Origin of the sequence: Thermoleptolyngbya sichuanensis A183 (assembly GCF_013177315.1) — a bacterium.
In the GTDB taxonomy this organism is placed as follows: Bacteria; Cyanobacteriota; Cyanobacteriia; order Elainellales; family Elainellaceae; genus Thermoleptolyngbya; species Thermoleptolyngbya sichuanensis.
In genome coordinates this window covers 343,289-573,974 of record NZ_CP053661.1, presented here as the reverse complement: position 1 = coordinate 573,974, position 230,686 = coordinate 343,289, and the positions used below count along the sequence as shown (strand labels likewise).

199 protein-coding genes, 1 tRNA gene and 2 pseudogenes (2 of these 202 cut by a window edge) are annotated in these 230,686 nt (G+C 56.4%); 92 read left to right on the top strand and 110 right to left on the bottom strand.

Annotated features, from left to right (window positions below):
• The 4 genes from cbiB to HPC62_RS02510 all read left to right on the top strand — a co-directional run.
• Window positions 1-131, top strand: partial view of an adenosylcobinamide-phosphate synthase CbiB gene (cbiB, locus tag HPC62_RS02525; protein WP_225906725.1) — the end only. It extends 889 nt beyond the left edge of the window; only the last 131 of its 1,020 coding nucleotides appear in the window; its start codon lies beyond the left edge, outside the window; the stop codon is at window positions 129-131.
• 49 nt (window positions 132-180) lie between these two features.
• On the top strand, window positions 181-1,653 hold the full coding sequence (locus tag HPC62_RS02520; protein ID WP_172353610.1) for a CoA-acylating methylmalonate-semialdehyde dehydrogenase: 1,473 nt from the start codon (window positions 181-183) through the stop codon (window positions 1,651-1,653).
• A gap of 359 nt (window positions 1,654-2,012) precedes the next feature.
• Window positions 2,013-2,672, top strand: a complete 660-nt coding sequence (locus HPC62_RS02515; protein ID WP_225910601.1) for an SH3 domain-containing protein — start codon at window positions 2,013-2,015, stop codon at window positions 2,670-2,672.
• Between the two features lie 591 nt (window positions 2,673-3,263).
• Window positions 3,264-3,416: a hypothetical protein gene (locus tag HPC62_RS02510; protein WP_172353609.1), complete on the top strand. Its 153-nt coding sequence runs from the start codon at window positions 3,264-3,266 to the stop codon at window positions 3,414-3,416.
• 499 nt (window positions 3,417-3,915) lie between these two features.
• On the opposite strand, the gene HPC62_RS02505 is transcribed toward HPC62_RS02510, so the two are convergent.
• From HPC62_RS02505 to HPC62_RS02495, 3 genes are read right to left on the bottom strand one after another with little or no spacing between them, the layout of a single operon-like run.
• Entirely contained in the window at window positions 3,916-7,524 is a 3,609-nt protein-coding gene (locus HPC62_RS02505; RefSeq protein WP_172358742.1) for an Eco57I restriction-modification methylase domain-containing protein, read from the bottom strand.
• Between the two features lie 11 nt (window positions 7,525-7,535).
• Window positions 7,536-7,982, bottom strand: a complete 447-nt coding sequence (locus tag HPC62_RS02500) for a DUF29 domain-containing protein (RefSeq protein ID WP_172353608.1) — start codon at window positions 7,980-7,982, stop codon at window positions 7,536-7,538.
• Between the two features lie 31 nt (window positions 7,983-8,013).
• Entirely contained in the window at window positions 8,014-11,418 is a 3,405-nt protein-coding gene (locus HPC62_RS02495; RefSeq protein ID WP_172353607.1) for a helicase-related protein, read from the bottom strand.
• Window positions 11,419-11,940: 522 nt separating this feature from the next.
• Between HPC62_RS02495 and HPC62_RS02490 the strand changes: the two genes are divergently transcribed.
• Entirely contained in the window at window positions 11,941-12,471 is a 531-nt protein-coding gene (locus HPC62_RS02490; RefSeq protein WP_172353606.1) for a hypothetical protein, read from the top strand.
• 426 nt (window positions 12,472-12,897) lie between these two features.
• Here HPC62_RS02490 and HPC62_RS02485 read toward each other — a convergent pair whose 3' ends face one another.
• The 4 genes from HPC62_RS02485 to HPC62_RS02470 form a co-directional block, all read right to left on the bottom strand.
• Window positions 12,898-13,194: a hypothetical protein gene (locus HPC62_RS02485; RefSeq protein ID WP_225906723.1), complete on the bottom strand. Its 297-nt coding sequence runs from the start codon at window positions 13,192-13,194 to the stop codon at window positions 12,898-12,900.
• Between the two features lie 281 nt (window positions 13,195-13,475).
• Complete coding sequence (pdeM, locus tag HPC62_RS02480) at window positions 13,476-14,159, bottom strand: ligase-associated DNA damage response endonuclease PdeM (RefSeq protein WP_172353605.1); 684 nt, start codon at window positions 14,157-14,159, stop codon at window positions 13,476-13,478.
• 22 nt (window positions 14,160-14,181) lie between these two features.
• Window positions 14,182-16,539, bottom strand: coding sequence for an ATP-dependent helicase (locus tag HPC62_RS02475; protein WP_172353604.1), 2,358 nt, complete (start codon window positions 16,537-16,539; stop codon window positions 14,182-14,184).
• 51 nt (window positions 16,540-16,590) lie between these two features.
• Window positions 16,591-16,959 (bottom strand): MerR family DNA-binding protein, encoded by a 369-nt coding sequence (locus HPC62_RS02470; RefSeq protein ID WP_172353603.1) that lies wholly within the window; start codon window positions 16,957-16,959, stop codon window positions 16,591-16,593.
• Between the two features lie 75 nt (window positions 16,960-17,034).
• On the opposite strand from HPC62_RS02470, the gene HPC62_RS02465 reads away from it, so the two are divergent.
• Complete coding sequence (locus HPC62_RS02465; protein ID WP_225906722.1) at window positions 17,035-17,862, top strand: SDR family oxidoreductase; 828 nt, start codon at window positions 17,035-17,037, stop codon at window positions 17,860-17,862.
• A gap of 85 nt (window positions 17,863-17,947) precedes the next feature.
• Window positions 17,948-18,532, top strand: coding sequence for a Uma2 family endonuclease (locus HPC62_RS02460; protein ID WP_172353602.1), 585 nt, complete (start codon window positions 17,948-17,950; stop codon window positions 18,530-18,532).
• A gap of 21 nt (window positions 18,533-18,553) precedes the next feature.
• Here HPC62_RS02460 and HPC62_RS02455 read toward each other — a convergent pair whose 3' ends face one another.
• On the bottom strand, window positions 18,554-19,003 hold the full coding sequence (locus HPC62_RS02455) for a DUF1810 domain-containing protein (protein ID WP_172353601.1): 450 nt from the start codon (window positions 19,001-19,003) through the stop codon (window positions 18,554-18,556).
• 30 nt (window positions 19,004-19,033) lie between these two features.
• On the opposite strand from HPC62_RS02455, the gene HPC62_RS02450 reads away from it, so the two are divergent.
• On the top strand, window positions 19,034-20,827 hold the full coding sequence (locus tag HPC62_RS02450) for a glycosyltransferase family 39 protein (protein WP_172353600.1): 1,794 nt from the start codon (window positions 19,034-19,036) through the stop codon (window positions 20,825-20,827).
• On the opposite strand, the gene HPC62_RS02445 is transcribed toward HPC62_RS02450, so the two are convergent.
• Both HPC62_RS02445 and HPC62_RS02440 read right to left on the bottom strand, forming a co-directional pair.
• Complete coding sequence (locus tag HPC62_RS02445) at window positions 20,772-24,038, bottom strand: PAS domain-containing protein (protein ID WP_172353599.1); 3,267 nt, start codon at window positions 24,036-24,038, stop codon at window positions 20,772-20,774. The two genes, HPC62_RS02450 and HPC62_RS02445, sit on opposite strands and share 56 nt — an antisense overlap.
• A gap of 308 nt (window positions 24,039-24,346) precedes the next feature.
• Complete coding sequence (locus tag HPC62_RS02440) at window positions 24,347-25,693, bottom strand: glutamine synthetase family protein (RefSeq protein ID WP_172353598.1); 1,347 nt, start codon at window positions 25,691-25,693, stop codon at window positions 24,347-24,349.
• A 598-nt stretch (window positions 25,694-26,291) separates the two neighbouring features.
• Between HPC62_RS02440 and HPC62_RS02435 the strand changes: the two genes are divergently transcribed.
• Complete coding sequence (locus tag HPC62_RS02435; protein ID WP_172353597.1) at window positions 26,292-27,983, top strand: calcium-binding protein; 1,692 nt, start codon at window positions 26,292-26,294, stop codon at window positions 27,981-27,983.
• Window positions 27,984-28,203: 220 nt separating this feature from the next.
• Here the strand turns inward: HPC62_RS02435 and HPC62_RS02430 are convergent, their stop codons facing one another.
• The 3 genes from HPC62_RS02430 to psaA all read right to left on the bottom strand — a co-directional run bounded on the left by HPC62_RS02430 (window position 28,204) and on the right by psaA (window position 34,511).
• On the bottom strand, window positions 28,204-29,478 hold the full coding sequence (locus tag HPC62_RS02430) for a PQQ-dependent sugar dehydrogenase (RefSeq protein WP_225910600.1): 1,275 nt from the start codon (window positions 29,476-29,478) through the stop codon (window positions 28,204-28,206).
• Window positions 29,479-29,820: 342 nt separating this feature from the next.
• A complete protein-coding gene (gene psaB, locus HPC62_RS02425; protein ID WP_172353596.1) occupies window positions 29,821-32,049 on the bottom strand; it encodes a photosystem I core protein PsaB in 2,229 nt (742 codons plus the stop codon).
• Window positions 32,050-32,255: 206 nt separating this feature from the next.
• Entirely contained in the window at window positions 32,256-34,511 is a 2,256-nt protein-coding gene (gene psaA, locus HPC62_RS02420; RefSeq protein WP_172353595.1) for a photosystem I core protein PsaA, read from the bottom strand.
• A gap of 151 nt (window positions 34,512-34,662) precedes the next feature.
• Here psaA and HPC62_RS02415 point away from each other — a divergent pair, with 151 nt between their 5' ends.
• The 7 genes from HPC62_RS02415 to rsmA all read left to right on the top strand — a co-directional run bounded on the left by HPC62_RS02415 (window position 34,663) and on the right by rsmA (window position 41,956).
• Complete coding sequence (locus HPC62_RS02415; protein WP_172353594.1) at window positions 34,663-34,956, top strand: hypothetical protein; 294 nt, start codon at window positions 34,663-34,665, stop codon at window positions 34,954-34,956.
• A gap of 538 nt (window positions 34,957-35,494) precedes the next feature.
• A complete protein-coding gene (locus tag HPC62_RS02410) occupies window positions 35,495-37,678 on the top strand; it encodes a DUF6130 family protein (RefSeq protein WP_172353593.1) in 2,184 nt (727 codons plus the stop codon).
• Between the two features lie 353 nt (window positions 37,679-38,031).
• Window positions 38,032-38,307, top strand: a complete 276-nt coding sequence (locus tag HPC62_RS02405; protein WP_225910599.1) for an Asr1405/Asl0597 family protein — start codon at window positions 38,032-38,034, stop codon at window positions 38,305-38,307.
• A 7-nt stretch (window positions 38,308-38,314) separates the two neighbouring features.
• On the top strand, window positions 38,315-38,962 hold the full coding sequence (locus tag HPC62_RS02400; protein WP_172353592.1) for a (2Fe-2S) ferredoxin domain-containing protein: 648 nt from the start codon (window positions 38,315-38,317) through the stop codon (window positions 38,960-38,962).
• A 550-nt stretch (window positions 38,963-39,512) separates the two neighbouring features.
• Window positions 39,513-40,307, top strand: coding sequence for a hypothetical protein (locus HPC62_RS02395; protein ID WP_172353591.1), 795 nt, complete (start codon window positions 39,513-39,515; stop codon window positions 40,305-40,307).
• A 414-nt stretch (window positions 40,308-40,721) separates the two neighbouring features.
• The gene (locus HPC62_RS02390) at window positions 40,722-41,057 is read left to right on the top strand and encodes a hypothetical protein (protein ID WP_172353590.1); all 336 of its coding nucleotides are present in this window, start codon (window positions 40,722-40,724) and stop codon (window positions 41,055-41,057) included.
• Between the two features lie 50 nt (window positions 41,058-41,107).
• The gene (gene rsmA, locus HPC62_RS02385) at window positions 41,108-41,956 is read left to right on the top strand and encodes a 16S rRNA (adenine(1518)-N(6)/adenine(1519)-N(6))-dimethyltransferase RsmA (RefSeq protein WP_172353589.1); all 849 of its coding nucleotides are present in this window, start codon (window positions 41,108-41,110) and stop codon (window positions 41,954-41,956) included.
• 98 nt (window positions 41,957-42,054) lie between these two features.
• On the opposite strand, the gene HPC62_RS02380 is transcribed toward rsmA, so the two are convergent.
• Window positions 42,055-42,498: a hypothetical protein gene (locus tag HPC62_RS02380; protein ID WP_172353588.1), complete on the bottom strand. Its 444-nt coding sequence runs from the start codon at window positions 42,496-42,498 to the stop codon at window positions 42,055-42,057.
• 279 nt (window positions 42,499-42,777) lie between these two features.
• On the opposite strand from HPC62_RS02380, the gene HPC62_RS02375 reads away from it, so the two are divergent.
• Together HPC62_RS02375 and HPC62_RS02370 are read left to right on the top strand one after the other, a co-directional pair.
• Window positions 42,778-43,311, top strand: a complete 534-nt coding sequence (locus tag HPC62_RS02375) for a C15 family peptidase (protein WP_172353587.1) — start codon at window positions 42,778-42,780, stop codon at window positions 43,309-43,311.
• Window positions 43,312-43,324: 13 nt separating this feature from the next.
• A complete protein-coding gene (locus HPC62_RS02370) occupies window positions 43,325-44,686 on the top strand; it encodes a DUF3370 domain-containing protein (RefSeq protein ID WP_172353586.1) in 1,362 nt (453 codons plus the stop codon).
• A gap of 768 nt (window positions 44,687-45,454) precedes the next feature.
• Here HPC62_RS02370 and HPC62_RS02365 read toward each other — a convergent pair.
• A complete protein-coding gene (locus HPC62_RS02365; RefSeq protein WP_172353585.1) occupies window positions 45,455-46,354 on the bottom strand; it encodes a c-type heme family protein in 900 nt (299 codons plus the stop codon).
• 87 nt (window positions 46,355-46,441) lie between these two features.
• On the opposite strand from HPC62_RS02365, the gene HPC62_RS02360 reads away from it, so the two are divergent.
• Window positions 46,442-47,329 (top strand): phosphate/phosphite/phosphonate ABC transporter substrate-binding protein, encoded by an 888-nt coding sequence (locus tag HPC62_RS02360; protein WP_172353584.1) that lies wholly within the window; start codon window positions 46,442-46,444, stop codon window positions 47,327-47,329.
• A 43-nt stretch (window positions 47,330-47,372) separates the two neighbouring features.
• On the opposite strand, the gene HPC62_RS02355 is transcribed toward HPC62_RS02360, so the two are convergent.
• The 4 genes from HPC62_RS02355 to HPC62_RS02340 form a co-directional block, all read right to left on the bottom strand.
• A complete protein-coding gene (locus tag HPC62_RS02355; protein ID WP_172353583.1) occupies window positions 47,373-48,254 on the bottom strand; it encodes an SMP-30/gluconolactonase/LRE family protein in 882 nt (293 codons plus the stop codon).
• Between the two features lie 154 nt (window positions 48,255-48,408).
• Window positions 48,409-49,218 carry a glucose 1-dehydrogenase gene (locus HPC62_RS02350; protein ID WP_172353582.1) on the bottom strand — a complete coding sequence of 270 codons (810 nt, stop codon included), beginning with the start codon at window positions 49,216-49,218 and terminating at the stop codon, window positions 48,409-48,411.
• Window positions 49,219-49,574: 356 nt separating this feature from the next.
• Window positions 49,575-50,813, bottom strand: coding sequence for an MFS transporter (locus HPC62_RS02345; protein WP_216655317.1), 1,239 nt, complete (start codon window positions 50,811-50,813; stop codon window positions 49,575-49,577).
• Between the two features lie 133 nt (window positions 50,814-50,946).
• Window positions 50,947-51,141 carry a hypothetical protein gene (locus HPC62_RS02340; RefSeq protein ID WP_172353581.1) on the bottom strand — a complete coding sequence of 65 codons (195 nt, stop codon included), beginning with the start codon at window positions 51,139-51,141 and terminating at the stop codon, window positions 50,947-50,949.
• Between the two features lie 716 nt (window positions 51,142-51,857).
• On the opposite strand from HPC62_RS02340, the gene HPC62_RS02335 reads away from it, so the two are divergent.
• Window positions 51,858-52,124: a hypothetical protein gene (locus tag HPC62_RS02335; protein ID WP_172353580.1), complete on the top strand. Its 267-nt coding sequence runs from the start codon at window positions 51,858-51,860 to the stop codon at window positions 52,122-52,124.
• An 88-nt stretch (window positions 52,125-52,212) separates the two neighbouring features.
• Here HPC62_RS02335 and HPC62_RS02330 read toward each other — a convergent pair whose 3' ends face one another.
• The 3 genes from HPC62_RS02330 to ftsE all read right to left on the bottom strand — a co-directional run bounded on the left by HPC62_RS02330 (window position 52,213) and on the right by ftsE (window position 54,535).
• Window positions 52,213-53,178, bottom strand: a complete 966-nt coding sequence (locus HPC62_RS02330; RefSeq protein ID WP_172353579.1) for an integron integrase — start codon at window positions 53,176-53,178, stop codon at window positions 52,213-52,215.
• 274 nt (window positions 53,179-53,452) lie between these two features.
• Window positions 53,453-53,680: a hypothetical protein gene (locus tag HPC62_RS02325; RefSeq protein ID WP_172353578.1), complete on the bottom strand. Its 228-nt coding sequence runs from the start codon at window positions 53,678-53,680 to the stop codon at window positions 53,453-53,455.
• 78 nt (window positions 53,681-53,758) lie between these two features.
• Entirely contained in the window at window positions 53,759-54,535 is a 777-nt protein-coding gene (gene ftsE, locus HPC62_RS02320; RefSeq protein ID WP_172353577.1) for a cell division ATP-binding protein FtsE, read from the bottom strand.
• A 262-nt stretch (window positions 54,536-54,797) separates the two neighbouring features.
• Between ftsE and HPC62_RS02315 the strand changes: the two genes are divergently transcribed.
• A complete protein-coding gene (locus HPC62_RS02315) occupies window positions 54,798-55,763 on the top strand; it encodes an aldo/keto reductase (RefSeq protein ID WP_172353576.1) in 966 nt (321 codons plus the stop codon).
• Between the two features lie 8 nt (window positions 55,764-55,771).
• On the opposite strand, the gene HPC62_RS02310 is transcribed toward HPC62_RS02315, so the two are convergent.
• Window positions 55,772-56,206 carry a PPC domain-containing DNA-binding protein gene (locus tag HPC62_RS02310; RefSeq protein ID WP_225906715.1) on the bottom strand — a complete coding sequence of 145 codons (435 nt, stop codon included), beginning with the start codon at window positions 56,204-56,206 and terminating at the stop codon, window positions 55,772-55,774.
• A 600-nt stretch (window positions 56,207-56,806) separates the two neighbouring features.
• On the opposite strand from HPC62_RS02310, the gene HPC62_RS02305 reads away from it, so the two are divergent.
• Entirely contained in the window at window positions 56,807-57,169 is a 363-nt protein-coding gene (locus HPC62_RS02305; RefSeq protein WP_205370330.1) for a hypothetical protein, read from the top strand.
• 80 nt (window positions 57,170-57,249) lie between these two features.
• Here HPC62_RS02305 and HPC62_RS02300 read toward each other — a convergent pair whose 3' ends face one another.
• Window positions 57,250-57,762, bottom strand: coding sequence for a hypothetical protein (locus HPC62_RS02300; RefSeq protein ID WP_172353574.1), 513 nt, complete (start codon window positions 57,760-57,762; stop codon window positions 57,250-57,252).
• A gap of 275 nt (window positions 57,763-58,037) precedes the next feature.
• On the opposite strand from HPC62_RS02300, the gene HPC62_RS02295 reads away from it, so the two are divergent.
• Together HPC62_RS02295 and HPC62_RS02290 are read left to right on the top strand one after the other, a co-directional pair.
• A complete protein-coding gene (locus HPC62_RS02295) occupies window positions 58,038-58,907 on the top strand; it encodes an alpha/beta hydrolase (protein WP_172353573.1) in 870 nt (289 codons plus the stop codon).
• A 69-nt stretch (window positions 58,908-58,976) separates the two neighbouring features.
• Window positions 58,977-59,570: a DedA family protein gene (locus tag HPC62_RS02290; protein WP_172353572.1), complete on the top strand. Its 594-nt coding sequence runs from the start codon at window positions 58,977-58,979 to the stop codon at window positions 59,568-59,570.
• A gap of 77 nt (window positions 59,571-59,647) precedes the next feature.
• On the opposite strand, the gene HPC62_RS02285 is transcribed toward HPC62_RS02290, so the two are convergent.
• On the bottom strand, window positions 59,648-60,451 hold the full coding sequence (locus tag HPC62_RS02285) for a PhzF family phenazine biosynthesis protein (protein WP_172353571.1): 804 nt from the start codon (window positions 60,449-60,451) through the stop codon (window positions 59,648-59,650).
• Window positions 60,452-60,741: 290 nt separating this feature from the next.
• Here HPC62_RS02285 and HPC62_RS02280 point away from each other — a divergent pair, with 290 nt between their 5' ends.
• Together HPC62_RS02280 and HPC62_RS02275 are read left to right on the top strand one after the other, a co-directional pair.
• Entirely contained in the window at window positions 60,742-61,422 is a 681-nt protein-coding gene (locus HPC62_RS02280) for an alpha/beta hydrolase (RefSeq protein WP_172353570.1), read from the top strand.
• Window positions 61,423-61,448: 26 nt separating this feature from the next.
• Window positions 61,449-62,150: an alpha/beta hydrolase gene (locus tag HPC62_RS02275; protein ID WP_172353569.1), complete on the top strand. Its 702-nt coding sequence runs from the start codon at window positions 61,449-61,451 to the stop codon at window positions 62,148-62,150.
• A gap of 16 nt (window positions 62,151-62,166) precedes the next feature.
• Here HPC62_RS02275 and HPC62_RS02270 read toward each other — a convergent pair whose 3' ends face one another.
• The 4 genes from HPC62_RS02270 to HPC62_RS02255 all read right to left on the bottom strand — a co-directional run bounded on the left by HPC62_RS02270 (window position 62,167) and on the right by HPC62_RS02255 (window position 65,986).
• On the bottom strand, window positions 62,167-62,589 hold the full coding sequence (locus HPC62_RS02270) for an ExbD/TolR family protein (protein ID WP_172353568.1): 423 nt from the start codon (window positions 62,587-62,589) through the stop codon (window positions 62,167-62,169).
• A gap of 282 nt (window positions 62,590-62,871) precedes the next feature.
• Window positions 62,872-63,297 carry an ExbD/TolR family protein gene (locus HPC62_RS02265; RefSeq protein WP_172353567.1) on the bottom strand — a complete coding sequence of 142 codons (426 nt, stop codon included), beginning with the start codon at window positions 63,295-63,297 and terminating at the stop codon, window positions 62,872-62,874.
• 21 nt (window positions 63,298-63,318) lie between these two features.
• Entirely contained in the window at window positions 63,319-64,032 is a 714-nt protein-coding gene (locus tag HPC62_RS02260) for a MotA/TolQ/ExbB proton channel family protein (RefSeq protein ID WP_172353566.1), read from the bottom strand.
• A 346-nt stretch (window positions 64,033-64,378) separates the two neighbouring features.
• Window positions 64,379-65,986, bottom strand: coding sequence for an NAD(P)H-quinone oxidoreductase subunit 4 (locus HPC62_RS02255; RefSeq protein WP_276568591.1), 1,608 nt, complete (start codon window positions 65,984-65,986; stop codon window positions 64,379-64,381).
• A gap of 672 nt (window positions 65,987-66,658) precedes the next feature.
• On the opposite strand from HPC62_RS02255, the gene HPC62_RS02250 reads away from it, so the two are divergent.
• Complete coding sequence (locus tag HPC62_RS02250) at window positions 66,659-67,144, top strand: phosphate-starvation-inducible PsiE family protein (RefSeq protein ID WP_172353565.1); 486 nt, start codon at window positions 66,659-66,661, stop codon at window positions 67,142-67,144.
• A gap of 105 nt (window positions 67,145-67,249) precedes the next feature.
• Here HPC62_RS02250 and HPC62_RS02245 read toward each other — a convergent pair whose 3' ends face one another.
• The 3 genes from HPC62_RS02245 to HPC62_RS02235 form a co-directional block, all read right to left on the bottom strand.
• Window positions 67,250-67,462 (bottom strand): glycogen debranching protein, encoded by a 213-nt coding sequence (locus tag HPC62_RS02245; RefSeq protein ID WP_172353564.1) that lies wholly within the window; start codon window positions 67,460-67,462, stop codon window positions 67,250-67,252.
• Between the two features lie 149 nt (window positions 67,463-67,611).
• Window positions 67,612-68,136 carry a GNAT family N-acetyltransferase gene (locus HPC62_RS02240; protein ID WP_172353563.1) on the bottom strand — a complete coding sequence of 175 codons (525 nt, stop codon included), beginning with the start codon at window positions 68,134-68,136 and terminating at the stop codon, window positions 67,612-67,614.
• Complete coding sequence (locus HPC62_RS02235) at window positions 68,136-69,569, bottom strand: RNA polymerase sigma factor, RpoD/SigA family (RefSeq protein ID WP_290427110.1); 1,434 nt, start codon at window positions 69,567-69,569, stop codon at window positions 68,136-68,138. The genes HPC62_RS02240 and HPC62_RS02235 overlap by 1 nt, the downstream gene beginning before the upstream one ends.
• Before the next feature lie 830 nt (window positions 69,570-70,399).
• Between HPC62_RS02235 and priA the strand changes: the two genes are divergently transcribed.
• Window positions 70,400-73,123, top strand: a complete 2,724-nt coding sequence (gene priA, locus HPC62_RS02230) for a primosomal protein N' (RefSeq protein WP_225910598.1) — start codon at window positions 70,400-70,402, stop codon at window positions 73,121-73,123.
• An 80-nt stretch (window positions 73,124-73,203) separates the two neighbouring features.
• Here the strand turns inward: priA and HPC62_RS02225 are convergent, their stop codons facing one another.
• The 4 genes from HPC62_RS02225 to HPC62_RS02210 all read right to left on the bottom strand — a co-directional run bounded on the left by HPC62_RS02225 (window position 73,204) and on the right by HPC62_RS02210 (window position 75,778).
• Entirely contained in the window at window positions 73,204-73,665 is a 462-nt protein-coding gene (locus tag HPC62_RS02225; RefSeq protein ID WP_172353562.1) for a ferredoxin, read from the bottom strand.
• Between the two features lie 167 nt (window positions 73,666-73,832).
• Complete coding sequence (locus tag HPC62_RS02220; protein WP_172353561.1) at window positions 73,833-74,219, bottom strand: DUF1257 domain-containing protein; 387 nt, start codon at window positions 74,217-74,219, stop codon at window positions 73,833-73,835.
• An 89-nt stretch (window positions 74,220-74,308) separates the two neighbouring features.
• Window positions 74,309-74,515 carry a DUF2997 domain-containing protein gene (locus HPC62_RS02215; protein WP_172353560.1) on the bottom strand — a complete coding sequence of 69 codons (207 nt, stop codon included), beginning with the start codon at window positions 74,513-74,515 and terminating at the stop codon, window positions 74,309-74,311.
• Window positions 74,516-74,953: 438 nt separating this feature from the next.
• A complete protein-coding gene (locus tag HPC62_RS02210) occupies window positions 74,954-75,778 on the bottom strand; it encodes an ABC transporter permease (RefSeq protein ID WP_172353559.1) in 825 nt (274 codons plus the stop codon).
• Window positions 75,779-75,961: 183 nt separating this feature from the next.
• Between HPC62_RS02210 and HPC62_RS02205 the strand changes: the two genes are divergently transcribed.
• Entirely contained in the window at window positions 75,962-76,744 is a 783-nt protein-coding gene (locus tag HPC62_RS02205; RefSeq protein WP_172358732.1) for an ABC transporter ATP-binding protein, read from the top strand.
• Between the two features lie 106 nt (window positions 76,745-76,850).
• Window positions 76,851-78,089: a M20 metallopeptidase family protein gene (locus HPC62_RS02200; RefSeq protein WP_172353558.1), complete on the top strand. Its 1,239-nt coding sequence runs from the start codon at window positions 76,851-76,853 to the stop codon at window positions 78,087-78,089.
• Between the two features lie 102 nt (window positions 78,090-78,191).
• On the opposite strand, the pseudogene HPC62_RS02195 reads toward HPC62_RS02200, so the two are convergent.
• The 3 genes and pseudogenes from HPC62_RS02195 to HPC62_RS02185 form a co-directional block, all read right to left on the bottom strand.
• Window positions 78,192-78,797: pseudogene (locus HPC62_RS02195) on the bottom strand (Uma2 family endonuclease).
• Between the two features lie 64 nt (window positions 78,798-78,861).
• Window positions 78,862-79,650 (bottom strand): DUF4230 domain-containing protein, encoded by a 789-nt coding sequence (locus HPC62_RS02190; RefSeq protein ID WP_172353557.1) that lies wholly within the window; start codon window positions 79,648-79,650, stop codon window positions 78,862-78,864.
• A gap of 56 nt (window positions 79,651-79,706) precedes the next feature.
• The gene (locus HPC62_RS02185; protein WP_172353556.1) at window positions 79,707-80,630 is read right to left on the bottom strand and encodes a CoB--CoM heterodisulfide reductase iron-sulfur subunit B family protein; all 924 of its coding nucleotides are present in this window, start codon (window positions 80,628-80,630) and stop codon (window positions 79,707-79,709) included.
• A 49-nt stretch (window positions 80,631-80,679) separates the two neighbouring features.
• Here HPC62_RS02185 and HPC62_RS02180 point away from each other — a divergent pair, with 49 nt between their 5' ends.
• Together HPC62_RS02180 and HPC62_RS02175 are read left to right on the top strand one after the other, a co-directional pair.
• Window positions 80,680-80,877 carry a hypothetical protein gene (locus tag HPC62_RS02180; protein ID WP_172353555.1) on the top strand — a complete coding sequence of 66 codons (198 nt, stop codon included), beginning with the start codon at window positions 80,680-80,682 and terminating at the stop codon, window positions 80,875-80,877.
• A 116-nt stretch (window positions 80,878-80,993) separates the two neighbouring features.
• Window positions 80,994-81,248 (top strand): hypothetical protein, encoded by a 255-nt coding sequence (locus tag HPC62_RS02175; protein WP_172353554.1) that lies wholly within the window; start codon window positions 80,994-80,996, stop codon window positions 81,246-81,248.
• Here the strand turns inward: HPC62_RS02175 and HPC62_RS02170 are convergent.
• The 5 genes from HPC62_RS02170 to HPC62_RS02150 all read right to left on the bottom strand — a co-directional run bounded on the left by HPC62_RS02170 (window position 81,240) and on the right by HPC62_RS02150 (window position 86,155).
• Entirely contained in the window at window positions 81,240-81,425 is a 186-nt protein-coding gene (locus HPC62_RS02170) for a hypothetical protein (protein ID WP_172353553.1), read from the bottom strand. The two genes, HPC62_RS02175 and HPC62_RS02170, sit on opposite strands and share 9 nt — an antisense overlap.
• 135 nt (window positions 81,426-81,560) lie before the next feature.
• The gene (locus HPC62_RS02165; protein ID WP_172353552.1) at window positions 81,561-82,583 is read right to left on the bottom strand and encodes an ABC transporter substrate-binding protein; all 1,023 of its coding nucleotides are present in this window, start codon (window positions 82,581-82,583) and stop codon (window positions 81,561-81,563) included.
• A 167-nt stretch (window positions 82,584-82,750) separates the two neighbouring features.
• On the bottom strand, window positions 82,751-84,532 hold the full coding sequence (locus HPC62_RS02160; protein ID WP_172353551.1) for a sodium:solute symporter family protein: 1,782 nt from the start codon (window positions 84,530-84,532) through the stop codon (window positions 82,751-82,753).
• Window positions 84,533-84,574: 42 nt separating this feature from the next.
• A complete protein-coding gene (locus tag HPC62_RS02155) occupies window positions 84,575-85,531 on the bottom strand; it encodes an NAD-dependent epimerase/dehydratase family protein (RefSeq protein ID WP_172353550.1) in 957 nt (318 codons plus the stop codon).
• A gap of 150 nt (window positions 85,532-85,681) precedes the next feature.
• Window positions 85,682-86,155, bottom strand: coding sequence for a hypothetical protein (locus HPC62_RS02150; RefSeq protein WP_172353549.1), 474 nt, complete (start codon window positions 86,153-86,155; stop codon window positions 85,682-85,684).
• 138 nt (window positions 86,156-86,293) lie between these two features.
• Between HPC62_RS02150 and argF the strand changes: the two genes are divergently transcribed.
• On the top strand, window positions 86,294-87,214 hold the full coding sequence (gene argF, locus HPC62_RS02145) for an ornithine carbamoyltransferase (RefSeq protein ID WP_172358731.1): 921 nt from the start codon (window positions 86,294-86,296) through the stop codon (window positions 87,212-87,214).
• A 173-nt stretch (window positions 87,215-87,387) separates the two neighbouring features.
• Here argF and HPC62_RS02140 read toward each other — a convergent pair whose 3' ends face one another.
• Window positions 87,388-88,185 carry an exosortase-dependent surface protein XDP2 gene (locus tag HPC62_RS02140; RefSeq protein WP_172358730.1) on the bottom strand — a complete coding sequence of 266 codons (798 nt, stop codon included), beginning with the start codon at window positions 88,183-88,185 and terminating at the stop codon, window positions 87,388-87,390.
• 540 nt (window positions 88,186-88,725) lie between these two features.
• Between HPC62_RS02140 and HPC62_RS02135 the strand changes: the two genes are divergently transcribed.
• Window positions 88,726-90,642: an ATP-binding protein gene (locus tag HPC62_RS02135; protein WP_390820412.1), complete on the top strand. Its 1,917-nt coding sequence runs from the start codon at window positions 88,726-88,728 to the stop codon at window positions 90,640-90,642.
• Window positions 90,643-90,718: 76 nt separating this feature from the next.
• On the opposite strand, the gene HPC62_RS02130 is transcribed toward HPC62_RS02135, so the two are convergent.
• The 3 genes from HPC62_RS02130 to HPC62_RS02120 all read right to left on the bottom strand — a co-directional run bounded on the left by HPC62_RS02130 (window position 90,719) and on the right by HPC62_RS02120 (window position 92,373).
• The gene (locus HPC62_RS02130) at window positions 90,719-91,189 is read right to left on the bottom strand and encodes a hypothetical protein (RefSeq protein ID WP_172353547.1); all 471 of its coding nucleotides are present in this window, start codon (window positions 91,187-91,189) and stop codon (window positions 90,719-90,721) included.
• A gap of 2 nt (window positions 91,190-91,191) precedes the next feature.
• Window positions 91,192-91,500 carry a protealysin inhibitor emfourin gene (locus HPC62_RS02125; protein ID WP_172353546.1) on the bottom strand — a complete coding sequence of 103 codons (309 nt, stop codon included), beginning with the start codon at window positions 91,498-91,500 and terminating at the stop codon, window positions 91,192-91,194.
• 141 nt (window positions 91,501-91,641) lie between these two features.
• Window positions 91,642-92,373, bottom strand: coding sequence for a C40 family peptidase (locus HPC62_RS02120; protein WP_172353545.1), 732 nt, complete (start codon window positions 92,371-92,373; stop codon window positions 91,642-91,644).
• A gap of 205 nt (window positions 92,374-92,578) precedes the next feature.
• Between HPC62_RS02120 and HPC62_RS02115 the strand changes: the two genes are divergently transcribed.
• Window positions 92,579-93,526 (top strand): serine hydrolase, encoded by a 948-nt coding sequence (locus HPC62_RS02115; RefSeq protein WP_172353544.1) that lies wholly within the window; start codon window positions 92,579-92,581, stop codon window positions 93,524-93,526.
• Here the strand turns inward: HPC62_RS02115 and HPC62_RS02110 are convergent.
• Window positions 93,523-94,173 carry a hypothetical protein gene (locus tag HPC62_RS02110; protein WP_172353543.1) on the bottom strand — a complete coding sequence of 217 codons (651 nt, stop codon included), beginning with the start codon at window positions 94,171-94,173 and terminating at the stop codon, window positions 93,523-93,525. The two genes, HPC62_RS02115 and HPC62_RS02110, sit on opposite strands and share 4 nt — an antisense overlap.
• A gap of 107 nt (window positions 94,174-94,280) precedes the next feature.
• Between HPC62_RS02110 and HPC62_RS02105 the strand changes: the two genes are divergently transcribed.
• The gene (locus HPC62_RS02105; RefSeq protein ID WP_172353542.1) at window positions 94,281-94,439 is read left to right on the top strand and encodes a hypothetical protein; all 159 of its coding nucleotides are present in this window, start codon (window positions 94,281-94,283) and stop codon (window positions 94,437-94,439) included.
• 254 nt (window positions 94,440-94,693) lie between these two features.
• Entirely contained in the window at window positions 94,694-97,582 is a 2,889-nt protein-coding gene (gene mutS, locus HPC62_RS02100; protein ID WP_172353541.1) for a DNA mismatch repair protein MutS, read from the top strand.
• A gap of 46 nt (window positions 97,583-97,628) precedes the next feature.
• Here the strand turns inward: mutS and HPC62_RS02095 are convergent, their stop codons facing one another.
• Window positions 97,629-97,787 carry a hypothetical protein gene (locus HPC62_RS02095; protein WP_172353540.1) on the bottom strand — a complete coding sequence of 53 codons (159 nt, stop codon included), beginning with the start codon at window positions 97,785-97,787 and terminating at the stop codon, window positions 97,629-97,631.
• A gap of 147 nt (window positions 97,788-97,934) precedes the next feature.
• On the opposite strand from HPC62_RS02095, the gene HPC62_RS02090 reads away from it, so the two are divergent.
• Window positions 97,935-98,261, top strand: a complete 327-nt coding sequence (locus HPC62_RS02090) for a histidine phosphatase family protein (RefSeq protein ID WP_172353539.1) — start codon at window positions 97,935-97,937, stop codon at window positions 98,259-98,261.
• A gap of 74 nt (window positions 98,262-98,335) precedes the next feature.
• On the top strand, window positions 98,336-99,649 hold the full coding sequence (locus HPC62_RS02085; RefSeq protein WP_172353244.1) for an NF041680 family putative transposase: 1,314 nt from the start codon (window positions 98,336-98,338) through the stop codon (window positions 99,647-99,649).
• 306 nt (window positions 99,650-99,955) lie between these two features.
• Here HPC62_RS02085 and HPC62_RS02080 read toward each other — a convergent pair whose 3' ends face one another.
• A complete protein-coding gene (locus tag HPC62_RS02080; RefSeq protein WP_172353538.1) occupies window positions 99,956-103,327 on the bottom strand; it encodes a DUF1574 domain-containing protein in 3,372 nt (1,123 codons plus the stop codon).
• Window positions 103,328-103,337: 10 nt separating this feature from the next.
• On the opposite strand from HPC62_RS02080, the gene HPC62_RS02075 reads away from it, so the two are divergent.
• A complete protein-coding gene (locus tag HPC62_RS02075) occupies window positions 103,338-103,517 on the top strand; it encodes a hypothetical protein (RefSeq protein WP_172353537.1) in 180 nt (59 codons plus the stop codon).
• Between the two features lie 29 nt (window positions 103,518-103,546).
• Here HPC62_RS02075 and HPC62_RS02070 read toward each other — a convergent pair whose 3' ends face one another.
• A complete protein-coding gene (locus HPC62_RS02070; RefSeq protein WP_172353536.1) occupies window positions 103,547-104,326 on the bottom strand; it encodes an MBL fold metallo-hydrolase in 780 nt (259 codons plus the stop codon).
• Window positions 104,327-104,568: 242 nt separating this feature from the next.
• Window positions 104,569-105,255 (bottom strand): SAM-dependent methyltransferase, encoded by a 687-nt coding sequence (locus HPC62_RS02065; protein ID WP_172353535.1) that lies wholly within the window; start codon window positions 105,253-105,255, stop codon window positions 104,569-104,571.
• 255 nt (window positions 105,256-105,510) lie between these two features.
• Between HPC62_RS02065 and HPC62_RS02060 the strand changes: the two genes are divergently transcribed.
• Window positions 105,511-107,916 (top strand): tetratricopeptide repeat protein, encoded by a 2,406-nt coding sequence (locus HPC62_RS02060; RefSeq protein ID WP_172353534.1) that lies wholly within the window; start codon window positions 105,511-105,513, stop codon window positions 107,914-107,916.
• On the opposite strand, the gene HPC62_RS02055 is transcribed toward HPC62_RS02060, so the two are convergent.
• Window positions 107,913-108,146, bottom strand: a complete 234-nt coding sequence (locus HPC62_RS02055; protein WP_068510836.1) for a hypothetical protein — start codon at window positions 108,144-108,146, stop codon at window positions 107,913-107,915. The two genes, HPC62_RS02060 and HPC62_RS02055, sit on opposite strands and share 4 nt — an antisense overlap.
• 226 nt (window positions 108,147-108,372) lie before the next feature.
• Here HPC62_RS02055 and HPC62_RS02050 point away from each other — a divergent pair, with 226 nt between their 5' ends.
• On the top strand, window positions 108,373-109,053 hold the full coding sequence (locus HPC62_RS02050; protein ID WP_172353533.1) for an AzlC family ABC transporter permease: 681 nt from the start codon (window positions 108,373-108,375) through the stop codon (window positions 109,051-109,053).
• A 103-nt stretch (window positions 109,054-109,156) separates the two neighbouring features.
• Here HPC62_RS02050 and HPC62_RS02045 read toward each other — a convergent pair whose 3' ends face one another.
• The 3 genes from HPC62_RS02045 to HPC62_RS02035 form a co-directional block, all read right to left on the bottom strand.
• A complete protein-coding gene (locus HPC62_RS02045; RefSeq protein WP_172353532.1) occupies window positions 109,157-109,930 on the bottom strand; it encodes a foldase protein PrsA in 774 nt (257 codons plus the stop codon).
• Entirely contained in the window at window positions 109,930-111,294 is a 1,365-nt protein-coding gene (locus HPC62_RS02040) for a cytochrome P450 (protein ID WP_172353531.1), read from the bottom strand. Before HPC62_RS02040 ends, HPC62_RS02045 begins: the two co-directional genes overlap by 1 nt.
• 123 nt (window positions 111,295-111,417) lie before the next feature.
• Window positions 111,418-112,497: a glycosyl transferase gene (locus HPC62_RS02035; protein WP_172353530.1), complete on the bottom strand. Its 1,080-nt coding sequence runs from the start codon at window positions 112,495-112,497 to the stop codon at window positions 111,418-111,420.
• A gap of 286 nt (window positions 112,498-112,783) precedes the next feature.
• Here HPC62_RS02035 and HPC62_RS02030 point away from each other — a divergent pair, with 286 nt between their 5' ends.
• From HPC62_RS02030 to HPC62_RS02020, 3 genes are all read left to right on the top strand, one after another.
• Window positions 112,784-113,791, top strand: coding sequence for an ABC transporter ATP-binding protein (locus tag HPC62_RS02030; RefSeq protein ID WP_172353529.1), 1,008 nt, complete (start codon window positions 112,784-112,786; stop codon window positions 113,789-113,791).
• Between the two features lie 114 nt (window positions 113,792-113,905).
• The gene (locus HPC62_RS02025) at window positions 113,906-115,879 is read left to right on the top strand and encodes a hypothetical protein (protein ID WP_172353528.1); all 1,974 of its coding nucleotides are present in this window, start codon (window positions 113,906-113,908) and stop codon (window positions 115,877-115,879) included.
• Between the two features lie 14 nt (window positions 115,880-115,893).
• Entirely contained in the window at window positions 115,894-116,673 is a 780-nt protein-coding gene (locus HPC62_RS02020) for an ABC transporter permease (RefSeq protein ID WP_172353527.1), read from the top strand.
• 17 nt (window positions 116,674-116,690) lie between these two features.
• On the opposite strand, the gene HPC62_RS02015 is transcribed toward HPC62_RS02020, so the two are convergent.
• A complete protein-coding gene (locus tag HPC62_RS02015; protein WP_172353526.1) occupies window positions 116,691-116,909 on the bottom strand; it encodes a hypothetical protein in 219 nt (72 codons plus the stop codon).
• Between the two features lie 356 nt (window positions 116,910-117,265).
• Between HPC62_RS02015 and HPC62_RS02010 the strand changes: the two genes are divergently transcribed.
• On the top strand, window positions 117,266-121,063 hold the full coding sequence (locus HPC62_RS02010; RefSeq protein WP_172353525.1) for a hydantoinase B/oxoprolinase family protein: 3,798 nt from the start codon (window positions 117,266-117,268) through the stop codon (window positions 121,061-121,063).
• A gap of 87 nt (window positions 121,064-121,150) precedes the next feature.
• Here the strand turns inward: HPC62_RS02010 and HPC62_RS02005 are convergent, their stop codons facing one another.
• The 3 genes from HPC62_RS02005 to acs form a co-directional block, all read right to left on the bottom strand.
• Complete coding sequence (locus tag HPC62_RS02005; protein ID WP_172353524.1) at window positions 121,151-122,023, bottom strand: cyanophycinase; 873 nt, start codon at window positions 122,021-122,023, stop codon at window positions 121,151-121,153.
• A gap of 289 nt (window positions 122,024-122,312) precedes the next feature.
• A complete protein-coding gene (locus HPC62_RS02000; RefSeq protein WP_172353422.1) occupies window positions 122,313-123,485 on the bottom strand; it encodes a transposase in 1,173 nt (390 codons plus the stop codon).
• A gap of 285 nt (window positions 123,486-123,770) precedes the next feature.
• Complete coding sequence (gene acs / locus HPC62_RS01995) at window positions 123,771-125,741, bottom strand: acetate--CoA ligase (protein WP_172353523.1); 1,971 nt, start codon at window positions 125,739-125,741, stop codon at window positions 123,771-123,773.
• 249 nt (window positions 125,742-125,990) lie between these two features.
• Here acs and HPC62_RS01990 point away from each other — a divergent pair, with 249 nt between their 5' ends.
• Complete coding sequence (locus HPC62_RS01990) at window positions 125,991-126,701, top strand: Uma2 family endonuclease (RefSeq protein WP_172353522.1); 711 nt, start codon at window positions 125,991-125,993, stop codon at window positions 126,699-126,701.
• Between the two features lie 80 nt (window positions 126,702-126,781).
• Here HPC62_RS01990 and HPC62_RS01985 read toward each other — a convergent pair whose 3' ends face one another.
• Window positions 126,782-127,711 (bottom strand): sterol desaturase family protein, encoded by a 930-nt coding sequence (locus tag HPC62_RS01985; protein ID WP_172353521.1) that lies wholly within the window; start codon window positions 127,709-127,711, stop codon window positions 126,782-126,784.
• Between the two features lie 157 nt (window positions 127,712-127,868).
• On the opposite strand from HPC62_RS01985, the gene HPC62_RS01980 reads away from it, so the two are divergent.
• The gene (locus HPC62_RS01980) at window positions 127,869-129,251 is read left to right on the top strand and encodes an 8-oxoguanine deaminase (RefSeq protein WP_172353520.1); all 1,383 of its coding nucleotides are present in this window, start codon (window positions 127,869-127,871) and stop codon (window positions 129,249-129,251) included.
• An 8-nt stretch (window positions 129,252-129,259) separates the two neighbouring features.
• Here the strand turns inward: HPC62_RS01980 and HPC62_RS01975 are convergent, their stop codons facing one another.
• The 10 genes from HPC62_RS01975 to pssD all read right to left on the bottom strand — a co-directional run bounded on the left by HPC62_RS01975 (window position 129,260) and on the right by pssD (window position 141,608).
• On the bottom strand, window positions 129,260-130,543 hold the full coding sequence (locus tag HPC62_RS01975; protein ID WP_172353519.1) for an oligosaccharide flippase family protein: 1,284 nt from the start codon (window positions 130,541-130,543) through the stop codon (window positions 129,260-129,262).
• A gap of 9 nt (window positions 130,544-130,552) precedes the next feature.
• Window positions 130,553-131,872 (bottom strand): O-antigen ligase family protein, encoded by a 1,320-nt coding sequence (locus HPC62_RS01970; protein ID WP_205370306.1) that lies wholly within the window; start codon window positions 131,870-131,872, stop codon window positions 130,553-130,555.
• A gap of 222 nt (window positions 131,873-132,094) precedes the next feature.
• Window positions 132,095-133,759: an alkaline phosphatase family protein gene (locus tag HPC62_RS01965; RefSeq protein ID WP_172353518.1), complete on the bottom strand. Its 1,665-nt coding sequence runs from the start codon at window positions 133,757-133,759 to the stop codon at window positions 132,095-132,097.
• Between the two features lie 116 nt (window positions 133,760-133,875).
• A complete protein-coding gene (locus HPC62_RS01960; RefSeq protein WP_225906712.1) occupies window positions 133,876-134,961 on the bottom strand; it encodes a polysaccharide biosynthesis/export family protein in 1,086 nt (361 codons plus the stop codon).
• Complete coding sequence (locus HPC62_RS01955; RefSeq protein ID WP_172353517.1) at window positions 134,958-137,216, bottom strand: GumC family protein; 2,259 nt, start codon at window positions 137,214-137,216, stop codon at window positions 134,958-134,960. Before HPC62_RS01955 ends, HPC62_RS01960 begins: the two co-directional genes overlap by 4 nt.
• Before the next feature lie 386 nt (window positions 137,217-137,602).
• Complete coding sequence (locus HPC62_RS01950) at window positions 137,603-138,481, bottom strand: glycosyltransferase family 2 protein (RefSeq protein ID WP_172353516.1); 879 nt, start codon at window positions 138,479-138,481, stop codon at window positions 137,603-137,605.
• Window positions 138,482-138,558: 77 nt separating this feature from the next.
• The gene (locus tag HPC62_RS01945; protein WP_172353515.1) at window positions 138,559-139,479 is read right to left on the bottom strand and encodes a glycosyltransferase family 2 protein; all 921 of its coding nucleotides are present in this window, start codon (window positions 139,477-139,479) and stop codon (window positions 138,559-138,561) included.
• Between the two features lie 18 nt (window positions 139,480-139,497).
• Window positions 139,498-140,562: a glycosyltransferase family 2 protein gene (locus HPC62_RS01940; protein WP_205370302.1), complete on the bottom strand. Its 1,065-nt coding sequence runs from the start codon at window positions 140,560-140,562 to the stop codon at window positions 139,498-139,500.
• Between the two features lie 47 nt (window positions 140,563-140,609).
• Window positions 140,610-141,137, bottom strand: coding sequence for a glycosyltransferase (locus tag HPC62_RS01935; RefSeq protein WP_172353514.1), 528 nt, complete (start codon window positions 141,135-141,137; stop codon window positions 140,610-140,612).
• 72 nt (window positions 141,138-141,209) lie between these two features.
• The gene (pssD, locus tag HPC62_RS24040; protein WP_304941129.1) at window positions 141,210-141,608 is read right to left on the bottom strand and encodes a PssD/Cps14F family polysaccharide biosynthesis glycosyltransferase; all 399 of its coding nucleotides are present in this window, start codon (window positions 141,606-141,608) and stop codon (window positions 141,210-141,212) included.
• Between the two features lie 990 nt (window positions 141,609-142,598).
• On the opposite strand from pssD, the gene HPC62_RS01925 reads away from it, so the two are divergent.
• Window positions 142,599-142,883 carry a hypothetical protein gene (locus tag HPC62_RS01925; RefSeq protein WP_172353513.1) on the top strand — a complete coding sequence of 95 codons (285 nt, stop codon included), beginning with the start codon at window positions 142,599-142,601 and terminating at the stop codon, window positions 142,881-142,883.
• Window positions 142,884-143,226: 343 nt separating this feature from the next.
• A complete protein-coding gene (locus HPC62_RS01920) occupies window positions 143,227-145,317 on the top strand; it encodes a M3 family metallopeptidase (RefSeq protein WP_172353512.1) in 2,091 nt (696 codons plus the stop codon).
• A 111-nt stretch (window positions 145,318-145,428) separates the two neighbouring features.
• On the opposite strand, the gene HPC62_RS01915 is transcribed toward HPC62_RS01920, so the two are convergent.
• Window positions 145,429-145,707 carry a hypothetical protein gene (locus tag HPC62_RS01915; protein WP_172353511.1) on the bottom strand — a complete coding sequence of 93 codons (279 nt, stop codon included), beginning with the start codon at window positions 145,705-145,707 and terminating at the stop codon, window positions 145,429-145,431.
• 216 nt (window positions 145,708-145,923) lie between these two features.
• Between HPC62_RS01915 and HPC62_RS01910 the strand changes: the two genes are divergently transcribed.
• The 3 genes from HPC62_RS01910 (at window position 145,924) to HPC62_RS01900 (ending at window position 147,727) form a co-directional block, all read left to right on the top strand.
• Entirely contained in the window at window positions 145,924-146,091 is a 168-nt protein-coding gene (locus HPC62_RS01910) for a hypothetical protein (RefSeq protein ID WP_172353510.1), read from the top strand.
• Window positions 146,092-146,134: 43 nt separating this feature from the next.
• Window positions 146,135-146,797, top strand: a complete 663-nt coding sequence (locus tag HPC62_RS01905) for an esterase/lipase family protein (protein ID WP_172353509.1) — start codon at window positions 146,135-146,137, stop codon at window positions 146,795-146,797.
• 150 nt (window positions 146,798-146,947) lie between these two features.
• Window positions 146,948-147,727, top strand: a complete 780-nt coding sequence (locus tag HPC62_RS01900) for a transposase (protein ID WP_172353508.1) — start codon at window positions 146,948-146,950, stop codon at window positions 147,725-147,727.
• A gap of 85 nt (window positions 147,728-147,812) precedes the next feature.
• On the opposite strand, the gene HPC62_RS01895 is transcribed toward HPC62_RS01900, so the two are convergent.
• On the bottom strand, window positions 147,813-150,131 hold the full coding sequence (locus HPC62_RS01895) for a GUN4 domain-containing protein (protein WP_172353507.1): 2,319 nt from the start codon (window positions 150,129-150,131) through the stop codon (window positions 147,813-147,815).
• A 631-nt stretch (window positions 150,132-150,762) separates the two neighbouring features.
• Between HPC62_RS01895 and HPC62_RS01890 the strand changes: the two genes are divergently transcribed.
• Together HPC62_RS01890 and HPC62_RS01885 are read left to right on the top strand one after the other, a co-directional pair.
• On the top strand, window positions 150,763-151,617 hold the full coding sequence (locus HPC62_RS01890) for a peptidoglycan recognition protein family protein (RefSeq protein WP_225910596.1): 855 nt from the start codon (window positions 150,763-150,765) through the stop codon (window positions 151,615-151,617).
• On the top strand, window positions 151,614-152,528 hold the full coding sequence (locus HPC62_RS01885) for a DMT family transporter (RefSeq protein WP_205370300.1): 915 nt from the start codon (window positions 151,614-151,616) through the stop codon (window positions 152,526-152,528). The genes HPC62_RS01890 and HPC62_RS01885 overlap by 4 nt, the downstream gene beginning before the upstream one ends.
• On the opposite strand, the gene HPC62_RS01880 is transcribed toward HPC62_RS01885, so the two are convergent.
• A complete protein-coding gene (locus tag HPC62_RS01880) occupies window positions 152,418-153,407 on the bottom strand; it encodes a LysR family transcriptional regulator (protein ID WP_172353506.1) in 990 nt (329 codons plus the stop codon). The genes HPC62_RS01885 and HPC62_RS01880 overlap by 111 nt on opposite strands.
• Window positions 153,408-153,670: 263 nt before the next feature.
• Between HPC62_RS01880 and HPC62_RS01875 the strand changes: the two genes are divergently transcribed.
• Window positions 153,671-153,979, top strand: coding sequence for a hypothetical protein (locus tag HPC62_RS01875; RefSeq protein WP_172353505.1), 309 nt, complete (start codon window positions 153,671-153,673; stop codon window positions 153,977-153,979).
• A 65-nt stretch (window positions 153,980-154,044) separates the two neighbouring features.
• Here the strand turns inward: HPC62_RS01875 and HPC62_RS01870 are convergent, their stop codons facing one another.
• From HPC62_RS01870 to HPC62_RS01855, 4 genes are all read right to left on the bottom strand, one after another.
• The gene (locus HPC62_RS01870; protein WP_172353504.1) at window positions 154,045-155,181 is read right to left on the bottom strand and encodes an ABC transporter substrate-binding protein; all 1,137 of its coding nucleotides are present in this window, start codon (window positions 155,179-155,181) and stop codon (window positions 154,045-154,047) included.
• 257 nt (window positions 155,182-155,438) lie between these two features.
• Window positions 155,439-155,948: an inorganic diphosphatase gene (locus HPC62_RS01865; RefSeq protein WP_172353503.1), complete on the bottom strand. Its 510-nt coding sequence runs from the start codon at window positions 155,946-155,948 to the stop codon at window positions 155,439-155,441.
• A 547-nt stretch (window positions 155,949-156,495) separates the two neighbouring features.
• Window positions 156,496-156,816, bottom strand: a complete 321-nt coding sequence (gene clpS, locus HPC62_RS01860) for an ATP-dependent Clp protease adapter ClpS (protein WP_172353502.1) — start codon at window positions 156,814-156,816, stop codon at window positions 156,496-156,498.
• 56 nt (window positions 156,817-156,872) lie between these two features.
• The gene (locus tag HPC62_RS01855) at window positions 156,873-158,699 is read right to left on the bottom strand and encodes a PAS domain-containing sensor histidine kinase (RefSeq protein WP_172353501.1); all 1,827 of its coding nucleotides are present in this window, start codon (window positions 158,697-158,699) and stop codon (window positions 156,873-156,875) included.
• Between the two features lie 707 nt (window positions 158,700-159,406).
• Here HPC62_RS01855 and dnaN point away from each other — a divergent pair.
• Window positions 159,407-160,558 carry a DNA polymerase III subunit beta gene (gene dnaN / locus HPC62_RS01850; RefSeq protein WP_172353500.1) on the top strand — a complete coding sequence of 384 codons (1,152 nt, stop codon included), beginning with the start codon at window positions 159,407-159,409 and terminating at the stop codon, window positions 160,556-160,558.
• Between the two features lie 95 nt (window positions 160,559-160,653).
• Here the strand turns inward: dnaN and HPC62_RS23815 are convergent, their stop codons facing one another.
• Window positions 160,654-160,782, bottom strand: coding sequence for a hypothetical protein (locus HPC62_RS23815; RefSeq protein WP_255548846.1), 129 nt, complete (start codon window positions 160,780-160,782; stop codon window positions 160,654-160,656).
• Window positions 160,783-160,883: 101 nt separating this feature from the next.
• On the opposite strand from HPC62_RS23815, the gene HPC62_RS01845 reads away from it, so the two are divergent.
• The 7 genes from HPC62_RS01845 to HPC62_RS01815 all read left to right on the top strand — a co-directional run bounded on the left by HPC62_RS01845 (window position 160,884) and on the right by HPC62_RS01815 (window position 169,981).
• Window positions 160,884-161,744, top strand: a complete 861-nt coding sequence (locus HPC62_RS01845) for a DUF72 domain-containing protein (protein WP_172353499.1) — start codon at window positions 160,884-160,886, stop codon at window positions 161,742-161,744.
• A gap of 15 nt (window positions 161,745-161,759) precedes the next feature.
• The gene (locus HPC62_RS01840) at window positions 161,760-162,656 is read left to right on the top strand and encodes a UbiA family prenyltransferase (RefSeq protein ID WP_172353498.1); all 897 of its coding nucleotides are present in this window, start codon (window positions 161,760-161,762) and stop codon (window positions 162,654-162,656) included.
• Window positions 162,657-162,829: 173 nt separating this feature from the next.
• The gene (locus tag HPC62_RS01835) at window positions 162,830-165,388 is read left to right on the top strand and encodes a PEP/pyruvate-binding domain-containing protein (protein ID WP_172353497.1); all 2,559 of its coding nucleotides are present in this window, start codon (window positions 162,830-162,832) and stop codon (window positions 165,386-165,388) included.
• On the top strand, window positions 165,382-166,575 hold the full coding sequence (locus HPC62_RS01830; protein WP_172353496.1) for a DUF3419 family protein: 1,194 nt from the start codon (window positions 165,382-165,384) through the stop codon (window positions 166,573-166,575). Before HPC62_RS01835 ends, HPC62_RS01830 begins: the two co-directional genes overlap by 7 nt.
• Window positions 166,576-166,717: 142 nt before the next feature.
• Complete coding sequence (locus HPC62_RS01825; RefSeq protein ID WP_172353495.1) at window positions 166,718-167,641, top strand: class I SAM-dependent methyltransferase; 924 nt, start codon at window positions 166,718-166,720, stop codon at window positions 167,639-167,641.
• A gap of 129 nt (window positions 167,642-167,770) precedes the next feature.
• A complete protein-coding gene (locus HPC62_RS01820; protein WP_172353494.1) occupies window positions 167,771-168,481 on the top strand; it encodes an HAD family hydrolase in 711 nt (236 codons plus the stop codon).
• A 129-nt stretch (window positions 168,482-168,610) separates the two neighbouring features.
• A complete protein-coding gene (locus HPC62_RS01815; RefSeq protein WP_172353493.1) occupies window positions 168,611-169,981 on the top strand; it encodes a Glu/Leu/Phe/Val family dehydrogenase in 1,371 nt (456 codons plus the stop codon).
• A gap of 281 nt (window positions 169,982-170,262) precedes the next feature.
• Here HPC62_RS01815 and HPC62_RS01810 read toward each other — a convergent pair whose 3' ends face one another.
• Together HPC62_RS01810 and HPC62_RS01805 are read right to left on the bottom strand one after the other, a co-directional pair.
• Window positions 170,263-171,438: a TRC40/GET3/ArsA family transport-energizing ATPase gene (locus HPC62_RS01810; protein ID WP_172353492.1), complete on the bottom strand. Its 1,176-nt coding sequence runs from the start codon at window positions 171,436-171,438 to the stop codon at window positions 170,263-170,265.
• A gap of 159 nt (window positions 171,439-171,597) precedes the next feature.
• The gene (locus HPC62_RS01805; protein WP_172353491.1) at window positions 171,598-171,990 is read right to left on the bottom strand and encodes a DUF2358 domain-containing protein; all 393 of its coding nucleotides are present in this window, start codon (window positions 171,988-171,990) and stop codon (window positions 171,598-171,600) included.
• Window positions 171,991-172,542: 552 nt separating this feature from the next.
• Here HPC62_RS01805 and HPC62_RS01800 point away from each other — a divergent pair.
• Window positions 172,543-174,843 carry a putative bifunctional diguanylate cyclase/phosphodiesterase gene (locus HPC62_RS01800; protein ID WP_172353490.1) on the top strand — a complete coding sequence of 767 codons (2,301 nt, stop codon included), beginning with the start codon at window positions 172,543-172,545 and terminating at the stop codon, window positions 174,841-174,843.
• 69 nt (window positions 174,844-174,912) lie between these two features.
• Here the strand turns inward: HPC62_RS01800 and HPC62_RS01795 are convergent, their stop codons facing one another.
• Window positions 174,913-176,262, bottom strand: a complete 1,350-nt coding sequence (locus HPC62_RS01795; RefSeq protein WP_172353489.1) for a UDP-N-acetylmuramoyl-tripeptide--D-alanyl-D-alanine ligase — start codon at window positions 176,260-176,262, stop codon at window positions 174,913-174,915.
• Between the two features lie 385 nt (window positions 176,263-176,647).
• Here HPC62_RS01795 and HPC62_RS01790 point away from each other — a divergent pair, with 385 nt between their 5' ends.
• On the top strand, window positions 176,648-179,473 hold the full coding sequence (locus HPC62_RS01790) for a response regulator (RefSeq protein WP_172353488.1): 2,826 nt from the start codon (window positions 176,648-176,650) through the stop codon (window positions 179,471-179,473).
• Entirely contained in the window at window positions 179,470-180,855 is a 1,386-nt protein-coding gene (locus tag HPC62_RS01785; RefSeq protein ID WP_172353487.1) for a diguanylate cyclase domain-containing protein, read from the top strand. Before HPC62_RS01790 ends, HPC62_RS01785 begins: the two co-directional genes overlap by 4 nt.
• A 112-nt stretch (window positions 180,856-180,967) precedes the next feature.
• Here the strand turns inward: HPC62_RS01785 and HPC62_RS01780 are convergent, their stop codons facing one another.
• Window positions 180,968-181,726 (bottom strand): lysophospholipid acyltransferase family protein, encoded by a 759-nt coding sequence (locus HPC62_RS01780; protein WP_172353486.1) that lies wholly within the window; start codon window positions 181,724-181,726, stop codon window positions 180,968-180,970.
• 267 nt (window positions 181,727-181,993) lie between these two features.
• A complete protein-coding gene (gene murG / locus HPC62_RS01775; protein ID WP_172353485.1) occupies window positions 181,994-183,064 on the bottom strand; it encodes an undecaprenyldiphospho-muramoylpentapeptide beta-N-acetylglucosaminyltransferase in 1,071 nt (356 codons plus the stop codon).
• Window positions 183,065-183,256: 192 nt separating this feature from the next.
• Between murG and HPC62_RS01770 the strand changes: the two genes are divergently transcribed.
• Window positions 183,257-184,234 (top strand): nuclear transport factor 2 family protein, encoded by a 978-nt coding sequence (locus tag HPC62_RS01770; RefSeq protein WP_172353484.1) that lies wholly within the window; start codon window positions 183,257-183,259, stop codon window positions 184,232-184,234.
• A 306-nt stretch (window positions 184,235-184,540) separates the two neighbouring features.
• Entirely contained in the window at window positions 184,541-184,777 is a 237-nt protein-coding gene (gene ndhL, locus HPC62_RS01765; RefSeq protein WP_172353483.1) for an NAD(P)H-quinone oxidoreductase subunit L, read from the top strand.
• 323 nt (window positions 184,778-185,100) lie between these two features.
• Here the strand turns inward: ndhL and HPC62_RS01760 are convergent, their stop codons facing one another.
• Window positions 185,101-185,316 (bottom strand): DUF4278 domain-containing protein, encoded by a 216-nt coding sequence (locus HPC62_RS01760; protein WP_172353482.1) that lies wholly within the window; start codon window positions 185,314-185,316, stop codon window positions 185,101-185,103.
• A gap of 248 nt (window positions 185,317-185,564) precedes the next feature.
• On the opposite strand from HPC62_RS01760, the gene HPC62_RS01755 reads away from it, so the two are divergent.
• Window positions 185,565-186,047 carry a GNAT family N-acetyltransferase gene (locus tag HPC62_RS01755; RefSeq protein ID WP_172353481.1) on the top strand — a complete coding sequence of 161 codons (483 nt, stop codon included), beginning with the start codon at window positions 185,565-185,567 and terminating at the stop codon, window positions 186,045-186,047.
• A gap of 62 nt (window positions 186,048-186,109) precedes the next feature.
• Here the strand turns inward: HPC62_RS01755 and HPC62_RS01750 are convergent, their stop codons facing one another.
• Entirely contained in the window at window positions 186,110-187,954 is a 1,845-nt protein-coding gene (locus tag HPC62_RS01750) for an ABC transporter ATP-binding protein (protein WP_172353480.1), read from the bottom strand.
• 289 nt (window positions 187,955-188,243) lie between these two features.
• Here HPC62_RS01750 and cax point away from each other — a divergent pair, with 289 nt between their 5' ends.
• Window positions 188,244-189,320 carry a calcium/proton exchanger gene (gene cax / locus HPC62_RS01745; RefSeq protein WP_172353479.1) on the top strand — a complete coding sequence of 359 codons (1,077 nt, stop codon included), beginning with the start codon at window positions 188,244-188,246 and terminating at the stop codon, window positions 189,318-189,320.
• Window positions 189,321-189,461: 141 nt separating this feature from the next.
• On the opposite strand, the gene HPC62_RS01740 is transcribed toward cax, so the two are convergent.
• The 3 genes from HPC62_RS01740 to HPC62_RS01730 form a co-directional block, all read right to left on the bottom strand.
• Window positions 189,462-190,187 carry a hypothetical protein gene (locus HPC62_RS01740; protein WP_172353478.1) on the bottom strand — a complete coding sequence of 242 codons (726 nt, stop codon included), beginning with the start codon at window positions 190,185-190,187 and terminating at the stop codon, window positions 189,462-189,464.
• 49 nt (window positions 190,188-190,236) lie between these two features.
• Window positions 190,237-191,109, bottom strand: coding sequence for an actin-binding WH2 domain-containing protein (locus tag HPC62_RS23290; protein WP_390820409.1), 873 nt, complete (start codon window positions 191,107-191,109; stop codon window positions 190,237-190,239).
• A 268-nt stretch (window positions 191,110-191,377) separates the two neighbouring features.
• Window positions 191,378-191,869, bottom strand: coding sequence for a tetratricopeptide repeat protein (locus tag HPC62_RS01730; RefSeq protein ID WP_225906708.1), 492 nt, complete (start codon window positions 191,867-191,869; stop codon window positions 191,378-191,380).
• A gap of 210 nt (window positions 191,870-192,079) precedes the next feature.
• On the opposite strand from HPC62_RS01730, the gene HPC62_RS01725 reads away from it, so the two are divergent.
• Entirely contained in the window at window positions 192,080-193,558 is a 1,479-nt protein-coding gene (locus HPC62_RS01725) for a CHASE2 domain-containing protein (protein ID WP_172353477.1), read from the top strand.
• Window positions 193,559-193,683: 125 nt separating this feature from the next.
• Window positions 193,684-194,958, top strand: a complete 1,275-nt coding sequence (locus HPC62_RS01720) for an MFS transporter (protein ID WP_228721688.1) — start codon at window positions 193,684-193,686, stop codon at window positions 194,956-194,958.
• Window positions 194,959-195,010: 52 nt separating this feature from the next.
• Here HPC62_RS01720 and hisIE read toward each other — a convergent pair whose 3' ends face one another.
• The 3 genes from hisIE to HPC62_RS01705 all read right to left on the bottom strand — a co-directional run bounded on the left by hisIE (window position 195,011) and on the right by HPC62_RS01705 (window position 196,378).
• Window positions 195,011-195,655, bottom strand: coding sequence for a bifunctional phosphoribosyl-AMP cyclohydrolase/phosphoribosyl-ATP diphosphatase HisIE (gene hisIE / locus HPC62_RS01715; protein WP_172358721.1), 645 nt, complete (start codon window positions 195,653-195,655; stop codon window positions 195,011-195,013).
• A gap of 141 nt (window positions 195,656-195,796) precedes the next feature.
• Window positions 195,797-195,997, bottom strand: coding sequence for a hypothetical protein (locus tag HPC62_RS01710; protein ID WP_172353476.1), 201 nt, complete (start codon window positions 195,995-195,997; stop codon window positions 195,797-195,799).
• A gap of 57 nt (window positions 195,998-196,054) precedes the next feature.
• A complete protein-coding gene (locus tag HPC62_RS01705) occupies window positions 196,055-196,378 on the bottom strand; it encodes a 2Fe-2S iron-sulfur cluster-binding protein (RefSeq protein ID WP_172353475.1) in 324 nt (107 codons plus the stop codon).
• A 338-nt stretch (window positions 196,379-196,716) separates the two neighbouring features.
• Here HPC62_RS01705 and HPC62_RS01700 point away from each other — a divergent pair, with 338 nt between their 5' ends.
• Window positions 196,717-197,889 (top strand): transposase, encoded by a 1,173-nt coding sequence (locus HPC62_RS01700; protein ID WP_172353422.1) that lies wholly within the window; start codon window positions 196,717-196,719, stop codon window positions 197,887-197,889.
• A 43-nt stretch (window positions 197,890-197,932) separates the two neighbouring features.
• On the opposite strand, the gene HPC62_RS01695 is transcribed toward HPC62_RS01700, so the two are convergent.
• Window positions 197,933-198,118 (bottom strand): hypothetical protein, encoded by a 186-nt coding sequence (locus tag HPC62_RS01695; protein WP_316791091.1) that lies wholly within the window; start codon window positions 198,116-198,118, stop codon window positions 197,933-197,935.
• A 131-nt stretch (window positions 198,119-198,249) separates the two neighbouring features.
• Between HPC62_RS01695 and HPC62_RS01690 the strand changes: the two genes are divergently transcribed.
• The 3 genes from HPC62_RS01690 to HPC62_RS01680 all read left to right on the top strand — a co-directional run bounded on the left by HPC62_RS01690 (window position 198,250) and on the right by HPC62_RS01680 (window position 199,862).
• Complete coding sequence (locus HPC62_RS01690) at window positions 198,250-198,807, top strand: DUF2854 domain-containing protein (protein ID WP_172353474.1); 558 nt, start codon at window positions 198,250-198,252, stop codon at window positions 198,805-198,807.
• A gap of 164 nt (window positions 198,808-198,971) precedes the next feature.
• Complete coding sequence (locus HPC62_RS01685) at window positions 198,972-199,307, top strand: DUF2605 domain-containing protein (RefSeq protein ID WP_172353473.1); 336 nt, start codon at window positions 198,972-198,974, stop codon at window positions 199,305-199,307.
• 249 nt (window positions 199,308-199,556) lie between these two features.
• Window positions 199,557-199,862, top strand: a complete 306-nt coding sequence (locus HPC62_RS01680; RefSeq protein ID WP_172353472.1) for a DUF2973 domain-containing protein — start codon at window positions 199,557-199,559, stop codon at window positions 199,860-199,862.
• A gap of 181 nt (window positions 199,863-200,043) precedes the next feature.
• Here HPC62_RS01680 and HPC62_RS01675 read toward each other — a convergent pair whose 3' ends face one another.
• From HPC62_RS01675 to HPC62_RS01660, 4 genes are all read right to left on the bottom strand, one after another.
• Entirely contained in the window at window positions 200,044-200,295 is a 252-nt protein-coding gene (locus HPC62_RS01675; RefSeq protein ID WP_172353471.1) for a hypothetical protein, read from the bottom strand.
• A gap of 299 nt (window positions 200,296-200,594) precedes the next feature.
• A complete protein-coding gene (locus tag HPC62_RS01670; RefSeq protein ID WP_390820407.1) occupies window positions 200,595-202,631 on the bottom strand; it encodes a peptidoglycan DD-metalloendopeptidase family protein in 2,037 nt (678 codons plus the stop codon).
• 1,598 nt (window positions 202,632-204,229) lie between these two features.
• Window positions 204,230-204,691, bottom strand: coding sequence for a tRNA (cytidine(34)-2'-O)-methyltransferase (locus HPC62_RS01665; protein ID WP_172353469.1), 462 nt, complete (start codon window positions 204,689-204,691; stop codon window positions 204,230-204,232).
• Between the two features lie 231 nt (window positions 204,692-204,922).
• Window positions 204,923-206,467 (bottom strand): serine hydrolase, encoded by a 1,545-nt coding sequence (locus HPC62_RS01660; RefSeq protein WP_172353468.1) that lies wholly within the window; start codon window positions 206,465-206,467, stop codon window positions 204,923-204,925.
• Window positions 206,468-206,920: 453 nt separating this feature from the next.
• On the opposite strand from HPC62_RS01660, the gene HPC62_RS01655 reads away from it, so the two are divergent.
• A complete protein-coding gene (locus tag HPC62_RS01655) occupies window positions 206,921-207,721 on the top strand; it encodes an RMD1 family protein (RefSeq protein WP_172353467.1) in 801 nt (266 codons plus the stop codon).
• A gap of 21 nt (window positions 207,722-207,742) precedes the next feature.
• Here the strand turns inward: HPC62_RS01655 and HPC62_RS01650 are convergent, their stop codons facing one another.
• Window positions 207,743-208,099: a DUF1815 family protein gene (locus HPC62_RS01650; protein WP_172353466.1), complete on the bottom strand. Its 357-nt coding sequence runs from the start codon at window positions 208,097-208,099 to the stop codon at window positions 207,743-207,745.
• 851 nt (window positions 208,100-208,950) lie between these two features.
• Window positions 208,951-209,784, bottom strand: a complete 834-nt coding sequence (gene menB, locus HPC62_RS01645; RefSeq protein ID WP_068510707.1) for a 1,4-dihydroxy-2-naphthoyl-CoA synthase — start codon at window positions 209,782-209,784, stop codon at window positions 208,951-208,953.
• 671 nt (window positions 209,785-210,455) lie between these two features.
• On the opposite strand from menB, the gene HPC62_RS01640 reads away from it, so the two are divergent.
• On the top strand, window positions 210,456-210,866 hold the full coding sequence (locus HPC62_RS01640) for a Mo-dependent nitrogenase C-terminal domain-containing protein (RefSeq protein WP_172353465.1): 411 nt from the start codon (window positions 210,456-210,458) through the stop codon (window positions 210,864-210,866).
• A gap of 278 nt (window positions 210,867-211,144) precedes the next feature.
• Here HPC62_RS01640 and HPC62_RS01635 read toward each other — a convergent pair whose 3' ends face one another.
• Window positions 211,145-211,876, bottom strand: coding sequence for a response regulator transcription factor (locus HPC62_RS01635; RefSeq protein WP_172358719.1), 732 nt, complete (start codon window positions 211,874-211,876; stop codon window positions 211,145-211,147).
• Window positions 211,877-212,235: 359 nt separating this feature from the next.
• Entirely contained in the window at window positions 212,236-212,682 is a 447-nt protein-coding gene (locus HPC62_RS01630) for an SRPBCC family protein (protein WP_172353464.1), read from the bottom strand.
• Between the two features lie 167 nt (window positions 212,683-212,849).
• Here HPC62_RS01630 and bioF point away from each other — a divergent pair, with 167 nt between their 5' ends.
• The 6 genes from bioF (at window position 212,850) to bioB (ending at window position 218,704) form a co-directional block, all read left to right on the top strand.
• The gene (bioF, locus tag HPC62_RS01625; protein ID WP_172353463.1) at window positions 212,850-214,025 is read left to right on the top strand and encodes an 8-amino-7-oxononanoate synthase; all 1,176 of its coding nucleotides are present in this window, start codon (window positions 212,850-212,852) and stop codon (window positions 214,023-214,025) included.
• Window positions 214,009-214,728 carry an alpha/beta fold hydrolase gene (locus HPC62_RS01620; protein WP_172353462.1) on the top strand — a complete coding sequence of 240 codons (720 nt, stop codon included), beginning with the start codon at window positions 214,009-214,011 and terminating at the stop codon, window positions 214,726-214,728. The genes bioF and HPC62_RS01620 overlap by 17 nt, the downstream gene beginning before the upstream one ends.
• Window positions 214,725-215,552, top strand: a complete 828-nt coding sequence (locus HPC62_RS01615) for a methyltransferase domain-containing protein (RefSeq protein WP_172353461.1) — start codon at window positions 214,725-214,727, stop codon at window positions 215,550-215,552. The genes HPC62_RS01620 and HPC62_RS01615 overlap by 4 nt, the downstream gene beginning before the upstream one ends.
• A gap of 14 nt (window positions 215,553-215,566) precedes the next feature.
• Window positions 215,567-216,190, top strand: coding sequence for a dethiobiotin synthase (gene bioD, locus HPC62_RS01610; RefSeq protein ID WP_172353460.1), 624 nt, complete (start codon window positions 215,567-215,569; stop codon window positions 216,188-216,190).
• A gap of 16 nt (window positions 216,191-216,206) precedes the next feature.
• Complete coding sequence (bioA, locus tag HPC62_RS01605; RefSeq protein ID WP_172353459.1) at window positions 216,207-217,502, top strand: adenosylmethionine--8-amino-7-oxononanoate transaminase; 1,296 nt, start codon at window positions 216,207-216,209, stop codon at window positions 217,500-217,502.
• Window positions 217,503-217,714: 212 nt separating this feature from the next.
• Window positions 217,715-218,704, top strand: a complete 990-nt coding sequence (gene bioB / locus HPC62_RS01600; protein WP_172358718.1) for a biotin synthase BioB — start codon at window positions 217,715-217,717, stop codon at window positions 218,702-218,704.
• A gap of 70 nt (window positions 218,705-218,774) precedes the next feature.
• Here the strand turns inward: bioB and HPC62_RS24345 are convergent, their stop codons facing one another.
• The 5 genes from HPC62_RS24345 to HPC62_RS01575 all read right to left on the bottom strand — a co-directional run bounded on the left by HPC62_RS24345 (window position 218,775) and on the right by HPC62_RS01575 (window position 224,182).
• Entirely contained in the window at window positions 218,775-219,341 is a 567-nt protein-coding gene (locus tag HPC62_RS24345; RefSeq protein WP_225906897.1) for a M23 family metallopeptidase, read from the bottom strand.
• 679 nt (window positions 219,342-220,020) lie between these two features.
• Complete coding sequence (locus tag HPC62_RS01590) at window positions 220,021-220,635, bottom strand: hypothetical protein (protein ID WP_172353458.1); 615 nt, start codon at window positions 220,633-220,635, stop codon at window positions 220,021-220,023.
• Window positions 220,636-220,706: 71 nt separating this feature from the next.
• Window positions 220,707-222,350, bottom strand: coding sequence for an ABC1 kinase family protein (locus HPC62_RS01585; protein WP_172353457.1), 1,644 nt, complete (start codon window positions 222,348-222,350; stop codon window positions 220,707-220,709).
• Window positions 222,351-222,526: 176 nt separating this feature from the next.
• Complete coding sequence (locus HPC62_RS01580; protein ID WP_172358716.1) at window positions 222,527-222,802, bottom strand: UBP-type zinc finger domain-containing protein; 276 nt, start codon at window positions 222,800-222,802, stop codon at window positions 222,527-222,529.
• Between the two features lie 165 nt (window positions 222,803-222,967).
• Window positions 222,968-224,182: an HhoA/HhoB/HtrA family serine endopeptidase gene (locus HPC62_RS01575; protein WP_172353456.1), complete on the bottom strand. Its 1,215-nt coding sequence runs from the start codon at window positions 224,180-224,182 to the stop codon at window positions 222,968-222,970.
• Between the two features lie 946 nt (window positions 224,183-225,128).
• On the opposite strand from HPC62_RS01575, the gene HPC62_RS01570 reads away from it, so the two are divergent.
• Window positions 225,129-225,476 (top strand): DUF3007 family protein, encoded by a 348-nt coding sequence (locus HPC62_RS01570; RefSeq protein WP_172353455.1) that lies wholly within the window; start codon window positions 225,129-225,131, stop codon window positions 225,474-225,476.
• Window positions 225,477-225,628: 152 nt separating this feature from the next.
• Entirely contained in the window at window positions 225,629-226,429 is an 801-nt protein-coding gene (gene trpA, locus HPC62_RS01565; protein WP_172353454.1) for a tryptophan synthase subunit alpha, read from the top strand.
• 229 nt (window positions 226,430-226,658) lie between these two features.
• Here the strand turns inward: trpA and HPC62_RS01560 are convergent.
• Window positions 226,659-226,729: transfer RNA gene (locus HPC62_RS01560), tRNA-Cys, on the bottom strand.
• A 170-nt stretch (window positions 226,730-226,899) separates the two neighbouring features.
• Between HPC62_RS01560 and cpdA the strand changes: the two genes are divergently transcribed.
• Window positions 226,900-227,700 carry a 3',5'-cyclic-AMP phosphodiesterase gene (cpdA, locus tag HPC62_RS01555; protein ID WP_172353453.1) on the top strand — a complete coding sequence of 267 codons (801 nt, stop codon included), beginning with the start codon at window positions 226,900-226,902 and terminating at the stop codon, window positions 227,698-227,700.
• A 7-nt stretch (window positions 227,701-227,707) separates the two neighbouring features.
• Here cpdA and HPC62_RS23810 read toward each other — a convergent pair whose 3' ends face one another.
• Complete coding sequence (locus HPC62_RS23810) at window positions 227,708-227,839, bottom strand: hypothetical protein (protein ID WP_255548842.1); 132 nt, start codon at window positions 227,837-227,839, stop codon at window positions 227,708-227,710.
• A gap of 60 nt (window positions 227,840-227,899) precedes the next feature.
• Between HPC62_RS23810 and efp the strand changes: the two genes are divergently transcribed.
• The 3 genes from efp to HPC62_RS01540 all read left to right on the top strand — a co-directional run bounded on the left by efp (window position 227,900) and on the right by HPC62_RS01540 (window position 230,065).
• A complete protein-coding gene (gene efp, locus HPC62_RS01550; protein ID WP_068510736.1) occupies window positions 227,900-228,463 on the top strand; it encodes an elongation factor P in 564 nt (187 codons plus the stop codon).
• 49 nt (window positions 228,464-228,512) lie between these two features.
• Window positions 228,513-229,013 (top strand): acetyl-CoA carboxylase biotin carboxyl carrier protein, encoded by a 501-nt coding sequence (gene accB / locus HPC62_RS01545; protein ID WP_172353452.1) that lies wholly within the window; start codon window positions 228,513-228,515, stop codon window positions 229,011-229,013.
• Window positions 229,014-229,270: 257 nt separating this feature from the next.
• Window positions 229,271-230,065 (top strand): DUF4079 domain-containing protein, encoded by a 795-nt coding sequence (locus HPC62_RS01540; RefSeq protein WP_172353451.1) that lies wholly within the window; start codon window positions 229,271-229,273, stop codon window positions 230,063-230,065.
• Window positions 230,066-230,155: 90 nt separating this feature from the next.
• On the opposite strand, the pseudogene HPC62_RS01535 reads toward HPC62_RS01540, so the two are convergent.
• Window positions 230,156-230,302, bottom strand: a pseudogene (locus HPC62_RS01535) (helix-turn-helix domain-containing protein); the annotation flags it as partial.
• Between the two features lie 328 nt (window positions 230,303-230,630).
• On the opposite strand from HPC62_RS01535, the gene tnpC reads away from it, so the two are divergent.
• Window positions 230,631-230,686: the start of an IS66 family transposase gene (gene tnpC / locus HPC62_RS01530; protein WP_315872759.1), read on the top strand. Its footprint extends 1,045 nt past the window's final position; the window shows 56 of its 1,101 coding nt (coding positions 1-56); it begins with the start codon at window positions 230,631-230,633; the stop codon falls past the right edge of the window.

Below are 230,686 nucleotides of genomic sequence, written 5' to 3'. Positions count from 1 at the left end.
ATCCCGTGCGTCCCATCACGCCTGAACGCATCCAGCAAGCCCTGAGCCTGACTCGCCGCATTTTCTTACTCTGGCTTGCCGGGGCGATCGCCCTCCACTCCCTATCCGGCTTGCGCCCGCTGCTATCCTGAAGAGCAGACCGCTAACAGAACGCAGGAATCAAACGCAGGACATTTCGGCATGGCAGAGCAATTGCAGAACTATATCAATGGACAGTGGTGCGCGTCGGCAGCGACCGACTATTTAGATGTGGTGAATCCTGCCACCTGTGAGGTGCTGGCGAAAGTGCCCCTGTCGCCCGCCCATGAGGTGGATGACGCGGCTCAGGCAGCAGCAGCGGCGTTTCAAACCTGGCGGCGCGTGCCAGCGGGCGATCGCATTCAGTATTTGTTCAAGCTCAAGAGCCTGCTCGAAGAGAACCTGGATGACCTGTCGCGGACGATTACGCTAGAGTGCGGCAAGATCTATGCCGAAGCCAGAGCCGAGATGCAGCGGGCGATTGAAAACGTCGAAGTGGCCTGCGGCATTCCCATGCTGATGCAGGGCGATGTGTCGGAAGACATTGCGCGAGGCATTGATGAATTCATGATTCGCCAGCCGCTGGGCGTTTGTGCGGCGATCGCCCCGTTTAACTTTCCTGGCATGATTCCCTTTTGGTTTCTGCCCTATGCGATCGCCTGCGGCAATACCTACATCCTGAAGCCGTCGGAAAAAGTGCCCCTGACGCTGCAAAAGGTGATGCGGCTGATCGAGCAAACGGGCTTACCGCCCGGTGTGGTGAATCTGGTCAATGGCGCAAAAGAAGCCGTCGATGCGATTTTGGACCATCCCGCGATTCGCGGCATTAGCTTCGTTGGCTCGTCGCCCGTGGCGAAATACGTCTACAGTCGGGCGGCGGCGAACGGCAAGCGGGTGCAGTGTCAGGGTGGCGCAAAGAACCCGATCATCGTGCTGCCGGATGCCGACCTAGATTCCACCATTCGGATCGCCGCAGACAGCGCCTTTGGCTGTGCCGGACAGCGCTGCCTAGCCGCGTCGCTGATGGTGACGGTGGGGCGGGCGCGGGAACCCTTCACCGAGGCAATGGCAGAAGCGGCCAAGTCTCGCGTGGTGGGCTTCGGGCTAGATCAGGGCGTGCAGATGGGCCCGGTGATTAATCTACAAAGCCGCGATCGCATTTCTGACCTGATCCAGCAGGGCATCGACGAAGGCGCAACGCCGCTGATCGACGGGCGCAATCCCAAAATTTCTGGCTACGAATCCGGCAGTTTCGTCCGCCCGACGCTGCTGCAAGACGTGCGCCCCGACAGCCGCATCGCCCAGACGGAGATTTTTGGCCCGGTGCTGGGGCTACTGCATGTAGACACGATCGAGGAGGCGATCGCCCTGGTTAACAGCGGCCACTGGGGCAACATGGCGTGCCTGTTCACCAGCAGCGGCGCGGCCGCCCGCAAGTTTCGCCATGAAGCCGAAGCGGGCAACATTGGCATCAATATCGGCGTGGCCGCACCGATGGCCTTTTTCCCCTTCAGCGGCTGGAAGGAGAGCTTCTTTGGCGATTTGCACGGCCAGGGCAAGCACGCGGTCGAGTTTTTCACCCAGACCAAGGTCGTCGTCGAGCGCTGGTTTCAGGACTGGACGCGCCAGTTCTAGCCATCCTGCAAAAGTCGTCGTTTTTTCTTAATCTTTGTCCTGAAGACTTTCTGCATATTCTGGAAATGCTTGCGGTCTGAACTTTACAAGGGGGCGATCGCCCTAGAAAATCGGTGAAAAGGGTCAGATTTTGTCGTGGATTTCGTGTAAAAACCTGAATACTTTGGGTATCTCTTTGATGTGCAGATCAACGTAAATCACCCAGATGTAGCTAAATCACTTGGATTTTTGGATTTAAAGATTTAACCGGGTTTCCTGAGCCAAAATTGCAGACTCCATGTTTGCAGGTTTGATCCGCATAAGTCCTGTCTTGGCTCCACCAATTTTGTTATTTCCACGCTTTTTTGAGGTTTGACTGAATGAAGCTTTCACTCACCCCCGGTATTGCGAACGGTATTGCGAAGTTTTTGACCTCGACTGCCCTGACGCTGGCATTCATAGCCCTCGCTCCGTTGGCGGCTCTGGCAGAAATGGCCACGCTGACCGCCAGCCCCGGCAGCCGCATCAACGTGCGCGATTTGCCCTCGACCACGGCCCCCATCCGGCATTACGGACTTCCGGGCGATCGCGTCGAAATCATCACCTCCGTCAACTCCAGTTCTGACGGCCGCCTCTGGTATCAGGTGCTATTCCCTCGAACCGGTGCGCGGGGCTGGGTGCGCGGTGATCTGGTTCGCCCCGATTCTTCCGCACCGCCGTCCTCCTTCGAGCCGCAGCGGGTTTCCTTCGCCCCCGGTTCATCGGCGGCCACCGTCGGCGGTCGCGTGCAGGGCAGCCAAGTGCGCGACTACATCCTCAACGCCCGCGCCGGACAAACCATGTCCACCAGCATCACAGGCACCTCGCCGTTTCTGCAAGTCATCGTGATGCAGCCCAATAGCCGCACGCTCTATACGGGCAGCGGCAACTGGTCGGGCGTGCTGCCTGCCAGCGGCGACTACTACGTGCGCGTGCGGATTGTGCCCGAAGAACAGGCCAATGCCTCCGGCGAATATAGCCTGACCATCAGCATTCGATAACGGGCTTTACCTGGATAAGAAAAGGGATAGGGGCGATCGCATTCTATTTCCCAAGAAGCATCGCCCTTCACACTCCGTAGCAAAATTTTGCTTGCGCTGAGCAATCCTCTCTACTACAGTCGTCCATCAAGCTGTGATTTTTCCCTATCGCAACTGGAGACGACGCTTTGGCTTGCGCTTGAACTTGATTGCAGGGTTGCTCAACTACGAACTGGCACACGCTTCCTGATTCATGCAGGAGGTCTAATGACCCAAGTCTGTCGCTACTCAACCTCTGCGGCTGACCCGAAAGCGGCTGAGAGTATGCGGCTTGACCCAGATCTCGAAGAACCGAGCCTCTGCAATTGGGGGGCGAATCGCCGACCCCACCGGAAGCTGACAGAACCAGGGCGCTGAGGGCTAACGGCAAAGTTGTGCGGCGGCAGACAAGCTTGAACTCTCACCGATAACCTCTGTTCCGTCCGCACCAACGCAGTTATAGGGAGACGGAACAGCAAAGGAGAGGAGACGACCATGCACTGAGCGATCGCCCTTCATTTCCCAGCACCGACACCTTTCGGCGATCGCCCTCATTTCACAGTACCGACATCTTTGGGCGATCGCCCTTCATTTCCCAGCACCGACACCTTTCGGCGATCGCCCTCATTTCACAGTACCGACATCTTTGGGCGATCGCCCCCCCGGCTACCGTTTGGGACGTTGCACACTGACCGAAGTCTGTCGCTACTCAGCCTCTGCGGCTGATCCGAAAGTTGCTGGGAGTATTCGGCTTGACCCAGATCTCGAAGAACCGAGCCTTCGCAATTGGGGGGCGTTGGCGCAAGCCCTGCAGAGCAGCCATCGTCTCCTCACCGATAAGCTGACAGAACCAGGGCGCTGAGGGCTAACGCGGGCGATCACCCAGTCGCCGCCAAAAAAACTTGATTAAAATTCGCGGACGACCGGAGACTTGGGTGAATCGCTTTGTTCGTCGCTTTGTGATTTGCCAACCCGCGAAATTATGCTCCAAGCCCCGCCGTCCTTTTGCTCAATTAGCATAACCTCGCGAAAAGTATATTGGAACGGCGCAGGTATCGTGGCCGAAATAGCAGCGAAGATTTGATCGGTGCAAGTACCGTTTCGCGGATGAATCAACGTTATATATGGTATACATCAGTCATCACCTCCGTTGTCTCTGCCCATGCGGTATTTGATGTTGTGGTTGATGAGGTCGTTGAGGTTTTCAGCGGTGTAGCAATAGTAGTCAAGAGATTAGCCCCCTTTCGACATCACGATAGGCCTTAAGAGCCGCTTGTTTGGTGGCATCGGGAACAAGGGGAAAGGTGCTGAGAATATGCTCAAATTCGGTTTCGGTTAAGCCATAGAGGTGGGCAATGATGCCATCCAGTTCGGCACGGAGTTTTGCCCGCTCGGTTTCATCGGTCACCCCCCTGCCGCCCTCACCCCCGGCCCCTCTCCCAGAACGGGAGAGGGGGGCAAAAGAGCTGTCCGGTTCCCCTTCTCCCCCCTTGGGAGAAGGGGTTAGGGGATGAGGGAAAACCTCTTGCCACAAGTCATCAAATTCTGGCGTGGTGCAGATGAGTTTGGCAGCGCGTTCCACAATGGCATCAAACCACCGATCGCCCTCCTGAAGTCGAGGGATATGCAGAGAATACATAAAATGCATATCACAGTGTGTTGTTACCTTTCTACGAATTTCCGAATCCAGCGCAAACGAATTTAGAATTGCTGTCAAATAAAGAGTGACATTATAAGGTAATAAATTTCTAACCGATTGTGCTGTGTCTGCACAAAAATGATTAGGAGGCAAAACGGTAGCGATTAAAGTCCGAGTATCAGTATTTCGGGCAATCCTTCGATGAACTACACGATAGTCTTTATAATCAAGCTTTTGCCCATTATCCACTCCATTCCTTCCTAACAGCGCCTTGCGCCCTTCTTTTTCATCGATCCAGTAGCGGGGTGGGGCAAACCGATGGGTAAACTGATGAATCATCTTGCCTTCGTAGAGCGGCAAGCGCCCCGGGGCAGGCTCCGTTTTGAATAGATAACTGTCACTTGTCATATTAAACTCTTGGCGTAGTTTTAGATTCCATGTTCCCTCAATTGCTTCACCCAACAAGGGAAATTGCAGCATCTTTTGGGCAATGGCAATATCAATGGATTCCTTAAACTCCATGATGGAGAGCGAGTCCGGCGAGAGCTTGCGGATGAAGGGTACATCTAAGTAAATATCGTCAGGTGCTGGAAACTCGCCAAGTTCTGCCACCTCATGACGCATAAAGCGCACCGGAAAAGCTTGGGTTTGCCCGCCTTTTGCAAAAGAAAGGATGACAAACTTAAAACTCCGATGGACTCCTTCAAAAATAGTCTTACGATTTTCAAAGCAGAATAAACCCGTGATTTGGGTCTGGGAAAAGAGCATTTCGCGCAGTTGTTTTGTACCTAAGTCTGTGTAAATTCCGCTGGGAATAACAATTCCACATTCTCCGCCTTCTCTCAGAAGGTTATAGCACTGTTCTACAAACAAGGAATATAAGTTTATTTTCCTGGCGACACTCCTACCATCTACTTCTGAACGCTGATTGGTATACTGGTCTGCTTTCTTGAAATACTGACTAACATGAGGAAACTGGCTACAGTAGCTCAACCACGCCTTAGCTATTTCTTCATCTTTTAAAAGTTGATCACGCTGTTTCTCCCAAGATTTGATATCAAGTTTTTTCTTGCGGATTAAACTGTTATATTTTTGGAAAAATTCTTTCTCATCGGTTTGGAAAACTTCCCACGGGGGATTGGTAATAATGGCATCAAAGCCACCCCGGGCAAACACAGTATCGAAGTGATAGCCCCAGTGAAAGGGTTCCAGAATATCAATATCGGCAAGGGTCAGCGGTCGTTTTTGGGGTTTTCCCGTTAGTTGAGCTTGCTCATACCTAATTCCCAACTTCGTGCTAAATTCATCCAACAGCAACTGATTTAACTTGCTTTGGGATTCCCGATTGAGTTTATCAATGTGGTCTCGCAGTTGCAATAACCGCGTTTCTTGAGGCAGTTCCTCATTGTTGTTCTGGAAGGCGTGTTTTTTGTAGAGGGCAATCGTTCGGTTTTTGTCTTGTAGGATTTGCTGATAAGCAGAAGCAGCGAGGGTTTGGAGCAAATTGCCCTGAAATATGACCTCACTCCCAGCCCCTCTCCCTTTTTGCGAGGGGGGGGTAGACAGGCGATCGAATCCTTCGGCATCGACTCGAATCAAGCCAATTAACGAATTGCCCGCCATGATATTAAAATCAATATTGGGCAGAGGTTCCAAATCTTCAACCCGCTTGGCGGAGGAGACCAATGCCAAAAATAGCCGCAATTTGGCAATTTCGGTGGCTTCTTCCATGATGTCTACGCCATACAGGTTGTCGGTGATGATGCGTTTTTTGATGTAGTACTCCGGAGAGGAATGTTTAGCGGCTTCTTTGAGCCATTTTTGGATGTTTTCTGACGCAGAGCTTTCTGGGAATGATTTGACCCGGTCAACAACCCTTTGATAAATTTGAATCAATGTTTTCATTGCCGCGATCAAGAATGCTCCCGAACCACAGGCGGGGTCGAGCAGGGTTAGGTTCGGTAAAATCTCGTTGAGTAGGCGATCGCACTGATTCATATCTAGGGTTGCGAGCAGGGGTAGCAGTCCCTCTCTGCCAGCCCCTTTCTCCGGGGGGGAGAGCACGGAGGAAACACCCTCACCCCCAGCCCCTCTCCCAAGGGGGGAGAGGGGAGTAAGGCGATCTAAAATCAGTTTGTTGATCGTGCGATCGCACAAGTATTCTGTAATTTCTGGGCGGGTGTAGTAGGCACCAAATTCTTTTTGGTTGATATACTTCTCGAAGATATAGCCCAACACATCGGGGTTGATTTCCAAGGGGTCTTTATCGGGGCGATCGTCTAAATGCCAGGAATAACGGGAAAATAGGTCGAATACTTGGGAAAAGGCGCGATCGCTAATCTGAATTTGCGGATACTTTTGCTCGATCGTGTGGCGGAGGAATAAGCCGCCATTGAGATAACAAATCTTGCCTATACGCTGCTGAATTACTGGATCACGCAGGTATTCCGGCTCAGCAAAACCAACAAAGAATAGATCCTGGAGAAACTGATAAAAGTTTCGACCTTCCTGTTGACAGGCTTTGAGTTTATTTTGTAAATACGAGGCATCCCCGTTATCCAGGAAATAGCGACGCTGTAGGAAATAGACAAACATTAACCGGTTGAGCAAAACCGAAGCATACCACCGGCGATCGCTCTCCGAATCAATCCCCTCAATTTCCAAACAAAACCGCTGATGTAACCCTTCAAAATCCTGGAAAAACTGCTTCGTAACCCGTTCAACATCAAACCCCTGCTTCACCTTCTGCGCCACATCCACATGGGTTAAACTCGCTTCTTCTTGGATATCAACAATCAACGCTTCCAGCTTTTGCAACAGCGGCTCTGAATTCTGACCCACCTTGTAAGAGTGCGATCGCACCTTGGGGCTTTTGCCAAGTTCTGGTTTGAGCCACAACCACTCCTGCTGTGTCTTCCCCTCATCGCCCAATACCAACAGGTGGGATTTGCTGTAGTCGGTCAGTTGGCAATCGAGCTTCATCCGAAGCGGACGAGCCGGAATCTCTGGGGTGAGGCACTGGTAGACAATGAAGCCACGCTTTTGGGCAATGGATACCACCTCGAAAAAGTGACCATCAATCTCGAAGGGCAACACGATGCGATCGACCGTATCCCAGCCCAATTCTTCAATAAACAGAGATGCCAAATCAAACTTCTGGAGATACTTTTGGGCACGTTGGCGATTCAGTTGCATTTTAGGTTGGCTCAAGCAGGGTTCAAATCCGTGGGAAAATTCGGGTCAAACAGTTGTTCAAATGTGTAGGGGCAACTCTCAGGCAAATTTCCATAATCCAAAGGAGTTTCCTTCACCACTAAATCCTTGCCAGCTTCATAGGCATCGGCGATCGCCTGTGATAGATAGGGCTTGAGGCTAGGGTTTTCCTTCAGGAGTTGCAAAATTTCTCGCCGCTGCTCACGAATGCTTACTCGCCAGCTTTTACTACGCTTTTCGGGTTGATAGTCCCACTTCAACAGGTGCCCAATCAAAACACCGAGTCGATTTCTAAGTTCCTGACGCTGTTGTTTTCCCAAAGACTCAATTTCCTCCACCAAATTGGTAATATCGAGATGCTTAAAATCCCCCTCCTTGAGCAGATTCGACTGTTCTAACGTCCAAGCGTAAAAATCGGTTTCATAGAGATTGGATGGCATCGTGTCCTCCTCTGTCCTACTTGCTCCTAATCTAGCCTCTAAATAACCCCATCGAACAGATAATCTGCATTCCGTCTCGCCGTTCCTCTGTGTTGATCACACACAGGGCATCATGCTCTCGCAGAAATGTAACCAGTTTTGCTAACTGCTCATCGCTAATGCCTGCTTTTAGTTCCCGATTTAGACGGGCGATCGCATTTTGCTTCATGGGATTTTGGTTTATCTCCTCAATTGCCTTTTCCAGATTTTCCCAATCTGTGCCTCTCGCTAACAGGGGGGCGGTTTCGCGGATGCGTTGCGTGTAGGCCATTAGGCGATCGTAGATCCGTGCCGCTGCGCTCCGCTTATGGCCCAAGGTTCCCGTCACCGTCTTGGTTTGCTCCGCGATCCGTTCTGCTCCGCGTGTCACCAACTTATGGTGCTGGGGATGCCGCGGCAAGGACGGGGTATCAATACTGCATCGTGCCATGCGTAAAATGCGCATTTGTGACTGCGTGACGCTGTTGCCATCTTTGTCTACCCATGCCAAAGCATCCGTGCCTCCATCCGTGCGGAGGTACAACAGCACGCCCTCTGGATCTGCTCCCGTTGGTTCATGCTCACGAGTGGAATAGACCACATCGGGTAGTTTTTCAATGATGCCTTTGAGCGCAGGGTTGGCATCGATCGCACTTTGCCAAATCTGCAACGCTTCCGAGGTTAAATCCACCTCGCCTTCATCGGCTTCGTCGAGCACCCCGGATCGCTCATTGTAAAGATTGAGCAGCATCTCCCGCGCTTGTTCGTCCTCAAAAAAGGCTTCATCGGTGCCCACGACCTCTTGATTTTGCTGGAGGCGATCGCGCAACCGTCCCCGCAGATTGATCAACCGCTCCACTCCCTCCGCTGGTAAGAATGAATAGCATAGAATCTCTTCTGCTTGCTGCCCAATTCGGTCTACCCGCCCCGCCCGCTGAATCAGGCGAATAATCGCCCAGGGCAAATCGTAATTGACAATAATGGCGCAATCTTGCAGGTTTTGTCCCTCACTCAACACATCCGTCGCCACCAACACCCGTAACTGTTCAGACTCTGGGATCGTTTTCTCATTACTGACCGGACTAAACCGCCAAGCCAGAGCCGTCGGGTCAGCCGATTGTCCCGTTGCCAAGCCCACCTGCTGAATGCCTTGGTCTTCGAGCGCTCTTGCCAGATACCGAGCCGTATCGGCAAACTGAGTGAAAATCAATACCTTATCCGTAGGATGTTGCTGTTGTAATAACGCCACCAGCGCTCCTAACTTGGCATCCAAAGCGGGGTTCCATTTCCCTGCTAGCTGCAAAATTCCAATCAAAGCGGTGGCATCTTGTTGAAGATGCTGCTGCAACTCTGGACGAAACAGATTGGCACGAATCCACTTAAATCGACGCGGGTATTGATCTCGGTATAAGCGATAAATCTCCGCTGCCCGTTGAGCCATTTGTTCATTGGTACGCCCTTCTGGCGTAGCATCCTGCTGCGGGTCAATGTCTTCTTCATCCACAGCCTCAGTTGCCTCTTCAGAACTTTCCCAATCCTGACTTAGGAGCGAATCTTCGTCTTCATCGTTTCCTACCTCGTCCAGCAATGCGGCGTCTTGGGTGCCAATCGGCAGAGGAAGATCGTGGGTGATCGCATGGAGATACACATAATTCCGCAGAATATGTCGTTCCAACGACTGAAGAAATGCGGCACCGCTACTCTCTAATCGCTTAAACAAATTGGTGCGGCAAAAGCCCATTAACCGCTGCCCCGCATGGGAAAGATTGGCTAACAATTGCTCTTCCTCAGCACTAGCAATCGGACTGGGTAGGGGCGCAATGTATAACCCCAACCCATAGCGGGGCAAATTTAGAGCGTTGATGATATCCACCACGCGATCAGCATATAACCGAGCATAGGGATCGCTCTGGGGTTCTCCAATGATGAATCGAACCGTCTGAGGACGACGGATCGGAAAATAGGATCGCCGTCCATCGGCAAATTCCAGATAGTATCGTTCCCCATCCTGTCTGGCATAGGTATTTTTGATAAAACTGCGGGTTCGCCGCACCATGTAGCGACTCATCAACTGCTGCCAGTCCTCCGGCTCTGGACTTTGCTCAAATGCCAAGAGCGATCGCACCGGGCTAGTGCTATGCCTGCGACGAAACTGCATCTCACCACCAATGCTGCGAATATAGGCTTCGGGTTTAATACCCAAATCGGCATCTGGACGCAAAAATAACTGCAACTGAGCCGACAAGTCCAAATAGGTTTTGTTGTAGGGCGTTGCCGTCAGCAAAATACACCGACTGCCGCTTTGCTCAATGTAGTCTTTAATAGCTTGATACCGCTTGCCCTCTTTGTTCCGCAGGTTGTGACTCTCATCGATCAGCACTAGCCGAAACCGGGCTGGCACATTGGGCAATTCCTGAATCGCTCGGCTAATCGGAACCACCTTGCCTCGCAAGCCATAGCGATCGATATAACCCTGCCACATTTTTTCCAGATTCTTGGGGCAGATAATCAGCGTGCTGGTGCCGTATTCTTCTTCGCAAAGATGGGCGATCGCTGTCCCCACCAAAGTTTTACCCAGCCCAACGACATCGCCAATAATCACCCCATTGCGTTTGTTGACATGGTGTGCGGCAATTTGCACCGCCGCTTCCTGAAACGGTAACAACCCAAAACTGGCCGGAGCACGATATTGGCTCAACCCATCCCGCGCTTCTTGGGATAAGTGATACGCCATTTTTAGATAGACAAAATAGGGCTTGAGCGATCGCCCCGCCCAACTTTCATCAATAATCTCTGCCAATTGTTCAGAAATATCTAGGCAAAAGCGATCGTCCCAACGATCTGCAAACCACTGCTCCAGCTTACTTGTATCGTCCCGATCCACCACTTCCACATTGAGTTCACCCTGGTATTTCAATCCGGAGAGGGTCAAGTTGCTGCTACCTACATAGCCAATAGTGGGTGTGGCTCGGTCTTTGCGGTAAATCAGATACAGTTTGGCATGAAGGGGATAACGTAAAAATAGCTTGACCTGAAGTTTGTGGGTCAGGAGTTGCGATCGCAACCGTTGCAACCCCTCTTCATCAGCGGCACTGGGCGCACCATAGGTCAACTGCTGCCGAAACTCCTGCGCCATCAGGGTGTGTAGTCGAATCGCCTGCCCCTGATCAATCCGCTCTGGCTCCACCCCAATCGCTAATGCTTGTCGTAGTTCCTCTTTTGGCAAACGGTACATCCCCACCAGCAATCGACAAGCCTGCCCCTCCCCCCCCTCAAATTGCTCAATATCGGCATCAATTTGTCGCCATCCCCGCAAGTTGAAATAGCCCACACAGAGATCAGCACGGTAGGCTTGCTTCAGGTAGTGCTGCAACTCAGGCAGGATGGGTTGCTCGATATTGTCGTAAATACTGGACATGGATTTTATACGGAGCAGGATTTTGGGCTGACATGATCGATCATATCCGGCGAATCTTCAATCGCCTGAATATGATCCTTTGCACTGCTGAGAGTCACAAAACGCCGCCCTATCAATACCCCATGCCCTGAATTTTCAACACTAACCCGAAGAACCTCAAGTACTGCCCAAACAGATGAGCTAAGCGGCACAACGACTAAGCCCACCGGATGCAGACTACCTTTGCTGCTCACCAACTAGCTTTCGGGAGCATCCCACTTTCGCGAAAACAGTGCGAAGGGTGACAATGGGAGGGTAGCCCCAGGGATGACTCACCATGACACCTGAAGACCAAAAGCGATTGGAAGCTTGTACAGCAGAGATCGCCGAGATTTTGTATCGCAATAGCAACCGAGAGGGGCTCGATAGTCTAGAAGGCATCGAGCAGACTGTACGACGGCAAATGCTAGAGGAGGTGAGCCCTCGAGTTGCCCTTTTTTTGTCAACCAGAAAGCCTACCCCGCCCGAGGCCGGGTTCGCCGATTGAAGAGTTTGGTAGGGGTCCTTGAGATTCGTCAAAGTCAGGCAGAACGGTTAGGCGTAAAGGCTTACAGCCGTCTCAGTGGTGGCCTAGAGAAAGCCAACCTACGCTTAAGTGCCAACGAATCGTTTCAAGATGCAGAGGATGACATCGTAGCCCTGACCGGGATGCGGGTCGGGCACTCGACCCAACAACGTCTGGTGGGGCGTCAGTCGTTCGAGTCTGCCGAGGCTAAACAAGGCGTCAGTGAGGTCAGCATTGATGGCGGCAAAGTCCGTCTGCGTGACCTGCTAGAGTCCGATAGCCCGTGGCGAGACTACAAAGCGGTGCGGGTGGAGGGGATTTATTACAACGCCTTCTTCCAAGACAATGACAGCTTGATTGATTATCTCAGCGCTCAACGCTTGCTCTCCCCACTGGTCTGTCTGGGCGATGGTCACGCTGGGGTGTGGAATCTGTTTACTCAACTCACCACCGTTGAGACCCGTTGGGAAATCCTCGATTGGTACCGCGACGTATTCCCTTCAATGTAGACATCAATAATTTTTTGTCTAAGATCTAGTGAGTAGGGTCGCATCTGAGTTAAGGGTAAAGTCAATTCACTGAATAGACTATATCAAAATACGCCTCACTAGGATAGAAATTGCTATATACGGAAACCGTCGAGCTAATTCCGGATGTTGGGGAATTAAACCGAAACTTTCCGTATAATATCTGCCTCAGGGTAATTAAACCGACATTTTCCGTATGTTTTCAGAATCACGGCAAAGACTGTGAGGAATTTATACCTGTACACTGAATCGGGGTGGACGAGAGGTACGGAGTCCGTTGGATGGGTGAGTGCAGGAGAGGGCTTTAGGGGTGTTTGGACGGGTTGAGTTTTGGAGTGGGGATTTTGGATTTTGGAGTGAGGGGATGCCCTGCTAAAATCCAAAACCCAAAATCCTCCTTATCTGTTCTTACTCGTTTGCACCAGGATTGCTGCGGATTTCACGATGGAGGTAGCGCAGCACTTCACCGGGGCGACCGTCGAGGACGATGCCGTGGGGCGGGAAGTCTAGGGCGTGCGTCCACTCGAAGCGTTCGGCGTAGCGCAGCAGGTGCAGACGGTCAATCGCCATCTGCGCGTCTTCAGGCAGGCCAATGATGCAGTGGCGCAGGCGGCGGTGGTGGGGCAGTTCGCAGGTGAGCGGGGGCAGCGAAAACTGGGTCGCCTCCGAGAATGGGGACGACCAGGTGTATTGAATTGTCAGCATTTGGGGTTTCCTCCTGGAAACGAGTGGGGTAGGAAACCCCGAAATGTTGGCCGCCCACGGACGTGAAGCGCTGGGACAGGGCGGCCTACAATGGACGCAGCCCTGAGACAGGCACAGACTGTCGAGGGGTCAGGTGTTGGTAGGTGTTGCGAGCATCTACCGACACCGCAGGTGACTAAACGACCAAAATTTCGGGGGAAAGATTAAGCCGCGCTGACTTGGGGTCATTCACAGCTTGATGGTCGATTGTAGTCGATGTGTTTGCATCTTGCAAGAAAAACTTAGAAAGTTTGGATTCTGCGCCGCCCCGCCTGCGAGTTTCCCGAAAACGGGACGACTTTATCTTCTGCCACCCCATAGGCGATCGCCCCTGGTGTTAGCCGCACCTCATAGCCGCCCGTGAAGCCGCCGAAGGACGGCAGGATCAGCCGATGGGGCGGCTCCAGCAAGAAGCACGGCAGTCGGAGCGAGTCGAGTCGAGTCTTGAGCCGCAAACAGGGATGGATATGACCACAAAGATTCACGCAATCAGGAACATCAGCCGGTTCGTGACTGAGAACGAGTCCAGGATATTCGATGGGGTGGGCGTGGAACGGGATTTCAAATGAATCTAGCAAAGAGGCGATCGCCCGATCGTGATTTCCCAAGATCACCTGCACCGTTGCGCCACAGGTCTCAGCAAAGTGAATCCAGGATTGCAGGACTGCGTCATCCAGTCCGCGGGGCGAATGGAACAGATCGCCTAGAACACAGAGCGTTTTGGGCGAGAGGCGATCGCACAGGATATTGAGTCGTTCCAGCGTATCCTGATTCACACGATTGGGAATTGGCACACCCAGCGACTGGAACGCTTCGGATTTTCCCAAATGCACGTCTGCGACCAGCAGCAAATCCAAATCAGGAACATATACGGCCTTGTCTGGCAAAAGCTGGAGGCGCTGATTGAGAACAGAGATTTCATGCATGGCGAAGGATGATATGCAGAATTTACGAACGCCCCAGAGCTTGCATGAGCGCATTCAGAACAGGCGTGGGCTGTTGGGCCTGCAAATTCGACGGATTCGCCCAGCTAAAGGGAGCCTGACGCTCGGCCGCCATCCACAGCAGGCGACGGGCGCGGGTCATGGCGACATACAGCAGGCGATACTCTTCCGCAATTTTAAGCTGCTGCGCCTGCTGCCAGGCCGTGTGGATATCGGGCAAAGGCGACTGGTGAACCTGAGCGCGAATCTGGGCGCGGGCCACTTCTGCTAGGTCAAATTCACCTAAAAATTGCTGAGCAGGCGGCACCCAGGCTTTTCCCGGAATCGTCTGCTGTTGCAAAAATGGCAAAAATACAAAATCCCAGTCTAGCCCCTTGGCCTTGTGCATGGTGATGATGGTGAGTTGCTTAGGGCGGACGTAGCGCGTGTCGATGTCCTCCGTTTCCACAGGCTCAAACCGCTCGGATTGGACAATTTCGCTTAGCACCTCCAGCGTGAATTGCAGCGACGGCTCGCTGGCGGTTTGCTGGGCGATGCGGGCAGCGAGTTTGTCGGCGGTGGCGAGTTCCGTCTGGTCATAGTTCAGCGTCAGCGCCAGAAACGGAATCAGTTGAAACTGGGGCAATTCTACCCGCGCCCGCAGCAAGCCCGCACAATAGCGCCGCGCCTGCACGACCGGATCGGGCTGGGGCGTTTCCAGCGGGCCGGGATAGAGAAAATCTTCCGGCTGGCTGCTGAGCGCGTCGAGGTCCTGGGGCGGAATCAGTTGCCGATCGGCCAGCACCCGCAGCGCTGCTTTTAGGTTATCGGGCGAATGGGGGCGATCGCAAAATTGCAGCAGGGTCAAAATTTCGCCAGGGACGTGGGAATGGCGATCGCGCTCTCCCACCTCATACACCGCAATGCCCAGCGCCCCCAAATCCGCACCCAGCTTATATTCCGTCGGATTTCGTAGCACAGTGGCCACAAAGCGCCCCATGCGGTTTTCGCGCACCAGCACCGCCGCCCGCGCCTCTGGCTCTCTGGCAAACAGTTCCGCTACCCGCTGGGCGATCAAATCCACGCTGCGGTAGATATCCGGCGGAAAGCGGATCTCCACGCCTTCGCCCTCTGGCGGCGGATTGCTGTCGGTTTGGGGGTCGCCGGGGGGCACGGGACGGATCGCCTGGAGGCGAAAGGGGAGGGGGCTTGCAGCAAGGGGGCGATCGGGTGCGTTGTTGACCCACTGCACCAGGAAATTGGCGGCATCGATGATGGGCTGCGTGCTGCGGCCGGCCTGATCCATTTCGGCAAGGCGGCCCTGCCGCTGGCACTGGGCGCAAAATTCGCGGAAAAACAGCGGGTCGGCAGGGGTGAAGGTGGAGTTGATGGCCTGGTTGGGATCGCCAACGCGGACGAGGTTGGGCTGTCCGGTGTGGGAATCGGCGGCAAGCAGTTCCAGCAGGCGCGTTTGCAGGGGCGAGGAATCCTGGGCTTCGTCTTCAAACACGGCGTAGACCTGCTGCTGCCAGGATTGCCGCGCTTCGTCGTTTTGCAAAACGCGCAGGGCTGCAAGGATCATGTCGTCGTAATCCAAAAAGCTGCGCTGATGGAGCAGGGTTTCGTACTGTTCGTAGAGTCCGGCGGCGACTTGCAGGGCGATGTTGTTGGGTAGAAGGTTGAGGCCGTCTTCGGTGATGTAGGACGGAGAAAAGTCGGCGCTTTGGGCGATCGCTCTCACGTCGTCAGGACTCAAACCCGAACTTTTGGCTTCGTGAATCGCGGTGTTCGCCAGATTTGGCAAAATCTCCGTGCCCAGCACCGATCGCCGCCGCAGCCGCTCCGTTTCCTCAGCATCAACCTGCTGCCCTTCCAAAAGCTGGCGATAGAGGTCGGGATGCAGGGCGCTCCACTGCTCCACGGCAGTTTTGATCAAGCGATTGCCCCGCTCCGGCGTGATCAGCGTCAGCCGGGTCAGGTCAAGTTCGGACAAATCGGGGTGGCGGCTGGCAATGTTCAGCGCCAGGCCGTGCAGCGTGTAGACTGAAAATCCGGTGGTGGGCAGTCCCAATTCTTTCAGCAACTCACGGATTTTTGCCCGCAGGTTTGCCGCCGCCGAGCGCGTGAAGGTGACCAGGAAAATCTGGCGGCTGGGTAGGGTGCGGTCACGCAATGCGTTCTGATAGCGCCGTCCCAGCAGAATCGCCGTGGCGATCGCCATGCCCGTCGATTTCCCAGACCCCGGCACCGCCGACACTGCCAGCGGCCCGCCCGTCCAGTCGGCCAGGCGCTGCTGCCCCGGTCGCAGGCGATCGCGCAGGGCTTCTAGCTCCACACCGAGCGCTTGAGAGTTAAGGGCTGAAAGCTGACTAGGAGATTGCATTATCAAAAATGCGGGAGGTTTGAAAACTGCTGCTTTCAGCATTCTAGGCGCTTAAACATTGGCGTTGCGGTCTTGCTGGAGCAAGTTCAGTTTCTCCAAAAGATAGGCTTTGATTTCGGCTAGCTGCTGCATTTTGTGACCAATTTCGACCACTTTTCGCTCGATTGTGGCAATTTGCTCCTGTTTGGGCATATTGCCGCCGCCCCACTCATTTAGCAACTGTCGGATTTCCTGAAGAGTAAAGCCCAACCCTTTACCCCGACTGATCATCATGAGCCGCTCCACCACTTCGGGGCTGTATTCCTTGTAAAGTCGGCTACCCGCCGGGCGATCGCCCCCAGAAATCAGCCCCATTTTTTCGTAAAACCGAATCGTGTCTTTGGACAGTCCAGTCGCTTTGGACAACTCGCCAATCAGCATTTAGAAGTCCCCCTTGACTGTGGAGTATACTCCACAGTTTACGCTGCAAGTTGTCCATTCAGCGTGTAAGAAGGCATGACCACGAGCAAACAGATGAGCCGCAACACCATTTTGATCACCGGGGCTTCGAGCGGTATTGGGCAGGCAACGGCGCAATATTTCTTGGAGAAAGGCTGGAACGTCGCGGCAACAATGCGATCGCCAGACTTGACCGACCATTGTGAGACTGCTGACTTAATTTATCCGCGCCTGGATCTGACCCAGCCAGAAACGATCGAAGCTGCCGTCCACCAAACTGTCTCACGATTTGGGCGAATTGATGTATTAGTGAACAATGCAGGCTATGCGCTGATGGGGCCGCTGGAAGGTGTGTCGCCCAGCCAGTTGGAACATCAGTTTCAGACCAATCTCTTTGGTGCAGTGGCAACCATTCAAGCCGTGCTGCCAATTCTGCGGCGACAGCGCAGTGGTACCATCATCAACGTTGCCTCAATTGGCGGGCGTTTGGCGTTTCCGCTGGCATCGTCTTACCATGCGTCAAAATGGGCGATTGAGGGACTTTCGGAAGCGCTGCGTTATGAATTGCGCCGCTTCAACATTCAGGTCAAAATCATTGAGCCGGGAGGCATTCGCACCAACTTTATCCATCGAGGCACTGCTTGGGCAAAGCATCCAGAATACGCCGACCTGGCTGAGCAAGTTCAACAGTTTAGCGATCGCCTGAATGATTCTCTACCCGGCCCGCAGGGTGTCGCCCGGTCTATCTACCAGGCCGCAACTGATCGCACTCCTCGACTGCGCTATTCGCCCTACGGCAAATCCTTCTTGTTGCTGCATAGCCTGCTACCTGACCGCATTTGGCGAACGCTGGTGTCTCGCTTGATGCTGGGCGCTGGGTATTAGGTAAAACCGGGTGTTGTCCGGAAGATTCGGGCGATCGCCAATTCGCTATGCTAAACGAAAGCGCTGCATTGCGAGAATTGCCGCCATGGTTGCAGAACCCCAATTTCACCGCCGTTCTCCCCAAGAGTATTTAGATTGGGAAGCCGCGCAGGACATCAAGCACGAATATCTAGATGGGGAAGTGTTCGCCATGACGGGCGGCACGATTTTTCATAACTTGATTGCGCTGAATTTGGCCTCCACGTTGAAAACATTTTTGCGAGGCAAGGTCTATCGCGTGTTTATGTCAGATGTGAAAGTGCAAGTCTCTGAACGCGGGGCGTATTTTTATCCTGACGTGATGGTGAGTTGCGATGAGCGCGATCGCCCAGCCGTCAATCTGATTCAACATCCGTGCCTGATCGTAGAAGTGCTGTCCCCCACGACCGAAGCCTTTGATCGGGGCGCAAAGTTTCGTCGCTATCGCCAGCTTTCGACGCTGCAAGAATATGTCTTGATTGATGCGACTCAAATTAGCGTCGATCGCTTCCGTTGCCTCTCAGAAACACATTGGGAGCTGCAATCTTTTGCCGCCGAAGAGACTCTTGAACTTACCAGCATCGACTGGCAAGGGGCGATCGCCCTGCTCTACGAAGATGTAATTTTTGAGCCAAACGCCGCTTCCAATTAATGCACCTGAAATAAATGCTCCTTAAAGGCGTTCTGGCGATCGCCCAATCAACTCCAGCGTTTTGGCATCGGGTTCGCCCTGAAAATATTGATCCAGCAGCCGATGAAACACTGAGCCTAGGGACGAAACCTGGGCGAACAGCGTGGCGCAGGATCTCAGCTTTATGTCGTCGGGTGAGCCAAAGACTTCATGGGCAGAGCGCCCGTCTAGCTGAAGCACCGCCTCGGCACACTCGACCAGGCGATCGCCCAAAACGGGATGTCGCAGGTATGCCTCGGCCTCGGCGAGGCTTTTGATAGCGTAGTGCTGAGACGTGGCGCTAAAGCCCAAGCCCGCGTATTGCGGAAAGATGTACCACATCCAGTGCGATCGCTTTTTGCCTTGCCGAATTTCCGCCAGCGCCCTCGCATAGTCAGACGTTTGCGCCTTCACAAAGCGATTTAGGTCAAAGAGGTCGTCTTGCTCTGTCATAATTCACGTTAGCCAGAAAACTTAGGACTGATGCCGATTGCGCCCAGCCTTGTCATGAAGTTTACCCGCACGCATCTGATCCTTGCTTTGCTGCTGCTCTTGGGGCTGGGGTTGCGGTTTTGGGGGTTGGACTCGAAGCCGATGTGGCTGGATGAGGTGATCACGGCGATCGCCGCGATGGGTCGGCAGTACGGCGAGATTCCGACGGGTCGGTTTTTCCCGCTGTCCCAACTGGACGAGTTTTTCACCGTGCAGCCGGGGCTGAGCTGTGCAGACGTGACCCGGCGGCTAATCGCCACGTCGCCCCATCCGCCGCTGTTTTTTTGCCTGATGTATGGCTGGATGAATGCGTTGCGACCCGGCGAAAACTGGGTCTGGGCGCTGCGATCGCTGCCGGCGCTGTTTGGTGTGGGGGCGATCGCCGCTGTGTATGCGCTGAATCGGGTCGCCTTTTCCCCGGTCGCGGGGCTGGCAGGCGCGGCGGCAATGGCAGTGTCGCCCTTTGGGGTGTATTTGTCTCAGGAGGCGCGGCACTATACGCTGCCTGTGCTGCTCATTACACTGGGTCTGTTGGGGCTGGTGCAGATGCAGCAAGACTTGCAGCGGCATCGGTTTCGCCCGTGGGTGTGGCTGGGCTGGGCGGCGATCGCCGGACTGGGACTCTACGTTCACTATTTCTGCCTGCTGGCGCTGGCGGCGCAGGGGGGGGCGCTGCTGGGCTGGATGTTGCTGCACCGGGGGCAGATGTCGCGCTGGGGCTGGGGGGCGCTGGGGCTGGCGATCGCCGCTATGTTCTTGATTTGCCTGCCCTGGCTGCCTATCTTTTGGGAACATATGAACCGTCCGGAAACCGAGTGGCTGGGGCTGGCAGACGGCATTTTGGGAAGACTCTCACCGCTGCTGCAAACCACGGTGGGCTGGGTGCTGATGGCGGTGATGATGCCTGCGGAAAAGCAGCCACGGGCGATCGCCATTCCGTCGGCGCTGTTGATGCTGGGCTATGCTGCGTGGCTGGGGCGGCTGCTGTGGCGCAGCGGACGAAACCTGTGGGGCAACACGCCGCAGCAGCCCGCGTTGACCTTGCTGGTGGGGTTTCTGGGGCTGGTGCTGCTGGAGTTTGCCATCATCGTCTACGGGCTAAACAAAGATATCACCCTAGCACCGCGCTACAACTTTGTGTATTTTCCAGCAGTCTGTGCGCTGGCAGGGCTGCTGCTGGCCCAGTTGCCCAAGGGGGTGAATGCTCGGCGCGTGTGGGCGATCGCCCTGGCGGTCGGCATCGTCAGCAGCTTGGTCGTCGCCAGTGGACTCGGCTTCTACAAAAGCTTCAACCCGCTGAAGGCCGCCAGCGAAATGTATTCCGACGACCCGACTACGCCCACCCACATCGTCGTCAGCACCCCCAGCACCCAGGAAATCGCTCTGGGCCTCAGCTTTGGGCTGGAGATTCGCCGCCGCGCCGTGCAAGACCATTCCACCACGCCGATTCGCCTGGGGTTTTTACCTCAGCCTGCGCGAGACGCAGCGTTTTGGGAGTCCCTGGCAACCATGCCCCAGCCTCAGGAGCCGCCGCTCAACCTGTGGGTAGTGGGTTCTTCTCAAATGCCTAAGCCCAGCTTTCCTCAGCAAGTCCGCTTGCAGCGCCCGCCTGGTAGCCGCCCCCGCCGGATACGATGCGCGATCGCCCCCGACGAAACCCACCACGCCGCCAACTATCCCTACCAGGGCTACGTTTGCCAAGCGGGGGTAGGGCGTGTCTCTCGTGCCCCTATTCTTCTGCCTCCGCGCTCAGATCCGGCGGCAGCAGCGGCAGGCGGATGGTAAAGGTGGTGGAGTGGCGATCGCCCGATACCGACAAGCTGCCGTGAATTTGCTCAACTCGTCGCCGCGCCAGCGCTAGCCCCAGCCCTGTGCCGCCATGCTTCCAGGGGTCGCTGTTGGGGATGCGGTAGAACTTCTCAAAGATGCGATCGCGCTCCGGTTCGGGGATCGTGATGCCTGTGTTGGTGATGTGGATGGCGTAGTGGGGAGACGCAGGGTGGAGAAGCTGGGCGCTCTCCGTTTCGCTATTTTCTAGAGCTTCTAGTTCTAAATCTTCCAGGCGGGCGGAAACGCAGATCGTCTCGTCGGTAGGCGTGTACTTGCAGGCATTTTGGAGCAGTTCTGTGAGAACTTGTTCCAGGTAGGAAAAATCGGTGGTGACGAACAGCGGCTCGGTAGGCAGGTGAAAGTGCAGGTTTTGCTGCTGGCTGCGGGCGCGGCTGACGAAGGGTTCGGCAACATGCAAGATCCAAGACCGTAGCTCCAAAGTCGTGAGCAGCAGTGGCTCGGTGTTGGCAGTCAGGCGCGACAGGTCGAGCAGGTCGTTGATCAGCCTCGTTTCGCGATCGCACTCGCTTTGCAGAATTTTGAAATACTGCCTGATTTGCGGGTCGTCGAACACGCCCTTGCGCTGAAGCAAAATCTCCAGCATTTCCGCGGACATTTTGATGCTGGACATGGGCGATCGCAGTTCGTGAGACACCGTGTTCAGAAAGTCGTCTTTCAAATGGTTGAGCCGGGCCAGCTCATCGACCTGGCGCTGGGCGCTTTGATAGAGCCGCGACTGACGCAGGGCGATCGCGCACTGGTTGGCAACCTGCTGCACCAGCCGCGTCTCCAGTTCTCGAAAGGCTTCCTGACCGGGCTTGAATAGCCACAAACTGCCCAAGACTTGCTGGTCGTGCAGAATGGGGCAGACCAGCAGCGCCACCGGCTGCTCAGTCAGATGGGTTGCCACCTCTACATCGGCAGCGTCGGCCTCACGGTGGAGCCGCTCACGATGGGCAGTCTCAGGAGGCGTGGATTCACCCGTGGCGCTGAGGCCGGGCAGCGTTTCTAGGCAGCATACCTGCACAAACTGCCCCGCTAAAACGGCTCGATGCACCTCTGGGAGATCGATCAGGGGGAGCACGAGTCCCTGGCTAGAAACCATCTGGGCGTGGCTGCGATATTCATAGTAGATGGTTAGCGTTTGCGTGGTCAGGTCGTATATTCCTGCCTGACAGCGCTCTACCCCCAGCCCCATCCCCAGTTCGGTTACAGCGGTTTGCAAAATCTGGTGTTCGTCCAGGCTATCGCGCACCTTGTCGGTAATCCGCTTGAGCCTTGCCTCCAGGTCGATGGCCTGCTGCAACTGGGTGGTGCGTCGCTGCACCTGCGTTTCCAGGGTGGTGTTGAGGAGTTGCACCTGGTGAAACAGTTCGGACTGCTGGATGGCGATCGCCAGTTGATCGGCCACGGCCTGCGCCACCTCTACTTCCCAGTCTTGCCACGGGTCGAGCGACAGTTCTCGCGTCAGGCTAAAGCTGCCCCACACGGCTTCCCCAATCTTCAGCGGCACCAGCAGCCACCGGGCAGGCATCTCTGCCGCCAGAGCTTGGTTAAAGCTGCCACCGGCCTGGCGATTGTCGCTTAATTGCACGAGCTGACCCTGAGCTAGCTGTTCTGCTAAGAGGTTGCCGCGGTGGGGAATGCGGAGTCCGGGTCGATGGCGGGCGGGCGACCCCGGCGGCACGTATTCTGCCTGAAGCAGCCAGCACGCTTCAGAAGCAAGGTACTTTACAATCGATACACTGCTAAGGTGCAGCAGGGCAGCCGTCTCTCGTACAGCGGTTTCAAAAATCGTGGGCAAATTCAGAGATTGACGGATCGCCTGGATCACCTGATTCAGCATTTGCTCCCGCTGCGATCGCTGCTTGAGTTCTATTTCTAGCTGCTTGCGCTCCGTAATGTCTTGCGTCGTGCCATAGAGCTTGACGACGCGCCCTGACGCATCGATCTCGGCCTGACCCCGCGATTCTAGATAGGCGATCGAGCCGTTGGGCTGACTCAGGCGCAGATCGAGTACGTAGGGCTGGCCAAGGGCGATCGCATTCGACACCGCCGCATCCAGCCGCATCCGATCCTCTGGCACAAATTTTTGCAGCAGTTCTGCATAGCTGGGTTCGCCCTGCGCCCGCTCCAATCCATGAATCTCATACATCTGGTCCGACCAGGTAATCCGCCTCGTTTCCAGGTCAAATTCCCAGTTGCCAATTCGGGCAACGGTCTGGGCTGTTTTCAACCGCGTTTGACTCTGCCGGAGTGCCTCTTCGGTCTGCTTGCGGTGGCTGATGTCGATATCTACCGCCGTGACGCGCCAGCAGTGGTCATGGGGGCTATAAAAGCTGGATGCTGCACTTGAGAACCAGCGGAGGGAGCCGTCTTTGTGGAAAAACCGATATTCATAGGTAACAGGCTCTCCTTGCAAAAGCTGAGTTTGATTAAGCGTTAGGATCTTTTGCCGATCGTCTGGCAGCAGGCGAGACATCCACAACTGTTGATCGGCCATCAGTTCTTCCGCGCTATAGCCAAACAGCGCCTCGCTTCCGGGAGAGCGATAGTCGTAGTCCCAACTGAGGTCGGCATAAAGCCGAAAGCTGGTCACGGCTGCACAGGCGCGGTTCAATACTTCCTGAAGTTGTAGGACGGTTTGCTTTGAGGTGTGTTCTAGGGCTTTGCGATCGCTGATATCGGTCACCAGCGCGTAATAGCCGCGCACCTGCTGGGTTTCGTCCCAGTCGGGCACAAGCAGCACCGACACTGGGCGCGGTTTCCCAATCACGTAGGGCAACTCTGCTTCATAGTGAACTGATTTGCCGGATAGTGCCTGTTCGATAAAGGGAGCCGCAAGCTGGTAGGCCGCCTCCCCAATGACTTCCCGCACAGATTTGCCGTAGAGGTCTTCCCGCCGCCGCTCCATCCACACTTCGTAGGTGCGGTTCATAAAACGGCAGCGCTGGTTAGCATCGACGTAGGAAATGCAAACCGGCAGAGAATCAAGCAATTTCTGGAGTTTCAGTTCATGGCTCCCTAGAGAACTTTCGCCGGAGGGGTGAGAAGGCAGACCGTCAGGCTCCTCCGGCACAGCATCCTCTGTCAAAGCACGGGCTGCCGGGGTTAACGGATTCGGTAATCCATGCGGCTGGGGCAGAGAAAAAGGGCGATCGCTCACGGGTTTGAGATGGCTTGACAGGTAGTCTGCAAAAGCCTGCAAAATACTTGCGCTTAAAGAAAATTTAAGTTTGATTACCTGCCACAATAGCATTCCTGGTGGTGTACAGTTCGGTTCTCACGGCACGATCCAAACGTGGGTTTTAAGGAGCGTTTTCGGGGGATTTGACAGTTCTCAACAGTGTCACCTAACGGTGTCTCTAAACGATGTGACGATGTGATCATGCTCTAGCCAGACCCAGCCGCAGCAGCCTAGTCAATCGTGAAGCGATATCACCCCGATATCATTCGGTAATATACCATTCCTGGTTAATATCGCTCCAGCAGCAGCCGCACCTCTTCTTCCAGTTCCAGATTGCCCAAAGCGCTCCACTCGGCCCGGCGCACTGCCAGAAATGCTTGCGCTAGGTCGGCTCCCAGCGCATTTAGCAGCACGGCGGACTGGCTGAGGTGGGCGATCGCCGCTCCCAGGGTGGCGGGCAGCCGATCGATCTGGCGAGCCTGCCGTTCTGCCTCGGTCAGCGTGGCAGGGTCTACAGCGATGGGGTCTCCGGGTTCTCGCCGCTGCTGAAGGCCATCCAGCCCCGCAGCGATGACTGCGCCCAGCGCCAGATACGGATTTGCCGAAGCATCCACCGTTTTTAGCTCAAAGTGGGTCGGGCTGGGCGGCTGGGGATTGCTGGGCACGCGCACGGCAGCCTCGCGGTTGTCCATGCCCCAGGCGCGAAAGGCTCCGCTCCAACTCTGGGGCTGGAGACGGCGGTAAGAATTGGTGCTGGGTGTGGTCAGGGCCATCAAGGCGGGGAGATGGTGCAAAATGCCGCCAATAAAATGGAGGGCGATCGCCGAAAGGGTTCCAGCCCGTCCTGGATCGGGCAGCACATTTATGCCCTCGCGCCACAAGCTCAAATGCAAGTGGCAACCACTCCCCGCCTGGTCAGCAAAAATCTTGGGCAAAAACGAAGCCCGCAGCCCGTGCCTCAGCGCCACACCCCGCACCGTTTCTCGTAGGGCAATCTGCGAGTCGGCCGCCCGCAGCGCGTCCCCATAGCGAACAGCAATTTCGTGCTGCCCCGGCCCCGACTCTGGATAATAGCGCTCGACCAAGATTCCCTGGGCTATTAGCGCGTCAGTGATGTCATCGATGACCGCTTGGTTCAGATCCATCCCCAGAGTTGCCGCAAAGGGGGTGCGATCTGCCGGATAAATCGAGCCTGACTCATCCAGCCGCAGCAGATAAAATTCAGGCTCAAACGCCGCCATCACCCGCAGCCCTGCCTCTTGCTCCAGACGAGCCAGCATTCGCTTCAGGAAGCAACGCGGACACAGGCTCCAAGGCTGTTCACCTAGCTGCATGTCGGCCATCACGCGGGCATGGCCTGGCGCGTAGGGCAAGGGGGTCAGCGTTTCCCAGTCGGGCACCAGCCACGCCTCGCCCACGGGCCCTAGTCCGCTGTCTGCGGCCACGCCGTCCAGCATCACGGGAACCGCCTGCTGCGCCATCGAAATGCCAATTCCCCAGTCTCGATGCTCATCTAGAAACTGGCGGTGAAAGGCTTTGCCCCGAATGACGTTGCCGTTGTCGCACCATAGCAAGCGCACAAAGCGGGTGTTGTACTGGGCGAGTCGAGTGGCTAGAGAATTGGAGTCGGTCATGGGGTTTGTGATCGTTGCTGATGAGCCATGTTGCGATCGCCCGTGCTGAACTTTAGGGAGTCGAGAGTTTCGCATAGAGTTCCATTGAAGCAAGATTAAAGCTTCAATAAAGCCTCTGTGAAGCCCGTGGAAGAGACTGAGTGCAGCCTTAACATACAGAAGGGGAAGTCACCTCAGTAATTCCACGTACTCTATCGCGAGGGTGTTTAGCATCAGATCTTTAAGTTTCTGCTAGGTTTCGTCCTGTTTCAGCAAAGTCTGATTGTCTAAATTAGTTGTCTAGGTTAGGTTGTCTAGGTTTAATTGTTTAGGTTTTTCAGGTTCAGTTTTCGAGTTTTAGTTTTAGGACTTACGCGGTTGGACGATTTCTTGAGGGCGCAACCCGCGAGAGATTGTTCCAAAACCCAAAAACTTATTGCAAGTGCGTAAATCCTAAGTTTTTAAGTCTCAAGCTTTTTAGGGTGCAAATTGGTTTGAAGACCAGGTCTGCTGAATGGCAGGCATTTTTGTGCTGCTGTTTGTGCTGCTCAGTTTCTGCTGAACTTCGCGTTTAACCCTGTGTTCTCATCCGGAAATCGCCCCTCGACTCCCGCTTCCTATGGATAGCCAAACCCCGTTTTCATCTGCCAATTTTTCTCCAGTCCGCTCCTCCGATTTCCTAGAAATCGTCCTGGGTAGCGGCAACGACACGATCTTCACGCCTACTGAACACTCAGAGCGAACCCTCTATCGGGGTGGTCTGGGCATCGACCAGATTAATCTGGTGTTTACATCCGAGCAATTCCAGTCCATCCTCGACAGCGGTCAGTTGCCCGCTCTAAAGACCTACCTCAGCAATCCAATAAACCGACGGCTAGAGCTGGTGTCGCTGCTAAACTTTGCGGCTGAGGGCTTTGAGATAGCGGCGTTGTATATTCAAGACGCGAGTAACCCAGAATCGGGCGATCGCCTCGTGCCCATTTCCCTGGACGCGCTGCTCAATACAGAAGCCATTGTCATTGGGCAGCCCATCGAATCGCCAGTTGCAATTGCCCTAGCAGACGAGCCAACAGATGCCCCGATAGCCGATACTCCAGCAGAAGATTCACCAACCCCGGCGATCGCCTCCACAGACGACCCACCGCCCTTTCAGCTTGCGACGCTGGCTGAATCAAATGAGACTTTCGGAAATCTCTCTACACTTGCTGTCTCAAAAGGTCTGCCAGAAGACGAGATTGCCGCAAAGCCCACACTGGTTGGTGTTCCCAATGTCAGCACGCTGTTTATTGGGATGGATCGAGCCTACGTGATCGAAGCCAGCAACGGCAGCGACTACATTTATGCAGGCGATTCTGATGATCTGATCTATACCGGGTTGATTGCCACTGAAGTTCCCTCTCCAGTCCCCAGCACCACTGACCCGGCCCCCCTATCCGTCCTCACCTTGGCAACAACGAACCCTGCCGCTGCCGTACCCGCCGACATCGACCGAGTATGGGCAGGCGGAGGCAACGACACCATCATCCTCAGCAGCGGTGCCGACACGATTTATGGAGAGGATAGTGACGACCTGTTTTTATTCAATGTGCCGGGTTATGCAGACGGCTGCGCTCTGGATGGCGACACCATCTACGGTGGTGCAGGCAGCGACACCATCCGCAACGACACGCCCGGAGCTGATATCTTCCTCTGGCAAATCAACAATTTCTATCAATTCCCCACCTCAACCTGGATTCTTGGCGTAGAAGTGTTTGATGGCAATGAGGGAACGATTGTTGGGCGCGATACGCTCACCAACTATCTCGACTTTTCAGGGTTTGAATCAGTCATTAATGTCCCGCTAATTCGGCTAGGAGAAAATTACGACCTGGTAAACGCCTCGACATTTACCACAGCCGTAGAAATCCACGGACTTGGCGGCAATGACGTTCTTATTGGCGGTGCAGGCGATGACACGCTGGTCGGCGGGCCGGGCGACGATGTGCTGACGGGTGGCCCTGGTCGAGATACGTTTCACCTGAATGCGCCCGGACAGGGCGTAGACCAAATCAATGACTTTACACCGGGTGTGGATCGCCTACGAATCGCAGCTTCCGACTTTGAGAATTTCCAAAGCGCTGGGCCGTTGCAGGCAACCCGATTTGCCGTAGGTGTGGCCGCTCGGACTCCCCACCACCGAATTATCTACAACCCCTTGAACGGAGATTTGCTGTACGACGCAAACGGCTCTGGCGATGGCGTGGGCGCTGTGCAAATCGCGATCTTGCCAAGAAACCTATCGCTGAGTCACTCTGACATTCTGGTGATGTAGGATTTTGGCTGGAGTGATGATGTAGATAAGTAGGTAGACATTAATAAATATAAAACCCAAAGACCCTGCGCCGCCCGCTGTGCGGGCGGCGCAGGGTTCAGGATCTGTTTTTTAATCTGGTCTATCTACTTGTCGCTGGAGTAACGATGTAGATATCGGTAGATATCGGCTGCCTAAAGCGCAGCCACTTGCCTAAAGCGCAGCCGCTTCAATTTCGCCATCAGGAAGCGCCTAGACGAATCAGGCGGCCGTTTGGCGCGTCGGTGAGGACGTAGAGATAGCCGTCTGGGCCCTGGCGCACGTCTCGAACCCGCTGTCCAATAGGGATTGAAGATTCGTTGACAACTCGCCCCAGCTCATCTACCTCGATCTGGTGTACATCTTGTGAAACCAGACCACCCGCAAACAGTTTCCCTTGCCACTCTGGGAAGCGATCGCCCCGATAAATCGCCAACCCCGACGGGGCCGTAGCCGGAGTCCACACTAGGCGAGGATCGACCATGCCGGGTCGCGACTGTTCCGAGGAAATAATGCCGCCGGAGTATTCGCGGCTAAAGGTGACCACCGGCCAGCCATAGTTTCTGCCTGGTGCAATCAAGTTCAACTCATCGCCGCCGCGAGAGCCATGCTCTGTGGACCATACCCGCTGAGTTTCGGGGTCAACGACTAAGCCCTGAATATTGCGATGTCCATAGCTCCAAATGCTAGGCTCTGCGTTGGGTGTGTTGGCGAAGGGATTGTCGGCGGGGATAGAACCGTCGTCATTTAGGCGCACAATTTTGCCGAGATGCACGTCCAAATTTTGCGCTTGGTTGCGGATCAGGTCGCCGTCAAGCTGTATGGGCGGGTTGCCGCCATCACCAATTGACACCAGCAGCGTATTGTCGGGTAGCCAGGCCAGACGGAACCCGAAGTGTTGCCCCTGCGTCTTGGCGCGGTTCACTTCAAATAGCACCGTCCAGTTGGTTAGGCGCGCACCGTCAAACTGGGCACGGGCGACGCGGGTTTGGTTGGCATCCACCGCACCATGAGCATAGGTGAAGTAGACCCAGCGATTTTCGGCAAACTGGGGATGTAGGGCAATATCCAGCAGTCCACCCTGACCAACTGCCAGCACCGGAGGAACGCCAGGAATCGGGGTTGGATCAAGCTGCCCGTTGCGAATGATCCGCAGCCGTCCGGGCCGCTCGGTCACCAGCATGTCGCCATTGGGCAGCCAAGCGATACCCCAGGGATGCTCCAGGTTTTCGGCGATGGTGGTTTGCTGGATTCCTTGCTGCTGGGCGATCGCCCCGCTGAGGACAGGCGTAATGGCGGCATCAACCTCGCTAGCAGCAGAGGCAACGTCAAACGCAGCAGGTGCTTCAGCATCAGATGCGGCAGGCGGAATGTCGGAAGGGGAATCGGCGGGGGCGATCGCACCGGGAGAGGCTTCGGGCATCTCTGGCCGCACCGGAGGCGAAGCAGCACAACCGATTAGAGAAACGAGAGCCACTAGATATCCTGGGGTTTTCAAGAGTTCAGGGTTCAGAATCGCCATAGGACATTGAGTTGCCGAATCACTGCACGAAAAATCAGCCCGCTGAAATCATCCTGCTGAAATCCTAGTCGTCAGGCGCTTTCGGGGACTGCGTGGAGGGCGATCGCCCACCCTGCAATACAGCTTGATTATAACGACGGACTTTCCTGACCCGGATCTGTCCCAGTGCAGAGCCTCTACAAAGACGCTGATCAAAATACGCTCAAATACGCTTAGAAATTAGCTGAAACAAAAAGCCCCTCACCAGATGGCGAGGGGGCTTTCAGTTAAGGATTCAATGACCTAAACTCCATCAACCTAGCCAAATCGACTAGAGGTTGAGGCGATCAGGAAGGCAGCATAGGTCAGGATATAGCCCACCGTGAAGTGTGCCAGACCTACCAGACGAGCCTGAACGATAGACAGCGCCACGGGCTTGTCCTTCCAACGAACCAGGTTTGCAAGCGGTGTCCGCTCGTGAGCCCAGACGATGGTTTCGATCAGTTCTTGCCAGTAGCCGCGCCAGCTAATCAGGAACATGAAACCTGTTGCCCAGACCAAATGTCCAAACAGGAACATCCACGCCCAAACCGCCAGGTTATTCATGCCATAGGGGTTGTAGCCGTTGATTAGCTGAGCCGAGTTGAGCCACAGATAATCGCGCAGCCAGCCCATGATCGTCGGCGAACTTTCGTTGAACTGAGCCACGTTGCCTTGCCACACGCCCAGATGCTTCCAGTGCCAGTAGAAGGTGACCCAACCAATGGTGTTGAGCATCCAGAACATGGCGAGATAGAAAGCGTCCCAGGCAGAGATGTCGCAGGTGCCGCCACGACCGGGGCCATCGCAGGGGAAGCTATAGCCGAAGTCCTTCTTGTCAGGCATCAGCTTCGAGCCGCGAGCATCCAGCGCGCCTTTCACGAGGATCAGCGTCGTAGTGTGCAGACCCAGGGCGATCGCATGGTGAACCAGGAAGTCACCAGGGCCAATGGTCAGGAACAGCGAGTTTGCGCCGCTGTTGATGGCATCCAGCCAGCCCGGCAGCCATACGTTGCCGTGGTTGGGCCAGGCGGTCGCCGCAATGCTGTCAGGGTTCGACAGCAGCGCGTTGAAACCGTATAGCGCCTTGCCCGAAGAAGCCTGGACGAACTGTGCGAACACAGGCTCTACCAGAATTTGCTTTTCGGGAGTGCCGAAGGCCTGCATCACGTCGTTATGAACGTACAGACCCAAGGTGTGGAAACCAAGGAACAGCGACACCCAGCTCAGGTGAGAAATCAGCGCTTCTTTGTGTTGCAGCATCCGATCCAGCACATTGCCCTTGTTCTGAGCGGGGTCATAATCCCGCACTAAGAAGATTGCGCCGTGCGCGAACGCACCCACCATGATGAAGCCAGCAATGTACTGGTGATGGGTATAGAGGGCTGCCATCGTCGTGTGATCCTTTGCAATGAAGGCATAGGGCGGCATGGCATACATGTGCTGCGCCACCAGGGAGGTAATCACACCCAGCGCTGCCAGAGCAAAGGCAAGCTGGAAGTGCAGCGAGTTGTTCATCGTTTCATACAAGCCCTGGTGGGGCAGGTTGAACTGACCTTCGCTGCTCTTGCTCAGCAGACCGGCTTTGGAGTTCAGCATTTCTTTGATGCTGTGTCCAATGCCGAAGTTGGTGCGATACATGTGGCCTGCGATGATGAAGATCACGGCGATCGCCAGGTGGTGATGCGCGATATCCGTCAGCCACAGGGATTCGGTTTGGGGATGGAAACCACCCAAGAACGTCAGGATTGCCGTGCCCGATCCTTCACCTGTGCTAAACACATGGTTCAGACCGTCGGGGTTCTCCGCATACACGCCCCAGTTGCCCGTAAAGAAAGGCAGCAGACCAGCGGGGTGAGGCTTCACCGACAGGAAGTTATCCCAACCCACATGAATCCCGCGAGACTCAGGGATTGCCACATGAACCAAGTGTCCCGTCCAAGCCAGAGAGCTGACACCAAACAGACCGGCCAAGTGGTGATTCAGCCGAGATTCTGCGTTCTTGAACCAGGACAACGACGGACGGAACTTGGGTTGCAGGTGCAACCAGCCAGCAAACAGGAAGACTGAAGCCAACAGCAGCAAGAAAACCGCGCCCGTATAGAGTTCGCCGTTTGTCCGCATCCCGATCGTGTACCACCAGTGATACACGCCAGAGAAGGCAATGTTCACCGGCCCAGACGCACCGCCCTGGGTGAAGGCATCGACGGCCGCTTTACCGAAATGAGGGTCCCAGATCGCATGGGCGATGGGTTTTACATGCAGCGGGTCTTTGAGCCACTGCTCAAAGTTGCCTTGCCAGGCGACGTGGAAGAGGTTGCCCGAAGTCCACAAAAAGATGATTGCCAAATGACCGAAGTGAGAAGCAAAAATCTTTTGATAAAGATTCTCCTCCGTCATGCCGTCATGGCTTTCGAAGTCGTGGGCGGTGGCAATCCCATACCAGATCCGACGAGTGGTCGGATCTTGCGCCAAATCCTGGCTGAATTTTGGGAATTTAGTTGCCATAAGTCCTGAATTGACAGACTCAGTTAACAATCAGCAGTTTCGCTATTTAGCCTCCAGTCTACCCGACTCAAGCGGTAGAACCTTGGGCACTTCGCTACAGAACCACATCAGATTTCATTGGAGAAATCAATGTAATCAATTGCTCAGTGCCCAACATTCACCGTCCTTGTCTAGCAGTCCAGAGAAGTCAGCACCTTAGGGAGTGCCTAGCCAACAGCAATAATTCGAGCCAGGAAGAAGGCCCAAGTCGTCGCGATACCCCCAAGGAGGTAGTGAGCCACCCCAACCGCACGACCCTGAATGATGCTCAGAGCGCGAGGCTGGATCGCCGGAGCAACCCGAAGCTTGCTGTGGGCCCAAACGATGGATTCGATCAGCTCTTGCCAGTAGCCGCGACCGCTGAACAAGAACATCAGGCTAAACGCCCAGATGAAGTGGGCACCCAGGAAGATCAGACCATAGGCCGACAGAGCCGAGCCGTAGGAGCCGATAACCTGAGAGGCTTGTGCCCAGAGGAAGTCGCGCAGCCAGCCGTTGATGGTGATGGCGCTCTGAGCAAAGTTGCCGTTCGTAATGTGCGTTACCGAGCCGTCTGGCGCGACTGTGCCCCATACATCCGACTGCATCTTCCAACTAAAGTGGAAAATCACAATCGACAGGGAGTTGTACATCCAGAACAGACCCAAAAACACATGATCCCAACCCGACACTTGGCAGGTGCCACCCCGCCCGGGGCCGTCGCAAGGGAAGCGGAAGCCCAGGTTGGCTTTGTCAGGAATCAGACGAGAACTGCGAGAGAAGAGAACACCCTTCAGCAGGATCAGCACCGTCACGTGGATGGTGAAGGCGTGAATGTGGTGAACCATGAAGTCTGCTGTGCCCAGAGCGATCGGCATCATGGCAACCTTGCCACCCACGGCAACCAGATCGCCACCGAAGGCGAGGCTGGCGGGGCCGATGGCATTGGGCGCAGTCGCTCCAGGAGCGGCCGTGTGCAGACCCTGTACCCACTGTGCGAATACGGGCTGGAGCTTAATCGCCGTGTCCGAGAACATGTCTTGGGGACGGCCGAGCGCTCTCATTGTGTCGTTGTGAATGTAGAGTCCGAAGCTATGGAAGCCCAGGAAAATACAGACCCAGTTCAGGTGGGAGATGATGGCATCGCGATGGCGCAACACCCGATCCAGCAGGTTATTGACGTTTTGAGCAGGGTCGTAGTCACGCACGAAGAAGATCGCTGCGTGAGCGCCTGCACCCACCACCAAGAATCCGCCAATCCACATGTGATGCGTGAACAGCGAAAGCTGGGTCGGATAGTCGGTCGCCAAGTAGGGGTAGGGCGGCATCGCGTACATATGCTGCGCCACGATGATGGAAAGCGACCCCATCATGGCCAGGTTGATGGCCAACTGAGCGTGCCAGGAAGTCGTGAGGATTTCATACAGACCCTTGTGACCTTCACCCGTGAAGGGCCCTTTGTGACCCTCCAGGATTTCCTTCATGCTGTGACCAATGCCCCAGTTGGTGCGGTACATATGACCCGCGATGATGAACAGAACGGCGATCGCCAGATGGTGGTGAGCCGTATCGCTGAGCCACAGACCACCCGTCACCGGGTTCAGCCCGCCTTTGAACGTGAGGAAATCCGCATACTCGCCCCAGTTGAGGGTAAAGAAGGGAGTTAAGCCCTTTGAGAAGCTGGGATACAGATCCGCCATCAGGCTGGAGTTCAGGATGAACTCGTGTGGCAGCGGGATATCCTTCACAGCTACGCCCGAATCGAGCAACTGGTTAATTGGCAGAGACACATGGATTTGGTGGCCAGCCCAGCCCAGAGAACCCAGACCCAGCAGACCGGCCAGGTGGTGGTTCATCATGGATTCCACGTTTTGGAACCACTCCAGCTTGGGAGCGGCCTTGTGGTAGTGGAACCAGCCTGCAAACAGCATTAGACCTGCCATCACTAGCGCACCAATGGCGGTGCAGTAGAGCTGGAAGCTGTTGGTAAAGCCGGAGGCGCGCCACAGTTGGAACAGGCCAGAGGTAATCTGGATGCCCTGGAAGCCGCCGCCAACATCTGCATTCAAAATCTCTTGACCGACAATTGGCCAAACCACCTGAGCACTAGGCTTGATGCCTGTGGGGTTAGTTAGCCAAGCTTCATAGTTTGAAAACTTAGCGCCGTGGAAATACATCCCGCTCAGCCAGATAAAGATCACTGCAAGGTGACCAAAGTGAGCGCTGAAGATTTTACGGGAGATATCCTCTAAGTCGCTGGTATGACTATCAAAATCGTGAGCGTCCGCATGAAGGTTCCAAATCCAAGTGGTGGTTTTGGGGCCCTTCGCCAACGTGCGGTCGAAGTGTCCCGGCTTGGCCCATAGCTCAAAAGAGGTAGGAACCGGGTCTTTGTCAACCGTCACCTTGACCTTCGCTTCTCGCTCCCGTGGGGTAGTTGTCATTAGAGACTCTCCTCTCTCTAGACAAGGAACGAAAATTAATCCAAACCCAGATGCCGCTTTCGCAGCAAACCTCCCCGCTCACCACCGATCGCCGATGATGATAGCCAGGCATATAAGACCCAGGGGGAGCGTGTAAACCGCTTTACGGCAAATGCTTTGGCAGCAAAGCTTTCAAGCAGTTGGGGAAGTGGGGGAGGAACGTCGCGATCGCCCCTGGCAAGGGCCAAAACAGCGACAGGACGTGACCTGGGTAGGTTTCTTAGAGATTATAGTGCTGTGTTTAGCCCAAGTTTCACGGCTATTAACAATAATTCAAGATGGGAAAACTTTGATTGATCCTGCGTTTCACGGGCAGCAGGACGCAAAAGATGGCCCGTTTGTGGCCGAATATTTACAAATCGAAATGGTTAATCATAAACCAATCCTAAGCATAGAAAAGTCGTGAGGAAAGAGCGCGGAAGAATCTCAGAGTAGTGTGGGATACGATTGCCCAATTCCTCGACAGACCTAGCTTTTGTTTTTTGACGAGGCAGGTATAAGACACAAGAATTAATGCCATTAAAAATTCTCGATCTTGTCTTGATGCTGTTGTGACTGGCGATCGCCCATCCCCACAAAAACTCTCGTGCAAGAGATAAGCTTAGCCCTGTAGATCGTTTGCGTCTTTCTCATCTGCGGTTTTCCGGGGCGTTCGCTGCGGATGCTCCGGGTTTTGATGTCCGAGGAGCACGATAGGCGCTATGCCAGGCGCTACATGAATCGCGTTGTTTGGCGTGCGAGGCAGAGCGGAATTTGCTCTGGGAGAGAGGGGAAGCGGTATAGTTCCCTATGGATAGACTCAATTCATTTTGTTTGGAGGGAACGTGCTAGCTCGCTGAAGCTGAACGGCTGGCTAGCCTTCCTGGAATGGCGATCGCACAGGAGTGAGGCGCGTGGTGATGCAGCGGATACGGCAATGGGGCAAATGCCTGGTGATCTTGGGTTTGGTCACAATCTTAGGGTTGGGATCGGTCGCCTGTGGCGAAAACCCTGCCCGTAAGGGCGATCGCCCCTCTACTAGTCTCAATAGCCCCCGTCCCAGCAGTATTTCTGAAGTGCCGCCGCCAGCCCTGCTGCAAGACCTACGCCCTTTGTTAGAAAACTATCAGCCGCAGGTCAAAATCCTCAGCCCGCGCCCAGACGAGGTGCTGCAAGACGACAAAGTTTCCATCAAGGTGCAGGTCAACGACTTGCCCATCTTTAAAGACAAAACGCTGGGGCTGGGGCCACACGTCCATGTGATTTTGGACAACTCGCCCTACAAAGCGCTGTACGACACTGCCGAGCCGATTGTATTCGAGGGTCTGGAACCGGGGACGCATACCGTGAGGGCGATCGCCTCTCGTCCCTGGCACGAACTCTTCAAAAACGACGGAGCCTTTGCCCAGGTTACGTTCCACGTTTATGCAAAAACGCCGGACAATCGCCCCATCCGCAATCAACCCCTGCTTACCTACAGCCGTCCCGTTGGCAGCTACGGCGCAGAACCCGTGATGCTGGACTTTTTCCTGACCAATGTGCCGCTGCACATCATTGCCCAGTCCAGCGAAGACGACGACATTCCCGACTGGCGAATTCGCGCCACGGTCAACGGCGAGAGCTTCCTGATCGACCAGTGGCAGCCGATCTATCTGAAGGGGCTGAAACCCGGCAAAAACTGGGTGCAGCTAGAGCTTTTGAACGAAGACGGGGAACCGATTCCCAATGCGTTCAACAATACCGTTCGCGTCATCACCTATGAACCGGGCGGCACAGACACGTTAGCCAAGCTGGTGCGCGGCGACCTGACCCTGGACGAAGCCCGCGCCATCGTTGACCCCAACTACAAGCCCGCCCCGAAACCATTGCCCTCGCCCATTGTGAAGGAATCGCCCGCGCCAACGCCTGCGGTGCCCCCTGTTCAAGAATCGCCCTCGCCCGCGCCAGCCCCCATACCAGCGCCCGTACCAGCGCCCGCAAAACTAGCTCCTTCGCCTGCCCCTGCTCCAGAACTTGAACAACCCAAGGCGGCAGAACCCAAGGCGACACCCCCGGAAGCGGTATCCCCTCGAAAATCAGGTTCCAGAGTGTCAGAGCCAGCGGTATCGCCCACTCCCAAGGCGATCGCCCCAGAGCCTTCGCCCAGTCCACGCCAATCATCACCCGTGGTCGAGTCAGCGCCGACCCCAGCGCCGACCCCAGTGCCGACCCCAGTGCCGACCCCAGTGCTAGCTCCCACATCAGCCGCCGAACCCAGCCCTGTGCCTGTCCGCCCAGCACGATTCCCGCAGGGATCGCTTCGCGAATCGCCCAAAGCAAAGAAAGCCCAGGAAACCGCGCCCGCATCACCGACACCCGTGGCTCCTCCAGCGGCGACCCCCAGCCCCCAGCCCAACCCGCCAGAGCCAGTGAAAGAGCTAGTGAAAGAGTCAGGGGAGCCAAAGCCGTCCAATCGAGAGCCATCGGATTTGGAGCCATCTGGCAAAACGCCGGCCCCTACCCCTGCAAAAGCGCTGCCGCCGACTCGCGCGACTGAGTCAGCGCCTACAGTGACCCCAGCGCCCAGAGTGTCCCCAGTGCCCACTGTGCCGACTCCGGAGCCAAGCGTCATCCCAGAGCCGTTGCCAAGTCCCCCTGCCCAGCCTGCTCCAACCCCGTCTGTGCTGCGCGAACTAGAAGAGCAGGTGCAGGAGCAAGTGCAGGAGTTGCCTGCGCCCAGCCCCACACCGCGCGTCAGCCGGCCCGCCCAGCCCAAGCCCAAGAGCTACTTGGACAGCCTGCGCGATCGCCTGCGGGAGTTTCAGTCTTCAGCCAGCACTAAGGTTGAGGCGCTGCAAGAGTCGCTCCAGTCGGGCGCAAAAGATTTGCAAGAGTCGCTCCAGTCGGGTGTGAAAGAGTTGCAGGAGTCTGTTAAATCCAAACCTGCTAGCTCCAAGCCTGCTAAATCCAAACCTGCGGAGCCGCCCAGCGCCCGACCCAGTTCGCGACCAGAGTCGATTAGCCCTACTGCCCAGCCTGCGCCACTTTCGGAGCCAACTGCGCCGCCGGAGCCTGTTAATCTAGCGCCAGTAGAGCGATCGCCCCTGCCGGATTTGGTCGCACCTGCCGCGCCAGAGCGCCTCCCCTTTGAAGAGGAGTCAGAGGAGTGAGGAATTTCTATCACACACTGACTCAGAATTTAGAGCAATCTTGAAAGTAAGTTTTAATCCGGAAAATCGCTGAAACGACCGTTTGAATAGGCTTTCGGCCTTGTTCGGGCAGCGAATCGACGGTTTGCTAATGAAAATAGTTTGCGAAAAGATCCAGTGAGCGTCTATCCTGGGAATAGGAGCTATTGACTTTTATTGTCAATAGAGTGCTGGCTATTGATGATAGAGCGCTGGTTACGGCGTGCTGCTGATAAAGCTCACAGATAAAGCTCACAGAGCGCTCTTTAGACGTACTTTAAGCACTCGTTGCCCTTCCTTCTGCAAATCTTCACTGACCTGCTGACGCTGGATTGATGAACCCGACCTCCCCCCTGACCGCCGAAACCACGGCCGATTCCGACGCTTCAAGACTGCCAGCGATCGCTATATCTCGGGGCGATCGCTGGCAAGTCTACCACCGCCTCCGAGATCTCGATATTCCGGCATACTGTTTTCCAGATGGGATGCTTCGGGCCGACGTTTCTACGCCCCTGGCCGCCCTCCAGGTGAGGAGCGTGATTTACCAAATCACTGCCTCTCGCAAAGATTTAGTTGAACTATTGGACCGCTGCTGGCGCGTCAAGGGGTAATTCACTTATGGGCCACAAAAGCGAAAAAACACCGTTTCAGATCGAAGGTCGATTTCTAGGACTGGTGGTAAAAGACGGCTACAAGATTAAGGGATTGCGCCTGTCTACAGCGGTTGGAGAACTGTACATTAAGCTGTCGAAAGAGGCGCGGGCAAGCTGTCAGCGGGTGCTAGTGCCAGGTGAGTGGCTCCAGGTCAGCGGCTATCAGCAGTTGGACTATGGCGAGGGGATGGTCAAGTTTAAGGCAGACCATATTCGGGTTGCGTCGCCCAGCGCTGACTTGGCAGGTTTTGAGCGAGCAAGCCGTGGCTTAGAACAGGCCATCCCGGCCGGGCCTCCGGCGCAGCCAGCGGCTCCCTCTCCTAGCGCTAGTGGCACGATTTTATTTTGTCAAAAGTCGGACTGCTGCAAGCGCGGCGGCTGGGCCGTCACCGAGGCAATTCAGCAAGCCCTGGGCGATCGCCAGCTTGAGGGGCAGGTCAAGCTGAAGGGGACGGGCTGCATGAAACAGTGCAAAGCCGGGCCAAACGTCATCATCAACAAAACGCGCTATAGCCGAATCCGTCCAGAAGACGTGCCGCAGATTATTGATCGCCACTTTCTGGCAGCCGCAGACGAACCAACTTCGGCGATCGCCGACCGTGGCCAGTGTTAAGCCTCTATGCTTCCTGCATTGCCAATCGAAAGCGCTATCGGGCTGAAGGAAGGCCCCCAACAGCCCAAGCTAGAGATTTTTGAGAATCGCAGAGCATTGCTGAAATCTGGCGCTGCTCAATGGGTAGCCTTATTATCGACCTCATGATCTCCTCATTATCTGATGTTGAATAGATGGTTCAACCAGGCTCTCAGCGTCGGGCGCATCCCAGTTCTGCAAATTCGCCCTCATCCCCCAACCCCTTCTCCCAAAACGAGAGAAGGGGAGCCGGATTAGAAGTCCCTCTCCCTCTCTGGGAGAGGGATTTAGGGCGAGGGTTACAAAAGTGGAATGCACTCTCAGCGTCCTCTTATCTTTCTCTTATGGCGCTTTTAACCAGCCATCATTTCACTGTCATCCACTGCATCCATCATGAATAGCAGGCTGAATGCCTAAAGATCCTTGATAGGAACGCAAGCCAGAACGTAGTGCTGATGGCTTTTGTTCACTCATGCAGATACTTTGCTTTAGCCGAGCTGCGTTGTGATGTTGATTTTGGAGATGACTTGAGATGAATACGCTAGAACACAAAAAGCTAGAAAGTCGAAATGCATGGATGGGCGCTGCCCTAGCGCTCGCTGCCGGATTGACCCTTGCCCCCAGCGCGATCGCCCTGCCTGAGTCCGGACTCGCCTCCTCCTCCGCTTCCTCGATCCTGGTTGCCCAAGCCCTGACCAGCACAACCGGAACCGTGATCGATGCCGACCCCCGTGAAGACACGGTTCGCCTGAGACTCTCGGATGGCAGCATCCGCATGTTTTCTCTGTCTGCCCAAGAGCAGCACCAGCTTGGGCTAGATCGGGGCGCTGAAGTGATGCTGACCATGAGCGGCAATCGCATCATCACCATGACTCGCCTGATTTCTTCTGCCCCAGAGACGAGCACTACTGCGACCGTTGTGGATGCTGACCCCCGCGAAGATACGGTGCGGCTGAGACTGGCAGACGGCAGCATTCGCATGTTTTCGCTGGCTGCCCAAAAGCAAAGTCAGTTGGGACTTGCCCCCGGTGCAGAAGTGATGTTGACGATGAGTGGCGATCGCATTGTCACCATGATGCGGATGGTTTCGGTGCAGCCCGCAGAGCAAGTCGAGGCAACTATTGTTGAACTAAACCCCAGACTTGATCGCATCCGAGTCCGTCTGGCCGATGGCTCGATTCGTCTGCTGTCCCTTTCGGTTCAGGATCAGGCTCGTTTGGGGCTGCGGAATGGCTCGGCCGTGACCTTGAGCACTCGCGGCAACCGGATTGAGACGATGACTTCCAATAACCAGGTTGCAACCGTAACTGACCCAGGTCAGTCCTGAGGGTTTGCCGTCGGTGTTTCTACTCCGACGGCACAGTAGCGAACGACTAGGACACAAAAAATTAATGAGAAACTCCCGAAAAACTCTCTAGGTTTCGCTTCGTCCCGGTTTTTGTCCGATTCACAGCAGCATTATGGATCAAGAGCTTGATCCCTTGATCTCTGTAATAGCCTCTGTAATGGCCCGTGCTAGATTGTTTGCTTGACTTCCGCAAATCGTTGTACAGCCTCTTTGTGCAGCGATTTTTTAATGCTGTGTTGTAGGGCAAATCTCTCCAACTCTAATCCTCTAATCTTTAACCCTGATCCAATTCTTTTCTTCTTGCCTTTCAGGGAGCAGATTGGCGCAACATACTACAGGTGTATTACGATAGGGCCAGTTCTTTTAGGAGGCTTTACAAGGAGGCCCTAGACAATGCAAACCCTGAACCGCACATCGACCACAGAAATGGAAGTGACCAGCATCCGGCTAGAGCGATCGCTCAAGGAGCGGCTCAAAGAAATTGCCGGAAGCCAGGGCTATCAGGCGTTGATTCGGGAGGTGCTGTGGCGCTATGTGCAGCAAAAAAGCGGTGAAGCCCCATTCCTCCTGTCGCGGGACGAGATTCAATCTAGCGTCGCGGCGATCGCCCATCAAGAAACCCACTGCGCCCTCACAGGCACCTTGATCAAGCCCCGCCAACAAATGCTATTGGGGCTGACGCTTCAGGGAGACATGGTGCCCCTCAGTGTGGGAAGCTTGGACTCTTAGCCAAGACGATCGGCTAAGAATCTGGGCAAATATCTTATCGACGGCTGCCGATGGCTCCTCGCACGCGAAAACAATTTGGGCAACACTGGCTCCGCAGCGATCGCACGCTTCAGCAAATTGTGGATGCTGCCAGCCTATCAGAGGGCGATCGCGTCTTGGAAATTGGCCCCGGCACGGGCATCCTGACGCGCCGCCTCTTGCCCCTGGCCGCTGCGGTGGTGGCGGTAGAAATCGACCGTGACCTGTGCAAACTGCTGGCCAAGCAACTGGGGGAAACGCCCAATTTCCTGCTGCTGCAAGGGGATTTTCTGTCGCTGGATCTGGACGCGCTGCTGGCCAATTTTCCCCAGTTTCGGCAGCCCAACAAGGTCGTTGCCAATATTCCCTACAACATCACCGGGCCGATTTTGGAGCGACTGCTGGGCAGCATTGCCGCACCCAATCCGCGCCCGTTTGACTCGATTGTGCTGCTGCTGCAAAAGGAAGTGGGCGATCGCCTCTGCGCCAGCCCCAGCAGCAAGGTCTACGGCGCGTTGTCGGTGCGAGTGCAGTATCTCGCCCAGTGCGATCGCATCTGTCATGTCCCCGCTAGCGCCTTTCAGCCGCCGCCTAAGGTCGATTCCGTTGTTGTACGCCTGACCCCGCGCCCGTTTGTCCCTGCCGCCGCCAATCCCCACCGTCTGGATCGGCTGGTGAGGTTGGGCTTTGCCACCCGCCGCAAAATGCTCCGCAATACGCTGCAATCTGCCGTAGACAAGAACGACCTCACGCCGCTGCTAGAGCGCCTGGGGCTGAACCCTCAGGCCCGCGCCGAAGACCTCAGCGTGGCAGATTGGGTGGCGCTGAGTAATACGCTGTTGGAGGAGAGAGAGGAGGGAGGGGATAAGGGGAAGATTTGAATAAAATAGCCCGACACTGGGGCCGGGCTACGAGTCAGTACCAATGCCTAGACCAAGGTCTAGAACCTTTTGAGGGGAAAACCCTGTAAGCAATCGCTCTACTTGCGGCCTGCGGGTTCTGCGTCCAGATCTTCTACAGACGGGCGCTCTAGGGCGATCGCCGGAACGACGATGGCAAAGGGCTTTTCTTCGATAAAGCTTTCTTCAGCAACCGCTTCAGCCGCCGCATCGGGCGCTGCCACGGGCTGGAGCTTGCGGGCGCGGTAGGCCTTGAGGGCAAAGGCTCCCCCTGCGAGGGCGGCGATCGCCGCAATGCCGCCACCCAGCAGGCTCATTCGGTTCGCGTTGGGCGACTGGCTGAGGGTGTCAACGGGTGTAGAAGGAGTATCCGTCAGTGTGGTCGTGGAATTAAATTTGGCAAAACCACAGGGCGACGCAGCCGCAGGCAGAGACAGAATGGCAGTTCCCGCTAGCGCCACGGCGGAAGCCACCGACAGAGCAGACAGTTTCAGGCTACGGTTCAGGCTTGCATTCAAGCTCATGCTGTCCTCCAAGGGGGTTAAAGGCGTTTAGTATCGTAACCACACGGAAATTACAGACCAGTTTACGGAAGTTGAGAAATTTTGCAATTTATCTCTCGGCTTTTAATCATTTGGCGTTTGGCGCAATGCTGCCAGAAGCGTCCTGCCAGAAGCGTCCTGTCTGATGTAAATCCGATGTAAGTCTGATGTAAATCTGATGTAAAACGGATAAGGCGATCGCCCCTCCCCCGGTTCTATGACTCGAAATGCTGTGACTCGAATTCTGTGACTCGAAATGCTGTGACTCGAAAAATCCTGCTCACGTCGTTTACCACCTGGAAACTCGAACAGCCCTCCAACTCGTCGGATGATTTGTTGGCGGATCTGTTGCAGTGCGATTTGGACTTTCTGGACTCGCTGCATGTCCTGCGGCGACTACCTGTTGACTTTGAGCAAGCACCCAAGCTGGCGATCGCCCACATCCAACAAATCCAGCCCGATTTGGTCGTCTGCTGCGGTATGGCAGAAACGCGCGATCGCCTAACGCTGGAGGTGCAAGCAGTACAGGGCGATTCGCAAAGCGACCTGCACGGGAATCGCATCCTCAAAACGTCCCTCGACCTGCCGCGCCTCGCTGCCGACCTGCCCCACACCGACCTCAGCTACGATGCCGGACGCTTCGTGTGCAACGCGCTCTACTTCTCCCTGTTGGAACACGCCCAGACCACCCAGCGTCCCTGCCTGTTTGTCCACATTCCCGTCCTCACCCCCGCCAACCGCCTGCCCATTCTGCAAGACTTCTGCCAGGTTCTCCATCGCCTGATTCACCTCTAGTCCCGACTAAGCTGTGCTATTTTTTCCCCTACTACTTACGCCTCCAGTCCTCGCCCAAGCCCCCGCCCCCACGCCCCAGGAAATCGTCGTGCCACGGGAGGTGCGCCCTCTGCCGGGGCAGCTTGACGACACGCTCCAGTTCAACAGCAATAGCCCGGAACTGGTCGGCTCGGAGGGCATTTTGCTTTCAACCTTTCCGCCTGCGGGCAAGCAGCACCCCGCCGCCCATCTGAATGTGCCGCTGGCGGGGCGGTTTGATGTGTTTGCCCATCATGTGTTTCGGGCGGTGTCGCCGGATAATCTCACTAGCCTGTATCTAGGCATTGTGCTGCACAATCCAGGTTCCCAACCCGTGACGATTCAGGTGATGAGCGCTGCCAGCTACCTGAGCCAGCCCGATGCGCCGTTTATCACCCTGCCGGGATGGGTAGAAAATCCCGATGGCGGCGTGTTTGCCGGGCCGGGCAGCCGCGCCATGAGCGACGTACTGCGGGGGCGACGCGGCGAGGTCTTTCCCGATCGCCTGGTGATTCCGCCGGGGGGCTATCAACTGCTGCTGAATGCGCCGATCCCGGTGGCGACGCTCGACCCGCCGCTCAATGGGCGCTCGACTCTGGCGCGGCTGCGGAGTGATGGCCCGGTGTATGCTGCGAGTTTGGCCCTGTTTGCCCGCCGCGATGCCGATGGAAACGAGCAAGCGCCGACGCTGGAAGACTGGCTGACGCTGTTGGAAACAGGAGATTTGGCAGTGCCGCGCGATCGTCCCCCCACTCCACCGGGCGAACCGGGCGCAGTCATCTACGGGCGAGTGGCAGGCGTGGCGCAGGGATCTCGCTGGACTGCGCGAATCACAGACGAACCCAGCGGCCCCCACCTCAGCATTCCACCCGCAGGCACGGGCGTTTCATACCCATTGAGCAGCCTAGTGGCCGGGCGACTGGGCACGGGCCAAATCCAGACTGCGCCGCTGATCGTGCGCTACGACGACACCGCCTACGCCGCCCACGGCAACTACGCCGTAGAGTATGACTTGGCGCTGCCGCTGCATAACCCGACCGACCAATTGCAGCGGGTGGCGATCGCCCTGCAAACCCCCATCAAAGAAGACACCCTCAGCCAGAACGGGCTGCGCTTTTTTGACCCACTGCCCACGCAGACCTTCTTTCGCGGCACGGTGCGGGTGCGCTTTTTCGACAGCCGGGGGCTAAACCGCACGCGCTATGTACATCTGGTGCATCGACGGGGCGATCGCAGCGCTCCCCTGGCCGTCCTTGACCTGCCGCCGGGGGGTCGTCGGTTTGTGCAGGTGACGTTTCTCTACCCGCCCGACGCAACCCCGCCGCAAGTGCTAACATTGCAAACTCTTAGGGATTAGTGAGAGCGAAATCAATACAAGACATTAAGCTTTCCCCCAATATTGATGTAATTCAGTAAAATTGAATACAGAAAGTAAGTTTGAAATAGCCATTCCGTTTTCCGAAATTGCTTGCCGGAACGTTGTATCTAACGGTGTACCCAAGCAGCCAGCGCGAATCGTCAACACGAATAGTTATCACGAACAGCTAGGACGAGCGGCCAGCTTCGTGTCTAGTTCCGTGACTCATTCATAGATTCATAGAGCTTGGTTTTTATAGAGGCTGATTATGCAGGGTGATTCCTCGGAATCGCTATCGCAACCGCCTAAGTTCTCGCATCGGGGAGCGATCGCGCTATCTGCGCTTGCCTACTTTCGCCACACCAGCTTTCTGCTGATCTCACAGGCGTTTCCCGCATTGTTCGCTTCAACAGATTTCTAGAACTATTCAGAGAAAAATTAGGAGAGTAAAAATGCCTACCGACGTTTCCACTGGTCTCGCCATCATTGCCATCGTCTGCCTTGCTTCGGCTGCCCTGTCGCCCGTGCTGATGTGGATTCTGCCCGATCGCACTCGCATTGAAAAAGCATAGGCTTGATATGTTTGGTTTTATTCGCTGATCCCCGGCTTCTATGGAGGCTGGGGATTCGTTTTTCTAGCGTTTCTAGGCGCTTGCCCGTGGGCGCATCCCAGTTCTGCAAGTTTGCCCTCATCCCCCAACCCCTTCTCCCGCTTTGGGAGAAAGGAGCCGGATTGGAAATCCCTGATCCAAAATCGATATACCTTTCCTACTCCCGCTGTCCCAGCATTTCCATCGCCATGCTGAGACTCGTCTTCATGCGGTTAAACGCCGCCGCAAGTTTGCCGATTTCGTCATTGGATTTTTGCTGAAAGTCGGCATCCATATTGCCCAGGCTGATTTCGTTGGCGACGGTCGCCATGCCTTTGATTGGGTTAATGACGGCGCGGCGCAGCAGCCAGTTCAGCAGCGACATCACCAGCAAAAATGCGCCTGTGACAATGCCCATGAACAGCAGAAAGGCGCGGCGAGCGCTGTCGATCACGCCGCTGGCGGGGACAGAGATCATCTGTGCGCCGACGATTTCATTCAGTTGCCAGCCAAAGCCGTTTTCGCGGCCGTAGGTGGTGAGCTGACTCTTGGGCGCGGCTTCTGGGGTGCTGTGGCAGCGCAGACAGCTTTCTTTGGTAATGGCAATGGGTTTTGCCGTGTAGTAGAGCCGTCCCGCAGGCGACTGGCGATAGCCAGAGAGTTCTTTTAGATTGGCATTGCTGCGAAACTGCTCCACGATGGAGGCTTCAAAGGTGTCGGCTTTGTCGCGCAGGTTGGTGGGATTGAGCGTGGCTTCTTTGTAGAAAAAGTCGGTATATTCAGGGCTTTTTCGCAGGTTCTCAAACACTTCGCGGGCGGAATAGCCCGGCACGGTTTGGGGCAAAAATTCCGCTTCCGTTTCCAGTCGGGGAGCCAGTTCTGGGTTGATCTGCTCGGAGGTATAGTCTCGAACAGCAAGCATGGTCTGCATCAGGATGTTGGCCTTGCCCACCACGGCTTGCTCGGCATCCCGGTTCAAAATGCGGGAAAAGGCCAGGCCGCTGAGGGCGATCGCCCCCAAAAACACCACCAGCAGCAGCAAGTTAAACTTCCGGCTCAAGTTAAGGTTTTGCAACATTTGAAAAACCTGGAATCTGCCTATAATGTTTGGTTCCAATGATATGGTTCGGATCGGGACATTCTGTTTTTTCGCCGGATTGCCTTAATGAATACCCTCTCTCGCCGCACACTCCTGCGCCTGTCGAGTCGGGCAGTGCTAGCTCAGGGCATCATTGGACTTCTTTCTGCCTGCAACGGTCGAGACAGTTCCACTGCGACTCGGTTCGATAAGTTAACCGTTGGTGTGGTGGCCTACGGCGAGGGCGCAACATCCATCGACCAATACCAACCGTTTCTGGATTATTTGCAGGCTCAGACCAAAATGCTGGCAGAACTAGAGCCAGCCTATAACGAAGTAAAAGCCGTTGAACAACTCCAGCGACAGGTCTGGTCTTTGGCCTTTGCGCCACCGGGTCTGGCGGCGATCGCCCTCTCCCGCGCCCAATACCTGCCGCTGTTTCCGCTGGAGGGGGTGAACAACCTCAGTTCCGTCCTAGTAGTGCGCGACGACAGCCCAATTCAAGACCTCAGCGATGTGAATAAAAGAATCGTGGCGCTGGGGCAGCCGGGGTCTGCGACGGGCTACTACGTGCCGCTGTATGAACTCTATGGCACCACGCCCTCGGAAGTGCGGATCGCCTCCACCCCCGCTACTGTAATGGAGTGGTTGGCAAATCAGGAAGCCGACCTGGGCGCATTGGCCCGAGATGAGTTTGACCGACTGCGGCCACAGTTCAGCCCCGCAACCTTCCGACTTGTGCGAGCCAGCCGCCGCATACCCTCCGGCTCCGTGCTGATCAGCCCCACCGTCAACCGCAATCAGCAGGCGGTGATCCAAAAAGCCATGAGCGAGGTGCTGCCCACCCTTGCCCAGCAAGTCGGCTATATCCCCAATGCCGCGCCGCCCGATTACACCACGCTGATTGAATTCATCGAAAAGGTGAAGCCGATCGAGGCACACATTAACGAAAAGCCGGCCCGACTCTACGAATGAAGCAGCGTGAAGCAGCGAGTCAAGACGGACTGCGGGGACTGAGCTATGCCCCCCCAAACCGATGGGCAGGCAGCCCTGTGGCATCCGTCCGCAAGCAGAACAAGTCGCCCGCATAAAAGCCCGCCTGAATTTCCGCCTGGCTTAGTCCCACCGATGCCGTCGTAATGTAGAGATCCGTTAGCCCTGCCCCGCCAAAAATGGGACAGGTGGGACGCTGCACGGGCAGCGGGATGCGCTCCAATTCTCGACCCGCAGCATCACACTTCACCACACACCAGCCATCCCACAGTGCCGACCAGAGATTGCCTTGGGTGTCGATTGCCAATCCATCGGGTTCTACGGGTTCATCGCCCAAATCCACCAGCACCCGGCGATCGCCAATCGTCCCGGTCGCCGCATCAAAGCGGTAGGCAAAGATCTTCCGCTGGGGCGAATCCGTCAGATAAAAGGTATCGCCTGCCGGATTCCAGCCCAGTCCGTTAGAAATCGTCAAGCCCGTTTCCATTGTCTGCCAGGAGCCATCTGGATCGTAGCGATACAGCGCGGCCTGCTGGGGTTCCGGGCTAATCGACCCAATCCAGAAGCGCCCCTGGGCATCGCATTTGCCGTCGTTAAAGCGGGTGCCAGGACAGTCAAACTCGGCGGTATACAGCGTTTGCTGCGTGCCCGACTGGGTATCCAGCAGCGCCAGCCGATTGCCAAGGGCCATCAAGATTTGCTGCTCCCCGGCCAGGGCGATCGCGCTGACCACATCGCCCACGTCAAAGAAGCGATCGCGCCCCGTCGCTGGGTCAAACTGATGCACCCGATGGTTGTAGACATCCACCCAGTAGAGCAACTGAGCATCCCAGTCCCAAAGCGGACACTCTCCCAGACGGGCGCGGGCGTTGAGGACGTTTTGAACGGCAGTTGCAGTTGGATTCATGGGGCGCTGATTGGGGATTTTGGATTTCGGGATTTTGGATTTTGGATTGGCGGCGATGGGCGGAAGATTTGGGCAGATCGGGCGCTTTGTTAGCCTTTTGATTACCGGATTAACTGGGTTTCCAGCACCTTAGTGCCTCCGCCTTGGCTGCTCACTAAGCCGACCAGGCCTCGCGAAAATCGGCATAGAGCGTCAAGCCACCGTCGATAAAGAGGGTTTGCCCGGTGATGTAGGCGGCTTCGTCCGAGGCCAAAAACGCCGCGGCAGCGGCCATCTCGTCCGAGGTTCCGGCTCGACCCATTGGAATGTGGCTTTCCACCTGGGCGCGTTTTTCTGCGTCTTCTGTCCAGGCGTTGTTGATGGGGGTAATGGTTGCGCCAGGGGCGATCGCATTCACCCGGATGCCCCGATCTGCGTACTCCAGCGCCAGGGTCTTGGTCATGTTTTCCATGCCGCCTTTGCTGATGGAGTAGGTGACGTAGAGGGGGCGGGGAATGATTTCATGGACGCTGGAAATGTTAATAATCACGCCAGACTGTCCCCGATCAAGCCAGTGCCGGATCGACTCTCGCGCACAGAGAAACGCGCCCCGCAGGTTTACGTTCAGGATGCGGTCAAAGTCTTCTGCGGTGACCTCGTGGGCGGGTTTCTCAGTTTGGATGCCTGCATTGTTGATGAGGATGTCGAGGCTGCCCAGCTTTTCTATCGTGGTGGCTATGATCTGGCGGATGTCATCCTCTTTGGAGACGTCGCCCTGGATCAAGAGCGATCGCACACCGCAGGACTCCACCCCATCACAGGCTTTCTGCATGGCTTGAGTTTGGGTGTCTTGGGCTGTGTCTGGGTTGCTGCGATAGTTAATTGCAACGTTGCACCCCTCTTGCGCCAGCCGAATGGCGATTGCCTGCCCAATGCCTGAAGAGGCTCCCGTCACCAGGGCCGTTTTTCCTTGTAATCTGCCCAAGTGTCGAACGCTTATACGGGAAACTCCAGGCTCCCGTCACCAGGGCCGTTTTTCCTTGTAATCCCTTCATAAAGCCTCGCTGTAAGTGGCGATGAGTAGATGGTGAAGGTGAAGCCGCGATTCACCCGCTCAATCATCAAATTCGTTAAGTCGTGACTAACTTGCACTCCAAAAGCTCAGGGCCTAACTGGCAATCTAAAATCGCAAATCTAAAAATCGAAAATCCACACAGGGGGATGGGATCGTCGATTCATGTCCCGTTCCAATGGCGATGCGCTTGGGGAGCGCAGGCGCAACCCTGTCTCCGGAAACTTCATTAGCCTAACCTTTTCGGCGTGTGAGGGAGTGTGTGCTGGTTAACGTGGGGAATCTACGGCATAGATATCGTCTCCGCGACCCAGCGCAAACCGTAGCGAGTGGGGCGCATCCTTGGAGGACAGCGTGAGGAAGATGAGCAGGGCGATCGCCGTCAGCACCGCCGACCAGCCGAAAATTGTGCGAAAGCCCACTTGGTCGGACACTGCCCCCAGCACCGGCCCCGCCATCGCAATGCCGACATCAAACCCCACCATGCACAGGCTAAACATGCGACCCCGCTCGTTGGGCAATGCCCGATCGGCCATCAGCGCCGCCATCATGGGAATCAGAATACCCGCGCCGGCCCCTTCCAAAAAGCCGCCCAGCAAGAACTGCAACGTGCTGCTGGCCTGCCACAGCACCACCATCGAAAGGGTATACAGCACCAGGCTGAAGCTAATGAACGGGCCGCGTCCGTAGGAATCTGACGCTCGACCCACGGGCAGGCGAATCGTGAAGCTGGCGATCGCCGCTGCCGTATACAATAGCCCCACATTAAACGTCACACCCGACTCGGCCACCAGCAGCGGCACAAACGTCGTCAGCGCCCCAAACGATAGCCCCACCAGCAGCAGCACCAGCGCAGGCGTTCGCACCGCAGGATGAGCAAGCTGCAACCAGAAATTTTCGCGGCGATGGCGTTGAGTCGGTGGGTGCTTTTCAATGCGCGGCTCCCGAATCGGCAGTAACAGCGCCAATCCCAGTAGACCCAGCGCTGCCGATGCCAAAAACGTCGCCTGATAGCCCCAGGCAGCTTGCAAAAAACCGCCCATAGCTGGGCCCAGCCCCATGCCAATCGGGTTCACCAGGCTCATGTAGCCAATTAGCTCGCCGCGATGTTGGGGAGGAGACAGATCCACCACCAGCGCACTGTAGGCCAGCGCAAAGGCAGCAATGCTCAGCCCGTGAAAGGCCCGCACCGCCGCCAGTTGCACCATCGACTCGGCAAAAATGTAGATTAACGGGGCGATCGCCACCACAGCCATGCCCAACAGCAGCGTAATCTTGCGTCCCCGATCATCGGCAAGCCGCGCCAACTGTGGCCGCGACCCCAATAGCCCGATGGCAAAACAGCCCATCACCAGCCCCACCATCTGCCCCGTCGCCCCAGACGACTGCACGTATAGCGGCAAAATCGGCAGCAGCGATGCCAGCGATGCCCAGAAGAGTAAACCCGCGACAAACAGCGACCCCAAATTCCGCCGATCGGACGGGCAAAGCATCGAAAAAACTTTCAAATCGAAACCCCTCAGCGACGGTGGCTCAGCCCCGATACAGCAGCCTTTCCTCTTCATCATAAGGCTACAATTCTCTAGACCTGGCAAATCGCTGAGGTAGCGGCCTCGTATTGAGAACCACAAGTCAGGAGGATTAAACCGAAATCGGCGCAGAAAGCTGGCGGATGCAGCCATCGCCAATCGCATCTTCTAGCAATGACAGCAACATGCGATCGCGCTGCGACAGGCTTCCTGAGGCAACCAAGTCGGCAATTCGAGCCTGCATTGCGGGCGACAACTCGCCAAACTCAAGCGCTGTGCGAACGCAAAACTCTAGGTCGTTTGTCACAGGTACACTCCAGTCCAACATGGCTGCACGGTCTTCAAGAAAACATAAAAGACGGGCGATCGCCCTCCGTAGTTTCCAATGGGCTACGTCCTCAAGGGGCTGCGGAATTCCCCTACGTAAATTAACGGAACCCAGAGTAAATAGGGCATGAATAGGGCAACTGTCAACGCATCCAATCCGCAAGATCAATGAGCGACTCCGTTTCTACACCTAATTTTCAATGAAGTCCGGGGTTCGATCAAGGGGGCATGACCCTATTTTCACGGAGATGTGACTCCCGAAGCGGCTAGCTAGCGGTCTACTAGGGGTCGGATTGGAGGGCGAATTGGGAGGGCAGCAGCGGTCAAAGTCAAGGTGGCGAGTTGGCAGGGCGATCGCCCTTCCCAGACCTCCCAAATATTCTTACCCCAAAAATCGTGCTGAACAGATGTGCTAAGAAACAGGGCGACCATGCTTGGCGATCGCCCGTCCTATGCTGTAATATATTGCGCCATAGCTGTCGTGCGAGCAGCTTGTCTCCCCCAAAATTTTGGTCGTTTAGTCACCTACGGCATTGGCAGGTGCTACCAACACCCACCAACGCCTGACCCCTCGACAGGTAACGGCTGTCTCAGGGCTGCGTCCATTGTAGACCGCCCTGTCCCAGCGCTTCACGTCCGTGGGCGGCCAACATTTCGGGGTTTCCTACCCCACTCGTTTCCAGGAGGAAACCCCAAATGCTAACAATTCACTGGTCGTCCCCACGCTCGGAGGCGACCCAGTTTTCGCTGCCCCCGCTCACCTGCGAACTGCCCCACCGTCGCCGCCTGCGCCATTATCTCGTCGGCTCTGCTGAAGATACGCAACTGGCGATTGACCGTCTGCATCAGATCCGCTGCGCCGAACGCTTCGAGTGGACGCCGCCCGTTTCCACTGCCGAAAACGGCGTGATTCTGCGACCCGATCCGGGCGACGTGTTGCGCTACATGCAGCGCACTCGGTAAGGATGTTGGCGGAAGCCTTGCGGAGCAACATCGCTTTCTTACTTGTAGGAGAGGGGGCGATCGCTCTGCTTACGTCAAGTTATCTTACTCAGACATCTAGCGGACTCCGCACCCCACGCCCACCCCGATTCAGCACATGCGTGTAAATCATCGTCGTCTTCACATCCTTGTGCCCCAGCAGCTCTTGAACCGTGCGAATATCATAGCCGTTTTGCAGTAGATGCGTCGCAAAGCTATGGCGAAACGTATGGCAACTGACTCGCTTCTCAATCCCTGCTAAACGAGTCGCTTGCTTGATCGCTCGTTGCAAACCCGTCTCGTGTAGATGATGACGACGGACTATACCAGAGCGAGGGTCTTTGGAAAGTCCAAACGCAGGAAATACAAACTGCCAAATCCACTCTCGATCCGCATTAGGATATTTTCGCTCTAGCGCAAATGGCAAATACACCGAGCCATATCCCGCATCCAAATCCCGTTGGTGGAGCCGACGGACTCGCTGCAAATGCTGCTGTAATGAATCAATCAAGCGGCCTGGCAGCATCGTGACCCGACTCTCTTTTCCTTTGGCATCACGCACCGCAATCTGCCGCTGAGCAAAATCCACATCCTTGATTCGCAATTGCAGCGCTTTAGTCAGTCGCAGACCACTCCCGTATAGCAATTGCACGATCAAGCGATGGGTTCCTGACAACTGCTCAACAATGACGATTGTCTCTTCAGGAGTCAGCACCGTCGGCAAATAGCGAGACGGTTTCGCCCTCACCGCATCCACAGGAAGCGCGAGTGGCAGTTCTAATACATGCCGATAAAGAAATAGCAGAGCGCTCAAAGCCTGATTTTGAGTCGAGGCAGCTACGTTTTCCTGAACGGCTAAGTGGGTCAAAAATGCCTCTATCTCTGCACCGCCCATCTCAGAAGGGTGTCGCTTGTCGTGAAACAAGATGTAGCGGCGAATCCACTGCACATAGCTCTCTTCGGTGCGGTAGGAGTAGTGCTTCAGCCGCAACGTATCCCGCACCTGATCCAACATCTTCTTAGGACGTGACTCCATTTTCTGTAGGCTCTTTCAACATGTCCAATGTATCAATCACTACCATGACACATTAATTTTTCTCATCTGAAGATTTACTGAAGTTGTCTGCCTAATTCCCGGAATCAGGGGTATTATGCAGATTATTGTCAGCCTAATTGCCCTTCTGGAGGTAGATAGGCAGACACGATCAGTCTAATTACTAGTTAGCCCTCAGCGCCCTGGTTCTGTCAGCTTCCGGTGGGGTCAGCGATTCGCCCCCCAATTGCGAAGGCTCGGTTTTTCGAGATCTGGGTCAAGCCGCGCACTCCCAGCCGCTTTCGGGTCGGCCGCAGAGGTGGAGTAGCGATAGACTTCGGTCAGTGTGCAATGCCCCAAAAGGTATCCGGAGGGCGATCGCCCAAAGATGTCGGTGCTGCCAGATGAGGGCGATCGCCCAAAGATGTCGGTGCTGGGAAATGAAGGGCGATCGCCGAAAGGTACGGGTACTGCGAGATGAGGGGCGATCGCTCAGTGTTAACAACTCCAGTCCACACCAGCCGCCAATCAGTTATCGGTTGGAGTCCAAGGTTGCCTACCGCCGCTGCAATTCACCGTTAGCCTAGTTCACGTGGAAGAGGCGGCCGTTGCAGAGTTGTACTACCGGATGATTGGACATTCGCACGAGGCGATCATCGTGGGTAGTGATAATGACCGTAATGCCCACTGCGTTCAGCTTTTTCAGAATCTTAATGACTTGCCACGAATTATCAGCATCGAGGTTCCCAGTTGGCTCGTCTGCCAACAAAATCGGCGGCGTGCTGACGATGGCGCGGGCAATGCTGACGCGCTGCTGCTCACCGCCAGAAAGTTCATCCGGGAATCGTTCTGCTTTGTCGTGCAGACCCACCATTTTCAGCGTGGGCAACAGACGGCGCTGGATTTCGCGGCGGGCATAGCCCTGAGCTTGCAGCACAAAGGCGACATTTTCAGCAACGGTGCGGCGGGGAATCAGCTTATAGTCCTGAAACACTACGCCAATGCGGCGACGCAGCATGGACAGGCGATCGCCCCGCAGATCCGACAAGTTCGTATCATGCACCTGCACCTGCCCCTGAGTCGGTCGTTCTGCCCCATAGAGCAGCTTTAGCAGGGTCGATTTTCCCGATCCCGACGGCCCCGTCACAAACAAAAAGTCGCCGCGCCTGACCTGGAGATTCACATTTTCTAGAGCGCGGCTGCCATTGGCATAAACCTTCGTCACCTGCTGCAAGCGCACGATAGAATCGCGCGGGTTGGCGGTGGGAATCGTGTGGATGCGGGACTGGACAGAGGAGAGGTCGCGCAGAGATGGGTCGCGGGGCGTGTGCATCAAGGGGCGATCGCTGACGGTGGTCATAGGAGCAAGCGGTTCTGGAGGGATGCAAGAGAAGCGAAGCGATGGCTAAGCGTAGGTTCTCGATAGCTTCAGCCTTGCCAAATAGTATCAGATGCATCTCAAAAGGAACCATTAAATCCTACAAAGGGCGGGGAGATTCAGCCAGAACGCTAACGTGAAAACACTCTGTGCAGCGCGATCGCCCTCTCGCGCCGATGTCCCAGATCACTCGCTATAGTAAGAAGCGCATCCACCACCGGCGAAACAATCTTTCTCCAAAACCATGCAAACACGCGAACTAGGGACTTCTGGCATTCACATTACGCCGATCATCACGGGCACTTGGCAGGCTGGCAAAAGCATGTGGGTGGGCATTGAGGATGCCGAAACGATCAGGGCGCTGCGGGCAGCCTTTGAGGCGGGCATTACCACAGTGGACACAGCAGAAGTCTACGGTCAGGGACACTCGGAGCGTATGGTAGCAGAGGCGCTGTCAGACGTGCGCGATCGCGCTGTGTACATGACCAAAGTCTTTGCCAATCATTTGAAGTATGACCAGGTAATTGCAGCCTGCGAAGGATCGCTGAAAAACCTGAAAACCGACTACATCGATCTCTATCAGATCCACTGGCCCGCAGGCGCGTTCAACACCGAAATTGTGCCGATTGAGGAAACCCTGTCGGCGCTCAACGACCTGAAACAGCAGGGCAAAATCCGGGCGATTGGCGTATCCAACTTTTCCCGCGCTCAGATCGAAGAAGCGGCGCAATATGCCCGAATCGACAGTTTGCAGCCGCCCTATAATCTGTTCTGGCGGCATGTGGAAGCAGATGCCATGCCCTATTGCGTCGAGCATCATATCTCCATCCTGGCTTATTCGCCCCTAGCCCAAGGCTTGCTGACAGGTAAGTTCGGAGCAGATAAGACTTTTCCACCCGAAGATGTGCGGTCAAAAAATAAGCTATTTCACGGCGAAAACTACGCCCGCGCTCAGCAAGCCCTAGACCATCTGCGCCCGATCGCCGAACGCTATCACACCAGCCTGGGCAACCTGGCTCTGGCATGGCTGATCGCCCAGCCCCAAACCCACGCCATCGTCGGCGTTCGCAGCGCAGAACAGGCCGTAGACAATGCCAGGGCGACAGCGGTACAGCTTAGCCCCGACGATCTAGCCGCCATTGATGCAATCGGTCGCGACGTGACGGATCACCTGCCCGATGCGAATCCGGTGATGTGGAATTTTGGCTAGCGGGTCGCTCAACCAGTCGGCGGCTCCAGCGGTTCCAGTGGTTCAATGGCTAGTTCTCGGTAGCCCGTGGCGGGGTCGAGTTCGCGGCCAAAGCGGGCATGGGGCAGGATGCCGAGGACGATTTCAGCGGTGGTGTAAATCTGGCAGCCTGCCAGCACATGCCCACCGAGGGTGCGCCCAGTGTCGTCGGCGATCGCCATGTGATAGTGCGACCCGTGCCGCGACAGCAGCCCTACCAGCGACACAATCTCAAACCGTCCGTCATAGGTTGTGGGTTCGCTCTGGCCAGCCAGCCGCAGGACGGCACGAGTCAGGCTGCCGACGCAGGTGAGGACGCAGGCAGCTTCAAGGTTTTGGGCGATCGCCAGTGTGTCCAGTTCTGTCTTCAGGTCTTGCTGGGGCAATAGACGGAGGGCGATCGCCATCATCGGCACCGGAGTCATATTTATCTTCACACTTAACCTACCGTTCCTAACCACAGTTTTGGTCAGATCGCCATCATCGGCACCGGAGTCATATTCATCAGCGTTTCAGCCCCATAGCTTACTTTGCAGCTTATTTTACCTCACGCTTTTCTCAAATTGCACTTGCGACCATCCAACGCGACCATCCAAACAATATCCACTTTCTCAAATTGCACTCGCGGCTATCCAAACAATATTCACAAAACCATATTCACAAAACCTGAGCCTGACAAATTGATCCTGACAAATTGATCCTGACAAATTGATCCCGCGCCAGACCGTCTTAATGGGCTAGCCGTCTTAACGGACGGACTGGCGGCTAATATTTTCTAGGGGCTATTATTTGGGAAGGATTTGGGAAGCATTCTCTTGATTTTTCAACGGTGTCAAATCACCAAGACACCCGCGCTATCCACCCAGCAACTCTTATCCACCCAGAAACTCTATTTTGCTCTCACCCCCAATCCCCATCTCTGACCATGCCAATCGCAGAAACGCAGGCTTGCTGTAAGTCAGTATTCCGCGACTCACCCCCAATCCCCATCTCTGACCATGCCAATCTCCTTAAAGCCTTGCAAATTGAACCATCCCAGGCGCTCCCTCAGACTCGGCGCTACCCTGCTTTGCTGGCTGGGCATGGGGGCGATCGCTCCACTCTATGCCCAAACCACCAGCCTCAGCAATATTTCCAGCGAAGTGTTCGCCTGTATGCGCCGCAACAACCGCAGCGCCGCTGGCCATGTCATCTATGACGGCGGCAGCAGCGGGCGGCTGCTGATCTTTGCCGCTGGCGTAGGGCAAGTCGGGGAAATGAGCTATAGCCACAACGCCAGCCAAAACAGCCTCAGCGTGTCCTACGTGCGGGGTCGAGTATCGGTTGATCAGGTTCGCGGCGGCATGGAAAACACCGCCAACCGTTGCCGCAGCGGCAGCCTCAGTTGAGCGGTTTTAGATTGTCGATTTTGGATGGATTTAGGAAATGGCACTCAAGCCACAATCCCTAATCCAAAATCCAAACTCATTTAGCCAGAAGTCACACGGAAGTTATACCTCGTCGGCTTTTTGCCCAGTCGCTCAAATTGAAAATAGACCACCACAGGTGCGCCAAAGGTATTGGCAACACTGTTGGTGTTAATCTGCCCCTGCCCTTTCAACACCTGGGTAAAGTTTGCCTGGGGCGGAATTCCGAAGCTGGGGACACTACCCAAGAGGGTGTAGCGCACTCTGCCCTTCTGGATACTAAATCGGAAGGCCGCAGCAGGCAGCGTCACGCCGTTGGGCACGATCAGCGAGAAGATGTCGATCCGATCTTGACCGCTCAAGCTGTCGCGCCGTCTGAGGTTTAGCCGGCCGCCCGTATAGGTGCCCAGGCTGCGGGCCGTGGCAAAGGTGTCGTCTGAACTGCTGCGGACGGCTCGCCTGACGAGCGGCAGCGCAGACTTGCGACGGACAGACGAAAGCGACGCGCTCGCCAGCCCCGCAGAGGATGAGGAAATGCGGGACTGCGGATTGCTCTGAAAATCGTCGGATGTCATGGGGAACTCCTGGTGGGGGAAAGGGGTTTAGCTGGAGATGCAGGCGTACCCAGGCGCAGCTTGCACGTTGCCTGGGTATATTCGTCTACAGATTAAAATTTTCTACCATAACGCCTGCCAAACAACCTTTAGAAAGCCGTAAGAATTTGGCCATAAGAATTTGGACGTAAGAATTTAAGCCCGTTGAAACCAGCCCCACCGCAAACCGAATCCCCCTGATTCCCGTTTTTGCCCTGTATCTTAGGGAGAGTGACCTCTTGCGTGTGAATCATTAGATGCGCTTTCTGTTTAGTCTTTCGGGTCTGGTGGCTGCTGCGGCGGCTGTCTATGGGGCGATCGCCCTGTTGGTGTCCAGTCGCCAGCAGCAGATGATTTTCTTTCCATCGCCGACGATTACCCAAACGCCTGCCGACTTCGGGGCTGCCTATGAAGACGTGTGGCTGTCGGTGCAGCAGGGCGATCGCACAGAGCGGATTCACGGCTGGTGGATTCCCGTGCCGCCGAGCCAGCCGCAGCGGGGCGTGATGCTCTACCTCCACGGAAACGGGCTAAACATTGGCGCAAATGCAGACTATGCCGTGCGCTGGCAGCGGTTGGGGCTGTCGGTGTTCCTGTTCGACTATCGCGGCTATGGCCAGAGCGAGGGGGCGTTTCCCAGCGAGGCGGCGGTCTATCAAGATGCCGACGCGGCCTGGCGCTACCTGACGGAGGATCGCGGCATCGCGCCAGAGGAAATCCTGATCTACGGGCATTCTCTGGGTGGGGCGATCGCCATTGATCTGGGCGTGCGCCAGCCCCGTGCGGCCGGGCTGATTGTGGAAAGCTCCTTCACCTCGATCCGCGACATGGCCTATCGCACCACGCCCTTCGGCTTTTTGCCCATTGACCTGATCTTGACCCAGCGGTTTGACTCGATCGGCAAAGTGCCCCATCTGCAAGTGCCCGTCCTCTATGCCCACGGCGCACAGGATACCCAAGTGCCTGCCGACATGAGCGAAGCCCTCTATGCCGCGACGCGATCGCCCAAAATGCTGTGGATCTCGCCCACGGGCGGCCACGCCATTGGCGATGTGGATGGCGACGGCTACGGCCAGGCAATCCGCGAGTTTCTGGATCGGTATCTGCCTGTGCGGGTTCCGCTTTAGTCCTGCCGTCATCCGGGTCAAGTCTCAGGTCAAGTCCTACGAAATCAGCACAGGAATGCGGAGCAGGGAATGGCAGAGTGGGTGACGCGGACGATGGAAGCCCTGGGCTATTGGGGCATTGGGCTGCTGATGTTTCTGGAAAATGTGTTTCCGCCGATTCCATCGGAGCTAATCATGCCGCTGGCAGGATTTACCGTGGCGCAGGGCAAGATGCAGTTTGCGCCCGCAGTGGCGGCAGGGGTGGCGGGGACGGTGCTGGGCGCTGTGCTGTGGTATGAGATTGGTCAACTCGTTAGCGAACGGCGGCTGATGCGGCTGGCCGATCGCTACGGCAAGTGGCTGGCGATTTCCGGGCAAGATATCCAGCAGGCGATCGCCTGGTTTAACCGATATGGCAAGCGGGCGGTGTTTTTTGGGCGGCTGGTTCCAGGCGTGCGGACGCTGATTTCCCTGCCTGCGGGTTTGGGCCGCATGAGCTTTCTCCCCTTCCTGCTCTATTCCACTGCGGGGACGCTGATCTGGACACTGCTGCTGACCTATGTCGGGTTTCTGCTGGGCGATAACTACGAACAGGTCGAACAATATCTCGGCCCGGTGTCCAAGCTGGTTCTGGGGGGACTGGCGATCGCCTTGGGGGTTTGGCTTTGGCAACGGAAACGATAGACCAGGTTTTGGAGTTTAGCTTTGAGGCTGTGAATTTTGGCGGGTCGTCCTGCTCGTGATCCTGCGATCGCTTCATCCTAAATCAACTCACCCCGCAGCACCGTCACCGCTTGCCCCCCCAAAAACACCCGATCACCTGCCAGCCGCGCCTTCACCACGCCACCCCGCGCCGAAGCCTGATAGGCAAGAAACGTATCCTTACTCAGGCGATCGCCCCAGTAGGGAGCCAGGGCGCAGTGGGCGGAACCCGTCACCGGGTCTTCATCCACACCAGAGCCGGGGGCAAAAAAGCGTGAGATAAAGTCATACTCGGAGTCTACTTCGGCGCGACTCGTGACGATCACGCCCCGCACGGGCAAGGTCCGCAGGCGAGTAAAATCGGGCCCAAGCTGACGCACGATCTCTGGAGATGTAACCTCAACCAAGTAATCAAACTGGTTTTTGCTAACGGCGATCGCCCCAGTTCCCCGTTCTAGGCCCAGCGCCTCTAGCAGCCCCGCCGGTGGGTCAATGGGGGCGCATCGCTTCGCCGGAAAATCTAGCTCGATCCAGTCGCCCTGCTGGGTAGCGGTGAGCAGGCCGCTGAGGGTATGGAAGCGGGCGATCGCCCCGGCAGGCAAATATCCCTCACGCCACAGCACATGGGCACTAGCCAGCGTCGCATGGCCACACAGCGCCACCTCCACTGCAGGCGTAAACCAGCGTAGCTGATAGCCGTCTGCCTCTGGTAGCAAAAACGCCGTTTCCGACAGGTTCATCTCGCGGGCGACCGCCTGCATCCACTCGTCTGGCTGGGGCGAAGGCAGCACACACACCGCGGCCGGATTGCCCGCAAAGGGCGCTGCGGTAAAGGCATCAACCTGGATAATAGAAAATCCCATAGAAACGACCTGTACAGAGAGTTGGTCAATATTGATCAATAAGGAGCAACAAGTTGGTCAATGAGCAGCCGTTGGCGCGTAAGATTGAGCAGTACGATTCTTAGTGCTGCTTCCCTCGGACGCTTTTTACAGGGCTGCCCTTGAATCACGCTTGAATCACACCTAGAATCGCCGCTATCATCCTACCGGAGTTTGTTGAAACATTGGCCGGCGTGCGATCGTCAGAGAAACCGCGAGAGAAATCGCGAGAGAAACCACGACAGTACACGCGACCCTTCACAACAGCCGCTATGCAGTTCTATCCTCCATCTTCCCCTTCCAAGCGCCCGTCTCCGCTTCGTCGCTGGGGTGTGCGCCTGTTGCTCGGACTCAGCGTTGGGCTGGCTTCGCTGGGCATGGCTCACCCGGCTCACGCGGCCAGGCGCGTCGTGCTGATCTTTGACCAAACCCGGGTGCGGGTGCCCATTTCTGTGTTAGAAATCTACGCTCGCACGGGAATTGCCACCGACCAACTCAGCGAATTTTTGGGGGTCAGCCCTGAAGTGCAAACCCAGGCCCGCCGAGCGCTGACCCATGAAGTGGAAGTGAGCGATCGCCTGTTTCGGCAGGCCCTGCGGGGCAGAACGGGTGAGTTTGTGCTGTCGCGGCTGGAGCAAGTCTTGAGAACCGAAAGTCGCAGCCGCCGCAGCGCGTCCCAGCCCCTACGAGACGCGCTCATCGCCTCCTACCAAGACGACAATCGGATTTCTCTGCTAGAGGTCTTGAAAAAGTATCCCGAAGACGAAGTGCAGGTAGACGTGCGCGGCTTGCAGCAGACCTATAATGAGGTCGCCTCTTTGGTGGAGCGATTCGGCCCATTTTTTGACCTGATTCGGGGCAGCATCCAAAATCTAATTTGCGACTGTGATGCGGCCGCCGAGCCACCTCCCGCGCGACAAGCTGCTAGAAGGCTGCCGCGTTTGGGTCAGTAGTGTTTGACACGCTTTAGGAGCATTGGATGAGCGCTTGGATTTCACGCCTGGGTAGGGTGCGGCGGTCGAATGTAGTTCAGAGAGCTTTTGCAGGCGTTGTCCTGGGGCTGGGAGTGGGCGTGCTGGGGGCTACTGCGCCCGCCCTTGCTGCCGAGTCCGTAGTGGTCAACTTTGGCCCCCTCAGCCGCTCGTTCTCGATTACCGAGTTTCAGACGCTGGCAGAAACCGGGCAGCCGTCTCGCAAGCTGCGCTGGTATTTGAATACGGCAGGCGTGAAGCCGTCTACCGTGCGATCGCTCCTCACTCAGCAAGTACCTTTGCCGCTGGAGTTTGCCGATCAGATCCTGAACTCGCTGCCGGGTGAATTTGCACTATATCAGTTGGGGCAAATCATCAGTCCCAGCAGCAAGGAAGCCAGCCTGCAAGCAATGCGGGCAGCGGTGGTGCTGTCGGCAGCGGACGATAACCGAGTTTCGATGCTGGAAATCCTGGAAAACTATCCCACGCGGGAATTACACATCGATGGGCTAGGGCTGATGCGGACCGCACGGGACGTGCAAAACCTGATAGCGGAGTCTGGTGGAAACCTTGAGGGCATTGCCAGAGGGCTAGAAAACCTACTGCCAGGGCTGTTTTGCGACTGTGAGCGCAATGCAGCAGGGGGCGGGGGCAACGATCCAGCCTCTACGAGGAATGCAGATGGGGGTGCAGCCACGTACTGCAATTAGCCGGAATTAGCTGCAATTAGCTGCCGCTGATGCCCAGGGAAATGCGATCGCCCCCGATGTCCCGCAGCAGTTCCAACACCCGCGCCACATCGTTATAGGTCAGCCCCTTGTCCGCTTTGAGGATTACCACGCCTGCCGGGTTTTTCACCAAAAAGTCCTGAACACTCGTAATCACTTGGGCTTCGGGCACAGGCGCGTTATTCATCACCAGTTGCCGCTGGGCATTAAGTCCCACCAGCAGGGTGGGCACTTTCTTGCCCTCCTCTGAGGTCATGGGGTTGCTGCCGCCCTCTGCGTCGGGCAGGGTAATGTTCATCACCTGCTGCCCAGTCAGCGTCATGGAAATGATGATGAAAAACGTCAGGACGCTCATCAGCACGTCCATCATCGGCACTAGATCGACCTCTGGCAGTTGATTTTGCTGGCTTCTGAACTTCATCGGTTTCTCACCTTGCCATCTATTCTCTCAAGAATCTCGAGAACCTACTGTGTACACGCATCTCGATTTTTTGCGTCAGGCTCCGAAAGATCCCCCTAAATCCCCCTTATCAAAGGGGACTTCCGATCCGGCTCCCCCTGCTCCGGGTCACTCTGGGATGAGTTCCCCCCTTGCTCAAGGGGGGCTAGGGGAGATCGGTTCCCCCCCTTGCTCAAGGGGGGGCTAAGGGGGGATCAAAGCATCGCCGCTCAAGCATAGAAAACTTGTGTGTACATAGTAGCCCTAAGGACTGGGCGGATCAATGGACAGCGAAATGCGATCGCCCCCCACTTGCTTCATCTCCGCTAGGGTTTGCACGACCTGCTCGTAGGGCAAGCGGCGATCGGCTTGCAAAATCACGAATCCCTTGGGGTTTGCCCGCAAATAGACCTGCACGGGCCCCTGCCACTGGTTTCCGGGAACGGGTTCGCCCTCGATTAACAACTGCCGTTGGGCAGTTAGCGTCACCAGCAGCGGCTCCGGCGGCTCCTCTAGCTCGGTGGGCGGCGGCGTGTCTTCCGTGGGTGGCAGAATGACGGAAACGCCCTGCTCTTCGGAAAGCAGCATGGTAATCATGACGAAAAAGGCCAGGATGCCCATCATCACGTTGAGCATGGGGGTCAGGTTGATCGGCGGCGGTGTGCCATAGGAACGCTGTTTGAACCGCATGGTTGCCCTCGCTGCGCTGCCCTAGCGTCGCTCAATGCCAAGGGGATTGCGGCCACCAGGGGCGATCGCCTCCAGCACTTCTTCATCCTCCAGTTCCGACTCATCCCAGAACTGGCGATAGATTAGCTCTAGCTCACTGCCCGCCGCCGAAAAATAGTCCATCTGCCGCGCCTGAAGCGACACCAGCAGCCGAAAAATCAGCAGCGCCATAATGGCAACCACCATCCCCGCCGCCGTCGTGATCAGCGCCTCCCCGATCCCTGCCGCCGCACGGGTTGCCTGAGCCGACGTACCTTCGCCGCCCCCGCCACCAATATTTAAGTTATTAAAGGTGTTGATCAAGCCCGTCACCGTGCCCAGCAGCCCCAGCAGCGGCGATACGGCAATGGTAGTTTCCAGCAGCTTGTCGCCTTTTCGCATTTCGGCAAACTCGCGATCGCCCGCCGCCTCCATCGCCAGTCGGAACGTTTCTGGTGAAGGCTGCCGCAGCCGCAGCGGAGCTAGCAGAAAGCGCCCAATCGGAACATCCTGGGACTGTTCGGCGATCGCCTCCGCTTCAGATAAATCGTGGCGGGCGGCTTCTAGCACATCCTGCACCACCTGATTTTCCTGAGTCAGCAGGCGATACCAATACCAAGCTCGCTCCAGCCCGCAGGCAACCGTTGCCACCGAAAACCCCACAATCGGGATCATCACGGGGCCACCTTTCATTACCAAGTCAATCAGCGCTGCCATCTCACTTGCCTTCAGGTCAGGTTTATCCCACTTTCTGTCAGGATACTCGAACTCTCCAGATCCCCTGGTTAAGGGAACCCATCTGACTCATTATCAAATGGTTAAGTGGTCTCTAGACACAGAATTAAAAACTCAAGACTTACGCACTTGCGATAAGCTTTCTGGGTTTTGGACAATTGCTCGCGGGCTGCGCCCGCGAGCAATTGTCCAACTGCGTAAATCCTAAAACTAAAAAAAGAGGGAGTCACCTCCCTCCTGGCCATTCGCTTCGATCGCATCACCCAGAGAAGACTCAACGCAAGACAATCAAGCGCGATCGCCCCTGGATGAAACTTGTCGGCCGCCGCTACTTCATCGCAGCAGCCAAATCTTTCGCCTCTGTGCCCACGATCATCGGCGCAGCAAAAGGCACCTTCAGATCCAGCCAAGGCTGCTGGGCCACCATCGGTAACACCTGCCGCGCCTGCGAGACGACCGCCACCGTCTTCGCGTCATAGGTCTGGGTCGCCAGCTTGGGATACACACCGATGCCAATAATGGGCACTAGCAGGCACAGCGCGATAAATGCCTCCCTGGGCTTCGCATCCGTCAACCGAATACCAGCCAGCTCTTTGCTCTCTGCACCATAAAACACCGTCCGCAGCATCGACAGCAGGTAAATTGGCGACAGGAGCACGCCCACTGCCGCCAGCATCACGATCACCGCCTTAAATGCAGGGTTATAGGCTTCGCTGCTGGAGAATCCCAGGAAAATGGTCAGTTCACCCACAAAGCCGCTCATGCCGGGCAGCGCCAGCGAGGCCATCGAGCCAGCCGTAAACAGCGCAAAGGTCGTCGGCATCTGCTTGGCCATGCCGCCCAGCTTATCCATCATCAGCGTATGCGTCCGCTCGTAGGTCACCCCTGACAGGAAGAACAGCGCCGCCGCAATCAGCCCGTGAGACACCATTTGCAGCAGAGCGCCGCTCATGCCCAAGTCAGTAAAGGCAGCAATCCCAATCAAGACAAATCCCATGTGGGCAACGGAGGAATAAGCCATCCGCCGCTTCAGGTTGTTCTGAGCAAACGCCGTCAGCGACGCATAGATAATGTTGACCACGCCCAGCACCGCCAAAATCGGCGCAAAGTAGGCATGGGCATTGGGCAACATTTCGATATTGAAGCGGATCAGCGCGTAGCCTGCCATTTTTAGCAGCACGCCAGCCAGCACCATCGACACGGGCGCGGGCGCTTCGCTGTGGGCATCCGGCAGCCAAGTATGCAGCGGGAAGATCGGCAGTTTCATGCCAAAAGCCACCAGCAGCGCCCCATACATCAGCAGTTCAAAGCTCAGCGAATAGTCTTTCAGCCCTAGTTCTGCCAGATTGAAGGTAAAGTCGCCGCCGTAGAAGGCCATTGCCAAGGCCGCCACCAGGATGAAAATCGAGCCGGCCGCCGTGTAGAGAATGAACTTGGTCGCCGCATACATGCGCCGCTGGCCGCCCCAGTTGGCAATTAGCAGGTAAACGGGCACCAGTTCCAGTTCCCACATAAAGAAGAACAGCAGCGCATCTTGAGCCGTGAACACGCCAATCTGGGCGCTATACATCACCAGCATCAACACATAGAACAGGCGCGGTTTGTCCTTGATCTGCCAGGAGGCAAGGATCGCCAGCGTGGTCACCAGACCCGACAGCAGCACCAGCGGCATCGACAGCCCATCGACCGCAAGCGACCAGTGCAAACCAATTTGGGGAATCCAGTTGTAATCTTCGACCAGTTGATAGGCTGAGTTCTGGAGGTCGTAGTGCTTCCAGAAGGCGTAGATCATCAGCGAAAACTCAGCTAATCCAACGCTGAGAGAGTACCAGCGGACAGTCTTGCCGTACTTGTTGGGCAGGAGCGGAATCGGCAAGGACGCGACCAGCGGAAACAGGATTAGAGCGGTCAGCCAAGGAAATTGAGTACTCATCATGGGAGCTTACCCAAAGACTGCGATGTGAAGGGATTTCGAGCTACAGGAAGGGATTTGAAGAGTTTTAAAGAATCCGGCGTGTTAACAAGTCGTAGCCCGTGCTTAGCCTGTGAAATGGGATACCCAATTCTGAAGTGAGAGGCAGAGAGGGAAAGCAATCCGCTTAACCCAACTTTGGGGATCATGGATGACTTCTCTCCTAGGGCGTGCAGCTTACGACACTTCGCGGCTCCAGTCACCTTCTCCTCTACAGACCAAGCTGATATCATGAGGTCGATATTGAAGTTGCTAAGAATTTATGCTTACTTGTCTAGGATAGCCCAGGATTATTAAGTTTGGTAAACATTGACCCCTATTTGTAACGAAATCTAGACTTTTTCATGGTTCGGTATAGAAATCCAGCCTGCTCTAGCGCGAGCTTGCTCAATTTCCACTCGATCCATTCAATATGATGGCTCGGCTTTGCAGTTTGTAACGAAATCTTTACAATTTTGGGACAATTGTTCTGCTGCTGACCCACTGGGTTCGCCCGTTTAGTGAACTCGAGCTGTTCAGGACGCTGAAACTTGGACTGGAATCCTGCTTTGGGGGCTATCGGCTGCTTTTGGCACTTTTGCGGGCTTGATGCTCTGGCTCACTTCTGTCTCTGGCATTTTTATCCTTCACCTGCTTATGGCGACGTTCCGAAATTTTCTCCGATCGCTGACGCGACGAACGGCTAGAAACCTCAGCGATGAAAGCTTTTTGGGCTTTCTGAAGGGGTTTGAGGTGCTGATTGCCAAGATTTTGTCGCTGGCGATGATTGTGGTGCTGGTGGTGGCGATCGCCGACTTGGCCCGATTCCTAGCAACGGAGCTATCGAATCCGCCCTACGGCTTTTTCACCACGACGCTGATCGAGATTTTCGGACTGTTTCTGAATGTGCTGATTGCGCTGGAGGTGCTGGAAAACATCACCGCCTACCTGGAAAAGCAGACGGCGCGGGTGCAGTTGGAGTTGGTGATCGTCACCTCATTGACCGCAGTGGCGCGGAAAATCATTATTTTTGATTCCAAGCAGGCCGGCGGGCTAGACCTCATCGGTCTAGGGGCAGCTATTTTGGCGCTGGCGATTAGCTATCTGATCGTGCGATCTGGCAACCATACGGGCGAACGCTAGCGGCAGATCATAGCGATTTGCAGAGACCTGTCTTGATTCGCGATTTGGGTTTGCGATTTGGGTTTGCGAGCTGGGTTTGCGATTTTGGATTGCTCAAATTTTGGACTAATCCAGCTTGAGCGCGTTGACGGGCACTTCTTCCCAGGTGTCTACGGTACGGAGGCGGGCAATCCAGCCGGAGGCTTTTTGCTCTGGCGTGAGGTTGCTGTCAAAGGAGTGGTGGCATTCTTGCGCCTGGGTTTGGTCGCAGCAGGCGATGCAGGTGTAAACCAGACCGGAGGGATCGATTTGCTCGTTGACCCAAATTGTTTTCGCCATGATGGAAACCTCAGTTTTAAAGGCAGGATTAATCGAAGGGAGATATAGATCAGGACTGACGCACTTGCGATAAGCTTGCTGGATTTTGGACAGTTTCTTGCGGGCTGCGCCCGCAAGAAACTGTCCGACTGTCTAAGTCCTAATAGATATTAAAGAGGAAACGAGGGAGATTGGCCCAGGTTGGCAAGTTGGGCGATCGCCCCTCCCGTTACCCGGCAGGTACGCCAGTCCGGCAGAATAGTGGCTCCCATGCGCTCATAAAAGGCGATCGCGGGTTCGTTCCAGTCCAGCACGTTCCATTCCAGCCGGCCACAGTCCCGCTCCAGCGCTAGTTGTGCCAGAGTAGACAGGAGTGCTTTGCCAATGCCTTGGCCACGATATTCGGGGCGCACAAACAAATCTTCTAGGTAGATCCCAGGTTTGGTCAAAAAAGTGGAGTAGTTGCTGAAAAACAGCGCAAACCCGACAGCTTGCTGATCAACCTCTGCCAGCAGCGCCTCGATGAGCGGGCGACGCTGCTCTGCGGGATCTGTGCCCAAGCCCCCCAGATGCTCTGCCAGTAATTCCACGCTGCCAACCACCTCATGGGTCAGCTTTTCGTATTCTGCCAGCGCTAGAATAAGTTCAAACACGGCAGGCGCATCGGCAGGCGTAGCAAGGCGGATGCGAGCCATTAGCGCAGCCACCCCTTTAGTCGGGCTGCCACCTGAGGACGGCGCAGTTTCCGCATGGCTTTGGTCTGGATCTGGCGGACGCGCTCCCGCGACAGGTCAAACAAGATGCCGACTTCTTCTAGGGTGTGGGTTTCGCCCGTCAGCAGTCCATAGCGTAGGGAGATGATTTCCCTCTCGCGCTCGGACAGCACATCCGACAGCACCGTGTAGATTTCCTGACGCAGCATGGTTTCGTTCATCTTGGCTTCGGGCGACTGGGTGCTGCTGTCTTCGAGGAGCTCCATGAGTTCGGTGTCTTCGCCCTTGCCGACGCGGTGGTTGAGCGAGAGCGATCGCCGCCGGACTTGCTGCAAGTTGCGGAGTTGATCCACCGGAATATCCAGCGCGGCGGCCAGTTCGGCTTCCGTCGGGTTGCGGTTGAGATCCCGGCGCAGTTCCCGGTGGGCCTTTTTCAGCTTGTTCAGCTTTTCGACAATGTGAATCGGCAAACGAATCGTGCGGGCATCGTTGGCGATGGTTCGGGTAATGCCCTGGCGAATCCACCAGTATGCATAGGTCGAGAACTTATAGCCCTTGTCGGGGTCAAACTTTTCGGTGGCTCGGTTTAGCCCCAGTGCGCCTTCTTGAATCAAATCCAGAAAGGGCACACCGCGATTGAGATAGCGCTTGGCGATAGAAACGACCAGCCGCAGGTTAGAGCGGATCATCTTGCGCTTGGCGGTGCGGCTGCGGTGCATTCGGTGATCCAACTGGCGATCGCTCAGCCCAAACTCCTGGGCCACTTCGGCCTTGGTGGGGGTGCGCTGGAGCGAAGCCTTGAGGCGATCGCGCACCGCTTCTACTTCGGCCAGGAACTTCACCTGGCGGGCCAGCTCGATTTCTTCGCCAGGCTTGAGCAGCGGATAGCGAGCCATTTCCTTAAAGAATGCGCCCACTGCATCGTCAGAATTGGTCTTTCGGTATCCAGGCGCGTAGGCCGCTGTTAATTCCTCATCAAATTCTCGATGTACATCCGGTTCAAATACATCTTCATCATCTGTGGCCAGATCATCGCCGCCCTCATCTTCTGGCGATTCGATATCAGAAAACTCACCCAGAAAAGCTGCGTCTAGATCAGATTCCGGCACAATGTCTAAATCTGTCTCTTGATCGGCAGCATCTTCCTCGTCAGGTGCAGCCACCTCCCGCAGCTTCGACAGGATTTCTCCATCCGAGCGTCCAGCCGGTTCCGGACGCGAGAAGTTGATCAGAAAATTGCTGGGCTGATCATCTTCTCGGCGATCGCCCGTCTGCGATTCGCGAGCCGGAACTCGAATCTCGATCGGACTGAACCCACCCATATCTCGGCAGGTTTCCAGTTCTATGACGCGAGTTGATCCCATCGCGACAGGTTCAATCGTCTGCTTAGAATTTGGGTCAAATAGCGCTGCCATAGGGGGATTCATCCTAACGACTTGAGTGATTGGTGGTTTTTGGGGTGCGGGTTCTCAAATGAGCGTTGTGTTTCCTGGGGGGAGTTCAACAAAATCTGCCTTGACACGAGGGGCGATTCTACTGAAAAGGTTGTAGCCTCACCATTTCAAGGTCTTCTTTCAGGTCTGGACTGGTCAACGCGAGGGAGCTTAGCGGCGCGATCATTTTGGTAGATTGACCTTCTAGATCGAGTCCTCCATCGGAGGCATTGATTGCGAAAAACCTAGCGATCTACCCTGCCCTGCATCAGAGAAAAGACTTCACAAGCGGTCGTTCGGAGAAGCTGTTCTCTAACCTTTGGATCTCTCGATCGAAAAATTAGGAGAGATCATTTCGATAATGTTGATCTAAAACTTGGGATTTGTCCAGGTTTATATCCTAATTTCCTGTCAGTTTGCAAGACATTTTTAACATTTCACTTCCAACTTGTCCACCAAAAGCGAACTCAAGGAGGCTTTTAGTTTTGGTTGAACAAGCGAATCGCTAACTGTCGGCGATCGCCAGTCCTTTCAGGGCGATCGTTTGAGCAATTTTAGGGTCGATCATCACTCCCCTGTGCCGCAAATCTGAGCGCAGATCATCAACTCTGAGCGAGGAGTCTGGCGCTCATTATTTTGTTACAAATCAAATCGATCAAAGCGCTTATTGAGCTAAAACCGATCTGGATCGATCTAGATTGATCTGGATCGATCTAGATCGATCTGGGCGGATCTAAGCCGCACTTTTATCCAGAATCTTCAGGTTTTTTCCAGAAAAAGGCGGAATTTCAAGACTTAAAAACTTGGTTTTCATGAGCCGGGCGGACTCGCAAGCGATAGAATCCGCCCCCAGCGTGCCAGCCGCAGTGGGGGAAGGCGGCTCCTCTCGGTTTCAGGTAGACCTGGTAAATCGAGAGTCTATAGTGAGAAAAGCATTTGAACACAGCCCCTATTCCGCTGAGCAGACCCCGCCGCATTTTCTGGTTTCCATGCTCCCAACGTTTGCAAATCCTCTAGAGTCTCTCGACCCGCGACAGGCGGCCCCTAGTACGGCGGAAGGACAGGCTGCCTACCGACTGGCAGAGGGCGATGCCCGCTGGGTGGAAGCGCTGGTGGATTGTCCGGGAGCGCAGGAACTCTATACCTATCAACTGCCGCCGGGGATGGCGATTGTGCCCGGAGATATTTTGAGCGTGCCCTTTGGGGGGCGGCAGTTGGGGGCGATCGCCATTCGGTTGGTGGCTGAGCTTCCGGCCAGCCTAAATACAGCAGCCATTCGGCCAGTAGAAGAAGTTGTCTGCCGCAGCTTTTTTCCGGCGGGCTATTGGGATCTGCTGCAACGGGTGGCGCAATATTACTGCACGCCGCTGATGCAGGTGGTGCGGACGGCGCTGCCGCCAGGACTGTTGGGGCGATCGCAGCGCCGAATTCGCCTAAATCGGGCCGCGCTGCCAGACGCACCCAAGGGTTTTCATCCCGCAGCACAGCAGCTTTTAGACAAACTCCAGTCGCAGAAATCAGGCGACTATACCTGGCAGTTTTTGCAGCGGCAGGTGAAGGGGGCGCGGGCGGGGCTGCAAGAACTGCTGGCGCGGGGCTGGGTGGAGAGCTATCTGGAGCCGCCTGCGCCCGTGCGTCCCAAACTGCGGCAGGCAGTGACGCTGGTGCAGCCAGACGGTGCAGACCTCAGTCCCCGCCAGCGGGAAGTGGTGGAGGTGCTGAAGCGCAGCGGCGGTGAACTGTGGCTCCAAGACCTGCTGCAACGTTGCCAGGTCAGTTCCTCGGTGGTGAAGGGGCTAGCCCAAAAGGGCTGGGTGGAAATTCAGCCGCGAGAGGTGCTGAGGGCGGAAGCCGGTGGGTTTGGCGGAGGAGTTGGCGCAGAGGTCAGCGCAGAGATTGGCGCAGGCCCCGCAGAACTGACCCCAGACCAGGCAAAGGCACTGGCGGCTCTCACAACGCTCCAGCAATTTCAGCCCGTCTTGCTGCACGGCGTAACAGGGTCGGGCAAGACGGAGGTCTATGCAAGGGCGATCGCCCCAGTCCTGGCCCGTGGCCAGTCTGCCCTAGTGCTGGTGCCCGAAATTGGGCTAACGCCTCAACTGACGGATCGCTTTCGGGCGCGGTTTGGCGAAGCCGTGCGGGTCTACCACAGCGCCCTGTCCGACGGTGAACGCTACGACACCTGGCGACAAATGCTCAGCGGCGACCCGCAAATCGTCATCGGCACGCGCTCTGCCGTCTTTGCGCCGCTGCCCCACCTGGGGCTGATTGTTCTTGACGAAGAACACGACTCCACCTTCAAGCAAGACCAGCCCGCCCCCTGCTATCACGCCCGCACCGTCGCCTATTGGCGGGCTCAGCAGGCCAACTGTCCCCTCATTCTCGGCTCTGCCACCCCCGCCCTCGACACCTGGGCTGCCCGCGCTTCTGTCCCCTCTCCGGCTGCCCTGCTCACCCTCTCCCTGCCCCAGCGCATCCACGCCCGCCCGATGCCCCCCATCGAGGTAGTAGACATGCGCCGCGAACTTCAGCAGGGCAACCGATCGATCTTTAGCCGATCGCTCCAAGCAGCGCTCATGGAACTGCGATCGCAGCGACGACAGGGCATTTTATTCATCCATCGGCGGGGGCACAGTACCTTTGTCTCCTGCCGGAGTTGTGGCCACGTCATGACCTGCCCCCACTGCGATATTTCCCTGACCTACCATCAGGCACAGGCGGAAGGCTACGAGTCCCTGCGCTGCCACTATTGCGGCTATGGGCAAACCCACCCCAATCGCTGCCCTGCGTGCGAATCGCCCTACCTGAAACACTTTGGCAGCGGCTCTCAGCGCGTCGTACAGGAACTCGCCCTTGAACTGCCTGACCTGCGCTGCCTGCGGTTTGACAGCGACACTACCCGCGCCAAAGGCAGCCATCGGGCCCTCCTCACCCGCTTTGCCCAGGGCGAGGCGGATTTGCTGGTAGGGACGCAAATGCTGACCAAGGGCATCGACCTGCCCCAGGTGACGCTGGTGGGCGTGGTGGCGGCAGACGGGCTGCTGCACCTGGCAGACTATCGCGCCAGCGAGCGGGCGTTTCAAATGCTGCTTCAGGTGGCGGGGCGGGCAGGGCGCGGACGCGAACCAGGGCGGGTGATCGTGCAGACCTATTCGCCAGAGCATCCGGTGATTCAGGCCGTGCAGGAGCAGCAGTACGAACCCTTTGCCGAGCAAGAGCTGGCCCATCGCCAGAGCTTGGGCTATCCGCCCTATCGATCGCTGGTGCTGCTGCGACTTAGTGGACTGGACAATGCCGCCGTCAAGCACACGGCAGACCTGCTCGCGGTTCAAATTTGCCAGCAACTTCCCCAGATCGACCTGCTGGGGCCGGCCCCAGCGGCGATCGCCCGCGTGGACAACCGCTACCGCTGGCAGATTTTGCTGAAAGCCGACACTTTTTCAGATGCAGAGCGAGAAATGTTCAAAGCGCTGCGATCGCACGTCCCGACGAGTGTCAGCTTGACGATTGATGTCGATCCGCTGAATTTGATGTGATCGGGTTGGAGCGGTGGGGCGATTCCTACCATCCCCCGGCTATCCCTGGCTATCCCCCGCTATCTCCCACAATCTCTCGCTCACTCTGCCTTTCGTCGCTTTGCCGCGGCCCGCTTCCGCCGCATATTTGCCGCAATCAGGGAGCGATCGACCGGGAAGCCTGCGACAGGAATCACCTGATACTGGCGCTCCTCTTCCAGCTTTTTGAGTTCGGTGTAATCGACCCAGTGAATGCAGTCCACCGGGCAGGTGTCGATCGCTTCCTGGATGACCTCTTCCAGGTCGCCGTCTTGGCGGATAACGCGCGATCGCCCATAGTCCGGCTCAATGAAGAAAGTGTTGCGAGCAACGTGGGCGCAGTGTTTGCAGCCAATACAGGTGACTTCATCCACGTACACCCCCTTTTGGCGAACTGCACCACCCAGTTCTGGCTCAAAGCCCGTGCGATCAGGCGAGTCGCGCCAGTCGCCGCCCAGTTCTGGCTCCAGTCCAGTCGGCTCTGCCGAATCCCACGGCGGATTTGAGGAAGAGAATTCGTCCATATCACACATCACCTCGGTTCGGTCAGCGCAACAGGGCGATCGCCCCAATCGGGCCTAACCTGCTTTCCTGTAAAACTGCACTTCAAAATACTTCAAAAGGCGCGAAGACACGCAAAAGGTCAGCGCTCTGGCTGACCCCTCACAGTCCTAATAAATCGCTCGAAAATCTAGGCGCTCCAGCGCTGCACCACTAACCGGATCGAGCCGTCAGACTGGCGCTGCTCTTCAGCAACCTGGAAACCTTGGCGGGTCGTTTCCTTGACCACCGTGTGATAGGCGTAGCGCTGAGTCACGCGGCGCAGAAAGCCATCGACCGACAGGGGCTGTTGCCAATATTGCAGGTCAGACACCAGCGCATATTCCTGACCGTTCCAGCTAAAGCCAACATCGTAGCCATTGTCCTGCTCGATGACGACCTCAGCTTGGTGGGTTTGTCCGCGATAGCCCCGCACGGGCTGGGGGCCAGCCTTCCATTCCACGCCCAGATCGGTCAGGGCTTGCTGGAGAGAGGTTAAATCGCGGATTTGAGTTTTGATTTGGCTAAAGTGTGACATGAGTTTTCTAACTAAACCAAAGAACAAAATAAACGGAGCGACAGTGATGAAACTCTCAAAGCTCGGCAAGTTGGAGTGAAGAACTCAGCCTACCACTCGCTGAAGGCTGACTGCGATTGGGTCGAAGAAATCGTATTCGGTTGTGCAAAAAACTCGGACGTTGGCTCTTGGCTCACCACCTGCCCCAACTGCGCCTCAATTGCAGCGGTCACCTCGGCACAAGAAGCACCCACAATGCCCGTCACCTTTTCCTGCACGCGACCATCGGGATAGATGATGAATTCCAGCGTTTCCATACGTTCAGCGAATCCTAAATCGAACGAACGTTTGAGCCAAAGCAAACCAAAGCCTGTACCAATCCCTCAACGCCTGCCTAAAAGCTGCCTTGCTGCTCTGCAAGTCCAGCAAAACCAACAGGCTTTTGGAAAACACAACTCTCCCTAGAGGCTCAGACCCTTAACATTTCCTAAGGTTCAAACCAGGCAATCTGCTCAAAAGCTGGGTCAAATCCAAAGAAATGTATCGAGTCAATTGAAGATAAATCGTAACTAAACGTTGTAGAAGGGATAGTAATTACTCTTGTTGTTAGTGTCCCTTAACTTCAAGATGCCGTCAAGAATCCGGGGGGCGATCGCCCGTGATTCCATCTGAAGATTTCCTAATGATTGCAATAGAGGAAAGAGCAATCCCTGTGGACATCCCTAGAAACAGCCGCTTTATCTGGCTCAGCGGGTCTAGTCAGCCCAGGGCGTGAGGCGGCGCGAGATTGCCCGCAGCGTGTAGTCTAGCAGTAGCCCGATGCCGCCGATGATGGCAATGCAAAACAGTACCTTGTCAGTTTGTAGAAACCGCTGCGACTGCACAATGCGAAAGCCCAGTCCGCTCTGCGCTGCTACCAATTCTGCAATCACCAGATAGTTCCACGCGCCGGAAATATTCACCCGCAGCGTATCCAGCACGCTGGGAAAGACCGCAGGCATGATTACCCTAAACAGCACGTCGCGCCGCTTGGCCCCCAGCGTATAGGCAACATTGATCATCTCGTTGGGGATGAATTTCACCGCATCCGCCACCATGATGGCGTTGTACAGCACCACGCCCAGAAAAATAATCAGCACCTTCGACCATTCCCCCAGCCCCACCCAAATCACAATCAGCGGCACAAAGGCGACCACTGGCATGTAGCGCACCGTGCCTACTAGCGGCGCAAACAGGCTCTCCATGCTGCTAAACGTGCCCATTAGAATGCCCATCGGCACGCCCACCGCCGCTGCCAGCACAAAGCCCCCCAGCACCCGCCCGCAACTGGCCAGTACATCGCGCACCAGTCCCTCTTGAACCAGCGCGATGCCAGCCTGCACCACTGCCGTCGGCGTAGGCAGGAAGATGGGGCGCACCCAGCCGCCGTAGCTGGCGATCGCCCACAGCAGTAGCGGCACTCCCAGCGCCAGCCCGATCAGCAGCAGCGCCAGCCGTTTTGGAAAATCCTGACGAATGCCCCAGAAGACGGAGGGCTGGAGGTATTGTTTGGGGGTGGGGCGGATGGGGGGAGCGGTCATGGAGGGATTTTGGAGTTTGGGTTGGGGATTTTGGAGTTTGGGTTAGGAATTTTGGATTGTCACGCCTGAGTCCTGAGCCTTTACCCTGACACCTAAAGTACCAAACGGGGCGGGGGCGGGGGCTATACTTTTGGCAGTTCTCCGTCCTTGATGAGGCCCAGCTTGATTGGGCGATCGCCCTCCATGCCTGACGTTGCCGCTAAATCTGCCGCGTTGCCCAAGCTCGAAGTGTGCCAGGTGTCCAAGTCCTATCGGGTGCAGGGCAAGCTGCTTCAGGTCTTAGACGAGATTAACCTGGAGATTTTTCCGCGTGAGTTTGTCTGTCTGGTAGGGGCTTCGGGCTGCGGCAAGTCTACCCTGCTGAATATTGTGGCAGGGCTGGTGCCGCCCTCTAGCGGAGAAGTGCGGGTAGATGGGCAGGTGGTGCCGGGGCCAGGAGCCGACCGGGGCATGGTATTTCAGAGCTACACCCTTTACCCCTGGCTGACGGTGGCGCAAAACGTCGCCTTTGGGCTGCAACTGCAAAATATGCCCAAAGCGCAGCAGCAGGAGCGCGTTGCCTACTACCTCCACACCGTCGGGCTGACGCAGTTTGCCGGGGCCTATCCCAAGCAGCTTTCCGGCGGTATGAAGCAACGAGTGGCGATCGCCCGCGCCCTGGCCACCAAACCCGAAGTGCTGCTGATGGACGAACCCTTTGGGGCCCTAGATGCCCAGACCAAAGAACAAATGCAGCAATTTCTGCAAGACCTCTGGCAGCAGACCCACATCACCGTACTCATGATCACCCACGATGTCGAAGAAGCCATCTACCTCTCCCAGCGCGTCCACGTCATGAGCAGCCGCCCCGGCCGCCTCAAGCAAGAAGTCCCCATCGATCTGCCTGAACAGCGCGATCTGGATCTGAAGCTGTCTCCGGAGTTTCTCAGCCTCAAGCGGGAGATTTTGCACAGTCTGCGGGAGTGAGAGGGAGTGATGGGGTGATGGGGTGAGATTAAGAAGATTTGTAATCATGGATTATGTGAAGGGACGCGCCTAACCCCTAACCCCCAACCTCTAACCCCTAACTACAATGGTTTTCACTGTCACTGCCTCGCCTTCGGTTGATACGTCTCGCATCCGGCTCCAGATCCGCGCCTTGCAGCCGCAGCTTTCGGTGTGGCGGCGACAACTCCATCAGCGGCCGGAGCTGGGTTTTCAGGAGCAGTTCACGTCAGAATTTATTGCTGCCAAGCTGCGCGAGTGGGGCATTGAGCATGAAACGGGGGTGGCGCAAACGGGGATTGTGGCGCTGGTGAAGGGCGATCGCCCCGGCCCCGTGCTGGCGATCCGCGCCGACATGGACGCGCTGCCCATTCAAGAAGAAAACGAGGTGGACTATCGCTCGCAGCACGACGGACGGATGCACGCCTGCGGGCACGATGGGCATGTGGCAATCGCCCTCGGCACGGCCTACTACCTGTCGCAGCATCGGGACTTTGCGGGCACGGTCAAGTTTATCTTTCAGCCAGCGGAGGAAGGGCCAGGCGGCGCACAGCCGATGGTGGCGGCGGGCGTGCTGAACAATCCTGACGTGAACGCCATCATCGGGCTGCACCTGTGGAACAACCTGCCGCTGGGCCAGGTGGGCATTCGCGCCGGGGCCATGATGGCGGCGGTGGAACTGTTTGAATGTACGATTCACGGGCGCGGCGGCCACGGCGCAATGCCCCATCAGACGGTGGATTCGATCCTGGTGGGGGCGCAGGTGGTGACGGCGCTGCAAACCATCGTGGCGCGGAACCTCGACCCGCTGCAATCGGGCGTGGTGACGGTGGGCAAATTTGAGGCGGGCAAAGCCAGCAACGTGATTGCCGACAGCGCCTACCTGCGGGGCACAGTGCGCTATTTCGACCCGGCGCTGGCAAACTTTTTCGATCGCCGCATTGAAGACATTATCGCGGGCACCTGCCGCAGCCACGGCGCAACCTACGAGTTCCACTATCATCGGCTCTATCCGCCCGTCATCAACGATGGGGCGATCGCCCACCTGATCCGCTCGGTGGCCGAAGACGTGGTGGAAACGCCCGCTGGCGTAGTGCCCGACTGCCAAACGATGGGCGGCGAAGATATGTCCTTCTTTTTGCAGGAAGTCCCCGGCTGCTATTTCTTCCTCGGCTCCGCCAACATCGACCGGGGGCTGGCCTACCCGCACCACCATCCCCGCTTCGACTTCGACGAAACGGCGCTAGGTCTGGGGGTAGAAATTTTCGTGCGCTGCGTTGAGCGATTTGGAACCAACACCCATCCCCTCGACGGCATCTCCCGATAGTCCCCAGATCCAATCCGCGGCTCCAATCCACGGCGACCCCGACATCCGGAAACGCCGGGAGTAATTTGATGAGCAAATTTAGCCATTCTTAGCGAGGCAAGTTTAGTGAGGCAAGACATCCTCTAATCGAAGCTGTAGATTGGGCAACACTCCTGACGAGATTGCCTCACCCAGGCGATATTGCTGCTGACGATACTCCTCAGCCTCCAATTGACAGACAGTGAAGGTCGGCTGTTTGGGTTTGCCAATGAAGCGCGTGCCCCCTAGCCCGCGATAATCAACAATCCAATACTCCGGAATCCCAAAGAGTGCGCATTCCTCAACCTTACGGGCATAGTCTGTTTCCCAGTTGGTGCTGACCACTTCGACGACCAGCTTGATCGAGCGTCCTAAGGTGATCACAGGTTCTTGCTGCCAGCGGGGTTCATTCGCCCAAAAGGTTTCATCGAGAACCACAACGTCGGGACGACGAGCGGTGGCAATTTCTGCAAAGGGTTGAATCAGGCAAGTGCGAGGAATAAACTAAAGATAATGGGCGTTTGTAATGGCAATGCCGATTTGAGTCGCGAGTTTACCGCTCACCGTTTCATGGGGGCCGGTGGGTTCCAGGTCAATCAATTCTCCATCGGCCAGTTCATAGCGGGAGTCATCGCCGTGTTGGGCAATAAAGCGATCGACGGTGAGGGCTTGTGCAGGGGTATAGGTCATGGTCACTCGCATTCTGGGCACTGTGGGCGGGAATGCATTCTGCGGAGCTTGAGGACGTTCGCTTTTACCACCCGCCCAACTCATTCAAGCTTTGCGATCTGGATGTTATTGCAGAGCCGACGGGCTGGCTTGTGGGGTTCCCTGCGGGCATGGCGGAAGCGGGGCAAGCGTCGGGGGCAGGCGGCTGGGGCTGAACCGTGACCTGGTAGCCCGCAGTGCTAAGGAGTTGGGTGATGGCAATCTGAGCGCGATCGCTCGCCGTTTGCAAAATGCCCTGGCTACAGGCCGCCGCAATGATTTCCTGGAGGGTTTGCCGCTGGGCCAGGTCTTGCAGCTCTGGCGCAACGTCTGGCCCCAGCCCCAAAAAGCCGCGATCATAGTCGTACACCTGCGACCGAGTTACGTCAATCTTGCTGTCCAGCAGGCGAGGCGGCGGCAGGCGCAGGGTCACGGTCTCTCCTATCACCTGCACGTCGGCCGGCGAAATCTGCGACAGATCAACGCCTGCTCGCACTTCGCCATAGGCAATGTAGAGCAGCGTCGTTCTGCCAATGGTATAGCCCCCCAGCGTGCGATCGCGGCTAGTAGGCACCACCGCCTGCACCCCAAACGCTGCCGTCGTCAGTTCGCTCATCGTCCGCACCTGCTGCACCACGAGGGACTGCACATCCACCTGGGGCGCAGGCTGCTGCACGGTGAAAAACTCCCGAAGCTGCGTCAAAAAGCGATCGCCCCCCTGCCACAGCCCTACGCCCACCGCCAGCCCCGCCGCCATCACCCCGCCGCTCAGCAGCAGCGACAGGTTATGCAGAAAATTGCCCGCCGCATTCCCCCGCGAATTTGCCTCTGTCATTCCGGCTGCCCTCCTGCTGCCCTCCTGCTGCCTTCCCCTCGCCCAATCCCCAAGCCCTATCCCCGAATCCCCAGCTTCTCTAGCACAGGACGAGTCGAAACCACATGCCGTTCCAACCCCAACTCCTTGGGGCCGATGCCCAGCGCCAGCGCCACCAACTGCGGCAGATGCAGCACGGGCAATCCCAGCGTTTCGCCGATTACCTGCTGCACCTCTGGCTGGCGCGAATCCAGGTTGAGGTGGCAGAGGGGACAGGGCGTGACGAAGCAATCGGCTCCAGCGGCGATCGCCTCCAAAATGTGCCCACCTGCCATCTTGAAAGAAGTTTCGGTGGCATAGCTCGACAGCGGCCAGCCGCAGCACTGCGTCCGCCCCCGATACAGCACCGGCTCCGCGCCCACCGCCCGAAACACGTTTTCCATCGACTGGGGATTGTACGGGTCATCGTAGGCGAGGTGATCTTGCGCCCGCAGCAGGTAGCAGCCATAAAACGCCGCGCACCTCAGCCCCGACAGCCTGCGGGTGACGCGCTGCTGCAATTCTGCCAGCCCAAAGTCGCCGACCAGCGCCCACAGGAGATGCTTCACCTCACTAGTGCCTCTGTAGGGCGAGCAGCCTTCCTGCTTCAGCAGCCCGTTCACCTGGTCAAAATAGGCGGCATCCGATTCTTTGGCGTGTTTCAGCCGCTCATCTACGTGCCCAATTACGCCCTGACAAGTGCTGCAATGGGTCAGCAAGGGCAGGTTCAGTTCCTCCGCTAGGGCAATATTGCGGGCGTTGACGGCATCTTCCAGCAGTTGGGAATCTTCCTTAAACGTGCCAGAGCCACAGCAGGCAGCTTTTTTTAGCTCAACTAGCTCAATACCGAGGGCGCGGGTCAGGGCGTGGGTGGATTGGTACAGTTCTCGGCAGGCTCCCTGGGCAACGCAGCCGGGGAAGTAGGCGTAGCGGAGTGGTTTAGCAGCGGTAGAGGAAGTCATTGAGGCGGTGTTGGAAGGTTGGCGTGGACGCTCTTTAGGGAGCTTTTCTATGATGGCGTGTTTGGCGATCGCCCGTCCTGGTTCTCCGGATCTTTCAAGCTTTTGGGTGCAAACCGGGGGAGGAGGTGTGGATTTTGGATTGTGGATTGGCGATTTTGGATTGGCGATTTTGGGTAGCAAGTCCGGCATGGGCAGGGTTTCCGGCAATTTCATGCCTCGCGCTAGTTCATTTCACGCCTCGCGCTAGTTCAGAAGATTTCGTTGCCCCAGCGGAAAACCCATCTACCTCAGCGGAAATCCGGAATCGCCAGCCCTGCAGGAGAATCTTTAGAATAGACCTGTAAACCTGAGGAGACAACGTAAGTGTCACGACAACTCAAGCGCTGGGAATCTCCCCGGCGAGAAGGGCGAAACGCCAAGGGCAAAGGCGGCAGTGCCCGCCAGCGGCAACTGCGGAAACAGTTCAAAACGCTCAGCCAGAAGCTCAAGCAATCGGGCTCCGACCCGTCGAACCAGACTCCGCCACAGCGCGGCAATCGAAATAACCAGCCGGGGGAGGACGCAAAGTTCTCTCCCGTTTTGCTTTCTGGCTTATTTTTGGGGACTCGCTCAGACTGAGGAATTGTGGGAAGAATGGACATGCAGCGTGGGCAGGCGATCGCCCCGAAATAGCTCCTCGCTGCTCTGCCCAACAGACACCATCACCTGGGCGATTGCTCGCGCCGCCACCAGCCCCGCCAGCAGCGGCACCGTCGCCACGCTCAGCAGCACGTCTTCGGGTTTTAGCTTTTGCATAGGGACTCTGGAAGGAAAGAGGTTTCTCTTCCAGGTATAGCAGGTGGATTGGGGGTTGGGGGTGAGGGAAGAGGGAAGAGAGAAGAACGAAGAACGAAGAGGTTTCGTTTTTCCATCTCTCGCCCCATCACTCCATCACAGTCCCTTGATTAGCGAATCGTCGTACAGCTTCGACGCATCCAGCGGGCTGGAAATTAGCCCAATTTCCTGGCTGGTTTTGGCAGCAAAAGCGAGGCTGTCCATCACATTCAGCGGGTGGCTGGGGTTGAAGATAATTTCCTTATTTTCGGCGACATCGAACATGCGAACCGTGGCCAGTTGTTCAGGCACTTCTTCGGGTTTCACGCCCAGCTTGGCGGCGACGATGGCGTTGGCTTCATCGGGATTCTCGCGCACCAGCTTCACGCCCCTGTCGATCGCCCGCATAAAGGCTTGAATGTCGGCCTTGCGCTCCTGAATCACGGACTCTTTGGCAACCAGCGCTACGGGGATAATGTTGCTGCCTTTGGACGAGAAAATCACCTGACCATTGCCTTCCTTGGCAGCAGTGGTCAGCCAGGGTTCGTAGGTCACGGCCACGTCGATTTTGTTAGCTGCAAAGGCGGCGGCGGCTTCGGCAGCGGGAATCACCTGAAGCTGAATGTCCTTCTCGGTCAAGCCGCCCTGCTCCAGATATTTCCGCAGCAGCAGCGCTTGCAGGGGCAGGGTTTCCCAGGCGACGGTCTTGCCCTTCAGGTCGGCAGGGCTGCTTACGCCGCGGGCCAGAATGCCGTCTGCCCCGTCGGAATAGTCCGAGATCATGATGATTTTTAGCGACGGGTCTTGGGCCGCCATGACGACGGCATCGGGGCCGCCCGTCCAGGCGAGATCCAGGCGATCGGCCAGCAGCGCCGTGTTGACATCGGTGGCCACTTGAAAATAGGTGTCGTTGACCGTGATGCCTTCTTCTTTGAAAAAGTCTTTGGCAACGGCGGCATAGTGCCCCGCAAAGCCTGGCCAGGGCGAGGAACCCACGACCAGCGGTTTGCCAGAGGGGGCAGAGGCAGCAGGCGTGGTCGAATCAGTGGCGGATTGCTGGGGATTGCAAGCGACCAGCAGCCCAAAGGTGACGATGGCAAGCAGACAAAACTGGACGAACCGGCGGGTCAGTCTGAACATGGCGTTTGGCAACTGCAACAACAAGTGACGAACACAGAAATGGTGAAAACAGAAATAGCGAAAACTGAGGTGGCGAAAACTGAGGTGGCAAAGACGGAAATGGCGAAAACTGAGGTGACGAACACAGGAGCGAGGGTTGATTTCTAGAATTATGAACGTTGATAGAGCTAGGAGACAATGCGGGAAGAGTCTAGCGATGGGCGATCGCCCCTCAGCCGTCTTAACCCTACCCAGCCCAGCACCGCAACCCCCAGCGATACCCAGCCCGTCATCGGCTTCAGCAGCAGAAAGCCACCGATGGCGAACATCGCCCCAAACAGCAGGAAACTAGCCGCCAGTGTCCGCAGCAGGTCTTTTCGCAAATCCTGAGCCGGGGCCAGGCCGGTGCGCGATCGCTGCCGGGCCCAGCCAGGACCACCAGGGCGAATCTTGGCATAAAAGGCATCCAGCGTTTCGTCCGATTCGGGTGGCGTGAGATACATCACGCTGACCCACACCATCACCGAAATCGCCGAAGTCACCATCAGCCGCACGCCAAAATCCTCAATCCGCAGCACAGGGACAACGCTCGTCAGCAGCCCAATGACAAACCCCGTCAGCATAGCCGCCAGTTCCGCTGCGGCATTGATTCGCCACCAAAACCAGCGCAAGATCAGCACCAACCCCGGCCCAGTGCCAATAGCAATGACCAGACGAAATACCGTCGTCACATCGGCCGCGAAAAACGCTGCTGCCCCACCCAGCACCGTCACCAACACCGAGGCCAGCCGCCCCACCAGCACCAGTTCCGCCTGGGATGCGGCGGGCTGGATGAACCGTAAATAGAGGTCATTCGTGAGATAAGACGCGCCCCAGTTAATCAGCGTGGACACGGTACTCATAAACGCCGCCAGCAGCGAGGCCACCACCAGCCCCAGCAGCACGGGCGGCAAAAAGTCGAGCATCAGCCGGGGATAGCCCAGTTCTCGGTCTTCCAGCATGGGATAGAGGGCGATCGCTGCTAGGGCCACCACCACCCAGGGCCAGGTGCGAATCACGTAATGCAACAGGTTGAAAAACCAGGCAGCTTTCTCGGCTTCGGCCTCATCTTTTGAGGCCGCCAGCCGCTGGATAAACTCGCCGCCGCCATCGCTGCGCCGAAACGACCACCACTGCACCGCGGCATAGGCGGCAAAGGTCGTCAGGCTAATGCCCGCCGCATCGCTCCAGCAGAAGCCGCCATCCTTAAACCCAAACGGCAAAAACGCCAGCACGTCGATATCCGTTGCCTGCTGAGCTTGGGCCAGCAGCGGAGCCATGCCACCCATTTCGCCAATGGCGTAGGCCGCCACGATAAACGCTCCCACCAGCGCCAGAATGAACTGGAAAAAGTCCGTCGCCACCACGCCCCACAGCCCGGAGAAGCCCGCATACAGAAGCACCAGCAGGCTGACCCCGACCACGCTCCAAAGTTTGGCGCTGTCTCCCGGCGTAATGCCTACGCTCTGCCAGAGTTGCAGCGCGTCCACCACCTTCACCATCGCCAGCATGGCGTAGCCGATGCCGATGCAGTTGATGGGCACGGCAAACAGAAACGCTTTGATGCCCCGCAGCAGGGCTGCCGGACGGCCGCCGTAGCGCATCTCCGTGAGTTGGGCATCGGTCACGATTTCCGAGCGTCGCCACAGCCGCGCAAACACGTAAATCAGAATCAGGTGAGAAATGCCGAAGCTCCACCATTCCCAGTTGCCGACGATGCCGCGAGTGCCCACTACACCTGCCACATAGAGCGGTGTGTCGATGGAAAACGTCGTGGCGGCCATACTCGTGCCCGCCAGCCACCAGGGGAGCGATCGCCCCGACACAAAGAAATCCACCAGGCTGCCCGACCCCTTGCGCGTCAGGTAGAGTCCCAACCCTAGCGAGGCGACGAGGTAGAGCAGGACAATGAGCCAGTCGATCAGTTGCATGAGGGGAAAGAATCAGGGACTAAGGGCGCAGGGCAAGTACCATCAGGCGGTGGCTAGCTCTCGAATCACTGCCTCGATGGGACGCGGGTTCCAGCCGAGGTCGCGGCGGGCCTTGGAGCCATCGACGCGGACGCAGCGATCGTAGAGATAGTGAACCCGTTCGCGGCTGATTGGGGGTTGCCACTGGAGCAGGCGGCCAATGGGGTCGAGCAGGTTGCCGACGACGCGCACCACGGGCGGCGGAATTTCCGCCGGGGCAGGCACGCCAGCGGTTTCGCTGAGCAGGGCAAACATCTCGCGGGTGGTCATTTCGCCCGTGGAAATGATGTAGTGTTCGCCGCGTGGCGCTTTTTCCGCCGCCAGCAGCATCGCCGCCACCAGGTCATCGACGTGGACGATGCCGGTGATGCGATCGCCCCCCGCCCACACCTTCAGCTTGCCGTTGAGAAACGTCTTCACCACGGGCCCAAAGTGCGGATCGTCGGGCCCAAAAATCCCCGACGGCATCACGCTAACGACGTGAAAGCCCTCACTCGCCGCCCGATCCACCAACTGCTGCGCCAGATACTTGGTTCGGTCGTAGGCCGAGGAAAATCCTTGCTGCGTTCGCTGAAAGGTTTCGTCAATCACGCGCCCTTGGGTGTCGCCGTAGATGCCGATGGTGCTGCAATAGACCATCTTGGGCACATTGAGCGATCGCGCCGTTTCCAGCACCGCCCGCGTCCCGTCCACATTCACCCGCTCCATCCGCGCTGCGTCTACAATACCCAGTTCCACATAGGCCGCCGTGTGAAACACCACGTCTGCGCCCTGCATGGCGGTGGTCAAGGCAGCGCGATCGCCCACATCGCCGTAGACATACTCCACGTCGCAATCCGCCAACCGCGATAGATCGCTGCTCTTTCGCACCAGCGCCACCACCGTATCGCCCCGCTGCTTCAGCGCCTTGACCAAGTGCGATCCCGTAAAGCCCGTTGCGCCAGTAACAAATGCTTTCATATAAGGTTCAGGAGTCCAGGTTGCAGAAATCAAGGGGTCGTGGGCTAGGAATTCAGACTTTGGAGAACGAGTTGCAGGACGTAAATGCCCGCAATCAGGTGCCAACCCCCAATCCAAGCTCTAAAATCCCAAATCTAAAATCCCAAATCCCTAGCTCACGCCATTCTCTTCTAGAGACACTGCGCCGTTGGTGTCGAGTACCTGGATAAAGCAGGTGCCGTTGGGAAACACGCGCACGTAAAAAGTGGAGCCGCTGACGATGCCGTAGGTCGTGCTGCCGTCGGGGTTTGCCAGCGTGGCCAGCCCTCCCGGCTGGCTGGTGGCGATCACTTCACTTGGTTTTCTGACGATTTGCAACACGCTCTGTCCGTTTTGCTGCGCCACTTCTGCCAGATGGTTGGGGGTGTTGCAGCGGGCCGTCGGCGGAATGGACTGATTCGGCGACTCGGTAGGGACGGGCGCTTCGGCGGGGGCTTCGGCCGCGGGTGCGTCAGCAGGAACCTCAGTCACTTCCCTAACACCCGCTTGGGGACCCCGATCGCACGCCGCAGCAAACAGCAAGGCACCAAGGCTGGCGATCGCCAATTGAACCGTCCGAGAGCAGATGTAGGAGATTCGTTTCATGAGAGGTATCCAGCGTCATCCAAATCTTCCCCATCATTGTACGCAGAGATGACCCAGGCAGATTGTCAGACGGCAACCAAACGCCACCGCCGAAATCTGGTAGGGTTTTATTTTCACTCAGGCATCGGGGTTGGGCGCATGGTCATGTTAGAAGGACGAGATTTGTTGAGCATGGCAGACTTGAATACTGCCGAAGTCAGCGCCATTTTGGAACTAGCGGCAGACATGAAGGCTGGTCGCGCCAGACCCCGCTGCGAAAAGACCCTGGGGCTGCTGTTTCAAAAAGCCTCAACGCGGACGCGAGTGAGCTTCTCTGTGGGCATTTTTCAACTGGGGGGACAGGTGCTGGATCTCAATGCCAGCGTCACTCAGGTCAGCCGGGGCGAACCCGTGATTGATACGGCCCGCGTGCTGGATCGCTATCTCGACATCGTGGCCATTCGCACCTTCGACCAGAAGGAGCTAGAAACCTTTGCCCACTACGCCCAGATTCCGGTGATTAACGCGCTCACCGATTGGGAGCATCCCTGCCAGGTATTGGCGGATTTGCAGACGGTGCAAGAAGAATTCGGCACGCTAGAGGGGCTAACGCTGGCCTACGTGGGCGACGGCAACAACATGGCGCACTCGCTGATGCTGGGAGCCGCGCTGGTGGGGATGAACGTGCGCGTAGCCAGTCCCGCCGATTATCGACCCCATCCAGATATCGTCGCGCGGGCGGCGGCCATTGCGGGCGATCGCACCGAAGTCCTAGTCACTCTCGACCCAGTTCAGGCGGTTCAGGGGGCCCATGTCGTCTACACCGATGTGTGGGCCAGCATGGGGCAAGAAGACCTGGCCGAAAGCCGCGTCCCTATTTTCCAGCCTTACCAGGTCAACGAGGCGCTCATGGGCAAGGCTGACGGATCGGCAATCGTGCTGCACTGCCTGCCTGCCCACCGCGAAGAGGAAATTACCGCTGCCGTGATGGAAGGTCCCCAGTCTCGCGTGTGGGATCAGGCAGAAAACCGACTCCATGCTCAAAAGGCGCTCATGGCGCTGCTGCTGGGGGCCGCTTGAGTTGAGAAATTTTTGAGAAATTTCAAACCGAGAATTTGGTGCGCTCCGCACTGCCAAAAAGGCGCTCCTCCGAAAGCAGAAGAGCGCCCTTGACGATTGGACTAACTAGCAATCCCTAGTTGAGAATCAGGTATCCCTAGAGGTCGCCAGCGGACGACGCTCTGGTGCAGAACCTAAACTTCCGCTTGGGCTTTGCGCTTGCGACGAGCGGCAATCGCAGCACCCGCAGCTAGCACCGTGCCCGCAATGGTGGCAGGCTCAGGCACAGATGCCGCAACCACCTTGAAGTCTGGTCCGTTGAATGCCGCACCGTTGGCAATCAAGCGCAGGCGATTGGTTCTAGCACCGTTCAGCCACAGACCCTGAGCACCCACCCGTTGACTGTGATTAATTTCAACAGTATCGATGCTGTAGCCTGCATAGTTAGAGGTGCTGCTATCTAGCAGATACTCAGCCAGCTTGTTGCCCGCATCATCCAGCGCCTGCACCAGCAAACTGCTGTTCATGCCACGCTCCCAGAAAAAGAAGCGGTCGGTCGCCCGGTTAAAGAACAGGTCGATAACGAAGCTGCCTCGATCTTCGGTATCGATAATGTTGTTCAGATTAAGGTTGCCCAAACTCGCAACAATGCTGGCATTGGTCGCCGCCTCCAGAACAACACCCGATGCATTATCGCCCCTGTCAGAACTAGCAGCACCTGTGTCACCACCCGTCCACGAATCGTTATGGATAATATTGGCACCTGAGACTAGCTCAAAAGAGCCATAGGTAGTTCCTAGGGCGGCCGTTAGGCTGTCGGTGGTTGTCACCGAGTTCAACCAAATGTCGCCTTTAGGAGCACTGCCTGTGAAGCTGGTGCTGAAGCTAAAAGGTGCGAAGGAAATGCCTGCTGCCCCAGCCGGCGAGGCAAACAGCGCCAGAGCAGTACCAGCGGTCAGCCCAGCCCAGGTAAGGATACGCTTGATGTTCATCATTTGCTTTGACCAGTAGTTTTTGCGGTTGAGAGGTCGAGTCGCGATGCATAGAGAACAGAGAGGTAGCATTCTGAACCTCGCCGTGCTTGTTGAGGAACGCTCGATATGCACCCACTTAGCTACCCATGCTAGCCGCAGGATTTCGCTCGCGTCTCTGGGGTAAACCCATATTTCACCGCATCTTTAATCGAGTCTGTCAGACTGGGGAAAATACTGAGACAAGCCATTTTTTGCCTCAAAAAGCATACCTCTAGACTGACACAAACCCCGTATATCCCGAAGGTTTTGTCTTAAATTTTCACCTTTACAGAGCCAAATAGGCCCCCATTGCTAAGCAGTCGTAATTTTAAGTGCTGCTTTGCGAAATCTGAGGCTGCCCCCCGTAGCCGCCTGGACTGGCCTCCAAAAATCGGCTCAAAAGCATTACAAATGTAACGGCGGGCGTGTTTCAGAACAGGGTATATTAGCTTCGCCTATGTAATGTCCTGGTAATGTCCTGGCAGCCAGGCTAAAGCCAAGGGTGGCTGAAGAATTATGGTGATCGACGAATCAAGTGGACAGGCAAGTCCGGTCAATGCTCGGAAAACCGATATTTTCGACGTATTTGGCTTTAAGCATTACCTTGGGCCAAATCCCTACCTGGAACGGGGGGCTTTGGTGTTTCGGCTGGCGCTGACGGGACATCGAGCGCCGCCGCCGTTGGGTGATTATGTAGAGGCGATCGCCCAGCGATATCCCAAAATGGCGCTCACCGAATACCAGTCCTACGCCGACTTGTTTGTGCAAACCGTGGTCGAGGTCGGCAAGCTGGACATGGATTTGCACTGTGAGCTGTGGAGCCTCCAGCCCACCGAGCCGACGACGATCGCGGTCGAGTCGATCCACGAGTCCACCAGCTATGGCACGGTCTACGCAGTTTGGGACTGGTTCGAGGCGATTTCCAATGGACAGCCCTTTCAGCTTGAAGACCAGATTGCGCTGCTGCAAACCCGCTTTCGCCGATCGGTCTACGGCGGCCCTACGATCTACGCCCTGCTGCGGGCGGCTCATAACCAGGGCATTCCCGCCTTTTATCTGCCCGATGAGGGACTAATGCAGTATGGCTACGGCAAAAAGCTGGTGCGGGGGGTTGCCACGACCTTCGACTGCGATAGCCATGTGGATTCCGACTTTACAACCCGCAAAGACGACTGCAAGGCCTTTCTCAGCACGCTGGGTTTTCCAGTGCCCCAAGGGGCGATCGTTTCCACGCTGAAGGAAGCGCTGAAGGCAGTGCAGTCGATCGGTTACCCGGTCGCGGTCAAGCCTGTGGTCGGGCACAAGGGCATTGGGGTGACGGCCGACGTGCAGGACGACAGCGAACTGGAATTTGCCTTTGACCGAGCGGTTGAAGCCCACGAGGACGGCCAACCCATTGCGGTCATTGTTGAACAGAGCATCTCCGGGCTGGATCATCGGCTGCTGTGCGTGGATGGCAAGTTTGTCGCCGCCACCCAGCGCCGCCCCGCCTCAGTCACAGGCGACGGGCGCTCCACCATTGCCGAGCTAATTGCGCTGGAAAACCGCAAACCAGAGCGGCTCGACACGCCTACCTCGCCCCTGGGCAAGATCATCGTGGACGAGTCGCTGGAACGCTATCTATCGGAGCAGCGGCTTGACCTCGACAGTATCCTCGATCCAGATGAAGTCATCTACTTGCGAAAGGTGGCGAACCTATCGTCTGGCGGGGTCAGCATCGACGCAACCGAGCAGGTTCACCCTGACAATATTGTGCTTGCCCAGGATATTGCTCAGCATTTTCGCCTCGTCTGTCTCGGCATTGATGTGCTTACGTCCGACATTTCGCGCTCCTGGAAAGAGGGCAACTTCGGCATCATCGAAATCAACGCCGCGCCGGGGGTTTATATGCACCTGCGTCCAGCCGTCGGCAACAGCATTGATGTGGCTTCGCGGATTTTAGAAACCTTTTTTGAATCGGGGCAAGCTGCCCGCATTCCCATTTTCACATTCAACTATCTGCCGCTTAAGGAACTGCAAGAGCTAGTTGATCAAATTTTGGTGAACTATCCCAACTGGACAATTGGGGCCATTTGTCGGGATGCCGCCTTCGTCAATCGCTCTCAAAAAGCGCTGACGGGTTCCTATAACACGAAGGTACAAAGCCTGTTGCGAAATCCTAAGCTGGACTTGCTCATTGCAGAATATGACGAAGTGACGCTGGAGCAAGAGGGCTGCTTTTATGACAGCAGCAACATTGTGATTCTGGATGCACCCACAGAACCGGAGAAGGTGCTGTCCCGCAATGTCGCTGACGGCGCAACCGTGGTGATTAAAGAAGGCAACACCATTTCTCGGCGGCGAGAAGGGCTGGTAGAAACCTATGAGCTGGCAGAGGAAGAGCCTTTTCAGCGGGTGTATTGGAAAGAAATCTCCGCGATCCTGTCAGAAAAGTAGCCCGGCCCGTTGCCAGGCAAGACCGCAGCAGCAGCGCTTCAGTCTGTCTACACCCATTCTTGAGGCGATGGATGGGTCAGGGCTGCGTGACCAGCAGTGTGACCGTGTAGTCTGCTGGGGAAGATGGGCCGGTTGTAGGGTAGGGGAGCAGATCGATCAGCTTCACCGTCAGTCCATTCACTGACCGAGCGGCGGCCTCGTCGCCCGGTCGCTGAGTCAGCAAGAGGTCTTGGGCCGGTTGACCCGGCTGGCTGAGCGTGACGATGACTTCCGCCTGCCCCGGCCACACGCAGGTTACATCGCTGGGGCATCGCGAATCTTGTTCCACCCGCACAAAGGTGAGCGTCTGCTGATTGGGCAGGGTGGCTGTGCCGGCCAGGGGCAGTTGAAATGGGCTGTCTGGCTGGACGATTGTTGGCGCAGGCGGGAGGCTAGAGGAAACAGGCGGCGGCACCAGTGGCGTACAGCCCAGAACCAGCGAGGCAAAGAGCAGCGACACCAACCAGGCGGGCTGAGACACTTGTGAAGACAAGGGGCGACAGGGCATGGCTAGCGATGCTCCAGGGCGAGGTCGCGGAGGCGAGACAGCAGCGGTTGCAGCGACGGCGGGGCAGTGAGATCAGTGACGGTGAGGGACTGGTGGCGATCGCCCTCCTGAAGCTCCAGACGGTAGGTCATGACATCCGGCGGACCGGCACTAGTGGCTGCCAACTGGCTAGGCTGCATCTCCATTACATGAGACTGTTGCACCAGGGCTTCTAGTTCCGAGGCTTCTCCCGGTCGCAGCGTGCGAGTATCCACACTGTAGGCTAGCCGCAGGTTGGCAAAGCCGCCGCTGGATTGGAAGTCGATTCGCATAGGAAACAAGGAAGGAAGTGACAGAATGCGGACAATGATTTTATGGTACGGCAGCCAAATGTCCGGGGCGGAGGATTGTCTGGGGCGGAGGATTGATTGAACCCATTGAAGCTGCTAACGGCTGATTGCGCCCACCCAACCTTAATCTCTGCGGCTGGTGTAGCAGGCGACCACGCGGCCGGCTCCGCGAAACTGGCTAAAGTAGGCGCGGCTGACGGCATCGCCCTGTTCCGACAGGACATCAATGCCAATGCCGTTTCGCCCTTGGTCTTTGCCAGAACTGTGAAGGTATTGCCCGTCGCCCAGGTAGAGGCCAACGTGGGTGCAGCGGTCGGGGCGGCCAAAAAACACTAGGTCGCCGGGCTGGAGGTCGGCCATAGGAATCGGCTGCACAAATGCTTCCTGCTGGTAGGCATCGCGGGGCAGCCAGATGCCCGCCGAGGCAAAAGCCGTTTGCACCAGCCCAGAACAGTCGTAGTTGGGGCCGACTGTGCCGCCCCAGAGGTAGTGGTTGGGCTGGGCCATGGCCTGGCGAGCAAAGGCAATGACCTGGGGCAGGCAGGCGTGGATGTCGTCGGTGCTGAGGGCGATCGCCCGATAGGGAGCCTCCGCCACCGTCAGCAGATCTAAGTCTTCCACCGCCACCCAGCCCGGATAGTCATCTTCACACAGCACTACAGAGATCGCGCTGCGGGTCGGGTCGGCGCTGGCATCGGGCAGCGGCGGCAAGATTCGCAGGTATCGTCCGGCTACCGCTTGCGTCGCCAGATCTTTGAGCGCGGGCGAGTCATAAAGATTGAGATTTTCGAGACACTGATAGGCGAAGGTGCGATCGCCCGCAAAATCAGCTTGAATAGACGCAAGGGAAACCATGTCGTACCGGGAAATAAGGCAGGGCTAATCTGCTTTAGCACTCGATCGGCAGTGAAACCCTCAATTCAGAGGAACCCTACTCAACCCTGCTTGGATTCAACTCTTCTTATACTAAGTCGCTGTAGTAATAAGCTGCTGTAGTAGGCCGCCCACAGTCCGCTGCCTTGAATTGCCACAGCCTGCCCTATCCTCCCCCCTTGCCTCCATGCCGTTTTTTCAGCGCGACGACCAGCTTGCCCCACAGGGCGATCGCATTCTTGCCGCCACCCGAGCCGAATTCCCCAGCCTCGCGCCCAATCAAATTGCTTTCACCTGGCTGGTGTATCGACCGCCCATTCCCGTCAACACTGGCGGCGCAATTTCGCCCCAGCAGTTCTGGCAATATCCCGTCAGCGGCTATTCCTATCGTGGCGTAGAGCTCATTTACCCCGCCAGCGTGGTCAAGCTGTTTTATCTGGTGGCGGTGCAGGAGTGGCTAGAGCAGGGCATGATCGCGCCCTCCAGCGAACTGGATCGGGCCATCCGCGACATGATTGTGGACTCCAGCAACGACGCGACGGGGCTGGTGGTGGACATGCTGACGGGCACCACCAGCGGCCCCGAACTGCCCATCGAGCCGTTTGAAACCTGGAAATATCAGCGCAATATTGTGAACCGCTATTTCAAATCTCTGGGCTGGGAAGAACTGGACACAATTAATGTGAATCAAAAAACCTGGTGCGATGGTCCCTACGGGCGAGAGCGGGCCTTTTATGGCGAACTCATGGAAAATCGCAACCTGCTGACGACCGAGGCCGTGGCGCGGCTGCTGCACAGCATCGTGGGCGGCGTGGCGGTCAGCGGCGAGCGATCGCAGGCCATGATGCGCCTGCTGCACCGCAGCCTCAACCCCACGGAGCTAGCCGCCGACCCCGAAAACCAGGTGACGGGCTTTTTGGGCGGCGGCCTGCCGCAGACGGCGCGGCTCTGGTCGAAGGCGGGGCTGATGAGCCGGGTGCGCCACGACGCGGCCTACATCGAACTGCCGGATGCGCCGCCCTACCTGCTGGTGGTGTTCACCGAAGGGCGCGACCATAGCCAGAACGAGGCGATTTTGCCGTTTATTTCCCAGCAGGTAGCGGCGGCCATGATGGAGTTGGGAGTCCGGGGTTAGGGCATGAAGCGGAGGGTGGCGATCGCCCGGTCGTAGGCCTGGCGATACTGGGCATCGGATTCGCCCGTGCCCACCTGGTTGAGCGTGATCAGCACCCAGTTCTTGCCGTCGGGCGTGGGCACTAGCACCTGCTCCATGTCATAGAGGCCGCTGGAGCGAAAGGCGATCGCCTGCTGCCCCGCCACGGTGACTTCCTGAACCTCACGCACGTCTGTAAACCAATCGCTCTGGGCGATCCAGTCGGTGGCAGAGAGTCCCTCTGGGTTGGGCTGGACGGTGACGCTAACATTAGCGGGATACTCCGTGCCGCCCTCATATTCGCCTGCTTGGATGGCGCGGTCATGGTCAATCGTCCAGATCTGCACGGCTTCGCGGGCCACGACCTCCGGCGGAAACTCGGTTTCGCCGTGGGCCACAAACTGGTCGGCAGGATAGGCAAACTGGAACCCAAAGCGATCGCTGCGATAGAGTCCCGATTCTGGTGCAGCCGAAATGGGCGAGGGCTGCCCCGTCGGCGTTCCTGTCCCACCGGGGGGCGGCACGGGCGGCGACTGCACCTGGCAAGAGACCGCGGCCACAACCAGCAGACCCAGGCTGAATCGGTGCAGGGCCAGGCGAGCGGAAGACTGGGGGTTGGGGTTCATCATGAGGCTCCGTCGAGTCTGTAGGGGGCTTGCAGATTGAGTAGCTTCACCAGGAAGACGGCGCGTTCCGCAAGACGCGGCCGGCTCAGCTAAACAGGTTGGCGAGAAACTTGGCAGGAAACACGTTGGCGGAAACTATTTCGGAGGGAGCCATTTTGCCAGAAAACACGTTGGCGGAAACCCTCTTAGCGGCAACCCTCTTGGCAGGAAACACGTTGGCGGTAAAAACGTTGGAGGGCGATCGCCCCCACCGCAAAACCATACGATAAAGTCAAAAGGGAACCTCCATTCGCAGTTTGATCCGCACTCTTTATGATCTGCACTCTATAAACCCGGCATAGATCCGGCAAGATGATGAGGCTAGATTGCCCTCTTTGAAGCCCGCACCGCGCTGCGAGTTCCCCCAGCCCTGATTAAAATTTTCAATCAGTCGGCTCCATCAGTCGGTTCCATCAGTTGATTTCATCAGTCGATTGATCCGTCTGCCGCCGACCCCCATCGCTGCTCCCTACCGCCGCTGCCTATGACCGACCTGCCCCCTGCCCCCAACGCGCCGGAACCTCAACGGCTAGGAGACCTGCCAGACCGGCTCATCAAGCAGACGGTGCGCTATACCGACCACCGCTCGGTAGACCGCGACGCGCTCACGCCGATGATGCGGCACTACGCCGATCTGAAAGACGAATATCCCCAGGCGCTGCTGCTGTATCGGGTGGGCGATTTCTTTGAGACGTTTTTTCAGGATGCCATCACCATCGCCCAGGAGCTAGAGCTGGTGCTGACTAGCAAAGACGCAGGCAAGACCGTGGGGCGAGTGCCGCTGGCGGGTGTGCCCCACCACGCCATGGAGCGCTACTGTGCCCAACTGGTGGAGCGGGGCTACGCCGTCGCCATTTGCGACCAGACCGAAGATGCCGCCGATGCCCAAGGGCGGCTGGTGCAGCGCCAGGTAACGCGGGTGATTACCCCCGGCACGGTGCTGGAGGAAGGAATGCTGAACGCCCGCCGCAACAACTACCTGGCAGCGGTGGTGATAGCTGGGACGCACTGGGGGCTGGCGATCGCCGATGTATCGACGGGCGAGTTCCTCACCACCCAGGCCAGCGGGCTGGACCGGCTGACCCAGGAGATTCTGCGGCTCCAGCCCTCCGAAATTCTGCTGCCCACCAACGCCCCCGATCTGGTGGGGCTTCTGCGCCCCGATCCCCGCGCCGGCATCCCCGATCCGCGCCGAGCCGCCGCCCTACCAGAGGCACTGCCGCCCCAGTTTTGCTATACGCTGCGGCCCCAGGCCCCGTTTCAGGCAGCCGAGGCCCGCCAACGCCTGCTGGAGCGCTTCCGCGTGCGATCGCTAGAGGGCATGGGCTGTGAACATTTGCCCCTAGCGGTGCGGGCGGCGGGCGGGCTGCTGCAATACCTGGAAGAAACCTCTGAGCGCCAGCTCGAAGCCGTCCCCACCGAAGCTAACGCTGCCCCGTCCCCCGCCCCGCCCGCAGCTCACGCCTACCCCACCCGCATTCCCCTCCAGCCCCTCTACACCTACACCCTCAGCGATTTTCTGGTGATCGACCACCAGACCCGCCGCAACCTGGAAATTACCCAAACCCAGCGCGACGGCACGTTTCACGGCTCCCTGCTGTGGGCCCTGGACCGCACAGTGACGGCTATGGGCGGGCGGGCGCTGCGGCGCTGGCTGCTACAACCCCTGCTGGATCGATCCGCGATTCAGGCGCGGCAGGACACAATTCAAGAACTGATCGACCAGGGGACTCTGCGCCAGCAGCTTCAGCAGGTCCTCAAGCAAATCTACGACCTAGAGCGGCTGACGGGGCGGGCCGGATCGGGCACCGCCAATGCCCGCGACCTGGTGGCCCTGGCAGATTCCCTCGGCAAGCTGCCAGAGATTGCTGATCTGGTGGCAGTGGGGCGATCGCCCTTTCTGATCGCGCTGCAAACCGTGCCCCCCGTGATGGACACCCTGGGGCAAACGCTGCGGGCCCATCTGGTCGAAACGCCGCCCCTCTACCTAACCGAGGGCAACCTGATCCGCCCCGGAGTGAATCCCCAGCTCGATCGCCTGCGCCAGAGCATCGAGGCCGACCAGCAGTGGATCGCCGAGCTTGAAACCACCGAGCGCCAGCGCACCGGCATCGCCACCCTGAAGGTGGGCTACACCAAAGCTTTTGGCTACTACCTCAGCATTTCGCGGGCCAAAGCCAGCGCCGACCTGCCCGACGACTACATCCGCAAGCAGACCCTCACCAACGAAGAGCGCTACATCACGCCAGAACTGAAGCAGCGGGAATCGGCGATTTTTCTGACCCGCGAAGCCGTCCATAAGCTGGAGTACGAAATCTTCACGGCACTGCGGCTTCAGGTGGCCGAGCAATCCGAGTCGATTCGCCAGGTGGCGGGGGCGATCGCCGCCCTAGATGCCCTCTGTTCCCTAGCCGAAGTGGCGGTCTATCAAAACTATTGCCGCCCAGCCATCACAGAGTCTCGCCAGATTGCGATCGTAGACGGCCGCCATCCCGTCGTGGAACAATCCCTGCCCGCCGGGTTCTTCGTGCCCAATTCGGCAACCTTAGGGTCTGGAGATCCAGACAGGGGAACCGGGGGCAGCCGGGGGACGATCGCCCCTCCCCCACCGCGCCCGCCCGCCGACGCGCCTGCGCCTACCCCCACGGCTACCCACAGCGCCCCAGACCTGATTATTCTGACCGGGCCCAACGCCAGTGGCAAAAGCTGTTACCTGCGGCAGGTGGGGCTGATTCAACTGATGGCGCAGGTGGGCAGCTTTGTGCCTGCGGCGGCGGCAACCCTGGGAGTGTGCGATCGCATTTTCACCCGCGTCGGTGCAGTAGACGACCTGGCCACGGGTCAGTCCACCTTTATGGTGGAGATGAACGAGACGGCCAACATTCTCAACCACGCCACGCCGCGATCGCTCGTCCTGCTGGACGAAATTGGGCGGGGCACGGCCACTTTTGATGGCCTTTCCATTGCCTGGGCTGTGGCAGAACACCTGGCCACCGACATTCGCGCCCGCACCATCTTTGCCACCCATTACCACGAACTCAACGAACTCGCGTCGCTGCTGTCTAACGTAGCCAACTACCAGGTGGTCGTCAAAGAACTGCCCGATCAGATTATCTTTTTGCATCAGGTGCGGCCCGGCGGCGCAGACAAGTCCTACGGCATCGAAGCGGGTCGGCTGGCGGGGCTGCCAGCTTCGGTCATCGAGCGGGCGCGGCAGGTGATGGGGCAGATCGAGCGCCATTCCCACATTGCGGTAGGGCTGCGGGGCGAGTCCAGTCCGGCCGAGTCGTCCGAGCGGGTGCCGAGCAAAACCGCCAGTCGCCGCTCCCGCCTGCGAGAACCCGCGGGCCAGCTAAATATCTTCACCGGATGAGCATTTTCATTTCAATGGTTGACCTGAGGCGATTTTCGACGGGCGTTCAGACCGTAACGAGTGGGGCGATCGCCCTGCTGAGCGCCTTCACCCTATTGGGCTGTGCCTCTGGGCCGATGGCCAGTTCACCCGCACCCAGTGCCCTGCCCAGCGCCCTGCCCAGCGCCGCACCGCCCAGTCCCATCGCCCAGTCCACCGCTCCCACCGCGCCGCCCCTCGTGGTGCAATCCCCGTCCCGCTCTGCCGAGGAACTGTGGGCCCTGCTGCGACAGGAATCGGGAGTCGTGGTGCTGTTTCGCCACGCCCGCGCCCTAGGAACAGGCGACTCTGGATTTCAGCTTACTGAGACCGCGTGGTTCGTTGCGTGTTTCGCCACGCCCGCGCCCCAGGAACAGGCGACCCACCCGCCTTTCGGATCGACGATTGCTCGACCCAGCGCAACCTGGACGCAGCGGGGCAGCAGCAGTCGCAGCAGTTGGGTGAGACCTTTCGGCAGCGGCAGATTCCGGTGGCGCGGGTGCTGTCGAGCCAGTGGTGTCGCAGCCTAGACACAGCGCGGCTGATGGATCTGGCCCCGGTGGAGCCGTTCCCCGTGCTGAACTCATTTTTTGGCGATCGCACCACAGAACCCCAGCAGACCCGCGCCCTCCAGCAGTTCATTCTCTTTAGTTTGGACTAATGGTGAAGAGGAAGGCAGTCAATGAGAAGCACCGACTGCCGTAAGGTCAATGAAGTACAACCAACATTGACCCCATGATTTTCAACGAACTTCAGCAATTTCGCCAAACGTTGTATGCCAGCTTGGGAAACGCCAGAGATGCCCTGTTTGATCTGATGGATGCCGTGTTAGTGAGTGCGTGCATCGTGTCGTTTGTGAGGCTATCGCAGAGTCCTGTCTTTCGTCGCCAGTGGTCGAGCACCTATGAAGCGTTGCGCGATAGCCGCCTACCCCGATCAAAGGTGCTGAAGCTGTTGGTGCAGCAGATACCGACTCAGCAGCAACCGTTGTTGGCAGGTGATGCGAGTCGGTGGAACCGTCCTGCTGCCAGGCGTTTGAAAGACCGCACCTTATCAGGCAGAACAGGACATGCCCCGATAGCCGGACAAAACTACAGTACCTTAGCCTGGATTGCTGAAGACAGGGGCAGTTGGGCATTACCATTGCGGCATGAGCGCATCACCAGCTTTGAAACACCCGCCAGTAAAGCGGCATTCCAACTCAAACAAGTGACTCGGCAGTTAGCGGTGCGTCCGTTGGCGATCTACGACCGAGGGTACGGCAATGCCAGTTTTGTCAACCAAACGGCAGGGATTGAGGCAGACTTGCTGCTGCGGGTTACATCCAATCGATGTGTCTATGGCGCGCCCCCAGCGTATCGAGGGCGAGGCGCACCTGCCAAGCATGGACATAAGATGAAACTCAATGACCCTGACACTTGGAGTGTCCCGGTCGAAACCGTTGAAGTCGATGATCCCAACTGGGGACGAGTGCGGGTCAGTCGTTGGAGTGCATACCATTTCCGCAAATCCCCCAAACGGGCAATGGAAGTGTTGCGCGTGGAGGTGCTGGAGACACAGAGCAGCACGCGACGCTTGGCTCCTTTGTGGTTAGTTTGGCTGGGTGAGCAGATGCCTCCGTTAGAAACCCTGTGGTTGCACTACCTCCGTCGCTTTGCCATTGAACACTGGTATCGCTTTGCCAAGCAGAGGCTATATTGGACACATCCCCAGTTCAGTTCTGTATCGGCAACCGAACAGTGGAGCAGCCTGATGCCGTTGCTCAGTTGGCAGTTGTGGTTAGCGCGAAAGGACTGTACTGACCACCCCTTGCCCTGGCAGGCACCGCAAGAAACGTTGACTCCGGGTCGGGTCGCACAAGCGTTTGCAGGCATTTTGGCAGCGATTGGCACCCCTGCTCCTGCGCCTAAACCTCGTGGTAAATCGCCAGGACGAGGCAAGGGGCACAAGCCAACTCCTCGTCCCTGCTATCCGATGGTCAAAAAACGAGCCTCGAAACGCAAGACATCCGAACAATCCCTGAACAGTCCGGTTGCAACAGCAGCTTAACTGCGAGCAGGATTGTATCCAATTCCTTAAGTTCAACTGTTATGAACGGTTGAGCAGATTCTTTATGGCATCCTGTTGAGCATTATTGTGATGCCAGTTAGTCCAAACTAAAGTCATTCTGGATCAGCGCAACACCCCCGGCGTGGTCGTGCTGGTTACCCACCAGGTCAACATCACCGCCCTGACGACCCTCGTGCCCCGCGAGGGCGAAGCCGTCCTCGTTCGCGCTACGCCCCAGGGCGAGATTGAAGTTCTCGGAAGAATTTAGCGAATATCTGGGCTAATTTTCTGGGCTAATTTTCTGGGCTACTTGCCTCTGGCGTAGCTCCAGGGAATCATCGGGTCTTGGGCAATGCGCCGAGAAACCGCAAACGCGCCGTAGCGATTCAGGTGGCTGGGGTCAGAGAAATAGTCGTACTGATCCAGCCAGATTTCGCCCAGGTCGCGGAAAACCAGGCTGGGGCTGTCCAGATCCTCGCGCAGCAGGTATTGGCGGAAGGTCTGCTCGTGCTGGCGGCGCACCGGGTCGAGGTATTCATCCGTCAGCGGCAGGTTGATGAAAATGACGGGAATATTGCGATCGCTCGCCAGCCTCAGCACCGACTGAAACGCCGCCGCCTGCACGCCCTCAATCCGAAAATCCGTATAGTCGCCATCGTAGCGGCCCTGCACGCGGGCATACTCCTGGTAGTAGGTGGCGGGGTTGAACCGCAGCGCCAGGGGCAAAAAGCCGTCGAAGTCGATCAGGTCGCGCCCCGCCTCCACCAGGGACTCGGCCGAGTCGGCGGGCAACCGCGAGGGCATCGGGCTGCGGCCCGGCGGGGGGGCCGCAGACACGGCGCTGGGGGACTCTGGACGAACCCGCTGCTGGAGCGCGTCCTTAAGGCGATCGCGCTGACCAAACACCGCCGAGCGATCGCCCAGTTGCCGACTCAGCCAGCGGTCGAGGGTTTGATAGCTGTCGCGCAGCGTGGTGTTGAGGGTCGGTGTCGGTTCTGCGGGTTCCGCTGGGGTTTCAAAATCCTCCGGTAGCACCTGGGGTCGCGCCAGCGTGCCCGCCAATAGCTCCCGATAGGCAGGCGACACCGCAATGCCGTTGTAGGTGACATCCACCGCGCCGCTGTTGAAGGCCCGCGCCCCGTCGGCCCACAGAATCAGCCTCGGCAACTGGTTGGGCTTTAGCACCTGCCGCAAAATCGCGTCCACCACCTGCGCCGTTGCGCCGTTGACCCCAAAGTTGAACACCGACACATCGGCATAGCCCAGGGTCGCCAGTTCCCGCTGGAGCGCCACCGGGTCAACCCCCCGCAGGGCCCGCGAACTACCCACGATCAGCACATCGGGCGGGTTGCCCGTCTGCCGCAGCCGCTCGTAGTAGAGCATCAGCTTCTCGTCGAGCTGGCGACTATTGAAGGTGGGGAAGGGCAGCCCCGCCGCCAGCACCTCGGCCACCGTCTGCGGCTCGGTCGCGCTGACGGGCGTGTAGGGCAGCGATCGCGACGAGATCTGCACCTCTGGCGAGGGCGACGGGTTGGGGGTGCTAGACTCCCCTTCGGCTTCCTCATTGCGAGTAAAGCCTGATAAATCAAAGATGCGATCGCCCTCGGTCTGCGGCTCTGGGCTGGGCGATTTGCGTAGCGCTCCCGGTGGGAATCGCCCGTCGTCGGCTCCGGCTTCAGCAGCGGTCGCCGAGGGGTTCCGGCTTGGCGGCAAGGCCAGCGACGGCACCTCATCCACCGCCACAAACCGATCCGGCTGGGTCGTTTGCTCAGGCTGCTGCAAGAGTCGCGCCAGATGCCAGTCTGCCTGCACCGCCAACAGCAGCCCTGCCGCCCCCCACACCGCTGCTAGGGCCCCATTCCGATAGCTGCGGCCGTCCGAGCGCCAGGCTTCCGAGGAGTCGTCTGCGGGGGCATCCTCCGTGGGAGCAAACAGGTGCGTTTTCACCAACGCCCGCCGAATCGACGCGCTGAGGCGATCGCACCAGCGCTGCCAGACGGTTTGCAGATCTGCGTCGGAGCGCAAGATCAGGTCGCCGCCAGGAGTCAGCAGGTCGCCCACATAGGCATCGGTGGCCGCAAATTCTGGCGCTGGCTCTGGCACCACGCGCGATCGCGGCGCAAAATCCACCCCATAGCTCCACAGCGGCCACTTTTGTCCCGCACGCCGCCCGTAAACCCGCACACCGGCCAGTTGCGGCAAATTCAGATCCCGCAGAAAGCGCACCACCGTCGTGCCAACCCGCCGCTGGTCTGGACAGACGGGCGCATCGCTCATCACATGCAGCAGATAGCGCTGGGCGTGGGTGGGTGCATCCGATGATACGCTGCCATCGGGCTTGGGCAAAAGCTGGACACGGATGCCGCCCGTCGCCAACTGCTGCGTCAGGTCGGGGTTGAGCAGACGATTCAGCAGAAAGGCGATCGCCCCCCAGTCGCCCCGCTGGGCCAGGGTCAGCGTCGAGTCTGCCAAGTGCGGCTGCTGGCTGGCGGGCAAATCCAGCCATTCCACCCAGGCCGGCGTTTCCTGATGCAATACCTGGCCGTAGACCGTCGCAGCATGGATGCCCTGGGGCGCGATGGATTGCAACACAGCCCCCACGCCCGCTTTCACTGCCGCTCGGTCGGGGGGATGGGGCGCAAGGCTGCTTTGGGGCAGGGGGCTACAAAACAGGTGCAGCGTCGAGTCCCGCAGCGTTGCGGTAGACACCTCGCCCTCCAGCATCTCCAGCACCGGGTTGAGCAGGCGCGTCAGACTGCCCACGTCGCCCCAGCGGGCCCACTCTCGCAGCATGGCATCGGGCGGTGTCAGATCGACCTGGAGCATCCAGTCAGGCTGGCTTTCGCCCGCCACCTGCACCCGCACCACCGCATCCCGAAAGCCCTCTAGCCGCAGATCGCGCAAATGTTGAGCCAGCGGCTCCGCCAGCAGAGAGGAATCCAGCGAATAATTCGCCTCGCACAGCACCCAGAGCCGCTGGGGTGGGGGTTCCGGTGCGGCATCGGGATCGGGCCCTGGGGCGAGGCGCAGCGGCTTGACGGTTGCCCTCACGGATATGCCAAAGCTGCTGAGGTGGTCGCTCAGGTAGCGGGCGATTCCCGCAGGGGTCGCTTCGCGAATCGCCCCCGGATGCCCCTGCCGCGCCAGACCCAGGGTTGACCCAGAGAGCGCCGCATCGCCTTCGACCGAGCGATTCCCAGAGAGATCGCTACGCGAATCGCCCGACAGCAGCCCACCAAAGCCAACCTTTGAAACAGACCTAGATCCGGCACTGACCGTCGCCAACTGCCCGCCCCGCTGCGACGAGGACTCTGGGGACTCTTCCGCCAGCAGTTGTTCCCCAAGAAACTGCTGGAGCTGATAGTCCAACTGGTGCAGATCAATCGAAAACGACCAGTCCGGCAACGACTGTCCGGGTCGCCGACCGTAGAGATAAATTTGATAAATCGTCGGCTGTCCGGCGGGCACCAGCGTATTCAGGTCAACCTTCCGCAGCGCAGGCAGCAGCCGCCCCACGATCGCCCCCCGGTCGGGGCAGGGCTGCGCCTCACAGAGAATGTGCAGATGATTGCCGCGCAGGCGAAACTGGACGCGCTCCTCCGTCAGCCCCGTGGTATCGCGAAACCACAGTGCCAGCGGCGACGTTCCCGGCGGATGCTTCTGCTGCAAATCAGACATCAGACGTTGCGTGACCCTTCAATCCAGGCGTGCCGCTAAAACGGCGACCCGGCCCAACCGTAACCGCAGGTTCAAAGACCCCATCGACGATTTCATTCTAGCGGCCAGGGCGATCCTCGAAGGGATCGCTTCGCGAATTGCCCATCGCCCCTTTCTATCGCCCCGTTTTAGCACGGATTTTGCCTGGTGACGCATCGGTCTTGTCGAGGGTGCCAATGGCTAAGTCCGGCCGCCGTAGGACTGCACCCGTTCACCCGGACAGCCCAGACTACGGCGCGATCGCCGATACTCGTCCACAATGCGCCCATAGTCCGCTTTGCCAAAAATCCGGTAGTGCCCCGGATAGACTGTCTCCACAGGCAGCCGCGCCAGCCGATCGTAGGTGGCCAGGTAGGTGGGGATATGGCTGCAATGCAGATCGTCCAGCAGTTCACCGTCGTAGATCACGTCGCCGGAAAAAAAGTCCTGCGTTTTGGGGTCGTAGAGCGCGATGCAGCCCGGAGAGTGGCCCGGCAGATGCAGCACTTCCAGGGCGCGATCGCCCAGATCTAGCACATCGCCCTCATTCAAAATCTGGGTTGGCTCGCAGGCCCGCAGCCTGTAGGTGGTCACCGTAAAGCCCTCGTAGGGCAACTGGTAAAAATCCTCCTGCCGCACCCAGCCCTGCTGCGGCGTACACAGTGCCTCGTAGTCGTCGCCCATCCGCAGGGCGCTGGCCTCGGCCGCATGGATGGCGCGATGGTCAAACTCGTGCATTCCCCCAGCGTGGTCGAAGTGAATGTGGGAGGCGATCGCCAGCAGCGGCTTGTCCAGCAAATCTGCCAGATAGGCCCGCAGGCTGAGTACGCCCAGCCCCGTGTCGATCAGCAAATCGCGATCGCGCCCCTTAATTAGCCACAAATTTGCCCGGTTAAACCAGTAGTAATGCGGCTCGGTGATGAGGTACAGAGAATCGGTGATGCGTTGGGTAGAGAACCACTGATGGATTGGATCGGGCATGGATCTAAATCTGTCTCAAGGTAAACACTCAAGGTAAAAAGGAAATCAGTCATCAGGACGCTTGTCGTCTCTTTGTAATCTCTAACAGATGCTCCGTTCATCTCTCACAGGACTGACGCACTTGCGATAAGCTCTCTGGATTTTGGACAATTTCTCGCGGGCGCGGCCCGCGAGAAATTGTCCAACAGCATAAGTCCAACTGCATAAGTCCTCTCTCAATCATTCGCATCATTTGCGACCGACTAGACCGCCAGCCGTGTTACCCGCAGCATCTCATTGCCGCCTTTTTGCAGTTCGTAGCACACCGGGACGATTTCCACGTAATAGCCCAAGTCGGTGAGGACTTCGCAGACGGGTTCGAGGTGGGGCGATCGCACTCGTTCCAGGGTCAGCAGCGGAAAGATCCGGAGTTCTTGCCCCCGCACCATCAGGGCGGCGATAGAGCGGCAGTGCATCTCCAGGCTGAGATGGTTGGAATAGAGAAACAGCAGGTGAGAGCAGAGCATCAGGTCGTAGGGGCGATCGCTCAGCGGCAGATCGGGCAACTCGCCTACGAGATAGCGTCCTTCGGCCTTGCCCTGGTCATAGTCTGCCAAAAACCGCCGCAGCGCCGTTTCGCGGTTCCGCAGCAGGTCGTCCGGCGACTGGTGATAGCCCCATACCCAGCCATCGGGCGTGTCTTTCACCTGGCGAATGATGTCGCTGGCGCAGGCGTAGAATCGCTGCTCGATTTCCGCGCCGCTGAATTGATAAATCGGGTCGATGGAGATGACCCGATACCCCAACTGGTGCATCTCGGCGTTGAAGCTGGCCGGGCCGCCGCCCGCGTCCAAAATGTCGCGGGACAGGTCGAGGTCGGTCAGGTTAAACATCAGGCGATACTCGGCGAGCGATCGCCCAAAGGGAACGACGTGGCTCAGCTTCACCATGAGAAACACCAAGCGTTGGAGATTGGGAGGATCTAGAGGGGCTAACGGGGCTAACGGCAGAGACTCTGAGACGAAGGGTTGCTGCTAGTCAGCATAGGGGACGGTCGAACCTGAGTATAAAGATTCAGGGAAGAAGTTTTCAGTATTTCCCAAAAAGCATGGGAATATTGACGCAATGGTGTGGGTGGCTCCGTGAACCAAGGGTTCACTTGCTAAAGCGTTTGGTCGGTTGGATGGCTGATTCTGTCTACAGGCATGGCTGTATTATCACGGCGTGAGCGGGGACGCATCTTAACCCAAACGGGATTTGACCGCATCTGGCAGGCTGTGTGCCTTCGGTTTCCGGGCGATCGCCCCACCTACGCGGCAATTGCCCGCTGCACCGAGCCTGGAAACCCCAACGGGCACACGGCGGAATACCTCTCGCCGGAAACCATTTCTCGCATTCTGCGGCCCTGGCTCGACCAGCAGCGCGACCAACTGCGCGGGGTCGATGCGCGATCGCTCGAACAGTTGTTTCGCGCCTTTGGGCTGACGCTGCAACCCGACGACCACCAATCGGCCCAGGCAGTTGCTGACGAAGCCGCGACCGATCCCAACTTCGTCGGGCGGGAAGAGGCGATCGCCGACCTAGACGGACTCCTGAGCCGGGGCTTCAAGATTATCGTGATCCAGGCGCGGGCGGGCATTGGCAAAACGACGCTGGCGCGAAACTATCTCCAGCAAAAGTTTGGCGCAGTGCTGGAATTCCCCATTGCCAAGGCCACCAAGGACATTGCCCCGGTTGAGGCGCTGCTGGAGGAAAAGCTGCGGCAGTTGGGCGAAGAACCGGGCCGCGAGTTTTTCGTGTCGCTGGATCGGCTCAAGCGCAAGCTCCAGGGCGATTCGCAAAGCGATCCCTACGGGAATCGCCTCGGCATTTTGATCGACAACTTGGAACCCGCCCTCGACCCGGACGGACGCTTTATCGAGCCACATCGCCGCTATGTGGAGTTGCTCAACGTGCTGGCCGACCCGTCGGTGCAGTCTACAACGCTGATCACCAGCCGCGAACGCCTGCACGAATATATGGTGTCGGTGCAGCATTATCCGCTGCGGGGGCTAGCCCTGCCCGCCTGGGAAAAGGTGTTTCAAAATCGCGGGCTGCGCTGTGTCGATACCCCTGCGATGCAGGCGCTACACCGGGCCCACGGCGGCAATGCCAAAAGCATGGATCTAATCGGCAGCAGCATCGCCGAAGATTTTGCGGGGGATGTGGCGGCCTATTGGCGGGTCAACCAGACCAACCTGCTGAGCCATTGCGAGCTAGAAGACCAGGTCAACCAGCAGTTCAACCGACTGCAAGAGCTATCGCCCGATGCCTATAACCTGCTGTGTCGCATGGGCTGCTATCGCTATCAGGACGTGCCGACGGTGCCGATAGAAGGGCTATTTTGCCTGCTGTGGGACGTGCCAGAGAGCCGCCATCGCCGCGTGGTTCGAGCGCTGCAAGACCGATCGCTGGTGGAGTGCGAACAGGAGCGCTACTGGCTGCATCCAGTGATTCGCGCCCAGGCGCTCGATCGGCTGGCCAGCACCCCCGACTATGCCACGGCCCACCGCCACGCCGCAGAATTTTGGACCGAGCGGGTGACCACCATCATCACGCAAGACGATGTGCAAACGGCGCTGGAAGCCTACTATCACTACATCGACCGGGGCGACCACGAGGCAGCGGCGGACGTGATTATTCAAAAGCGACCCAACCGCTGGGGCACAAACGAATCGCTGGGGCGATCGCTCTACAAGCGGGGGCTACTGAGTCAGGCGGAGGAGGTGATCCTGGCGGTGGTGGATCGGCTCCCCGACAGCTATCGCCGCGCCAGACTCTACGGCATTTTGGGCGCGGTCTACTACTATTCGTCTGATAATATCCACGAGGCGGTGAGATGCTGCCAAAAAGCGCGGGCGATCGCCCAATCGGTCTTGCAAACGCCCCCAGACGACGATACGGCCTTCAAGCTGCGGCTGGTGGAAATCAACGCCCTGCTGACCATTGGCATCTGCCAGATTGCCCTAGGCGAATACGAAGCGGGCATGGCGGCCCATAGCCAGGTCGAGCAGCTTTGCCAACCGCTGACCGATGCCCGTTACCGCAGGTCGGTCTTGTTTTACATTGCCTATCTCCACCTGCGGCTGGGGAATCGCAAGGCAGCGCGAAACATTGCAGATGACCTCTACACAGCCGTCGAACAACTGGGCGATCACCAATTGCCAAGCTGGGTGACGGAATATCGCCTGTTTTTCTTGGGGCTGACCTACCGGGAACTGGGCGAAATTCAGCGGTCGCGCCTGCTCTATCATCGCGTGCTAGATTTTGGAGAACGCAGCGCTTACGGACAAGCCACCTCCAAGGCGCTCTATGGAGATGCCGCACTCGACACCGAAGAGGGACGCTATGACCAGGCCGTTGCAAAACATCAGGCTTCGATTCAATACCTGCGGGACGTGGGCGCAAAGTATGACCTGGCCGAAGCCTACTACCAGCAAGGGCTGACCTATCGGGCAATGGGCGACACCCACCGCAGCGAAGAAAGCTTTCAGGCGGCAATCGCCCTCTTCCAAAAAACAGACGCGCCCAAGCAGGTCGCCAAAGTGCAGCGGGCGATAGACGGCTCCTAGCGAATCGACTCCACCACCACGGCGATCGCCATCAGGCAAAAGACCAACCCCATCGTCTTAAACAGGGCGGCATCCAAAATGCTCACCAGGAGATGCAGGAGAGGGGCAATCACTAAAACCTTTGACAGCACAATTGCTACCAAAATTCCAAACAGCGTTAGAAGAAAGTATTTCAACACGCGCACCGCAAACCGAAACAGCCAACTGTAGTCAGGATGAGTATTTCTCATAAGTTTCGGGGGGTTCGAGAACTGATTGCTGATGGCCTTAGTCTAGCGATCGCCCCCCTGCAACACCACCGCCGTTGCCGCTGTTAAGCCAAAAGTTAAGCCAATGAACAACCATAGGACTTACGCAGTTGGAGGATTTTTCGCGGGCTGCGCCCGCGAAAAATCCTCCACAACCCAGAAAACTTATCGCAAGTGCGTCAGTCCTGAACCAACCGGAGAAGCAGACATGCGAGAGTTTTTGCGCGGCGGGACGCGGGCGCTGGGAATTGTAGCCGGATTTTTGCCCACGGCTGTCAGCTTTGGGGCGATCGCCATCCAGGCCCGGCTATCGGTGGAAGCGACCCTGGGTATGTCGGCCTGGATCTTTGCAGGCGCGTCCCAGTTTGCGGCCGTAGAAGGCTTGCGGCAGGGGCTAGCCGCGCTGAGCATCGGGATCACCGTGCTGGTGATGAACCTGCGCCATGTGCCCATGAGCCTGGCGATCGCCCGTCATCGCTATGCCCAGTTCCCCACCTGGCAGCGCTGGCTGCTCTGCCACGGGCTGGTGGATGAAGTTTTTGCCCTGGAAATGTCTGACCCGCAGCGCCCATTTGCCTATTATTTGGGGATGCACTGCTGCTGCTGGGGAGCGTGGGTGGCAGGAACCTGGCTCGGCTGCGTCGTTGGTCTCCAGATTCCCGAACGCTGGCTGACCTTTGCCCTGCCTGCGCTGTTTATTTACTTACTCGTCAACGCCATTCGCCAGCTTCGCCATCCCAATCGCTGGATTGTCCTGGCGCTCAGCCTGATCCTAGCCTTGGGCAGCACCACGCTGGGTTCAACAGGCTTGCTGGTGTCGATTTTGGGCATCGCGGCGATCGCCACGCTGGGAATGCCCGAAGAAAGACCAGGACAGAAGCCGGGATGAAGCTGCATCGCGATCTCGATTTTAGATTGGCGATTTTAGGTTGGGGATTTTAGATTGGCGATTTTAGATTGCCCGCCTACCCAAAATCCAAAATCCAAACCCCTCACTCTCCCACCAACACCTCAATATCCAGCCCATCGAGCTGCCGCATGATCCACTGGTCGAATAGCTCATTCCGCAGGGTTTCCAGCACTTCGGGGTGGTCGAGTGTGGCAGGCAGGACGCGATCCAGCCGGAAGACGCACCACAGGTTTTCTTGCTCGATAAACAGCGGCGGCAGCACATCGCCAGGAGTGGCCGCATCCACGGCAGCGCGGAGGGCATCGGGCAGGCTGCCCCGGCTGAGTAGCCCCAGCATTCCATTGAACAGGCGATCGCCCGTTTGGGAATAGTCCTGCGCCAGGGTCTCGAAACTTGCGCCCTCTAGCAATTGTTGATATAGCTCCTCTGCCAGATCGCGATCGCCCACCGCCAGCCGCGACAGCACAACCTGATCCAAATCCAGCTTGCGCTCAATGAAATACTGCGACAGGTGCGGCTCCGTCAGGCGATCGCGCAGTTGGCGAAGCTGGAGTTCTCGCTGGGTCTGGGTTTGCAGGGCTTCTGCATCCAGCCCTTGAGACTCCAACCAAGTCTGAAACGCGAGGGGATCGGTCAAATCTGCCTGCTGGCGAAAGTGGGCGATCGCCGCCTCCACCGCTGCCCCGGTTGGCTGCCCCGCAGCGCGATCGCCCAATGCCTGATCCAGCACAAACTGCCGCAGGATTTCGCCAATCATTTCGTCCAGCTTGCCCGCTGCCTGCAAATATCGCACCGCCTGGGCAAGAGAAAGCTGCTGCTGGCCGTTGATGACGATAAACGGGGGAGAAGCCGCCATCAGCCTGCCTCCCGTGCCACAAACGCCACCCGCAGCCCGTCGCGGGGGTGGGGCGTGGGGACAATCACCATGCTCAAGTCTTGGTCGGGCAGCAGCGTCCATTGCCAATGCCGCAGCAGGTGGGTGGCAAAGATCTTCATTTCTAGCCGAGCAAATTCCTTGCCCAAACACTCGCGGATGCCGCCGCCAAAGGGCACGTATCCGTAGCGCTGCTGATCGGCCGAGCGATCGCCCAGTTGGGCAGCACTAAATCGCTCTGGGTCAAACTGCTCTGGCTGGGGATAGAGGGATGCATCTTGGTGCGTCGGCCCAATTTGATACAGCACGCTCCAGTTTTTGGGGATGGTGTAGCCACCATAAGCACAGTCTTGCAGCACTGTGCGAAAGCCGCCGCCGACCGGGGGAATACGCCGCAGCACCTCTCGCAACACTTGCTCTAGATAGGTCATTTGTTTCAGCAAATCGAGGCTCAGCGGCGCGGCTGGGTCAAACCCGCGCTGCTCGGCCCGCAGTTTGTCTAGCACGTCGGGCGACTGGGCCGTGAGCAGGCAAAAGGAGGCGATCGCCGAGGTCAAGGTTTCATGCCCTGCAAACAACAGCAGCAAGACTTGATCCTTTAGCTCTTCCAGGCTGAGGCCCTGCCCGTCTTCGTCGCGGGCGCGAATCAGCAAATCCAGCGCGTCGCTAGCCTCTGACCCGTCTGACTCTGGCCCATCTGAGGAATTGAGGGACTGAGAGAGTCTCTGCTGGCGATCGCGGATAATTTGCTCCATTTCTTCTAATAGCAGCCGCCGCGCCCGCTTGGCCTTGCCAAATGCCGTCCACGGCACATTGAGCGGAATTGAAAATAAACCCTGACACCAGGTTTCAAAAACGTGCCCTAGGCGAGTTTGGGAACCCTTGTCCAGCCCCACCAACAGCTTGCAGGCAATATCCAGCGTGTAGTTTCGCAGTTCGGGATACCACGTTAGCTGGCCCTGCTGCTGCCAGCGCTGGGTATAGCGCTGCGTGATGGCTTCCATTGTGCTGATATAGCCCGACAACGCTCGCGGCATAAAAGCCTGAGCCAGCAGCCTGCGGCGAGACTGGTGCTCGTGCCCGGTTTGCAGCGCCAGAGACAGTTTCCCCAGCAGCGCCTTGGTGCTGGGCGGCCAGTCCACGCTAAAGTACGTGTTTTCGTTGCTCAGCACAAACTGATTCGCTTCCACGCCCCGCATAAAAATCGTCGGCTTCCCCAACAGGCGCGTTTTGAACAGGTCGCCATACTGTTCATGGCGCTTTTGGGCAAAGTTGGGATCGGTAAAGAAGTTGAGCGTCTCGCCGAGAAAGGGGAGTCCAAAAGTGCCGGGGGGCAGGGTATGCATGGGAAGTAGAGGGGAATTGCAGAGCTTCAGCAAGATTCAGCAAGATTCGGCAACCGGGAGATCGGCGATCGCCCGAAGTTATCTCCCTGTTCTCCATTATCCAACGGCTCCTGCCTTCCCCAACTAGCCCCCCAAATAGTCTATGACTGCTTGGGCGATCGCCTCATTGCCGGTCTTGTCCAGCGGCAGGTCGGTTTCTGGCGGGTGCAGCGGCGCTCGCAAAAAGTCCCAATCGCCTTCGGTAAATTCGGCGGGGGTGATGATGCTGTGAACGCAGTGGCGACGAATCCCCGCCAGCAGGCAGGCCGCTTCGGCAAAGTCGTCGCGGGTGAGGCTGACAATCGGCACATCCAGGCGGCAGGCTTCCGAAAAAGTCCCATAGCCTGGTTTCGACACGACGCGCCCACACAGCGGCATAAAGTCCACCGGGCGAAAGGCAGTGCCGCCCACGTTCACCAGGTTGGGCAGGTCAGGAGCGTGCTTGTCGGTGGTGATGAACTGCCAGTCGGGGAAGCGCGTCAGGTTGTGATACGGAATGTCTGCCAGCCCCAGCCCGCCAAAGGTGAGCAGCGCCGTCTTCTCTTTTGGCGCAGTCAGGTTGAACTTGCTCCGCAGGTCGTCTGGGTTATGGCGGGGGCTGCCGCCGGTGAGGCCGACCTCCTGCACGACGGGAAACGCGCTCATGGGTTCATGAAACGGCATCCGAAACAGGCGATCGCACTGGGCAAAGCACTCGCCAATCCAGTCGGCAATAGCCGCAAACTCGCCGCCCCAGGCGCGATAGATATAGTCCCAACCAAAATTGCTGCCCATCCAGCAGGGCACGCCAGCGGCACGGGCGATCGGCGCGGCCAGCGGGGGAATATCGCCCAGCACCAGCCCCACGCGATTTTGGCGAATGAAACTGACCTCGCTGGCGATGATGGATGAAGCGCGATCGCGGATTTCCTTCAGCTTGGCCAGCGTGGCGGGCAAGTCCATCGTCAGGCTGTCGGGCTGAACCACACCCACGTCAAAAGCTCTGGGGCGATGCAAAAACTCGCCCTCCAGGTAAGAATCCAGCAGCCAGCGCGGAGCCGTCGTCACCATGATGGGCAAAATCTCCGGGCTGCGCCGCTGAATCTCTGCCACCACGGCCGCCGTCCGCGTCACATGCCCAAACCCGTGATTCGTAACCGCAACGTATAGAACAGGTCGAGACATGGCAGGAAGTTCCTCAAAGGTCGGGTAACGAGTAACGAAAGATGAACTCGCCTCCACAGTAACCTCGCCCCCACCACTTTTCCAACCCACTCTGAAAAACCGCGGCCCTAGCGCCTTCCCCAAAAACCGTCCGTCACTCTGCAATCTCGCCCACAGCCCCCGATGCCAAATCAAGCTTGTATTATCGAGCCTGTATTGTAGAGAGAAGCCACCGACGCACCATCCATCATTTGCTTGAACAGCTTGCGCGACTCCCCGCCGCTTTGCCCACTCCCCGTCCCACCCTATGTCTATCATCACCGTCGATCGCCTCAGCAAGTTCTACCCCGTCGCGGTCAAAGAGCCAGGACTCAAGGGCACGCTGACCCACTTCTTTCGGCGCACCTACCGCAACATCCCCGCCGTTCAGGACGTGTCCTTTTCGATTGAACCGGGCGAATTTGTCGGGTTCCTCGGCCCCAACGGCGCAGGCAAAACCACCACGTTAAAGATGCTGACTGGGCTAATCCATCCCTCCAGCGGGCGCATCTCGGTGGCGGGGCACGTCCCCTATCGGCGCGAAGCGGGCTTTTTGCAAAAAATTACGCTGGTCATGGGGCAAAAGCAGCAGTTAATCTGGGATTTGCCCACGCTGGACTCGCTGCGGATCAACGCCGCCGTCTACGGCATCCCCGAAGCAGAATTTCGCCGCCGCCTGGGAGAACTGAGCGAGATGCTATCGCTGGATCGCCAGTTAACCCAGCCCGTCCGCAAGCTCTCCCTGGGGGAACGGATGAAGGCGGAACTGCTGGCGGCGCTGATTCACCAGCCCAAGGTGCTATTTCTGGACGAGCCGACGCTGGGGCTGGATGTGAATGCCCAGAGCAGCGTGCGCGACTTTTTGCGGAAATACAACCAGCAGTTTCAGGCCACTGTGCTGCTGACCAGCCATTACATGGCCGACATCACTGCCCTCTGTCGCCGCGTGCTGATGATTCATCAAGGCAAGCTGATCTACGACGGCAGCCTGGACGGACTGCTGGAGCAGTTTTCCCCCTGCCGCGAGGTGACGGTGGAATTGGGGCAAGACCCACAGCCCCAGGTTCTAGAACGCTTCGGACACCTGAAGGCGATCGAGGGCCGCGTAGCCCATTTCATCGTGCCCCAGGAAGCGCTGACTCAGTTCCTCTCGCGGCTGCTGGCGGAGCTAGACATTGCCGATCTCACGGTCACCGATCCGCCCGTCGAAGCGGTGATTGGGCGCGTGTTTCAAAGCGGCGGTCTGGACAATACGGGCGACGGCGCATCGGCTTAACGGGACGGCTCCCGTACCGCTAGAATGTTGGCTTGTATGAGATTGGGCTAATCTGAACTTAAATTTTTGGTTTGGATCTCTCGGTGTTGCGATCTGGTCAGGAAGGAAGTGCAAGTGTCCTTGGTCGAGCGTCTGGTCATGAAGTCGATGACGGTGGGCGATCGCCTCCGACAGGCCGCTGCACAGCGTCCGGTTGCAGCAACCAGTCTGGCAATCTTCTGGGCCTGCGTATTTGTCTACACCATGAATGGCCGCGTGGATTTGAACTCCAGCGACAACGTGACCAACACGCTTTTGGGATTCAACTGGCTGCAAAACCACAGCCTAAACTTTGATGCGTTTCGAGATGGCTATCTATATCGCGGCGGCGGCATCCCGTTTTACTTTGTAGAGTCATCAACGGGTCATTTATCTTCTCGGTTTCCCATTGGGTCAGCACTGGTCACGTTTCCCCTCGCCGTTCTCTATTATTTTGCGCTCAAGCTGGCTGCTTTTTTGGACGGAATCACGGGCGGCGTTTTCAACCTTTTTCCAGCCGGGTTTCCTGACGTTGCTAGCGAAGACTTTGCAGCGTATCGGCAGGGATTTAGCAAGTTTGCCGCGACCATTTCCACTGCTTTGACGGTTGTTTTCTTTTATCTCAGCACCCGCCTCAAATTCAGTCCCAGCGTGGCAGCAGTTTCTACCTTTGTATTTGCCTTTGCCACCGGAATCTGGCCCATTTGCTCACAGGATTTGCGCCAGCACACCATTTCTAACTTGCTGCTTTCGGGGATTCTGCTGTGTTTGCTCAAAGTAGAGCATGGTGAGGGAAAAAACCGCAGGCTGCTGCTGTTTTTGGCAGGATTTTTTTGCGGCATTCTACCTAGCGCTCGAATCACCAGCGCTTTGTTTTCAGCCGTTATTTTTCTGTACGTAGTTATTGCCTATCGCAAAGAAGCTGTCTTCTTTTTGCTAGGATTACCGAGCGTATTGTTTCACTTAGGCTGGAACCTCTACTATTTTGGCTGGGGCAACCTGATCGTTGGTGGATATATTTCATACATCGAGAAGCACCCGTCTTCCTATTCTTGGACGTTCGAGCAATTTAGAAGAGGGTCTCTAGGACTGCTGCTCAGCCCTAGTAACGGGATTCTGGTCTTCTCGCCCGTGCTGCTGTTTGCAATTCCGGGAGCTTATCGCCTGCTGCAAAGGTGGAAGCGGGAAAACCGTCGGGATGAATGGCTGCTTTTGTGCCTGATGGTCAGCGTTTTCCTGCTTTACTTGCAATATAGCTTCTACTTAATTTGGCTGGGTGGAAACGACTCTTTTGGGCCGCGCTTCTTAGCAGACACGTTGCCCATTTCTTGTTTTTTGATCGCTTACTTTTTGGCAGATCTCGCCCCCAAGCTGAGGCGCAACTGGCAGGGCGCACGATTTGTCTTGGCGCTGTTTCTCATCAGCCTGATTCTTTCAACCCTCATTCAAACCATTGGGGCATTCACTCAAACAAACTGGAAAGCCAGCCCAATGCCCGCCACAGAGCGCAATGGACGATTGTGGGCGTTGCAAGATAGTAAAATCGAGCGCCACACCAGAAATTTGCTTGCCAAGTTCAACAAACCGATTCGGGATCGAAAAACCTATCTAGCAGGATTTCAAGGCACGGCAGAAAGCCTGCACTGGATCGAGCTGGATGGAGATGAAGTGCCTGTGGGCGATCGCCCCAGGGTTCGCTCGGGTCAGCGAAGACTTTTGAAACTTGCCCTCCGCAATACGGGGACATCGCCCTGGTTTGGCTATCAAACGGGCATCGAAAAAATGGGGGAAGCGAAAATCCGACTGAGATTCTATGATGCAAAGGGCAAAGACAAAACGCCCCGAATTGGCAATCAACTTTTTGTCTCTGGTCGAACGCAGCCCGGTGGGGCAACCATTGCCATCGGACAGGCTGCCTTTCCAGCCGAACCGGGGGTCTATCAACTGGAGTGTTGGCTGGTGGCAGACGGCATTTCTTCCTTGAACCCGGAATCTGCCCCGACCTACGTCCAGACCATTACAGTCCTTCCCCGTTCTAGCCCAGCGCAACCAGATTCGCCAAGCCCCTAATTCTGTGACTGCCCATGCTCCGCACCGCTCGCACGCTCCTGTCCGTCTACTATGCCTACATGGTGGAATATCGCGCCGAGCTAATCCTCTGGGTGCTGGCGGGTAGTCTGCCGCTGATTCTCATGGGTGTGTGGATGGAGGCCTCGCAGGGCGGGCAGTTTGGGCTGTCGCCTGTGGAGTTTGCGCGATATTTTTTGGCGGTGTTTTTGGTGCGCCAGTTCACCATTGTTTGGGTCGTGTGGGATTTCGAGCGGGACGTGGTGGAGGGAAAACTGTCGTCGCGGCTGCTGCAACCGCTCGATCCGGGTTGGCATTATTTTGCATCACACCTGGGCGAACGATTTGCCCGCGTGCCCTTTGCCTTTGTGCTGGTGGAGCTGTTTTTCTGGCTCTATCCCCAGGCATTCTGGCTGCCGAGCGTGGGCGATTTTTTGCTGGGTGCTTTGGCGACGGCGCTGGCGTTTGTGCTGCGCTACGTGATGCAGTACACGGTGTCCATGCTGGCGTTTTGGATTGAGAAAGCCAGCGCGATTGAGCAGATCTGGTTTTTAATTTACCTTTTCTTTTCGGGTGTGGTTGCACCTTTGGAAGTCTTTCCCCCGCTGGCCCGGCAGATTGTTGAATGGACACCGCTGCCTTACCTGGTTTACTTTCCGGCTAGCATCTTTGTGGGGCTGCCAGGAAATCGACTGCATGGATTCCTAATTACCCTGGCGTGGATTGTGCTGTTCTTTTGGCTGAACCGCTGGCTGTGGCGGCGGGGACTGCGGCATTATTCTGGGATGGGCGCTTAGGCAGAGATTCGCAGGCTTTACCTCCGCAACACTGAAGTAATAATGACTGTGAGCGTCGCACTGGCAATCAGCGTGAAGGCAAGCTGAACGACCCACTGCGTCGCCTGACGATAATCCGCAAAGCGCTCATCGAACTTTTTCAGATCACCTGAAAATGTTTCAACGTCGCTGGAAAGCCGATCCAGCTTGTTAGACAAGTCTCTGAGGGTGGGTTCGCTGTCGGAGGCAGAGGCCATAAAACGATTGATTGGAAAAAGCGACTATCTCAGAATTCCCAGACGGATGGAGATCTAACTGAAGTTTATCAGTATTGATAGTCTACTAAAGGAATCCGCCAATGACTACTGGAGGGCAATAGCGTCATGCCTTCGTGGCGAAACAGTAAAGAAGATTACAACCCTCACCGTAGGAAGATTTCACGCCAAAGCCTTGGCTCATAAAGCCACGATTTTCATAACTGGCAGCGAGCTAGGTGAGACGATGTTAAGAGCAGCTTGCAATTTTTTATTCATCTTGGCTTCATCTTACCAAGTAAGATGCGATTGGCTTGGCACAGTAAGTTTGAATCGATTACCAGAAGGAGTACGACATCATGACACAAGGCTGGCAATTTTGGATTGATCGGGGCGGTACGTTTACCGACATTGTGGCGCGGCGGCCCGACGGGCAGCTTGTCGTGCATAAACTGCTGTCAGAGAATCCAGAGCGCTACGCCGATGCACCGATTCAGGGAATTCGCGATTTACTGAGCTTGTCGCCGGATACGCCGATTCCTGCTGGGCAGATTGCGACGGTGAAAATGGGGACGACGGTGGCAACAAATGCGCTGCTAGAGCGGAAGGGCGATCGCACACTCCTGCTCATCACCAAAGGCTTTCGAGATGCCCTGCGAATTGGCTACCAAAACCGTCCCAACATTTTTGCACGACAAATTATCTTACCTGAAATGCTCTATGAGCGCGTCATCGAGGTAGACGAACGCCTCAGCGCCCAAGGTGAGGTACTCATTTCGTTCCGTCCGATGGAAACGGAGCTAGTGGAAGAGTTGCAAGATGCCTATGCAGCGGGCATCCGCAGTTGCGCGATTGTGTTCTTGCACGGCTATCGCTATCCCGACCACGAGCGGCAGGCGGCGGAACTGGCGCGACAAATCGGCTTTACGCAGGTCTCGGTTTCTCACCAGGTCAGCCCGCTGATGAAGCTGATGAGCCGGGGCGACACAACGGTTGTGGATGCCTATTTATCTCCAATTTTGCGGCACTATGTGGATCGAGTGGCCGCCGAGTTGGGCGTTACGTCGGGTTCTGGTAATTCAGATCGACCGAAGCTGTTTTTTATGCAGTCCAATGGTGGACTGACCGATGCAGCGCTGTTTCAGGGGAAAGACAGTATCTTATCCGGCCCGGCAGGCGGCATTGTGGGTGCGGTCAAAACCAGCCAGCAAGCGGGTTTTAGCAAGATCATTGGCTTTGACATGGGAGGCACCTCTACGGACGTGTCGCACTTTAGCGGTGAGTATGAACGCACCTTTGAAACCGAGGTGGCGGGCGTGCGGCTGCGGGCCCCGATGATGGCAATTCATACCGTAGCTGCGGGCGGTGGCTCGATCTGCCAGTTCGATGGGGCGCGATATCGCGTGGGGCCGGATTCTGCGGGGGCGCATCCTGGCCCCGCCTGCTATCGCAAGGGCGGCCCGCTGACGGTGACCGATTGCAACGTGATGTTGGGTAAGATTCAGCCGCAGTTTTTTCCAGCGGTCTTTGGCCCAGAGGGAAATCTGCCGCTAGATGCCGCCGTGGTGCGGGAGAAATTCACGGCACTGGCGGCGGAGATTGGAACCCATACTGGCAACGCGCGATTCCCGAAGGGATCGCTTCGCGAATCGCCCGAACAGGTGGCTGAAGGATTTCTGGCGATCGCCATCGAAAAAATGGCCAGCGCCATCAAAAAAATCTCCATTCAGCGCGGTTACGACATCACAGAATACACCCTCTGCTGCTTTGGCGGCGCAGGTGGGCAGCACGCCTGCCGGATCGCCGAATCGCTGGGCATCTCGCAAATTTTTCTGCACCCCTATGCGGGCGTTCTCTCGGCCTACGGCATTGGGCTGGCAGACGTGACGACGATTCGCGAGCAGGCGATAGAAGCCCCCCTCACGGATGCCCAGCGACCAGAGATAGAGCGCGTGTTGCAGGAATTGGCGATCGCCGCCCGCCGAGATCTCCAGCAGCAGGGCATCGCCGCCGAATCAGACACCCCCCTGCACACAGACGCGCAGGTGGAGATTCGTCCTAAGGTTCACCTGCGGTACGAAGGAACGGATTCTGCGCTGATTGTCGAATACGCCAGTCTCAACGATATGCGAGATACATTTTCACGGCTCTATCGACAGCGCTATGGATTCACAATGGAACACAAACCGCTAATCGTTGAGGCTGTTTCCGTAGAAGCAATTCACGCTTCTGAGATTACAAGGGTAGAACCGTCAAAACCAGACGAAGTGAATGACCTCAAGACAGATTTTGCTCAAAACATAACCGCGATCGCCACTGTTTCCATGCACACAGGCGGCACAACCTACAACACGCCCGTCTATCAGCGGCAAGACCTGCAAGAGGGCGATCGCCTGATGGGCCCAGCCCTAATCATCGAACCTACCAGCACGAATGTCGTTGAGCCTGGATGGATTGCAGAACTCACGTCTGGTGGAATGCTAATTCTCAAGAAAGATAACGACAGCAGGACGCAAGAAGAGTCTGTAGCCGATTTCCCTCTCGCAACCCATTCTGCCTCTGGCTCGCCTGATCCGGTAATGCTGGAAATCTTCAATAACTTGTTTATGGCGATCGCCGAAGAGATGGGAATTACTCTGCAAAACACCAGCTACTCGGTCAACATCAAGGAGCGATTAGATTTTTCCTGCGCCATCTTTGATCAACAGGGTCAGCTCGTCGCCAACGCGCCCCATATCCCAGTTCACCTCGGCTCCATGAGCGAAAACGTCCGCGCCCTGATTACCGCCAAGGGCCAGACGATTAAACCCGGTGATGTGTACGTGTCCAACAATCCCTACAACGGCGGCACGCATTTGCCCGATATCACGGTGATTACGCCTGTGTTTCAGTCGATGAACCCGAATGCAGAAGCCGCTTCCTCGACTCCCCTCTTCTACGTTGCCTCTCGCGGCCACCACGCCGACATCGGCGGCATCACGCCCGGCTCTATGCCGCCCAACAGCACCCGCATTGAGCAAGAAGGCGTGCTGCTGGATAACGTGTTGCTGGTGGAAAACGGACAATTTCGTGAAGCAGAGATATCAGAAATCCTGACGACCGGATCTTATCCAGTCCGAAATCTAGCGCAAAATTTGGCAGATTTGCAGGCGCAGGTGGCCGCCAATGAGCGCGGCGTGCGGGAACTTCACCGCATGGTTGCCCACTACGGGTTAGATATCGTGCAGGATTATATGCAGCATGTTCAAGACAACGCCGAGGAATCTGTTCGACAGGTAATTGTGAACCTAAGTCGGCAGGTTCAGCCGAACAGCGACGCAAGCGTGTTGAACCGTCAGTTTACCTACCTGCTGGATGATGGCGCGCACATTCAAGTGGCGATCGCCCTTAATCCTCAAGAACGCTCCGCTTGCATTGACTTTACAGGCACCTCGCCTCAGCAGGAAAATAACTTCAACGCGCCGCTGGCCATCTGCAAAGCCGTCGTGCTGTATGTATTTCGCACGCTGGTCGATGCCGAGATTCCGCTCAATGCAGGCTGCCTGAAACCTCTGGAAATCATCGTGCCGGAGGGCTGCTTGCTAAATCCCAAATACCCTGCCGCAGTGGTGGCAGGAAATGTGGAAACGTCGCAGGCGATCGCCAACAGTCTCTACGGTGCGCTGGGTGTCCTCGCTGCTAGCCAGGGCACAATGAACAATCTCACCTTTGGAAATGAAAAGTACCAGTATTACGAAACCATCTGTGGTGGCTCCGGCGCAGGCCCCGATTTCGACGGCACCGATGCAGTGCAAACCCACATGACCAATTCGCGCCTCACCGACCCGGAAGTGCTGGAATGGCGGTTTCCAGTGCTGCTGCGTCGGTTCGAGATTCGCCCCGACAGCGGCGGCGCAGGACGGCATCGCGGTGGCAACGGCGTAATTCGCGAGATCGAGTTTCGCGAACCCATGACGGCCGCGATTCTCTCCAGTTCTCGCCAGGTCGCGCCCTTTGGGCTGTCCGGCGGTGAACCGGGCGCAACCGGACGCAACTGGGTCGATCGCGAAGACGGCCGCCGCGAAGACTTGCCCAGTTGCGCTGAGGTGCAAATGCACGCGGACGATGCGCTGATAATCGAAACGCCGGGAGGCGGCGGGTTTGGAGTTGCAAAGTAGCCCGATGGGAAAGGTCGCCTGGAGGCAGGCGCGGTCGAGTATCGAGGGCTTGAACTTATGCGTGGTCTAGAGGCGATCGCCCCGTCCCTAGCAAATGCAAGAACGAGTATCCAAATTAAACCGATAGCCGTGTGGCAAAATGTGCAGCTTTGCACCGCAGAGGGCAAGCGGTTCATCCATCAGCAGATCATCAACGTTGTTGTGCGTTAGCTCCGACACATCAACAATGGTGACCGATCCTTCGCCAATCACCTCGACTTCGTGGGCGTTGATCACAATTGCCGTGTTTTCGTCAATGCCAAATCCTAGAATGGCGGGCTGCTGAGCCACAGCCGAGAGCAGGCGACCAATTCGGCCGCGCTGGGCAAAGTGCTGGTCGATCACCACGCCAGGAAAGAAACCCATGCCGCGATCCATCTTGGCAGATTCGGGACGGGGATTGCTTTCGCTCTCTCCTTCGACGATCATCATGTCGGGCATCATCGCCGCTCCAGCACTGGTTCCGGCGATCACCACCCCTTCGGCAAATCGCTGGTGGAGCGCCACATCTAGCTCGGTGTCTTTTAGGCACTCTGTAATGCGGGCCTGGTTGCCGCCTGTGAAGAAAACGCCCGTGGCCTGCTGAATATCGGCGATCGCCTTGGGATTGCTGGCATCCTCTCGACGACCCGTATCCACAACGCGCACATCTTCCACGCCCAGCCGCTCAAAGATATCCATGTACATGGCTCCCACCTCGCCGGGCAACCCTGTGGCCACGGTCATCACCACCACCCGCGCCTGCAAGCCGCCCGCCTCCCGCACAAACTCGCGCAGAATCTTGCATTCGCCTTCCTTATCTTCTGCCCCACCAATAATAATCAATCGTCCATAGGTTTCCGGCAGCGCTACATTTTCTGGATCAGCCACCCGCTCTTCCAAATCAGCCGCAGCAGTTGAGCCTTCTACTTGAGTTTCCATACTTTTTCTTGGGAATTCATATCGAGTAATATCAATCTTTCCTGACATCGGGCGATCGCTGATACCCTCTGCGGGAAGAGATAAGACAATCCGCAACCCTATCTTTGGATGGGTCAATATCCCACAGCATTCTGTCGATTGGTTGAGCAACAGCGAGCTAAGTAGGTGGACATTAATAAACATAAAACCCAAATAAAACCCAAAGACCCTGCGCCGCCCGCGGCGCGGGCGGCGCAGGGTTCAGGATCTGTTTTTTAATCTGGTCTATCTACCTGCTTGACTGACAAAACTAAGAAGCTGGAATACGGCTGAGGACAGTGAATTCACGCTTTAGGGAGTCATCGTGTTGTCGCCTTGATGCGATGGCAGGTTGAGGGTCAGGTGAACAGGAGAGGAACTGATAAACGTGAATCTTCCACTGGTGAGTGATAGCCAGCCGAATCCAATTCCAGCCCAGCTTGAGATAACTCATGCCGCGCTTCCAGTGAGCATCGACTTGGCGACGCTTGCCGGATGCGACCACTTGCACCCCTTGGAGAACTAAGAACAGCATCGTCAAGGCGATTACCCCACACAACTGGGAAAGGGCAACCTTGTCTCTGAGTCTGGAGGCTTCGAGATTAAACCCGTTGGACTTCAAATCCAAAAACGACTCCTCCACCTGAAATCTCAGTCGATATTGGGCAAACGTCTGCAAGTTCGTCGGCTCATCACTCACAATTGTCCAATTCTCGCTGCTGAGTTTGTCGTGGGCAAAGGCAAGGTAAACATTGTCGTAGGGCTTTGTTCTACCCACCGACACTGCAGGCGTAAAGTAAGCTTGTCCTGGTTGCAATTGAACCGACGATACCTGGCGCCACTGCCCTTGGTGCTGAAATTGGAAGGAGCGTTTGATGCGGATGCGGAAATGCCAACCCAGATTCTCCCGGAGGTATTTCATCAACTTGCCATCGGCAAACCCTCGGTCTGCCAAAAGGACAATCGCGACACCCTCGGGCATCAGCCGTTGCGCTTGCCGCAGTACCCGTTGAATCGTCCACAACCTGACGGTGCTGCTTGATTGCGCCACCACTTTCCAAGCGACCGGAACCGTTCTTCCTCGGTACACCACTGCGACCCAGACGATGCAGAAACAATTCCATACGACCGTTGTATCGAGGCTTAAGTAGAGTCGTTGGGTCTGCCAGTTGGACAGAGCCTGCCCAATCAGCGCATGATGAGCGGACGCGACATTGATCCGCCGATTCGACAACCAGCGGCGAAACCGGCGTTGGTGGGATTGAGCCATTTGAGCGCGACTCCTCACATACACCCCAAATCCATTGAGATGAACGTTTTGGCTTCCAATCATGCCAATGATCATCCAGCACAGTGTTTGCAGATGGCGAGCATCCTGCCACTGAATGTCGCATTGACGCAGAAAATCATTCAACGCATCATAAAGACGGGAAGTCGGTGACATTGATTTGACTGGTTTGTGTGGTTACTTCTCAGCCTAAATCATGCTCTGCTTCCCGCATGGCTTTCGTTCCAGCTTTAACCTGTTTTGTCAGTCAAGCAGGTCTATCTACTTATCAGCTCATAAAACGCGGACGAGTTTCTGCTCCTCGCCCCGCAACTGTGCGGCATCTTGCACGCTCTGGCTCCGCATCGGGTCATCTGTAAAGACACCCAGCCTGCTAATCTCCCGATTTAGCCAGCGTCGAGACAATTGAAGCTGATTGATTATCAAATCCCAAACTCTAGACTACGCACCTTCCCGTAGCTTATCCAGCACCGAGCGGTCTTCTAGCGTGGAGGTGTCGCCAGAGATTTCCTGACCCGCCGCGAGCGATCGCAACAGTCGCCGCATAATCTTGCCCGATCGCGTCTTGGGCAGGGCATCGCTAAAGCGGATTTCGCCAGGACGGGCCAGCGCACCGATTTCCGCCACAACGTGCTTCTTCAGTTCGGCAACTAGTTCCTCGCTAGGCGTAACGTTGCCTTCTAGAGACACAAACGCCACAATGTCTTCGCCCTTGATCTCGTCCGGTTTGCCTACGACGGCGGCTTCTGCCACCGCCGGATGGGACACCAGCGCCGACTCGATTTCCATCGTGCCCAGGCGATGCCCCGACACGCTGATCACGTCGTCTACCCGACCCATCACCCAGAAATAGCCGTCCTCATCCTTGCGTGCGCCGTCGCCTGCGAAGTAGAGATATTGCCCATCTTTTGGGGGAATATGCTCCCAGTAGGTGCGGCGGAAGCGATCGTCGTCGCCATAGACCGTCCGCATCATCGACGGCCAGGGATGCTTCACCACCAGATAGCCGCCTTCGTTCGCGGGGACGGGATTGCCCTCCAAATCCACCACGTCTGCCAGAATGCCAGGGAAGGGCCGCGTCGCAGAACCGGGCTTGGTGGCGATCGCCCCTGGCAGCGGCGTAATCATAATCCCTCCCGTCTCCGTCTGCCACCAGGTATCCACAATCGGGCAGCGCTCTCCACCGATGACGCTGTGATACCACATCCACGCTTCCGGGTTGATCGGCTCGCCCACGGTGCCCAACAGCCGCAGCGACGAGAGATTGCGGGCGCGGGGATGGTGTTCGCCCATCTTGATAAAGGCGCGGATCGCCGTCGGCGCGGTATAGAAAATTGTCACACCGTATTTCTCAATCACATCCCAAAAGCAGCCAGGGTTGGATGCACGGGGCGCACCCTCATACATCACCGTCGTTGCGCCGTTCGACAGTGGCCCGTAGACGATATAGCTGTGTCCTGTGATCCAGCCCACGTCAGCGGTACACCAATACACATCAGTATCTTGCAGGTCAAAGATCCACTTGGTCGTCATGTGGGTATAGAGGTTGTAGCCAGCGGTCGTGTGAACCACGCCCTTCGGCTTGCCCGTGCTGCCAGAGGTGTAGAGGATAAACAGCAGATCTTCGCTGTCCATCGGTTCCGCCGGACAATCCGCCGACACGCCCTGGCGCAGGTCATGCCACCAGTGGTCGCGCCCCGCCTGCATATGCACCTTTTGCTTTGTGCGCTCCACCACCAGCACATTGTCCACGCTGGGGCAGGCTCCCCCTTCTAGCGCCTTGTCTACCTGCTCCTTCAGCGGCACGATCGCATCTTTGCGCCAGCCGCCGTCTGCGGTGATCACCAGCTTGGCTTGGCCATCATTCAGGCGATCGCGCAATGCCTCCGCACTAAACCCGCCAAACACCACCGTATGAGCCGCCCCAATCCGCGCACAGGCCAGCATGGCGATCGCCGCTTCAGGAATCATCGGCATATAAATGCCCACCACATCGCCCTTCTTCGCGCCGAGCGACTTCAGCACATTGGCAAACTGGCAAACTTCGCGGTGAAGCTGGGCGTAAGTTAGCGTGCGCGAGTCGCCCGGTTCGCCCTCCCAGATCAGCGCCGCCTTGTTCTTGCGCCAGGTCGTCAAGTGGCGATCGAGGCAGTTATAGGAAATATTAATCTTGCCACCCACAAACCATTTGGCAAAGGGCGGCTGCCAATCCAGCACCGTCTGCCACTTCTCAAACCAGTGCAGTTCCTTCTGCGCCAGATCCGCCCAAAACTTTTGCGGGTCGGCCGCCGCCCGTTCATAAAGCTGCTCGTATTCTTCCAGCGTCTTGATATGCGCCTGCTGAGAAAACGCGGCAGGCGGCAAAAACTGGCGGTCTTCGTGCAGGATGGATTCAATCGTGGGATTTGACATACGGTCTTGGGGTGCAGCTCAGTGGACTATCGCCTTTGAATTAAATCAACTTAATCAACTGCTGACTATTCAAAGCAGCAATCAGGCTATTCAAAAACCATACGGGTTTTGCGGCTCCCTAGGACAGACCCTACACGTTCCTTTAAGGTTTGCCATTCTCGAAGACCTACCCGCAGGACTCGCCACCCCATCACCCCTATCACTCCATCCCGCAGCGCTACACTAAAATCATCCTCCACCCAGCCAGCCATGTCGGTTGCCAAAGATCGCGAGCTAGCCATAGCGCAACCCCCGCTCGACCCGCCGTTGATCATTCCGCCGGGCAATCTCTCCAGCCACGAACCGCCTTTGGAAAGCTCCCTCCATCTCCAGCAGCTGATTCTCTTGCTGACTTCCCTCAACTGGCTGTGGCAAGACCGCACCGACTACTTCGCCGCAGGCAACCTGACGATTTACTACAGCCCCAACCAGCGCAAGTCTGAGGATTTTCGCGGGCCAGACTTTTTTGTGGTGCTGGGGACGGAGCGGCGGCCGCGCAAAAGCTGGACGCTGTGGGAAGAAGACGGCAAATATCCCAACGTGATTGTGGAACTGCTGTCGGACTTGACCGCCAGCGTGGATCGGGGGCTAAAAAAGGAGATTTATCAAGACACCTTTCGGACGCTGGAATATTTCTGGTTTGATCCTGTCAGCCTGGAATTTGAAGGATTTTCGCTGGTGCGCGGGCGCTATGAGCCGATTGCGCCCAACGACCAAGGGCGGCGATGGAGCGACCAGCTTCAGCTTTTCTTGGGGATTCATGACGAACAGCTTCGGTTTTTCCGACCTGACGGCAGCCTAGTGCCCACGCCCGAAGAAGCAGCGCGGATAGAACAACAGCGGGCTGATGCAGAACAAGAGCGGGGCGATCGCCTCGCCACAAAGCTCCGAGAACTGGGCATCGACCCAGACACCCTGTAGCGCTGCGAGAGATTGCTAAACGCCTCGCAAGCCCACGGTCTGACAATCCAAAATCGCCAATCTAAACTCCAAAATCAATCCTAGACCTCGTTCGGCTGACTGCGATTCGAGCTGCCCAGCCACCGCCGCAGCGGGTAGAGCAAATGCGCTCCCAGGTTTTCGGGAATTGGCTCGCCACAGATGCCAAAATTGTGGGGCTGCTGACCCTGCGGCAGATAAAACGTGCCAAACATCAAATCGTAGACGGGGAATAGTCCAGCAAAGTTGCAGCCGAGACCTGCCTCTTCTCGCGTATGGTGCCAGCGGTGGAAGGCGGGGCTAGCCAGCACATAGCCCAGCGGTCCGTAAGTCCAGCGGACATTGGCATGGATAAAGGCGACGTAGCTCGACAAAAAAGCCGTGTACATTTCTACGGCAACTGGCGAAAAGCCCAGAATCAGCAGCGGCGAAGCCTGACACACCCGCGAGATAATGTCATTCACCGGATGCAGCCGCACCGCCGTCAGCCAGTCCATTGTTTCCGCGCTGTGGTGGACGGCGTGATAGTCCCACAGCGGCTCGGCGTGTTGCAGGCGGTGTGTCCAGTAGCCGATGCCGTCGCCGACGACAATCATGATCAGCCCCTGCACCCAGAGCGGCAGTTGCGCTGCCCAGCCATAGCCCGTCAGCACGCTTTGCCAGTCGAGCGATCGCCCCAGCAGCAGATACACGGGGAGCAAAACGAGGGCGATCGCCCCCATGCTAAGAATCTGAATCACCATCGGTGTCAAGAACCAGTAAAAGCTATCTAGCCAGTAGCCCCGCCGAAATCGGGGTTGGTCGGGAATGCTAGCAAAATAGCGTTCTAAAACACCAAACAAAACGGTCAAAACCAGATAGAGAATTAGCGCTCGCAGAAACCGATCTTGCATGGTGGGGCGGATTGCCGAAAACATCTCTTTGGACATTACATAATCGGCAGCAGCCGGAACTGTCAAGCCGCCACAGGTGAGTTTAGAAGACCGATGCAAGTTGTTGCAGGAATCAAGGTCAGCAGGATTCAAAAGAATTTGTGATATCTAAAAGATTTTGATGAGCAGTGCCCTAGACTGCGGAAAAATTCAGCCCAAATTCTATAGGGCTTTCCTACAAATTCGCCTCCCCCCACACTCCAATCCCCGCTGCACGATGCCAAGCCTTTTAGTCAAAAACATTCACACGCTGGTAACTCACGATGCAGAGCGGCGCGAGATTCGCAACGGGGCGCTGCTGGCGCAGGACGGCGTGATCGAGCAGGTCGGCACGACGGCTGAACTGGTAGGCAATCCGATGCTGATGGCGGACGAGGTGCTGGACTTAGGCGATCGCCACATTGTCTTGCCCGGTCTGGTCAACACCCACCACCACTTCTACCAATGCCTGACGCGAGTGATTCCCGGTGCCCAAAACGGCACGCTGTTTGACTGGCTGACGACGCTGTATCCGATTTGGGCCAACCTGACACCGGAAGCGATTCATATCAGCACCCAGATGGCGATCGCCGAACTGATGCTGTCGGGCTGTACCACTGCCAGCGACCACCTGTATATCTTTCCTAACGGCTGCACGCTGGACGACGAAATTCGCGCCGCGCAGGAGATGGGGCTGCGGTTTCATCCCTGCCGAGGCAGCATGAGTGTCGGCAAAAGCCAGGGCGGGCTGCCGCCAGACTCGGTGGTAGAGTCGGAGGCGGCAATTTTGCAAGATTCCCAGCGCCTCATCGAGCAGTATCACGACAACGAGCGCTACGCCATGCTGCGAATTGTGCTGGCTCCTTGTTCACCCTTTTCTGTGTCGCCCGACCTGATGCGCGAGTCGGCAGCGCTGGCCCGCAGCTATGCTGGCGTGCGGCTGCACACGCATCTGGCAGAGAATAAGTCGGACGTAGACTACAGCCTCAACACCTTTGGGATGCTGCCGGGGGACTATGCTGAATCGGTGGGCTGGCTGGGCAGCGACGTGTGGCACGCCCACTGTGTGCAGCTTGATGAGCGGGCGATCGCCCAATTCGCCGAAACCGGGACGGGCGTTTCCCACTGCCCCAGCAGCAACACTCGCCTCGCCAGCGGCATCGCCCCCATCCGCGCCATGCTGGATCAGGGCGTGCCCGTCAGCCTGGGAGTGGATGGTTCCGCCTCAAACGATACTGGAAACCTGCTGCAAGAAGCCCGCCTCGCCTTTTTGCTGGCGCGGGTGCGGGGCAACCTGGCGGCAGACATGACCGCCCGCGAAATACTGGAAGTAGCAACGCTTGGAGGCGCAAGGGTTTTAGGTCGCGCCGATATTGGGGCGATCGCCCCTGGCATGGCCGCCGATTTTATTGCAATTAATCTGGATCGGCCCCAGTTTGCCGGAGCGCTGCATGACCCAGTTTCGGCGCTGGTTTTCTGTCAGTGCGATCGCGTGGATTACAGCTTTATCAATGGCAAAAAGGTCGTCGATCGGGGAAGACTTGTTCCGGTGGATCTAGAAACCCTGGCAGAAAAAACGAACCAAATCGCCTGCCAGCTCACCGATGCATCGCTCGGCTAAAGCCCAATTTACGACTCTGATACCTGCTGGCGAGCAAACCGCAACACCAATCCCCAAAGCAACGCCGCCAGCAATCCATCCGCAATCAGCGAAGCCAACGCTGCGCCCTGCCAGGAATAAGCTGGAATCAGCATAAAGTTGAGCAAGGCGTTGAGTAACGCAATTCCCGCTTGTAAGGCGCTGCGCCAACCCTGCAACCCCGCCCCCGTCAGAGTGTTTGCTGCAAAAAATTGCATAGACTTTAGAAAAATTAGCGGAGACAGCCAGCGGAGAGCGCTCACTGCTTGGGCATAGTCTTCGCCCAGGATGTAAGGCACTATTGGCGCACAAACCCATAATCCCAGACTCGACAGCGCTCCATAGCCTCCCGCGAAGGGCACAATGCGACGGGCAAGCTTAAGGCTCCCTTGGATGCCGCTTGCACCTTTGCGAAAGAACTGCGCGTAGCTCGCACCCATGACAGCAATCAGCGGAATTAATCCAACTTCAATAATGCGATAGGCCGCGCCGTAAATCCCAGTTGCAGTCAACGTAGACATGGAAGCCAGCATAGCTTTGTCAATATCGTTATAAATGGTCTGGGAAGACAGATCAACTGAAAAGTAAAATCCATCCCGAATCTCCGATTTCATCAGGCTGAGATGGGGTTTCGGCTTTCCCAATATCCGAGAGACCAAGCTAATGCTAATGATTGCTGTCATCACGCGACTTGCGAGATAGAGAAGTCCCCAAATTAATGCATTGGGCGCTTGCACAAATAGCAGCAAACAGGCCGCGGCAATTAATCCATTAATACTAAGAAGAATATTTAGCTGAGCATCACGCCCGAACAAGTCAGTAGCAATAAATGATTTTAATGAAGCATCATGAAATCGAGCAAAGATGAGTTCAGCCAGCCCAATTGCCAACAGCAGAACAAAGGGAAACCGAGTCGATAAAACAAACTGATTAAGCACCAAAAGCGCTGCTAAAACAGTAAGCCCAAGAGCCGTAGTAATCCATAGCGCATTGCCAAAGTATGCCTGAATTAGGCTTTTGTTGCGTGAGACATGCTTAACCAAGATGTGCGGTGTTCCCCAGTTGGCAAAGGGAACGACCATCTTCACCAACGCCATTACTCCGACAAACAAACCATATTGCTCAGTCCCCAGCGATCGAGCAATGATAAAGAAGTAGGCCGACTGAAGTACAAGACTGGAAATCCGGGCTGTAAGCTTCCAAAGCGTACCCCGGATGACCGTATTTTGGAGAGAATTCGTAAGACGCGATCGCAGCGAGTTTAGATAAATCATTAGCTGTGGTTAACGCGTCGATAAAGGTTGTCTCAGCAATTCGGGAGCTTTATGAGAACTGGAAATCTGAGCAAAATCAAGGTCTTGAGACTGATCCTCATGGGGCATTAGGGGAGAAAGGGCGATCGCCACATACAACACCCAAAAAATATCATTTGCCCGCATCAGTGAAGTCTCCGGCAGATTTGAGAGAATCATAAAAATCAGAAATGGAAGCGGCCAGACAAACTCTACGCCTAACATGCTTCTGAGACGGATAATGCTATTAATTAAATTCGCAAAATAGCCAATCAAAAAGACAGCCATGCCCACAATTCCTAGCTGTAGAAGCAAATCCAGGAATCCGTTATGAGCATCTGGAACCTGCCAGGCTTCCGCTCGCCAAACAACTGCTGAAGGCCCGTTCAATCCATTCCAAAAAGCTTGATAGCCATAGCCGAACCAAGGACGCTGTCTGATCATTTCTAAAACGGTCATCCATAGATCGATTCGCCCAGTCAGCGTTAAATCTTTGCCTAAGACATCAACAACAATAGATTCTAGATTCTCCACAAACCACAGGGATACCGCACCTGAAACAATGGCAATCGACCCAAGAAAAACGACTAAGAGATGATATTGCAGTCGAAAAAGGCGACAAACGGCAATCACCAACCACATTGCCACTACGTTTACCAGCGCTCCTTTGGAGGTTGAAAGCAGTAGCAGCATGACCGACAACCCTAAACCTAAAGAGAACCAAAGCCTCTGCTTCTGCCCACTAGTTAACAGCAACGTGAAGACGATACTGCTCAGAGTCATCATTTTGCCGAAGTTATTTTTATGGGTGTAGATACCGCGCCAAGCTCCAGCATGAACGCCACCCATGATTCCATATTTAGGCAAGAGCAATGCATAAACCAAACTCAGCCCCACCACTAACCCAAACGTCCAACCCAAAAGCTGTAATTGCTGCTTCAGGGTATACCGAGTTGCAAAGTAGACCCCTAGCAGAGTTGACCCTGTGAAGGAAAAAGAGCGGGAAAGTGTTCTTCCTGGAATTTCTGACCAGAAGAATGAAAGGATAACTAAAGCTAAAATTACCCAAATATAGCGATCCCGCTGAAGCACATAAAGCACTTTTCTCCAGCGAATTGCCAGCAAGCAAAAGACAACTAGATAAGTTAGGAGATATAGATTTCTAGTCAGCCCAAAATCTGGCTCAGCAATTTGCCTATCACCCTGGCTATATCCCCCCGATAGGATCACGTTTAGCGGCCCACCCGTGTGCAACAGGAGAGCGATCGCGGTAAATGCTTGCTCTACAAAGACGAGAGGCTTTTTCATCATGAGAGATATGCGAATGCAGAGGGTTTAGATCCTTAGCTTCATCGTTCAAGTGCATCGTTTAGGCGATCGTCTAGAACGGAACTCATTTGAAAAAAAGCTGGCCTTCCAAACTCAATACCTGAACCCGCGTTTGAACTGGAAAAGCCAGCCTTCTGGGCTTTTGAAGAGCGCCAAGCAATGCTCATGCTTGAACTGCCAGAGTGAGGTGGATAGGCGATCGCCCTACACTAGTGGCGCAGTCGAAATCTGAATCAGCGGTTTGCCGTCGTAGTGCCCCGGAATAGGAGCCTCCAGCAAACTCAAAATGGTAGGTGCCAAATCCACTGCTTCGCCCTCCGGTAGATCAGAACCAGGTTCAATGCCAGGCCCCTGCGCCAGCAGGAATCCTCTAGGCCGATGTCCCCCCGGACGATTCATCGTCACCGGGCCAATCCGCCCAAAGTCTGGGCTATCTACCACATCAGTCGGAATTTCATGCCATACCACCACCAGATCTGCCATCGGCAATCGAGAATTTTCCTGATCCTCCCGTGGCAATTGGCGCGTCCGCACCACCTGTTTCACCATCGGCTGTCCCGTTCTGGCATCCCTCAGCCGATAGAACACCTGCGTCAGCTCTTCACACAGCGCATCGTACTCAGAGGGTGGAACAATGCCGTCACGTTCTCGACCCTGGAGGTTGATCCGCACATGCCCATTGGCAAAGGCAGGAATCGCAAACGCTTTCATTTCAGGCCATGCACCAGAGTAAAGCATTGTCGGTGACCAATCCATTGCCACTTCGTTTCGCTTCAGCTCGTAGGGCGACAGTAGTCCTTTTTTGGGAGAGCGAATCCATCGCTTAGGGGCCCAAGTATTGATAAGTTTCTGAATTGGGTTTGCCTGCATGGTTCGCCAAATTTCGCCGCCCCATCCTTTGCGAATGGGCTTCGACACGTAGGGCGGTGGCGTAGCGCCCGCTTTGCCTGCACCCATTGCTACCTGCCCTGGAAAGCTAAAACGATATAGTAACTCTGCAATGGTGAACATACTCAGCACATCAGTATGGTTCGGAGCCATACCATGTACCGAGAAAAACAGTAGGTAAGCGTTTTCTGGTAGGTTGTCAATGATTTTGCCTACTGCCTCATCAATTTCTTGATAAGACTGGAGCAAAGGATTTGGGACAGCAGCTTCTTTCTTTCTAAGGGGATACAGCGGATGGTCGGGTAAGCTCTGGTCATACAGGTCGTGCCCAGCAGCATGAATATCTCCAAAGACTGTCAAGAACAAGTCCCAGGGTTGACGCTGCATCAAGTCGCAGCAGATGCGGGCGCGGAGATTGGCGCTTTGCTGAATTGCACCTGGCACCCACTTTACATATTGCTTATTCCACCACTTCCCATCGTCTTTGTAGAGTAATGGATCGCTGCCGTATTTCTGGTTAATTTCGGTGAGCAATCCCTCCGGTTTAGACAGGCTCGGCGGCCAGGGGAAGTGCCCGCCCCAGCCCTGAATCTGCCATCCATTCACCTTGTCGGAAATTCGCGTCACCGGTACATCAAAGGTGATAACGCGGTAGTTTTCGCCCAGTTCATGGACATGGGGATAATCAGGCTGATGATAGATTTTGTCGGGGGAAACGGTGTAGGTTTCGGGATGAAATCGGACGGCATCCCAAAATCCTGTTTTGGTGGGATAGCAGCCCGTGAGTGCCATACCCCAAAGCGGCTCCGTTGCAAAACAGTCAGCATGACCGCCTGAGTATGGGAACTTATTGCTGAGGCGACCGTAAGCGCCGCGATCGCGCACTTTCTTCAAGTTTTTCAGATGCCCCTGTGCCATCCACTCTTCCAGAAGCACAGGGTCACAGCCTTCTAATCCAATACCAATTACCGGGTTTTTCATGCGCTTTCCTCAAAATCACTCAGTCATGACAAACAATCAGCTCAAGTTGTTGAGTGCCTTCGCTAGGATGGTCAAGAATAGAACGTGAAACTAGACGTTACCCAATCTGGAACCCTTTACAGCCCAAACACCCGAAGCAGCACGCCAAGCGGATTGAAAATTCGTCCGGCAAAATCGGCAACCGATGCAGCCGTTTGCTTGGGCACCACAATCACATCGCCCTCTTGCACCTGATAGCTATCGGTCAGGTTGCGGAGATCGATTTCCTGGCGCTCAATCTGTCCCTGATCATTCATGCGGATAAAGTTCACTTGGCTGAGGCGAGCGTCTTCGGTGGGGCCGCCAGCGATCGCCACTGCGCTCGACAGGGAGCTGTTGGGCGGCACCTGCACTTCGCCGGGGCGTGTCACCTCGCCCACCACCCGCACCCGCACCGTTGCCGGAGCCAGGCTGGACTGAGCAATCTGGCGGCGGTCGAGGGTGGCATCAGCCGCCAGCTTGGGCACCAGTACAATATCGCCGTCTTGCAGGGGGGGGTTGTTGGCGTTGGACTCGGCCCAAATACCATCCCACAGGTTTACTGTGAGCGTTGTAGTGCTGCCGCTGGGGAGCGATCGCCGCACCAGCACTTGCCGCAAATCTGCGTGGGTCGTAATGCCGCCCGCAGCGACTAGCGCCGCACTCAGGGTCGGCAGGCTCTGCTGGGGATTGTTGCCATTTGTGCCATTGCGCGGATTGTCAAGCTGAATCGGGCCAGGTCGCTGTACCTCACCCGTCACCGTTACGAACACAGGGCGTAGGGTCGTCAGGCTCACCGCCACAGACGGGTTGACCAAGTAATAGTTCAGCCGAGTGGTGAGGTCGCGAGTGAGCGAGTCGATGGTTTGCCCTGCCACTGGCACCACCCCGATCACGGGCAGGGTAATCGTGCCATTGGGGGCAATGACCCGCGTTCCGGTATATTCATCAAAGCCCAGCACCGTAATTGCCAGTTCATCACCGGGGCCAAGAATATAGTCTGAAGGCAGTGCCAGGAAGGGGGACGCAGGGCTAGCTGCGAGGGAGTTTTGAGCGAGAACGGCAGCCGGGGCCGCCAACCCGCTGAGGGACAGGCTCAGGGCGATCGCCGAACCGCGCACAACCGCTTTAGAAACAACGGCTTTGGAGATAGATGCTGCTAAAGATGCCGCTGAATGTGTCACGATGCGACCTCCAGGTTAGACGATTCTTGAGATTCGGCAGACTGCCCATTTTGGCTGTGCTGCTCAATGGGAAAGAGTTGCTCAAAGCTGGACACAGGCTTGACAGGTTTGGCAAAGGCGACTTCCTGGGTCAGGGCAAAATAGCGGTTGGGGTTGCGAATCGGAGCAACGCCATTAGCCACAATCCCCAGTACATGGGGTCTGGCGAGATTGAGCAAACTGCGAGTCGCTTTCAAATCCTCTACATCCGTCGTCGGTCGCACGACCAGCAGCATCCCATCCGTCAGCTTGCCCAAGGTGGACGCATCCGCCGCACCGGAAAGGGCTGGCGTGTCAAAGATCACCACGTCGTATCGCTGACCCATCGCCGCAATCACAGGAAGCAGCTTTTGAGGGGTGAGCGAAGTTGGCGTGGAAGATGCCAGATTGCCTGCCGCCAGAAGTTCCAGACTTGGCGCTACTGTCTGGATTGTGTCGGCCAACTCGGCCCGACCCTCCAGCACCTCTGCCAGTCCAATGGCTCCATTAGCATTCCACATCTGGTGCTGGGTCGAATGGTGAAAGTTTGCATCCACCAGCAGCACGGTTTGCCCAGACTGGGCGATCGCCATTGCCAGATTTGCAGCCACTTGCGACTTGCCTTCCTGCGGTACGGAACTGGTAACCACCAGCGTTTTCAGACTAAACTCCGAATCCAGCAGCCCCAAGTTCGACTGCAATACGCGATAGGCATGATGCACTCCAGCAAATAGCGAGCCGTCGCTCTGCTGCATGGGTAGAAGATCTTGCCGCCTGCCAGATCGTTTCCAACTCGGCACAACCCCCAGCAGTGGGTAATGGAGCAACTGCTGAGCGTTGGGAATTGTTTTAACCGAGCGATCGCACAGATCCAGCAGAAACGCCGTCACCACACCCATCGCCGATCCCAGCACCAGCCCACCCAGCAGAATCAGCTTTTTGCTAGAAGCAGCAGGCTTCTCAGGTGCCACCGCCGCTGAGATCACTCGCACGTTGTCAATCGTCTGATCCTCTGCCACCTGTACTTCTTGCAACCGCTGGAGCAGCGATTCATACGTGCCTTGCGCTGCGGCCAGTCGCCGCTCCAGTTCGCGCTGGGTCGCCTCTAGCCGAGGAATCGTTACCGCTCGGCTGCGCTGCTCTGCCTGTAGCCGAGCCAACTCGGCAATCTGACTGCCCAGCGCGACGCGCTCCACCTCTGACTGCACCAAGTTCGCTGTCAAATCTTGAGCCAGCGCCCCCAGTTGGATATCCCGCTCCGACACCCGACTTTGCCCCACTAGCTGAGCGACTCGCCCCTGGAGTCGTTGCTGCAACAGAGCTTCTTGCTGCTCCAGCGTGGCAATGGTAGGGTGAGTTGGCCGATAGCGGGCCCGCTCCAGATCAAGCTGCCCCTGAATTTGTTGAAGCTGGGAAAAGACCTCCTGAATCGCCGGAGACTGGCTCAGCGCCGTTGCACTCACGGCCTGTTCTGGAGACATTCTTAACTGCTGCTGCAATTCGCGAGAGCGGGTTGTCGCATTCACAAACTGCGTCCTGACCCTCGCAATTTCATCATCCAGGCGCTTCATGGCTTTGACCGTCTCGCGGGATTCTTCATCCAGCAAAATTACCTGGTTCTGCTCTTTGAAGCGTTGCAGCGCGACTTCAGCTTCCCGCACCGTGGCTTCGGTTCTAGGCAGTTGCTCTGTGATGAACTTGCGAGCGGCAGCAGCATCGGCTTGGTTGGTCGCAATATTATTGTTGCGGTAAGCCTGAATCACCTTGTTCACTACGGCTGCCGCCCGCTCAGGGTCTTCGTCCTGATAGCCGATCTCGATCATATCGGTGCCAGGAATTGGCTTAACCGTTAACACCTCCAGAAACCCCACCGGGCTGAGGGGTTGTCCTTCATCATCGGCGAGTCTGAGAGCCGTGATGGTCGCTTCGGCAATTGGCAACGACCGAATTGTTTCGACTTGGGTGGCAATGGGGTCAGTATCCGAACCAACAGCACCTTGCCGACCAATCGCAGCGGCCCCTGCTGCATCCAGCCCCGTCAAGGAAGAGGTGCGGTCAATCTTAACAAGAACCCTGCCAGCGGCGACATAGCTAGGCTGTTGCGACAGGGCCGCCAGGGTTGACAGCACCGCAACCGTGCTAAACACTCCGACCGCAGGCAGCCATCGCCGCTTCAAAACCTGTGCATAGCGTTGCAGATCGATATCAACTTCTTCTCGAAAAGATTGAGTACTCATGAGACTCCCAAAGAGCAACACAGCCAGCGGCGCACTAACTGAAAAAACGCTCCAAACCTCAAGACTGCAACCGTGGAATTACGCAGGCTCTAGAGCAATTCAACGGAACGCAGCCTATCAGTCATTCGCATTAGCACCCCGGGTTCTCGAAACTAAGTTCTGTCATCAAAACGGTCGATCGCTGCCACCTCAAAGACTTCTTCTATGCGCTTTTCCTAAGTTCTCTTAAAATCTTCAGCCTTGCTAAGCGAGGCTCAATCTAACAGCGGACGACCACTCTTTGATTTACATCTCTAGTCTAGACGGCTCAGGCAACGAGCCGCATCTGCCTTCACACTAGCTTCTGCCAATCATCAAGACTTGATAAACTTATGGGCTGCCAATCACTAGTCAGACAGCATCAATCGATGGGCTTCAAAAAAGCGATAAAGACGAAGCCGAAATAGGATTAAAATCGCTCTCAATCGATCTTCCAGTCGGCTGAGTTTTTTAGAGTTGAGAATCACCAGAGTATGCGGCAAAGCAGAGAGAAGGACAACCCAGTTCCGCATCATCCACAAGATATATCCCAATCGACGCTCGCGAATAAGATGATAGCTCTCACGAGTCAATCGCTGCCATTTTCGAGCCAGTTCGGCCCAAGTTCGTCGTGCTGGATGTCCGACACAGACATCGTCTTGATAAACAAGAGAATAGCCAGCGGCGATCGCCCGATGGCACCAGTCCATATCTTCGGATACACCCTGACGAAACCCACCCACTACATTGAAAATCTCTCTGGAAACCCACAGATTTGCGGTTACAGAAAATTGCTTTTTCAGAACATAGGACTGATTATTAAATGCAAAAACAGACTCGAAAGCTTCCACAGGATGAGGATCATCCGGATTATTCAAAAGAACCCGGACGCGACCCCCTACAAGCTTGGCTTGCTTCATCGCTCTCAATCCATTTTCGAGCCAGTCCTCTGAGGGCTGACAGTCAGAGTCTATGAATGCCAAAATTTCAGATTGGGATACTAAAACCCCTGCGTTTCTTGCTTCTGCTGCACCTTGAATCGGGGCAGAAATTACTTTTGCTTTGCGATTGGTTATCTCTGCAACGACGCTGCGTACAGCATCCAAACCCAGACTCGAATTATTATCAGCCACAATAATTTCAAATTGATCTAGTGGTAGCGTTTGATTCATCAAGCAGCTCAGACAAATTTTCAGATTTTCCAAGTCATTGAAATGTGGGATGACAACAGAAATTTGAGGATTCATAGTTTTTGCGTCCACAGACTGCCACAAGCTGTCTTGATGATGATTTTCCAAGTTCAAAGCTGCTCCAAAGCCCGTTTCTACACCTTGTGAATGGTCTTATATTCCTGATAAGTGAAGCCTAAAAGCCCAGCCAAGCGACCAGCACCCCGAAAGATTCTCAGCAGCGATGCGATCGCCAAACGCTTTTGAATCAGCCCCAACGGAATGGTCATCAGTCCATAAATCATTTGGAGCAATGCCTTAGCGCTAGATAACAGACGAACTCGAGCCGATGGCTTCGCTTCTTTTTCCCAGATAGAGTAGCTTAAACAACTGCGATAGCCCCGCCGCAAAATCCACTGCACTGTAGTACGGCTGTCGGGAATCCACTCATAAACAATCGCTTCATCGGCCCAAACCAGCTTTTTTCCTGACTGATGAAGACACCTGAAAAAGTAGGAGTCTTCTCCACCCGTCAATGCAAATCGCTCTTGGAAAATGTTTTTCTGATCCTTGACCAACTCTGCTCGCATCAGGACATTGTTGGTGTAAGCCGCTTCCAAAAGATGCCCCGTTGGATAGCGTCGATTTTCAAAAAATCGACCTTGGATTGCCCAGGTCGGTGCGTCAGGCTGAAAATGGGGGAGAACCGGCCCATGCACCACATCTGCTTGATACTGGATTTGAGTCAATAAAAGTTGCTCTAGCCAGTCCGATTCGGGCACTTCATCATCGTCAATAAAGGCAATGAAATCGCTGTCTAGAGGAGCAGTGGCGATCGCCCGGTTTCGAGCATAGGAAATTCCGCGACGCGGCTCCATGCAAGCTGTTAACCTCCAGGGATAATCTGGGGATAACTGATTGCAAAAGCGAAACGCCTGTCCAGATTCATCGTTGTCCACTACCACGACATGAATCTTAGGCTGAAGCTGCTTAAACTCCAGTTTTCTCAGCCCTTCTAAAAGACGTTTTAAGCCTTCAGGTCGTTGATACGTGATGACGCAAATAGTGACCCGCATAACAGGCTCCTCATAAACCTAGCTGGTGGCTGCTCTGATCTGCTTTACAAGCTTGTCTACAAATCGAGGGCGAGATTTTCCTAATAGGAACCAGGCGATCGCAGGCTTTGCCAACGCCACAGGCAGATAGCCTACCCATAGAAACCACAGGCTCAGAATCAGCTTTCGTTTCTTGGAATAGGTGGAATATTTCCAAACCGCCCAAAATCCCTTCCAGGCAAGCATCACGCAGGAATCTGTTGGATATAGATGCCCCTGGGGATCGACCTTGAGCGAAACCATTCGATCGGTCAAATGCAGGGTGTCCTTCAAGCCGGGATCACCATCGAGCGATCGCCCCAGACTCTTTGCCGTTCGAGCGATCGCCTGATATCTCAAGCGGTCATGCCGCAATGATTTCCGAAAGCGAGAAACGTCGATTTCCTGACTAGACGCAGCCCAAAGATTTTCACCATGCTTCCGACGAACCCCAATTGGAGTTTCAATTGCAAATACCTGACCATAAAAAGGCGAAACAGACACCAAATAGCCATCCGCAGAAATCCGAAAGTCCGCTTCGGGAATGGGCAAAATTTTTTCTAGCACCATCCGACTAAAGCTAGTGCCGCTGGTCACAGTCGTGTTATATCGCCCTTTTGTGAGCAATAATGGGGTGACATCTCCAGTATTGAAAGTAATCTCCGGCGCAGGATACAGGTCAATGTAATTTCCCTCTGCATCTCGTGATTCCAGTCGAGCCTGCATTTGGGCAGTGTCGGGGGTCCATTGAGCAACAATCGTATCCACTGCATGAGGAAAGAAATAATCATCCGCATCTAGGAAAACGATAATTTCTCCCTTGCTGACTCGAAATCCTGCATTCATCGCAGAGGCCTGTCCGCCATTGGGCTTCAGAACCGGAATAATGCGATCGCCATAGCTCAGAATAATCTCTTGGGAACCATCCTGAGAGCCATCATCAACCACAATCACCTCTATTTCAGAGTAGGTTTGATTGAGGCTGCTATCGATAGCCTGCCTTAGAAAACGACCGTAGTTATAGTTGTTGATAATGATGCTGACCAGCGGGTACATACAACTCATTGCTGATTTATACGGAGACCGGGTGAAGGAAGCTCAACGGGTTCGACTCAAACTGTCTCTAGACAACCCGCCTGCTTAAAGGCAACTTCTTTCAGTCCCGGATACTTTGCACTAAGATGATCCGCCAGCTTTGGCCCGTTAAATAACTGTCCTCGGAATGGCGGCGGTGGTTCTAGCACAAACTGTCGAAGCTCATCTAGGGCCAAACAGTGCTTGACACCGAATCGCTGCATACTTTTAGCAAATAGAAGCTGATGGTCATCAATATGCTCCTCAAAGCGAGCCAGCCGCGGCAGCAAAACGAAGCAAGCCTGTTGCGAAGCCAGCATCCGCGTTGAACCCTGGCCGCCATGAGAAATCACTAGTCTGGCTTCTTTGACCAAGGCAACCAGCTTTTTAGACTCAATCGTCTTGACCACTGTTGTAAGGGGATGGCGATCAACAAGAGAGGTATCAGTGACCCCGCTCTGAATAAAAACAGGTTCAGAGATAACCTGCTGCTCTAGCAGCAAGTGTAGCCAAGTAATCGCTCTATCGAAAGAGTACGGAATCGTGCCAAGAGTGAGAATAATCATCGTGTTCTGGGATCTTCAGGAACAACTTTGAAATCACTAAACGAGCATGACCGAGAGTGTTTTAATTTAGAGTCAAGCCACAGTTCCTCTAAAGATTGCTCTTGGGTATTTTTCGGTCAACTCCTGCCACTGAACATAAAACTCATCGGCAAGCGGGTAAATGAATTTACCAGACAGGCTCAGTTCATCCGAACGAGAAATACTCTCGATATATAAGAAGCGAATTCCTAACAGCTTGGACAGGATCGCGAAATTCACTGCTATACTTGCACCCGTCGAAAGCACCATATCAGGTCGCTCTAGAAGCAGAACTCTCAGAGATCTGGGCAGGTTCATTAGAAAACGCTTCCAGTCTCTTGGGCCCTGATAGGGCAGCCAGAAAACTCGTTCATTCAAGCCATTTAGAAGACTCGTATCTTTCTTAAAGTCCGTTACCCAGACTCTCTCGTGCTGAGACCAAAATGACTCCATGTCTCTCATGGTTGAGAAATGACCGCCAGATGTGCAAACAAGCATTAATTTCATAGAAGCTGAGCCTAACCAAGCTGGATTCTTCTGATACCGCAGAATCCTGAGAAATTCGTGAGTGATTTGTGAACTTCTTGCATATCCTGGCATCAGTCTCATCGGACAATGCTGATATGAATGAATCAGCGCTAGGGTAGCTCTAAGGCATCTAGGCATCAGAGACTGACCTTACAACTCCCAGAGCATCACCACAGAATCAACCCCTAGAAACCACTGAGATGTCGCTGAGAGATACTGGTAAATGCACTGAACCCATATGTCTTAAGATACAGAATGAGGGTTGTCACTTACAGTGGATTGGTTCTCAACTTACAAAGAATTCAAACTCTGCCTGGAACTTGTGAAGGGCTTACGCAGGCTTTAAAGATGTGCCTACGTTCATGAAGATTGGTAGGTCAAAGCACTTGTATCTCTCCGAAGATTCCAGGATCTAGAGCGATTTTGTTTGATCTTTCGCCTACTCTTTACATACGAAACATCAACTATACGGACTTTGTGTTGTTTTGATGAAACTAAGTTAGGGCTTGCGTCGTTGGAGAATCTATATCGAGATGCACCCGCGAGCAATCGTCCGAAACACAGGCAGCTCGTCGCAGGTGCGTAAGTCCCACGAAGCGCTTCTTGGTGTTTCTTAGTATTTTTTGCAGTGAGCGAAGGCTGCCCCCAAAATAGACAGGCGTGAACCCAGGGGTGAACTGTTGCGGGTCAGGCGGCCTGTACCTGGGACGATTTGTATCTGGGAGATGTTAGCTGCGGTACACGCGCTCTGATCCGAGGGTGTTATAGTAAAAGTGTGATCCCAAATGGTAGCGTAGGGCACGGAAAAAGATTCGGACATATCCACCCCATGCATTGCCTTTGGCATACCTTCGAGGTGGTAATGGTGACAGGTTTTGAAGTGCCTCCCCAGTGTAATTGTGGAGGTTTTTTGATATGAAATGGTTCACCCATAGGTTCGGCGAGTTCTTTGCGTGGGAGTCTTATCGGCATCGAGAGCCGGGAGACAAGGCGACGATCGCCCTCGATTTGCCTACGGTTCCCTTTGCCACAGGGATGGCGATCGCCCCGCGTGCGCTGGCGTGGTTTTTCTTGGAAGACAGCACCCTAGAGCAGGCCGTCAGCCACCTAGAGCGCTGTTGGGCTTCGGAACCAGAAGAGGCGGGCTGGGCCGCTTACGCTAAAACGGCATCGACCTATTTCGGGCAGTTTTGGAGCTAGCCGCGGCTGATCTAAACTTTAGCGGCTGATTTATAGGATTTGTCAGGCAGGTGTCAGACTGGGCCTGTAGGTGTCAGACGAGCCTTAGATTGAGCCTAGTTCAGAAGAAGGGCGTAAGTGTATACTTGCGTCCTGTTTTGCTTTTTTGCAGAAAAACCGATAGATTTCAGGATTGAGCGAGAAAGCTGGATGGCAACTCTGGGGGCGATCGCTTAAGATCGAATGCCTAGGGCGTAGTTGATATGACTTCGACTGTAGATTCTTAGTAGATTCTTACCTGTATTTTCTTAAACGCTCAGGCACCCCATTCATCCTCCATTCACTCCATCCCCCATTCACTTTTATGATTGCAACTACCGCGAATCCCCTCCTGGTTGGCAAAGGTCTTCCCCCCTTCGACCAAATTCGTCCTGAACACGTCGTGCCAGCCATGACCGAACTGCTGGCCAAGGCGACCGATGCCCTGACGCATCTGGAAACAAACACCAAGCCAACCTGGGAAGGACTGATCGAGCCATTAGAAGCCCTGACCGAACCTGTGTTTTGGGTGTGGGGCGTAGTGAACCACCTGATGGGCGTGAAGAATAGCCCGGAACTGCGCGAGGCCCAGGAAGCCATGCAGCCCGAAGTGGTGAAATTTGGGATGCGCGTGAGCCAGAGCAAGCCGCTCTATGAGGGGTATAAGGCAATTCGCAACAGCGCCGCCTGGGGCACCCTCAGCGAAGCCCAGCAGCGGATTATCGAGTCATCCATCCGCGAGGCAGAGTTAGCGGGCGTGGGGCTAGAAGGCGAAAGGCGCGATCGCTTCAACGAAATCCAGCTTGAGCTAGCGAACCTGTCTACCCAGTTTTCCAACAATCTGCTAGATGAAACCAAGGCCTTTAGCCTGACGCTGACACAGCCCAGCGAGGTAGAAGGACTGCCGCCAACGCTGCTGGCCCAAGCGGCCCAGGCAGCCCGCGCAGCCGGGGCAGAAGCCGCCACGCCCGAAGCAGGGCCCTGGCGCATCACGCTGGATATGCCTAGCTACTTGCCCTTCATGCAACACAGCCGCCGCCGCGACCTGCGCGAAACGCTGTATCGTGCCTACATCACCCGCGCTTCGTCTGGCGAGCACGACAATCAGCCAATCATCGAGCGCATTTTGACGCTGCGAAAAGAGATGGCGGGCATTCTTGGCTTTGGCAGCTATGCCGAACTCAGCCTCGCTAGCAAAATGGCCCCTGGCGTAGACGCAGTAGAACACCTGCTGGAGTCACTGCGTGCATCGAGCTATGCCGCCGCTCAGCAAGACCTGGCCGCGCTGAAGGCGTTTGCCCGCAGCCACGGCGCACCCGAAGCCGAAGACTTTCAGCCGTGGGATTCGGCCTTTTGGTCGGAGCGGATGCGCGAAGAGAAGTATGCGCTGAATGCAGAGGAACTGCGACCCTATTTTCCACTAGAGCAAGTGCTAGACGGATTGTTTGGGCTGGCGAAGCGGATTTTTGGGATTGTGATTACGCCTGCCGATGGGGAAGCGCCCGTGTGGCATCCCGACGTGCGCTATTTTCGGGTGAGTGATGAAGACGGTGGGGCGATCGCCTATTTTTATCTCGACCCCTACAGCCGTCCTGCCGAAAAGCGCGGCGGAGCCTGGATGGACTTTGCCATCAACCGCAAGCGCTACGTCGAAGCGGGCGTGTCCAAGGTGCGTCTGCCCGTTGCCTACCTCGTCTGCAACCAGTCGCCGCCCGTAGACGGCAAACCCAGCCTGATGAACTTCTATGAGGTAGAAACGCTGTTCCACGAGTTTGGCCACGGCTTGCAGCACATGCTGACGACGGTGGACTATTCCGGCGCGGCGGGCATTAACAACGTCGAGTGGGACGCGGTGGAACTGCCCAGCCAGTTTATGGAGAACTGGTGCTACGACCGGGCAACCCTGTTTAGTCTGGCGAAGCACTATCAAACGGGCGAACCACTGCCCGAAATGTTCTATCAGCGCTTGCTGGCGGCCCGCAACTTTATGAGCGGCAGCGCCATGCTACGGCAGATACACTTCAGCCTGCTGGATATCGAACTGCATCACCGCTATGTGCCCGGTGGAGCCGAAACTCCCAAGGACGTGCGCGATCGCCTCGTCAAAACCACGACCGTCCTGCCGCCTCTGCCCGAAGATGCCTTCCTCTGCTCCTTTGGACACATCTTTGGCGGCGGCTACGCGGCAGGCTACTACAGCTACAAGTGGGCAGAAGTCCTCAGCGCTGATGCCTTCTCCGCCTTTGAAGAAGCCGGTCTGGATAACGAAGCCGCCATCGCCGAAACGGGCCGCCGCTTCCGCAACACTATCCTTTCCCTCGGCGGCAGCAAGCACCCGATGGAAGTCTTCAAAGCCTTCCGCGGCCGCGAACCAGATACGGAACCGCTGCTGCGGCACAATGGGCTGGCGGCGTAGAACCTTGGCGTGTAGGGCACGGGTGTCGGGACGGGGAGATCAGGCGATGAATGGATCAGGAATTTCCCACTTTAATTTCCCACTTTGTTGCCCGGTCGCCCCAGCCCTGTGTCACCCTTGCTGGATCTGCTGCTCTAGCGATCGCATCAGGTTGAAAAATTCCTGGGCTTGAATCGTGCCGCGATCGCGCAGTTCAACTAGGCAACCCTCAAACGCCCGGCGCATCGACTCTGTGGCAATCCACAGCCGCGCACAGCTAATGGCCTGGACGGGTGTGGTATAGCCTTGGTTTGAGGTAATCGTCATGCCCGTGGGCAGGGTTGCCCGCCAATGCCAGCGATCGCCCTCCATGACTGTTCCGATTGCAATGTCGAAGTAGTTCCAATCCATCTGTTGGGGGAAGTGCAGGTGTGGGTAATTCAGGCTTTCGTTCCAGCAGCAAAGTCCGGGGTTCAGTTAAAGGCGAGTTTAATATTTCTTTAATATTCTATTCGAGTCAACGTCAATCAGCCAGGTTTTCATCTAGCGTTCCCAAAAGCGTTTGATCGGAAACTGGTCTGCAAAATTGGCTGGGCAAAACTGGCTGGGCAAAACTGGCTGGGCAAAATGGATACGAAAGAATGGCGCGGCAAACTGGTGCAGCAAGCTGGCGCGATAAACTGGCTCGGCGAATTAGTGCAGAAAATTGGCACAGCAAACTGGCACACCAGCCCCACAGAGGGCGATCGCCCCCCGCTACCCTTGAAACAGGAAGTTTGCTGTACGGTTCTCTAAAACTCTAAAAAAATCTAAGCCAATCAAGCGCTAGCCTCCCACCATGACCCGCCTTCACGAAATATCCTCTCCATCGGGCGATCGCCATCCGGTCATTTTGGTTCACGGGATCGACGACACCGCCGCCGTGTTTCGCAGGATGGCTCCCTATCTCACCTCGCAGGGCTGGCAGGTTCACCACCCCAACCTGACACCCAGCAACGGCGACGTAGGGCTGGATGTGCTAGCAGCACAGCTTGCCGACTATGCCCAGCAGGTAATCCCGCCGGGGCAGCCCTTCGATCTGGTCGGCTTTAGCATGGGCGGCATCATCAGCCGCTATTTCGTGCAGCGCCTCGGCGGGCTAGAGCGCGTGCGCCGCTTTGTCACCATCTCCTCGCCCCACTGCGGCACCTGGACGGCCTACCTGCGCCCCAACATCGGAGCCAGCCAGATGTCCATCAAAAGTCCCTTTCTATGCGACCTCAACCGCGATGTGGACTGTCTAGAACAGCTAAACTTCACCTCAATCTGGACACCGCTAGATTTGATGATTTTGCCCGCCCGCAGTTCTTGTCTGGGCGTGGGGCGCGAAGTGGTGCTGAACGTGCCCGCCCACGCCTGGATGCTCAGTGATCCCAGAAGCTTAAGGGCGATCGCCCAGGCGCTATCAGAGCCGCTGCGTTCTGCCACCAGCAGTGTGGAATCGATTCCCCCCTTAGCTTAAGGGGGGCTAGGGAGATCTCCAAAAGCCTCGCACCCAAACCGATCCCCCTAAATCCCCGCGCTGACGCGCCGCTTCGCTAGAAACAAGGGGGACTTTTTCCGGCAGCGGCCCGGTTCCCCCCCTCCTAAAGGGGGGCTAAGGGGGGATCTCATGCCACGCCAACCTCGCCAACTCCATCCCGGCTATTGCCACCACGTCACCATTCGCTGCAACAACCGCGAGTTTCGCCTCACGAAACCCGAATACCGCGAAGTGTTGCTCTACGCCATCCAAAAATGCCAGGAGAAATACGGCTTCAAGCTGTATGCCCTGTGCATCATGAGCAACCATGTGCATTATTTGCTGGAGCCGCCGCAGCCGGAAGACCTGCCAAAAATCATGCACTGGCTGAACTGGTATAGCGCCATGTGCCTCAACCGAATACTGAACCGCACCGGACACTTTTGGGAGAAGCGCTATCACAGCACAGAGTTTCCCATTAGCGACAAGCGGCGGGCGCTGAACACGCTGCGCTATATCCACGCCAACCCCAAGGCAGCGGGAATGCAGCAGGGATTTTTCTATGACTACAGCAACTATGGCAGCTATGACCGACTGACGCAGGACGGGCTGACGCAGTGGCATCCGGCGTTTTTGGCGCTGGGCAGAACGCTGGATCTGTGTGCGGCGATCTATCGCCAGTTTTGCAAAAAATATCAGCCGAAGCCGAAGCCGGAGAAGCGCAACCACTGGGGAACCAAACTGCTGGCGCAAATCAAGGCGCGGAGCAGGCTAAAGAAAAAGAGCAGCCCCGGACAAAAGAGCCTGTGGGACGACTGGGAAACCCCCGCAGCGGAAATCCGGCAGGTGGCGAAGAAGTTTGTGTTGGCGAATTGCTATGACCCGGAGGTGATGAAGCTCCAGTTTGAGGAAATAATCGACTCGACGTAGAAAAAACGTCAGGTGCCAGGTAACGGATCGCTGAAAGGTAGGTTTTTATGTAGAAACAGGCTTGGTTACAAAACTTTAGGATCGGCTAGAACTGGCTCGTGCTACAGTTCACAAGTCTCTGTGCGAGAGAAACAAACCCACCCCCTCCCCCCCCAAACACCCACACGCATGGTAATTTTCCAACAGGAGAATGAAGCGGGTCGAGGGTGAGCTTGCCGTAGTACACGTATTTTCCTTCCTGTCGCCAGCCGACGCGATCGCAAAAGGTTTCCCACGCCTCCCTATGATACTTCCCGTCTAGGATGCCGCCGCACGCCACGTAAATTTCTTTTTGCACGCTAAAGCCAAATCGCCCGTTGCTGTAATTTAGCCATAGGTCATTCAGCCACCGCAGGTCTTCGCAAGGATAGTTGAGTAGCCCTTTTACCGTCCACTGGCGATCCAGCGTTTGATACATCAGATTAAAAGTTTCCTGGTCTGCCGCTTTCCACTGCCCGGTTGCTAACAAGTTCTCCAGCCGCCCATAGCGCAACTGGTTCACCTCTGCTTTTACGGCATCTTCCACCCGGCGGTTCATTTTGCAACAGTCGTAGGCAAAGGCGATGGCGTCGGCTCCCTGTCCGCAGGCCGCGCGAATCAGCCCGCTAGGGTTTTGCAACAGCGACACGTACAGCAAAATCGTGTTTTGCCAAAACTCGGCGGTGAAATGTTCCAGCACTTGCGCCTCGCCCGCCTCTTGCTGTTCCTTCAGCTCCACCGCCGTCAGATATTCCTGAAAGCTGCGATGGGCAAATTCATAGTCCTCATCGCGCTTCACCAGCAGTTCGCTCACCTGCACAATCTGCGCTAGCCATTTCGCAGGCGCAACTGCTTCGTCTAGCCGCCGCAGTTGCTCGGCAATGTGGGTCAATAAATCTGGTTCGGCAAGGCTGGTTTTCTCTTGCTCGGTCATGGCCAGCGCCAGCGTTTGCAGAATTTTTTGACTGGGTTCTGCATCCAACAGCAGGTCGATACGTTTGGCTATCGGGCGGAATCCAAGCTGCAAACCGCAAATCTCTCGGTATAGCTCGGTGCGGCGGGTGGGCAGTTGGCTGTTGGGCAGTGAGCGGTGAAACATGGCAATCATGCTGAGCATGAGCGGATTTTCTGCCAGATCGGCCAGTTCTTCTCGCTGCTCAATCTGGGATAGTAGATCGGTGGCGCGGCGATCGGCTGTTTCCTCCACGGCGGCGGCGTTGCGGCTGGCGGCGGGCACGGCGTTGCGCTCCTGCACCAGATACCACTGCTTCACAAACTTTTCCCGGCGATCTTCATCAAACGGCTCCACCTTCAGCTCTAGCTGGGGTCGCTCTGCGGCGTAGTCCTGGCTGTAGGCATTGGGCCGCGACGTGAGGATGAAGGTGCAGCGGTCATAGGTCTGCATCTGCTCGGCGATCCAGCGGCTGACGGCGACGCGCTGCTCATCGGCCACTTCGTCAAACCCGTCAAACATGATCAGCGCTCGGTCGCTGTGCAGCAGCCGCGTGGCCCAGGCAGCGGGAATCGTCAGATTTTTGCCACCGGGCAGCTTGGGAATGTGGTGCTGGGTAATCAGGTCGGGCAGGCTGGGCGGGTCGGGCTGGGCGATTTCGTCGCGCCAGGTTCGCAGCATCAGCAGCACGGGGATGAATTCGGGCGTTTGGTGGCGGCGGCGGGTAGCGTGGGGACGAGTGCAATAGCAATAGGTGAGGTGGCGCAGCAGCGTGGTTTTGCCATAGCCGCCCCAGGCCAAGATCGCGAAACTCCGAAGGTTGGGCGAGGTTTGCAAGCGAGTCAGAATGTCCCAAATGTCGAAGGGTTTGCGGTTTTCGGCGGCTTCGAGCAGCGCTTCGGCATCGCGCCGCTGCAACCCTGGCAAGTTGGGCAGCATTTCCCCATCGCGGCTGCGAAAGAAGTCTCTGCTGAGCTGGAGCGGCACATACACATCATCCAGGTCAGGGTTAGTCAGCCCCAAGGGAATGGGCACTTCGTTGTCGGTGACACATAGCCGACAGGCGCTTGACTGCGCCTTCAGAAACTTGCCGTCAAACCCAGAAAGCTGCATCCGCAGGGCTTGATCAATCTGGTCTAGCCAGCTGGTAAAAGAATCGGCATCGCGCTTGCCTTTTTCGCCGGCCCAGTCGCCCACGCGGGCGGTGAAGTTTTCGGTATATTTTGCCCAAACGACCGTCACCAGCATGACGGGAAATGTGAGTACTGCTATTACCCAGTTTTGCTGCAAAATTGAGTGTGCTAGGATGCCCAGGCTGCCGCCCAGCGGACTCCACTGGATGATGAGGTTGACTGCTTTTTGGACGAATTGATGTTCGGTGCTGGGTTCTGACTTTAGTTCAGGATTGCGTTCTGGCTGGTAGGGCGACGACATGGAATGAATTGTGGAGGGAGCATAATGGCTCTAATATGGCATTCCAAAACTGAAATGACTGCAAACTCTCCAAATCTGGCTTCCCCTTTGCGAAGCGGGTCAGAAGGCATTAGATTGGGATAGCTCTGCATGAGGGATTTGGGACGTTGCCAAACAGAAGTACGGTTCTCGTGCTTGAGCGTCTTGCAGCCTCGCCCTAAATTCCTTTCCCCAAGGCTACTGTGTATACACGTCTCGATTGTTTGCGTCAGGTTCTGAAAGATCCCCCTAGATCCCCCTTGGGAAGGGGGACTTTCGAGCCAGGTCGCCCGGCTGTGAAAGATCCCCCTAAATCCCCCTTGGGAAGGGGGACTTTCGAGCCAGGTCGCCCTGATGCGAGGCACTCCGGGTTTGGTTCCCCCCTTGTTTAAGGGGGGTAAGGGGGGATCAAAGCATTGCCGCCTGAGCATACAAGACTTGTGTGTACACAGTAGCCCAAAGCAGGAGAGGGACTTTAAGTCGCTCTTGCTCCCCTTCTCCCGATTTGGGAAAAGGGATTGGGGGATGAGGGCAGATGAACGTTGTACGTCGCGTTAGAGAACGTTTAGAACACTTTCCGAACACTTTCCGAACGCTTTCAGAGAACTGAACTATGGCACAACGGCTATTGCAGGCAATGGTGGCCACGCTACTGGTGGTCTTGCTGATGAACGGGGCAGCGGCAATTCCCCGGTTTTCGCGGCCAGAGCCTGCGCCCCGTCCCCTAGCGCCGGAGGTTCCCGCCGCTGCCGACCCTGCTATTCCGCCCGATCGCGTGCCGCTGCCCGTGCCGCCCGACCCCATCCCCAACGACCAGCGGCAGGTTCTGGTTCCTGGCAAAGCGGATTTGTCCAGCGTGCGCGTGCCCTATCCCATCATGCGCGAGGTGGCTTCCAGCTATACGCCGCGCCAGGAAATTGCGCCGCCCCACCCGACCAACTTTGGCTATCGATTTTTGACGGATGCTGCGGGTCGCCCCGTCAACAATGACCCAATTATCGTGCTACATGAAACGGTTGGCTCGGCCAGCAGCGCCATCAACACCTTCCGCACGCCCCATCCCAACGATGCCGACCAGCGCAGCTATCACGCCCTGATCCGGCTAAACGGGACGGTGGTGTATATCGTGCCGCCGGAGTATCGCGCTTTTGGGGCGGGAAATTCGGTGTTTGACGGGCCAAACGGTCGAGAGACGGTGAATACCAATCCGCAGTTTCCGCCCTCGGTGAATAACTTCGCCTATCACATTTCTCTGGAAACCCCCGGCGACGGACGCGGTAACCAAGCGCGACACAGCGGCTATACGTCGGCTCAGTATCAATCCTTGGCCTGGCTGACTGCCCGCACGGGCATCCCGACCAACCGCATCACCACCCATCGAGCCGTCGATCGCTCTGGCAGCCGCAGCGACCCGCGCAGTTTTGACCGGGAGCGGTTTCTGGCGCTGCTGGGGCAGTTTGCCGGGTGACGGGGTTGACGGCGTTTCGGGGAGAACTGGCGGCGCTGGCGGCGGCCCTGATCTGGGCGATCGCCTCCATCGCGTTCACAAAACTCGGTCGGCGGCTCTCGCCCACGGCGCTGAATGTGTCTAAGGGGCTGATTTCCATTGGGCTGATTGGGCTGACGCTGGGGCTGCGGGGGGCGGGGCCGCCAGCGGCAAACGGGTCAGCTATTTGGCTGCTGGGGCTGAGCGGGGCGATCGGCATTGGGCTGGGCGACACGGCCTATTTTGCATCGCTGAACTGCCTTGGGGCGCGGCGGGGCCTCTTGCTAGAATCGCTGGCTCCCCCGCTGACGGCGCTGCTAGCGCTGCTGGTTTTGCAAGAGCGGCTGAGCGGGGCGGCGTGGCTGGGCATTGGGCTGACGGTGGGCGGCGTGGCGTGGGTGATTGTGGAGCGATCGCCCGACCCAGGAATTCCCCGCGATCGCCCCCTACGCGGCCTGGTCTTTGGACTGATTGCGGCACTCAGCCAGGCCAGCGGGGCTGTCCTCTCGCGGGCGGCGCTTTCGACCACCGACATCAGCCCGCTGTGGGGCACGCTGATTCGGCTGGTGGCGGGGCTGGGGGTGGTGCTGCTGTGGCTCTTGGTCAAACCGGCGCAGTTTCGCAGCGTGGGCAAGGAGATGAGTCAGTTGCGATCGCCCCGCTTTTTGAGCATCGTCGCCGGGACGGCCTTTGCCAGCACGTTTCTGGGCATTTGGCTCCAGCAAACCGCCCTAAAGTTCGCGCCAGCAGGTGTCGCCCAATCGCTGCTGGCCACCAGCCCGCTATTTGTGATTCCGATTGCCGTTGCGCTGGGCGATCGCGTGAGTCTCCGGGCGGTGCTGGGGGTGCTGGTGGCGATCGCCGGAATTTGGCTGCTGTTCTGGCGGGGCTGACCGCCTCAGCGCATCCAAAAAGGCGTAGACCGCAGGCGGATGTAGCGCGTCTTTGCGAACCGCCACCTGAAATTCGCGCATCAGCGGCACAGGCAGCGGATACACCTGAATTCCCGGCGGCAGCGGTTCGGCTGCCAGTTGCGCCATGATCGTCGCGCCCAGCCCCCGCATCACCATGCTGACGATGGTGGAATCTTCGCTGATCTTGTAGGCAGGCTGAATAGGAACCTTCTGCACCGCCAGGTGGGTACGAATCAGGTAATAGCAGTGGTCGGTATCGACGGGCATGATCATCGGAAAGCTCGTCAGTTCCTCCCAGGTCAGCGGTCGGTGCTGCAACTCGGCATCGGGCGGCAGCAGCGCCACGTATTCATCCTGGCACAGCGTCCAGGTGTCGAACTCTTCCACCGACGCGCCCCAGCAAAACAGGGCAATATCAACGCGCCCCTCGCGCAGGCTTTGCTCAATCTCGGCGGCTCCGCGAAATTCCTCAATGCTGACGGTGATGCCGGGATAGTCCTGGCGAAACTCGGCGATGATGTCGGGCAGCAGGTGCGTTGCCGCGCTGCGAAACGAGGCCACCCGCACCTGACCGCCCTGGAGTCCCTTCGCCAGGTTGGCTTCCTTATCCATCACCTCCAGCAGGTGCAGCATTTGGCGGGCATGGCCCAAGATGCGATCGCCCACGGGTGTTAGATGCGCCCCGCGCCGCCCCCGCGTGAACAAGATCACGCCCAATTCAGACTCCAAAGTGGCGATCGCATGGCTCACCGCCGACTGCGACACGCCCAGTTGCAGCCCCGCTTCGCCAAAGTTGCCCGATTCTGCCACGGCTACCAGCGCCCGCAGTTGCGAAAGCTTGATATTGTCCTGGTTCATGGCAATTGCCTGCGTGAGTGGGTAATGGAGTGAAGTGCAGATTGGGACGAGTTTGAATCGGCCAGGACGAGCAATTCCTAAGCCGCTGTCACCTATCTCCTGACCCTCTCAGATTATCCGCTCTGCCTCCATTCATCCATGAATTTCATTCATGAATTGGATTCATATAAACTTTTGATTCTCCAAGTCGCGCTGCCTAGAGTGGGAGCATTCGCTATCTAGAGAACCCTTCCCAACCCACTATCCCCCTTGGAGAATCCGCCATGCGTAGCCCATCCGAATCCTTGAATCAGCCCTGCCTGGATCTGATTAATATCGACAGCCTCAGCAGCCTCGATAGCCTGGAACGCCTCACCACAAAGACCCGGTTGCAGAAAATGCAGGCCCTGAGCAAGCGCATCGAAGCAGTCCTCAACCGCTTTGGCAGCGAACCCGAACCCCGCGTCTGGCAAACGGGCGATCGCGCTGGCAACATCGTCTGGCATGTCTACGATCCCACCAGCAACCGCTCCGCCACCTTTGCCTCGGAAGCCGAAGTGCGCGTCTGGCTGGAAGAGCGCTATCGGCTATAGAAAAATTCAGGAGAAAGGTTCAGGCTTTGGGCACGTCATATTGCACCCAAAGCCTGAACTGAACCCTAACCTGCTTTCAACTGAGTCCACAGCTTGTCATACTGCTCATTGTCTGCACCCAAATCCTTAATGCCCTCAAACGTGGCCATCATCGCATCGTCAGGGTACAAGTTCGTATTAGACCGAAGTTCCGCAGGCAGCAGGTCAAACGCCTTTTGGTTGGGCGTGGCAAACTTCAGTTCGCTGGATGCAAAAGCAGCCGTTTCGGGGTCGAGCATGAAGTTCATCCACTCGTAGGCCGCGTCCACATTCGGCGCAGTCGTAGGAATCACCATCGTATCAGTCCAAACTGAGGTGCCGCTCTTGGGAATCACGTATTTCAGTTCGGGATGTTCTGCGGGCAGCGCATTGCCCAAAATCGAGTAGGTCATGCACAGCACCAGATCGCCCGCGATCAGCCGATCTTCCCACCCAAAGGACTCGAACGCCCGCACCGCAGGCTTTAGCTCCCGCAGCTTTTGGTAGGCTTCCTGTAGCTCAGCGGGATTGGTGGAATTGTAGGAATGCCCCAGAGACTTCAGCACTGCGCCCATCGTTTCGCGGGGGTCATCGAGCAGCGTCATCTTGCGGGCTAGCTTATCCTTATTTTCCCAGAGATAGTCCCAATCTTCGGGGCCCGGATTGAGTACGTTACTGTTGTAGATCAATCCGGTCGTGCCCCAACTAACGGGGACGCTGTGCGCGTTTTTGGAATCGTAGAGCGGGTCTTGCCAGCGATCGCGCAAGTTTGCCAGCCCCGGCAACCGCGACTGATCAATCTTGGTCAGCATCTCCAACTCGATCATCTGCCGCACCATATAGTCCGACGGATACAGAATGCTGTACTGGTTGCCGCCGCCTGCCTGCATCTTGGCCAGCATGACTTCGTTGCCGTCATACACATCGGCAATCACCTCAATACCCGTTTTCTCCTGAAACCGCTGGTAGAGCGCGGGGCTAGAATAGTCTGCCCAGGTGTAGAGGTACAGCGAACCAGCGGCCGTGGTGGCGGGGCTGCTGTCGGAGTCTGGTGCGGCTCCGGGCGCTGCACCAGACTCCGACGGGCTGCGGCCGCAGTTGCTCAGAGCCACACCCGAAACGGCAGCAGCAGAAAATTGCAAAAAGCGGCGGCGTGTGGTGCGGGAAAAGCGGTTGGAGGTCATGAGTATAAGTATATTTAGGTGGGGGCAAGGGTTCAGTCTTGGGGAACAGATTATAACACTTGCAGATGATTGACGCAATCAGGCGTTGCAAACCGGGTTCAGCGTGGGTGCCCCCCCACAGGCAAAACCCGCCCAGAGTATGAACTCCAAACGGGTTGCTGCATGAGATTGGCGCACAAGGGCGATCGCCCCGGACTATCCCTCAATGAGTCGTCTAGTGGGTCATTTAGTGAATCGTCTAGTGAATCGTCTTCAGGCTACTTATAAGCTGCGACGCACTGTTCCACCAGCGGCAACACCTGATCAACATCCTTCCAGCCCAAAATTTCCGTCACCTTTTTCTCCAGGTTCTTGTAGGTGCGGAAGAACTCGGCGATTTCGTCTAGGCGGTGGGGAGCTAGGTCTGCCAGGGACTTGACCCCTGCGTAGCGGGGATCTTTGTCGGGCACACAGAGGATCTTCTCGTCGCGATCGCCCCCATCCACCATTTCCAGCATCCCAATCGGCCGCGCCGCAATTACGCAACCGGGAAAAGTGGGCTGATCCATAATCACCATGCCGTCGAGCGGGTCGCCATCATCCGCCAGCGTGTTGGGCACAAAGCCATAGTCATAGGGATAATGCACCGAGGCGTACAGCACCCGATCCAGCGCGAAGGCGTTCAGATCTTTGTCAAACTCGTACTTGTTTTTGCTGCCCGCCGGAATCTCGATCAGCACGTTGATCAGGCCGGGCTTTGGCTGAGGGGGAATACGCGATAAATCCACTGTTCTTTCTCCAGCGCAAGGGTTCAGTTGTTGCAGGGGTCAGAGGGTAGGGCGATCGCCCCACCTTGCTAACGAAATAGAAACCAGAACGGAGAGCCAGCCTAATACAGGTTAACAGGCTTGCTTTCGGTTCTCACGTTTACTCTTTCCCTGCATGAAAGCGGATTACAGGATGCATTGACCCAACACCCGCTCCCCGAATAGCATTTTAGGGGAAGACGGTGGCCACGCTGAGGAATTGCCCTGAGGAATTGCTCTAGGGAATTGCCCTAAGAGGATGTTTGAAAAGTCCTACTGTTTGTAGCAAAGCGTGCAACATCCCCCTAAACCCCCCTTAAAAAGGGGCACTTTAAGGCGGTTCCCCGCTTGAAAAGGGGGGCTAAGGGGGGATCTCTGAGTGCCTAACATTACAGTCGATACCTTTTCAAACACCCTCTATGGAGTTACAGGTTTATTGCAGAAGGAGCAACCAGCCGGGGCCGGGTATCCCGGCACTCACCCGTCGTCTTACGGGCATTCCACAGGCATTCCACAGGCATCCCACCACCTACACGGCTTCCAGGGGAGCCATCGTCAGCCCTTCGCGGCGAAGCTGCTGGTGATAGAGTTCGGCTTGCTCTTGCGGGCCCACCCAGACCGTAGCCTGCCCTTCATAGTGAACCTGATTGGTCAAATCCCAAGCGCGATCGCCCGACATGCCCGGAATGTACTTCATCAGGCATTCGGCCACATGCTGGAACGTATTGAAGTCGTCGTTTAGCACAATGACTTTGTAATTTGGGTAGGGTTTGCGGACTGTCTGACTTGTCTTATCGGGGGCGATCGTGGGCGCAGCAGCCATCGCCATCGGTGCGAAAGAGGCAGTCATCAGCATAAAACTCGCGATTAAGCTCTACGTTAAGCAAGACGTAATATTTCCCTTCCCTAGTTTACCGGGGGGGCCGAATTTTGGGTAGACTCTGGAGTTTGCCCCGAAACGAGGGGAATCTCAATTTCAAACGTGGTGCCCTCGCCGGGGGCAGAGAGGCAGCGCAGATCGCCGCCATGCTTTTCGACCACCACCTGATAGCTGATCGCCAGCCCCAGCCCCGTTCCTTTACCGACGGGCTTTGTGGTAAAAAACGGGTCAAATAGCCGCTGCTGAACGGCTGGCGGAATGCCGGGGCCATTGTCGGCGATCGCCACACACACCCGATCTGCGCCCACCCGCTGCGTCCGAATCAAAATTTTCGGCTCAAACCCCGGTCGCCGCTCCAGTTCTTCTTCCAGGGCATCCATCGCGTTGCTCAGCAGGTTCATAAAGACCTGATTGATCTGACCCGCGTAGCACTCAATTTCTGGCAGGTCGCCATAGTCTTTTTCAATGGCGATCGCCACACACTCTTCCCCCTTGGTTCCTGGCACAGGGCGCGGCTTCAGCCGATGCTGCAAAATCATCAGCGTACTATCAATCCCCTCATGCAAGTCCACCACCTTCATCTCGGCTTCGTCCATGCGGGAAAACGTCCGCAGAGACGCGACAATCTTTTGAATGCGATCCGCCCCCACCTTCATCGAGGCCAGCAGCTTCGGCAAATCCTGCATCAGAAAATCCAGATCCACCTTTTCTGCACGTTCCTGGATCGTGGAATGTGGTTCGGGATAGTGTTGCTGATAGAGATGGATAATGTCTAGCAGTTCCCGGATGTATTGGCTGGCGTAGGTGAGGTTGCCATAGATAAAGTTCACCGGGTTGTTGATTTCATGCGCCACCCCCGCCACGAGCTGCCCCAGACTCGACATTTTTTCGTTTTGAATCATCTGGCTCTGGGTGCGCTGTAGCTCGATCAGCGTTTCTTGCAAATCCTGCGTCTTTTGCCGCAGTTCGGTTTCCGACTGTTGCAGTTTCACCTGGGCCTGCTTGCGCTCGGTGATATCGCTAATGGTGCCCACCATGCGATAGACCTCGCCCGCCTCGTTTTCCACAAACGCGCCGCTGTCCTGCACGTAGATATAGCTGCCGTCTGCTTTGCGAAAGCGATATTCCTCCACCTGATAGGGCAGCCGCAGTTGCAGCGATCGCTCTAGCCGCGACATCACATCCGGCAAATCCTCAGGATGCACCCGCTCTTTCCAGCCTTCAAAGCCAAATTGGTGAAACGCTTCGGGGCTGTGCCCGGTCATGCTGGCGATCGCCCCCGCCCAGAGAATCTGCCCCGTCTGAAAATCGCAATCATAAATCAACTGGCCCGTGCGCTCAGCCACCAGTCGAAACCGCTCCTCGCTCTCCCGCTGCGCCGCCTCAGCCAAACGGCGATCGGTGATATCCATCGCCGTGCCCACCAGTCGATACACCCGCCCCTTGCAATCCTTCAGCGGATTCAGCGTCGTCAAAAACCAGCGTTCCTTCCCTTGAAAGACCCGCAGTTCCTCATAGGTGTATACATCTGCTCGTTCAACGCAGGTGCGAAACCGCTGGGCGATCGCGCCACCCTGCTCCGGGCCAAACACTTCTTCTAGCGTCTTGCCAACCACATCCGCCGAGCGCTTGCCCACATCCATCTCGCTGATGGGGTTCCACCCTGCCACGTACAGGTCGCCATTCTCCCGCACGTCGCACACAAACACCGAGAAGTTCACACCCTCGTAGATACTGCGGAGAAACTGCTCCTGCTCCCGCAGCACGGCATCGGAAGCCGCACCCAAATCAGACAGTCCGTCGGCATCTGGATGCAACCGAGACGTAGAAATAGGCTCAGGCAAGTCTGACACGGCTTAGGTTCCAGGATGCGGTCGTCATGTAAATCTGTTCAGTCGCGTCTCTGTTCAGTCGCGTCGAGGGAAATCAAGTCCTGATCGCGGGTCGAGCCCAGCGGACAACACCTACCCCTAATGCTTACACCCTTATGCCACTAGTATCCGGCTTGGAATACCTCCAATACTCTAAAATCAGGTTTCCCTGAAGCAGGTCAATTTTTTCAAAGTTTTCCAACCGTGCTTAAAAGGATTCTAAAGAAAGGAAAAAACTTACCACCCTCACCCTGTGGAAAACCTGTGGATTTCTGTGGAAAACCTGTTGAAACGATCGTGGAAAGCGGGTTTCGATCGTGGAAAAGTCTGGGAATCTCAAGGATGCTGTGGAAAAAGACTGGCGTTTTCCACAAGTTTTCCACAGGTGAGATCAGATTCTGATCACGAGTCGGCCTGTGATCCCCAATTTTTTCCACACTTTCCACAGCCTCTACTACTATCCTCTCTATCTTTAAAGAATTTTCCGAACCCGCTCAAAAAGAGAGCCTGTTTGCACACCTGTTTGCCCAGTTTAAACCTGACGGGCAACGGTGCTAGGATGACGTTCCAGCCCTTTTGGAGATCGGCTATCGATTGGCGCTTTAGCTGCTTTAGCTATAAGGTTCCCAAAGGGTTCCCCAGTTCACTGCTCCGCAAACCTGCCTGCTGAGTTCTTTTTTGTTCCCGCCATGAAACTTATCTGCCCACAGAGCGAACTCAATGCCCACTTGTCGTTGGTGAGCCGTGCTGTGCCCTCAAATCCGAGTCATCCGGTGCTAGCAAACGTGCTGATGCACGCGGACGAAGACAAGCAGGAAATCAGCCTGACAGGGTTTGACCTGAGCCTGGGGGTGCAGACGAGCTTTTCGGCGCAGGTGGAAGAGGGGGGCCTGCTGACGCTACCCGCCAAGCTGCTGAGCGATATCGTATCGCGCCTGCCCAATGAGGAAATCACCCTCAGTACAGAGGCAGACAGCAGCCTTGCCACACTGACTTCGGCGCTGGGCCGCTACCAGGTGCAGGGCCTCGACGCGACCGAATATCCAGAATTGCCGACGGTGGAGTCAGGGGAAGCGGTCTATTTGCCGGTGGAGCAATTGATCGATGGGCTGCGGGGGGCGCTGTTTGCGGCTAGCACAGATGAAACCAAGCAAGTGCTGACGGGGGTGCATATCGCAGTAGCCGCTGATGAGATGGAGTTTGCGGCGACGGATGGACACCGGCTATCGGTGGTGAATACCGTGAAGTCGGACGCAGCAGACGGGGCCGCAGATGGTGGGGCTGAAACGGCGTTTGATGTCACGGTTCCTGGCAAGGCACTGCGGGAACTGGAGCGGATGCTGCAACTGCACCCAGCAGGAGAGGCGATCGCCCTCCGATTTGACCAGGGACAACTGCTGTTTCAATGGGACAATCAGCGCCTCACCAGTCGCCTGCTGGAAGGGCAGTATCCCAACTATCGCCAGTTGATTCCTCGTCAGTTTTCGCGCCAGATGACCGTCGAGCGCAAGCTGCTGATTGGGGCGCTGGAGCGTATTTCTGTACTGGCCGACAAGAAAAACAACATCGTGAAATTTAGCCTGGATACTGCGGGGCAAGAAGTGGTGATTTCTGTCGATGCGCCAGACGTGGGTAGCGGTCGCGAGGCGCTTCCGGCCCAGATCTCTGGCGATAGTTTAGATATTGCCTTCAACGTCCGCTATCTGCTGGAAGGGCTGAAGGCGCTGAACACGAGTGAGGTGCAGATGCAGTGCAACACGGCGACGAGTCCGGCAATTCTAACGCCGCTGGGTGGACTGAAAATGACCTATCTGGTGATGCCCATTCAGATCCGGAGTTGAAAGACTTCCAGAGCCGTTTGTGGCACTGAGCCAATCGTGGAGGATGAACCTCACAAAGCCCTTGTGGACGAACATTTCGCAGTCCGGGGTCAAAATCAGTCAAAATCAAAATCAGTCAAAATCAATGGGGGCGATCGCCCAGAAGTGTTGGTGCTGCAAAATGAGGGCGATCGCCAAAAGGCTGCGCCAAGGATATAGCGATTGAAAGAAGGGCGATCGCTCATTCCGTCTGAATCAGATGTTAGCGTTAAAAAGCAGAGGGCCGTTTTATTCTTGAATACTGTTCTTGAATACTTAACCTACTCGCAACCCCTGCGGTTTCGCTATGTTTCGGATTGGCTGCGCGATTTGGGCATATAAAGCCTGGGTGGGCGGATTGTATCCCAGCGGGAGTCGGTCGGCGGATTTTCTGCGGCTTTATGGGCAGCGGTTTACAACCGTGGAAGGCAACACCACCTTTTATTCCACGCCCGACGAGCAGACCGTGCAGCGTTGGGTGATGGACACGCCTGCGGGGTTTCACTTTTGCCCTAAGCTGCCGCGCGATGTGTCGCATCAGGGCTTGCTGGCTCCGCAACTGCCAGCGGCGATCGCCTTTTTGGATCGCATGGCAGGACTGGGCGATCGCCTCGGCCCGATGTTTCTCCAGCTTCCGCCCAGCTATGGCCCTGCCCAGCAAGACGACCTGCGGGCATTTCTGGCGGGCTGGCCCCACGACCGCGCCGAGCTGGCCGTTGAAGTCCGGCATTTGGACTGGTTTCGAGAGGTCAATACCATCGAGCTAACGTATCTGCTGGCAGGCTACCACACGAGCCGCGTCTTACTCGACACGCGCCCGATTTACGACTGCCCCGACGACCCCCAGATCCGGTCGGAGCGCAAAAAGCCCCGTGTTCCGCTCCACAAAACCCTCACCACCGACACGGCGCTGATTCGCTACATTAGCCATCCCAGCCTCGACTTCAACGAACCTTACTTTCAGGACTGGGCACGGCAAATCACCGAATGGCTGCAAGCCGACAAGCGAGTTTACTTATTTATCCATTGCCCCGTGGAGGAACATTCTCCCCGCAATGCCAGACAGTTTCAATACTGGCTAGAGCAGGCGGGCGCACCGGTGCCCCCTTTGCCCTGGGATGCGATCGCCCAACCCCCCGAAGAACCGCAGCAGTTGAGTTTGTTTTGATGAGCCTGTTTTGCCATGAACCGCTGGTGGACTTACCAAAAAGAACGCTTTCCCCTACTGACCAACGGGCTGCTGATTGCGGCGTTTGCGGCGGGGGCGGTGGGCTATGGGGCGCTGGTGCGGGGCGCGGCGGCGTTTCCAGTGGGTGCATGGGCGATCGCCTTCCCTTGTCTGTTTCTGTTTTTCCTGCAATTGCGCGTTGCGGATGAGTTCAAAGATGCTGACACCGATCGCCAGTTTCGCCCCTATCGCCCCGTGCCGCGCGGTTTGGTGACGCTGACGGAGTTGGGTTGGGTGGCGATCGCCGCAGGTGTGCTGCAATTGGGACTGTCACTTGCAGTCGGGCGATCGCTGGTGGGAATGCTAGGACTGGTGTGGGCATATCTGGGGCTGATGACCCGCGAGTTTTTTGCCCCGCGCTGGCTCAAGGCGCGTCCTGTAGTGTATCTGCTATCCCACGCGGTGATTTTGCCGCTGATGGCGGGGTTTGCAATGGCGTGTGACTGGGCGATCGCCCAGGCTCTGCCCGACTGGCGAATGCTCTGGTTTTGCGGGGTCAGCTATTTCATTAGTCTGTCCATCGAAATCGGCCGCAAAATTCGCGCTCCCCAGGACGAGGAACCTGGTGTGGAAACCTACACGGCGCTGTGGGGGGTGCAGCGAGCCGCGATCGCATGGTTGACGGTGATCTGGCTGATGGCGATCGCCACGCTCATGGCCGCCCGCGCCGTCGGCATCCTGCCCCTGGGGGTTCTGGCCGTGCTGCCCCTGCTCACCCTGGCGATGGTCGCTTCCTGGCGCTTCCTTGCCCGCCCTGTTCCCGCCTGGGCCGATGCCTTTCAGGGCGTGACGGGCTTTTGGGTGCTGGGCGTGTGCCTGATTCTGGGCCTGGTGCCGTTCTGGGTCAGGTAGGGAGTGTTGGAGGGGGAAAGAGAGAAGAATGAAGAACGAAGAGAGAAGAATGAAGAACGAAGAACGAAGAACGAAGAGAGAAAAGCGAAGAATGAAGAATGAAGAGCGAAGATCCATTTTTCCTTTTTCGTTTTTCTTTATTCCATTTTTCCCTCTCCCTCTCCCTCTCCCTTATGTCTTTTATCCTCTTTTCTGCTGACCCCGACCTCCCGCCTGATCAACTCGGCGGCAAGGCGCGATCGCTCTACGATTTGCAGCATTCCGCAACGGGCGAGTTTCCGATTCCCGACTGGTTTGTGGTGTCGCCGGAAGCGTTCACCGCAGGGCAGGGAGTCGCGCTGACCGAGGCGGTGAGGGCAGAACTGGGGGCGGCGATCGCCCGCTTGTGTCCCCAGGGGGAACTCGTCGCCGTGCGCTCATCGGCGGTGGAGGAGGATGGCGCAACGCTGTCGTTTGCGGGGCAGCTAGAGAGCTATTTGTTTGTGCCGCCGGAGCAAGTGGGCGATCGCATTGTGCAGGTGTGGCAATCGGCGACGAGCGATCGCCTGCTCGCCTATCGCCGCGAGCATGGGCTAACGGAACCGCCCCCACCGCCGGCCGTGCTGGTGCAGCGCATGGTGAGTGCAGAGCTGGCTGGCGTGGCGTTCAGCGCCAACCCGATTACCCATCAGCGGGGCGTGGCGGTGGTGTCGGCGGTGCGGGGCGTGGGCGAAACCCTCGTCTCTGGCGAGTCGGATGCAGACACCTGGACGGTGAATCGGGGCGGCGAAATTCTCTCCGCGCAACCGCAAGACCCCGCAAACCCAGTGCTGACTCTGGCGCAGGTGCGCGACATTGCCCAGCTTGCCCGCTGCGCCGAGCGCCACTTTGCCTGCCCGCAGGATATCGAATGGGCGATCGCCCAGGGCCGGCTTTACCTCCTGCAATCGCGCCCCATCACTACCCTGCGCGGCCAGCCCGACCCCGACAGCCGCTTGGTCATCTGGGACAACAGCAACATTGCTGAGAGCTACGGTGGCATCACCACGCCGCTCACCTTTTCCTTTGCCCGCCGCGCCTACGAAGCGGTGTATCGAGAATTTTGCCGGATGATGGGCGTTGCGGAAGGGGCGATCGCCCAGCAGGACTCCACCTTCCGCTGTCTGCTGGGGCTGGTGCAGGGGCGGATTTACTACAACTTGCTGAACTGGTATCGCGTGCTGGCGCTGCTGCCCGGATTCCAGGTAAATCGCCGCTTTATGGAACAGATGATGGGCGTGAAGGAGGAGCTTCCTGCCGATGTCCTCGCCACGCTCCAGCAGGCCACTGCCCAGGATAAGATTCGCGATAGCCTGCGTCTGGTCAAAACGCTGCTGGGTCTGGTGAAAAATTATCTAACCTTACCGGATCAGATTCGCCGATTTTATGCTCGTCTGGATGCGGCCCTCAGCCTGCCCGCTGCCTCGCTAGACACTCGCAGTGCCGAAGAACTCGTCGCCCATTACTACGATCTAGAGCGCCAGCTTTTGACCCGCTGGGATGCGCCCCTTGTGAACGACTTCTTCGCCATGATCTTTTACGGCGTGCTGCGAAAGCTCACCGCCGCTTGGTGTGGCGACGCTGCCGGAACCCTGCAAAACGACCTGATCAGCGGCGAAGGCGGCATGATCAGCGCCGAACCCGCCCGCCGCATTCAGCAGATGGCCCACACCGCTGCCCAGTCGCCTGCCCTTGTCGAGTTGCTGCAACGGGGTTCCCTCTGGGACATTCGCGCCAAGCTCTCTGCCTTTCCTGCATTTCAGGCGCAATATGAGGATTACTTGGCCAAATTTGGCGATCGCTGCCTAGAAGAACTAAAGCTTGAAAGCCCCACATTGCAGGACGATCCGCTGATGCTCCTGCGCTCTGTGGGCAGTTTGGCAGCCGTCAGGGGGCAAGCATCCGGCGGCATGGAGGGCGGCATGGAGCCAATCGCCCCAGTCCCCCAGCCCTCCCTGCGCCATCGCGCCGAAGCTCAGGTGCAGCAGTCCCTCCGGGCTGCTCCCCTGAGGCGGTTCCTGTTCAACTGGGTGCTTCAGAACGCGAGGGCACGGGTGCGCGATCGCGAAAATTTGCGCTTCGAGCGGACTCGCGTGTTTGGGCGGGTGCGGCGCATCGCCGTGGAACTGGGTCGCCGCTTTTATGCCGAGGGCTGGCTGGATGATCCCCGCGATGTCTTTTATCTAGAGCTAGAGGAACTCTTGGGCAAGCTCGACGGCACGGCCACCTGCCACGACCTGAAGGGACTGGTGCATGTCCGTCGCGCCGAATTCGACCGCTATCGAGAATTGCCCCCACCGGGCGATCGCCTCCAGTTGCCAACTCCCCAACCCGCCAGTTCCCAAATGCCGCAAAACGCCAGCACCCTGCAAGGGTTGGGCTGCTGCCCTGGCCGCGTCCGCGCTCCGGTGCAGGTCATTACCGACCCCAAAACCGCCGTACTAAAACCGGGCAGCATCCTGGTGGCCGAACGCACCGATCCGGGCTGGATCATGCTGTTTCCGGCGGCGGCGGGCGTATTGGTGGAAAGGGGCAGTCTGCTGTCCCATGCGGCAATTGTGGCGCGGGAGATGGGCATTCCAGCAATTGTGTCGATTCCCGGCGTGACCACGGCGCTGCAAACGGGCGACTGGGTGGAAATGGACGGCAGCACGGGAACCATCTTGCGGGCTTCCACCGTCGAAGCGTCTCAGGAGGGCGCAGGTGTATGTTGAGTAGAGTAGACGACGAAACCGAGGAACCAACGGGCGACTTGAGTGGCCATGCGCCCCGAAAATCCATACCGCAGGCTCCCCTGCCCCAGGCTGCCTCAGAGGTGCAGCGCCGGGCCGACTTTTCCTATATCCGCTACGCCCAGTGTTGGGAAGATGCCGAAATTTTGCTGGAGGCGCTGGATATCCGCCCCGGCGACACTTGTCTGGCGATCGCCTCTGCGGGAGACAATGCCCTGGCCATGCTTACCCAAGACCCGGCGCGAGTCATCGCTCTCGACCTCAGCCCGGCGCAGTTGGCGTGTTTGGAACTGCGGGTCGCGGCCTACCGTGAGCTAGAGCATGAGGAACTGCTGGTGCTGATTGGCTCGCGTCCGGGCCGCAACCGACCGGAACTTTACCAGCGCTGCCGCAGCCAGCTTTCGCCAGATGTGTGCTACTTCTGGGATACCCATCCAGCCGAGATCGAGCGGGGTATCGGGCACGCAGGCAAATTCGAGCGCTATTTTGACCTGTTTCGCCGCCGCGTGCTGCCGCTGGTTCACTCGCGCCGCCAAGTGATGCGGCTGTTAGAGGGCGGCCCGCCGGAGCAGTGTGAGCGGTTTTATCGGCGCGAGTGGGACACTTGGCGCTGGCGGCTGATGTTTCGGATTTTCTTTTCGCGGCTGGTGATGGGGCGGATGGGGCGCGACCCCAGCTTCTTCAAGTATGTAGACGGCGACGTGGCTAGCCGCATCCTCAGCCGCACCCGCTACGCCCTCACCCAGCTCGACCCCGCTGAAAATCCCTATTTGCAATGGATTCTTACGGGTCAACATCTGACGGCGCTACCCCTCGCGCTTCAGCCCGAACACTTTGACACGATTCGGGCCAACCTGCATCGACTGGAGTGGCACTGCTGCTCGGTAGAAGATTATCTGAAGCGCCTGCCCCACGGGGCGATCGCCCGCTTTAACCTAAGCGACATTTTCGAGTATCTGTCGCTGCCCAACTATTACCACCTGCTGCATCGGCTGGCGCAAGTGGGCAAACCGGGCGGCCGCTTGGTGTATTGGAATATGCTGGCTCCCCGCAGCCGACCAGAGGGGATGGCAGATCAACTGCGCCCCCTGCCCGAACTGGCCGAAGCCCTGCACCGCCAAGACAAAGCCTTTTTCTACAGTGCTTTCGTGGTCGAGGAAATCTGCTAGTTCTAGAGGCTTGCAAGGGTGCTGGAGCCTGCTTGTTGACCCGTAGAATCGGGGTACAATCTTGATATAACAATTCGTTACAAACAAGAATCGAAACGACTGCACTCAACTCCTGGAGGCGCGTTTGAGGCGCGATCGCCCTATGCCTGTCCGCAATGACACCATTTTTGAGCGATTTCTGGCTCCGGTCGTCAAAACCTTCCTGATCGACCGGGACGCGATTCTGCGCTATTACCAGAGTCGCGATTGGCAGCAAGAGAGCGATCGCCTCCGCAACCCAGCGGTAGAATACCCCAGCTATTACAGCAGCCAGAATTTTCACAGCATCGAGGGTGGCTATCTCAGCCTAGAAGCGGCGCTGTCCTACGACCCGATTACGCAATACGCACTGCCGCCGAACGAAACCTGGGTTCGCAAGGCGCTGCTGGAGCGAGTGCAGGGCAGTCCCCGGCGAATTCTGGACTTGGGCTGCGGCACGGGCACCTCGACGCGGATGCTAAAGCGGGCGTTCCCCCAGGCAGAGGTGATCGGGCTGGATCTGTCGCCCTACATGCTGGCGGTGGCAGAAGATAAAGCGAAGGGCGATTCGCGCAGCGATCCCTACGGGAATCGTCTCGATATCCAGTTTGTCCATCAAAACGCTGAGCAGACGGGCTTTCCCGATGCCAGCTTCGATCTCGTTACCGCCACGCTACTGTTCCACGAAACGCCGCCCGAAGTCGCCCAGACCATCCTGCGGGAAGCCTTTCGCTTGCTGACCGTCGGCGGACAAGTGCTGGTGCTAGACGGCAACCAGAGCGTGATCCGCCAGACCGAGTGGCTCGCGGAAATTTTTGAAGAACCCTACATCAAAGCCTACGCCGCAGGCAGCGTCGATGCCTGGATGGGCAAGGCCGGGTTTGGCGCGGTGCAAACCGACAGCCTGTGGGTGATTCACCAAATCACGCAGGGCGTAAAACCGCTGCCAGGGCAGCAGGTGCGCTCGGTGGAGTTTGCCACGCCGCTAGGAGAGGGCGATCGCCAGTGGGCATGGAATTGGCGCAGCGAGGCGGTGAGGGGAGGATGAGATGATGTGAGAAGAAGTGACGGAAAAAACTAAAAACGAAGAACGAAAAACGAAAAACGCAACCTCTTCCCTCTTCGTTCTTCCGTCTTCGTTCTTCTCTCTTCCCTCTTTGTTCCTCTCTCTTTGCCCATGTCTCTCCGCGCGATTCTCTTCGACTTCAACGGTGTCATTATCAACGACGAACCGCTGCACCAACGGCTGCTAGAAAAGCTGCTGGTGGAAGAGAACCTGCGCCCGAAGCCAGAGGAGTATCGGGAAATCTGTGTGGGGCGGAGCGATCGCGCTTGCATTCGAGAACTGCTGTCGCGGCGCGGGCGCATCGTCACCGACACGTACCTGGATGAGCTAGTAGCCCGCAAGTCGCGCTATTACCAGTTGCAGATTGAGGAAATTGAAAAGCTGCCCAGCTATCCGGGACTGGAGGATTTGATCTTTCAAATTCGAGCGGCGCAACTGCCGATGGCGATCGTCAGCGGAGCCGTGCGAGCAGAAATTGAAACGGTGCTGGCCCGGCTAAACCTGGCGGACTATTTCAAAGTCATTGTGGCGGGTGACGAAATTGCCGCCAGCAAGCCAGAGCCAGACGGCTACTTGCTGGGGGTGCAGCGGCTGAACGAAGCCATTTCTGGACTCAATCTGCAACCATCAGAATGTCTTGCGATTGAAGACACGTTCGCAGGCATCGAAGCGGCGAAACGGGCAGGAATGCAGGTCGTCGGCATTGCCAATACCTACCCGTTTCACATGATGCAGCGCCGTGCCAACTGGGCGATCGACTATTTTAATGACCTGGATTTGGATTATGTGCGTCGGGTCTTCTCGAAATTGGCTGCGGCCTGAAACACTTCGCCAATCTTGTTGAAATATTAAAAAGTAGCGAAATATACCGTTTATTGGGCATTATAGAAACAGATGCGGACAGGGCGATCGCCTCAAATCCCTTACTGCCCGTCCCAAAAGGAGAAATTTATGGTTAACTTGCTGTCCAACGCCGCAGCAGACTCTGCTACTCACGCCGCCCTCAACGGCAGCGCAGGCAAGAGTCTCCTCGATGGGGCCGCCCACAGCACGCTGTCGGATGCCAATCGACGACTGGAAAAGGCGCTGAAATATGTCTCGATCAACGAGGATGTGGCGGAGCGGCTGCGCTATCCCAAGTCCAGCTTGGTGGTGTCGATTCCAGTGCGGATGGATGACGGTTCGCTGCGAATCTTCCAGGGCTATCGCGTGCGCTACGACGACAGCCGTGGCCCCACCAAAGGCGGCGTGCGCTATCACCCCGGCGTGACGCTGGACGAAGTGCAATCGCTGGCGTTTTGGATGACCTTTAAGTGCGCCGTGCTGAACCTGCCCTTTGGCGGCGCAAAGGGTGGCATCACGCTCAACCCCAAGGAACTGTCGAAGTTTGAACTGGAGCGGCTGACGCGGGGCTATGTAGATGCGATCGCCGACTTTATTGGCCCCGACATCGACATCCCCGCCCCCGATGTCTACACGAACCCAATGGTGATGGGCTGGATGATGGATCAGTACAGCATTATTCAGCGCAAGATTACGCCTGCGGTGGTGACGGGCAAGCCAATCACGATGGGCGGCAGCCAGGGGCGCGAGTCGGCCACCGCAATGGGCGCATTCTTTGTGATGCAAACCGTTTTGCCGCGTCTGGGAAAATCGCCCGAAAACACGACCGTTGCGGTGCAGGGCTTTGGCAATGCCGGGTCGATCATTGCAGAACTGCTTTATAAGGCGGGCTATAAAGTGGTCGCCGTTAGCGATTCCCAGGGCGGGGTGTACGCTTCCCAAGGACTCGATATTCCCAGCGTGCGGCAAATTAAGGAGTCTAGCCGCAGGCTCAAGGCGGTTTACTGTGAAGGCAGCGTGTGCAACGACCAGGAGCATTCCACCATTACCAACGAGCAGTTGTTGGAGCTGGATGTAGACGTGCTGGTGCCCGCTGCACTGGAAAATCAGATTACCGCTGAAAACGCCGGCCGCATCCAGGCTCGCTATATCTTTGAGGTCGCCAATGGCCCTGTCACTTCTGATGCCGATGCCATTTTGGAAAATCGTGGCATCCAGGTCTTTCCCGATATCCTAGTGAACGCGGGCGGCGTGACGGTAAGCTACTTCGAGTGGGTGCAAAATCGAAACGGCTTCTACTGGTCGGCCGACAAGGTGAACCATCGGCTGGAGTTTGCCATGAAGCAGGAGACGGAACATATCTGGGCGATCGCCCAAGAGCAAGACATCGACCTCCGCACCGCCGCCTACGTCCACGCGCTGAACCGGCTCGACGATGCTATCCGCGCCAAGGGCACACGGGACTTTTATGTGAGCTAGTTTATGTGAGCGAGCTTCATGTGAGCAAGCTTCAAGGGAACCAGGACGCTTGGTTCCTGAACCCGGTTCCTGAACCAAAAGCTAGACCCTGGAGAGTGGCTTAGGACTTACGCACTTGCAATTAAGGTTTCTGGGGTTTGGACGATTTCTCGCGGGCGCAGCCCGCGAGAAATCGTCCAACTGCGTAAGTCCTATGGCTGTGTAAAGTGGCTGTCGCTCTACAGGGTCTATTTCGTGGCTTGCGGCTATTTTGGGCTATTTCGTGGCTGGGGGGGGTGCGGCTAGTTAGCAAAGCGAATTTTCAAGTAATCCTCTTCCATCTTTGCCCCGGCGGGTTGCAGCGCTGCCAATGCCTGGGGCAGCACCAGATTTCGGCGATGGTTGCCAATGCGGACGTTTAGCTCGTCGGCCGACTTGCTGAGTTCGATCTTGTCTTTGGGAATGCCGGGTAAGTAAAGCTCCAGGCTGTATTGGTTCTGTTCCTGCACCACGCGCATCGTCGTCTCTTTGTAGTAGACCTGGGCCGGGTCTTCGTCGGCATAGAGCGTTTCCTTCAGTCGCTCCAGCGCCGCCAATCCGCAAAGTTCCTCAGAATAGAGCGGCACTTCTTTCACAGGCAGTGGGTGAAAGTTTTCGTGAATTTCCTGGCGATATTGCTGCTGATTTTCCTTCCAGCGCTGAAAGAAGGGATCGCTCACCTCGTTGGGGATGATGCGGTTGGCCACCACCATGTCGGTTGCCACGTTGTAGAGGCTGAGGTACGCATGGGCCCGCAGGGATTCCTTTATCACCATCTTTTCGGGATTCGTGACCAGACGCACTGAGGTCTGGGTGTTGTCGGTCAGCACCTTTTCCAGGGCTTCGATCTGCTGATAAAACTCGTAGGGCGCGTCCATCACTTCCTGGTTGGGCAGGGAAAAGCCCGCAACGGGACGAAACAGCGGCTCTACCAGCGGCCGCAGCGCCGCAGACACCGCTTGCAAGGGCTTGTAGAATCGGCGCATATACCAGCCCGCCACCTCCGGCAGACTCAGCAGCCGCAGGGCTGTACCCGTTGGTGCAGAGTCGATAATCAGGACATCGAAATCGCCTTCGTCATAGTGGCGCTTCATCCGCACCAGGCTGAAGATTTCGTCCATGCCAGGGAGAATCGCCAGTTCTTCCGCCTCTACGCCTTCCAGACCCCGCGCCTGGAGTACCTGCGTAATATAGCGCTTCACGGCTCCCCAGTTGCCCTCTAGCTCCATCAGCGCGTCTAGCTCTGCGCCCCAGAGGTTTGGCTTGACCGGGCGCGGGTCGTGCCCCAGTTCCATGTCGAAGCTGTCGGCCAGGGAGTGGGCGGGATCAGTGCTGAGCACAAGGGTACGGTAGCCCAGTTCTGCACACCGCAAGCCTGTTGCGGCAGCCACCGAAGTTTTGCCAACGCCGCCCTTTCCGGTCATTAAGATTACGCGCATGAGTGCCCAGCGATTTCGTGAAGAATGGTTACATTCCTCTAATGTATCGGGTTTTGCAGGCAGATGGGGCGTTTGGCGCGGGATTGGAGCGAGTCGGTCAGTAGGGCGATCGCCCCTTGTCAACGCGCCAGATGCTCCGCTAAAGACCTGTTCAGAGGTTCATGAGGATCTCTGGCGAACGCTGAAATGCTGCCGCAGCACGTCGAGCCGCGAACAGTGCCAGTAGTCGATGTGGGACGTGATTAGCCCCTGTTCATTGACGGTCATTTCGCTCCAGCCTGTGATGGCGATGCGGGGCTTCCAGGGCAGCGGTGTCGTCCAACTGAGCGTCCAATCGGTGCGGATATCTGCGCCCGTTTGCTGAATCTGGTGCAGATCGAGCTGGGGGTCGAGGAACCAGGTCTGAATAAAGCCGATCATGCGTTCGTAGCGATCGCGCCCGCGAAACTCTGTCATTGGATCGCGAAAATAAACGTCCTCTGCATAGGCGCTGAAGGTCTGAGATTTGGGGAAATTACGGTAGTCCTGTCTGAGGATTTCTAGGATGTCCATTTCGCTCTTTACCTGTATTTAAAAAATAATAAATCCTCCTTGTTAATCGTGCCGGATGCGATCGCTCTAGGCTGTATTTAGCGCGAAATCCTTTTGAAGTCTTAGCCGTTTGACTGCTCAAAGAATCACTTATTCGAGTCCGATATACATCTCTCAAGAATAATTCTTCAAATGTAATTTTTCAAAAATAAGAAGATCAGTTAATCAAAATTCTAACTTTTTGAGAGAAGCAACTATCTGGCTACGTAGGCATCAATACGGAGGAGTGGCTCCGTTATGTTGCCGATAGATATGGGCTTTCAAACGGACGGAGAAGAGAGAATTTTATTCCTAAAACTGAAGTAAGGAAGCAATATTTCGACTGCTCTGAAGTATTGTTCTGATTGCTTCCAAGTTTTCCAGAAAAACTGCTGATTTTGCAATTGAGAATCTCTGGGGGCAGTCTTTGCGACTCGCAATATTTTTGACGCGAGTCGCTTTCAGAGAAGATTCAAATTTCCACAATATCAGACCGTTGTGATTTCCTTTTTCCCAGGATCGAGGCTAGTTGAGATGCAATTTGGGCAATCGAATTTTCAGGAGCGGCTGTCAGAGTCCGCGTTCCCTGAGTCAGACGAGTTCCACTTCCGCGACACCTGGCTCCCGGCACACTGCTTTCAAGTCCGAACACAGACCGATGCACTGGCGCAAGACCTATCCTCCCTTTTGGGAAAAGTATCTCAGGCGATCGCCCTGCTCAATAGCCAGCGGGAACTTCTCTGCGCCAACGCCGCGCTGGATAACCTGGCGGATCTGTGGTGGCAGCGAGCGGCGATTGAGGCAGCAGCCGACGGAATAGCCGTATTCGATGCAAAAGGAGCCTTTCGCTATGCCAACCCGGCCTATCTGCGCCAGTTTGGTTATCCACCCGATGAGACCCTCAGCCGCCAGACTTGGCAGCAGTTCTACATTCCCAGCGAAGTGCGGCGGTTTCAGCTTGAAATCTGGCCCAGCCTCAGCCGACAGCCCCAGTGGCGTGGTGAGGCGATCGCCCTGCGGCCAGACGGCACCACGTTTCCGCAGGAAATCAGCCTGACGCGCATCGCCGACAGCCATCTGGTGTGTATCTGCCGAGATATTAGCGATCGCAAACGGGCCGAAGCCGCCCTGCGAGAAGCCGAAGCCCGCTACCGCAGCATTTTTGAAAATGCCATTGAGGGCATCTTTCAAACCACACCGGAAGGACGCTATCTCAACGTCAACCCCGCCTTGGTTCGCATCTACGGCTTCAAGTCTCCAGAAGACCTAATCGCTAACATCCACAGCATTCAGCACCAAATCTACGTCGATCCAAACCGCCGCAGCGAATTCATCCGGCTCATGCAGGAACACGGGCGCGTCTCCAATTTTGAATCGCTGATTTATCGGCGCGATGGCACGCCCATCTGGATCTCGGAAAATGCCCACTGCGTCTACAACAGTCGCGGCGACCTGCTGTATTACGAAGGCACTGTCGAAGATATCACCACCCGCAAGCAGTCCGAAGAGCAGCTTTTTCTCAACGCCTTCCATGATTCGTTGACCAGTCTGCCCAACCGGGCCCTGTTTATGAACCGACTGAAGACCGCCCTGAATGCGCTGCCGCGCCGTCCGGGGCACCAGTTTGCTGTGCTGTTTGTCGATCTGGATCGGTTCAAGCAGGTGAATGACAGCCTTGGTCATTTGCTGGGCGACCAATTGCTGATCCAGGTTAGCCAGCGGCTGCAAGACTGCGTGCGGGGCGGCGACACCGTGGCACGACTGGGTGGCGATGAGTTTGCTATCCTGCTAGAAGACATTCAAAGTGCCGACGACGCGATCCATGTTGCAGAAAGGATTCAGGAGCAACTCGGCTGGGCTTTTTGCCTCCAGGGGCATCAGGTTCACATTAGCGCCAGCGTCGGCATTGCACTGAGCCATCACCGGGAAACCGGTCAGCCTTACCAAAACTTGGAAGACTTGCTGCGGGATGCCGACATTGCGATGTATCGCGCTAAGCATCGGGGCAAAGCTTGCCACGAATTGTTTGACGGCACGCGCCAAACCCAGGTGTTTACCCAGGTGCAACTCGAAGCAGATTTGCGGCGGGCCCTAGATCAGCAGGAACTGGAGCTGCACTATCAGCCGATTGTGGCGCTGCAAAGTCGCCGGGTGCGAGGGTTTGAGGTGCTGATGCGGTGGCAGCATCCCACCCAGGGACTTGTGCCACCCGGCAAGTTCATCGACATTGCCACCGAAACGGGGCTGATTCTGATGCTGGAGGAATGGGTGCTGCGTCAGGCGTGTCAGCAAATGCAGCAGTGGCAGAGGCAGGGATTGGCGGATGGGTCGATGACGATGAGCGTCAACCTGACGGAAAAGCAGTTCGTCCAGCCCAAGCTGATTGGACAGGTGGGGCGAATTTTGTCGGAAACCGGGTTGCGGCCCAACTGTTTGCGTCTGGAGTTTGCGGAGGCGCTGCTGCGAGCGGATATAGAGGCGATTGCCCAAAACCTGTACGGATTGACCGATCTGGGCGTGCAGCTTTGCATTGACGACTTTGGCATGGGCTTTTTATCCCTCAGCCAGCTTCACAGCCTGCCCATCCACAGCGTCAAGATCGACCGCTCCTTTATTCACCAGGCGGGCATCAGCGTAGAAAGTCAGGCAATCGTGAAAACCATTTTGAGCTTGGCGGAAACCCTGCGGATGAGCGTCATTGCTGAGGGCGTGGAGACGCTGGAACAACTGGTGCAACTGATGGCAATGGGCTGTGAATACGGCCAGGGCTATTTGTTCTCGTCTCCGGTTGATCGAGCAATGGCGGAGTCGCTGCTGCTCAAGAAGCAGCTTTAGAGCCAGCTTTAGCAGCCGTCAAAGACCTGTGATTCGTAAGATTGTGCGTTGCGGAAGCGAGTATCGTCTTCATGGCGTGTCCAAAAACCAACTTACCACCTGATCTAGCCCAACGGCGCGGGAGGCTTTGAACAGGAGGCGATCGCCCGCAGTCACGTTCTGCCTCAGCCAGTCTACGACTTCGGCATGGGTGGTGAAGCGCTCGGTGGGAATGCCCCTGGCTCCGACAGCGAGGGCCTCGGCTTCGGCGGGGTCAGCCAGGATTAAAAGCGCGTCTAGCTTGAGGTCTTGCACCGCCGCGCCGACCTGCTGGTGAAATTCGAGGGAGCGATCGCCCAGTTCCTTCATCGTGCCCAGCACCGCAATTCGGCGAGAACCGGGCGTATCTGCCAGCAGCCGCAGCGCCGCCAGCATAGACTCCAGCCCCGCGTTGTAGGTTTCATCCAGAATCACTACATCATTGGGCAAGTCTAGCCGCCGCGCCCGTCCTTGGGGCAATTCCACGGTCAACCCAGCGGTGAGCGGCTGCCAGCTTAGCCCCAGCAGTTTTGCAACCGCCAGCGCTGCCAGATAGTTCAGCGCGTTGTGGCGGCCCGGCAGCGGCAGGGGCAGCAGGGTGTCGTCAACCCGCAGCGTGTGAGCATCGACCAGTTCGCCCCGCAGGTCGCCGCCTTCTAGCCCGTAGGTGATTGTTTTGCCGCGCCACACGCGGGCGGCCGTGTCCATCAGCCGCAGATTGTCGTGGTTCAGCACGGCTGCGCCCGCTGAGTCTAGCTCGTGGAGCAGTTCACATTTGGCCTCGGCGATCGCCTGCTCAGACCCCAGCCGCCCGATGTGGGACGTGCCGACGTTGGTAATCACCGCAATATCGGGTTCCGCGATTTGTCCTAGCAGTGCAATTTCGCCTGCCGCCCGCATTCCCATTTCGATCACGGCAAACTGATGCTCGGGCCCCAGTTCCAGCAGGGTTTTGGGAACGCCGATTTCGTTGTTATAGTTGGCGCGGGTTTTGAGGACAGGGCCGCGGGTTTCCAGCACGGCGGCAATTAGCTCCTTAGTGGTCGTCTTGCCGACGGAACCCGTGATAGCCACGACGGGCCCAGAAAACTGCCGCCGCCAGAGCGTGCCTAGCTGCTGATAGGCCGACAGCGTGTCGCTGACCTGGAGCATCGGCCCGACTGCATTGGGGGGAAGGTCAGACACGACAGCGGCGATCGCCCCCTGCGCTAGAACCTGCTTGACAAAGGCATGACCATCGAAGCGATCGCCTCGCAGCGCCAAAAATAGATCCCCCGGACTGAGGCTGCGGCTGTCGGTCGTCACCTGGGCGATCGGCGTTTGATTCACCTGCGCAGACCAGTGGTGCAACCGAGCGCCCAGATTTTGCGCTAACCTGCCCAGCGGCATTGAAAACGGCATAAGCTTTCTTCGATCCGGATTCTGCATCAAAGCAAGATCATACCGCGCCATGCCTCTAGCCACGGTTTAAGCTGCGAGCCGCTGCGCTGACTTTCTCCAGACAGATTGGGGCTACAAATTGAACCCACAGATTGGGTTCATTGACAACCGCAAGACTGCCAATCTGGTTGCTAGAAACAACGTTAGCCCGTTGCTAAATTCGGGAAATATACGGGTATCTCTATTACCTCTATCTCGAACCTTGGCATCTAGCCTTATCGGTCTGTTTTGATTGACCTGTCCAGTCTACTGGCAGTCCGTTGCAAGCCCTGCCATTTTGACCGCGCTGTCTTCATCCGTCCCCCCTCTCTGGCCCCGCTGACTCATTGCAACCGCTTCAGACTCTATGGGTGTTTTTAATTCGCGCCTTGGACGCAAACTGCCGCTTCAGGCACTCTTGGTTTTACCCTTTTTGCTACAGCTTGCTGGAACGACTGCGCTCATCGGCTACCTGTCCTATCGCAATAGCCAGAGAGCGGTCAATCATTTGGCACTGGAGCTACGCAATGAGCTGACTGCCCGCATTCAGCAGGAGGTAAGTACCTATGTCGAGTCGCCTTTTGTAATCAATGACCTGAATACAATCGCCCTTCGACAGGGGGACTTAGACCCTTCTCGCGCCAAAGGGGTGTACATATTTTGGAAGCAGAGCCGCAGCTTTCCAGCGAACAACCTGATTTACTGCGGCGTTGAAGACGGCTCCTTTATGGGATTAGGGCAGTTTAGGGGCAATCAAGGTGTATACGTTCTAATATCTAAGCCAAGTCCCCAGCGTTTTTACCACTACTACCAGATTGATGAGGTCGGTAATCGAAGTAGCCCAGTTGGGTCGCTAGACTGGGAATATGATCCCCGCACCCGCCCTTGGTATCAAAAGGCGAAGCGACAGCAAAAGCCAAACTGGAGCAACATTTACCTGGACTTTGACGATCAAGTGCCCGTGCTAACGGCTAGCACGCCCGTGTACGAGGAAGGCTCAGGACGGCTATTGGGAGTCTGCGCTACAGACCTGGTTCCCTCTTTGGAGTTAAACCATTTTTTGAGTCAACTGAAAGTCGGCAAGACCGGGGAAACCTTTATTCTCTCCCGAAAAGGTGAGCTAATCGCTAGCTCTACTGCCGACGAAGAGAATCTGCTGATTAATGCTGGAGAAGACATTCAACTTTTGCCTGCCCGTGATAGTCAGAATCCCCTGGTTAGCGCAACGGCTCACTACTTGGAACAACAGTTTGATGATTTGCGGCAGATCGACCAAGTGCAGCAGCTTGAGTTTCGGCTGCTGGGGGGCGATCGCCAGTTTGCCCAAGTATCGCCGTTTCATGACGAGTATGGGCTGGACTGGCTGATTGTGGTTGCCATACCCGAATCCGACTTCATGGCTGAGATCAACGCCAACAACCGTCTGACGCGGTGGCTCTCGCTAGGGGCCCTGGTGCTGGCAGCGGGCATCGGTGTGCTGACTAGCCGCTGGATTGCTCGCCCGATTTTGAAGCTGAATCAGGCAGCCCAGGCGATCGCCGAGGGTGATCTGGCGCAAACGGTCGAGGTCAACGGCATTGCCGAACTGGAAACTCTGGCCCAATCCTTTAACCAGATGGGACACCAGTTGCGCGACTCCTTCGATACGCTGGAGCAGCGGGTGCAGGAGCGCACCGCAGAACTGGCCGAATCAAACCGGCAGTTGGAATTGGCCAAAGAAAAGGCAGAGGTGGCAAACGAAGCCAAAAGCACCTTTATCGCCAACATGAGCCACGAACTGCGATCGCCCCTGAATGCAGTGCTGGGCTTTTCGCAACTGACCCTGCGCTCTAGCAGTCTGCCGCCAGACCAGCGCGAAAATGTGGGCATCATCTATCGCAGCGGCGAATATCTGCTAACGCTGATCAACAACATTCTGGACATCTCCAAAATCGAAGCGGGCAAAACCACGCTTAATCTCAAGAGTTTTAACCTGCATCGGCTGCTCAGCGATTTGGAAGACATGCTCTACTTGCGGGCTGAGAGCAAAGATGTGCTGCTGACGGTCACCCGCAGCGATGACCTGCCGCAATATATCCAAACCGATGAAATGAAACTGCGCCAGGTATTGATCAATCTGCTGAGCAACGGCATCAAGTTTACGCAGGCAGGTTCCGTATCGCTGCATGTCTCTACCCATCCGCCCAGCCCTACGCCGCTAGTGCTTCCGGCTCAGACGCTGCCTGCCGCCACTCTGCCGATTTACTTTGAAGTGCGTGATACAGGCGTTGGCATCGCACCGGAGGAATTGTCCCATCTGTTTGAAGCCTTTACCCAAACTCAGGCGGGCAAGGAGTCGCAGGAAGGCACGGGGCTGGGGCTGGCGATTAGCCGCAAGTTTATCCATCTTATGGGCGGCGATATTGCTGTGAGTAGTGAACTGGGAGTGGGCACGGCGATCGCCTTCTATATCCAAGCCAGCCTCTCGGAGGCGGCCCCGCTCGATCTGCAACCTGCTCGGCGGCGTGTGCGGGGGCTGGCTTCGGGACAACCCACCTACCGCATCCTGGTGGTAGACGACAAAGAGGTGAACCGCCGTCTGCTGGTGAAGCTGCTGAGTCCGCTAGGGTTTGAAGTCCGCGAAGCCAGCAACGGTCTGGAGGGCATCGAAATCTGGAATGATTGGGAACCGCATCTGATCTGGATGGATATGCGAATGCCCGTGATGGATGGCTACGAGGCAACCCAGCGGATCAAGGCGACGACCAAAGGTCAGGCAACCGCCGTGATTGCTCTGACGGCCAGTGTGCTAGAAGAGGAAAAAGTGGTGATTTTGTCGGCGGGCTGCGATGATTTTCTTCGCAAGCCGTTTCACGAACAGAACATTTTTGATGCGATCTCCAAGCACCTCGGCGTGGTCTTCCTGTATGACGAAAGTGAGTCGGGCAGCCGAGAGCAGGAACCGCCAGCCGACCTGCACTCGCCAGATTTGCAGGATCTGCCGGATGCCTGGAAGGCTGCCCTGTACACCGCAGCCCTAGAGGCTGACAGTGCCCAAGTTGAGGCGCTGATCGCCCAAGTTTCCATGACCCATGCCGCCCTAGCCCAAGATCTGAGCCAATGGAGTCACCAGTTTCGCTTTGACAAAATCCTGGAGTGGGTTGAAGCACTTCCTGGTTCAACCGCCCCTATTCCTGATGCTGAGCAGCTATGAACCCTAGTCCCAAGGCTGAACCCAAAGGCAGCGTCCTCCTTGTAGACGATATCCCCGAAAACCTGCGGCTGCTGACCGATATCCTGACCCAGCAGGGGTATCAGGTGCGGAGCGTCACCAGCGGCGCGATGGCCCTGCGCACGGCCGTCGCCAAACCCCCCGATGCCATCTTGCTGGATATCAAAATGCCCGACATGGATGGCTATCAGGTTTGTGAGTCGCTCAAAGCAAACGAGACGACGCGGGACATCCCGGTGATTTTTATCAGCGCCCTCGACGATCTGCTGGATAAGGTCGAGGCGTTTCAGGTGGGCGGGGTGGACTACATTACCAAGCCGTTTCAGGTGGAGGAAGTCGTCGCCCGCCTCGAAAGCCAGCTTACGATTCAGCGGCAAAAGCAGCAACTTCAGCAGGAAGTTCTCATCCGTCGCGAGACAGAAGAAATTCTCTACCAATCGCGGGCGCTGCTGTCTAGCATTTTGAACAGTTCCCTCGATGGCATTGCGGCGATGCAGGCGGTGCGCGATGTGGGCGGCACGATTGGCGATTTTCGCTGCCTGGTGGTGAATCCGGTGGTGGCGAAGATGCTGGGCAAAACCCGTGAGGAACTGATTGGCAACTTGGCTCTGCGGCGACTGGTGCAGCAGATTGATCCGGGGCTGTTTCAGAAGTTTGTGGACGTGGTGGAGACGGGCGAAACGCTGGAGAGCGACCTGGCCTATTCCACCTCAGAGGGCGATCGCTGGTATCACTACATTGCAGTAAAGCTGGGCGACGGCTTTGCAGTGACGGTGCGCGACATCACCAGCCGCAAGCAGATTGAGCTAGCCCTGCAAGCCGCGAATGAAAAGCTAGAAATCTTGGCGAATCTGGACGGGCTGACGCAGGTGGCCAATCGCCGCCGCTGGGATGTGTGCTTGGAACAGGAGTGGCGACGGTGTGCCCGCGAGCAGCAGTCGCTGTCTCTGCTGCTGTGCGATGTGGACTATTTCAAGCGCTACAACGATGCCTATGGACATCAGGCGGGGGATGACTGCCTGAGGCAAATTGCTGGGGCGATCGCCCAGGCTGCCAAGCGTCCGGCTGACCTGGTTGCCCGCTACGGGGGAGAAGAGTTTGCAGTCTTGTTGCCCAATACTACTGCCGACGGAGCCGCCCAAATTGCCGCGCTAATTCAGGCTGCGGTGCGCGATCTGGCCATTGCCCATTGCCAGTCCGACATTAGCGATCGCGTCACCCTCAGCATTGGTCTTGCCACCCTGATTCCCCATCCAGACGGGTCGCCAGAAACCTTGCTCATGGAGGCTGACGGTGCGCTCTATCGGGCCAAGCAGCAGGGGCGAAACCAAACCGTGCAGGCGATTGCCAGCGCTGTGAGATAGGCTGCAGTGGAATCGGTTGCAATGAGATGCTGTGGAATCCTCTGCAGTGAAACCGGTCGCGGTGGAAGAAGTTATAGTGGAAGAATTTGCAGAAAATCTTGCTACTCCGCGCCTAAGCCGCCATTTCAGACTTGTGGGTGGCTATCAGGCTCCGAGTTTCTGGGCTGGGGCTGAGGCGCTCTAGCGCATGGCGGAGATCGGCAGTCAGCCGTTTTGCCCCCTGCTTGGGCGGCTCCTGGAGATAAGGCTCAACTCGGATGGGGGCACCAATGTTAATCGAAACCTGACAGCCCCACCGGGGAAGCGGCTCGTCGTAATGCAAATGAATCGGTACGACCTGTAGGCCCAGTCCGGGCTGGCTTTGTTCTGCCTGGAGGGCGAGGCGAGCCAGCCCAGGCTTGAGCGAATGCACCAGCCGATCGCGGAAAATGCCGCCTTCTGGGAAAATCACCAGCATTTCGCCCTGCTGCAACAGTTCTAGCCCAAACCGCAGGCTGGCAACCCCTGGCTGGCGGGGATTGACCGGAAAGCCGCCCAAGCGGCGAATGAACCAGCCCTGAAGCCCTTTCACTTCGTCGGCCGTCACCATGAATCGCGGAAGGCGACCTGTGACACTTGGCCCAGTGGCATGGGGAACGAGCAGCGCATCCCACCGCGCCCGATGGAGCGGCGCAAGGATGACCGGCCCTTCAGCAGGCAAGTGGTGTTGCCCATGAATCTCGATTTTGCCGAAGTAGGCCGGCAGCAGCAGGCGATTCCCCAAAGGATAGGCGATCGCCGACAGCCAGGGCGACACCTTTGAATTCACTTTGCTTTCTCGATTTGTGACAGAGGCAGTCAAAGGGTCGTCGGTTGGGCGATGTAAAACCATAGAGCAGGAAAAAACCAGCAAAAACAGCAGGGATGATTTGGATTGAGCCAAAAACTAAGCTCTGCGTTCGCCTGCCTGCACCAAGTTCGACGGAAGAATGCTCCCGATCGCGCTATGAACCCGATGCAAGCGAGGGCAAAACGCAACTGTTCATAGCTTAGGGCGATCGCCCTTGGAACTGATCTCCCAAAAGGACAGTTGTGAGGGTGTCCTGTTGAAACTGGTGCCAGACTTATGGTTCACATTTGGTTCACATTGAGCCAAAAACTATATGCCAACGGTCTTTTGAATGAGCTTGGCAAGCTGTTCGGCGCTGTCGGCGATCGCCAGTCGTCCAGCGGCTTCAGCCATTTCTGTCCGTTGGGGCGATCGCATCAGATCCAGCACCTCGGTCGTGAGCATTTCGGTCGTGAGATCCTTTTGCTGAAACACTTTGGCCGCACCCGCCCGGACGAAAGCAGCGGCGTTGACAGTCTGGTGGTCTTCGGCTGCGAAGGGATAGGGAATCAGAATGGCGGGCAGATGGGCGATCGCCAGTTCTGTCAGGGTGCCTGCGCCGGAGCGACTGATAGCCAAGGTTGCCCGATGGAACAGCGCCGCCATGTTGTCATAAAAGGGCAGCGCCAGATATTGCGGGTGGCTGAGGCTTTTGGCATCGGGGTCCGAGTCGCCTGTCAGATGGACGATCCAGAAGCCTGCCTCAAACCAGGCGGGCGCACACTCGCGCACCAAGCGGTTCACCGCCACTGCGCCTTGGCTGCCACCGACAACCACAATCAGCGGCACGTCATCGGGAATCGGCAGTTGCAGCGGCGGCAGGGCCGAGGGCGCGAGTCGAAAAGCGTCGCGCACGGGCGTTCCAACGTGAACCGCCTTGGCGCGGGGCAGCCGCTGGATCGTCTCCTCAAAGCCCACTGCCACGACGCTGCACCAGGGACTCAGCAGCCGCGTCACTTTGCCAGGTAGGGCGTTGGATTCGTGCAGAACTGTGAGCAACCCAAGCGATCGCGCTGCCAGGATGGCCGGAGCCGCAATGTAGCCGCCTGTGGTAAACACGCCCTGAAAGTTGCCCTTTTGCAAGAGCGATCGCACCTGCACCACCGACCCCAACAGCCGCGCCAGGGTCTTTAGCGTGCCCAGGCCCGGCTTCCCCTGAAAGCCCTCCACCTGAATCGTGTGCAGGGGATATTTTCCTGGCACTAGCTGCGTCTCCAGACGGTTGGGCACGCCCAGCCATTCGATATGGCAGGGAGTCTGATGACGGGAGAGTTGCTCAGCGGTGGCGATCGCCGGAAACAGGTGTCCGCCCGTGCCGCTGGCCGCGATCAGGAGCTTCATGGAGGGTGGGGTGGGGTGGGGGTGGGTTAGGAGAAGTTCCGGATTTCGTGACGAACAGCGTGGATAGCGTCTACACTGTGTCTGGAATTGCAGCGCCTCTAAAATTCAGTGAGTTGCTCGAAGGTTCTAGGTTTCGAGCGTGGCTTGAGAAAGGCTTGCAGCCCAAACGTTTTAGTATCCTACCCCATCCTTATGCAGAAACCCCCTGAATTTCCATTGCCCCAGATGAATCGCCTGAATGGGCTATTGGTGCGCCCCGTCGGGCGGGCAGTAGCTTTGCGGCTGGGCCTGACGCGCCGAGACTGGCGGCGGGCAAATTTGGTGATTCCGGCGGTGCTGCTGGGGGTGTTGCTCAGTTGGGCGGGTCGCGTGGGGGCCCAGACTCCACCTGCGCCGGCGGAGCCTGCTGCACCCGCGCCCGCTGTGCGGCCTGCGCCGGAGGAACTGACGGAGGCGATCGCCCGCTTGGATGCCGCCGCCAGCAGCCGCAACCTGCGAGATGTGATGCGCCTCTTCAGCCGCAACTTTACCCATGCCGACGGGCTGACCTATGACACACTCAGCACTGCGCTCCAGCGGTTTTGGCAGCCCTACCGCAGCCTGACTTATCAAACCGTGCTGGATTCCTGGGAGCGGGATGGCAATGCGCTGGTTGCCAACACCACCACGACGATTACAGGCACTCGCGATATCAACGGACGCATCGTGACGCTGAATTCCGTGATGTCTACGCGCCAGCGCTATGAAAACGGACGCATTGTGTCTCAATCAGTGCTATCCGAGCGTACCGAAGTCTCCAGTGGAGATTTTCCGCCCAGCGTGCAGGTTCAGCTTCCGGCGCAGGTGCTTGTGGGGCAAAGCTTTGATTTTGACGTGATCGTGCAGGAGCCGCTGGGCGATCGCCTCTTGCTGGGCGCAGCCATTGAGGAAACTGTGAATGCTCAGGGCTATCTCAGCGCCGCGCCGTTGAACTTGGAACTGCTGTCGGCAGGGGGTTTGTTCAAAACGGGGCAGGCTCCTGCGCTACCGAGCGATCGCTGGATTACCGGCGTGCTGGTTCGCGAAGACGGCATTGTGCAGCATACTCGTCGTCTGCAAGTCGTGGATGATCCGTCCCTGATTACCACGCCAACGCCTGCGCCGCGCCGCCGCCTGCCTCGCCTGCGATAAGCAATCCTCTGAGCTTTGAACCGGCAGCTTTAGAACCGGCAGCCTTAAACTGGGTCATTGCGCTGGCAGAGGATCTGCCTCCCGCAGAGCCATCCTGCGTTCCAAGCCTGATTACGCCCGAAGCGCTCATCATCCAAAATTCTTATGGAACCTCTAGGGAAAACGAGTTGCCCGGTCACGGTTTTCACAGATTAGAGGCGATAGAATTTGGAGAGCTTAGGTTAAGCTTCTTTGGCAAGCTGCCCTGCCCGCTTGTCTGCTGCAAGCCAAAATCGCGAAACTATCGAAACCCAAAATCGAAAGCCGATGCTCACCATTTCCGACTCCTTGCCGCTGGTTCCCCTGCTCTATGTCGCGCTGGCAGGTGCTTATCTGCTGGCGCTACCGCTGCTGACGATGCTGTATCTCAAGCAGCGGTGGTATACGGCTGGCTCCATTGAGCGGCTACTGCTCTATTTCCTGGTGTTTTTCCTGTTTCCGGGATTGCTGCTGATCAGCCCGTTCCTCAATTTTCGTCCCGAAAAGCGACAGTTGGAAACTTGATAGAAATCTGAACTGAATGCCTGAGGGGGGATTAGCGGCTTTGGTGACGCAGATAAGCTGAGGCCGCCGTAACGGTTGTGACAGTGACAGTGCTTGCCGAGGATCAGCGGCTTTTGTGACGCAGATAAGCTGAGGGGTTGCCAGGTAATTTTTCAGCCTGTCTGATACGATCCAAAAGTAACACTGGGTCAGTTGAGATAAGGAAGAGCGATCGCCAGTGAGTGAAAGTGCGATCGCTCCAAGTGCAGCTAGATTTGGTTAAGTCAGGAGAGAGTCGCTAGGCAGACCAAGCTGAGAGATCCTGAAGTAGATCTAGTGAAGCTTTAGAGGGCGATCGCCGCTGTGTTGCTGAAGAGAGGAGCCGCTTCAGGGCGATACTGTGCGCCACGATAGGTGAGGTTGACGAAAGGCTGAACTGGCAGTTCAGAGGAGTGGCGCATCGTCATCTCAGCGCCGCGATAGTGTCCGTAAAAAGATTGGCTGGTAGCAGGCAGTTCGGCGCAGGGGGTATATTCGGTGCCGCGATAGGTCAGTTGCATGGTTGTGTCTCCTAGAGGGTGAAGCGGGGTGCGCCTCGTTTGATGTCTCTGTTATACGGCGATCGCCTCTGGCAGCGCGATACTGAAAAGTTATGGACTTATCGCCCCTACGACTCCTTAACTTTTCCGCTCGCCTGATGGAACAGCGCTAACCCCTCTTTTTAGCTGAGCTTCTTTGCCTGGGGTCTCTTTAACTGAGTCTCTTTGCCTGAGCCATGACTGAGCCATGACTGAGCGATGACTGAGCAATGGACGCAATCTACAAAACCTTTCGGATTCGAGATTGGCAGCCAGGTGACCGCGCCGTTGCTGCCGAGCTAATTTACACGGTGCTGGCGGAGTACGGACTCGGCAGCGAACCTAACGGAGCCGACCAGGACGTGCTTCAGGTGGAAACGGCGTATTGGGCAACGGGTGGCGAATTTTGGGTGGTGGAGCAAGCGAGCAGCCTCGTCGGCACGGCGGGCTACTACCCCATTCGCCGGGGTGAAAATGCCGTCGAGATTCGCAAAATGTACCTGCATCCCAGCGTGCGCGGCCAGGGCTTGGGCAAGTTTTTGCTGATGGAACTGGAGGGGGCGATCGCCCGCAGCGGCTATACGCAAATCTGGATCGAAACCGCCAGCGTCTTGAAAGAAGCCGTCCTGCTCTACGAGCGACAGGGCTACGAACCCGCCAGTGGGGTAGAAACCGCAAGGTGCGATCGCGTCTATGTGAAATATCTCGCTTGAGATTGCAGGCGCATCATCCTTGCAGGCGGATTGCGTTTGGCAAACCACACCAAACCACGCGCTTAACCTTCCAGCATTTGCAGCCGATACAAACTGGCATACAACCCGTTTTGTGCCAGCAGATCCTCATGGCTGCCCGATTCCACCAGTTGTCCTCGCTTCAGCACCAGAATCCGGTCCACGCTGCGAATCGTCGAGAGGCGATGCGCGATGATAATGGCGGTGCGCCCTTCTAGCAGAGTTTCCAATGCTTCCTGAATCAGGGATTCCGTACCCACGTCCAGGTTTGCAGTCGCCTCATCCAGCACCAGAATTGGCGGATTGCGGATGGCAGCCCGCGCAAAGGCTAGAAGCTGCTTTTGCCCACCCGACAGGTTTGTGCCGCGCTGCCGCAGCTCTGTGTTGTAGCCTTGGGGCAACTGCTCGATAAATTTTGCCACGTTCGTCTGCTCTGCCGCCCGCTGGATGTCCGCCATTGAGTAGTTTTCGCCCAGCGCAATATTGCCCTTCACATCGCCCGCAAACAAAAATCCGTCTTGCAAAATTACCGCCATCCGCCGCCGCAGTTCTGCCTGGGGCATTTCGCGAATGTCTATGCCATCCAGCAGAATGCGCCCGCTCGTTACTTCATACAGCCGACACAGCAGGCGAATGATCGAGCTTTTGCCCGCGCCCGTCGGCCCCACCAGCGCCACCTTCTCGCCCGGAGCAATGGTGAAGTCCAGATCGCGCAGCACCAGTTCATCCGCTTTGTAGCCGAAAGAGACGCAATCGAATCGGATTTCGCCGGGGGTTTGGGTAGAAGCAGGGAAAACAGACGGGACTCCTTGCTCCCCGACCTCCGGATCGCGGATTTCGATTGGCTCGACCAGGATATCGCTGACTCGCTCCAAGGCAGTAAAGCCTGCCTGGATGGCGGTGAACTGTTCAGCAAATTCGCGCAGGGGATCGAAGAGGCGCTGGGCAAAGAGGATAAAGGACGCTAGGGTGCCAAACAGGAGGGACTGTTGCAGCACCAGCACGCCCCCCAGCCAAAGCACAGCGGCGATCGCCACGAGCGAAATCCATTCCAGCGTCGCCGACACCAGCGAGTCGAACACAATCGTGCGATCGACTTCTTTGATGTAGCGCTGGTTGATGGTGCGAAAGAGTTCGGCATTAAACGCCTCCCGCCGAAACAGTTGCACCACGTTAATGCCGACAATATTCTCTTGCAGCGTGGCATTGAGCGACGACAACTCTTCGCGGGCCCGATAGTTGGCCTGCCGATATTTCCGCTGAAAGTAGATTGTGAGGATGGTAATGGGAATCAGCATGGCAATCAGCATGGATGCTAGCCGCCATTCCAGCGTGAACATCGTCAGCGCAATTACAATGATGGAAAAAAGATTGCCGATGATCCCGATCGCTCCTGTAGAAAACACGTCACCTAGCGCATCTACATCACTGGTCAGGCGCGTAATCAGCTTGCCCACGGGAGTGCGATCGAAAAAGCGAGTGGCCAGCGACGTGACGTGGAAAAACAAGTCATTGCGAATGTCAGCAGTAATGCGCTGGCCCACCTTTTGCACTAGAAAACTCTGCAACCCATCGAACGTCAGCCGCACCACAATGGTGATTAACAACAGCACCACCAGCAGATTCAGCCCTTGTGCCAGGGTCAATCCCCGCAAAAAGCCTAGCACTGGCTCATTGCGAATCAGCGAAATCGCCTGCCCCACCAAGATCGGCTGCACCGCATCCCCAATCGCCGTCGGAATCAACATGATTAGCGAAATCAGCAGCAGCCGCTGATGCCGCATAGCGTAGGGCAGGAGCATCTTGAGCAGTCGCCAGTCCGTCGGGCGCTGGGGGCGACGGGTCGGGCTTCGCTCCCATTCGGAAGGGTCTGCGGAGGATGGGGTCATGGATTGGGGCAAGGTGAGAAATGCACAAGCTTAACTGTAGCGTAGTGTAGGGAGAGAATGATGGGTAAGGCAGGGAGGCGTGGGGATGATGAGATAGCACTCCGCCCGTCCCTTACCGTTCCTCAGTAGTGCTACGGATTCAGTGGCAGATGAAGTGGACGGAAGCGCCACAAACGCTCGGCGGTCAATCCAAAATCGCAAATCCAAAACAAAATCCAAAATCGAGAATCAACATTCTCCCTCCTAATCCCCGGCTCTATACCCCAACCAACCTCTTCCTCTCCTCTCTATGCTGCTCAAACGGTTTCCTGCGCTGGTGCTGCTGGTCTTTATCCCGATTTCGCTGCTGGCGCACGGGCAAGACTGGGGCGATGCGGCGGTGTTTGTGACTTCGGCGCTGGCGATCGCCCCGCTGGCCATCTTCCTCAGCCGCGCTACTGAGGAGCTAGCCCTAGCGCTGGGGCCAACGGTGGGCGGGCTAATGAATGCTGTGTTTGGCAATGCGACGGAACTGATCATTTCGCTGGCGGCCCTGCGGCGTGGGCTGGTGGATCTGGTCAAGGCGAGCATTACGGGCAGCATTTTGGGCGATTTGCTGCTGGTGCTGGGGCTGGCGATGCTGCTGGGCGGGCTGAAGTATAAAGAGCAATCGTTTGAGCCGATTGTGGTGCGGGTGAACGGTTCATCCATGACGCTGGCGGTGACGGCGATCGCCTTGCCCACGATTGTCATCAATACGTCCAACTTCGTGGATGCACAGGACATTGCCAACCTGTCGATCATTGTGGCTGTGGTGCTGATTGTGGTCTACGGGCTGACGCTGCTGTTTTCACTAAAAACCCACAGTTACCTCTACGACGTATGCAAGGCCAAGCAAGATCCACAGCTAGAGGAAAACGGGCGATCGCCGCTGTGGGTGTGGATAGGAGTGCTGCTGCTGGCGACAGTAGGGATCGCCGTCGAGTCGGAACTGTTTGTGGGCGTGGTGGAAGAGGTGATTGCCGACTGGGCGCTCACGCCGCTGTTTACGGGCGTGGTGCTGCTGCCGCTGCTGGGCGATGTGTCTGGCTATGTGACTGCCGTGCGCGTGGCGATGAAAAATAATATGGATTTGCCTGTGTCGGTAGCGATGGGGTCGAGCCTGCTGGTGGCGCTGTTTGTGGCTCCGGTGTTGGTGCTGGTGGGGCAGGCGATGGGGCAGCCGATGGATCTGGACTTCAACCCATTTGAGGCGATTACCGTGGCGATCGCTGTGTTTATCGTCAACTTGATCAGCCTGAACGGGCGATCGAACTGGCTGGACGGGACGCTGCTGCTGGCGACCTACGCGATTCTGGCGGCAGCGTTTTATTACCATCCGGCGTAGAGCCGTCCAGCATTCGATGACGCTATTCTCAGTCCACCCAGTATTCTTTGCTCAGGTCTACCCAATCGTTCACCCAGAAGTTCACCGAGACGTTTACTCAGGCGTTCACTCAGGCGTTCACTCAGACGTTCGCTCAGGCGTTCACTCATTAGACCATCGGTTCGAGAGAGATTCACTCGGCATGAACTCAGACAACTCCTGCTGTACGATGATCCCAATGCTCAACGCTTCAGTTAAAAACTGTCCATATTTATTCGCCGTTGCATTTTCCTGAAGCGTCTGTAACATAGCCAGATTCTGGGCGATCGCCTCTGCAAGTTCTGCGTGTTTGGCAATCATCTTCTGGTGCTTTCGCACAATCCTTTCGGTGGTCAGGGCGCAGATCAAACTGGAGCGAGTCGCATCCAGAGCCTGAAAAATTTCCTGTCGATCCACAGGTTCGTGATTGTTCGCCCGCACGGAATCCAACTCTTCCATTAGGGCGATCGCATCAATGATTTCGTTGTGTCGATCGACTTGATCGAGCAAATGCGAAAGCTGGCTCAACTGCTTTCCCTGCCGCCAGAGATAGCCATTCCACAGCGCAAACAAGCCTACGGCAATTCCCAGAGAAATCGCCAGGAATTTACCCAGATCTTCTCCGGTGAACCCCGGCAGATTTCGAGCAATCACCAAACTGACAGGCAGGCAAAAAATAATGGATAGCCCCAGCGTTAGCACTTCGCTCATCAAGAGCGATCGCAGCCGTCGCCGCGACCGCAGCACCGACGGACGAATCGCCCGCCCCATAAACGTGTCGCTAATATCCAGCCCCGTCAGGCGTTCGAGTTCATCCTCGGTAATCCGGAGGTTTGTCAGAGAAGGCATAGTGCCAGGGGTCGAGGGTTAATGCAAGCATTGAGCCAGAAGCCACGCGCTAGAAGCCGAGGAAATTAAGAATTATGTTAAAGACTGCGCTGTAAAAGTTGCCCTCGATCTGGCGGAACAACTGAAACGCTTGACCCGGTGCGCCAAAGAAGGGTCGAAGCGTCCAGCCCAACTGACTACCCACCAATGCATACAACACCAGCCAGAAGCGGAGCAACTTGAGGCGGGTGTTGAGCAGGTCGCTGTTATTTTGGGTAGCCAGGCTGCTGTGTTTGGCAGAAACCCGCACATCATCCGGTGGCGCAAAGTCTCGGAATTGGGCAGGGCGATCGCCCGCTTCGTCCAGTTCGTCTATCTTATCTAGTTCACCTGATTTGTAATAGGGATCATAATCGGGCAGTTCGCCCTTGGGCAGCCCCTCTGGCTGGAGTCTAATCGCATCCTGCTCTGCAAGCGATCGCATTCCGTGATAAAACAGCCGTATCCCTACCAGCCCAGTCAGCCCAAAGATGCCAACATTCAGCAGTTGGAAAAAGGTATAGTCATGAACCGAAATCAGGAAAAATAGCGTAATCGGCGCAAAGCTAAACAGCAGCACGCTGATGGTCGCCATTGCCGTCATCAACAGCGCCACGTACTGGCTAAATTTCAGCCGCGAACCAAACAGCACATCAAAGAAAAACAGCGTTGGCAGACAGATAGCCAGCGTCAGCAAATACAGCGCGGGCAGTTTAATCGCCGATGCAATCATCTGCATCCAACTGCTGGAGGAGCCGATAATGGCACCATAAATTGCGAAAAAGAAGCAGCTTGAAATCAGCAGCGATACGCTTTTGCGCTCGACTTTGAAATTGCGGCGAATATCGTCGATAAAATCTGGGCGATCGCGCAACAGAGACAGCAACACGGCAAAATGCTTCATCTCAGGAGCCTCCAGCGGCAAATCGCCAGGTTCAGAGTTTTTGGTCAAGGGATAGATGCTTCGTGCTGGAAATCGAGCCGGAAAGCACTACGGGGACTAATACGCATCAGGCAACAGGGATTCCGGAGAACCCGCCCATGACCCCTCAAGTCTTGATGGACTCTCAAGACCGAGTAAGCTACCGTTATCGAGTCGTAGCGCGTTTGAGCCAATCCCCCTTAAATCCCCCTTGGCTAAGGGGGACTTTGATTAGGGGGTCTTTTCTTACTTATGCCGAGATCAGTTTGCGCTTGAGCCAGATGTCTTCGCGGGCGTGGAGATAGCGCGGATCGGGGCTGAGGGCGATCGCCTGCTCAAAGTTTTCCAGCGCGTTGCCGTAGGCCTGCATTTCGGCAAATAGCAGCCCCCGGTTAAACCAGGTTTGATGATAGTCGGGCTGCATCGCCACGGCGCGGTCGTAGGAATCCAGCGCTTCGGCGTAGCGCTTCAGACCGCACAGGGCATTGCCACGGTTGTTCCAGGCTTTGCAATAGCTGGGGTCGAGGGCGATCGCCCGGTCAAAGGCTGCCACGGCTTCTGAAAATTGCTCCGTTTCGCACAGGGCGCAGCCATGTCCGTCCCAAAATTCCGGTTGGTTTTGATTGTGATCCAGATTCATCGTCATTCTTGCCTTGGGTGCAATAGGGTTTCGCAGGGTGCAGGGCGTATGGTTTGCAGGGTGGCGGTTCGCGGGTTCGCAATCCGCCCCGGCAATTCGCATTCATTCTGCAAATTCATTCTGCAAAAAATGGCAGTGCTCCTGGAGACGGCTTTCTAGCCAGCCCAAGTGTGGTTTTCTCCGCCAAATGCGGGCTTTGCCCATTCCGTTTGGCAGGACGTTGGGCCTCAATTCAGAATTTTCTCTGATCTCTGGCGCTTGTCCCCTAGACTCCGCCCTAGGATGAGAGGCAGTTCCCTTGCTGCATGTACCATGACTCCTCCATCGGGCGATCGCCTTTCGGGTTCAACGCGCAAACGGCTGAAGGCGCTACGGGCACTGGCGGCGACGCTGGGTGTGGCAAGTTTAGTCGTGACGGGAGCAGTTGTGGCGGTGCGTCAGTTGGGGCTGTTGCAAAGCACCGAGTTAGACACCTACGATGCGCTGGTGCGGCGATCGCCCGATCTGGGGCCCGATGAGCGGCTGCTGGTGGTGGGCATTTCCGACCAGGATATTCAATCGCTGAGCCAGCCCGATATCCACGACGGCACACTGGCAGAAGCATTGCAAAATCTGGAGCAGGGGGAACCGCGCGTGATTGCGCTGGATGTGGGGCGCGACTTGCCTGTGGGCGAAGGGCGAGAGGAACTGCTGCGCGTGCTGCAACAGAGCGATCGCATCCTTGCTGCCTGCACCCTCACCAAAGCCAGTGAACCCAGCCTTGCGCCGCCCCCCAGTGTGCCCGACGAACGGGTAGCCTTTGCCGACCTGCCCTTCGACCCCAGGGGCATAATCCGCCGCGCCAGCTTGGTGATTACCGATCCGCTGCGGCTGCCCCAGGAAACGGCACACCGCTGCAACACGCCCGCCGCCGACAATCCGCTGGTCTCTCTGGGCTTGTCAATGGCGCTGTTTTACTTGCAGGACGAGAATATTACCGCTGCTCCTGCCCCCAACGGCGAAATTCAGTTGGGTCAGGCATTGCTGAAACCCCTGGCAGCAGGACAGACCGCAGGGTATCGGCGTACAGGCGCGACGGACTATCAGATTATGCTGCGCTATCGCTCGGCGCAACATGCCGCGCCCGTAGTCAGCCTGATGGAGGTATTGCAACACCAGGTGCCCCCTGATCTGATCCGAGATCGCATGGTCATCATCGGCTATACCTCTAGTATCAAGAAAGACCTGTTTCAAACGCCCTACAGCGGCGACCGCGACGGCGGCGAACCCACCCCTGGTGCGATCCTCCATGCCCAAATTGCCAGCCATTTGGTCAGCGCGGCCAAGGGAGAGCGGGCCCTGGTGTGGTATTGGCCGCTGGCAGTGGAAATGCTCTGGATGCTGGGCTGGTCGCTGGTGGGCGGGGCGATCGCCTGGTTGATTACCAAAGCCCACTGGTTCCTGATTGCTGAGGGCGTGGCGGTGCTGGTGCTGGCGGGATTGTCGTACCTGCTGTTTCTGCAGGGCGGTTGGGTGCCCCTTGCGCCAGCGGCGATCGCCCTCCTCAGTACGGCCCTTGCCGTCGTCATCCTGGATCGCGCCACCAAAGGTGGCTACACCGAAGCCCTGTTCGAGCAAATGAAAGAAAAAGTGCAGGGCGTGATCAAGCCCACCGTCGAAATCGACCAGGAAAAACGCGCCCGCCAAGTCGCCGAAATCACCGAAAGCAGCTACTTCAAAGACCTCCAGCAGCGGGCCCGGGAGATCCGAGAGCGGCGGGCGCGGGAAGGCGAAGACAGCGGGAAGGCATGATGGGATAACCGGGAGGCCGCTCTAAGCGCCATCTCCAACCTCCATCACTTCCGCCAAGCAGGGGATGCATCCCCTTGGTGGGGAACCCTACACTACAGAGGTTCTTGATAAATGCGGTGGAGAGAGTGTTGGCACGAAAACTGGCGGGGTGGTTGCCGGATCTGGATTTTCGGGTGTGGATTTTGATTGCGGGGCGGCTGCTGTCGCAGGTGGGAACCGGATTCACGCTGTTCTATGCGCCGATTTTCTTTGTAAACCGGGTGGGGCTGTCGGCGACGCTGGTGGGCGTGGGGCTGGGGGTCGGGGCGATCGCCGGAGTGCTAGGGCGCGTCTTGGGCGGGTCGTTTGCCGATTCCCCAAAGATTGGGCGACGGCGGACGCTGCTCCTGTCGGCAGCGGTGTCGGCAGCGGCTTCGGCCATTCTGGCGGTCACATTCGACTTCCCCACCTTCCTGATCGGCAACCTGCTGATGGGACTGGGGATTGGGCTATATTGGCCAGCCACCGAAACGGTCGTCGCAGATTTGACCACCATCGACCAGCGAAACGAAGCCTACGCGCTGGCGCGGCTGGGCGACAGTCTGGGGCTGGGCGTGGGCGTGGCGCTGGGCGGCGGGCTGATTGCAGCAACGGGTTCCTATCGAGCGCTGTTTGTGATCGACGCAATGTCCTACGTCATCTTTTTTGGGATTGTGTATCGGGCGATCGCCGAAACCCGCAATCCCGCCCAGGCGCATCAGTCCATGCTGAAAAGCTGGAAGCAGGCCCTCAGCGACGGCAGTCTGCTGATTTTTACCGTGGTGTGTACGCTGTTCACCACCTATCTGGCGTTGCTCAACAGCGCCTTGCCGCTTTACTTCGCCAACTTTGTGCCGACTGCGGCGGGACGCGGATTTTCCACCAGCACCATTAGCGTTTTGTTTTCGAGCTATGTGGCGCTGACAGCACTGACGCAGCTTCCGGTGATTCGCAAGCTGCAAGGACTAACTCAGCCGCAAATGCTGATCGTGTCGGCGATGTTTTGGGGCGCGGGGTTTGGGCTAGTTTGGGCGACGGGTATAGCGCGAGTGATGCCGCTGGGCTGGGCAGTGCTGGCGCTGGTGCTGATGGCGATCGCCACGGCTGCCTATACCCCAGGAGCCGCCTCGCTCGTCGTTGCGCTGGCTCCAGCAGAATTGCGTGGAGTGTATCTTTCGGTCAATTCACTCTGCTGGGCAGCGGGCTACTTCATTGGCCCGGTTCTGGGTGGTTGGGCGATGGATGGCACGGCTCAACTCGCACACGGTTTCTGGATCGCCTGCGCCGCCAGCATTCTACCTTCCATCTTGACGCTGCAATATTTGGATAACCGGATTCGCCAGGAAGGACGACACTACCGCCGGAGTGATGTGGGGCGCTAGGGTGATGTGGGGAATCCACGGCTGCCTTAGTACGCGATTTAGAGTACGCGATTTAGCGGCGGCGTTCCTGCAATTTTTGATACACCGCTCGCAGATCTACGTTATGGTGGGCCAGGGCAACCAGCGTATGGTAGAACAGGTCGGCTACTTCTCCGGCGATCGCTCCTGGGTCGTCATCTTTGCAGGCCATCACCACTTCAGCGGCCTCCTCGCCAATCTTTTTGAGAATTTTGTTGTCCCCACCTGCCAACAGCTTGCAGGTGTAAGAGTCTGGGTTGGGATGATCGCGGCGATCGCAAATCACCTCAAACACCTGCGACAGCGTATCAGCGGGCGGAGGGGCGATCGCCCCGTCGATTTGATGAAAACAACTGCGCTCCCCGGTATGGCAGGCAACGTCGCCCACCTGTTCCACGCTCACCAGCAGCGCATCGCTGTCGCAGTCATATCGCAGCGCCTTGACGTGTTGTAGATGCCCAGAGGTTGCGCCTTTGTGCCACAACTCGGCGCGAGAACGGCTCCAAAACCAAGTTTCGCCCGTTTCGATAGTTTTTTGCAGCGACTCGCGGTTCATCCACGCCATCATCAGCACCGTGCCATCCAGATAGTCCTGCACAATAGCTGGCACCAGCCCCGCCTCGTTATAGTGGATCTGATCTAAAGGAATTGGAGAGTCCTGCGCCTGTTGCCCAATCATGACCGCCACCCCGTCGTGCGTCAATTTGTGTCAATTTGTAATTGATCGATGCTTGTAGATCACTTGTAAATCAATGGTTGTGATCGATCAATTCCTGTCGAAAATTCTGTCTAAGCTATCTAAACTAAAAGGATTTAAAAGTCATGACGGGACAATTACAACCGCCTCGACGTGGGCAAGCTGGCGATTCCCGTAGGGATTGCTTCGCGAATCGCCCTCCACCCGCGTCACCGCCCACCGCAGCGGCTCACCGTAGGCCAGCAGAGCTTGGGCGATCGCCGTCTGCAACTCGCCCAACTCGTCGCCCAGATGAACTTCGATCGCTACCAACTCAAGCCTCATTGCCAGCCCCAGTCCGCTAAATCCTGACTCTCGGTTTCTGATGCCGATGCTCAATCCCTATTTTTGGAACTGACCAAACTGCAATTCATATACTGTATCTTCCTTCTCCGTCTCCAGTTTCAAATCCGATCGCGGATAGGCAACACAGAGCAGCGCAAACCCCTGAGCTTGCAGTTCCGGGCTAATGCCCATGCCGTCGCCCTGCTCCACCGTGCCCGATAGCAATTGCGCGGCACAGGTTGTGCAAACCCCCGCATTGCAGGAGGACGGCAGCTCCAGTCCGGCAGCGGCAGCAGCAGCAAGCACGGTTTCATCTGCTGAAACCGTAATCGTGTGGGAGTTTCCCTGGTGAAGAATTTCAACCCTATAAGTGTCGGTCATGATGACAGTCGTGCGTAACGTTAGAACAGGTAGGAGGAATGGGTTCTTGCAAGACGCGCTAAGTGGGCTGACGTGTTAAAAGCCGAAGCTTGGAAACTAGCCCTAGGCAGTGTCTTAAAACTTTCTAGGTTGTTGATTGCCTTGAGTTGATCCCCCTAAATCCCCCTTAATAAAGGGGACTTCCGGAGTGGTTCGGCTCGGTTCCCCCCCTTTTTAAGGGGGGCTAGGGGGGATCGAAGCTGCTTGACTGACAAAACAGGTTAAAGCTGGAACGAAAGCCATGCGGGAAGCAGAGCATGATTTAGGCTGAGAAGTAACCACACAAACCAGTCAAATCAATGTCACCGACTTCCCGTCTTTATGATGCGTTGAATGATTTTCTGCGTCAATGCGACATTCAGTGGCAGGATGCTCGCCATCTGCAAACACTGTGCTGGATGATCATTGGCATGATTGGAAGCCAAAACGTTCATCTCAATGGATTTGGGGTGTATGTGAGGAGTCGCGCTCAAATGGCTCAATCCCACCAACGCCGGTTTCGCCGCTGGTTGTCGAATCGGCGGATCAATGTCGCGTCCGCTCATCATGCGCTGATTGGGCAGGCTCTGTCCAACTGGCAGACCCAACGACTCTACTTAAGCCTCGATACAACGGTCGTATGGAATTGTTTCTGCATCGTCTGGGTCGCAGTGGTGTACCGAGGAAGAACGGTTCCGGTCGCTTGGAAAGTGGTGGCGCAATCAAGCAGCACCGTCAGGTTGTGGACGATTCAACGGGTACTGCGGCAAGCGCAACGGCTGATGCCCGAGGGTGTCGCGATTGTCCTTTTGGCAGACCGAGGGTTTGCCGATGGCAAGTTGATGAAATACCTCCGGGAGAATCTGGGTTGGCATTTCCGCATCCGCATCAAACGCTCCTTCCAATTTCAGCACCAAGGGCAGTGGCGCCAGGTATCGTCGGTTCAATTGCAACCAGGACAAGCTTACTTTACGCCTGCAGTGTCGGTGGGTAGAACAAAGCCCTACGACAATGTTTACCTTGCCTTTGCCCACGACAAACTCAGCAGCGAGAATTGGACAATTGTGAGTGATGAGCCGACGAACTTGCAGACGTTTGCCCAATATCGACTGAGATTTCAGGTGGAGGAGTCGTTTTTGGATTTGAAGTCCAACGGGTTTAATCTCGAAGCCTCCAGACTCAGAGACAAGGTTGCCCTTTCCCAGTTGTGTGGGGTAATCGCCTTGACGATGCTGTTCTTAGTTCTCCAAGGGGTGCAAGTGGTCGCATCCGGCAAGCGTCGCCAAGTCGATGCTCACTGGAAGCGCGGCATGAGTTATCTCAAGCTGGGCTGGAATTGGATTCGGCTGGCTATCACTCACCAGTGGAAGATTCACGTTTATCAGTTCCTCTCCTGTTCACCTGACCCTCAACCTGCCATCGCATCAAGGCGACAACACGATGACTCCCTAAAGCGTGAATTCACTGTCCTCAGCCGTATTCCAGCTTCTTAGTTTTGTCAGTCAAGCAGGGGATCGAAGGGTTTTAAAGCACGCCCTAGCTCAGTTCAGCGTCGGGAAAGGTGCGCTTAAACTCATCAATCAGGTCGTCTAGCTCTTCTAGCGCCTGGTTAACATCGATCCGCAGCGTCCCCAAATCTGGCTGCTCTAGCAGGCGCACGAGTGAGTCGCGCTTGCTCATCAGAAACTTGAGGCGATCGCGCAAAACTTGAGCATCCAGCATGGGAAATAAACTCCTCAATAAACTCCGAAAACTCCGAAACAACTTTCGTTCAGCTAGACACAAGCTTCATCCTATCAAACCCTTCCAACAATGTTGAATAATTGTTAACAACCCTTTCATCTGTGGTGGCTATGCTTGGACGTATTTCGCTAGGGACGGTCGGACTGGTCGTGGGCGGTTTGCTTACCGTGGTAGGCTTCATTGCCTATTTTTCCAGCAGCGCCACGCTCAATTTGGTAGGGTTTTTCTACGGAATCCCCCTGCTGTTGGGCGGGCTGGCGCTGAAAATTTCCGAGTTGACCCCAGTTCCATACTCTCAGCCGCCTTCGGCTGCTGCCTTGGCGCTGCGCGATCAGCAAGCAACCGAAACCCAGCATCAGATTCGCAAGGACGTGACTCGCTATCGCTACGGGCAGTCAGCGCATCTCGATAGTTCGCTAGAGAGCCTGGGGCTAGAGCCGACGGACGATGAGCGCCCGGTGCTGGTCGCCCTACGGGAAGAAGATCGAGACGGAGCCTATGCACTCGTTCTGGAATTCGAGTCTGAATATGTTTCGCTGGAAAAATGGAACAGCAAGCGGGAAAAGATTGAGCGATTTTTTGGCCCAGGGCTGCGCGTCGAGATCAGCCAGCCCGGTGAAGATTACATCGATGTGGCGCTGATTTCGACTGGAGCAGCCCAGGCTTAGCCTTCCGGGTTAATCCCCCAAAGCTAATCCCCTGACCTAAACGCAAGCAAGCCCCGTCCGGTTGTAAATTCGATCGGGCGGGTCTGACTTTATGTGTCAAAAATTGTTGCGAAACGTAAATCACGTTAAGATTACAGGATAAAGTTATATACAGTTAACCCTCTATGTCTGGTTCAAGTACACCGGAACCCGATTTGCTGAAAGCCCTATTAGAGCCTTTGCTAGAGGACTTTCAGTATTGGTTTGAGCGATCGCAAACCCTGCTAGAATCCCAGCCCATTTCGTTTCTCAGCAATGAGCAACAGGCAGATTTATTAGCGCGAGTTTTGCAAGCTCAGCGAGAGGTGCAAACGGCCCAACTGCTCCTTAGGGCAACAGATGGGAAGGTGGGTGTAGAGGCAGCCGTCATGGTTCCCTGGCACTCGCTGGTAACGGAGTGTTGGCAGGTTTCGAGTCGTTTTCGTCTAGAGCGGATTCAGTCGCAAGACTCAGAGCCTTGAGGATTTCGCTGAGCGATTCCTCGGCAGTGGAGACGGGTCTGAATGCACTTATATTCTGAGCGTCGTTGGTGTGCTGCAATGGTGTACTGCAATTATGAGAGAACCTGAGAAGTTTGTGTCTGCTTGTTAAGCATCTGACGATTCAACTTAAGTTGCTCGACGGGTTAATTGCTCTGACTGCTCAAAACTTTCAAAACTAATGCCAACAGTTCAGGTTGGCGGGGTTACGCAATTTAGAAGGAAAGCACTATGCTACATCTGCTTTATGTCGTTGCCTTTACGATCCTGGCGCTGCTGGCAGTCAGCAACTTGATCCGCAGCCTGATGACGCTGGGTATAGAGTCGCAGCGTGTCTATGCACCCCCGGCACAGCCCTATCGCTCCAGTCGCCTTCAGTCTACCTCTCATCCAGAACTGCTGGACGACACGGGAAACCTGATTAACGAGCCGTATTTGGTGATGCGATCGATTTCGGTTGAAGATGCCCGCGAACAGCTCGATGCGCTATACAACGCATCGCCCAGTTCTGCCGAAAAGCCTCAGGAAGAGGCTTAACCCATCATTAGAAGTGTGGGAACGGCGACGACCTACAACTCTTCGACCTACAACTCTTTCACATTCACCTAACTTGGGCCTCAATTAAGGCGGGTCAGGCAGGGCAGAGAGGGCGATCGCCGACTCGAATTGCATCGCCCTAACCTTGCTTGATACTGGCTTAATCTTGCTTGATATCGGTTTAATATCGATCAACGCTGCCAGAGAAAATCGGCTCGACACGCAGCGCCAAAACCTTGGAGGGGCGGACAACCATATACTCGCCCTGGATGTTTTTGATCGGCACGCTGATAAAGTCATCCGAGGTGGCTTTGGGAACTAGTTCGCCACTGTACCATTTCTGAAAGTCTTGAATCGTTGAAAAACGAACTTCTTCTCGATGTCCACCGTCCATCAACAGGTGAACAGCAAATTCGCTCGGTGTTCTGGGCATAGTGAATCCATCCTCTGCGTCGCGGTGCTGTGGTCAATATTCCCTAAAAAAGCATCAAAGTAAAAGCCAAGCCCAAAAGAAAATCGGGCGATCGCCCGCATACCGTTAAAGGGACAAGGGCAGATGGGAGCTGCAAATTGGCTTTCCTAATCGCGAATGCTCAGCCCTCCATTCAAAACTCAAGCATAGTCCAATCCACAGCGTTCCGAACGCTGCGTTCCAGACAAAAGAGTCGCTTCGCAAATGGCTGCAAAAGCGACCCCTTGAATCTTTTTGGGATATCCAGTTCTCGAACCCGACTATCGACGCGCCAAGAGAGACATCGGATTAACCGTACCCTGGTTCGGGACATGGATCTCGAAGTGGACGTGGGGCCCAGTGCTAAAGCCCGTGCTACCCATCGCCGCGATATGCTGACCTTGATCCACTCGATCCCCAACGCGCACCAGTAGACGGCTATTGTGGGCATAGCGAGTGCGGGTGCCATCCGCATGACGAATGTCAATCATGTAGCCATAGCCACCAGAGTTCCAACCGGAAAACTCAACGACTCCAGCGGCCGCCGCCACAATGGGTGTGCCAACGGGTGCTGCGATGTCGATTCCCCGGTGCATCCGTCCCCAGCGCCAGCCAAATCCAGAGGTCAGAACTCCACGCGCTGGCCAGATGAAACCGTTTGAAACGGGAGTTCCCTCTGGCAAAAACGCATCCATCTGAGACAGCGCAGGTAGCTCAGGAGAAACCATGCGACCCACCAGCGGCTCTAGAAGAGGCTCATAGCTTTCTGACCCGAGGGGGGCAACTGCCACAAGCTGTCCGCTGCTGGCAGCAGGAGCAGATTCGCTAGCAGGAGCAGCAGCCACTAGCTCAGGCTCAGCGCCAGCAGAAGGATTAGAGGAATCTAAGGCTCCCGGTTTTACCGCAAACTCTCCCGCATCTAACTCAGACACGACCTCAGGTTGAGGCTGAGTTAGATGCGGGAGAGCCTCTAGAACAGGTTCAACTGTGGGTACAGAAGGTACAAAGCGATCGCCCAAGTCTTGAGCCGAGCCAACGCTTCTCAAAGTGAGCGCTGCTACCACAGACGGCTGATTGTCCTGACCGAACTTACTAGGTTGACCATCTAAACCTGGTTGCTCTAAAGGCTCTGACGATCGCAAAGGCGAAACATCGTTGATCAGTCGATGCAAATGCTCGAAGGTGCGGCTAGGATTTTGAGCAGGCAATACGACTGCTGCCACCTCAGTTGCTCCGGGTCGGTAAACCTCAGAACGTACCGCTTCGCTCCGGGCAGGAGCAACACCCCCAACCCCAACAAACTCAGTCGCAAACAGAACAGAACTGCCAGTAGCCACCGTGGGCACCGCATCAGACGGCTCAAACATCGTAGAAGCCCCGTCAACCTGACGAGAATCGGCCGGAGGCAGCACGACCGAAGACTGGCGACGGGCCGATGATACTAGCTCAGACGACTCGGCAGGAACTGCAATGACTTGACCAATCTGAATTACATCTGGATCTTGCAGACCGCTGGCTTCTACAACAGCATCTTTCGATACGCCGTAGGCGCTCGCAATTTGCTCAATGGTTTCTCCAGCAGAAACGCGATGAGCCAGCAACACAGGCTGCTCTAGATTGAGAGAGACATCGCCAGCAGGCTGACTCAAAGCACTGAAAGAAGTCTCCAGCGTTGCAGAGCCAGATGGAACTGCAAGAACCTGGTTAACTTGCAGTTGATGGGGATTGTCCAAGCCGTTCGCTGCAACCAAAACGCTTTGAGGAACGTCGTAGGCAAGGGCGATCGCCCCCAAGGTGTCCCCTGGCTTAACGCGATACAGGACACTACCGCCAGCAGGTAACACCGCCGTCAAACTCCGCTCAACATCACCCGAAGCGGCTAGTCCATAAGACGAGGGAGGCGAAACCAATTGCTTCTCATCTGCTTCCAGAGCGCTGCTTCGGCCATTGCCCTGAACACGGACAGAAGGAGTAGCATCACCCTTAGACAAGCTAGAGGGTTCAGCCGACGACTGCAATTGTTGGCTTGCCAACACGCTACGCAAACGCTCTCGGCGCTGGCGGAGGTTTTCGAGGCTGGCGTAGCGGAGGGGACGGTCTGAGGTGCGAATTTCCTCCGAAATATCTGCCACCTCGGATGGCGCTGCCTGCTCGTCTAAAACGCCTGCTGAAGATGAAGTAGGCGTATCTGCTACAAGCGGTGAAGGCTCTACGCCGGGGACTAGCTGCGGAGTATGCTCAGGCGCAACCCTTGAGACGCTAGCCGACTCTGCTCTTTGGTGGCCCGGAACTCGAATTGCTTGCCCGACCCGAAGCACAGAATCCAAAGAGAGACCATTAACTTCGGCAAGCGTTCTAACGGGAACCCGGTAATAACGAGCGATCTTGTAAAGCGTCTGTCCGGATCGAACCCGGTGGGTGAACATTGCCCCAGAATACGTCGAGGACGATGAAGCCTTGACAGGGGCAGACGGAGCAGTGGGAGCTACTTCGTCTATCCCAGGGCTGGCGAGGGGGGAATCCAGAGAATCAGTTTGGGGAACCGACAAGCCTGTAGAAACTTCGGACTCAACGGAGTTCGGTTCGGCTGCGGTCGCCTGATCGCTGTGCCTTGGGAGTAACAAGCTAGAAGCGCCCATCGAGAGCGCTAACCCAAGCATGGCGGCAGAAGTGCGAGCCTTACGGCTAACCTCTCGGGGGTTCTGCTTGGGCTGCCCTGCCTCGGCTGCATAGTCAGACGAATAACAGGAAACAGGCTTAACCTTCTGCGGAAATGCTCGTCTCAAAGAACAACCTCCTGTTGAGCGGCGTTCAACTGTCCTCAAAGGGAACCAGTCGTTGGAATCAAGTTGACACGGATGAAGTGACCGAAGTCACAGACCGACGGCGGTTCTAATCACTGACGCGCCTTACAACTAGGTAAGATTACCTTAAGCTTTTTGCTTAGACAAGCTTACACCAGTCTTCAAAAAAATCAACACTCTTGAATAAACCTGTGCTCAAACTACCCCTGTCGAGGCATTCAAACGTCTAGCTTAAACAAAAAACCGTTTACCACCTGACTCCCAGAACAACCGATGAGCTTACACCAGTTCTTCAAAAAAGACTAGCTGTTAACAGGGTAACTGCATTAATCCTTAAATAGAAAAATAAATCACAGCTTTCTATCTTCACATAAGAGACCTTGCGAAAAGCTCAAACGCCTTGTCAGAAGAGAGTTTTGGTCACTGGTTTTGGTAAGAATCTAGGAACACTTTTGCGTAATTAGGATTTCTAATTTTCAACCGATTGTCCTTTCGAGCTTCCAAATCTACAAGGGAAGATCCAAGGATTTCACGGTTGACGAACTGGAGAAACACTACCCACTTTTCTCCGGTTTTTAGTACCGATGCCAAGCTTCGTCGAGTGACCAAATTGCGCCCGGGTGAGGGCTTGTAAGGCTCACTTCGCAGATTGGGATTTCTTATGGCAGACCCTATTCTTTCGTATTCCAGGTTACTGACTTCTATTGCGTATCCTTCAAGCCAAGCGCTTGATTTGAGTTGATCTGATTTTTTTGCGGCTGGATTAGGGCAGTCTGATCAGCAGTGTTGGGAGGATCGCTCGCAGCAGAGCGAGTTCTCAAAAATTTCTCAGTTGGGTTAGATTCCAGGCGCTGGGATTTGAGGGCGATCGCCCCCATATTGCCCCTATATCCCCTCAATTCAGCCCAAATTTAGCGCTCAGGCACGAAAGCCTGGGCATTTACTGGGCATTTACTGGGCATTTACTCTAGAGCCACTGCATCTGAAATAAGCTTTCCGAAGAAAATTACTCGCCTGAGGAAGTTCCATTCCATATATATATAGATATGGAGTGAGCGTTTTCCTGAGGAACAGGAGAATCAGGCTGTTCCTGAGTCAGCTTTGAGGCGGGGCTAGTCTAAAAGCCCAAGCTGGCGACGCGCTTCGAAAAGCCCCAAAGCAGCGCTGACTGAGAGATTGAGGCTGCGAACACTGGGTTGAGCCATTGGAATTTTGACGACAGTGTGGCAGGCAGCTAATACGTTGGCCGGTAGACCTGTCGTTTCACAGCCAAACAACAGCCAATCGTCATCTCGATACTGAAACTTTGTATAGCTACATAACCCTGAAGTGCTGAAGCCGATCCATCGTCCTCCCTGCTGGGCATGGGAGCGCTGGAATGCTTGCAGGTCAGAATGATAGTAGAGGTCTACGTATTTCCAGTAATCCAGCCCCGCCCGCTTGAGATAGCGATCGCTAATTTCAAAGCCTAAGGGGCCAACCAGATGCAGTGGTGTACAGGTGGCGGCGCAGGTGCGGGCAATATTGCCCGTGTTTGGGGGAATCTGGGGATTAACGAGAACAACGCTGGGCATAGGGAAAGCGGAAGTTGGCGATCGCCCGATAGGTCTGTCGGTCAGCAGCAATTGGAGATCTGATCCGTGCGAGATCCGATACATTGCAGGGGATGGCGTGCGTCGGTCTGAAGCTGACGCACACGGGCGATCGCAGAGCAGGAATGTATAGATTCTTCTAATGATTGCTCAGCAGTGGATAGATGGAGTGCAGGATACGTGCTTTTTTCCACCAACCTGCTGGCTGAGTCACTAAAGAGTTGGCTGCTGTGCGGGATCAGAGGCGCTAGGATCCTGGCTCGAAGGCGCGGTGTCGGGATTAGCCGTAGAATCCGGCACATTGGGCGGGATAGCCACAGCAGGGGGCTGAGCAAAGTATTGATAGGTTGCCTGAGAAATTTGCTGAATGAGCTGCGCCGCCGACCCAGCATCGCCCGACCGCTGCACCAAGGCGGTAATCACGTAGCGCTTGCCGTTGGGCATATCTACAATCCCGCTATCGCCCGAAAGACTGTCGATGTTGCCAGTTTTGTGGGCGATTTTTGCGTCCGGCCCGAGAGTTGCCGCCAAGAGGCTGTTGTTCACTGTGGAGCGCATGATGTCGAGCAGGCGATCGCGCGATCGCAGCGACAGCAAATCTCCCTGGATCACGGCTGTTAGGAGCAGCGACAAATCGCGGGCGCTGGTGGTGTTCGTGCCTTGCAAATCCGCCAAGAGATTATTCAGCACGGTGTGGCTCATGCCCCAATCGCGAAATCGGCTATTGAGTGCGGTCAGTCCGCCCAGCTTGTGAATCACCATGTTTGTAGCCGTATTGTCGCTAATAGTGATCATTTTGGTCGCGGTATCCAGAGCGCTAAGCTGGCTGCCCACTTCCATAAACTGAATTTCACCGGAGCCGTCTGTGATATCAATCGTTTGCAAGGTCAGAGCCTCATCCAGGCGCACCCGCTGCCGATCGACATCTTGCAAAAAGGCAACCAGAATGGGGGTTTTGATCGTGCTGGCGGCTGGATAGACGGTGCTGCCGTTCAAGTCCACATAGTCCCCAGTGTCCAAATCCACCACAAACACGCCAGCCGACAGCCCAGCCTGAGCCACAAGCGACTGTAGCGTGGTCGTGAGCGGCGCAATCGGCTGCCCCAGACGCAGCTTCATAATCGCAGAAGACGGATTGGCAGGCACAAGATCACCGCGAAAGCCAGGAGTTGGCGTGGGGCTGGGGGCGTGGGTAGGACTGGCGGCCAGGCTGGCGGCTGTGGTGTCCTGGGCCCGGATTGTCGGATTCCAGACAGAAAGGCTAGTGCCGACGATTGCCCCAATGCCCACGCCCAGAATGATCAGGCGAGTCGCATAGAGTAGTGGCGAAGCGGAGGCTGGGGGATGGGCGCGTCCCCGTCGGGGAGTCGAGCGCGATCGCCCCATCGGTCGGGGAGCCAGCGCCACTGGACGCTCAGGTCGTCTCGCCGCATCAGGCCGATTCCCATTCGGAGAAAGTGAGCGAGGCTGGGGTTGGATCAGCGCCAGAGATGGCGGATTCGACCGTTCAGACGATTGGCGACCGTTGCCAGCAGCGGGCGATCGCTCTGAATGATCCAGGACGTTGCGTAAGTTCAGCGGTGGCTGGGCCGAATAGGAGGCGCGGGGGGAGATGGGCCGGGGCGATCGCGCCAGTATATGTCCCGAACGAGGAGCCTGATTTGTAGCCGAGCGATCGCCCGATTGCGATCGACTGCCTGCGGCCGGCGGCACAGACCCCAAAGGCTGAGTTCCACCCTGCCCAGATCGCCGTTTCATGCGGCGTCGGGACGAGCGGGATGGTTTTCCAGAACCCAGCATAAGGGCATACCTCCAGGAAATTTTCGACTTGCGTCACGCGATTTCTGACCTTACAGCTAAATATAACGAACCCCGTTTCATCCGTTGCACCGAATTTAGGGAAAACTGACTAGACAAGACAGATCCGCACAATCCTCGTCAAACGACTCTGATTTAGATCGTTTAAGATAAAGTTTCAGCGCTCAGACAGCAGGCTTCCCTCAGAATTCGAGACGTTCTGCTGTCCAGCCGCTTTGGTTCAGCAAGGAATTGCACCCCTAGTTTTCAGGCATGATCAGCCCAGCAACCCACCGCCTTCCAGAGAGACAACGCTTTGGACAGAGCCGTTTCTGGTTTTTAATCATGCGACAGCAAGAAGGTGAGTAGCGGCTTGCGCTGGTTTAGAAAGACAAGCCTATTGAAATTCACCCCATGCAAAAGTTACTATTTCCTGACAAAGACGCAGTTAAAGGACGCGCAATTTTTCTTGGAGAGCGCCTCGACTTGCGAACGCTAGAAGCAACCACACCCCTCGGACGGCAACCCTTGGCGATCGCCGCTGGAAGCGATGGCTGTGTGGTTCTCTTTAAATATGGCGCAGTGGTGCTATTCGGGTTAGACCCCATTGAGGAAGCCACTTTTTTAAATAACTTGAAACCCTTAGTGCAGGAGCCGTTCAGCAAGCCTGAAACCGAGGAAGCGACCCTCCGGATCGAGCCGTCGCGAGCGGGGCAGGTGGAAAATGGCATTATCTCGCTGCAAGAATTTAGCGTAGAGTCGCTGCAAGTGGTGGCCGATGTGCTGGCTAAGAGCGTGGTGCTGGCACACTACGAACTGGGCACAGCTAGCGTCTTCGACCAAATCGAACCCTTCGCTGCGGGGCTACAGCGCACCACCAAAAATGAGCGCTGGGGCAAAGAGCTCCTGCGGCAGCTCGGACGGACGTTATCCATTCAGCATAAAATCGTGGGTCGGGTCGAAATTATCGACAAACCCGACCTGCTTTGGGAAGCACCCGAACTGGAGCGACTTTACGCCCGCTTAGAAAATGAGTATGAAATCCGCGATCGCCATCAGGCTCTAGAACGCAAGCTAGGACTGATTTCCAGTACAGCAGAAACAGTATTAGATCTACTCCAGCACAACAGCGGCCTGCGCGTAGAGTGGTACGTTGTTGTGCTGATCGTAGTGGAAATACTGCTGTCGTTTTACGACATCTTTGTCAAGGCCTGAGCACATAGCCCGCAGACTGCCCTAGGCTGCTCCACCCGAAACCCGTACCAGCGAAACATGCCCATCGGACGGCTTAATCTGGAACTTTACGAGGTTCGCCAATTCTTGAAGCTGGCTAATTGCCTCCGCGCCTTCGAGCTTCATTAGCTCGCGATCGTCGCGCATTTCTGTCCAGGTAATGCCATAGTCTGACACCAAAAAGCGGATCAGGTGGTTCTCGCCCAGACTCACCATAAAGGACGCGCTGTTCATCTGACCGCCGCAGGTATAGCAAGATGCGAGGTAACCCTGGCGCTCCAGCACAATGGCCAATGCCTGGAGATTCATTACCAGGTCATGTACAAACCGACGGTGCTGTTCTGCAAGTCGCAAAAACATCTTCGACCTCCAATCACCACACTCTATAACATCACATTCGACTATTCTAGATTGTCGTAACCTTCTTTTAGGTATTTGTAGCTATTCGAGACACAATTGCCTCGTCCTAAATATTAAAACATTCTTACGAAAAAGGAGCTTATAGCGAAAGTATGAAAAGAGGTTGAAAATCCTGACTTTTAGGACGCTAGCTTAGTTCTAAAGCCCTATAGATATCTCCGGTCACACTCGGCATGATCATCAATAAATTCCTATGGATGATCAAACAACCCTCGGTGAAAAAGTATGCTCTCTCAATCTGATCGCCGCAGACACCCCTGAACAGTCCTAACCGATATCCCTATATCCCTTGGTCAGCCAGCTTATGCAAGAGGAAAGCGACCTAATTCGACTTCAGAACCCACTCTACCGCTGTCTACAGCCTGATCCCATCGGATTCCGTAAGCCTGCACCGCTCACAACCACATCTTTACCCCAACTTCGTAAAGCGACCTACCTGGCAGATAAGACTCCACAACCCAAGTCGTAAGAAGGTAAAACCCTGCCCACTCAATTTTTCACTAGATTCAGACTCTGAGCCAGCTCGGAGCAAGAGCTTTATAGCGCCTGTACCTGTGGTGTTTGCGATTCTGCCAAGAACTCGTTCAGTCGGTTCTGTTGAATTCTGCCTGTTAAATCCTGTTTGTTAAATTCTGTTGGACTACGCGACTTTACTCCTCAGAGCGTTGCTCCCAAACACATTCTAGTTCGGGATCTTTGAAGTGGGAAGTTTAATCAGGATTCGATGATGAAAGCTGTTGGCGTGATCTCCATGTTCGAGCGATCGCCCCAAATGTCTCCAACGCTTGCGTTCAGGGTAGCCAGGGATATTGACGAAAATCGGGCGATCGCTTTTCCAGAAACGCCTGCTTGCCCTCGCTGCCTTCTTCTGTCATGTAATAGAGCAGCGTTGCATTGCCCGCTAGCTCTTGCAGTCCCGCCTGCCCATCACAATCAGCATTAAAGGCAGACTTCAGGCAGCGGATGGCGATTGGGCTTTTCTCCAGAATTTCCTGCGCCCAAGCGATCCCCTCGGCTTCCAACTGCTCCACAGGCACAACACAGTTGACGAGTCCCATATCGAGGGCCTGCTGGGCGGTGTACTGGCGGCAGAGATACCAGATTTCTCTCGCTTTCTTTTGTCCAACAATGCGGGCCAGATAGCTAGCGCCAAAGCCCCCGTCAAAACTGCCGACCTTGGGCCCAGTTTGTCCAAAAATAGCGTTATCTGCGGCGATGGTGAGGTCGCAGACAACATGGAGGACATGGCCGCCGCCAATGGCATAGCCCGCCACGAGAGCAATCACCACCTTGGGCATCGTGCGGATCAGTCGCTGCAAGTCCAGTACGTTCAGCCGGGGCGTGCCGCCTTGATCTAAATAGCCACCCTGACCGCGCACGCTCTGATCCCCGCCCGCGCAAAAGGCGTATTTCCCGTCCGTGTGGGGGCCCGCTCCGGTCAACAGCACCACCCCAATCCGGGGATCTTCGCGGGCATTGCTAAAGGCATCGTACAGTTCGGCAACCGTCTCTGGGCGAAAGGCATTGCGCTTGTGGGGGCGGTTGATAGTGATTTTGGCGATGCCATCTGCCTTGTGGTAAAGGATATCTTCGTAGCTTTTTGCAGTCTGCCAGTCCGCGTGCATGGTAGGGATCGATGCCAGAAAAAAGTGAGTGGGTAAGTTAGCGAGAACGCCAGCACAGGAAAGCGAAGAGAAAGCAAGCAACCGTGCAAGAAACATTGGTGGGCGATCGCCCTACGAGCCTACCACGTTGTGCGATCCCGCAGTTGACCAATCCCAACCCTACCCCACCCCAGAACCCCCTACCCCCTTACAATTCTTCCGTTTCGTTCTTCGTTCTTCCCTCTTCGTTCTTCCCTCTTCGTTCTTCGTTCTTCGTTTTTCATTTTTACGGCCTACAAAGCACGTAAATTCCCCAGTAGGGCGATCGCATTATTGCCAGAATTCCGTAATCCCACGCGAATCCTTCGATTAGGCAGGGGGCAATCTGAGGGCAGAGCAGCAGAGGGCGATCGCAGTGTGCCCATCAACCTCTAGCCGTAGCTTAGAAAGCTCGTAAATTATTCACACTGCAATGTCTACAGCACTACCCCAACTTCATCAATAAAGCGTTAGGTTGGTTGCAGTAGCGGCTCTCTACAGCTTGTAGAAAAGGTTAACTAACAGTTTCTTATCCGCTCCTTTTGCTGCCTTCTCGCGGTTTACTTAGCGGTTTACTTACCGGATTAACGCAAACTTAGCGCAAAGTCCTTCTCTCACCGTCACATCCCTCCATTGCAGGGCGAGGTATTGACATGAATTGGTCGCATTACAGAACCCCGGATCTGGCGCTCTCTAGCTGGACATGGCTCCCCAACGACGCTGCAACAAGTCACTCCAATACAGCCCCCCAGCCCCCAGCCACGCTCTACAGAACAGCATTTGTTGCACCCTCGCTGCGTCCGCAGTGTGCGCCATTGCAACCCCTACGCCAATGGCTCAACAATATTGAAATTTCAAGTGAAGCTCAGGCCCGTCGGATTTGTCAGGCGATCCCCGCCCGGTGTCCCTTCGAGCGAGAGGTGCGGGTCTTGGGGAAAACGATTCTTCGGATTCCGCCGCTGTGTAAGCTCAATCCCGTCTACGAAGAGGTTGTAGCGCTTCGGTTTCGGGCACTGTGTTACCTAGCAGACGAATGCCGGGTAGATGTAACGCCCTACTGCTAAGCCGGACGCATTTACGGATTCGCTGGGGCTTTGCCGAGAATCGACAAACGCCTATGTTAGTTCTCGAATTTGAACTGGCGAATTTGAACTGACAGATTTGAACTGGTGAATTTGGATTACCAATCAGGCGGTGCGGGGCTTCCAGCAATTCTATCCGTAGCGCCATTTGGGAGCATTGAGACAGACCCGCTTCACAACGTCCCAAAAACGCAAGAGTGCTGATGCAGCACTCATACCCCTGCGCCGGACATGCACGACGATCTGTACGTCTACCGTCTCTATACTTCTGCCGTCTCTGCCGAAGCAGCTGTGGCTGGAAGCTCCAGACAGTAGCCTGCGCCGTAAACCGTTTTGATATAGCGGGGATGGCGGGGATCAGGCTCTAGCTTGGTTCGCAGATGCCGGACATGAACCCGAATCGTCTCAATATCATCGTCGGGATCATAACCCCAGACTTCCTTCAGAATTTCGCTAGGGGAAACTGTCTGCCCATGCCGTTGCAGCAGGCAGTGCAGTAGCTCGAATTCCAAATGGGTGAGCTTTACGGTCTGGTCAAACCAGATAGCTTCTAGCCGCTCTGGCACCAGCGTCAGCGGGCCATAGTTCAGGATTTCCGTATGCTTTGCTGCCTGGGGAATGCGATCAGTGCGGCGCAGGAGGGCGCGGACTCTCGCCAGCATTTCCTCCACCTCGAAGGGCTTGGTGAGGTAGTCGTCTGCGCCCGCATTGAAACCTTCCACCTTGTCTTGGGTCTGACTGAGGGCGGTGAGCATTAGCACGGGGATGTCGGCTGTGCGCTCGTCTCGCCGAAGCCGCTGGCACACGGTAAAGCCGTCTACCTTTGGCAACATCAGATCGAGCATAATCAGGTCGGGCAACAGTTGCAGTGCCAACGCCTGACCTTTGACCCCGTCTGCGGCCTGGCTCACGTCATATCCAGCCATTTCTAGATTGACGGCTACTAGCTCTGAGATGGAAACGTCGTCGTCGATTACAAGTATCCGAGGCATCATTAAAAACTGGGTTTAACGTTTAGAAATTCTATGGAATCTATTGTTTTTATAACGGATCAATAACAAAAGCTACAAAGCCGTTCAAACATTTGTAGAACTTAAACAGAATATACGAGCAATTCTAAATTTTTTCTGCTCAAAATGCACCCTCCCGGCTGGAGGCTGGATCAGGAGCCTGCAAGCTAATACGAGAGATGGCTTGGTAGGGAGTTGCTTGAAGAACCAGAGCAGGCATTGCTCAGACCTTGCGCGATCGCTCTCTGCCCGCCCTCTGTCCTTGTGAATTAGGAACTAACCTTGCGTCGCAGATTTTGCGCCGAAATTCTTATATCGCCTAGCGCCAGAGATTTTTTCGATTAGCTCGACAACTCTGCCCGTAGCGCGTAGTCGCGGAATCGGTTGAGATCGGCTTGCAGCGTCGATTCCACCAGGCGACCCAGAAACAGGTTGTCCATCACTTTGCCCAAAATACCGGGGATCGCGTAAGACACCGTGAGCTTTACTACGCTGCGATCGCCCCGATCGTAAAACCGGATTGCGCCCCGGTTGGGCAGTCCGTCCACCGATTCCCACTGCATGATCTGGTGTTGCACCAGCTTGGTGATACGGGACTGCCAGCTAAACTCGAACCCACTAGAGGCCAGCTTCCAGCGCGACAGGTCCGGGTTATCTGGCTGAATTGTCACTGAGTCGATCCACTTCATCCACTTGGGCATTTGCTCTAGGTCAGACCAGAGTCCCCACACCCGCTCGATGGGCGCTTCGACTTCGACTTGAACGGTGTGATCTAACCAGTCGGCCATGATGGGAGAATGAGAAGCTGCGATCAGTTGGGGCTACTGCTTTACTCTACAAAGTTTCTGGGGAAGAGGGAAGGAGGAAGAGGGAAGAGGGAAGAACGAAGAGGGAAGAACGAAGAACGGAGCTGCTTTGAAATCGGCAGGCATGACGATATTGGCGATTGGCGGGAATGGGGCAAGAGGACAAGTTTGCGTTTGTTGAGGCGTTTTTGGAGGGGCGATCGCGCCAGCAAACGAGGCGATCGCTCCAAGGGGTTGTGCCGCTCGATGCCGTCCATGTGCAAAAGCAGGGCAAGACCTTGGTGAACTTTAGCGCCAATGACTATTTGGGATTGTCCAAACATCCGGTGCTGATTGCCGCTGCCCAGGACTATACGCAGCGCTACGGCACGGGTGCAACTGCGTCGCGGCTGGTGACGGGCAGTTTCGACATTCACCAGCAGCTAGAGGCGGCGTTGGCGGCGGACTGCGGACGCGAAGCGGCGCTATTGTTCAATTCTGGGTTTCAGGCAAATGTAACGGTTTTGGGGGCGCTGCTCGACCGACATGCGCTGGTCTTGTGCGATCGCCTAGTTCACAGCAGCTTGCTCAACGGCGCACTAGCCAGCCGCGCCACGCTAACCCGCTATCGGCACAACGACCACGAGCATCTGGAATCGCTGCTGCGACAGGCGGTGAATCAGCGCTACAGTCGTGTCGTGATTGTGTCGGAAACGGTGTTCAGCATGGATGGCGATCGCGCGGATGTCGATCGGCTTGTTCACCTGGCGCAGACCTACGGCGCGATTTTGTATCTGGACGAGGCCCACGCGATCGGGGTGCTGGGTGCAGGGGGAATGGGGCTGGCGATGGGCAATCCTGGCGTAGATCTGGCGATGGGCACGCTGGGCAAAGCCTTTGGTGCGTTTGGTGCGTTCCTGGTTTGCTCGGCGCGACTGCGGGACTATTTGATCAACGCCTGCCCCGGCTTTATTTACACCACGGCGTTGCCCCCCAGTGTGATTGGGGCGATCGCCGCTGCGCTGAAGCTGATGCCCAGTCTGGAGGGCGATCGCCAGAGGTTGACCCGGCACGCAGAGACGTTGCGAAACCAGCTTCGGGCGGCAGGATTCGACACCGGGCCATCCTCCACGCACATTATTCCTATCATGCTGGGCGAGGCGGAACGGGCGCTGTCCCTGGCTCAATGGCTAGAAACCCAGGGCATCCTTGCTGCGGCCATTCGCCCACCAACGGTTCCCCAGGGGACGGCACGACTGCGGCTCGCACTCTCTAGCCAGCACACCAGACAGCATTTAGGATCATTAATTGGCGCGTTGAGGAACGGGCATGGGCAGCGGCATTGAGGCGATCGCCTATCACGGCTGGGGGTTTGACGCAGACCTGTGGCAGCCGTGGGCGGCGGCGTTGAAAACTGCGGGCGTTGAGGTGCAACTATTCGACCGGGGCTATTTTGGCTTGCCCAATCAGCCCGGTTTTAGCCAACAGCCTTCCCGTAAAGTGATTCTGGCTCATTCCTATGGGCTGCATCTCTGTCCAGTTGAGCAGATGCATCAGGCCGATCTAGTGCTAGTCTTCAGCGGATTTTCATCGTTTCATCCGCTGTCGGGGCGATCGCGCGATCGCTCAAAAAGCATTCTACAAATCATGATTCAGCAGTTTGAAAAAACACCGAGCCTGGTCTTGCAAAACTTCTACAAAAAGTGTTTCTCACCCGTCGAGATTGATCCAGCCTGGTGTGAACCTTCTGAAAGTTTTCGGGTTCGCGAAAATCGGCTCAATTCTGCACTCTTGCTGCAAGATTTGCAACGGTTAGATGAGTCGATTCAGAATCTCGACCACTTGCCGCAAACATCTTATGCCATTGCCTTTCATGGACAGAGCGATCGCATTGTTCCATTTCCAGATACCCCTGAGCAAGCCACGCATCTGCTGGCGAGGGCGGAGTTTATCTCGATTCCCGATGCCGGACATCTGCTGCATTTAACGCATTTTGAGCGCTGCTGGGAACGAGCGATCGCCGCTATTCATTCTCTACCTCCCGCATGATTTTAGAAAACAGCGCTAATGCTTTAGAGAAAACCCATGCAAAATGCCAGATTGAAGAAGCCTTTGGACAAGCTGCAAAGCAATATGATCAGGCAGCTTTGGTGCAAAAAGAATGCGCGGCCTGGTTGCTAGAGGAACTCGATCGAGTGCGTCCTGAACTGACTTCTGGAAATGTGATTGAGCTTGGCTGCGGTACGGGTTTTTTGACTCAAGGATTAGTAAAGAAGATGGGCGATCGCCCTCTGGAAATTACTGACTTATCCCAATCAATGCTCACCGTGTGCCAGCAGAAAGTTTCTCAGATCAGCCATTCCTCTGAAATGACCTTCAGAACCCTTGACGGCGAACTTTGGCAACCCATTTCCAGGAGCTATGCGTTGATTATTAGCAGCTTCGTCGTGCAGTGGTTTCAGCAGCTTGAGCCTGCGCTAGATCGCTGGATTTCTGCCCTCAAACCGGGCGGCAAAATTCTCATCTCGTTTCCGACCTATCACAGTTTTCCAGAGTGGAAAGCAGCCTGTCGAAGCCTGGACTTACCCTTTACCGGAAATCCCCTGCCTGATCCGGGGGCGATCGCCCAATTCCTCGCATCTCGGCCTGTTCAAACTCGATATTGGCAACAATCCATCGGCATTTCCTTCACGTCTTCACGCGATTTCTTCCGAAGCTTAAAGCAAATTGGTGCGGGAACTAGCCTTTCCCAAACCAAGCTTTCCATTTCAGACTTTAAACAGTTGGTTAGCGCACTCGATGAATTTGCAAGTCTTTCCGGAGGAATTCACTATGACGTAGCCTATTTCACTATTTCTCGCAATAAACTTTAACCAAAGATGCCGTCATGTTTCCAGAAAAATTCTTCATTACAGGAACCGATACTAACGTAGGAAAAACGGTCGTCTCTGCCTTGCTAACTCTTGGGCTGAATGCGTCCTATTGGAAGCCGATTCAGTCGGGGCTTGATCCGATCAGCGATACGGATTACGTGCGGAAAGTCACTGGTTTAGATGACTCCCATTTCCTGCCAGAAAGGTTCACGCTAACGCAGCCCCTCTCTCCCCATGCCGCCGCTGAGATTGATGGCGTTCAGATCTATCTTTCCGATTTTCAGCTACCCTCTCAACTGCCATATAAACCTCTCATTATTGAAGGGGCAGGTGGGCTAATGGTGCCGCTCAATGAAGAGGATTTTGTGATTGATTTAATCCGACAGTTTCAGCTTCCGGTTTGTCTGGTGGCTCGCAGCACGTTGGGTACGATTAACCATACCCTGCTGTCGCTGGCTCAACTGCGGCGGATGGAAATTCCTATCTTGGGTGTGATTGTGAACGGCCCCAAAAATGAGGGAAATCGAGCGGCGATCGCCCACTACGGCAACGTGCCCATTCTTGCAGAACTGGAGCCACTGGCCGAGGTCAATCCCGCTACACTCAAGCAAGCATTTGATCAGCTTTTTCGAGCTTAAATACCTTTTTAAAGCCATGCATCCTCACATTTGGTATCCATTCACCCAAGCGAAAACGGCGCTGGAACCGCTAAAGGTCAAATCCGCGCAGGGTGTTTGGCTAGAGCTAGAGAATGGGCACAAAATGATTGACTGCATCTCAAGCTGGTGGGTCAACACTTATGGACATTGCCATCCTAAAATTGCTGAGGCAATCTATCAGCAGGCGCAGCAGCTCGAGCAAGTCATTTTTGCTGGGTTTACCCATGACCCCGCAGAGCAACTGGCGGAAAAACTAGTCGCAAAACTGGGCGCTCCGTTTAATCGGGTCTTCTTTTCTGACAATGGCTCAACGGCGGTCGAAGTCGGGCTAAAGATGGCGTATCAATACTGGGTGAATCAGGGGCAGGCAAGAAGCACATTTCTAGCATTTGATGGAGCCTATCATGGGGACACCTTTGGCGCAATGTCAGTGGGTGCGCGTTCCTTATTTTCGGCGGTGTTTTCCAACTTGCTATTTAACGTGGAGTTTGTTCCATTTCCCTCAACCTATTGGGGCGATCGCACGGCTGAAGAAACAGAAGCAAAGGTGCTTTCAATCCTTGAGAAAGCGCTAGATGAACGGGGCGATCGCATTGCAGGAGTGATGATTGAGCCGCTGGTGCAGGGAGCGGGTGGAATGCGGATGTGTAGACCCCAGTTCTTGCAAAAACTGAGGGCGATCGCCCAGTCTTTTAACACACTGCTGATCTTTGATGAAGTGATGACGGGCTTTGGGCGCACGGGGGATTGGTTTGCCTGTCATAAAGCAGGCGTTTCGCCTGATATTCTCTGTCTTTCTAAAGGAATTACGGGCGGCTTTTTGCCGTTTGCTGTAACAGTCTGCTCAGAAGAAATTTACCATGCATTCTATGATGACGAGCCGCTGAAAACGCTGTATCACGGACATAGCTATACGGCCAACCCGCTGGGCTGTGCGGCGGCGCTGGCAGGGCTAGAGCTAATGACTGAATACGAGCCGCAGTTTCGCAGTATGGAAGCAAAACATCATGCACAGTTGGCTCAGTTGAAAGACCATCCTGCTGTTGAAAAATTGCGCGTTACGGGCACGATTGCAGCGATGGATCTGGTGACCCAAGAACGATCGGGATACCTCAACACAATTTCGCTGGAAATTCGTCAGCGGGCGATCGCCAAAGGTCTGCTGCTACGTCCACTTGGAAACGTTCTGTATATTCTGCCGCCCTATTGTATCCGTGATACAGAGTTGGCCCAAATCTATCAGGGAATTGGAGAAATCTTGACGGATTTGTCCAAAGATTTTCTAATTTGAAGTCACCTGAAGATTCAGGCTTCACGCCCAATTTTCAGCACCCACAATCAGCACCCACAATCAGCACCCACAATCAGCACCCACAATCAGCACCCACAATCAGCACCCACAATTAGATTCCTGAAAGCTTCTACCCGCTAGAGGGTCACCCGCTAGGGATATGATGAGAACCTGCCCTGATGTTTGCGTCAAGACCTATGGCTGCGTCTTCTATCCCTGTACTGCGCCACGACTGGACAACTGAAGAAGTTCTCGATTTGCTGCAACAGCCGCTGATGGATCTGGTGCATCGTGCCCAAACGATCCACCGTCAGTTCAATCCGCCAAACCAGATTCAACTGGCGACGCTGCTGAGCGTGAAGACGGGCGGATGTTCGGAAGACTGCGCCTACTGCCCACAATCGGCCCATTACAGCACCACCGTCGAGCCACAGCCAATTCACTCGGTAGAAACAGTGCTGGCGGCGGCGGAACGGGCGAAGGCGGCTGGGGCATCGCGCTTTTGTATGGGCTGGGCGTGGCGCGAAATCCGGGATGGCAAAGCGTTTGATCAAATGCTGGAGATGGTGCGGGGCGTGCGATCGCTCGGCATGGAGGCCTGCGTGACAGCGGGAATGCTGACTGACACCCAGGCGGAAAAACTGGCTGCGGCGGGGCTGACTGCCTATAATCACAACCTCGACACCAGCCCCGAATTTTATGGGCAGATCATCACCACGCGCACCTATGGCGATCGCCTGCAAACGCTGGAACGGGTTCGGCAGGCGGGCATTTCGGTCTGCTGCGGCGGCATCATCGGCATGGGTGAGGGGCTGGGCGATCGCGCCCGGATGCTGAGTATCTTGGCTAGCCTGAATCCGCATCCCGAAAGCGTACCCATCAACGCGCTGGTGGCCGTGGCGGGCACGGCGCTGGAAGCTCAACCACCCATCGACCCGCTGGAACTGGTGCGGATGTGTGCCGCTGCCCGTATCGCCATGCCCAGGGCGAGGGTGCGCCTCAGTGCCGGACGCAGCCAGCTCAGCCGCGAAGCCCAGGTCCTGTGCTTTTTGGCAGGGGCAAACTCAATTTTCTATGGCGATACGCTGCTGACGACGGGCAATCCCGCAGAAGAGCGCGATCGCCAACTGCTGGCCGACATTGGCGCAGAGCCGCTGGTATCTTGCCCAGAAACCACCCCAAAAAATAGCGTGAAAAAATAGCGCGGGCAAGAAGCCTACGCTATTGAAGAATTCAGAAGAGCTTCAGAAGAGTTTAAACTGTAGCGGCTGTCTACTCTTCTGCTTCTTCCGTGCGGGCAATTTGCGTAGGCATTTGCGGTAGCCCCTGGGCAGTTTGCTGGCCGCTGTACATGGCTCGCAGCACTAGTGCCGGGTCTACCCAGTTGTTGTCATACTTCAAACCCCAGTGCAGATGGGGCCCAGTGGTGCGACCCGTCATGCCGACACGCCCCACTCGCTGGCCGGCGTAAACCGTCTGCCCCTCGTAAATTTGGATGCCGCCTGCGCGATCGAGCATAGAGCGGCGACCGCCTGTGCGATCGACTCGCCCTTCCATGTGGCAGTAGATGCTGAGCCAGCGCCCAGCCTCCACCACAACCGAAGTGCCGCAGTTTGAGTCGTCCGTGACTTCTACCACTACGCCCGTTGTCCAGGTGCGGATGTAGCTGCCCTGGGGTGCGGCCATATCCAGACCGTAGTGAAACTCGTTGTAGTTATAGCCTTCAATGGAGCGGCGATAGCCAAAGGGCGAGGTGTATGCCTGGAACTGCTCTAGCGGGAAGGAAACATTGCTCCACTCGTTGCGGGCGACCACCTGGGCAACGTCAACGGAGGATATGTTCTGAGCCTGTGCGCCCGGTTCGCCTACGCTGATCGCTGTGGGATTGGCGCTGGGTCTGATGGGCTGGATCGTTCCCGTAGCGTTGGGGTTGAGCGTGGGAGTTGAGGTGGTGGAAGCGGGCTGGGGCGATCGCCGCAGTCTGGGAAAAATTGACCGAGTGGAGTCCGCAGGAGCCAGGTCACGGGTAGAAGGGTCGGTCACCTGGGGCATGAAGCGGTCGGCAGGCACAGCACCGGGCGTAGTGCGGATCGCGTTCTGGGTTGCTAAGGCATTGAGAGAGCGGGCTTCGCTCATTTTTTGATGGGCTTCTACTACGACGAGCAGAGAGAGGGCAATGCCAGCGGTTAGCAGAAATTTTCCTAAGTTGTTTGAAACTTCTCTCATGACGGAAATAGGTACAAGTCCAGTTCGGTTTCCTATGCCTTACAACCGCCAACATCGTACATCAGAATAAAACCGCTGAATTAAGAATTTTCTATCAAATCGTCATCCCCCGTGTGGGTAATTGATGAAGACTGATAGGGTGAAAAATAGTCGTTTAGAAGGTTGTTTGGGGCATTCGGCAACCTTTAAGATTCCCGGTTTGCACCTAAAACCGCACATTCTTGAAATAAAGAACGAATGTCCGTTTAAGAAATCAATTCAATTGTACTATATAAAAGTTCAATCAAAGCGACTACACGCCGAACTTTTGATCGGTTTCCGCGTCTTTTCTAGGCATTCCAATTTTTTCAAGTCCTTTCCTGGTAGGTACCCCGCCATCTGTAAATGTCCAAATATTCTGCCTGGGCTGAGGAGCGTAACTAATGTGAATGGGCCGATTGCCCCCATAGTAGTACAGCGAGTCAAACGGCAATCGCTGCTCTAGAATCCACTCTACAAGGCGATCCGTGCTATCGCTCAGACTATCAACACCGCTCTCCAACCCCACAATCCGAAAATCACAGGCAGCACCGAGGCGTGAACAGTAATACTTGCCATTTCGGTTCTTCTCATGTGCCATGTGCTGATCCCGGCTTGGGTCAACCCGCCCATTCTTCACCCCTGTCTTTGGGTCTTTCTGAGCCAGAAACCGCTTCAGATCCTTTGAACAAAAGCCATAGGTCAACTGAAACCGCTCCCTGCCGAAGTGAGCAATCACAGGGTCAAGGATATGCTGGCACAGCGCCTCTAAAGCTGGGATGGTTTCTTCCAGGTTTTCGGGGTATGGGGCAATCTGATCCGCATACTTCTGGTAGGTTTGCGTGCAGGTGCAAAACTCCTCCAGTGTTAGGTATTGACCAATCTGCATCGTGCTCGCCCTCTAAAACCATGCAAAGCCATGCTAGAGCTAGAGGCCGCTAATGAGCTAATGAACTGAGTTTAGCGCAGCCGCCCCGATCGCAGGATGCTGATAATTAGCCATAGCCCCAGGATGCTGGCGGCGGCAAACAGCGCCTCGCTGATCCACACCACGCGGCTGACGGGGGCGTTTGCGGTGATAATCGCCGCGCCCATGATTAGCGCTCCCACCACAATGCTGAAGGAGAGCCGATTGGCAGAAGAATCCACGGTGCGGCGCAAGGTGTCCAGTTCGCGCACGGTCAGGTTCCAGTTCAGCGTTTCAGAGGTGACGCGGTCGAGCAGCAGTTCAACTTGGCGGGGCGATTGCAGCGACAGATTTTTCACATCCAGCAGCGTCCGCAAGAAGGCAGGCAGCGGCGCATCGCCCACCAGCTTGCGGCGAAACAAATCGGTCATCAGCGGGCGAATTTGCTCTGAAAAGTTGAATTCGGGGTCGAGCGTGCGGGCAACGCCTTCTAGATTGGCGATCGCCTTTGCACATAGCCCCAGGTTTCCTGGCACGCGAATCTTGTTCTTTCGTGCCGCTTGCAGCACCTCATAAAACAGCAGGCTGAAGTTAATCTGCCCCAGGTTGAGGCTGTAATACTGCCGCAGCAGCCGCTCATAGTCTGTTTCTAGCCGCGTCAGGTTAATGGGTTCCTCCGAGGGCGCCAGTTGCAGCGTGAGCTGAGCGCAGCGCTGAGCATCCAGGCTGACAATGGCCAAGATTAGCTCCAGCAAGATGTCCTGCGTGCGGGGGTCGAGCCGCCCTACCATGCCACAGTCCAGCAGGGCCACGCGCCCATCGCTGAGATAAAACAGGTTGCCGGGGTGTGGATCGGCATGGAAGAAACCGTCTAAACAAACCTGCTGGAAAAAGGCTCGGAGCAACAGGTTGGCGATCGCCCGTTTCTCGGATCGCTCGTCTTCTGCGGGGGCAAACTCTGCCAGCAGCAGCGGCTTGCCGTCCAGCCACTCCATCACCAGCAGTTGGTCTGTCGTATGCTCCCAGATAATCTGCGGCACCACCAGTTGGGCCGGGTCAAACCAGCGGCTGCGGCCCAGATTGCTGCGGAGTTGGTCGGTATAGGTTGCCTCCTGGGTAAAGCGCAGTTCCGCCCGCAACGCCTGGGAAAATTCTTCTGCCAGGGTCACCACGTCGTAGAGCTTGCCAAATTCGGTTTGGGCCACTAGGCTGGCGATCGCCCGAATCAGGGCAATATCCTGCTCCACTACAGGCAGCAGCCCCGGCCGCTGCACCTTCAGCGCCACCTCGCGGCCGTCCTTGAGCGTGGCCCGATGGGTTTGAGCAATCGACCCCGCTGCCACAGGTTCCGGGTTAATCGCCAGAAAGACATCTTCCACAGGGCGCGAAACCGATTCTCGAATCACAGCTTCAATTTCTGCCCACTCTACAGGCGGAACCTTTGCCTGGAGCGTGCTGAGCGCCTCGATATAGTCTGGCGGCAACAGGTCAGGGCGCGTACTCAGCAGTTGCCCCAGCTTGACATACACCGGCCCCAGGTCTACCAGAATATTTCGCAGCACCGCAGGCGTGGGCAGCTTCGGCTCGTCCAGCTTGCCGCCCGACAGCAGCCGCCGCATATAGTCCCACCCGTGCCGCAGCACAACCTCAGCGATTTCGCCTTGACGGGAACTGGTCTGGACAAGTTGAGAGAGCATCGATACACTTCCCTGGACTGCCGTTGGCGTTTACAAAAAAGCCCCGCCACCTCTACAGCCTAGCGGGGTTTGTCGAGTTTGGGGTTAAGGTTCGGTTCAGCGCGGCTCAAAAGTCTGGCGCAAATCTGACGCAAGTCTGGCGCAGTGCGTCTGTTGCGATGGCTGCGGGCGCAGACTCAATACTCTTTTGCGGCTTCGTCTACAAAGCACCAGAGCCAGCCTTCGCCCAATTCTGCCGAACTCATGACTGGATGCCCCGTTTCTTCGTAATGGCGGCGGGCGTGCTGATGTTTTGACGAATCGCAGCACAGCATCTTGCCACAGGTCTGGCAAATTCGCAGATGCACCCACTGGCTGTTGATCCGGATGCATTCTTCACAGCGAAAGACCGGAAAATTTGCCTTGGGAATGAGCGTTTCAAGGGTCACATTGTTCAAATGTTCGCAGGAGATGGGGGGAGGTTGAGGGGAGGGTTGAGGAGTGCGGTTCCGGAGTCGGGAATGCACCGAAACGTTAGCGAAACTCTAGCACGGTTCGCCTGACTCTTGGTCGGATGCCCCAATAGCCAGCGGCCTTCGCGGCGGGGCGATCGCCCCTCAACCCCTCACTCCTCTTCCCTAGTTCCTGGCTTGATTAGGCAGCGGTTCTGGCGTGATATTCAGGCTAATGGTCTGCCCATTGCGGCGAACTTCGACCGGCAGCGGGCTACCAATGCGGCTGTTTTCGACCACCTGCTGCACCTGTTCCGAAGCGGTGACGGGCTGCTGACCCACTTTGGTAATTACATCGCCAGCGCGAACCCCTGCACGAGCAGCGGGGGAGTTGTTTTGCACGCGCACCACCAGCACACCCCGGTCTTCCTGAACCCGAATCGGGCTATTGGGGTCGTCGTTGATGTTTTGCTTCAGTTCAGGGGTCAAGTTGACCATTTGCACACCCAGATAGGGGTGATCGACCCGACCCGTAGCAATGAGCTGGTCGGCAATGCGCTTGGCAGTGTTAATCGGGATCGCGAAGCCGAGGCCCTGGGCGTTGGCGCGGATGGCGGTGTTAATGCCGATGACCTCGCCGCGCTCGTTGAGCAGGGGCCCGCCAGAGTTGCCGGGGTTGATGGCTGCGTCGGTCTGAATAAAGCTGGCCCGCTGATCGGGAATGCCGACTTGGGCGCTGCTGCGGCCTGTGGCGCTGATGATGCCTGCGGTGACGGTGCTATTCAGCCCCAGCGGGTTGCCAATGGCGATCGCCCACTCTCCCGGACGCAGCAAGTCGGAGTTGCCCAGTGTTGCCGTCGGCAGGCGATCGCCCTCAATCTTGATGACGGCAACATCGGTGACGCGATCGCCCCCTAGCACCCGTCCCTCAAAGGTTCGTCCGTCGCTCAGGGTCACCGTCACCCGGTCGGCCCCATCCACCACATGGGCATTGGTGATAATCAGCCCGCTAGCGTCGATGATTACGCCAGAGCCAATGCCTTGCTGTATGCGAGACGATGGCGGCATCCCTTCTTCGCCAAAGAAGCGTCGGAAGAAGGGATCGTTAAACGCCTCAGGAACGCGCCGGGTCACGGTTCGTGAAGAGTCAATCCGCACCACGGCCGGGCCAACTCGCTCGGCTGCGTTGGCAATAAAGTTTGACCCACCAGAGGCAAACGCCGCCGCTGCGGAGGGCGCAGAAACCGCCGCCGGAGCCTGCACCTGGCTAACCACGGATTCTGCGGGCATTGGTGTAGAAGCAATAGGAGCCAGCGCTTGATTGGCCAAGAGGCGATCGCCCGCTACTACCGCTCCAGCTCCCACCATTGTCAGAGCTAGATAGATCAAAGACTGTTTCATGGAAGATTTGCGCTCAGGCTTTCTAGAGGTCGTCACGGTGTCAGATTCCTCGCTATATCCAATTGTTCCCAAAATTTTTGTAGATTCAGGAAAGTGTCTTTGGTTTGAGGCAGTGGCGCTGAGGCATGACCACAAAATCGCCCCCAACACACACTGCCCTAGTGCTGAAATATGAATGCTGCGATACGTTTAGACAGCTATTGGTAGACAATGATTAGGCAACTGCTCTAGATCATCAGGTTAGATTGCCGGGTGAGGTCATTAAGCATCATTCTCTTCATAATTTAATCGGGAAATTTGTCAATCGAATGACAAGGCTGTCACAACCTTATGAAAAGATGCAACTCAGCCTTGAGCCTGCCTTTAGACGTAGACTGACTCTGGAGTTTGTCATCTGACTGCCTGACACATCTCTGGAAACCCCTGATTTCTCGTAGGGGACGCTGGCCCAAAAGCTCCTCTGACCAAGCCCTCCGGCTCCAACTCAGGAGCTATGGGCTTCGATCCCAAGACAACGAATTTTCTGGGCTTTCGGGACTTGTGTCAGGCAACCAGGTTTGTCATGCAAAGTTCATCCCCCTTTCACGACAGCGACAAACCTGGTTGATAACTTGAAATCACAGGTGAATGAATGCTCAGGGAGTCGGTTGTCCTGCACGAAAGCTTTTTCGGCATCAAAGCAGGGCCCCTCGGCTCCCTCTTTTTTTATGTTTTTTGGAAGCGGACGTGGCCATGATTTCTCTCCAGCGCAGCCGTCTTCAGTTTCAAAAACCGTTAGGGCTTACACAGTTGGAGAATTTCTCGCGGGCGCACTTGCGAGAAATCCTTCAAGACCCAGAAACCTTATCGTAAGTGCGTAAGTCCTAAACCGTTTTAGGATATCTATAATCTAGACGGTTTACCTCTAGCTTTTTCAAAAACCTCTAAGCCTGGAACGCTGGTCTGAATGCGGCGAATTGACGTGATCTTGATTGGGGTGGGTGTGTTTGCGGCGGGTGGCATCGTCTATGTCGTGTTGACTCGCCTGGGATTAACCGACCTCGATGCGGGCATCTGGACGCAGGCGGTGCTGACCATCGGGCTATTGGGCTGGCTGGTGACGTATCTGTTTCGCGCAGTCACCCAGAACATGACCTATAACCAGCAGCTCAAGGACTATGAAGATGCCGTGCTGCAAAAGCGACTGGATGCGATGACCCCGGAGGAACTGGCGGCGCTTCAGGCAGAGCTAGAGCAGGAAAAGGCGGCTGACGAAAACGCAGCGCTGGATGGTAAGGTATCTGGTGATCCTTAGGCGCGGCGATCGCCGCTCATGGCTCTAGGTGATAAATTCTAGGTGAAAAATTCTGGGTAGCAAGCTCTGGGTAATAAGCTCTGGGCAGCAAACTCTGGGCAACAAATTCTAGACAACGGCCCAGGCTTATAAATAAATCTACAGGACACAGCATGAAGTCGGTTTCAGATTGCATGGGGGCATTGCGCGATCGCGCTCAGTGTGCGCTCATTCCATTTATTACAGCGGGCGATCCTGATTTGGACACCACAGCCAAGGCGCTGCAAGCCCTGGATCGCAGCGGTGCAGATCTGATCGAACTCGGCGTGCCCTACTCCGATCCGCTGGCGGATGGCCCGGTTATCCAAGCAGCTGCCTCGCGGGCGCTCCAGCGCGGTGTGAAGCTAGAAGACGTGCTGGAACTGGTCAAAACCGTCAGCCCGACATTACGAGCGCCGATTATTCTCTTCACTTACTACAACCCGATTTTGAACCGGGGTATTGAGTCTTTCCTGAAACGGGCCTACGAGGCCGGTGCGCGGGGTCTGGTGGTGCCAGATTTGCCCCTAGAAGAGATGGACAGTGTGCTGAAACCTGCGGCAGACATTGGCATTGAGGTGACGCTGCTGGTTGCGCCGACCAGTCCTAAAGAGCGCATCCAGGCGATCGCCCAACAGGCCCAGGGCTTCATCTATCTGGTCAGCGTGACGGGGGTGACGGGAATGCGATCGCAGGTGGGCGATCGCGTGCAAGATCTGCTGCTAGAGCTACGCAGCGTCACAGATAAGCCCATCGGCGTTGGCTTTGGTATTTCAGAGCCGAGTCAGGCGCGGCAAGTTATGGAGTGGGGTGCAGATGCCGTCATCGTCGGCAGCGCCTTTGTCAAACGCTTGGCAGAGGGCGAACCGCATCAGGCCTTGGAATCAGTTGAAACCTTTTGCCGCAGCCTGAAGACATCGCTGCAAGAGGCATAAAAATTGAGCGCTTGATTGGGCATTTGTTGGGATGGGCAACTCACCGAACTTGAGGTAATGAAGTAGCAAATCAATCGCGTGCTTTAGCAGGTCTAAAGTAATAGGTTCAGTCCTTGATGCGTTCCCATAGAGGAGCAAAGGGGGTATCCCTGTGGCGCTGTGACATCCAACCCTGCGCTATAGACACTTGGCACTTCGTTCCAGATGCATCGTATTCACATAAAAATTAAGGCGGCACCCAGATTCGAACTGGGGGTGAAGGTTTTGCAGACCTCTGCCTTACCACTTGGCTATGCCGCCGAGCTTGCTGTCTTGACAGTCTTGACAGCCGACTTGTGTGTGAGGGACTTGTGAAGGGCTTGTCAGGGGCGATCGCTCCCTGCGAACAGGTTCTTCGTCCCACAAGGATCTAGTATATCATCCGAGGAAGTTGCGATAATTCTCATCTGAAAGATTTCTGGCGGGTTCCCATGCCATCCTCTGCGGGTTCGCCCTCTGCGGGCTTGAAGATTGTTCAACTGACCGATACGCACCTGTTTGCCGACGAGCAGGGCGAGATGAAGGGCTGCCAAACGGGGCGATCGCTCCAAACCGTGCTTCAGGCGGTGGCCCAGCGCCAGCCCCGGCCCGACTTGCTGCTGCTGACAGGCGACTTGTCGCAAGATGAAACTGAGGAATCCTACCGAGTTTTGCTGCGTCTGATTTCGCCGCTGGGCGTTCCGGCACTGTGGCTACCCGGAAATCACGATCAGGCGATCGCCCTGATGGAGCAGGTGCTTTCGGTCTTTCCCGCCTCGCCCCAAAAGTGCCTGCAACAAGGCGGCTGGAACCTGATTTTGCTGAATTCCAGCCAGTGGAACGAAGTATCTGGGCGGCTCTCCGACGATAGCCTGCGCTGGCTTGATACTCAGTTGCGCCAGTTTGCCCATCTGCCGACGCTCGTGGCGCTGCACCATCCCCCGCTGGCCGTTGGTTCCGCCTGGATGGATGCTATCGGGCTGCAAAATCGGGAGGATTTGTTTGCGGTGCTGGATCAGCATCCCCAGGTAAAGCTGGTGGTGTTTGGGCATATTCACCAGGAATTTGACCAGATGCGGCAGGGCGTGCGCTATTTGGGCACACCGTCTACCTGTGTCCAGTTTTCGCCAAATATCGACGAATTTTCGATTGATTTGACCCGTCAGCCAGGGTTTCGAGAAATCACGCTGTATCCGGACGGACGCTACGAAACGCAGGTGGTGCGGGCGGAGCGGCAAGCCTCTCTGGTGTAGCCAGTCTCTAGGGCAGGGAGGCTAGCTGTTCCCAGGTTTGCATGGCGGCGTTTGCATGGCGGCGTTTGTGCGGTGGCGTTTGTGCGGTGGCGTTTGTGCGGTGGCGTTTGTGAGGCGGCGTTTTTAGCCCGCTGTCCACTGCGTCCCCCTCAAGCGGTACAATGTATCGTCGGTTGTTCTTCTCTCATCACCTCGATTCATGATTTCCAGCAACGACTTTCGTCCGGGCGTGAGCATTGTCCTCGATGGTTCTGTATGGCGCGTGGTGGAATTTCTCCATGTCAAGCCTGGTAAGGGGTCGGCGTTTGTGCGGACGAAGCTGAAAAATGCCCAAACAGGCAACGTGGTGGAACGCACCTTCCGCGCCGGAGAAACCGTCCCCCAGGCGATCTTGGAAAAAAGCGTGATGCAGCACACTTATAAAGAGGGTGATGATTACGTCTTTATGGATATGGAGAGCTACGAAGAAGGGCGGCTGACGGCAGCGCAAATTGGCGATCGCGTCAAATATTTGAAAGAGGGCATGGAAGTGAACGTCGTCCGCTGGGGCGACCAGGTGATGGAAGTGGAACTGCCCAACTCCGTCGTTTTGGAAATTATCGAAACAGACCCCGGCGTGAAGGGCGATACAGCGACGGGTGGCACCAAGCCCGCCATTGTGGAGACGGGCGCTCAGGTGATGGTGCCGCTGTTCATTGCCAAGGGCGAGCGCATCAAGATTGACACCCGCACCGATACTTATCTGGGGCGCGAAACCTCGTGAGTTTTGGCTGGCTTGCTGTGACCGCTGGTGACGTGGGGCGATAAAAACCGTGGAATTAAACTTTAATGAGATTCTTGAGCTTCTGTCTCTGCTAAACCAGACCGATTTGGCAGAGTTTACGTTGAAAAGCAGCGATTTTGAGCTGATTTTGCGGAAGCAGGGCAAAGAGAGCGATCGCCCAACGGTTGTCGAATCCGTCGATCCGGCCCGCTTCATGCCGCCCCCGGTTGCCCCGGTCGCGCCCATTGCGCCCGCTGCGCCCCCGGCTGCTCCCATCCCCTCGCCCCCATCCCCCCTGGCCACCGAAAAGCTGGTGGAGATTACCTCGCCAATTGTGGGCACGTTTTACAGCGCCCCTGCGCCGGATGAGCCGCCGTTTGTGAATGTGGGCGATCGCATTCGCAATGGGCAGACGGTGTGCATCATCGAGGCGATGAAAATCATGAACGAAATCGAGGCCGAGGTAAACGGCGAAATCGTCGAAATTTTAGTGAAAAACGGTGACTCGGTAGAATTTGGGCAGGTGTTGATGCGGGTGAATCCTGGCTAAGGGCGATCGCCCTTCTTCAGGAATGCGTTCAATAAAGTGGGCCTTTCAATCAAGCGGGCTTTTAGTTTTTCAGAAACGGTTTTTTGAAAAGCGCTCAACTCCCACGCAGCCGCTATTTTCTCAGTCAAAATTCATTTAGAATGCAGGCAGTTTCCCTAAGCTAATCCTGAATCTGGAGATCCAAGCGGGGCTGTTGCACGTAGTTGCTTCAGGATTGAAGGATTCAGGCTGCTGACCTAATGCGGATCTAACCTGCCATGAGTGTTGAAGATATCGCTACACTGCTGCATCCGGCGATCGCCGTTTTCTTTGTGTTCCCCCTGATTGGTGCGGTGGTGTACTTTGCCTGGCAAACCCGTCAGCGCCGCTTACAGCTTGTTGCCGGAGACAAGAGCAAGATTCCGCCCATCGTCGGCCCCGACCATTTCAAGCTGGGCAAATGGCTGAGCGCTTCTGTCGTGGGCATCACGCTGCTGGGCATGGCGCAGCCGATTTACAAAAAGCTCGTGCTAGACAGCGGCAATTGGGCGGCAAATTCCACCCGGTTTTACCTAATTCTGGGATTCTTTATCGCCACTATCGCCGCACTGGTGTTTCTCTATCGCGCTGCCTCGCTGAATCCGCAAACTGCCTGGTTCTGGCGGGCCCTGTTTGCTATGCTCACGGGGCTAGGGATGTGGATTATCGGCTTCCAAAAGTTTCAGGCTGGCGACGGAAATTTGTACGATCTTGTTTTTCGGCGCGATTTTGAGTGGCAGGTGTCGCATTTCTACTACGGCATGATCGCCGCCATGCTGATGATTTTTTCGCTGGCGATCGCCCCTGACATCTACAGCCGCGACAAGGAAAAAGCCCTGACCTGGCGTAGAGTCCACACCGCGCTCAATACCATTGCCCTGCTGTTTTTTGTGGGTCAGGCCCTGACTGGCCCCCGCGACCTGCTAGAAATTCCCCTAAGCTGGCAAAAGTCCTACGTCGAGCAGCTTTATATCCAGAATTGCCAGACCCAGCCCTGCCAGGTGCAGGCCTCGCCTGCGGAAGAAGCGCCCTAGGGACAGGCAACCCCGTGATGGGATCGCGGGCGATCGCCCCTCTATCTCAGTGCAGATGTTGTGCTCGGGCAATTCTGCGGGTGCGATTTCCTAGCGATCGCTGTGATAGCGACTGGGGGTGGTTCCTGTCAATTTACGAAACTGCTGGATCAGGTGGCAGTGGCTATTAAATCCGCAGCGGAGCGCAATTTCCATAATTGGATCATCGGTTTGTTTGAGCAGTTGTTTTGCCGTTTCGTAATTGCTCAACTAGGTTGATCTGAGCAGGGCCATAGCAGAAGATGATAAGCTTTTGCCATGAAGGAACTGCCCTCCCTCGATGGACTGAGCCATAGCGAAAAGGATGCCCTGATTAGGCGGGCTGTGGCAGGAGTTGCAAACTTTGCGAGCGGAGGCGGAAAGGCTGAAGCAAAAACGGGTCAAGAAAACGTCAAAGAATTCGAGTCTGCCTCCATCTCAAGGCTTTAAGCCCAATCAGAGCCGTGTTCAATCAACTTCCGTCAAGGGTGAGGAAACGAGGCATCACCGCAACGGTGGGCGGACATTGAGCCAACAACCAGATCAAGTGGTGATAGCCCAAGCTAAAAGCTGTCCCCACTGTGGGGTCGAAGTTGACTTATC

Coding starts and splice junctions, on each gene's coding strand:
- HPC62_RS02520 (WP_172353610.1), top strand. CDS start 181: ATGGCAGAGCAATTGCAGAACTATATCAATGGACAGTGGTGCGCGTCG.
- HPC62_RS02515 (WP_225910601.1), top strand. CDS start 2,013: ATGAAGCTTTCACTCACCCCCGGTATTGCGAACGGTATTGCGAAGTTT.
- HPC62_RS02505 (WP_172358742.1), bottom strand. CDS start 7,524: ATGCAACTGAATCGCCAACGTGCCCAAAAGTATCTCCAGAAGTTTGAT.
- HPC62_RS02500 (WP_172353608.1), bottom strand. CDS start 7,982: ATGCCATCCAATCTCTATGAAACCGATTTTTACGCTTGGACGTTAGAA.
- HPC62_RS02495 (WP_172353607.1), bottom strand. CDS start 11,418: ATGTCCAGTATTTACGACAATATCGAGCAACCCATCCTGCCTGAGTTG.
- HPC62_RS02485 (WP_225906723.1), bottom strand. CDS start 13,194: ATGCTGACAATTCAATACACCTGGTCGTCCCCATTCTCGGAGGCGACC.
- pdeM (WP_172353605.1), bottom strand. CDS start 14,159: ATGCATGAAATCTCTGTTCTCAATCAGCGCCTCCAGCTTTTGCCAGAC.
- HPC62_RS02475 (WP_172353604.1), bottom strand. CDS start 16,539: ATGCAATCTCCTAGTCAGCTTTCAGCCCTTAACTCTCAAGCGCTCGGT.
- HPC62_RS02470 (WP_172353603.1), bottom strand. CDS start 16,959: ATGCTGATTGGCGAGTTGTCCAAAGCGACTGGACTGTCCAAAGACACG.
- HPC62_RS02465 (WP_225906722.1), top strand. CDS start 17,035: ATGACCACGAGCAAACAGATGAGCCGCAACACCATTTTGATCACCGGG.
- HPC62_RS02460 (WP_172353602.1), top strand. CDS start 17,948: ATGGTTGCAGAACCCCAATTTCACCGCCGTTCTCCCCAAGAGTATTTA.
- HPC62_RS02455 (WP_172353601.1), bottom strand. CDS start 19,003: ATGACAGAGCAAGACGACCTCTTTGACCTAAATCGCTTTGTGAAGGCG.
- HPC62_RS02450 (WP_172353600.1), top strand. CDS start 19,034: ATGCCGATTGCGCCCAGCCTTGTCATGAAGTTTACCCGCACGCATCTG.
- HPC62_RS02440 (WP_172353598.1), bottom strand. CDS start 25,693: ATGACCGACTCCAATTCTCTAGCCACTCGACTCGCCCAGTACAACACC.
- HPC62_RS02435 (WP_172353597.1), top strand. CDS start 26,292: ATGGATAGCCAAACCCCGTTTTCATCTGCCAATTTTTCTCCAGTCCGC.
- psaB (WP_172353596.1), bottom strand. CDS start 32,049: ATGGCAACTAAATTCCCAAAATTCAGCCAGGATTTGGCGCAAGATCCG.
- psaA (WP_172353595.1), bottom strand. CDS start 34,511: ATGACAACTACCCCACGGGAGCGAGAAGCGAAGGTCAAGGTGACGGTT.
- HPC62_RS02415 (WP_172353594.1), top strand. CDS start 34,663: ATGCTTTGGCAGCAAAGCTTTCAAGCAGTTGGGGAAGTGGGGGAGGAA.
- HPC62_RS02405 (WP_225910599.1), top strand. CDS start 38,032: ATGAACCCGACCTCCCCCCTGACCGCCGAAACCACGGCCGATTCCGAC.
- HPC62_RS02400 (WP_172353592.1), top strand. CDS start 38,315: ATGGGCCACAAAAGCGAAAAAACACCGTTTCAGATCGAAGGTCGATTT.
- HPC62_RS02395 (WP_172353591.1), top strand. CDS start 39,513: ATGAATACGCTAGAACACAAAAAGCTAGAAAGTCGAAATGCATGGATG.
- HPC62_RS02390 (WP_172353590.1), top strand. CDS start 40,722: ATGCAAACCCTGAACCGCACATCGACCACAGAAATGGAAGTGACCAGC.
- rsmA (WP_172353589.1), top strand. CDS start 41,108: ATGGCTCCTCGCACGCGAAAACAATTTGGGCAACACTGGCTCCGCAGC.
- HPC62_RS02380 (WP_172353588.1), bottom strand. CDS start 42,498: ATGAGCTTGAATGCAAGCCTGAACCGTAGCCTGAAACTGTCTGCTCTG.
- HPC62_RS02365 (WP_172353585.1), bottom strand. CDS start 46,354: ATGTTGCAAAACCTTAACTTGAGCCGGAAGTTTAACTTGCTGCTGCTG.
- HPC62_RS02360 (WP_172353584.1), top strand. CDS start 46,442: ATGAATACCCTCTCTCGCCGCACACTCCTGCGCCTGTCGAGTCGGGCA.
- HPC62_RS02355 (WP_172353583.1), bottom strand. CDS start 48,254: ATGAATCCAACTGCAACTGCCGTTCAAAACGTCCTCAACGCCCGCGCC.
- HPC62_RS02335 (WP_172353580.1), top strand. CDS start 51,858: ATGCTAACAATTCACTGGTCGTCCCCACGCTCGGAGGCGACCCAGTTT.
- HPC62_RS02330 (WP_172353579.1), bottom strand. CDS start 53,178: ATGGAGTCACGTCCTAAGAAGATGTTGGATCAGGTGCGGGATACGTTG.
- ftsE (WP_172353577.1), bottom strand. CDS start 54,535: ATGACCACCGTCAGCGATCGCCCCTTGATGCACACGCCCCGCGACCCA.
- HPC62_RS02315 (WP_172353576.1), top strand. CDS start 54,798: ATGCAAACACGCGAACTAGGGACTTCTGGCATTCACATTACGCCGATC.
- HPC62_RS02310 (WP_225906715.1), bottom strand. CDS start 56,206: ATGACTCCGGTGCCGATGATGGCGATCGCCCTCCGTCTATTGCCCCAG.
- HPC62_RS02300 (WP_172353574.1), bottom strand. CDS start 57,762: ATGACATCCGACGATTTTCAGAGCAATCCGCAGTCCCGCATTTCCTCA.
- HPC62_RS02295 (WP_172353573.1), top strand. CDS start 58,038: ATGCGCTTTCTGTTTAGTCTTTCGGGTCTGGTGGCTGCTGCGGCGGCT.
- HPC62_RS02290 (WP_172353572.1), top strand. CDS start 58,977: ATGGCAGAGTGGGTGACGCGGACGATGGAAGCCCTGGGCTATTGGGGC.
- HPC62_RS02285 (WP_172353571.1), bottom strand. CDS start 60,451: ATGGGATTTTCTATTATCCAGGTTGATGCCTTTACCGCAGCGCCCTTT.
- HPC62_RS02280 (WP_172353570.1), top strand. CDS start 60,742: ATGCAGTTCTATCCTCCATCTTCCCCTTCCAAGCGCCCGTCTCCGCTT.
- HPC62_RS02275 (WP_172353569.1), top strand. CDS start 61,449: ATGAGCGCTTGGATTTCACGCCTGGGTAGGGTGCGGCGGTCGAATGTA.
- HPC62_RS02270 (WP_172353568.1), bottom strand. CDS start 62,589: ATGAAGTTCAGAAGCCAGCAAAATCAACTGCCAGAGGTCGATCTAGTG.
- HPC62_RS02265 (WP_172353567.1), bottom strand. CDS start 63,297: ATGCGGTTCAAACAGCGTTCCTATGGCACACCGCCGCCGATCAACCTG.
- HPC62_RS02260 (WP_172353566.1), bottom strand. CDS start 64,032: ATGGCAGCGCTGATTGACTTGGTAATGAAAGGTGGCCCCGTGATGATC.
- HPC62_RS02255 (WP_276568591.1), bottom strand. CDS start 65,986: ATGATGAGTACTCAATTTCCTTGGCTGACCGCTCTAATCCTGTTTCCG.
- HPC62_RS02250 (WP_172353565.1), top strand. CDS start 66,659: ATGGCGACGTTCCGAAATTTTCTCCGATCGCTGACGCGACGAACGGCT.
- HPC62_RS02245 (WP_172353564.1), bottom strand. CDS start 67,462: ATGGCGAAAACAATTTGGGTCAACGAGCAAATCGATCCCTCCGGTCTG.
- HPC62_RS02240 (WP_172353563.1), bottom strand. CDS start 68,136: ATGGCTCGCATCCGCCTTGCTACGCCTGCCGATGCGCCTGCCGTGTTT.
- HPC62_RS02235 (WP_290427110.1), bottom strand. CDS start 69,569: ATGGCAGCGCTATTTGACCCAAATTCTAAGCAGACGATTGAACCTGTC.
- priA (WP_225910598.1), top strand. CDS start 70,400: ATGAGCCGGGCGGACTCGCAAGCGATAGAATCCGCCCCCAGCGTGCCA.
- HPC62_RS02225 (WP_172353562.1), bottom strand. CDS start 73,665: ATGGACGAATTCTCTTCCTCAAATCCGCCGTGGGATTCGGCAGAGCCG.
- HPC62_RS02220 (WP_172353561.1), bottom strand. CDS start 74,219: ATGTCACACTTTAGCCAAATCAAAACTCAAATCCGCGATTTAACCTCT.
- HPC62_RS02215 (WP_172353560.1), bottom strand. CDS start 74,515: ATGGAAACGCTGGAATTCATCATCTATCCCGATGGTCGCGTGCAGGAA.
- HPC62_RS02210 (WP_172353559.1), bottom strand. CDS start 75,778: ATGACCGCTCCCCCCATCCGCCCCACCCCCAAACAATACCTCCAGCCC.
- HPC62_RS02205 (WP_172358732.1), top strand. CDS start 75,962: ATGCCTGACGTTGCCGCTAAATCTGCCGCGTTGCCCAAGCTCGAAGTG.
- HPC62_RS02200 (WP_172353558.1), top strand. CDS start 76,851: ATGGTTTTCACTGTCACTGCCTCGCCTTCGGTTGATACGTCTCGCATC.
- HPC62_RS02190 (WP_172353557.1), bottom strand. CDS start 79,650: ATGACAGAGGCAAATTCGCGGGGGAATGCGGCGGGCAATTTTCTGCAT.
- HPC62_RS02185 (WP_172353556.1), bottom strand. CDS start 80,630: ATGACTTCCTCTACCGCTGCTAAACCACTCCGCTACGCCTACTTCCCC.
- HPC62_RS02180 (WP_172353555.1), top strand. CDS start 80,680: ATGATGGCGTGTTTGGCGATCGCCCGTCCTGGTTCTCCGGATCTTTCA.
- HPC62_RS02170 (WP_172353553.1), bottom strand. CDS start 81,425: ATGCAAAAGCTAAAACCCGAAGACGTGCTGCTGAGCGTGGCGACGGTG.
- HPC62_RS02165 (WP_172353552.1), bottom strand. CDS start 82,583: ATGTTCAGACTGACCCGCCGGTTCGTCCAGTTTTGTCTGCTTGCCATC.
- HPC62_RS02160 (WP_172353551.1), bottom strand. CDS start 84,532: ATGCAACTGATCGACTGGCTCATTGTCCTGCTCTACCTCGTCGCCTCG.
- HPC62_RS02155 (WP_172353550.1), bottom strand. CDS start 85,531: ATGAAAGCATTTGTTACTGGCGCAACGGGCTTTACGGGATCGCACTTG.
- HPC62_RS02150 (WP_172353549.1), bottom strand. CDS start 86,155: ATGAAACGAATCTCCTACATCTGCTCTCGGACGGTTCAATTGGCGATC.
- argF (WP_172358731.1), top strand. CDS start 86,294: ATGGTCATGTTAGAAGGACGAGATTTGTTGAGCATGGCAGACTTGAAT.
- HPC62_RS02140 (WP_172358730.1), bottom strand. CDS start 88,185: ATGAACATCAAGCGTATCCTTACCTGGGCTGGGCTGACCGCTGGTACT.
- HPC62_RS02130 (WP_172353547.1), bottom strand. CDS start 91,189: ATGCCCTGTCGCCCCTTGTCTTCACAAGTGTCTCAGCCCGCCTGGTTG.
- HPC62_RS02125 (WP_172353546.1), bottom strand. CDS start 91,500: ATGCGAATCGACTTCCAATCCAGCGGCGGCTTTGCCAACCTGCGGCTA.
- HPC62_RS02120 (WP_172353545.1), bottom strand. CDS start 92,373: ATGGTTTCCCTTGCGTCTATTCAAGCTGATTTTGCGGGCGATCGCACC.
- HPC62_RS02115 (WP_172353544.1), top strand. CDS start 92,579: ATGCCGTTTTTTCAGCGCGACGACCAGCTTGCCCCACAGGGCGATCGC.
- HPC62_RS02110 (WP_172353543.1), bottom strand. CDS start 94,173: ATGATGAACCCCAACCCCCAGTCTTCCGCTCGCCTGGCCCTGCACCGA.
- mutS (WP_172353541.1), top strand. CDS start 94,694: ATGACCGACCTGCCCCCTGCCCCCAACGCGCCGGAACCTCAACGGCTA.
- HPC62_RS02085 (WP_172353244.1), top strand. CDS start 98,336: ATGATTTTCAACGAACTTCAGCAATTTCGCCAAACGTTGTATGCCAGC.
- HPC62_RS02080 (WP_172353538.1), bottom strand. CDS start 103,327: ATGTCTGATTTGCAGCAGAAGCATCCGCCGGGAACGTCGCCGCTGGCA.
- HPC62_RS02070 (WP_172353536.1), bottom strand. CDS start 104,326: ATGCCCGATCCAATCCATCAGTGGTTCTCTACCCAACGCATCACCGAT.
- HPC62_RS02065 (WP_172353535.1), bottom strand. CDS start 105,255: ATGGTGAAGCTGAGCCACGTCGTTCCCTTTGGGCGATCGCTCGCCGAG.
- HPC62_RS02060 (WP_172353534.1), top strand. CDS start 105,511: ATGGCTGTATTATCACGGCGTGAGCGGGGACGCATCTTAACCCAAACG.
- HPC62_RS02055 (WP_068510836.1), bottom strand. CDS start 108,146: ATGAGAAATACTCATCCTGACTACAGTTGGCTGTTTCGGTTTGCGGTG.
- HPC62_RS02050 (WP_172353533.1), top strand. CDS start 108,373: ATGCGAGAGTTTTTGCGCGGCGGGACGCGGGCGCTGGGAATTGTAGCC.
- HPC62_RS02045 (WP_172353532.1), bottom strand. CDS start 109,930: ATGGCGGCTTCTCCCCCGTTTATCGTCATCAACGGCCAGCAGCAGCTT.
- HPC62_RS02040 (WP_172353531.1), bottom strand. CDS start 111,294: ATGCATACCCTGCCCCCCGGCACTTTTGGACTCCCCTTTCTCGGCGAG.
- HPC62_RS02035 (WP_172353530.1), bottom strand. CDS start 112,497: ATGTCTCGACCTGTTCTATACGTTGCGGTTACGAATCACGGGTTTGGG.
- HPC62_RS02030 (WP_172353529.1), top strand. CDS start 112,784: ATGTCTATCATCACCGTCGATCGCCTCAGCAAGTTCTACCCCGTCGCG.
- HPC62_RS02020 (WP_172353527.1), top strand. CDS start 115,894: ATGCTCCGCACCGCTCGCACGCTCCTGTCCGTCTACTATGCCTACATG.
- HPC62_RS02015 (WP_172353526.1), bottom strand. CDS start 116,909: ATGGCCTCTGCCTCCGACAGCGAACCCACCCTCAGAGACTTGTCTAAC.
- HPC62_RS02010 (WP_172353525.1), top strand. CDS start 117,266: ATGACACAAGGCTGGCAATTTTGGATTGATCGGGGCGGTACGTTTACC.
- HPC62_RS02005 (WP_172353524.1), bottom strand. CDS start 122,023: ATGGAAACTCAAGTAGAAGGCTCAACTGCTGCGGCTGATTTGGAAGAG.
- HPC62_RS02000 (WP_172353422.1), bottom strand. CDS start 123,485: ATGTCACCGACTTCCCGTCTTTATGATGCGTTGAATGATTTTCTGCGT.
- acs (WP_172353523.1), bottom strand. CDS start 125,741: ATGTCAAATCCCACGATTGAATCCATCCTGCACGAAGACCGCCAGTTT.
- HPC62_RS01990 (WP_172353522.1), top strand. CDS start 125,991: ATGTCGGTTGCCAAAGATCGCGAGCTAGCCATAGCGCAACCCCCGCTC.
- HPC62_RS01980 (WP_172353520.1), top strand. CDS start 127,869: ATGCCAAGCCTTTTAGTCAAAAACATTCACACGCTGGTAACTCACGAT.
- HPC62_RS01975 (WP_172353519.1), bottom strand. CDS start 130,543: ATGATTTATCTAAACTCGCTGCGATCGCGTCTTACGAATTCTCTCCAA.
- HPC62_RS01970 (WP_205370306.1), bottom strand. CDS start 131,872: ATGATGAAAAAGCCTCTCGTCTTTGTAGAGCAAGCATTTACCGCGATC.
- HPC62_RS01965 (WP_172353518.1), bottom strand. CDS start 133,759: ATGAAAAACCCGGTAATTGGTATTGGATTAGAAGGCTGTGACCCTGTG.
- HPC62_RS01955 (WP_172353517.1), bottom strand. CDS start 137,216: ATGAGTACTCAATCTTTTCGAGAAGAAGTTGATATCGATCTGCAACGC.
- HPC62_RS01950 (WP_172353516.1), bottom strand. CDS start 138,481: ATGAATCCTCAAATTTCTGTTGTCATCCCACATTTCAATGACTTGGAA.
- HPC62_RS01945 (WP_172353515.1), bottom strand. CDS start 139,479: ATGCGGGTCACTATTTGCGTCATCACGTATCAACGACCTGAAGGCTTA.
- HPC62_RS01940 (WP_205370302.1), bottom strand. CDS start 140,562: ATGAGTTGTATGTACCCGCTGGTCAGCATCATTATCAACAACTATAAC.
- HPC62_RS01935 (WP_172353514.1), bottom strand. CDS start 141,137: ATGATTATTCTCACTCTTGGCACGATTCCGTACTCTTTCGATAGAGCG.
- pssD (WP_304941129.1), bottom strand. CDS start 141,608: ATGGAGTCATTTTGGTCTCAGCACGAGAGAGTCTGGGTAACGGACTTT.
- HPC62_RS01925 (WP_172353513.1), top strand. CDS start 142,599: ATGAAATGGTTCACCCATAGGTTCGGCGAGTTCTTTGCGTGGGAGTCT.
- HPC62_RS01920 (WP_172353512.1), top strand. CDS start 143,227: ATGATTGCAACTACCGCGAATCCCCTCCTGGTTGGCAAAGGTCTTCCC.
- HPC62_RS01915 (WP_172353511.1), bottom strand. CDS start 145,707: ATGGATTGGAACTACTTCGACATTGCAATCGGAACAGTCATGGAGGGC.
- HPC62_RS01910 (WP_172353510.1), top strand. CDS start 145,924: ATGGATACGAAAGAATGGCGCGGCAAACTGGTGCAGCAAGCTGGCGCG.
- HPC62_RS01905 (WP_172353509.1), top strand. CDS start 146,135: ATGACCCGCCTTCACGAAATATCCTCTCCATCGGGCGATCGCCATCCG.
- HPC62_RS01900 (WP_172353508.1), top strand. CDS start 146,948: ATGCCACGCCAACCTCGCCAACTCCATCCCGGCTATTGCCACCACGTC.
- HPC62_RS01895 (WP_172353507.1), bottom strand. CDS start 150,131: ATGTCGTCGCCCTACCAGCCAGAACGCAATCCTGAACTAAAGTCAGAA.
- HPC62_RS01890 (WP_225910596.1), top strand. CDS start 150,763: ATGGCACAACGGCTATTGCAGGCAATGGTGGCCACGCTACTGGTGGTC.
- HPC62_RS01880 (WP_172353506.1), bottom strand. CDS start 153,407: ATGAACCAGGACAATATCAAGCTTTCGCAACTGCGGGCGCTGGTAGCC.
- HPC62_RS01875 (WP_172353505.1), top strand. CDS start 153,671: ATGCGTAGCCCATCCGAATCCTTGAATCAGCCCTGCCTGGATCTGATT.
- HPC62_RS01870 (WP_172353504.1), bottom strand. CDS start 155,181: ATGACCTCCAACCGCTTTTCCCGCACCACACGCCGCCGCTTTTTGCAA.
- clpS (WP_172353502.1), bottom strand. CDS start 156,816: ATGACTGCCTCTTTCGCACCGATGGCGATGGCTGCTGCGCCCACGATC.
- dnaN (WP_172353500.1), top strand. CDS start 159,407: ATGAAACTTATCTGCCCACAGAGCGAACTCAATGCCCACTTGTCGTTG.
- HPC62_RS23815 (WP_255548846.1), bottom strand. CDS start 160,782: ATGAGCGATCGCCCTTCTTTCAATCGCTATATCCTTGGCGCAGCCTTT.
- HPC62_RS01845 (WP_172353499.1), top strand. CDS start 160,884: ATGTTTCGGATTGGCTGCGCGATTTGGGCATATAAAGCCTGGGTGGGC.
- HPC62_RS01840 (WP_172353498.1), top strand. CDS start 161,760: ATGAACCGCTGGTGGACTTACCAAAAAGAACGCTTTCCCCTACTGACC.
- HPC62_RS01835 (WP_172353497.1), top strand. CDS start 162,830: ATGTCTTTTATCCTCTTTTCTGCTGACCCCGACCTCCCGCCTGATCAA.
- HPC62_RS01830 (WP_172353496.1), top strand. CDS start 165,382: ATGTTGAGTAGAGTAGACGACGAAACCGAGGAACCAACGGGCGACTTG.
- HPC62_RS01825 (WP_172353495.1), top strand. CDS start 166,718: ATGCCTGTCCGCAATGACACCATTTTTGAGCGATTTCTGGCTCCGGTC.
- HPC62_RS01820 (WP_172353494.1), top strand. CDS start 167,771: ATGTCTCTCCGCGCGATTCTCTTCGACTTCAACGGTGTCATTATCAAC.
- HPC62_RS01815 (WP_172353493.1), top strand. CDS start 168,611: ATGGTTAACTTGCTGTCCAACGCCGCAGCAGACTCTGCTACTCACGCC.
- HPC62_RS01810 (WP_172353492.1), bottom strand. CDS start 171,438: ATGCGCGTAATCTTAATGACCGGAAAGGGCGGCGTTGGCAAAACTTCG.
- HPC62_RS01805 (WP_172353491.1), bottom strand. CDS start 171,990: ATGGACATCCTAGAAATCCTCAGACAGGACTACCGTAATTTCCCCAAA.
- HPC62_RS01800 (WP_172353490.1), top strand. CDS start 172,543: ATGCAATTTGGGCAATCGAATTTTCAGGAGCGGCTGTCAGAGTCCGCG.
- HPC62_RS01795 (WP_172353489.1), bottom strand. CDS start 176,262: ATGCCGTTTTCAATGCCGCTGGGCAGGTTAGCGCAAAATCTGGGCGCT.
- HPC62_RS01790 (WP_172353488.1), top strand. CDS start 176,648: ATGGGTGTTTTTAATTCGCGCCTTGGACGCAAACTGCCGCTTCAGGCA.
- HPC62_RS01785 (WP_172353487.1), top strand. CDS start 179,470: ATGAACCCTAGTCCCAAGGCTGAACCCAAAGGCAGCGTCCTCCTTGTA.
- HPC62_RS01780 (WP_172353486.1), bottom strand. CDS start 181,726: ATGGTTTTACATCGCCCAACCGACGACCCTTTGACTGCCTCTGTCACA.
- murG (WP_172353485.1), bottom strand. CDS start 183,064: ATGAAGCTCCTGATCGCGGCCAGCGGCACGGGCGGACACCTGTTTCCG.
- HPC62_RS01770 (WP_172353484.1), top strand. CDS start 183,257: ATGCAGAAACCCCCTGAATTTCCATTGCCCCAGATGAATCGCCTGAAT.
- ndhL (WP_172353483.1), top strand. CDS start 184,541: ATGCTCACCATTTCCGACTCCTTGCCGCTGGTTCCCCTGCTCTATGTC.
- HPC62_RS01760 (WP_172353482.1), bottom strand. CDS start 185,316: ATGCAACTGACCTATCGCGGCACCGAATATACCCCCTGCGCCGAACTG.
- HPC62_RS01755 (WP_172353481.1), top strand. CDS start 185,565: ATGGACGCAATCTACAAAACCTTTCGGATTCGAGATTGGCAGCCAGGT.
- HPC62_RS01750 (WP_172353480.1), bottom strand. CDS start 187,954: ATGACCCCATCCTCCGCAGACCCTTCCGAATGGGAGCGAAGCCCGACC.
- cax (WP_172353479.1), top strand. CDS start 188,244: ATGCTGCTCAAACGGTTTCCTGCGCTGGTGCTGCTGGTCTTTATCCCG.
- HPC62_RS01740 (WP_172353478.1), bottom strand. CDS start 190,187: ATGCCTTCTCTGACAAACCTCCGGATTACCGAGGATGAACTCGAACGC.
- HPC62_RS23290 (WP_390820409.1), bottom strand. CDS start 191,109: ATGAAGCATTTTGCCGTGTTGCTGTCTCTGTTGCGCGATCGCCCAGAT.
- HPC62_RS01730 (WP_225906708.1), bottom strand. CDS start 191,869: ATGCGAATTGCCGGGGCGGATTGCGAACCCGCGAACCGCCACCCTGCA.
- HPC62_RS01725 (WP_172353477.1), top strand. CDS start 192,080: ATGACTCCTCCATCGGGCGATCGCCTTTCGGGTTCAACGCGCAAACGG.
- hisIE (WP_172358721.1), bottom strand. CDS start 195,655: ATGATTGGGCAACAGGCGCAGGACTCTCCAATTCCTTTAGATCAGATC.
- HPC62_RS01710 (WP_172353476.1), bottom strand. CDS start 195,997: ATGAGGCTTGAGTTGGTAGCGATCGAAGTTCATCTGGGCGACGAGTTG.
- HPC62_RS01705 (WP_172353475.1), bottom strand. CDS start 196,378: ATGACCGACACTTATAGGGTTGAAATTCTTCACCAGGGAAACTCCCAC.
- HPC62_RS01700 (WP_172353422.1), top strand. CDS start 196,717: ATGTCACCGACTTCCCGTCTTTATGATGCGTTGAATGATTTTCTGCGT.
- HPC62_RS01695 (WP_316791091.1), bottom strand. CDS start 198,118: ATGCTGGATGCTCAAGTTTTGCGCGATCGCCTCAAGTTTCTGATGAGC.
- HPC62_RS01690 (WP_172353474.1), top strand. CDS start 198,250: ATGCTTGGACGTATTTCGCTAGGGACGGTCGGACTGGTCGTGGGCGGT.
- HPC62_RS01685 (WP_172353473.1), top strand. CDS start 198,972: ATGTCTGGTTCAAGTACACCGGAACCCGATTTGCTGAAAGCCCTATTA.
- HPC62_RS01680 (WP_172353472.1), top strand. CDS start 199,557: ATGCTACATCTGCTTTATGTCGTTGCCTTTACGATCCTGGCGCTGCTG.
- HPC62_RS01675 (WP_172353471.1), bottom strand. CDS start 200,295: ATGCCCAGAACACCGAGCGAATTTGCTGTTCACCTGTTGATGGACGGT.
- HPC62_RS01665 (WP_172353469.1), bottom strand. CDS start 204,691: ATGCCCAGCGTTGTTCTCGTTAATCCCCAGATTCCCCCAAACACGGGC.
- HPC62_RS01660 (WP_172353468.1), bottom strand. CDS start 206,467: ATGAAACGGCGATCTGGGCAGGGTGGAACTCAGCCTTTGGGGTCTGTG.
- HPC62_RS01655 (WP_172353467.1), top strand. CDS start 206,921: ATGCAAAAGTTACTATTTCCTGACAAAGACGCAGTTAAAGGACGCGCA.
- HPC62_RS01650 (WP_172353466.1), bottom strand. CDS start 208,099: ATGTTTTTGCGACTTGCAGAACAGCACCGTCGGTTTGTACATGACCTG.
- menB (WP_068510707.1), bottom strand. CDS start 209,784: ATGCACGCGGACTGGCAGACTGCAAAAAGCTACGAAGATATCCTTTAC.
- HPC62_RS01640 (WP_172353465.1), top strand. CDS start 210,456: ATGAATTGGTCGCATTACAGAACCCCGGATCTGGCGCTCTCTAGCTGG.
- HPC62_RS01635 (WP_172358719.1), bottom strand. CDS start 211,876: ATGCCTCGGATACTTGTAATCGACGACGACGTTTCCATCTCAGAGCTA.
- HPC62_RS01630 (WP_172353464.1), bottom strand. CDS start 212,682: ATGGCCGACTGGTTAGATCACACCGTTCAAGTCGAAGTCGAAGCGCCC.
- bioF (WP_172353463.1), top strand. CDS start 212,850: ATGGGGCAAGAGGACAAGTTTGCGTTTGTTGAGGCGTTTTTGGAGGGG.
- HPC62_RS01620 (WP_172353462.1), top strand. CDS start 214,009: ATGGGCAGCGGCATTGAGGCGATCGCCTATCACGGCTGGGGGTTTGAC.
- HPC62_RS01615 (WP_172353461.1), top strand. CDS start 214,725: ATGATTTTAGAAAACAGCGCTAATGCTTTAGAGAAAACCCATGCAAAA.
- bioD (WP_172353460.1), top strand. CDS start 215,567: ATGTTTCCAGAAAAATTCTTCATTACAGGAACCGATACTAACGTAGGA.
- bioA (WP_172353459.1), top strand. CDS start 216,207: ATGCATCCTCACATTTGGTATCCATTCACCCAAGCGAAAACGGCGCTG.
- HPC62_RS01590 (WP_172353458.1), bottom strand. CDS start 220,635: ATGCAGATTGGTCAATACCTAACACTGGAGGAGTTTTGCACCTGCACG.
- HPC62_RS01585 (WP_172353457.1), bottom strand. CDS start 222,350: ATGCTCTCTCAACTTGTCCAGACCAGTTCCCGTCAAGGCGAAATCGCT.
- HPC62_RS01575 (WP_172353456.1), bottom strand. CDS start 224,182: ATGAAACAGTCTTTGATCTATCTAGCTCTGACAATGGTGGGAGCTGGA.
- HPC62_RS01570 (WP_172353455.1), top strand. CDS start 225,129: ATGCGGCGAATTGACGTGATCTTGATTGGGGTGGGTGTGTTTGCGGCG.
- trpA (WP_172353454.1), top strand. CDS start 225,629: ATGAAGTCGGTTTCAGATTGCATGGGGGCATTGCGCGATCGCGCTCAG.
- cpdA (WP_172353453.1), top strand. CDS start 226,900: ATGCCATCCTCTGCGGGTTCGCCCTCTGCGGGCTTGAAGATTGTTCAA.
- efp (WP_068510736.1), top strand. CDS start 227,900: ATGATTTCCAGCAACGACTTTCGTCCGGGCGTGAGCATTGTCCTCGAT.
- HPC62_RS01540 (WP_172353451.1), top strand. CDS start 229,271: ATGAGTGTTGAAGATATCGCTACACTGCTGCATCCGGCGATCGCCGTT.